The sequence below is a fragment of the Micromonospora sp. NPDC049230 genome (assembly GCF_040647875.1).
Taxonomy (GTDB): Bacteria; Actinomycetota; Actinomycetes; order Mycobacteriales; family Micromonosporaceae; genus Micromonospora.
The window spans coordinates 56703-227771 of sequence record NZ_JBEZCZ010000008.1; the positions used below are offsets into that span (position 1 = coordinate 56703).

155 protein-coding genes, 1 pseudogene and 2 riboswitches (1 of these 158 cut by a window edge) are annotated in these 171069 nt (G+C 72.8%); of the genes and pseudogenes, 72 read left to right on the forward strand and 84 right to left on the reverse strand.

Translation table 11 applies throughout. From position 1 onward, the window contains the following. Positions 1-208, forward strand: partial view of a hemerythrin domain-containing protein gene (locus AB0A95_RS09915; protein WP_357555261.1) — the 3' end only. The gene continues 293 nt to the left of window position 1, outside the view; the window shows 208 of its 501 coding nt (coding positions 294-501); the start codon falls outside the window, past its left edge; it ends in the stop codon at positions 206-208. A 60-nt stretch (positions 209-268) separates the two neighbouring features. Here the strand turns inward: AB0A95_RS09915 and AB0A95_RS09920 are convergent, their stop codons facing one another. Beyond that, positions 269-1075 (reverse strand): SDR family NAD(P)-dependent oxidoreductase, encoded by an 807-nt coding sequence (locus AB0A95_RS09920; RefSeq protein WP_357555262.1) that lies wholly within the window; start codon positions 1073-1075, stop codon positions 269-271. A 130-nt stretch (positions 1076-1205) separates the two neighbouring features. Beyond that, positions 1206-1295: riboswitch (ZMP/ZTP riboswitch) on the forward strand. 19 nt (positions 1296-1314) lie between these two features. Between AB0A95_RS09920 and AB0A95_RS09925 the strand changes: the two genes are divergently transcribed. After that, the gene (locus tag AB0A95_RS09925) at positions 1315-2751 is read left to right on the forward strand and encodes a glycine hydroxymethyltransferase (protein ID WP_357555263.1); all 1437 of its coding nucleotides are present in this window, start codon (positions 1315-1317) and stop codon (positions 2749-2751) included. 186 nt (positions 2752-2937) lie between these two features. On the opposite strand, the gene AB0A95_RS09930 is transcribed toward AB0A95_RS09925, so the two are convergent. The 6 genes from AB0A95_RS09930 to AB0A95_RS09955 form a co-directional block, all read right to left on the reverse strand. Continuing rightward, positions 2938-3189, reverse strand: coding sequence for a hypothetical protein (locus tag AB0A95_RS09930; protein WP_357555264.1), 252 nt, complete (start codon positions 3187-3189; stop codon positions 2938-2940). A 75-nt stretch (positions 3190-3264) separates the two neighbouring features. Next, positions 3265-4593, reverse strand: a complete 1329-nt coding sequence (locus AB0A95_RS09935) for a PLP-dependent aminotransferase family protein (RefSeq protein WP_357555265.1) — start codon at positions 4591-4593, stop codon at positions 3265-3267. Between the two features lie 4 nt (positions 4594-4597). After that, entirely contained in the window at positions 4598-5701 is a 1104-nt protein-coding gene (locus AB0A95_RS09940; protein WP_357555266.1) for an alpha-hydroxy acid oxidase, read from the reverse strand. Further along, a complete protein-coding gene (locus AB0A95_RS09945) occupies positions 5694-6677 on the reverse strand; it encodes an alpha/beta hydrolase (protein ID WP_357555268.1) in 984 nt (327 codons plus the stop codon). Before AB0A95_RS09945 ends, AB0A95_RS09940 begins: the two co-directional genes overlap by 8 nt. 7 nt (positions 6678-6684) lie before the next feature. Continuing rightward, on the reverse strand, positions 6685-7896 hold the full coding sequence (locus AB0A95_RS09950; RefSeq protein WP_357555269.1) for a cytochrome P450: 1212 nt from the start codon (positions 7894-7896) through the stop codon (positions 6685-6687). Positions 7897-7964: 68 nt separating this feature from the next. After that, positions 7965-9242 carry an SGNH/GDSL hydrolase family protein gene (locus tag AB0A95_RS09955; RefSeq protein ID WP_357555445.1) on the reverse strand — a complete coding sequence of 426 codons (1278 nt, stop codon included), beginning with the start codon at positions 9240-9242 and terminating at the stop codon, positions 7965-7967. A 313-nt stretch (positions 9243-9555) separates the two neighbouring features. Between AB0A95_RS09955 and AB0A95_RS09960 the strand changes: the two genes are divergently transcribed. The 3 genes from AB0A95_RS09960 (at position 9556) to AB0A95_RS09970 (ending at position 13411) form a co-directional block, all read left to right on the forward strand. Next, the gene (locus tag AB0A95_RS09960; protein WP_357555271.1) at positions 9556-11121 is read left to right on the forward strand and encodes an AMP-binding protein; all 1566 of its coding nucleotides are present in this window, start codon (positions 9556-9558) and stop codon (positions 11119-11121) included. Continuing rightward, positions 11118-12341 (forward strand): MFS transporter, encoded by a 1224-nt coding sequence (locus AB0A95_RS09965; RefSeq protein ID WP_357555272.1) that lies wholly within the window; start codon positions 11118-11120, stop codon positions 12339-12341. The genes AB0A95_RS09960 and AB0A95_RS09965 overlap by 4 nt, the downstream gene beginning before the upstream one ends. A 377-nt stretch (positions 12342-12718) precedes the next feature. Continuing rightward, positions 12719-13411, forward strand: coding sequence for an SGNH/GDSL hydrolase family protein (locus AB0A95_RS09970; RefSeq protein WP_357555273.1), 693 nt, complete (start codon positions 12719-12721; stop codon positions 13409-13411). Between the two features lie 155 nt (positions 13412-13566). On the opposite strand, the gene AB0A95_RS09975 is transcribed toward AB0A95_RS09970, so the two are convergent. The 11 genes from AB0A95_RS09975 to AB0A95_RS10025 all read right to left on the reverse strand — a co-directional run bounded on the left by AB0A95_RS09975 (position 13567) and on the right by AB0A95_RS10025 (position 24055). After that, positions 13567-14925 carry a hypothetical protein gene (locus tag AB0A95_RS09975; RefSeq protein ID WP_357555275.1) on the reverse strand — a complete coding sequence of 453 codons (1359 nt, stop codon included), beginning with the start codon at positions 14923-14925 and terminating at the stop codon, positions 13567-13569. Then, positions 14922-15890, reverse strand: coding sequence for a transketolase C-terminal domain-containing protein (locus tag AB0A95_RS09980; RefSeq protein WP_357555276.1), 969 nt, complete (start codon positions 15888-15890; stop codon positions 14922-14924). Before AB0A95_RS09980 ends, AB0A95_RS09975 begins: the two co-directional genes overlap by 4 nt. A gap of 1 nt (position 15891) precedes the next feature. Beyond that, positions 15892-16863: a thiamine pyrophosphate-dependent dehydrogenase E1 component subunit alpha gene (locus AB0A95_RS09985; RefSeq protein ID WP_357555278.1), complete on the reverse strand. Its 972-nt coding sequence runs from the start codon at positions 16861-16863 to the stop codon at positions 15892-15894. 1 nt (position 16864) lies between these two features. Beyond that, positions 16865-17767, reverse strand: a complete 903-nt coding sequence (locus tag AB0A95_RS09990; protein WP_357555279.1) for a phytanoyl-CoA dioxygenase family protein — start codon at positions 17765-17767, stop codon at positions 16865-16867. After that, positions 17764-18855 carry a 4-hydroxyphenylpyruvate dioxygenase gene (gene hppD / locus AB0A95_RS09995; RefSeq protein WP_357555280.1) on the reverse strand — a complete coding sequence of 364 codons (1092 nt, stop codon included), beginning with the start codon at positions 18853-18855 and terminating at the stop codon, positions 17764-17766. The genes AB0A95_RS09990 and hppD overlap by 4 nt, the downstream gene beginning before the upstream one ends. Before the next feature lie 74 nt (positions 18856-18929). Next, positions 18930-20168, reverse strand: coding sequence for a beta-ketoacyl-[acyl-carrier-protein] synthase family protein (locus AB0A95_RS10000; protein ID WP_357555281.1), 1239 nt, complete (start codon positions 20166-20168; stop codon positions 18930-18932). Positions 20169-20235: 67 nt separating this feature from the next. Then, a complete protein-coding gene (locus AB0A95_RS10005; protein WP_357555282.1) occupies positions 20236-21852 on the reverse strand; it encodes a class I adenylate-forming enzyme family protein in 1617 nt (538 codons plus the stop codon). Then, positions 21849-22364, reverse strand: coding sequence for a beta-ketoacyl synthase chain length factor (locus AB0A95_RS10010; protein WP_357555446.1), 516 nt, complete (start codon positions 22362-22364; stop codon positions 21849-21851). Before AB0A95_RS10010 ends, AB0A95_RS10005 begins: the two co-directional genes overlap by 4 nt. A 56-nt stretch (positions 22365-22420) precedes the next feature. Continuing rightward, positions 22421-23530, reverse strand: coding sequence for a beta-ketoacyl synthase N-terminal-like domain-containing protein (locus tag AB0A95_RS10015; protein WP_357555284.1), 1110 nt, complete (start codon positions 23528-23530; stop codon positions 22421-22423). Next, positions 23523-23768, reverse strand: a complete 246-nt coding sequence (locus AB0A95_RS10020) for an acyl carrier protein (protein ID WP_357555285.1) — start codon at positions 23766-23768, stop codon at positions 23523-23525. The genes AB0A95_RS10015 and AB0A95_RS10020 overlap by 8 nt, the downstream gene beginning before the upstream one ends. Then, positions 23768-24055, reverse strand: a complete 288-nt coding sequence (locus AB0A95_RS10025) for an acyl carrier protein (RefSeq protein WP_357555286.1) — start codon at positions 24053-24055, stop codon at positions 23768-23770. Before AB0A95_RS10025 ends, AB0A95_RS10020 begins: the two co-directional genes overlap by 1 nt. A 15-nt stretch (positions 24056-24070) precedes the next feature. On the opposite strand from AB0A95_RS10025, the gene AB0A95_RS10030 reads away from it, so the two are divergent. Beyond that, positions 24071-24745 (forward strand): 4'-phosphopantetheinyl transferase superfamily protein, encoded by a 675-nt coding sequence (locus tag AB0A95_RS10030; RefSeq protein ID WP_357555287.1) that lies wholly within the window; start codon positions 24071-24073, stop codon positions 24743-24745. On the opposite strand, the gene AB0A95_RS10035 is transcribed toward AB0A95_RS10030, so the two are convergent. Then, a complete protein-coding gene (locus AB0A95_RS10035) occupies positions 24673-26022 on the reverse strand; it encodes a class I adenylate-forming enzyme family protein (RefSeq protein WP_357555288.1) in 1350 nt (449 codons plus the stop codon). The genes AB0A95_RS10030 and AB0A95_RS10035 overlap by 73 nt on opposite strands. Positions 26023-26261: 239 nt before the next feature. On the opposite strand from AB0A95_RS10035, the gene AB0A95_RS10040 reads away from it, so the two are divergent. Continuing rightward, positions 26262-26543, forward strand: coding sequence for a hypothetical protein (locus AB0A95_RS10040; RefSeq protein ID WP_357555290.1), 282 nt, complete (start codon positions 26262-26264; stop codon positions 26541-26543). A 379-nt stretch (positions 26544-26922) separates the two neighbouring features. Here AB0A95_RS10040 and AB0A95_RS10045 read toward each other — a convergent pair whose 3' ends face one another. Genes AB0A95_RS10045 through AB0A95_RS10085 form a run of 9 tightly spaced genes read right to left on the reverse strand, consistent with a single transcriptional unit; the run spans position 26923 to position 34997 of the window. Next, positions 26923-27240: an antibiotic biosynthesis monooxygenase family protein gene (locus tag AB0A95_RS10045; protein WP_357555291.1), complete on the reverse strand. Its 318-nt coding sequence runs from the start codon at positions 27238-27240 to the stop codon at positions 26923-26925. Next, positions 27237-28514, reverse strand: coding sequence for a beta-ketoacyl synthase N-terminal-like domain-containing protein (locus AB0A95_RS10050; protein ID WP_357555293.1), 1278 nt, complete (start codon positions 28512-28514; stop codon positions 27237-27239). Before AB0A95_RS10050 ends, AB0A95_RS10045 begins: the two co-directional genes overlap by 4 nt. Then, positions 28511-29803, reverse strand: coding sequence for a beta-ketoacyl-[acyl-carrier-protein] synthase family protein (locus AB0A95_RS10055; RefSeq protein ID WP_357555295.1), 1293 nt, complete (start codon positions 29801-29803; stop codon positions 28511-28513). The genes AB0A95_RS10050 and AB0A95_RS10055 overlap by 4 nt, the downstream gene beginning before the upstream one ends. Continuing rightward, positions 29800-30204 (reverse strand): cupin domain-containing protein, encoded by a 405-nt coding sequence (locus tag AB0A95_RS10060; RefSeq protein ID WP_357555296.1) that lies wholly within the window; start codon positions 30202-30204, stop codon positions 29800-29802. Before AB0A95_RS10060 ends, AB0A95_RS10055 begins: the two co-directional genes overlap by 4 nt. Next, complete coding sequence (locus tag AB0A95_RS10065) at positions 30197-30952, reverse strand: SRPBCC family protein (protein WP_357555298.1); 756 nt, start codon at positions 30950-30952, stop codon at positions 30197-30199. The genes AB0A95_RS10060 and AB0A95_RS10065 overlap by 8 nt, the downstream gene beginning before the upstream one ends. Continuing rightward, positions 30949-32379, reverse strand: a complete 1431-nt coding sequence (locus AB0A95_RS10070) for an acetyl-CoA carboxylase biotin carboxylase subunit (RefSeq protein ID WP_357555299.1) — start codon at positions 32377-32379, stop codon at positions 30949-30951. Before AB0A95_RS10070 ends, AB0A95_RS10065 begins: the two co-directional genes overlap by 4 nt. A 19-nt stretch (positions 32380-32398) precedes the next feature. Further along, on the reverse strand, positions 32399-32893 hold the full coding sequence (accB, locus tag AB0A95_RS10075; protein ID WP_357555447.1) for an acetyl-CoA carboxylase biotin carboxyl carrier protein: 495 nt from the start codon (positions 32891-32893) through the stop codon (positions 32399-32401). A gap of 17 nt (positions 32894-32910) precedes the next feature. After that, positions 32911-34662 carry an acetyl-CoA carboxylase carboxyltransferase subunit alpha gene (locus AB0A95_RS10080; RefSeq protein WP_357555300.1) on the reverse strand — a complete coding sequence of 584 codons (1752 nt, stop codon included), beginning with the start codon at positions 34660-34662 and terminating at the stop codon, positions 32911-32913. Continuing rightward, the gene (locus tag AB0A95_RS10085; RefSeq protein ID WP_357555302.1) at positions 34659-34997 is read right to left on the reverse strand and encodes a TcmI family type II polyketide cyclase; all 339 of its coding nucleotides are present in this window, start codon (positions 34995-34997) and stop codon (positions 34659-34661) included. The genes AB0A95_RS10080 and AB0A95_RS10085 overlap by 4 nt, the downstream gene beginning before the upstream one ends. A gap of 434 nt (positions 34998-35431) precedes the next feature. On the opposite strand from AB0A95_RS10085, the gene AB0A95_RS10090 reads away from it, so the two are divergent. The 5 genes from AB0A95_RS10090 to AB0A95_RS10110 all read left to right on the forward strand — a co-directional run bounded on the left by AB0A95_RS10090 (position 35432) and on the right by AB0A95_RS10110 (position 41221). After that, positions 35432-36229 (forward strand): BTAD domain-containing putative transcriptional regulator, encoded by a 798-nt coding sequence (locus AB0A95_RS10090; RefSeq protein WP_357555303.1) that lies wholly within the window; start codon positions 35432-35434, stop codon positions 36227-36229. A 90-nt stretch (positions 36230-36319) separates the two neighbouring features. After that, complete coding sequence (locus AB0A95_RS10095; RefSeq protein ID WP_357555305.1) at positions 36320-36712, forward strand: TcmI family type II polyketide cyclase; 393 nt, start codon at positions 36320-36322, stop codon at positions 36710-36712. Position 36713: 1 nt separating this feature from the next. Beyond that, positions 36714-38063 (forward strand): NAD(P)/FAD-dependent oxidoreductase, encoded by a 1350-nt coding sequence (locus AB0A95_RS10100; RefSeq protein WP_357555307.1) that lies wholly within the window; start codon positions 36714-36716, stop codon positions 38061-38063. Positions 38064-38431: 368 nt separating this feature from the next. After that, entirely contained in the window at positions 38432-39724 is a 1293-nt protein-coding gene (locus AB0A95_RS10105) for a hypothetical protein (RefSeq protein WP_357555308.1), read from the forward strand. A 288-nt stretch (positions 39725-40012) separates the two neighbouring features. Further along, positions 40013-41221, forward strand: coding sequence for a low temperature requirement protein A (locus tag AB0A95_RS10110; protein WP_357555309.1), 1209 nt, complete (start codon positions 40013-40015; stop codon positions 41219-41221). A gap of 14 nt (positions 41222-41235) precedes the next feature. On the opposite strand, the gene AB0A95_RS10115 is transcribed toward AB0A95_RS10110, so the two are convergent. Both AB0A95_RS10115 and AB0A95_RS10120 read right to left on the reverse strand, forming a co-directional pair. Continuing rightward, the gene (locus AB0A95_RS10115; protein WP_357555310.1) at positions 41236-41994 is read right to left on the reverse strand and encodes an Asp/Glu racemase; all 759 of its coding nucleotides are present in this window, start codon (positions 41992-41994) and stop codon (positions 41236-41238) included. Further along, positions 41991-42818, reverse strand: coding sequence for a hypothetical protein (locus tag AB0A95_RS10120; RefSeq protein ID WP_357555311.1), 828 nt, complete (start codon positions 42816-42818; stop codon positions 41991-41993). Before AB0A95_RS10120 ends, AB0A95_RS10115 begins: the two co-directional genes overlap by 4 nt. 250 nt (positions 42819-43068) lie before the next feature. On the opposite strand from AB0A95_RS10120, the gene AB0A95_RS10125 reads away from it, so the two are divergent. Both AB0A95_RS10125 and AB0A95_RS10130 read left to right on the forward strand, forming a co-directional pair. Next, complete coding sequence (locus AB0A95_RS10125; RefSeq protein ID WP_357555313.1) at positions 43069-43275, forward strand: hypothetical protein; 207 nt, start codon at positions 43069-43071, stop codon at positions 43273-43275. A gap of 182 nt (positions 43276-43457) precedes the next feature. Beyond that, on the forward strand, positions 43458-44417 hold the full coding sequence (locus AB0A95_RS10130; protein ID WP_357555314.1) for a TIGR03557 family F420-dependent LLM class oxidoreductase: 960 nt from the start codon (positions 43458-43460) through the stop codon (positions 44415-44417). Positions 44418-44643: 226 nt separating this feature from the next. On the opposite strand, the gene AB0A95_RS10135 is transcribed toward AB0A95_RS10130, so the two are convergent. From AB0A95_RS10135 to AB0A95_RS10155, 5 genes are all read right to left on the reverse strand, one after another. Then, positions 44644-46155: a hypothetical protein gene (locus tag AB0A95_RS10135; RefSeq protein WP_357555316.1), complete on the reverse strand. Its 1512-nt coding sequence runs from the start codon at positions 46153-46155 to the stop codon at positions 44644-44646. A 173-nt stretch (positions 46156-46328) separates the two neighbouring features. After that, on the reverse strand, positions 46329-48425 hold the full coding sequence (locus AB0A95_RS10140; RefSeq protein WP_357555317.1) for an amino acid transporter: 2097 nt from the start codon (positions 48423-48425) through the stop codon (positions 46329-46331). A gap of 87 nt (positions 48426-48512) precedes the next feature. Next, a complete protein-coding gene (locus tag AB0A95_RS10145; protein ID WP_357555318.1) occupies positions 48513-48914 on the reverse strand; it encodes a hypothetical protein in 402 nt (133 codons plus the stop codon). Positions 48915-49288: 374 nt separating this feature from the next. After that, the gene (locus AB0A95_RS10150) at positions 49289-50059 is read right to left on the reverse strand and encodes a DUF5995 family protein (RefSeq protein WP_355032607.1); all 771 of its coding nucleotides are present in this window, start codon (positions 50057-50059) and stop codon (positions 49289-49291) included. A gap of 135 nt (positions 50060-50194) precedes the next feature. Further along, entirely contained in the window at positions 50195-53092 is a 2898-nt protein-coding gene (locus AB0A95_RS10155; protein ID WP_357555320.1) for an AAA family ATPase, read from the reverse strand. A gap of 193 nt (positions 53093-53285) precedes the next feature. Between AB0A95_RS10155 and AB0A95_RS10160 the strand changes: the two genes are divergently transcribed. Beyond that, positions 53286-55565, forward strand: coding sequence for an adenylate/guanylate cyclase domain-containing protein (locus AB0A95_RS10160; RefSeq protein ID WP_357555322.1), 2280 nt, complete (start codon positions 53286-53288; stop codon positions 55563-55565). 296 nt (positions 55566-55861) lie between these two features. Then, entirely contained in the window at positions 55862-56383 is a 522-nt protein-coding gene (locus tag AB0A95_RS10165) for a Scr1 family TA system antitoxin-like transcriptional regulator (RefSeq protein ID WP_357555323.1), read from the forward strand. 55 nt (positions 56384-56438) lie between these two features. Here AB0A95_RS10165 and AB0A95_RS10170 read toward each other — a convergent pair whose 3' ends face one another. The 4 genes from AB0A95_RS10170 to AB0A95_RS10185 form a co-directional block, all read right to left on the reverse strand. Continuing rightward, a complete protein-coding gene (locus AB0A95_RS10170; protein WP_357555326.1) occupies positions 56439-57257 on the reverse strand; it encodes a class I SAM-dependent methyltransferase in 819 nt (272 codons plus the stop codon). 162 nt (positions 57258-57419) lie between these two features. Further along, complete coding sequence (locus AB0A95_RS10175; protein WP_357555328.1) at positions 57420-58181, reverse strand: glucose 1-dehydrogenase; 762 nt, start codon at positions 58179-58181, stop codon at positions 57420-57422. 86 nt (positions 58182-58267) lie between these two features. Further along, positions 58268-59770, reverse strand: a complete 1503-nt coding sequence (locus tag AB0A95_RS10180; protein WP_357555329.1) for an MFS transporter — start codon at positions 59768-59770, stop codon at positions 58268-58270. A gap of 160 nt (positions 59771-59930) precedes the next feature. Then, positions 59931-60512 carry a helix-turn-helix domain-containing protein gene (locus tag AB0A95_RS10185; RefSeq protein ID WP_357555331.1) on the reverse strand — a complete coding sequence of 194 codons (582 nt, stop codon included), beginning with the start codon at positions 60510-60512 and terminating at the stop codon, positions 59931-59933. 146 nt (positions 60513-60658) lie between these two features. Here AB0A95_RS10185 and AB0A95_RS10190 point away from each other — a divergent pair, with 146 nt between their 5' ends. Next, positions 60659-63949: a BTAD domain-containing putative transcriptional regulator gene (locus tag AB0A95_RS10190; RefSeq protein ID WP_357555333.1), complete on the forward strand. Its 3291-nt coding sequence runs from the start codon at positions 60659-60661 to the stop codon at positions 63947-63949. Between the two features lie 113 nt (positions 63950-64062). Further along, positions 64063-64731, forward strand: a complete 669-nt coding sequence (locus AB0A95_RS10195; protein ID WP_357555334.1) for a hemerythrin domain-containing protein — start codon at positions 64063-64065, stop codon at positions 64729-64731. 83 nt (positions 64732-64814) lie between these two features. Here the strand turns inward: AB0A95_RS10195 and AB0A95_RS10200 are convergent, their stop codons facing one another. The 3 genes from AB0A95_RS10200 to paaK form a co-directional block, all read right to left on the reverse strand. Next, the gene (locus tag AB0A95_RS10200; protein ID WP_357555336.1) at positions 64815-65381 is read right to left on the reverse strand and encodes a dienelactone hydrolase family protein; all 567 of its coding nucleotides are present in this window, start codon (positions 65379-65381) and stop codon (positions 64815-64817) included. 55 nt (positions 65382-65436) lie between these two features. Further along, positions 65437-66543 carry a nucleotide disphospho-sugar-binding domain-containing protein gene (locus tag AB0A95_RS10205; RefSeq protein ID WP_357555337.1) on the reverse strand — a complete coding sequence of 369 codons (1107 nt, stop codon included), beginning with the start codon at positions 66541-66543 and terminating at the stop codon, positions 65437-65439. Positions 66544-66695: 152 nt separating this feature from the next. Continuing rightward, positions 66696-68003 carry a phenylacetate--CoA ligase PaaK gene (gene paaK, locus AB0A95_RS10210; RefSeq protein ID WP_357555339.1) on the reverse strand — a complete coding sequence of 436 codons (1308 nt, stop codon included), beginning with the start codon at positions 68001-68003 and terminating at the stop codon, positions 66696-66698. A 285-nt stretch (positions 68004-68288) separates the two neighbouring features. Here paaK and AB0A95_RS10215 point away from each other — a divergent pair, with 285 nt between their 5' ends. From AB0A95_RS10215 to AB0A95_RS10240, 6 genes are all read left to right on the forward strand, one after another. Beyond that, a complete protein-coding gene (locus AB0A95_RS10215) occupies positions 68289-69047 on the forward strand; it encodes a class I SAM-dependent methyltransferase (protein WP_357555340.1) in 759 nt (252 codons plus the stop codon). An 83-nt stretch (positions 69048-69130) separates the two neighbouring features. Further along, positions 69131-69607, forward strand: a complete 477-nt coding sequence (locus AB0A95_RS10220) for a CrcB family protein (protein ID WP_357555342.1) — start codon at positions 69131-69133, stop codon at positions 69605-69607. Next, positions 69604-69966, forward strand: a complete 363-nt coding sequence (crcB, locus tag AB0A95_RS10225) for a fluoride efflux transporter CrcB (protein ID WP_357555344.1) — start codon at positions 69604-69606, stop codon at positions 69964-69966. Before AB0A95_RS10220 ends, crcB begins: the two co-directional genes overlap by 4 nt. Positions 69967-70082: 116 nt before the next feature. Then, positions 70083-70607: a PadR family transcriptional regulator gene (locus tag AB0A95_RS10230; protein WP_357555346.1), complete on the forward strand. Its 525-nt coding sequence runs from the start codon at positions 70083-70085 to the stop codon at positions 70605-70607. Then, entirely contained in the window at positions 70604-71284 is a 681-nt protein-coding gene (locus AB0A95_RS10235) for an ABC transporter ATP-binding protein (protein WP_357555347.1), read from the forward strand. The genes AB0A95_RS10230 and AB0A95_RS10235 overlap by 4 nt, the downstream gene beginning before the upstream one ends. After that, the gene (locus AB0A95_RS10240; protein ID WP_357555349.1) at positions 71281-73434 is read left to right on the forward strand and encodes an FtsX-like permease family protein; all 2154 of its coding nucleotides are present in this window, start codon (positions 71281-71283) and stop codon (positions 73432-73434) included. Before AB0A95_RS10235 ends, AB0A95_RS10240 begins: the two co-directional genes overlap by 4 nt. A 3-nt stretch (positions 73435-73437) precedes the next feature. Here the strand turns inward: AB0A95_RS10240 and cobA are convergent, their stop codons facing one another. The 13 genes from cobA to AB0A95_RS10305 all read right to left on the reverse strand — a co-directional run bounded on the left by cobA (position 73438) and on the right by AB0A95_RS10305 (position 90580). After that, complete coding sequence (gene cobA, locus AB0A95_RS10245) at positions 73438-75135, reverse strand: uroporphyrinogen-III C-methyltransferase (protein WP_357555351.1); 1698 nt, start codon at positions 75133-75135, stop codon at positions 73438-73440. Continuing rightward, on the reverse strand, positions 75132-75728 hold the full coding sequence (locus tag AB0A95_RS10250; RefSeq protein ID WP_357555352.1) for a precorrin-8X methylmutase: 597 nt from the start codon (positions 75726-75728) through the stop codon (positions 75132-75134). The genes cobA and AB0A95_RS10250 overlap by 4 nt, the downstream gene beginning before the upstream one ends. After that, positions 75725-75922 carry a 4Fe-4S binding protein gene (locus AB0A95_RS10255; protein ID WP_357555354.1) on the reverse strand — a complete coding sequence of 66 codons (198 nt, stop codon included), beginning with the start codon at positions 75920-75922 and terminating at the stop codon, positions 75725-75727. Before AB0A95_RS10255 ends, AB0A95_RS10250 begins: the two co-directional genes overlap by 4 nt. After that, entirely contained in the window at positions 75910-77637 is a 1728-nt protein-coding gene (gene cobJ / locus AB0A95_RS10260) for a precorrin-3B C(17)-methyltransferase (protein ID WP_357555356.1), read from the reverse strand. The genes AB0A95_RS10255 and cobJ overlap by 13 nt, the downstream gene beginning before the upstream one ends. Next, on the reverse strand, positions 77634-78974 hold the full coding sequence (gene cbiE, locus AB0A95_RS10265) for a precorrin-6y C5,15-methyltransferase (decarboxylating) subunit CbiE (protein WP_357555358.1): 1341 nt from the start codon (positions 78972-78974) through the stop codon (positions 77634-77636). Before cbiE ends, cobJ begins: the two co-directional genes overlap by 4 nt. After that, positions 78971-80122 carry a cobalt-precorrin-5B (C(1))-methyltransferase gene (locus tag AB0A95_RS10270; RefSeq protein WP_357555360.1) on the reverse strand — a complete coding sequence of 384 codons (1152 nt, stop codon included), beginning with the start codon at positions 80120-80122 and terminating at the stop codon, positions 78971-78973. The genes cbiE and AB0A95_RS10270 overlap by 4 nt, the downstream gene beginning before the upstream one ends. Next, positions 80119-80952, reverse strand: coding sequence for a precorrin-4 C(11)-methyltransferase (gene cobM / locus AB0A95_RS10275; RefSeq protein WP_357555361.1), 834 nt, complete (start codon positions 80950-80952; stop codon positions 80119-80121). Before cobM ends, AB0A95_RS10270 begins: the two co-directional genes overlap by 4 nt. Beyond that, positions 80949-81755 carry a precorrin-2 C(20)-methyltransferase gene (gene cobI, locus AB0A95_RS10280; protein WP_357555363.1) on the reverse strand — a complete coding sequence of 269 codons (807 nt, stop codon included), beginning with the start codon at positions 81753-81755 and terminating at the stop codon, positions 80949-80951. Before cobI ends, cobM begins: the two co-directional genes overlap by 4 nt. Further along, positions 81752-83107: a cobyrinate a,c-diamide synthase gene (locus AB0A95_RS10285; RefSeq protein WP_357555365.1), complete on the reverse strand. Its 1356-nt coding sequence runs from the start codon at positions 83105-83107 to the stop codon at positions 81752-81754. The genes cobI and AB0A95_RS10285 overlap by 4 nt, the downstream gene beginning before the upstream one ends. Continuing rightward, on the reverse strand, positions 83104-83715 hold the full coding sequence (gene cobO / locus AB0A95_RS10290) for a cob(I)yrinic acid a,c-diamide adenosyltransferase (protein WP_357555366.1): 612 nt from the start codon (positions 83713-83715) through the stop codon (positions 83104-83106). The genes AB0A95_RS10285 and cobO overlap by 4 nt, the downstream gene beginning before the upstream one ends. Next, positions 83715-86048, reverse strand: a complete 2334-nt coding sequence (locus AB0A95_RS10295) for a VWA domain-containing protein (RefSeq protein WP_357555368.1) — start codon at positions 86046-86048, stop codon at positions 83715-83717. Before AB0A95_RS10295 ends, cobO begins: the two co-directional genes overlap by 1 nt. Then, the gene (gene cobN / locus AB0A95_RS10300) at positions 86045-89713 is read right to left on the reverse strand and encodes a cobaltochelatase subunit CobN (RefSeq protein ID WP_357555369.1); all 3669 of its coding nucleotides are present in this window, start codon (positions 89711-89713) and stop codon (positions 86045-86047) included. Before cobN ends, AB0A95_RS10295 begins: the two co-directional genes overlap by 4 nt. 261 nt (positions 89714-89974) lie before the next feature. After that, positions 89975-90104: riboswitch (cobalamin riboswitch) on the reverse strand. Between the two features lie 200 nt (positions 90105-90304). Next, positions 90305-90580 carry a hypothetical protein gene (locus tag AB0A95_RS10305; protein WP_357555370.1) on the reverse strand — a complete coding sequence of 92 codons (276 nt, stop codon included), beginning with the start codon at positions 90578-90580 and terminating at the stop codon, positions 90305-90307. A 422-nt stretch (positions 90581-91002) separates the two neighbouring features. Between AB0A95_RS10305 and AB0A95_RS10310 the strand changes: the two genes are divergently transcribed. The 3 genes from AB0A95_RS10310 to AB0A95_RS10320 all read left to right on the forward strand — a co-directional run bounded on the left by AB0A95_RS10310 (position 91003) and on the right by AB0A95_RS10320 (position 93261). Further along, positions 91003-91629 (forward strand): DUF5919 domain-containing protein, encoded by a 627-nt coding sequence (locus AB0A95_RS10310; protein ID WP_357555371.1) that lies wholly within the window; start codon positions 91003-91005, stop codon positions 91627-91629. Continuing rightward, positions 91626-92456: an inositol monophosphatase family protein gene (locus AB0A95_RS10315; RefSeq protein ID WP_357555372.1), complete on the forward strand. Its 831-nt coding sequence runs from the start codon at positions 91626-91628 to the stop codon at positions 92454-92456. Before AB0A95_RS10310 ends, AB0A95_RS10315 begins: the two co-directional genes overlap by 4 nt. 103 nt (positions 92457-92559) lie before the next feature. Next, positions 92560-93261: a phosphotransferase gene (locus tag AB0A95_RS10320; RefSeq protein WP_357555373.1), complete on the forward strand. Its 702-nt coding sequence runs from the start codon at positions 92560-92562 to the stop codon at positions 93259-93261. A gap of 131 nt (positions 93262-93392) precedes the next feature. Here the strand turns inward: AB0A95_RS10320 and AB0A95_RS10325 are convergent, their stop codons facing one another. Next, positions 93393-93728 carry a hypothetical protein gene (locus AB0A95_RS10325; RefSeq protein WP_357555374.1) on the reverse strand — a complete coding sequence of 112 codons (336 nt, stop codon included), beginning with the start codon at positions 93726-93728 and terminating at the stop codon, positions 93393-93395. Between the two features lie 117 nt (positions 93729-93845). On the opposite strand from AB0A95_RS10325, the gene AB0A95_RS10330 reads away from it, so the two are divergent. From AB0A95_RS10330 to ileS, 5 genes are all read left to right on the forward strand, one after another. Beyond that, positions 93846-94427, forward strand: coding sequence for an RNA polymerase sigma factor (locus AB0A95_RS10330; protein WP_357555375.1), 582 nt, complete (start codon positions 93846-93848; stop codon positions 94425-94427). Beyond that, positions 94420-95130 carry a hypothetical protein gene (locus tag AB0A95_RS10335; protein WP_357555376.1) on the forward strand — a complete coding sequence of 237 codons (711 nt, stop codon included), beginning with the start codon at positions 94420-94422 and terminating at the stop codon, positions 95128-95130. Before AB0A95_RS10330 ends, AB0A95_RS10335 begins: the two co-directional genes overlap by 8 nt. Before the next feature lie 101 nt (positions 95131-95231). After that, the gene (locus AB0A95_RS10340) at positions 95232-95723 is read left to right on the forward strand and encodes a hypothetical protein (RefSeq protein WP_357555377.1); all 492 of its coding nucleotides are present in this window, start codon (positions 95232-95234) and stop codon (positions 95721-95723) included. Between the two features lie 23 nt (positions 95724-95746). Beyond that, the gene (locus AB0A95_RS10345; RefSeq protein ID WP_357555378.1) at positions 95747-96412 is read left to right on the forward strand and encodes a hypothetical protein; all 666 of its coding nucleotides are present in this window, start codon (positions 95747-95749) and stop codon (positions 96410-96412) included. Positions 96413-96685: 273 nt separating this feature from the next. Continuing rightward, a complete protein-coding gene (gene ileS, locus AB0A95_RS10350) occupies positions 96686-99832 on the forward strand; it encodes an isoleucine--tRNA ligase (protein ID WP_357555379.1) in 3147 nt (1048 codons plus the stop codon). A 48-nt stretch (positions 99833-99880) separates the two neighbouring features. Here ileS and AB0A95_RS10355 read toward each other — a convergent pair whose 3' ends face one another. Together AB0A95_RS10355 and AB0A95_RS10360 are read right to left on the reverse strand one after the other, a co-directional pair. Beyond that, positions 99881-100777: an aldo/keto reductase gene (locus AB0A95_RS10355; RefSeq protein WP_357555380.1), complete on the reverse strand. Its 897-nt coding sequence runs from the start codon at positions 100775-100777 to the stop codon at positions 99881-99883. Between the two features lie 73 nt (positions 100778-100850). Next, positions 100851-102110 carry an MFS transporter gene (locus AB0A95_RS10360; RefSeq protein WP_357555381.1) on the reverse strand — a complete coding sequence of 420 codons (1260 nt, stop codon included), beginning with the start codon at positions 102108-102110 and terminating at the stop codon, positions 100851-100853. A 163-nt stretch (positions 102111-102273) separates the two neighbouring features. On the opposite strand from AB0A95_RS10360, the gene AB0A95_RS10365 reads away from it, so the two are divergent. Beyond that, the gene (locus AB0A95_RS10365) at positions 102274-103263 is read left to right on the forward strand and encodes a LacI family DNA-binding transcriptional regulator (RefSeq protein ID WP_357555382.1); all 990 of its coding nucleotides are present in this window, start codon (positions 102274-102276) and stop codon (positions 103261-103263) included. Between the two features lie 44 nt (positions 103264-103307). Here the strand turns inward: AB0A95_RS10365 and AB0A95_RS10370 are convergent, their stop codons facing one another. Together AB0A95_RS10370 and AB0A95_RS10375 are read right to left on the reverse strand one after the other, a co-directional pair. Continuing rightward, complete coding sequence (locus AB0A95_RS10370; protein ID WP_357555383.1) at positions 103308-104450, reverse strand: FUSC family protein; 1143 nt, start codon at positions 104448-104450, stop codon at positions 103308-103310. Positions 104451-104603: 153 nt separating this feature from the next. Next, complete coding sequence (locus AB0A95_RS10375; protein ID WP_357555384.1) at positions 104604-105233, reverse strand: TetR/AcrR family transcriptional regulator; 630 nt, start codon at positions 105231-105233, stop codon at positions 104604-104606. A gap of 67 nt (positions 105234-105300) precedes the next feature. Between AB0A95_RS10375 and AB0A95_RS10380 the strand changes: the two genes are divergently transcribed. The 17 genes from AB0A95_RS10380 (at position 105301) to AB0A95_RS10460 (ending at position 121867) form a co-directional block, all read left to right on the forward strand. Beyond that, positions 105301-106464, forward strand: coding sequence for an FAD-dependent oxidoreductase (locus tag AB0A95_RS10380; RefSeq protein WP_357555385.1), 1164 nt, complete (start codon positions 105301-105303; stop codon positions 106462-106464). 595 nt (positions 106465-107059) lie between these two features. Beyond that, the gene (locus AB0A95_RS10385) at positions 107060-107857 is read left to right on the forward strand and encodes a DUF3153 domain-containing protein (RefSeq protein ID WP_357555386.1); all 798 of its coding nucleotides are present in this window, start codon (positions 107060-107062) and stop codon (positions 107855-107857) included. Positions 107858-108003: 146 nt separating this feature from the next. Further along, positions 108004-108339: a hypothetical protein gene (locus tag AB0A95_RS10390; protein ID WP_357063193.1), complete on the forward strand. Its 336-nt coding sequence runs from the start codon at positions 108004-108006 to the stop codon at positions 108337-108339. A gap of 13 nt (positions 108340-108352) precedes the next feature. Then, entirely contained in the window at positions 108353-108961 is a 609-nt protein-coding gene (locus tag AB0A95_RS10395; protein WP_357555387.1) for a glycine zipper family protein, read from the forward strand. After that, positions 108958-109656, forward strand: a complete 699-nt coding sequence (locus AB0A95_RS10400; protein WP_357555388.1) for a carboxypeptidase-like regulatory domain-containing protein — start codon at positions 108958-108960, stop codon at positions 109654-109656. The genes AB0A95_RS10395 and AB0A95_RS10400 overlap by 4 nt, the downstream gene beginning before the upstream one ends. Positions 109657-109679: 23 nt before the next feature. Beyond that, positions 109680-111005, forward strand: a complete 1326-nt coding sequence (locus AB0A95_RS10405; protein WP_357555389.1) for a phage tail sheath subtilisin-like domain-containing protein — start codon at positions 109680-109682, stop codon at positions 111003-111005. Position 111006: 1 nt separating this feature from the next. Beyond that, positions 111007-111489, forward strand: a complete 483-nt coding sequence (locus AB0A95_RS10410; protein WP_357063203.1) for a phage tail protein — start codon at positions 111007-111009, stop codon at positions 111487-111489. Continuing rightward, positions 111464-113209: a hypothetical protein gene (locus tag AB0A95_RS10415; RefSeq protein WP_357555390.1), complete on the forward strand. Its 1746-nt coding sequence runs from the start codon at positions 111464-111466 to the stop codon at positions 113207-113209. The genes AB0A95_RS10410 and AB0A95_RS10415 overlap by 26 nt, the downstream gene beginning before the upstream one ends. Further along, positions 113209-114084 (forward strand): hypothetical protein, encoded by an 876-nt coding sequence (locus AB0A95_RS10420; RefSeq protein ID WP_357555391.1) that lies wholly within the window; start codon positions 113209-113211, stop codon positions 114082-114084. Before AB0A95_RS10415 ends, AB0A95_RS10420 begins: the two co-directional genes overlap by 1 nt. Beyond that, on the forward strand, positions 114081-115673 hold the full coding sequence (locus tag AB0A95_RS10425) for a phage baseplate assembly protein V (RefSeq protein WP_357555392.1): 1593 nt from the start codon (positions 114081-114083) through the stop codon (positions 115671-115673). The genes AB0A95_RS10420 and AB0A95_RS10425 overlap by 4 nt, the downstream gene beginning before the upstream one ends. Then, the gene (locus AB0A95_RS10430; protein WP_357555393.1) at positions 115673-116011 is read left to right on the forward strand and encodes a hypothetical protein; all 339 of its coding nucleotides are present in this window, start codon (positions 115673-115675) and stop codon (positions 116009-116011) included. The genes AB0A95_RS10425 and AB0A95_RS10430 overlap by 1 nt, the downstream gene beginning before the upstream one ends. Beyond that, positions 116008-116442, forward strand: a complete 435-nt coding sequence (locus AB0A95_RS10435) for a GPW/gp25 family protein (protein ID WP_357555394.1) — start codon at positions 116008-116010, stop codon at positions 116440-116442. The genes AB0A95_RS10430 and AB0A95_RS10435 overlap by 4 nt, the downstream gene beginning before the upstream one ends. Beyond that, a complete protein-coding gene (locus AB0A95_RS10440; RefSeq protein ID WP_357555395.1) occupies positions 116439-119198 on the forward strand; it encodes a putative baseplate assembly protein in 2760 nt (919 codons plus the stop codon). The genes AB0A95_RS10435 and AB0A95_RS10440 overlap by 4 nt, the downstream gene beginning before the upstream one ends. Beyond that, complete coding sequence (locus AB0A95_RS10445; protein ID WP_357555396.1) at positions 119179-119694, forward strand: phage tail protein; 516 nt, start codon at positions 119179-119181, stop codon at positions 119692-119694. The genes AB0A95_RS10440 and AB0A95_RS10445 overlap by 20 nt, the downstream gene beginning before the upstream one ends. Beyond that, positions 119691-120623: a hypothetical protein gene (locus tag AB0A95_RS10450; protein ID WP_357555397.1), complete on the forward strand. Its 933-nt coding sequence runs from the start codon at positions 119691-119693 to the stop codon at positions 120621-120623. Before AB0A95_RS10445 ends, AB0A95_RS10450 begins: the two co-directional genes overlap by 4 nt. After that, entirely contained in the window at positions 120620-121081 is a 462-nt protein-coding gene (locus tag AB0A95_RS10455; RefSeq protein WP_357555398.1) for a hypothetical protein, read from the forward strand. Before AB0A95_RS10450 ends, AB0A95_RS10455 begins: the two co-directional genes overlap by 4 nt. An 18-nt stretch (positions 121082-121099) precedes the next feature. Next, positions 121100-121867, forward strand: coding sequence for a hypothetical protein (locus tag AB0A95_RS10460; RefSeq protein WP_357555399.1), 768 nt, complete (start codon positions 121100-121102; stop codon positions 121865-121867). 81 nt (positions 121868-121948) lie between these two features. Here the strand turns inward: AB0A95_RS10460 and AB0A95_RS10465 are convergent, their stop codons facing one another. The 7 genes from AB0A95_RS10465 to AB0A95_RS10495 all read right to left on the reverse strand — a co-directional run bounded on the left by AB0A95_RS10465 (position 121949) and on the right by AB0A95_RS10495 (position 128394). Next, positions 121949-122323, reverse strand: coding sequence for a cupin domain-containing protein (locus AB0A95_RS10465; protein WP_357063231.1), 375 nt, complete (start codon positions 122321-122323; stop codon positions 121949-121951). Positions 122324-122446: 123 nt separating this feature from the next. Continuing rightward, complete coding sequence (locus tag AB0A95_RS10470; RefSeq protein ID WP_357555400.1) at positions 122447-123334, reverse strand: PmoA family protein; 888 nt, start codon at positions 123332-123334, stop codon at positions 122447-122449. Next, entirely contained in the window at positions 123331-124050 is a 720-nt protein-coding gene (locus tag AB0A95_RS10475) for a hypothetical protein (RefSeq protein ID WP_357555401.1), read from the reverse strand. Before AB0A95_RS10475 ends, AB0A95_RS10470 begins: the two co-directional genes overlap by 4 nt. Next, the gene (locus tag AB0A95_RS10480) at positions 124034-124900 is read right to left on the reverse strand and encodes a carbohydrate ABC transporter permease (protein ID WP_357555448.1); all 867 of its coding nucleotides are present in this window, start codon (positions 124898-124900) and stop codon (positions 124034-124036) included. The genes AB0A95_RS10475 and AB0A95_RS10480 overlap by 17 nt, the downstream gene beginning before the upstream one ends. Before the next feature lie 2 nt (positions 124901-124902). Then, positions 124903-125880: a sugar ABC transporter permease gene (locus AB0A95_RS10485; RefSeq protein WP_357555402.1), complete on the reverse strand. Its 978-nt coding sequence runs from the start codon at positions 125878-125880 to the stop codon at positions 124903-124905. A gap of 30 nt (positions 125881-125910) precedes the next feature. Next, positions 125911-127248 (reverse strand): extracellular solute-binding protein, encoded by a 1338-nt coding sequence (locus AB0A95_RS10490; protein ID WP_357555403.1) that lies wholly within the window; start codon positions 127246-127248, stop codon positions 125911-125913. A 6-nt stretch (positions 127249-127254) separates the two neighbouring features. Next, positions 127255-128394, reverse strand: coding sequence for a LacI family DNA-binding transcriptional regulator (locus AB0A95_RS10495; protein ID WP_357555404.1), 1140 nt, complete (start codon positions 128392-128394; stop codon positions 127255-127257). A 241-nt stretch (positions 128395-128635) separates the two neighbouring features. Between AB0A95_RS10495 and AB0A95_RS10500 the strand changes: the two genes are divergently transcribed. The 8 genes from AB0A95_RS10500 to AB0A95_RS10535 all read left to right on the forward strand — a co-directional run bounded on the left by AB0A95_RS10500 (position 128636) and on the right by AB0A95_RS10535 (position 139363). Next, positions 128636-129964: a Gfo/Idh/MocA family oxidoreductase gene (locus AB0A95_RS10500; RefSeq protein ID WP_357555405.1), complete on the forward strand. Its 1329-nt coding sequence runs from the start codon at positions 128636-128638 to the stop codon at positions 129962-129964. 24 nt (positions 129965-129988) lie between these two features. Next, the gene (uxaC, locus tag AB0A95_RS10505; RefSeq protein WP_357555406.1) at positions 129989-131422 is read left to right on the forward strand and encodes a glucuronate isomerase; all 1434 of its coding nucleotides are present in this window, start codon (positions 129989-129991) and stop codon (positions 131420-131422) included. Then, positions 131419-132723, forward strand: coding sequence for an enolase C-terminal domain-like protein (locus tag AB0A95_RS10510; RefSeq protein WP_357555407.1), 1305 nt, complete (start codon positions 131419-131421; stop codon positions 132721-132723). Before uxaC ends, AB0A95_RS10510 begins: the two co-directional genes overlap by 4 nt. Next, on the forward strand, positions 132714-134207 hold the full coding sequence (locus AB0A95_RS10515) for a mannitol dehydrogenase family protein (RefSeq protein WP_357555408.1): 1494 nt from the start codon (positions 132714-132716) through the stop codon (positions 134205-134207). Before AB0A95_RS10510 ends, AB0A95_RS10515 begins: the two co-directional genes overlap by 10 nt. Beyond that, positions 134197-135414: a Gfo/Idh/MocA family oxidoreductase gene (locus AB0A95_RS10520; protein ID WP_357555409.1), complete on the forward strand. Its 1218-nt coding sequence runs from the start codon at positions 134197-134199 to the stop codon at positions 135412-135414. Before AB0A95_RS10515 ends, AB0A95_RS10520 begins: the two co-directional genes overlap by 11 nt. Positions 135415-135521: 107 nt before the next feature. Further along, positions 135522-136907 carry a polysaccharide lyase family 1 protein gene (locus tag AB0A95_RS10525; protein WP_357555410.1) on the forward strand — a complete coding sequence of 462 codons (1386 nt, stop codon included), beginning with the start codon at positions 135522-135524 and terminating at the stop codon, positions 136905-136907. 93 nt (positions 136908-137000) lie between these two features. Further along, positions 137001-137729, forward strand: coding sequence for an HD domain-containing protein (locus tag AB0A95_RS10530; protein WP_357555411.1), 729 nt, complete (start codon positions 137001-137003; stop codon positions 137727-137729). 146 nt (positions 137730-137875) lie between these two features. Further along, the gene (locus tag AB0A95_RS10535; protein ID WP_357555412.1) at positions 137876-139363 is read left to right on the forward strand and encodes an FAD-binding oxidoreductase; all 1488 of its coding nucleotides are present in this window, start codon (positions 137876-137878) and stop codon (positions 139361-139363) included. 119 nt (positions 139364-139482) lie between these two features. Here the strand turns inward: AB0A95_RS10535 and AB0A95_RS10540 are convergent, their stop codons facing one another. The 11 genes from AB0A95_RS10540 to AB0A95_RS10590 all read right to left on the reverse strand — a co-directional run bounded on the left by AB0A95_RS10540 (position 139483) and on the right by AB0A95_RS10590 (position 150769). Further along, positions 139483-139866 (reverse strand): hypothetical protein, encoded by a 384-nt coding sequence (locus tag AB0A95_RS10540; protein WP_357555413.1) that lies wholly within the window; start codon positions 139864-139866, stop codon positions 139483-139485. 72 nt (positions 139867-139938) lie between these two features. After that, positions 139939-140301 (reverse strand): barstar family protein, encoded by a 363-nt coding sequence (locus AB0A95_RS10545; RefSeq protein WP_357555414.1) that lies wholly within the window; start codon positions 140299-140301, stop codon positions 139939-139941. 77 nt (positions 140302-140378) lie between these two features. Next, a complete protein-coding gene (locus AB0A95_RS10550) occupies positions 140379-140828 on the reverse strand; it encodes a ribonuclease domain-containing protein (RefSeq protein ID WP_357555415.1) in 450 nt (149 codons plus the stop codon). 65 nt (positions 140829-140893) lie between these two features. Then, complete coding sequence (locus AB0A95_RS10555; RefSeq protein ID WP_357555416.1) at positions 140894-142111, reverse strand: glycosyltransferase 87 family protein; 1218 nt, start codon at positions 142109-142111, stop codon at positions 140894-140896. Beyond that, positions 142108-143511, reverse strand: coding sequence for a polyprenol phosphomannose-dependent alpha 1,6 mannosyltransferase MptB (gene mptB, locus AB0A95_RS10560; RefSeq protein ID WP_357555417.1), 1404 nt, complete (start codon positions 143509-143511; stop codon positions 142108-142110). Before mptB ends, AB0A95_RS10555 begins: the two co-directional genes overlap by 4 nt. A gap of 401 nt (positions 143512-143912) precedes the next feature. Continuing rightward, positions 143913-144251, reverse strand: a complete 339-nt coding sequence (locus AB0A95_RS10565) for a hypothetical protein (protein ID WP_357555418.1) — start codon at positions 144249-144251, stop codon at positions 143913-143915. Between the two features lie 52 nt (positions 144252-144303). Next, the gene (locus tag AB0A95_RS10570) at positions 144304-145833 is read right to left on the reverse strand and encodes a hypothetical protein (protein WP_357555419.1); all 1530 of its coding nucleotides are present in this window, start codon (positions 145831-145833) and stop codon (positions 144304-144306) included. A gap of 164 nt (positions 145834-145997) precedes the next feature. Then, the gene (locus AB0A95_RS10575) at positions 145998-147404 is read right to left on the reverse strand and encodes a hypothetical protein (RefSeq protein WP_357555420.1); all 1407 of its coding nucleotides are present in this window, start codon (positions 147402-147404) and stop codon (positions 145998-146000) included. A gap of 105 nt (positions 147405-147509) precedes the next feature. Next, complete coding sequence (locus AB0A95_RS10580; RefSeq protein WP_357555449.1) at positions 147510-148013, reverse strand: restriction endonuclease; 504 nt, start codon at positions 148011-148013, stop codon at positions 147510-147512. A gap of 267 nt (positions 148014-148280) precedes the next feature. After that, positions 148281-148934 carry a TMEM175 family protein gene (locus AB0A95_RS10585; protein WP_357555421.1) on the reverse strand — a complete coding sequence of 218 codons (654 nt, stop codon included), beginning with the start codon at positions 148932-148934 and terminating at the stop codon, positions 148281-148283. A gap of 47 nt (positions 148935-148981) precedes the next feature. Next, on the reverse strand, positions 148982-150769 hold the full coding sequence (locus AB0A95_RS10590) for an ABC transporter ATP-binding protein (protein ID WP_357555422.1): 1788 nt from the start codon (positions 150767-150769) through the stop codon (positions 148982-148984). Positions 150770-150848: 79 nt separating this feature from the next. Between AB0A95_RS10590 and AB0A95_RS10595 the strand changes: the two genes are divergently transcribed. Both AB0A95_RS10595 and AB0A95_RS10600 read left to right on the forward strand, forming a co-directional pair. Beyond that, the gene (locus AB0A95_RS10595) at positions 150849-151280 is read left to right on the forward strand and encodes a MarR family winged helix-turn-helix transcriptional regulator (RefSeq protein ID WP_357555423.1); all 432 of its coding nucleotides are present in this window, start codon (positions 150849-150851) and stop codon (positions 151278-151280) included. An 89-nt stretch (positions 151281-151369) separates the two neighbouring features. Next, complete coding sequence (locus AB0A95_RS10600) at positions 151370-153154, forward strand: N-acetylglutaminylglutamine amidotransferase (protein ID WP_357555424.1); 1785 nt, start codon at positions 151370-151372, stop codon at positions 153152-153154. Between the two features lie 13 nt (positions 153155-153167). On the opposite strand, the gene AB0A95_RS10605 is transcribed toward AB0A95_RS10600, so the two are convergent. Beyond that, positions 153168-154301 carry a glutamate--cysteine ligase gene (locus tag AB0A95_RS10605; protein ID WP_357555425.1) on the reverse strand — a complete coding sequence of 378 codons (1134 nt, stop codon included), beginning with the start codon at positions 154299-154301 and terminating at the stop codon, positions 153168-153170. A gap of 189 nt (positions 154302-154490) precedes the next feature. Here AB0A95_RS10605 and AB0A95_RS10610 point away from each other — a divergent pair, with 189 nt between their 5' ends. Then, complete coding sequence (locus tag AB0A95_RS10610; RefSeq protein WP_357555426.1) at positions 154491-154865, forward strand: hypothetical protein; 375 nt, start codon at positions 154491-154493, stop codon at positions 154863-154865. Here the strand turns inward: AB0A95_RS10610 and AB0A95_RS10615 are convergent. From AB0A95_RS10615 to AB0A95_RS10630, 4 genes and pseudogenes are all read right to left on the reverse strand, one after another. Continuing rightward, positions 154825-155037: pseudogene (locus AB0A95_RS10615) on the reverse strand (sigma factor); the annotation flags it as partial. The gene AB0A95_RS10610 and the pseudogene AB0A95_RS10615 sit on opposite strands and share 41 nt — an antisense overlap. Positions 155038-155039: 2 nt before the next feature. Continuing rightward, on the reverse strand, positions 155040-155396 hold the full coding sequence (locus AB0A95_RS10620; protein ID WP_357555427.1) for a YciI family protein: 357 nt from the start codon (positions 155394-155396) through the stop codon (positions 155040-155042). Positions 155397-155677: 281 nt separating this feature from the next. Then, the gene (locus AB0A95_RS10625) at positions 155678-157903 is read right to left on the reverse strand and encodes a discoidin domain-containing protein (RefSeq protein ID WP_357555428.1); all 2226 of its coding nucleotides are present in this window, start codon (positions 157901-157903) and stop codon (positions 155678-155680) included. A 230-nt stretch (positions 157904-158133) separates the two neighbouring features. After that, complete coding sequence (locus AB0A95_RS10630; protein ID WP_357555429.1) at positions 158134-159333, reverse strand: ROK family transcriptional regulator; 1200 nt, start codon at positions 159331-159333, stop codon at positions 158134-158136. A 238-nt stretch (positions 159334-159571) separates the two neighbouring features. Here AB0A95_RS10630 and AB0A95_RS10635 point away from each other — a divergent pair, with 238 nt between their 5' ends. The 5 genes from AB0A95_RS10635 to AB0A95_RS10655 all read left to right on the forward strand — a co-directional run bounded on the left by AB0A95_RS10635 (position 159572) and on the right by AB0A95_RS10655 (position 164960). Beyond that, a complete protein-coding gene (locus tag AB0A95_RS10635) occupies positions 159572-160870 on the forward strand; it encodes a sugar ABC transporter substrate-binding protein (RefSeq protein ID WP_357555430.1) in 1299 nt (432 codons plus the stop codon). 70 nt (positions 160871-160940) lie between these two features. Beyond that, positions 160941-161933 carry a sugar ABC transporter permease gene (locus AB0A95_RS10640; protein ID WP_357555431.1) on the forward strand — a complete coding sequence of 331 codons (993 nt, stop codon included), beginning with the start codon at positions 160941-160943 and terminating at the stop codon, positions 161931-161933. Beyond that, on the forward strand, positions 161926-162765 hold the full coding sequence (locus AB0A95_RS10645) for a carbohydrate ABC transporter permease (protein WP_357555432.1): 840 nt from the start codon (positions 161926-161928) through the stop codon (positions 162763-162765). Before AB0A95_RS10640 ends, AB0A95_RS10645 begins: the two co-directional genes overlap by 8 nt. A gap of 29 nt (positions 162766-162794) precedes the next feature. Further along, complete coding sequence (locus AB0A95_RS10650) at positions 162795-164171, forward strand: GH1 family beta-glucosidase (protein ID WP_357555433.1); 1377 nt, start codon at positions 162795-162797, stop codon at positions 164169-164171. 120 nt (positions 164172-164291) lie between these two features. Continuing rightward, the gene (locus tag AB0A95_RS10655; protein ID WP_357555434.1) at positions 164292-164960 is read left to right on the forward strand and encodes a TMEM175 family protein; all 669 of its coding nucleotides are present in this window, start codon (positions 164292-164294) and stop codon (positions 164958-164960) included. On the opposite strand, the gene AB0A95_RS10660 is transcribed toward AB0A95_RS10655, so the two are convergent. Beyond that, on the reverse strand, positions 164947-165531 hold the full coding sequence (locus AB0A95_RS10660) for a nucleotidyltransferase family protein (RefSeq protein WP_357555435.1): 585 nt from the start codon (positions 165529-165531) through the stop codon (positions 164947-164949). The genes AB0A95_RS10655 and AB0A95_RS10660 overlap by 14 nt on opposite strands. Before the next feature lie 63 nt (positions 165532-165594). On the opposite strand from AB0A95_RS10660, the gene AB0A95_RS10665 reads away from it, so the two are divergent. From AB0A95_RS10665 to AB0A95_RS10690, 6 genes are all read left to right on the forward strand, one after another. Further along, positions 165595-166146 carry a 2Fe-2S iron-sulfur cluster-binding protein gene (locus AB0A95_RS10665; protein WP_357555436.1) on the forward strand — a complete coding sequence of 184 codons (552 nt, stop codon included), beginning with the start codon at positions 165595-165597 and terminating at the stop codon, positions 166144-166146. Then, on the forward strand, positions 166143-167126 hold the full coding sequence (locus AB0A95_RS10670; RefSeq protein WP_357555437.1) for a xanthine dehydrogenase family protein subunit M: 984 nt from the start codon (positions 166143-166145) through the stop codon (positions 167124-167126). The genes AB0A95_RS10665 and AB0A95_RS10670 overlap by 4 nt, the downstream gene beginning before the upstream one ends. After that, positions 167123-169213: a xanthine dehydrogenase family protein molybdopterin-binding subunit gene (locus tag AB0A95_RS10675; RefSeq protein WP_357555438.1), complete on the forward strand. Its 2091-nt coding sequence runs from the start codon at positions 167123-167125 to the stop codon at positions 169211-169213. The genes AB0A95_RS10670 and AB0A95_RS10675 overlap by 4 nt, the downstream gene beginning before the upstream one ends. 28 nt (positions 169214-169241) lie before the next feature. Then, on the forward strand, positions 169242-169607 hold the full coding sequence (locus AB0A95_RS10680; RefSeq protein WP_357555439.1) for a metalloregulator ArsR/SmtB family transcription factor: 366 nt from the start codon (positions 169242-169244) through the stop codon (positions 169605-169607). Continuing rightward, positions 169607-170248 (forward strand): SRPBCC family protein, encoded by a 642-nt coding sequence (locus AB0A95_RS10685; protein ID WP_357555440.1) that lies wholly within the window; start codon positions 169607-169609, stop codon positions 170246-170248. Before AB0A95_RS10680 ends, AB0A95_RS10685 begins: the two co-directional genes overlap by 1 nt. Positions 170249-170335: 87 nt before the next feature. After that, positions 170336-170851: an NUDIX domain-containing protein gene (locus tag AB0A95_RS10690; RefSeq protein WP_357555441.1), complete on the forward strand. Its 516-nt coding sequence runs from the start codon at positions 170336-170338 to the stop codon at positions 170849-170851. Positions 170852-171069: the final 218 nt, after the last annotated feature.

Sequence of the window (171069 nt, forward strand, 5' to 3'; positions counted from 1 at the left end):
CAACGCCAAGACGACGGTGCTGATCGAGAACGTCACCCACCACGTCGAGGAGGAAGAGGAGGAGTGGTTCCCCAAGGTCCGCGACGCGTTGGGTCGTAAGCAACTCCAGGAGATCGGCGAGCGGATGATCGCGCTGCGGGCCGACGCGCCGCGTACCCCCACCGCGCCGAAGGCGATCAAGAAGGCGATGGACGCGGTGACGGCCTGAGTCGGTCGCGTACACCGAGGGGCCCGGCACGACGCCGGGCCCCTCGTCGTGTGCCGGGGGTCAGTCGCCCGAACCCGGCTCGGCCATGTGCCGGTGCTGCTCGGCCTTGAGCCTGTCCGGGATGATCTTCCCGGCGGCGGTCTGCACCTTGTTCAGCAACGAGCCGGCGGTGACCGTCTGGTCACCTCGCATCAGCGCCTCGAAGCCCTGCGCGGCGACCTTCGCCGGGTCGTCCTTGGAGCCGGAGCCCACCCGGGTGTCCTGCATGTCGGCACGCTCGAAGAACTCCGTGTCGGTCGGCCCGGGCATCAGCGCGGTCACCGTGACACCGGTGTCCCTCAGCTCGTTGCGCAGCGCCTCGGCGAACGACTGCACGAACGACTTCGAGGCGTTGTAGACCGCCTGGAACGGCCCCGGCATGGTGGAGGCGATCGACGAGGTGAACAGCACCCGGCCCGCGCCCCGCTCGACCATGCCGGGCAGCAGCCGCTTGGCCAGGTGCACCGTCGAGCGCACGTTGAGGTCGACGATCTCCAACTCGTCGCGCAGGTCGGTGCCGCCGACGAAGGCCCCGCCGGCGCCCCGCCCGGCGTTGAGCGCCAGGGCGTCCACCGGGCGCCCGGTGGCGGCGATCGTCGACGCCAACTCCTCCACGCCCGGCTCGCGGGCCAGGTCGACGCGGACCGGCTGGACCTGCGGGCCGCCGTCGCGGCGCAGCTTCTCGGCCGCCGCCGAGATGCCGTCGTCCTCGGCGGCCACGATCAGGTCGAACCCGTGCTCGGCGAACCGCACTGCCAACTCGTACCCGATTCCGCTGGACGCTCCGGTCACCACGGCGAGCGGCCGCTCGGAGGTCGGTGTGGTCATGATGGGGACTCCTCTCCTGCCGGTGGCGGTGGCATCTCCCCCACCTGTGCCCCGACGTCGGCCGTCCAACCCTTCCGACGCGCGGCGTACGGAGGTCGCCCGGGACGGCCCCGGACGGCCCGGTAGGATCGGCGCGGGCCGTTACTGGCGCGTGGGGATGGACAACCATCGGGGAGCGGCCCCGTCACGAGGACGTTTGCCGAGCGCCTGGGCCTTCCCGCACGTCTGTTGGAGGTCGCATGTCGCACAACGCCGAGTCCACCGCATTCCGGAGTGCCCTCGAGGTGATCCGAGCCGTCGAGCCGCGGGTGGCCGACGCCATCGGCGCCGAGCTGACCGACCAGCGGGAGTCGCTCAAGCTCATCGCCAGCGAAAACTACGCCTCCCCGGCGACGCTGCTGGCCATGGGCAACTGGTTCAGCGACAAGTACGCCGAGGGCACCGTGGGCCGCCGTTTCTACGCCGGCTGCCAGAACGTCGACACCGTCGAGGCGCTCGCCGCCGAGCACGCCCGGGAGCTGTTCGGCGCCGCGCACGCGTACGTGCAGCCGCACTCGGGCATCGACGCCAACCTTGTCGCGTTCTGGGCGGTGCTGGCCGACCGGGTGGAGTCCCCCGCGCTGAAGAAGGCGCAGGTCCGCCAGGTCAACGACCTCACCGAGGCCGACTGGTTCGCGCTGCGCCGCGAGCTGGGCAACCAGCGGATGCTCGGCATGTCGCTGGACGCCGGCGGCCACCTCACCCACGGCTTCCGGCCGAACATCTCCGGCAAGATGTTCGACCAGCGCAGCTACGGCACCGACCCGGCGACCGGCCTGATCGACTACGACCGGGTCGCCGAGGCGGCCCGCGAGTTCAAGCCGCTGATCCTGGTCGGCGGCTACTCGGCGTACCCCCGGAAGGTGAACTTCCGGATCCTGCGGGAGATCGCCGACTCGGTCGGCGCCACCTTCATGGTCGACATGGCGCACTTCGCCGGCCTGGTGGCCGGCAAGGTGTTCACCGGCGACTTCGACCCGGTGCCGCACGCGCACATCGTCACCACCACCACCCACAAGTCGCTGCGCGGCCCGCGCGGCGGCATGGTGCTCTGCCAGCCGGAGCTGGCCGACCAGGTCGACCGGGGCTGCCCGATGGTGCTCGGTGGCCCGCTGCCGCACGTGATGGCCGCCAAGGCCGTCGCCCTCGCCGAGGCCCGCCGGCCCGACTTCGCCGACTACGCGCAGCGGATCGTTGACAACGCGCAGGCTCTCGCCGAGGGGCTGCTGCGCCGGGGCGCGAAGCTCGTCACCGGCGGCACCGACAACCACCTGGTGCTGATCGACGTGTCCGGCTACGGGCTCACCGGCCGGCAGGCCGAGCAGGCGCTGCTCGACTCGGGCATCGTCACCAACCGCAACTCGGTCCCGCAGGACCCGAACGGGGCCTGGTACACGTCCGGCATCCGGATCGGCACCCCGGCGCTGACCACCCGGGGCCTCGGCACCGCGGAGATGGACCAGACCGCGGAGCTGATCCACACCGTGCTGGCCCACACCACGGCCGGCGCCAACGCCGACGGCACCCCGTCCAAGGCGAGGTACAACCTCGACGCCGACCTGGCCGACAAGATCGCCCAGCAGGCGACCGACCTGCTGGCCCCGCACCCCCTCTACCCCGGCGTCGACCTGAGCTGAGCGCCCCGCCCCGCCCCGACCCCGCCCGGCCGCTCTCGTCGATCATGGAGTTGTGGTGCCCGATACGGGCTGGTGCACGACTTTCGTCCACCACCACAACTCCATGATCGACGCGGGCGGGGGCGACGCGGGCGGGGGCGGGGGCGGGGCGGGGCGGCAGCGGGGCTGTCGCTGGGCCGGCGACCGTCAGGCCAGGGGGCGCTTGAGGTGGTAGCGGTGCACTTCGGTGCTGCCCTGGACGTTGTTCACGTCTTCGGCCGCGGAGACCAGCTCCCACCCCTCCCGGCCGGCGCGGTTGAGGTGCGCGATGGCGGTGTCACCGAAGGCGGTGATGTCATTGCGGGACCCGTCCGGGGCGTACCAGACGAACGACACATGAAAATTGCGGCCCTGTCCCTGATAGCGGCGGACGAGCAGGGCGTACTCCCAGGCAACCATGCGGTCATTATGACCGTCCACCCAGGACGACGGTACGCCGGCCGTCGCGCGTTGCCATCCGGTGAACGCGATGTGTCAACCCGCTCGACGGGCCAACTCGTCGGTGATCAGCTCCGCGAGGCGATCCAGCCCGACGTCGATCTGCTCGGGTGTCACCGCGCTGACCGACAACCGCAACGCGCGGACCGGCGCGGTGTCGTCGTAGAAGTGCGCCATCGGCGTCCACAGCACCCCGTAGTCGCGCGCCGAGCGGTCCAGCAACGCGTCGTCGACCGGGAACGGCACTGTCACCACGACGAAGAACCCTCCGGCCGGCACCGTCCAGCGCACCGCCGCCGGCCGCTCGGGCACGGCCGGAAAGCGCCGGGTCAGACCGGCCACCAGGTGACGCAGATTCCGGGTGTACGCGGCCCGCTCCCGAGTGTTCCCGGCCACCAGGCTGCATCCGTGCTCCAGCAGCCGGCCGCCGATCACCGCCTGCGCGATCGGCGACGTGTTCACCGTGACCATGCTCTTGATCATGGCGAGCTGGTCGGCGAGCGGGCCGACCCGTCCGCCCGGGCCGGCCACCCGCTGGTCGGCGACCACGTACCCGACCCGCGCGCCGGGAAGCACGGTCTTGGCGAACGAGCCGAGGTAGACGACCCGCCGTCGGGTGTCCAACGCCTTGAGGGTGGGCGGGCGCGGTCCGTCGTCGCTGTGGAAGAGCCCGTACGGGTTGTCCTCCAACAGCAGCAGGTCCTCCTCGGCGGCCAGGTCCAGCAGCCGCCGCCGGTGGGCGGTGTCGATGCTGGCCCCGGAGGGGTTGGCGAAGTCCGGCATCAGGTAGCAGGCGCGCGGCCGCAGCCCGGCCGCCCGTACGCGGCGTGCCTGGGCGGCCAGATCGGCCAGATCGACCCCGGACGACCCACCGGCGACCGGCCACACCGGCAGGTCCACCAGCCGGGCCGCCCCGGTCAGCCCGACGTAGGTCGGTGCGACAGCGAGCAGCACATCCGTCGGCCCGGCCCGCAGCGCCCGCAGCACCAGGAACATCGCCTCCTGGCAGCCGACAGTCACCACGACGTCCTCCGGGTCGACGGTGATCCCCTCGTCGACGGCGAGGTTGCGGGCGATCAGGTGGTGCACGATGCCCTTCGTCCGGCCGTACTGGAGCAGCAGTCGCCGGGCCTGCTCGGGCGAGTGCCCGAGGTCGTCGACGAGGTGCCGGTGGAACGTGTCCAGGTGCCGGTGCACCGCCGCCAGGTCGAAGTACTCCTCGTACGGTCGGCCGGCCGCGAGGGACACCGCCGCCGGGTAGCGCTCGGAAACCTCGTTGAGGAAGTTCATCGACGTCAACGCCGGATCACCAAGCGCCGGGTGCAGGTCGGCGACGGTCAGGTCGACGGGTTCGGCGGCGGTCATCCCCTCAGTCCACCCCGAGGGTGCGCAGCCCGCGGGCTGCCGCCACGTCGGCACAGCCGGCCAGGGTGAGCGCGTCGGTCAGCTCGGTGGCCAGCAGCGCCAACGCGTGCCGGGCGGCCGGTTCGCCACCGGCTGCGAGGGCCCAGAGCAGCGGCCTGCCGACCAGCACCCCGGCCGCGCCCAACGCCAGCGCCCGCAGCACGTCGGTGCCGCCCCGGATGCCGCTGTCCAGCAGCACCCGGCAGCCGTCCCCGACCGCGTCGACGACCTCCGGCAGCATGGTGACGCTTGCCGGCGAGCCGTCCAGTTGCCGCCCGCCGTGGTTGGAGACGACCACCGCGTCCGCGCCGATCCGTACCGCCTCGGTCGCGTCGCGCGGGTCCAACAGCCCCTTGACCACCAGCGGCAGGTCGACCTGCTCGCGCAGCCACGCCAGGTCCGCCCAGCGCAGCGCCGGCGCGAACGACGCGGCGGTGTGCGCGGCGATCGCGGACACCCCTGGCGCACCGGAGTGCGCCAGCGCGTCCCGACCGTCGGGGAGGTTCGCGGCGACCACCTCGGCCGGCAGCCGGAACGCGTTGCGTAGGTCCCGGGGACGTCTGCCGAGCACCGGCACGTCCACTGTGACCACCAGCGCCCGACACCCGGCCGTGACGACCCGGTCCAGCAGGTCCCGGACGAGGGCCCGGTCACGCAGCCAGTAGAGCTGGAACCAGACGTCCGCGCCCGCCCCGGTGACCTGTTCGATGGGTGTGCTGCCCAGCGTGCTCGCCAGGTAGGGGATCCCGGCCGCACCGGCCGCCGCCGCGAGACCCCGCTCCCCGTCCCGGTGCAGCAGCCGCTGGTACGCCATCGGCGCCACCCCGACCGGCATGGCGTACCGACGACCGAGCAGGTGGGTGCCGAGGTCGACGGTGTCCACCCCGCGCAGCACCCGGGGCAGCACCGCGACCCGGTCCAGCGCGCGACGGTTCGCGGCGAGGGTCACCTCGGAGGCGCTGCCGCCGGCCACGTAGTCCCACACGTCCGGTGGCAGCACGGCCCGCGCCCGCTCGGCGTAGTCGGCGAGCGCCACGGCCGGCAGGTCGGCCAGCACCCGCTCACCCATCGCCCGCCGCCGTGCCCGTTGGCGCGCCAGCCACGTCGAACCCGGGCCCGCCCGACAGGCCGAAGCGCTCGCGGAGGAACGCCGCCGCGCTCCCCTGTGCCCGCCGTCCGTCGGTGAAGCTTGCCGGCATGGCGAAGAACCCGTGGATCATGCCCGGGTAGTGCTCCGACCGGGTGGACACACCGGCGTCGCGCAGCCGCTCGGCGTACCGCTGCCCCTCGACGCGCAGGGGGTCCAGCTCGGCGGTGATCACCAGCGCCGGCGGCAACCCGGACAGGTCGTCGGCGAGCAGCGGCGACGCCAGCGGATCCCGGGCGTGTGCCGGGTCGGCCAGGTAGTGCGCCCGGTACCAGGCGACCGATCGACGATTGAACAGCGCCGGGTCGTCGTCCCCGGCCGGTTCGCCGCTCTGGTCGGTGTTCGGGTAGACCAGCAGCTGCGCCGCGAGCGGGGGCCCGTCCGTCCGGCTGAGCAGGGTGACCGCGGCGGCCAGGTTGCCGCCGGCGCTGTCCCCGCCCACCGCCAGCCGGGTCGGGTCCACGCCCAGCCGGTCGGCGTGCCGGGCGACCCACGAGGTGGCGGCGTGGCAGTCGTGCACCGCCGCCGGGAACGGGTGCTCCGGGGCGAGGCGGTAGCCGACGGTGATCACCTGGCAGGGCACGGCATTGGCCAGGCGACGGCAGATGCCGTCGGCGGTGTCGATGCTGCCGAGGGTCCAGCCGCCGCCGAAGAAGTACAGCAGGGTAGGCAGCGGACCCGACCCGGCCGGCCGGTACACGCGCAGGGGCAGTTCCCCGGCGGGGCCGGGGAACCGCTCGTCGCGTACCTCGGTCACCGGCTCGACCGCGCCGGTGCCGGCGCGGATCGCGGCCAGGTCCGCGGTGCGCGCCTCGATGAGGGTCTGCGCGTACAGCGGCGGGGTGCCGGCCGCGGCACGGGCCGCCCGGTACGCGGCCACCTCCGGGTGCACTGCCATGTCGCTCCTATCCGCCGGTGCTGACCAGCAGCTTGTCGATGCCGCGCAGGAACAGGCTGCCGCTGTACGTCGGCGTTTCGGTGACCGTCAGCGCGGGGAACCTGGCGAACAGTCGGGGTAACGCGAGGCGTCCCTCCAACCGCGCCACCGCCGCGCCGAGGCAGAAGTGCAGGCCCACGCCGAAGGCCAGCGACGGGGGGCCGGAACGGGTCGGGTCGAAGGTGTCCGGGTCGGAGAAGCGGGACGGGTCCCGGTTGGCCGCCCCGATCAGGATCAGCACGTTGTCGTCCTGGGCGACCGGCACGCCGTTCAGCACGGTGTCGGCCGGCGCGGCTCGGGCCAGGAAGTGCACCGGGCTCGCCAACCGCAGCACCTCGTCCACGCAGCCCGGTGCCAGCGTGGCGTCGGTGGGCAGCGCCGCGACCGTCTCCGGCTGGGCCAACAGCAACGGCAGCCCGTTGCTGAACATGTAGACGGTGGTGACGAAGCTGGCGTTGAACAGCACGATCAGGTTGCTGACCAGCTCGTCCTCGGTCAGCTCCACCTCACCGGAGTCGAGCGCCTCGACCAACCCGCTGAGCAGGTCCTCCCCGGGCACCCGGCGGCGATGCGCGAGCAGCTCCCGGTAGAAGGCCCGCAGATCCCGCGCGGCGGTGTTGGCCGCGGCCAGCCGCTGCGGGGTCTTCCCCGCCACGTCCAGGAACTCGTCGATCCAGTCCACCCGCTCGCGGTACCAGGGCAACTCCGCGGCCGGGATACCGATGAACTCGGCCATCACCAGGGCCGGAATCGGGTACGCGAAGTCGGCCACGAAGTCGACGACGCCCTCCCCGGCGTCCGCCATCCGGTCCAACAGCTCGTCGACCACCCGCAGGATCACCGGTTCCAGCGCGCCGAGCCGGCGCGGCGTGAAGGTGCGGGAGAAGACGTGCCGCATCCGGGTGTGATCGGGCGGGTTGACGAACATCATCGAGGTCTGGAAGGTACGCAGGATCTCCTGCTCCTCCCACCCTGGCGGCGGCTGTTTCGTCCACTCCGGATCGCGCAGCAACCCGTCGACGAGGTCGTAGCCGACAGCGACAGCGGCCACCGTCCGGTGCTCGGCGCGCGCCGGCACGGCGCTGATCGGGCCGAGCCGGTGCAGGTCCGCGTACCACGGGTAGGGATCCTGTCTGCCCTGTTCGCTGTACAGGCCGGTGAGTATCTCCTCCACGTCCACTGCCAACTCCTTCCCGCCGATGTCGGTGGCCGGGGACAGCGGGAGTCACCCGCCGCCCCCGGCCCGGGTCACAGACCGAGCAGCCGCAACGGCACGGCGTTGGCCAGCGCCTGGTTGCCGGCGTCGTTCGGGTGGATGTGGTCGCCCGAGTCGTACGCGGGCAGCAGTTGGCTGGGCCGCGCCGGGTCGCGCACCACCCGGTCGAAGTCGAGCAGCCCGTCGAACTCCCGGCTGCCGCGCAGGTACGCGTTCACCGCCTGGCGGGTGGCCTCCTTCTGCGGCGTCCACACGCCCGACGCGCCGTGCCCCTCGTACGGCGTCAGCGTGGCCACCAGGCTGGTCAGCCCGCGCTGCTGGAGCTGCTGGTTGATCTGCCGCAGGGTGGCGATGATCGCCTCGGGCGTGTCGTTCGACATCCAGATGTCGTTGATGCCCAGGTGGGTGACGACGGTGCGCACCCCGGTCTGGGGAAAGACGTCCTCGTTGAGCCGGGCGGCCGCGTTCGGGCCGAGCTGGTAGTAGCCCGGGTAGTTCCCGTCGCCCGGCTCGGTGCCCTCGTGGTTCAGCCGGTTGCCGGCCAGGCTCAGGTTGAGCACGCCCGGGGTGCGCTTGTCCGGCCGGTCGGCGAGCAGCCGGTCGGAGAGCAGGTCGGGCCAGCGCCGGTTGGCGTTGACGGTGCTGCCGTTGCCGTCACCGATGGAGTCGCTGAGCACGACGAGCGCGCCGGGACTGCCCCCGCGCCGCACGTCGATGCCGGAGAGGAAGAACCAGCAGCAGGTGGGACGGGTGGTGAACCCGCTGCCCCCGGCCGCCCCGGTCAGGTCCCCCGCGCCGATGAAGTTGGCCTGCTGGGACTGCCCGTGGAACGTGGTCGGGCCGGTCGGCGTCGGGAAGTGCACTGTGACCACCAGGTCACTGTCGTCCGCGACCGGGAAGGCCAGCGGGTCGCTGAGGAGTTCGGCGCCCCGGTTCATGGTCGCCGTGGCGGCGCCGGTGAAGGTCAGTGGGCGCACCGACGTCGCGTCGATGTCGGAGAGGTCGTCGGGGGTCGCGGTGTTCGGCCGGGCGACGGTGGCGCGGCCGACAGTGACCGCCTGCTCGCCGTACAGGTTGCTGAGGCGTACCCGCAGCGCCGGTCCGCCCACCGACACGTGCACGATCATCCGGACGCTCTGGTCGTTGAGGCCGGTGTTGGTCAGTCCGACCGAGTTGCCCCGGGTGACCGCGGTGGCCCAACTGCCCGCCCACTCGGTGCGGTCGGGTCGGCCGGCGGCGGTGCCGGACGGACCGGCGCTGGCGACGACGGCGGGTGCGCCGACGACAAGCAGCGCGACCGCGGCGGCGATGACAGGCCATCTCTTCGGGGTTGCCGTTGCCATGGAACCTCCATCGTGTGGCAGCCCAGGGCCGTCCGCTGACGGCGCCCGCCTGGACGATGGTCCAGAAACCTAGCCGCCGCCGCTGACGGGCGTCAATCAACCTGATCGACGCGATCAAATGTCCGGCGGGCCCGTCGGATCGCCCGTCGGCACGGTTCCGACCAGCCGTTTCGCGCCTAGGCTTCCAGGCGGCGGCGGTGCGGTCGCCCGAGCGCGCCACCGTCGCGTCGTCACCGGGAGCTGCCCGGGACCGCCGCTTTCTGGGGATGGGGGCTGCCGGATGACTGACGGACCCGGGCACGAGACGAGCTACGTGCACAGGGTGTTGGACCTCTTCGCCGAGTTCGGCGACCGGGAGGCGCTTGTCGGCGCCGGTCGCCGCCTCACCTACACCGACGCCGCCGCGCGGGTCCGGGCGATGGCCGCGACGGTGACCCGGCACGGCGTACGGCCCGGGTCGGCGGTGCTGGTGACGGTCGGCAACGCGGTGGAGGGTCCGCTGCTCCAGCTCGCCCTGCACCTGCTCGGCTGCCGGACGATGTGGGTCGCCCCGGTGACCGCGCGCCGGGAGGTCGACGAGTTCCTCCGGTTGGCCCGCCCGGACGCCCTGGTCTACGACGCCCGGGACCGGGCCGGACTGGGCCCGGAGCTGGCCGCCGCGCTGCCCGGCACACCGGTGTGCTGTCTGGGCGCGGGCGGCGCCGGCCCCGACCTCACCGCCGACACCGACGCCGACGTGACGAACCTGCCGGCGGTCGTGCCGATGCCCGAGTCGTTCCTACAGACCAGCGGCACCACCGGAAGCCCCAAGCTGGTGCACCACCGGGAGAGCTTCTACGCCCAGATCCTCGCCCTGGCCGCCGACTTTCGCGACGCCGGGCTCCCGTTGCTGCGGCACCTGTCGCACTCGCCGATGTGGCTGGCCAGCGGGCAGATCACCACGCTGTTCAACCTGTTCACCGGCGGGGTGCTGTTCCTGCGCGACGACTGGGACCCGGCGGCCTTCGTGGACACCGTGCAGCGGGAGCGGATCAACTCCACCTTCGTCACCCCGCCGATGCTCTACGAGGTGTTGGACCACCCGGCGCTCGTCGGCGCGGACTTCTCCGCCATGTTCATGTTCAACGTGGGCGCCGGGCCCGCGGCGCCCGCCCGGCTGCGCCAGGCCATCGCGCGGTTCGGCCCGGTGCTGCGCATCGTGTACGGCCTCAGCGAGGCCGTCGTGATCACCGCGCTGCCCGGGCTGACCGACGATCCGGAGCACCCGCAGCGGTTGGGCTCCTGCGGGCGGCCCTACGGCGACGTCCGCATCGAGATCCGCGGCGACGACGGCACCGTGCTGCCGACCGGCCGCGACGGCGTGGTGTGGGTGCACACCCGGCTGCGCTTCGCCGGCTACCACGGCCAGCCGGAGCTGACCGCGCGGACGCTCGTCGACGGCTGGGTGCGGACCCGCGACATCGGTCACCTCGACGACGACGGCTACCTCTACCTGGTCGACCGGGCAGACGACGCGATCCTCACGCAACGACGGAGCTGGCCGATCTTCTGCCGCCCCATCGAGGACGTGCTGGCCGGGCATCCGCGGGTACGGGCCGCCGCCGTGATCGGCGTACCGGACGAGACGGCCGGTGAGGTCCCGTACGCGTACGTGGTGCTCGCCCCGGGCGCGGCGGTCGCCGGGGCGGAGCTGATCGACCTGGTGACCGCCGAGCTGAACGAGATGTGGGCGCCGGCGACCGTGGAGTTCGTCGACCGGCTGCCGGTGAACCGGTCGATGAAGGTGGACAAGCGGGCACTGCGCGCGCGGTACGCGGCGCGGCGGGCGGCGGCGGTCGGGGCGTGACTCCCCGCCGGCAACTGGTCATCCTGGTCAGCGCGGACCTGATCTCCAACCTGGGCACCCGCATCTCGGTGGTGACCATCCCGTGGCTGGTGCTCGTCACCACCGGCAGCCCCACCAGGATGGGCCTTGTCGCGTTCGCCGAGACCCTGCCGTACCTCCTGTCCAGCGCGTTGGGCACGCCCTGGGCGGACCGGTTCGGCCTGCGCCGTACCTCGATCCTCTGCGACGCGGGCAGCGCCGTGGCGATGGTCGTCGTCGCGCTGACCCCGTGGTTGGGCTTCGCCCCGCTGGTGGCGCTCGTCGCGGTGGCCGGCGCGCTGCGGGGCATCGGGGACCGGGTGAAGCACGTGATGTTCCGCCCGGCCGCGGCGGCCGCCGGAGTGCCGCTGATCCGGCTGACCTCCGCGTACGACGGACTCAGCCGGGTGGTGACCCTGTTCGGCGCCGCCGTCGGCGGCCTGCTGATCGCCGCGTTCGGGGTGACCCAGGCGCTCCTCGTCGACGCGGCCAGCTTCGGCGTCTGCGCGCTGCTGATCGGCGTCCTGGTCCGCCCGCCGGTCGCCCCGGCGCAACCCGCCCAGCCGGAGAGTTACCTACGCGCGCTGCGGGGCGGTTTCCGCTACCTGGGTCGGGACCGGCCGCTGCTCGGCATGCTCGCCGTCGTCTCGGCACTGAACATGGTGGCCAACGCCAGCGTGGCCGTCTACATCCCGGTCTGGGTCGCCCGGGAGCTGCACGGCCCGAGCGGCCTCGGACTGGTGCTGGCGGCGTTCTCGGCGGGCGCGCTGCTGGGCAACCTGGTGTTCACCGCGCTCGGGCCCCGGCTGCCCCGGCGGCTGACGTTCCTGCTCGGCGCGCTGGTCGCCGGCACACCCCGGCTGGTGGCGCTGGCGATCAGCGACGAACTGCCGGTGGTGCTGGTGGTGACGTTCCTGTCCGGAATCGGCATCGCGGCGGTCAACCCGCTGCTCGGGGTGGCGCTCTACGAGCGGATACCGCCGGAGTTGCAGACCCGGGTGATCGGCATCGCCGGTTCGTTGGCCTTCGTCGGGTTGCCGGTCGGCGCGCTGCTCGGCGGCTGGTCGGTGGACGCCCTGGGGCTCACCCCGGCCCTGCTGGCCATGGCGGCGGCGTGCCTGGTGATCAGCGCGTACCCGCTGTTGAACAGGACGGCCGGACCGGAGACGCCGGCCCGGCCCGCTCCCGTCACCACCCCCTGACCGGCCCTGCCCCGCGCGGTCCTACCGCACCTGTGCCCGGCTGCCCCAACTGTTCGGTCGACGCGGTGAAGCGATGGGTGATCTACCCCTGCGCGGTGAGGCGTCGCTGCTCGCGGTCGGCCTCCTGTTGCGCGCGGTTGGCGGCGTTGGTGACGTACAGCCCGACGGCGAGGACGATCACCGACAGGATGCTCCCCAGGCCGTGCAACAGTTGCCAGGGGTCCGGTCTGAGTTCCAGGGAGGCGCTCGGGGCCAGCTCCAGCCGGGTTGCCGACGGCCGGCCAGGGCGTAGGCGCGCGACGCGACAGTGGCCGGCCGAGGCCAGCCTGACCGACTGAGCCTGGCCCGACGGTCCGGCGGTCGGCTAGCGTGCCGACATGCCATCGGCGCTCACCGAATCGACGGACCCGTACTGTCTGCGCCCCGGGGAGGCCACGGAACTACTGCACGGGCACCCGTGGCGGCGGTTCGTGGCGCTCGGCGACAGCGTCGTGGAGGGCATGTGTGAGCCGACGCCGGGTTACCCGGACGTGCAGTGGGTCGACCGGGTCGCCGCCGAGCTGACCGCCGTGCGCCCCGGGCTGGCGTACCGGAACCTGGGTCGACGCGGGCTGCGCGCGCACCAGGTGCGGGCCACCCAGCTCGCCCCGGCACTCGCCTTCGCACCGGACCTGGCGCTTGTCGTCTGCGGGGGCAACGACGCCTTCCACCCGGCGTACGACGCGGAGGCGGTGGACGCCGAGCTGACCGCGATGATCACCGCGCTGCGCGACGTGGGGGCCGACGTGATCACCGTGGGGATGTTCGACGTCTCGCACAGCCCAGCGGTGCCCGAGCACCTCCGGGCCGGTCTGGGCGAACGGATGCGCCGCCTGGCGGCACACACCGCAAGCCTGTCCGAGCGCCTGAACACGCTCCACGTGCACCTGACCGACCACCCCCTGACGGCCGACCCGACCCTCTACAGCACCGACGGCCGCCACGGCAGCGCCCGCAGCGACGCCATAGCAACAGCCCAAACCCTCCACACCCTCTCCCACCACCTCCCCCACCCACCCCCACCCCGGTGACCAGCCCCCGACCCCCCGACCCCCCGCCGCCCCCCGCCCGCCCGCCCCCGTTGATCATGGAGTTATTGCCACGACACGCCGGGCGGGGCGGCAATAACCTCATGATCAACGGGGGGCGGCCGAGGCGGGACAGGGGTGGGGGCAGGGGGGTCGGGTTAGGTTTTTAGGAGGACTCCGGTTAGGAGGACTCCGTGGGCCAGGTTGAGGACTCCGTCGCAGCCGGGGTAGCCGACTCTCGCCAGGCCGCCGGAGGCGTGGCGGCCGAAGAGGTACGGGGCCAGGGAGAACGGGACGTCGGCGGTGACCGTCTCGCCGGTCTCGATCTGGACGAAGTCCATCGACACCCGGTCGGTCGGCAGGTACTCCTGAAGGATCGCGCCGCCCCGATCGACGGCAGCCCGCACACCCTCGGCCCAGTCCGCCGCGCTCAGCTCCGGGCCGAGCAGCACGCCCTGACCGGCGGAGCCGTCGGCCGGTTTCGCCACCAGCCCGGCCTGCTCGGCGATGGCCCGGTCGAGCACCGCGGCGGTCAACGGCACCGTGTACGGCACGTGCCGGCGGATCAGCGCCTGGTCGTCGGCGGGTAGCCCGTCCACGTCCTCCCACAGCCAGGCGAAGGTGGTCTTGTTGCCGAGCAGCCACGCCGCCGCCGACACGAACATCGGGAGGGTGCCGGCGGCGAGGGCCCCGGCCACCGCGTCCAGGCCGGCGGTCGGGGTGACCCGGTTGGGCACGAACAACCGGAACAGCGCGTCGACCGGCGCGCCGTCGACCACCAACCGCGCGGCGGCGTCCAGGGTGGCGCTGGACACCGGCGCGATGACCAGGTCGATGCCGAAGTCCCGGGCCCGTACGGCGAGGGGGTCGAGGATCCGGATGAACGTCTGCGGGTCGTCGAGGCCCGGGTAGTCGGCGTCGAAGTCCATCAGCAACGCCACCCGGGCCCCGTCGGGCAGCCGCAACTCCTCGCGGATCGCCACGAACCGCTGGTCGAGCAGCGACGGCGCGGCGCGCACCGGCAGGTCGTCGAGGATGCCCCGCTCCCGGTAGAGGCGCGCGAACCGCTGGATGACGGTGTCGGCGTCGAACCCGCCGCCGAGGCTGCTGTCGATGTTGTACTCGACGAACTTCGGCACCCCGGCGGAGAAGATCACATCTGGGCGGTACGCGGCCAGCAGCGCCTCGGTCAGCGGCTCGGCCTCGTCCAGCAGGCGGGTCTCCCCCGCCGGTACGCCGAGCAGCCGGCGCAGTTCACCGGCGGTGCCGGCCCTCCGACGGCAGGCGTCGAGGATGAGCTGGGCGAGCCTGTCGCAGACCTCGTTGAGCTCCCGCCAGGCGTCGGCGGTGAGCACCGGGGGGCGGGCCAACCGCCACTGCTTGTTGTAGGTGGCCCGGCCGTGGAAGACCTGTTCCCAGGCTGCCGCCCCACTGGCCACCATGGCCGAACGGGCCGGCTCCGGCAGGTCGGTCCAGGCCCGGTCGGCCGGCGGCCACGCGTAGCTCGGGTCGATCATGATCCGTCCTTCATGGTCAGGTGGATGGCGGTGGCGAGTTGGTCCCGGCCGGGCTGGACGGCCCGGTCCAGTGCCGGGGCGAACGGGAGGACCGCCCCGTCCGGTCGGGTGACCCGGCGGGGTGGGGCGAGCAGCCGGACCCGCTCCACCACCGAGGCGATGATCTCGGCGGCCATTCCGCAGGAGCGGTTGGCGTCGTCGAGCACCACAAGTCGTCCGGTGCGGGCGACCGACTCGGTGAGGCCGTCGATGTCGAACGGGTACAGGGTGCGGGGATCGAACACCTCCACCGACACCTCGTCGGCCAGCTCCGCGGCGACGGCGAGCGCGTCGTGCACCAGGTGCCCGATCGCGACCACCGTCACGTCGTCGCCGAAGCGGTGGATCCGGCCCCGGCCCAGCGGCACCGGTGCCGGGTCCTCGACGTCGTCGCGCACGTCCATCGCAGCGGCCGGCGCGAACACCACCACCGGGTCGTCGTGGCGGATCGCGGTGACCAGCAGCCCGTACGCGTCGGCCGGGGTGGCCGGCACGACGGTGACCACGCCGACGTGGGCGAAGAGGCTGTACGGGTGGTCGGAGTGCTGCCCGGCCCACCCGGCACGGGAGCCGGAGCCGGGCACCAGGTAGGTGACGGGGACGCTGCACTGCCCACCGGTCATCAGCGGGAACTTGTGCGCGTGGTTGACGATCTGCTCGAAGACCAGGAACAGCAGCGACGGGATCTGGAACTCGATCACCGGCCGCAGCCCGGCCAGCGCCGCCCCGGTGGCGAAGCTGGTGAACGCCTGCTCCGACAGGGGGGTGTCGCGGACCCGGTCGGCGCCGAACCGTTTGGCCAGTCCGGTGGTCACCAGCGACGCCCCGACCTGGACGTCCTCGCCGAGCAGGAACACCGCCTCGTCGCGGGCCAACTCGTCGGCGAGGGCCCGGGTCAGCGCCCGGCGGTACGACAGTCGGGGCACCTCAACCACCTCCGGTGCGGGCGGTCAGGCCGCTGGCGTACAGGTAGGTCAGCGCGTCGGCCGGGTCGGGTTGCGGGCTGTGCAGGGCGAACCGCACCGCCGCGTCGACTGTCGCCTCGACCTCGGCGTCCACCGCGGCACGGTCCACGTCGGCCAGCCGTGAACCCTGAATGTCCACCGGGTCCCGGGCCCGACCCCGGATCACCTCGTCGGGCGGGCGGTAGTCGAGGCGTACCGTGTGCTCGAAGGTGTGGTGGGCGTCGAAGCGGTAGGTCCGGGCCTCGATCAGCTCGGGGCCGCCGCCGGAGCGCATCCGGTCGACGGCGTCGGCCGCGGCGGCGCGTACCCTCTCGGGGTCCTGGCCGTCGACCTGGACGGCCGGGATGCCGAACGCGGCGGCCCGGCCGGCGATGCTGCCGGCCACCGTGCCGGCGACCGGCATGGTGGTGGCGTAGCCGTTGTTCTCGCAGACGAACAGCACCGGCACCCGCCACAGCGCGGCCAGGTTGAACGCCTCCAGCAGCATTCCCTCGTTGACCGCGCCGTCGCCGAAGAAGCTCACCCCGACGGTGTCGCGGCCCCGGCGGCGGTGCGCCCAGACCGCGCCGGTGATGATCGCCCCGGAGGCGCCGACGATCGCGTTCGCGCCGAGCACGCCGATGCTCAGGTCGGCGGCGTGCATCGAACCGCCCCGGCCGGCGTTGAGGCCGGTGACCCGACCGCACAGCTCGGCCATCATTCGCGCCGGATCGGCGCCCCGGGCCAGGACGTGCCCGTGCCCCCGGTGGGTGCCGGCGAGCACGTCGTCGGCGCCCAGCGCCGCGCAGACGCCGGCGGCGATTCCCTCCTGACCGAGGTACGGGTGGATGCCGCCGACGATCTGCCCGCCGTGGACCAGTTCCACCGCCCGTTGTTCGAACCGGCGGATCAGCCGGACCGTGCGGTAGAGCCGGACCGGGTCGGCGTCGGTCACGTCAGCCTTCCCGCTGGTGGCGCCAGATGACCGGGCAGTATTCGGGGTCCGCGTAGTCCGGCCGCCCCTCGTGGGTGCGACGGACCAGCACGTCGTGGTTGTACGCGGCGAGCGAGCCGTCGGAGAGCGGGTACTCCCGCCAGGCGTTGTCGCCGTCCTGGAGGTGCAGCGAGATCGCCTGGCGGGGGCGCCCGCTGACGTTGGGGCCACTGCCGTGGTAGGTGCGGCAGTGGTGGAAGCTCACGTGTCCCTTGGGGATCACCATCGGGATCTTGCGGATCTCCGCGCCGTTGTACGCGGCGTTCTCGGCCAGCATCTCCTCGAGCTGGCCTCGGTCGCGGTCGGCGAAGTGCCGCACCACCGTGTCGTCCGCGCCGATCTCCTTCCACCGGTGCGAGCCGTCGACCATGGTGATGGTGCCCATCTCCTCCCCGCAGTCGTGGAAGGGGATGAACGCGGTGAGCATCTTCTCCGACGACGAGGACGCCCAGTAGTGCTTGTCGAAGTGCCAGGGCACGATGTTGCTCGGCTCACCGGAGATCGGCGGTTTGTAGATCAGCGTGGACTGGAAGACCCGGATCTCGTCGGCCTGGGCCAGCCGGGCGGCGACCGCGCCGATCAGCGGCTTGCGCAGGATCGCGCCCAGCCCGTCGTGCTCGTGGTGGACGTAGTCGTTGTGCCGCTGCACCGGGCCCTTCGACGGGTCCCAGTAGGCCAGCTTCGGTGGCCGTACCGGCAGCCGGCGGTCGCGCTCACCGTCGTAGTAGCGCTGTGCGGCGGCGGCGAGGGCATCCACCTCGTCGTCGGTGAACACCCTTCCCGACAGGTACCAGCCGTGCTCGGCGTAGTGCCGCACGTCGTCGTCGGACGGGAGCAGCGCCTGCTCCTCGGCGGTCAAGCTCATGCGCCCACCCCCTGTGGTGTGGCCGCCACGGCGGCCAACTCCCGTTCCTTGGCCTCGTAGAGCGCCTTGATGTTGCCGCTGCCGAAACCCCGCGCGCCGCGCCGCTCGATCAACTCCAGGAAGAGCGTGCGACGCACGTGCATCGACTCGGCGAAGATCTGCAACAGCTGGCCGTCGTGGTCGGCGTCGACGAGCACACCCAACGCGCGCAACCGGTCCAGCGGGGCGTCCACCCGACCGACCCGCGCCTCCAGGGCGTCGTAGTAGCTGGCCGGGGTGCCGGCGAACCGCACCCCGCGCCGGCCCAGCGCCTCCACGGCGGCGACGATGTCGTCGGTGCGCAGCCCCAGGTGTTGCACGCCCCCACCGGCGTGCTGGTCGAGGAACGCGTCGATCTGCCCCGGCCGCCGCGTGCGGTCCGGTTCGAGCAGCACCACGGTGACCCGCCCGGACGGGCTCTGCACCACCTTGGAGTTCATCGCCTGCCCGTCGACCTCGATGTGCTCCTCGAAGATCTGCGCGAAGTCGAACAGCGCCTCGAAGTGCCGGACCGTCTCGTCGAGCTGGCCGGGCGGCACGCAGACCGCCAGGTGGTCGATCTCGGCGAGCACCGGTGGATGGTCGTCCTTCGTGGCCGCCGCCGGGGTGATCACGCCGGGCAGGAAATCGCCCCGATCGCCACGGCGCTGCACCAGCCGGTGCCGCACGTCGGCGAAGCCGTCCACCTCGGCGACCACCACCTCGGCGTCCGCCCCGGTGCGGGTGGTCGGCGGCGTCACCCCGGTGGCGCCCCGGCCCACCAGCTCGGCGTACGCGGCCGGCACGTCGTCGACCTCGACGGCGACGACCGCGATGCCGTCACCGTGGCGTTGCACGTACCGTGCCGCCGGATGCTCGGCGCTCAACCCGGAGGTGAGCAGCAACCGGATGTCGCCGTGGCAGAGCAGCAGCGAGCGCTGCCCCGCCAGGCCGGTCTCCGGGCCGCCCTGGCCACAGATCTCGAAGCCGACGGCGGTGCTGAAGTAGAAGGCCGCCTGTCGGGCGTCCCCCACGTAGAGTTCGATGTGGTCGATACCACGGATGTCCATGTCCCCTGAAGCCCTTCCCACCCGGTTCCCCCGTGTTGCCGTCCGGACGCGCCCCGCCCGGGATGCCGCGTCGATCACCCCCTCGGCTCGGCGACGCGCGCCAGCAGCAGGCTCACGTTCTGGCCGCCGAACCCGAACGAGTTGGTGACCGCGTACTCCGGGTCGGCCTTGCGGGGCGTGCCACGGATGTGGTCCGCCGGGCAGGCCGGATCCGGATCGTCGAGGTGGTACGTCGGCGGCAGCAGCCCCCGACCGAGCGCCAACGCGGTGGCCGCCGCCTCCAGCACCCCGGAGGCGCCGAGCAGGTGACCGGTGAGCGCCTTGGTGGAGCTGACCGGCACACCACCGACGCCGAAGACGTCGGTGAGGGCGGTGGTCTCCGCGCTGTCACCGAGTTTCGTGCCGGTGCCGTGCGCGTTGACGTAACCGACAGCCGCCGCCGGCACACCGGCGCTGCGCAGCGCCCGGCGGATGCACGCCGCCGCGCCGGCACCGTCCGGGCGGGGCGCGGTCAGGTGGTACGCGTCGGTCGTCGCGCCGTGCCCGGCCACCTCGGCGTACCCGGTGACGCCGCGCGCAGCGGCGTGCTCGGCGTTCTCCAGGACCAGCAGCGCGGCACCCTCGGACAGGACGAACCCGCTGCGGGAGGTGTCGAACGGCCGACTCGCCCGGCTCGGGTCGGTGCCGGCGCGCGCCAACGCCCGGGCGTTGCCGAAGGTGTCGGCGAAGGTCGGGAAGAGCGGCGCCTCGCTGGCCCCGCAGAGCACCACGTCGGCCTCCCCGGTCGCGATGAGCCGGACGCCGTCGGCGACCGCCTGCGCGCCGGAGGCGCAGGCGGTGCCGACCGACGAGCTGTAACCCCGGATGCCGTGCGCGATGGCGATCCGCGCCGCCGGCATGTTCGGCAGGATCCCGGTGAGCAGGTACGGGCTGACGGCCGCCCGACCCCGGGCCGCCCGGGCCAACACCTGTGACTCCAGGGTGGCCATCCCCCCGACCCCGCCGACGATCACACCGATCCGGTCGGGGTCGACGTCGCGGCCCACCTCGATGCCGGCGTCGGCGAGGGCGTCGGCGGCGGCGAGCAGGGCGAGTACGACGATCCGGTCCAGCACCCGGGTCTCCGGCCCGGACGCGACGGTGCGCGGGTCGATGTCGGGCAGCAGGCCGGCGACGTCCAGCGACTCGCCCGCCGGGTGCCCCAGGGGTGGACGGGTCAGCCCGGACCGGCCGGTGGTCAGCGCGTCGAAGGTCTCCTCGACCCCCCGCCCGACCGGGGTGAACAGACCCATCCCGGTGATCAGGGCGGTCACGCCACCGCTCCGCTTCGCTCCACGGCGGCGCGAGCCGCAACCCCGCTGAGCTGCCTGGTTCGCCCGCTCACGACGACGCCTCGCTGAGGTAACGCTCCCGCAGGACCACCTTGCGGACCTTCCCGGTCACGGTGACCGGGATGTCGGCGGAGGCCACCGGCACCACCCGGCGCAGCGTGGCGCCGACGTCCGGGCCGAGGGCGGCACGGACCCGCTCGGTGCGGTCCTCTGCCTCGTCGGCGCCGGCGGTCACCTCCAGCAGCACGTCGGTGACCACCCCGCCGGCCTCGGCGACGATCACCACTGTGCAGTCGGTGACGTCCGGGCAGGCGGCGAGGATCCGTTCCTCGGACAGCGCGGTGTAGAAGCGCCGCCCGTTCCCGGCGTCGACCGAGTCCACCGCCCGGTCCACGTGGTAGTAGCGGCCGTCGGCGTCGACGCGGACCAGGTCACCGGTCAGGTACCAGCCGCGCTGACGGAAGCGGTGGGTGGTGGTCGAGTCGTTCCAGTAGCCCCGGAACAGTGACGGCGAGTCGATGCCCAGGAAACCCACCTCGCCGACCGGCACCGGCTCGCCGTCGGCGTCGAGCACCGCGACCCTGGCGAACTGGTACGGGCGACCGATGCAGCGGCCGTACCGGTCGGTGTCGGCGCGATGGGTGATGTGGAACATCGAGTGCCCCATCTCGCTGGAGCCCAGCCCGTCGATGAAGACCGAGCCGGGCACCCTCGCCACCCCGTCGCGGGTGATGGTGTCGTGCCAGCCGACCGCGACGAGACGGCGGATGTGCGGCTCGTGCGAGGCGTCGCCGGTGTTGAACCACAACCGCACCGAGTCCAGGTCGTACCCGGACAGGTCGAAGCGGGCCAGCTCCGCCCAGGTGACCGAGAAGCCGAACACCCCGTCGGGGCGCCAGCGTTGGATCGTGTCCAGCACCCGCTCGCCGCCCTGCTCCGACAGCAGGAACATCTCGGCGCGGTTGCCCAGGACCTGGTTGACCATCAGCACCGTGGCGGTGTGCGGGGCGGGCAGCGCGTTGAGGATCCGGCTGGTGCCCTGCGCCTGCGGCATGGTGAGCAGGTGCCGGGTGGCCGCGAACAGGCTGGCGTGCGAGTGCAGCACCGCCTTGGGCACCCCTGTCGTTCCGGAGGTGTGCGTGATCACGATCGGGTCGTCCGGGTGGTGTCGGTAGTGCGCCAGGGCCGCCGCCGGGTCACCCGTGCCGGTCCGCGCGGGGGTGCCGAGCAGCGGTACGCCCAGGTCGTGCCCGGCCAGCAGGGCGCTGTGCGTGTCGTCGGCGAGCACTCCGACGCCTCGCAGGCGGCGGATGTACTCGGCGGCGATCTCCGGGCGGAGTTTGCCGTTCATCAGCGCCGGGATCGCCCCGAGCCGGGTCAGTGCCAGGAAGCTCAGCACCATGTCGGCGGCGGCGGTGGCCCAGACGGCGACCGGGTCGCGGGGGCGTACCCCGTGCTCGTGCAGCCAGGCGGCGCGGGCGGCGACCCGCTCGTCGAGCTGCCCCAGCGTCAGGGGAGTCTCGGCGGGGTGCCCGTCGACGGCGGTGTCGAAGGTGAGGCCCGGCCCGTCCGGGTCCGCGCCGTGCGCAAGCACCCGGGCCAGGACGTTGCCCGCACCCACCTCGGTGTCGGCGGCAAGTGCGCCGCGCAGTCCCCGTGTCCTCATGGTCGTGCTCCTCCCCCCAGCAGCACCGCGACCGCCTCGGTCGGCCCGTCGGGTGCCTGTTCGATCAGGATCAGCAACACCTCGTCGGCGTCGCCGTCGTCGCGCAGCAGGTCCGCCTCGGCGACACCGTCGGCATACGGGTCACCGGTCGGGCTGAGACAGACCACCGGGCCGCGCAGGTCCCAGCGGGCCGCGATGTGCCCGGCGACGCTGTTCGGCACGGACTGGAAGAAGAACAGCGGACCGATCCGCCCGCCGGCCTCGACGGTCGCCCGTACGTGCTCGGCGCTGGCGAGATCGCCACTGGCGCTGACCAGCACGATCCCCGTCCGCGTCCCGGCGGGCACCCCCGCCGACCCGTACCCCCGCCGCAGGCACCGCTCGGCGACGGCCACCACCACCGGCGCGAAGTCCGAGTGCACGAACCCCGGCACCCCCGCCGCGGCCACCCCGTCCCCACCCTCGGGCCAGCGTGCCCGCGCCAACACCCCCGGTGAACTCGCGGGTTCGATAGCCGGTTCGGGTTCGTCGGTGGAGAGCGGGCGGGATCGCGGTGAGTGGGGGGCGGTCATCCGACGCCGACCAGGAGAGCGGTGTTCGCGCCGCCGAAGGCGGCGTTCAGGGTCAGGGCGTGGGTGGCTTCCGTCCGTTGCGGACGGTCCGTGATCACGTTGAGGGGGCAGGCCTGGTCGGGGGCCAGCCAGCCGGCGTTGACCGGCAGCTCGCCGTGTCGCAGCGCGAGCGCGGTGACCACCAGTTCGAGCAGCCCGGACGCCTCCAACGCGTGCCCGTGCACCGACTTGGTGGAGCTGACCGGGACCCGGGTGGCGTGCGCGCTGAGGGCCCGACGCAGCGCCGCCGCCTCGGCCGCGTCGCTCTGCGTGGTACCTGTGGCGTTGGCGTTGACGTAGCCGACGGCCGGTGCTGGCAGCCCGGCCCGGCGCAGCGCGGCGTCGACCGCGCGGGCCAGCCCGGTGCCGCCGGGCTCCGGCTGGCAGGGATGGAACGCGTCACCGGCCCGTCCCCATCCGGCCACCGTGGCCACCGGATCGACGCCGGGCCGGCGGGCGGTGCTCGATTCCAGCACGACCGCGGCCACGCCGTCGCCCAGCAGCAGCCCTCGGCGGCCGGCGCTGAACGGGCGGACCGCCCCGTCGATCGCGAGGGCGCGACCGGCGTCGAAGAGCGCGAACTGGTCGGACTCCACCAGGTAGCCGGCCGCGACCACCACCCGCTCGACGTCACCGCGGGTGATCCGGGCGGCGGCGTCGGCCACCGCGGTGCTCGCCGACACGCAGGCGCTGGTGTAGACCCGGGTGTGACCGGACAGTCCACAGCGGGCGGCGAGCTGACCGGCGAGGGCGGCCGGCGCCGGGCCGGCCCCGGGGGCCGGGCCGCCGTGCACGGCGAGCAGCAGGGCGCACCCGGTGCGCCGCACGCGGTCCAGGCCGGCCGCCCGGCAGGCCGCGTCGATCGCGGCGGCCAGCTCGTCGGGGAGCGTGCCGACCTCGGGCCCGGTGGCCGCCACGGTGACCCGGCGGGCGGCGGTGTCGAACCGGTCCACCGGTCCGAACGCCGGCACCCCGGCCAGCGCGCCGGCGAGCTGCGCGTCGGCGCCCCGCCCCAGGGCGCTGACCGCGTACACGCCGGTGAGCTGGGCGACGCGCGCCTCAACCATCTGCGGAGGCGGTCAGCGACGCCCGGAACACCACCAGGGCGTCGTCGACGGTACGGATACCGGCCAGTTCGTCGTCGGTGAGGTCGAGCCGGCACTCGTAGCGCTGCTCGACGAGGTGCACCAGCCAGGCAAGCTCCATCGAGCCGATCCGGTCGGACACCTCGGCAGCCGGTTTCGGGCTGAGTTCGGCGAGCATGGTCATCAGGTCAGCTCGCCCCAGATCGGGCTGACCGCTCATCAGGCTCTGTCGCTCGTCGCCTCGGTGGCATCGCTCGTCGCCCCGGTGACGCGATTGGCGACCATTGTGGTGAACTCACCGACCGTCATCAGGGCCAGTTGCTCCGACTCGTCGTCGGCGAACGTCAGGCCGTACCGGTCCTCGACCCGGACGGACAGGTCGGCCAGGGCGAGAGACTCCAGGTCGACGCCGGACGGGCCGAGCGTGGTGTCGTCGTCGAGCCCCTCGACGTCGTAGTTCATGTCGACGAGCTGCTCGACGACGAAGGCGCGGACCTCGGCTCTCATGGATACCCTCTCTGCGTGGGTCAGCTGACGGTGTCCGGTCGGGACACCGTCTACGTGTGGGTCGGCCGGGACACCGGCGGTCAGCCGGATCCGGCCACTGCGCTGCTGCGGCGGGCGGGTGCCCTGCTGCTCGGTCGTACGAGGACCGCTGTGGTGCTGACGCACGACCGCGACGGACGGCCGGTCGTCCGGGTCGACGAGGTCGAGTTGGCGGTCAGCGTCAGCCGCACCGCCGGGCTGGTGGCGGTCGCGGCCCGTCCGGCCGGTCCGGTCGGAGTGGACGTGGAGCGGATCCGCCCACTGCCGGCACTCGCGCTGGCCCGCCGCTGGTTCCCACCCGCCGAGTTGGCCCGGTTGGGCGATCGGCCCGAGGCTGGCCGGGCGGCGGAGTTCCTGCGACTGTGGACCGCGAAGGAGGCGGTCGGTAAGGCGCTCGGGCGGGGGTTGCGCGACGGCGGCCTGCGTCGGTTGATGCCGCCGCCGGGGCTGCCGTTGCGGACGGTGCCCGGCGCCGACGCCCTGCGGGTCGGCCATCCGCAGCTGGGCCGGGGGCTCGTCCTGGCGGTCGCCGCGCTCGCGACCGGGCAGGTCGACGTCGAGATGGTGCGGCGGCCCGGTCACGGGGTGACCGCCGAGCGCAGCGCGTCGGTCGAACGCACCAGCTTGCCGGTGGTGGTGCGGGGCAACTGATCGACAAGGTGCAGGACGCGGGGCCGCTTGTAGCCAGCCAACCGCTCCGCGAGGAGCTTGTCCAGCGTCTCCTCCGACAGCGGGCCGTCCGGCTGGACGTACGCGGTGATGCCGCCGTCCCACACCACCACTGCCGCGGCCACCCCGGTCAGCTCGGCGACGGTGGCCTCCACCTCGGTCAGGTCGACCTTCATCCCGCCGACGGAGACCTGCGAGTCGAGCCGCCCGCGTACCGTGACCAGGCCGGTGTCCTCGTCGACGGTCCCGGCGTCGCGCGTGTGTAGCCAGCCGTCGGACCACCGGGTCGGGTCGCCCAGTCCGACGTACGGTGACGCCGGGCAGGAGACCCACAGCTCACCGCCGGTCTCGCGGACCTCGATGCCGGGCGCCGGGGCGATCGACGGTCGGTGTACGCCGTGCAGGTCGGTGCCGATCACCCCGACCTCGGTCATCCCGTACATGTTGCCCAGCGGCACCCCGTAGCGGTCGGTGAACGCCCGGGCGACGACGGCCGGCACCAGCTCACCCCCGGTGGTCATCCGCCGGAGCTGCGGCAGCGGCCCGGCCGGTCGGGTGGAGGCGAGCAGTCCGATGTGGAACGGAACCCCCAGCACGGTGGCCGGTGTGGTGCCGGCGCTGATCGCGGCCAGCACGGCGTCACCGCTGAGCCGCTGGGGCGGGACCAGCTCGACCCCGGCGTGCAGCCCGTAGAGCAGGCCGCCGACCAGACCGAGCACGTGCACCATCGAGGGCAGCAGGATGATCCGCTCGCCGGGCAACGCCACCCCGTCGATCCGGGTGTAGCGGTGCACCTCGGCGACCAGGTCCGCCGCGGTGCGACCGATCACCTTGGACGGGCCGGTGGAGCCGGAGCTGAGCTGGATCACGGCGTGGCCGCTGACCGCCGGACGGTCGGCGTAGCGGGTGACGCCCTCGGTGACGTCGACGAAGATCTTCAGCGCGCCGCCACCGGACCGCACCGGGGCGATGACCACCTGCGGGGTCAGCCGGAACAACGCGCGGTCCACCTCGTGATCGGTCAGCCGGTGGTCGAGCAGGATCGCCTGCGCCCCGGCCCGCCAGGTGGCCAGCAGGTTCGCCACGTACGCCAGGGACGGCGGCAGCCGCAGCGCCGCAGCGCCACCGGGGCGCAGTCCGACGGCGGTGAGCCGCTCCTGCGCGGCGGTGACCAGCCGGTGCAGGGTGGCCCGGTCGACAGGCTCGGGCAGACGGAGACAAACATCGGTCGGCTGGCCTGCGAACAGGACTTCGTCCACCCATCCGGGGTCTGTCGCCGTAGGATCTGTTGCCGCCACTATCGTTCACCGCCCAGCATCAAATAGGGCGAAATCGCCCATCACGAACGCTTGTCGGGGTGCTGCGGGGAACCATACGACTCCCACCACCCCATCGCCAGATGCGAATGGATAGATCAGAAGAAGCGGCAAGCCGGATTGCGGACAGCCCGTTCGGCGGGCAGGATCGGGCAGGCGATTCGGCGGAACGTCACCGAGACATGACGCCTCGTACAACCGTCGCGCGGCCCCAGCCGGACGGCCGATGGCGTCGCGGTCACCGGCTGAGCCCGACGAGGGTGGCGAGCCGCGCCACGCGGGCGGCCGCGCGGGCACTGTGCGCGATCTCGGCGACGAGGGTACGAGCAGCAGGCCGGCAGCGGACCTCGTCGGGCGCGATGGAGTCGGCGTCGGCCAGGGCGCCCAGCGGCGGTGGGGTCGCCGATCTGGAGGTCGGCGTCGGCGGCGTCGACGAGGTGGGCCGCGCGATGCTCGGCGGTTAGTCGACGCCAGGCGTCGTCGCCAATGACCTTCTCGTGGCCGACCCACACCACGGCGTCGGGTTCGGCATCGAGAACACCGGCGATCACCGCGTTCGCCTCGGCCGTCACCAACGCCCGGCCGCGCTCGCAGTCGTACCGATCCGTCGTCCCGCCGCGCCGATCGTGCGCTTTCGGTCGTCGGGATGCGTGAAGTGCCCCGACTCCACGACAGTAAGTGCGAGATCGCGGGGAGGGTCCGTCGATCATGGAGTTGCGGTGCCTAGCTTGGTGCCATTCGGGCACTTTGTCACCCACCACAACTCCATGATCGACAGGCGGGGTGGTGGGGCGGGGTGGGGGTGGGGGTGGGGGTGGGGGGTGGGGGTGGGGTGGGTGGACGTCAGGTCAGGGCCGGGGTTTGGGCGTGGATTCGGAAGCGCAGCGATCTGGCGTCGGTGAAGCACTCCCGCATCGGGCGCACCAGATCCCGGTGCTCGGGGCTGCGCTCCCAGGCCTCGAAGTCGGCGAGGCTCGCCCACTCGCTGGTGATCAGCCACTGCTCCGGGTCGGTCGACGAGCGGCACACCTGGTCGACCAGGTGCCCCGGCACCCCACCGGCGACCAGGTGCCGCACGTCCTCGTAGGCGGCGAGGAACTCCTCGGTGCGCCCCACCGGCACCCGCACCAGGAACACCACCCGCGCCCGCTGTTCGCTCACGGCGTCTCTCCCCTCATCGGCACCGCCCCGCGCAGGACCAGCGCACTGTTGAACCCGTCGAAGCCCCGCGCGCAGACCAGCGCGAGCCTGCTGCGCGGCTGCCGGTGTTCGCGCAGGAAGTCCAGCTCGCACCCCTCGGCGACCTCCTGCGGGCCGGCCGACGCGGGCAGTGTGTCGTGCGCGAAGGCGAGCAGCGCGGTGGCCACGTCCAACGCCGAGCCGCCCTGGTACGCCCGCCCGGTCAACGGTTTCTGCGTGGTCACCGGCACCGGCCGGTCGGCGAACACGGCGCGCAGCGCCTCGGCCTCGCTGCGGTCGTAACGGCGCACGCCGAGGGCGTCGGGCAGCACCACGTCGATCCCGGCCGCCGTCACGCCGGCCCGGTCCAGGGCCAGCCGCATCGCCCGCGCGTACTGGATCGGGTCGCCGGCACTGTCCGCCGTGGTGTGCGCGGCGTCGTGGGTGGAGCCCCACCCGCTCACCTCGCCGTAGACCCGGGCGCCCCGGGCGAGGGCGTGCGCCAGCTCCTCCACCACGAACACCGCACCCCCCTCGGCCGGCAGGTAGCCGCTGGCCTTGGCGTCGAACGGCCGGTACGCCAGCTGCGGGTCGGAGACGTCGCTGAGCAACCCGGAGCGCAGTTGACAGGCCAGCGCGTACGGGCTCAGGGGGCACTCGGTGGCCCCGGCGATCACCACGGGGGTGCCCCGGCGTACCGCGCGGGCGGCGTGCGCGAGACTGTCCAGCCCGCCGGCCGCCTCCGCGACGAGCACCCCGCTCGGGCCCTTGAACTGGTGGTGGATGGAGAGCTGCCCGACGCTCGCCGCGTAGAACCAGGCGATCGACTGGTACGCCCCGACCGTGCGGGACGTACCGCCCCACAGCCGTTGCAGCTCCCGCTGACCGAACAGGTTGCCCCCGGACGAGCTGGCCAGGGTCACCGCGTAGCCGTACGGGTCGGGGGCCCGGTCGGGCAGCCCGGCGTCGGCCAACGCCAGCCGGGTCGCGGCGAAGCCGAGGTGCGTCCACCTGTCGGTCTGCACCACCTGTCGACTGTCGGCGTAGGAGTCGGCGGTGAAGCCCGGCACCTCCCCGCCGAGGCGGGTCGGATAGCCGGCCGGGTCGAACAGGGTGATCGGCCCGGTCCGGCGGATGCCGGCCAGCACCGTCCGCCAGTGCGCGTCCGCGCCGATGCCACTCGGCGCGACCACCCCGATGCCGGTCACCACCGCCCGGGCGGCACTCGCGCCGCCACCGGGCCGGGCGGTGCTCACGCCGCCACCGGGCCGGACGCCGCCGCCGGGCCGCGCAGCCGGCGGAACACCATCGCCGACTGGAAGCCGCCGAACCCACTGCCCACCGACAGCGCCACGTCCACCGGGACCTCCCGGGCCTCGTTCGGTACGTAGTCCAGGTCGCACTCCGGATCCCGGGTGCTCCAGTTGGCCGTCGGCGGCACCACGCCGAACTCGATCGCGAGGGCGCACGCCGCCATCTCGATCGACCCGATCGCGCCGAGCGAGTGCCCGACCATCGACTTGATCGAGCTGATCGGCACCCGGTACGCGGCCTGACCCAACGCCCGTTTGAACGCGGCCGTCTCGTGCCTGTCGTTCTGCTTGGTACCCGAGCCGTGGGCGCTGATGTAGGACACCTGCTCGGGGAGGATCCGCCCCTGCTTCAACGCGTCGGTGACGGCGAGGCTCATCTCCAGGCCGTCCGGACGCAGCCCGGTCATGTGGTAACCGTTGCTGCGGCTGGCATAGCCGGCCACCTCGCAGTAGATGTGCGCACCCCGTCGACGGGCATGCTCGACCTCCTCCAACACCAGCACCGCCGCGCCCTCGGCCAGCACGAACCCGTGCCGGTCGGCGTCGAACGGCCGGGAGGCGTGCGCCGGGTCGTCGTTGTCCGGGCTGGTCGCCTTGATCGCGTCGAAGGAGGCGACGGTGACCGGCGAGATCGGCGAGTCCGCCGCCCCGGCCAGCATCACGTCCGCCTCACCGTCCACGATCATCTGGTGGGCGTAGCCGATGGCGTCGATGCCGGAGGTGCAGCCGGTGGACACCACCTGCGCCGGGCCGTGCAGCCCGTGCCGGCAGGCCACGTCGGCGGCGAGGCTGCTGGGCACCAGCGCCTGGTAGAGGTACGGACCACCGCGTGTCGCGTCGACAAGCCAGCGCTTACCGTGCTCGCTGACGGTGACGTACTCCTGCTCCAACGCCATCGTGCCGCCCACGGCGGTGCCGAGCACCACCCCGGCCCGGTCCCGCTCCGCGTCGCTGAGCACCAACCCGGCATCGGCGACGGCCTCCGCGGAGCAGGCCAACGCGAACTGCACGTACCTGTCGGCCCGGCGTCGCTCGGCGTCGGTGAGCCCCGCGGCGACGGGGTCGAAGTCACACTCGGCGGCGATCTGCGACCGGAACGCCGACGGGTCGAAGAAGCTGATCCGCCGGGTGGCGGTCCGCCCCTCGGTGATGGTCTTCCAGAACCGGTCCCGGCTGGCACCCCCGGGGGCGACCACCCCGATCCCGGTCACCACCGTGCGGCGTCCGCTCACGACCCACCGCGCTGTTCGGCCAACTCGGTGTCGACGTGCCCCAGCTCCGGGCGGGGAGCGAGCGGGCCCAGGTGGAAGACCACCTCGGCCGGTTCGACGCCGGTGTTGCGCAGTCGGTGGCGCACGTTCACCGGCACGAACAGCGCCTCACCGGCGGCCAGGAGTGTCGGCTGGTCGTCCAGGTCGACGGTGATCGCGCCGCGCACCACGTACAGAAACTCCTCGCTGTACGGGTGGTAGTGCTCGGCGATCCGCTCCCCCGGCGCGAGCGTGGCGACCCCGAGGAAGCCCGAGGTGCTGCCGACGGTGCGGGGGCCGAGCAACACCCGCAGCTCACCGCCGCGTCGCCGGTCGGCGGGTACGTCCCCGGCGGCGATCGGCCGGGTGCTCAGGTCACTCATCGTCGGCCTCCGTCGGGTCGGCGCCGGCCGCCGGGGCGTCCTGGTCGGCGCGCTGTCGGGCGATCCGCTCCACCCGGTCCTTGATCACCGCGAGCTGGATGACGCTGTTGGTGTTGATCCGCTCGGTCATCCCGGCGTTGTCCAGCGGCGCGGTCGGCTTCATCGCGAAGTCCTGCGTCCAGGTCATCCGGGTGCCGCCGGCCTCCTCGGTGTAGCGCCAGTGGATCCGCATGTACTCGAACGGCCCGGTCTCCACCCGGTGCGCCCGGACCTGCCTGCTCACCGGGTCGGAGGTGCGCTCGCTGACCCAGCTCCAGGCCACCCCGTTCTCGTCGGGATACATGGTGAGTCGGAACCGCACGGTGTACTCCTCGCGGTGCAGGATCTCCACCACGGCGTACTCGGTGAACAGTTCGGTCCAGTTCGCCACGTCGTTGGTGACGTCCCAGACCAGCGCGAGCGGCGCGTCGATGAGCACGCTGTTCTCGGTGTGCCCGGGTGGGTCGGCGCGTCGGGCGATCAGGTCGGCCACGGCCGGGATGCTCAGCTCCGCGGCCTGCTCGGGGATGCTCACCTGCCAGCGGTCGGCGACGACCGCGGAGAGTTCCAGCAGGGCGAGGGAGTCCATCCCCAGCTCTTCCAGCGACGCGGCGGGTGACCGGGCCGCCGCGTCGGCGTCAAGCCCACAGTGCGCCACCAGGATGTCGGTGATCTCGGCGGTCATTCCTCGACCATGCGTGACGGTCATCGGGTCCTCCTGAGGGTTACGTCGGGCTCCGCGGCGGACGCGGGGCGCGGTGCGGGGGTGGCCGTGGGCCGCTGCGCGGACGCGCCGAGCAGCCGATCGACCAGGCCGGTGGTGTAGCGGCCCTTGCGGAACGCGGCGTCGTCGAGCACCCGCCGGACGAACGGGATGGTGGTGCGCACGCCCGGCCCGGCGATGTCGAACTCGTCCAGGGCCCGCTCCAGCCGGTTGAGGGCCAGCTCCCGGTCCGGCGCCCAGACGATCACCTTGGCCAGCAGCGAGTCGTACCAGGGACCGACCAGGTAGCCGGCGCTGGCGTGGGTGTCGACCCGGGTGAACGGGCCGCCGGGTGGGGTGAAACGCTCCAACCGGCCGGGGGTCGGTGCGAAGTCCCGGTCGGGGTCCTCGGTGTTGACCCGGCACTCGATCGCGACGCCGTGCAGGCGGATCTCCTCCTGCCGCCAGCGCAGCGGCACCCCGGCGGCGATGTGCAGTTGCTCGTGCACCAGGTCGATCCCGGTGACCATCTCGGTGACCGGATGCTCCACCTGGATCCGGCAGTTGATTTCCAGGAAGTGGAACTGTTCCTCGGCGTCGACCAGGAACTCCAGCGTGCCGGCGCCGACGAAACCGACACGCAGCGCGCCGCGCAGGGCGGCCTCGGCGATGGTGTCGAGGACGGCGGCGGACAACGCCGGGGCGGGTGCCTCCTCGACCAGCTTCTGGTGCCGGCGCTGCACCGAGCAGTCCCGGGTGCCCAGGTGCACCCCGTTTCCGTGGGAGTCGCAGAGCACCTGCACCTCGACGTGGCGTGCCTCGGTGAGGTACCGCTCGACGTACACCCGGTCGTCGCCGAAGGCGGCCTGCGCGGCGGCCCGGGTGCGGGCGTACGCCCGGTGCAGCTCGCCCGGGGTGCGCACCACAGTCATCCCCCGCCCCCCTCCCCCGGCGGCGGCCTTCACGATCACCGGGTAGCCGACGGCCTCGGCCACCTCGGCCGCCGCGGCGGCGGTCGGCACCGGCGCGACGCTGCCCGGCGACAGGGGCAGGCCGGCACGGCTCAGCAGCGCCCGCGCCGAGGACTTGTCGGCCAGCGCGGCCATCACCGCGGGGGGCGGGCCGATGAAGATCAGTCCGTTGTCCGCGCAGATCTCGGCGAAGTCGGCGTCCTCGGAGAGGAACCCGTAGCCGGGATGGACGGCCTGCGCACCCACCTGTCGGGCCGCCTCCACGATCGCGGCGGCGTTGAGGTAGCTGCGCCGGCTCGACGCCGGCCCGATCCGGACGGCCCGGTCGGCGAGGCGGACCACCGGCGAGTCGGCGTCCGCCGCGGAGTAGACCACCGCGGTGCGCACGCCCAGCTCCTTGCAGGCGCGCAGCACCCGCAGCGCGATCTCGCCCCGGTTGGCGATCAGCACGGTCTCGAACATGGTCAACCACCCTGCGCGGTCATGCCGGGTCCAACTCGACGAGCGGCTGGTCGTACTCCACCGGGTGGCCGTCCTCGACGAGGATCGCGACCACCCGGCCGGCGCGGTCGGCGGTGACCTCGTTCATCAACTTCATCGCCTCGACGATGGCGACCGGCTGGCCCGGACGGACCAGGTCGCCCACCGCGACGAAGGGCTTCGCGCCGGGCTCCGCCGCCCGGTAGAAGGTGCCGACCAGCGGTGCCCGCACCGCGGCGGTCGCCGGCGGCCGGTTCGGTGCCGTGGGCGGGTTGGTGGTCGGTGGCGCCGAATCGGCGTTCCCCGCAGGTACGTCGGCACGGGTCGGCTCCTCCGGATGCCACTCGACCTCCAGCACCGCCGGGCCGCTGCGCAGCCGGATCCGGCGCACCGGCCCGGCCAGTTCGGCGATCAGGTGGTGGGCCTGCCGGCGCAGTCCGGCCAGCGTCTTTTCGTCACCCGTCCCGGCGTCGTGGGGCGTCTCGACCGTCGACACCGTCGCGTCGGCGGCGGTCACCGCGCACCCGCCCGGGCACCGGCACGTGTCGTGCCGAAGCGCCGGAAGCGCTGTCGGCGCAGGCGCACCAGCATGGCGGGCGGCACGTCCAGCAGCGGCAGCAGATTGGTCAGCAGGGCGGCGCGCAGCCGGCGGGCGGTCTCCGCCGGGTCGTCGTGGGCGGCGCCGCACGGCTCCGGTACGACCTCGTCGACCACCCCGAGCCGGTACAGGTCGGGCGCGGTCAGTCGGAGCGCGCGGGCGGCCTGCGGCGCGGCGGACCGGTCCGGCCAGAGGATCGCGGCACAGCCCTCGGGGCTGATCACCGAGTAGACGGCGTTCTCCAGCATCAGCACCCGGTCGGCGACGGCGAGGGCCAGGGCACCACCGCTGCCGCCCTCTCCGGTGATCACCGCGAGCACGGGGGTGGGCAGCACGGTGAGGGTGAGGATGTTCTCCGCGATGGCCGCCGCCTGGCCCTGTTCCTCGGCGCTCACGCCGGGGTCGGCGCCAGGGGTGTCCACGAGGGTGACCACGGGCAGGCCGAGGCGGGCGGCGAGGCGCATCAACCGCAGCGCCTTGCGATGCCCGGCCGGGCTGGCCATGCCGAAGTTGCGGGCCACCAACTCGGCGGTGGTGTGCCCCTTCTGGTGGCCGATGACCATCACGTGCCGGTCGGCCAGCCGCGCCACGCCACCCACGATGGCCGGGCAGTCCGCGCCCAACCGATCGCCGTGCAGCTCCAGGAACCCGTCGAAGACGGAATCGAGGTAGTCCAGTGTGGTGGGTCGCCCGGGGTGGCGGGCCATCCGGACGGTGTCCCACGCGTCGCGTACCGCCGGGGTGGTCGGCGCGGCCCCGACGGCCGTCGGGTCGGCCGGGCGCGCGGGCGTCGCGCCGGCGTCGGCCAGGCGCTCGCGACGCGGCGCGGGCTCCTGCCGGGGTACGGGCGGACGACTCGCTCGGGTGGCACGGGTGGCGGCGAGCAACGCCGCCAGCCGAGGGCGCAGCGACCGGCGCTGCACCACCATGTCGACCTGCCCGTGCCGGAGCAGGACGTCGGCGGTCTGGAAACCCTCCGGCAGGGCCCGCCCGGTGACCTGACGGATCACCCGGGGGCCGGCGAAGCCCATCCGCGCGCCGCTCTCCGCGAGCACCAGGTCGGTGTTGGTGGCGAACGACGCGGCCACCCCGCCGTAGGTCGGATCGGTGAGCACGCTCACGGTGAGCAGACCCGCCTCGCGCAGCGCGGCGATGGCCTGGCTGACGGTGGCCATCTGCATCAACGACAGCACGCCCTCCTGCATCCGCGCCCCGCCGGAGGCGGTGACCAGGATGAGCGGTATGCGGTCGTCCAGCGCCCGTTCGGCGGCCCGGGTGATCAACTCGCCCACCGCGCAGCCCAGGCTGCCACCGAGGAAGCGGAAGTCCATCACCGCCAGCGCGGCCGGGTGACCACCGATGGTGGCGGTGGCGCAGACGACCGCCTCGGAGAGCCCGGTGCTGGCCCGCGCGGCACTGAGCCGGTGGGGGTACGGCAGCACGTCGACGAAGTCGATCGGGTCCGCCTCGGGAAGCTGGTCGGGCAGCAGGCGCAGCGACCCCGGGTCGACGATTTGACGCAGGCGTTCCGGAGCGCCGAGGCGGGCGTGCTCGCCACACTCCGGGCAGACGTCCAGGTTGCGGCGCAGCCGTTTGCGGTAGAGCAGGCTGGCGCAGCCGGCGCAGCGGGACCAGAGCTGCTCCTCGCGGGGTGCGGTGGCGGTCACGGCCGCCGCCGGGTGTCCGGGGCGTCGAACCGGTAGAAGCACCGCGCCATCGCGTCGCGCGGCGAACGCCAGGTGGGCAGGTACGGCGACACGTACGGGCGCAGACGGTCGCTGACCCGGATGAACTCCGGGTGGCCCCGGGCGCCCTCCACCGCGCTCTGGGCCGGATGCTCGGTCTCGAGCAGGTGCACATAGAGGTCGTGCAGCCGGTACAGCGAACGGTGCCGGACACCGACCAGACGCGGCAGTTCCGTCGCGTCCGACTCGGCGAAGATCTCGGCGACCCGTTCCTCGGCGGTCGGATCCACCTTCGCGACGATCAGCGATCGGTCCATGCTGGGCCTCCCCCCACGGCGTCCGGCCGGCGACGGGTGGGCCCCCGGACGCGCTGGACGACTGCCGACACGATGCGGCAGTCCTCGTCACGGCGGCGTCACCGGGCCGCACCGGACAGCAACCCCCGTTGGTGACGCTGCGTTGACGCATCCTGTGTATCAGCTATGCGAGCACTGTGTCCTCTCACAGTGTTTGCGCAGTTCAGAAGCGATCTCAGGTTGACTGTCACCAATAGAAGGTCCACTGCGGCGTTGACTCAACGTGACTGTTATTGATAATCTTCACGGTGGTCAGCCCGGCCGCCTCGGCGGGCGGGGCCGCGCCCGGCAGCCGAGGGCCGCGCCTGCACCGGTGGGGCCGACAGTGGCGTCACGGGCAACCGATCCGGGACACAGCAGACAGTCGGGACGAGCGTTCCGCAGGGGGTGCCGCCGTGACCGCTGACCCGTCCGTGCCGACCGCAGGGGACCCACCCGGCGAGGGCGTCGCACTCCACCTGCTCGGCGGTTTCCGGCTGTTGCGCGAGGCGGCGCCGGTCGTGGTGCCCCGCGGGCTGCAACGGGTGATCGCGCTGATCGGACTGCGCCCGGGCGCCACCCGCAGCCAACTAGCCGGCCTGCTCTGGCCCGACGCGTCGGAGGAACGGGCGCTGTCCTCGCTGCGCACCGCGCTGTGGCGACTCCGACAGGACCCGTGCTGCCCGATGACAGTGGCCAGCGACACCGTACGGCTCGACCCGACGGTCCGGCTCGACGTAGACGACCTGGTCGGCACCGCGGCCCGGGTCCGCGACGGCGACGACCCGCGCATCGCGGCGGGGGCACTCGCCGCCGGCCGGCACGACCTCCTGCCCGGCTGGTACGACGACTGGGTGCTGCTGGACCGCGAGAGACTGCGCCAACTGCGCCTGCACATGCTGGAACAGGTCGCCGGGCAGCACCTCAGCGCGGGGCGGCACGGCGAGGCCCTGGAGGCCGCGCTGGAGGCGATGGCCGCCGAGCCGCTACGGGAGACACCGCACCGGCTGGTGGTCCGCATCCACCTGGCCGAGGGCAACGCCTTCGAGGCCGTGCACGCCTTCTACGTCTACCGGGACCTGCTGCGCAGGGAGTTGAGTCTGGAGCCGAGCCCCGCGATGAGCGCCCTGCTCGACGACACACTCGCCCCGATCCGGCAGGCCACCCGCCACGCCGTCACCGACCGCCCGTCACCGGCGGGCCGGCGTACGTGACGGAGATGTGACAGACGCTGCGGCACGGTAGGCGCACAGAGCACGTGGCGCCGATCCGAGGGTCGGGAGGCCACCGGCGGAAGGGGTCCCATGAGTCGTCTACTGATCGTCAGCCGGATCATCCCGGGCGCGGAGGGGCGGGTCGCGCAGATCTTCGCCGAATCCGACGCCACCGACCTGCCCGGTCTGACCGGCGTCACGCACCGGTCCCTGTACTGCCTGCACGACCTGTGCGTACACCTGCTGGAGACCTCGGACGACGTCGACCCGGACGCCCTCGCGGCGGCCCGCAACCACCCGCTCTTCCAACAGGTCAACGAACGGCTCTCCGCGCACACGTCGCCGTACCTACCGACCTGGCGCTCCCCCCGGGACGCGATCGCCGGCTGCTTCTACCGGTGGGACGCGCCCCCGGCCGGCGTCCCCGTGCCGGAGGCGCGGCCGGCCGGCACCGACGTGCCCGCAGCGCGACCGGCTGGTTGAGATGTCCGCCGCCGGGCCGCACGTCCTGATCATCGGCGCCGGCACCGGCGGGTTGTGCCTGGCACACGGCCTGCGCCGCGCCGGGATCAGCGTCGCCGTCTACGAACGGCACCGCGACCGCGCCGAAGGTCTGCTCGGCTACCGGGTCGGCATCGGCCCCACCGGTAGCCGGGCGCTGCGGGAGTGCCTGCCCCCGCAGTTGTTCGCCACCTTCCTGGCCACCTGCGCGCGGCCGCCGCACTACTTCAACGTGGTCACCCAGGGGCTCCGCCAGACCGCGTCCTTCCCCCTGCGACCGAGCGCCGACCCGGTGCACACCGAACATTCGGTGGCCCGGATGGTGCTGCGCCAGGTGCTGCTGACCGGCCTGGACGACGTGGTGCACTTCGACAAGACCTTCACCCGCTACGAGCAGCGCGACGACGGCACTGTCACCGCGTACTTCGCCGACGGCACCAGCGCCACCGGCAACCTGCTGGTGGCGGCGGACGGCACCCACTCGGCGGTACGCCGGCAGTACCTGCCGCACGCCGTCACCCGCGACGCCGGCACGATCAACATCGCCACCCGCATTCCGCTCACCGCGCACACCCGCGGCCTCGTCCCGGAGCGGGTCCGGCAGGGCATCTCGCTGATCTTCGGCGTCGGCGGGATGATGGGCGTCCTGCACGTCATGGAGTTCAAGTGGGACGCCCGCCGGGTCATCAAACCCGGCGTCAGCGACGCCGACGCCGCGCTGCTGCGCACCTGGCCCGGCCTGTCCCACGACACCACCACCGACAACATCAACCTGATCATCTGGAGCACGGGCCGCCGATTCCCGGCCGACGTGATGGAGCGCCGCGGCGAGGACCTGGTACGCGTCGCCCTGGACCTCACCTCGAACTGGCACTCGAACCTGCGGGAGCTGCTGACCCGCGCGGACCCGGCCAGTGCCCTACCGATCCGAGTGTCCACGTCCGAGCCGGTGCCGCCCTGGAAGAGCAGCACCGTCACCATGCTCGGCGACGCCATCCACACCATGACGCCAGGTCGCGGGGTGGGCGCGAACACCGCGCTGCGCGACGCCCGCCTGCTCTGCGAGCAACTCGGCCGCGCCGCCACCGGCGACAAGACGCTGGTGCAGGCGGTCGCCGACTACGAGGCCGCGATGGTGCCGTACGGCTTCGCGCGGGTCGCCGAATCGCTCAACCGCAGCGGCACCAACGGCGACGACCGGATGTACCGGCCGGTGGTGGGTCGACTCGCGCTGCTCGGCGCGCGCGGCTACTTCGGAGTGACGAGTCGGGTGCCCCGGCTGCGTCGCCGCTTCGTCGACGACTTCCACACCTACGAGGGCGACCAGGACTGAGTCAGACATCGCCCGGCGACCCGGGCTCGGCGGTCCCCCGCCGGGCCCGGGTCGAATCGTGTCGGACCTTCGCGTCGTGCCGGGTCACGTCGTGCCGGGTCTTCGTGTCGTCTTGGTGCGACGTAGCTTGTCTGGTGGCGACGCCGCTTGTTCGGCGTTGCTTGTTCGGCGTTGCTTGTTCGGCGTTGCTTGTTCGGCGTTGCTGCCCGTTCGGCGCGACGCTGTGTCACTCGGCGGGCACCGCCTGAGGTGGTCACCCCAACCGGGACGCCTGCGGCCGATCCTCTCACTTGCCGGCAACACGCGTGTGCGAAGCTGCGGCGAGTTTTTCTCGTGCCTTTTCCAACGAGTTGAGAGGGAGGTTCGCCGTGGCGTGGTCTATCGGACACTCGCTGATAGTGGTACTGGCACTGGTGCTGGGCCTGGCCGCCGGGTGGCTGCTGCGCGGCCGGCGGGGTGTGCAGGGCAATTCGATAGTGGACGGAGATCCGGTAGCCGGCCTGGCGGTGATCTCCACGCCGACGCCGCCGGCCACCACCGACGAGGCCCGGCCCGCGGCCACCATCGACCCGGCCCCCGTCGCGGTCGCCGACGAACCGGTGCCGGTGGACACGGTCAGCGCGCCCGCCGCCGTCACCGGACCGGACAGTCCCACGCCGGTGGAGGTTCCGGCGGACGCCCCGAGCACCGTCGACCCGGCCGACATGGCGCTGACCGAGGCCCCGCCGTCGGCACCGTCCGACGCGTCTGACCTTCCGTCGGAGCCCGTTGTGGAATCGACCCCCGAGCCGGTCACTGTCGACGAGCAGCCCGCCTCGGCAGCCGTGATCGCCCCCCGCCAGCCCGCGGACGACCTTCCTCTCGACAGCGCGCCGCTCGGCACCACCCCGGCCGACGAGCCGACCACGACCGGCCTGGCCGACGAACCGACCACGACCGGCCTGGCCGACGAACCGACCACGACCGGGCTGGCCGACGATGCGGCGGCCGAGGCCAGCCCGGCCGACGAGCCGACGGCGTCCGATCCGGCCGACGATACGGCGACCACGGCCAGCCCGGCGGACGAGTCGACCGAGGTCACCCCGGCCGACGATGCGGCGACCACGGCCAGCCGGGCCGGCGCGCCGACCGCCGCCAGCCCGATCGACGAGCCGACCGCGACCGGGCCGGCCGACGATGTGGCGGCCGAGGCCGCGGTGCCGGCGGAGGTGCCGGTGAACGCCGACGCGCGGCACACCGACCCGACGGACACCAACGGCGTGCAAGCAGCGCCGACGGACGCGGACACCGAGCCGGTGGACACCGAGCCGGAGCCGTCGGCGGTGGCCGCGCCCGAGGTCGTACCGGCCGTGGCCGCGACCCCTCCGGTCGGTACGACCGCTGGCAGCGGCACGGACGCCGACCCCACGGGCCCGGGCCCGGCCGACGACTTCCGCCGGATCCAGGGGATCGGGCCGAAGATGGCGGCGGCGTTGCAGGACGCCGGTGTACGCACGTACGTCCAGCTCGGTGCGCTGGACGAGGCGGCACTGCGCGACCTGATCCGGGCCGCCGGCCTGCGTGCCGCACCCGGGCTGGCCACCTGGCCACAGCAGGCCCGCGTGCTCGCCGGTGCCGGCGATGAGATGGCCGCCGTACTACCGGGCGGCAACCCGTCCTGACGTGCGACATCGAGCCCCCGGTCCACCGTCCGACGCGACGGTAGGCCGGGGGTTCGGCCGTCGAGGCCGCACCATCCACGGACCCGACCGCCGGCGTGATCGACTCGGCTTTCAGAAAACCGGGGCATCCGACCCGCCCGGACACCCCGACATGCAGAAAGCCGAGTCGATCACCTCGGTTGGGGGAAGGCACGGCGAATTCGCGGCCGGGCGGTCGACCGATCGTTACCGTCCGTTCAGGTGGACCAGACGGGTCCGTCGAGTCGACCGGTTCCGCAGGAGTAGCCCGTGCACCTCGCCGCGCCGGAGCCCGGGTCCTCACGGGCCCGTCGTCCGCCGGTGCGCGACCCGGAGGCCCCGCGCCGGGTGACCCTCCTCGAACTCTTCTTCGACCTGGTGTACGTGGTCGCCCTGGCGCTCATCTCCCGGGGCATGGTCGACCAGCTCGACTGGCACCGGGCCGGCCAGGCGCTGATCATGCTGGCCGCCGTCTGGTGGACCTGGGTGATCACCACACTGGTCACCGACCTCTACAACCCGGAACGCACCGAGATCAAGCTGCTGATCAGCGCCGTGATGTTCGGCGCGCTGCTGATGACCACGGCGATACCGGAGGCGTTCGGCGACCGCGGGATCGTCTTCGCCGGCACCTACGTGGCGATCCACCTCGGGCGCGGGCTGTTCCTGATGCCGGCGGTCCGCCGTGAACCGCAGACGCAGCGCCGCGCGGCACGCATCTTCATCTGGTTCGCGGTGTCCGCGATTCCGTGGATCATCGGCGCGTTCGTCAACAAGGACGCCCGCATGGCGTGCTGGGCCGTCGCGCTCGTCATCGACTACGTCGGGTTCCGGCTCGCGTACCCGGTGCCGGGGCTCGGGGTGGTGCCCGAACCCCAGCGCAACGTCACCGCGGAGCATCTCTCCGAGCGCTACCAGCAGTTCTTCATCATCGCCCTCGGCGACGCCATCCTGACCATCGGCACCATGTTCAGCACGACGCGCACCGAGGGGCAGAACATCGGCGTGTTCGCGGTGGCGTTCCTGACCACCCTGCTGCTCTGGCGGATCTACGTGCACAAGTCCGGTCAGCTGCTGCCGATGGCCATCAAGGGGTCGGGGTCACCGAGCAGGTTCCTGTTCACCGCGCCGTACACCCATCTGCTGATGGTCGCCGGGGTGGTGACCACGGCGACCGGCTTCGACCTCGTGCTGCACGAGCCGACCGGGCGGACGCCGCCGGCCTGGGCGGCGGTGATCCTCGGCGGCCCGGCGCTCTTCCTGGTCGGCCGGGCCTCGTTCGAGTACGAGGTGTTCAGCAGGGTGTCGGCGTCGCGTCCCGGCGGTGTGCTGACACTGCTGACCATCGCGCCCGCCGTGCTGTTCCTGCCGCCGGTGTTCGCCTCGATCGGCGCCCTCCTGGTGCTGGTCGGGGTCGCCTACGCGGACTTCCGGCGCAGCTACGGCAAACCAGCGGAGGCCCCGTCCCCACCGCACTGAGCCGACCGGCCCGCTCAGGGTGCGGTCGACCCGGCGAGCAGCCGTCCGGCGTCCGGCACGTACGGATCGACGTCCAGCGTGGTGAGCAGCTGGTGCACTGTGGCGGTGGCCGCGGTGAGCACCGGGCGGCCGAGGCGGGCCTCCACCCACGGCACCGCCGCCAACGACGGCAGCTGCACGCAGGCGGAGAGGACCACCGCGTCCACGCCGGTCACGTCCAGTCGCTGCGCCAGCTCGGTCAGGCGGGACGTGGGGATGCGCCCCACCGCCACGTTGTCCGGCTCGCTCAGGCTCACCGCCTCGGTCACCCGCACGCCGTGCGCGGCGAGGTAGGCGGCGACTGTCGCGGTCAACGGCGGCAGGTAGGGCGCGATCAGGGCCACCCGGCGGGCGTCCAGCGCCCGCAGCCCGGCGACCAGCGCGCCCGCACTCGTCACCACCGGCATGGTGTGCCCGGCGCGAGCGGAGGCCCGGCCCAGCCGCCGCTCGGCCCGCTCGTGCGCGCCCGCGCCCTCGCACATCACCGCCACCAGGCAGGCGTACGCGAGCACGTCGCAGCGGGCGTCGGCAAGCTCGGCGGCGCAGCGCAGGGCGGAGCGGTTCATCCGGGCCAACTCGTCGGGGGTCACCTGACGCAGTCGTACCCGGCTGGCGTGCGTGGTGAAGCGGACCGTCGCGTCGACGCTCTCGCGGCGGCGCAGCATCGCCGGGATCTCGGTCTCCATTGTGGTGTTCGAACTGGGCACCACCAGGCCGATGCGACGGTCGCTCACACCAGCGCCCCGGCGTACGCCCGGGCCCGCAATCGCTGCACGGCGGTGCCGCCCAGACGCACCTGGAGGCCGAGTGGCGCGGCGGCGCGGCGGACGTCGTCCAGGTGCAGCGACCCGTGCCGGTCCACGGTGAGCACCGGAGGCTCCTCCAACTCGCCCTCCGGGGCGTGGAACGAGAGCAGGGTGACCGAGGTGGTGAGGTAACCCGGGTACGCGGCGCGGGCCGCCGCCTCGTCCCGGTGGGCGAGCACCACCAGGTCGTCGAGGTGGGCGAAGTCGGCGGCGAGGGCACCGATCTTCCAGTGCGCCGGTTCCTCGGCCGCCCCGGTGAGGTGCCGGGACCGGTTCGCCGAGGTGATGTAGAGGTGGTCCGAGCCGGTCTCGGCGAGCGCCCGCTCGAAGAAGGCGTTGGACGGGCAGGTCAGGCCGGGTGCGATCACCTGGGTGGTCCGCATCCCCTGGTCGACCTGGGTGAGGTGCTCGGGGAGCCGCTCCGCCGCCGGCCCCCGGAAGCCGAACGGGCCGGCGCCGTAGAGGGCGTCCATCAGTGCCCGCACGCGGCCGACCGGCAGCCGCGGTGAGATCCGCGTCCAGTCGAACATGCCCGGGATCCGGCCGACCGCGGTGGTGATGCTGCCGACCTGCTGCGCGGGACGACCCTTGGCCAGGTTGAGCTGGCGTACGGTGGCCGCGTCGGGGCGGGTGACGAGGACGTAGAAGTTGGCGAACGCCGCCGCGACGACCGCGCCGCCAGCCAGCGCGCGCGCCGCGACCGCGACGTCCTCGGGACTGTCGATGTACAGGGGCGGTGTCGGGGCGTCCATGAGTCCTCCTCGGCGGGGCCGTGAGGCAGTTCTACGTCCGCCGAAGCGTGTGCCGGCCGGGTCGGTCGCCGATCCGATAGCCGACACGCGTTACCCGGTGCGGGTGGCCGATCCCGGGCGGTACGCAACGGCGGACCGAATCGGCCGGACGGAGGATCCAGTGGTCCGGAGCCGGTATCCGTTAGCCGAACGACCCGATTGGGTACAACGGCTGCACCTCAGCTCCACCACATATCCTCAGGAGGCAGCGATGCGCGGCAGCTCGATACTCGGAGTCATCGTCGTGATCTGGCTGGTGATCGGCGCGATCGCCGCCGGCCAGCGTGGCTACTACAGCGGCGACGACACCAACTGCGCCGAGGCCGGCACCATCCTGGTCACCATCGTGGCCGGTCCCTTGAACTACATCGGTGCCAACCCCAAGGTCGACTGCAAGCTGCCCGAGCCGTCCAAGTAGGACCTGACGCCGCCGGCCCGCTCCCCCACCGTGGGGCGCGGGCCGTTCGCTGTCGGCTCGCGGTCACCGCACACCCCGTACGGCATCCTAGGAGGCTGGTTTGCGGTCGTCGGCGGTGTTTGTCGGCGCCGAGGTCGGGAACCGACCCGGCGTCACTCGGCGGACGGAATCGGGAGCGTGGCATGCGGATCGGGTACAAACTGGCCACGGAGGGGTACGGCCCACAGGAGATCATCCGGCAGGCCGTCCTGGCCGAGCGGGCGGGTTTCGACTTCGTCGAGATGAGCGACCACTTCCACCCCTGGCTGGAGGCGCAGGGCCACTCGTCGTTCACCTGGAGCGTGCTCGGCGCCATCGCCGCAAAGACCAGCACCCTGCGCCTGGCCACCGGCGTCACCTGCCCGACCGTCCGCTACCACCCGGCGATCATCGCGCAGGCCGCGGCGACCATGGCGTTGGTCTCCGACGGCCGGTTCACCCTGGGCGTGGGCGCCGGCGAACGGCTCAACGAGCACGTGGTCGGGCAGGGCTTCCCCAGCGTCCGAGGTCGGCACGAACGCCTGCGCGAGGCCCTGGAGATCATCCGACTGCTCTGGCAGGGCGGCTACCAGTCCTACGAGGGCCGGCACCTGCACCTGGAGGACGCCCGGGTCTTCGACCTGCCGGACACCCCGCCGGTGATCGCGGTGGCGGCCAGCGGGGAGGCGTCGGCCCACCTCGCCGCCGAGTTGGGCGACGGGTTGTTCGCCACCGAGCCGGACGCCTCGATCGTCGAGCACTACCGACGGGCCCGCGGCGCCGGCCCGCGCTACGCCGAGGTTCCGCTGGCGTGGGCCACCGACGAGCAGCAGGCGGTGCAGGCGGTGATGCGGACCAGCCGGTGGATGGTCACCGGCTGGAAGGTGATGAGCGAACTGCCGAACCCGGTCAACTTCGACGCGGCCAGCGCACACGTGGAGGAGAAGCACGTCCGGCAGCTCTTCGCCGTCGGCCCCGACCCCGAGCCGCACGTGGCCAAGGTCCGGTCGTACGTCGAGGCCGGCTTCGACCACATCGTCCTCCAGAACGCCGGCCCCGACCCGGACGGCTTCCTCGACTTCTTCGCCGGCACGCTCTCCGCACGGCTGCGCGCCATGTCCTGACACCGCCGGCACGTCGACCGCCGGGCCGGTCGCCACGACCAGCACGACCGCCACCGGGACCGGCCGCACCGGGCGGTCGCCACGATCGCGACACGGACCGGCCGCCCCCTGCGGTCGTCACGATCAGCACTGTCGCGACGGTCGGGCGGGACAGGGCCGGCCGCCCGGACGATCGCGATGATCGTCCGGGCGGCCGGCTGGGCGCTCGGGATGGGCGCGGGTCCGCTCAGCGGAAGCAGCGCGCGACAGGTACCGCGCCGCCCTCGCAGTTGGTCGGCTCGTTCTCGACGACCACGCTCTCATCGTCGATCTTGACCTGGGCGTGCGAGGCGAAGATGCCACCCGGCTTCAGCGTCGACGCGTTGTGGGTGACCTTGCTGGTGTAGATCGCCACCGAGCCCGCGGACGCGTAGATGCCACCGCCGCTGGACGTGGCGCCGACCGCCTCGTTGCGGGTCACGTCGCTGCCACGGACCAGCAGGTTCGCCTTCTCGGCGTAGATGCCGCCGCCGACGCCGTGGGTGGTGTTGCCGTCGATGACGCTGTCGTCGACGGGCGTCAGACCCTTCACCGTCGAGATGCCGCCCCCGTTGACGGTGGACGTGTTGCCCCGGATGGTCATCGTGCGCATCACCAGCACCGCGTCGGAGTTCGCGGCACCGCCGCCGACCTGCGCGGTGTTGTTCAGCAACTCGGTGTCCGAGACCTTCGTACGCGCCGAGAAGCTGGCCAGCCCGCCACCCTGGCCCGCGCTGTTCTGGGTGAACGAGACGCTCTCCACGTCGGCCGCGCCACGGTAGTTGCCGAGCCCGCCGCCGTAGCCGTTGGCGCTGTTGCCGTGGAACTCGGAACGCTTCAGCGTCAGCACACCGCCGTTGAGCAGGCCCCCGCCCTTGCCCGCGGCGCCGGAGGCGCTGTTGCCGACGAATGTGGAGTCGGTGACCACCATGTTGCCGTCGTTGAAGATCCCACCGCCACCGCCCTCGGGCGACAGCGAGGTGCTCTGCGAGACGGTGACCCGCTCCACCACGGCGGTCGCCCCGTGCACCACGTGCACGCTGCCGCCCTCGATGTTCGAGCGGCCGTTGTGCAGTTCCACGTCGCGCACTGTCAACTCGCCACCGTCGCGGACGGTGAAGAAGCGGAACGGCGCGGCCTGGGCGTCGCGGGCGATGGTGGCGCCCGCGCCGTCGATCGTGATGGGCTGGTAGACCACCGGCAGGCCGGCGGTGTCGTCGGCCGGGTTGTGCGGCGGCGCGTCGGCGTCACCCGGGGTCTCCGCGGCGTCGGCCGCCTCCCGGGCGTCGCGGATCCCCCCGTCGTACTGGTCGGTCTCGTGGAACGCCTCGGTGAGCAGATAGCGGCACTTGGGGGCGAGCCGCAGCTCCGCGCCGCCCTGGGCGTTGGCCGTCACCAACGCCGCCACCAGCTTCGCGGCGTCGCAGGGCACCGACACCACACCCCGCTTGCCGGTGCCCGGGCTGGCCGCGCGGCCCCGCTCGGCGTCGTCCCGGTCGCGCTCCTCGTGATCGCCGGCACGGCGGTCGTCGTCACTCGCGGACGCCGTGCCCAGCCGGCCCAGACCCGGGAGGGAGAGGTCGCGGTCGGCCGCGGCGGCCACACCGGCCACGCCGGCCGCTCCCACGACCAGGCTCCCCGCCAGCAAGCCGCTGGCCAAGACCCATCGGGACCGCCGTCCGGGTCGGATCTCGCGGTCTCCTCCTCGGTACGTGGACATCAAAGGTGCCTGCCTTCCTGCCTGCAAGACGTGACCGCACCCCGATCCGGGCGCGGGGGGCCTGACGTAGCGTCGGCCGCCAAACGTCACGATAGGTCCGCAATACGGACAAGAAGGCGTGAACGTGAATAGTGCCCCCATTCATCTTTCCACTCCGCCAAACGGTCACCGGGTCAGCCGCCGACGTGGATTCCGGGACGACGCAGCGGGTCCCGCTCGGTCCGCCGGATGATCTCGCGTACCACCGGCGGGGTGTCTCCCCGACCGAGGATGAGATAGCGCGCCAGGTGCGCGATCGGGCTCCCCTCCGACCACTCGAAGTGCGCGTGCGGCCGAACCCCGGTGGCGTCGCGCAGGGCCAACAGGATCGCGGCGATCGCGTTCGGCGCGGCCGGGCTGCTGGCCCGCAACACCCGGAAGCCGCCCACCTCGATCCCGTGCACCCGCAGCACCTGACTGAACTCCGACGGGTCGACCACGTCGATCTCCAGGAACAGCACGTCCGCCGCCCCGGGCACCGGATTCATCCCCCGCTGCGCCCGCTCCTTGACCGTGTACTCCTTCACCGACCCGCTCTGCCTCTTGTTCGCGATCAGGTGCAGTTGCCCGTCGTGGGCCAGCGACTCGGTGATGAACCGACGCGCCGGCTCGTCGAACTCGATCCGCTCGGCGCGCAGCTCGGTGGTCCGGGTGACCCGGGAAACCAACGAGACAACGATGATGCCGAGGATGAACAACGCGGAGATGGTGATCCCGTCCGGCTGCTCGATGACGTTCTCCAGCAACGCGTACAGCAGCACCAGGGTCAGCACCGTGAAGCCGACGGCGGCGGCGCGCTGGCGGTGGCGGGCCGCGGAGATGGTGACCGCCACCGCGCCGGAGACCATCATCGCCAGGATGCCTGTCGCGTACGCCCCGGCCTGGGCGTTGACGTCGGCCCGGAAGGCGACGGTGATGGCGACGCTGACGACGGTGTAGACGATCACCACCGGACGCACCGCCCGCGCCCACTCCGGTGCCATCCCGTACGAGGGCAGGTAGCGCGGGACGATGTTGATCAGCCCGGCCATCGCCGAGGCGCCGGCGAACCAGAGGATGAGCACGCTGCTGACGTCGTAGACGGTGCCGAACACCTCGCCCAGTTGGGCGTGCGCCAGGAACGCCAGAGCCCGCCCGTTCGCGGGGCCTCCGGGCCGGAACTCCTCCTTCGGGATGAGCGCCGTGGTGACGAAGGTCGTCGAGACGAGGTACACCGACATGATCAGCGCGGCGGTGGCGAGCAGCCGGCGCGTGTTGCGGATCCGGGCGGCGAGCCGGGCCGGCCCGTCCGCCCCGTCGGCCCGGACCAGCGGCATCATGCTCACCCCGGTCTCGAAGCCGGACAGCCCCAGCACCAGCAGCGGAAACGCCAGCACGGCGGTGAGCAGCACGCCGCCCGGCCCGCCGCCGGTCGTCGTCAGCGCGGCCGTCCAGTCCGACACGATGCCCGGGTTCCGCACGAGCCGGGCCGCCGCCACCACGACGATCACCGCGTTGAGCGCCAGGAAGACGGCGACGAGCGGGATGGCCACCACGACCGCCTCACGGAAGCCGAGCAGGAACACCCCGCCGAGGATGAGCAGCAGCACCACGGTGACCACGACCGGGACGGCGGAGCCGTGCAGCGCGTCGGGCAGGTACGGGTTCTCCAGCAGGTGCACCGTGGCGTCCGCCGAGGACAGGGTGATCGTGATGATCCAGGAGGTGGCCACGAAGCCGAGCAGCACGAGTACGAAGACCTTGCCCCGCCAGAACGGCAGCAGGCGCTCCAGCATCGCCACCGACCCCTGCCCGTGCGGGCTCTCCTGGGCCACCCGCCGGTACATCGGCAACATCCCGAACAGGGTGAGCGCGACGATCAACAGGGTCGCCAGCGGGGAGAGCGCACCGGCCGCCACCGCCGCGATGCCCGGCAGGTACGACAGCGTGGAGAAGTAGTCGACGCCGGTCAGGCACATCACCTGCCACCAGGCGTGCCGGCGGTTCTGCCCCTCGCCCGACTCGGGGCCGGGCGGCTGCACCTGGTGTTGGAAGAGCCACCGGCGCAGTGGGCTGGCCGGCGGCGCGGTCCGCGCCGCGGTCGCCACCCGTTCGGGCACCACGACACCCGGGCGCCCGCCCCGGTGCGGGCGGGCCGGGTCACGGGCCGCCCGCAGCGCCGGGTCCGGCCCGGTCGGCGCGTGGCGGCGTCCGCTCCAGCGTCGTGGTTTCGCCCGGTGCTCGTCACCCATCGCCCGTCCCACCCTCACAGGTCCTGCTCCGACGGTAGGCGGAAGATCGGGGCCGGACCGGCGGAACCGGGCACGTGGCCGGCCAGCTCAGGGCAGGTCCGAAACGGCGAGCAGACGGGCCAGCGCGGGCGGATCGGCGATGGTCACGGTGGCCGCCGGGTGTCGTGGCCGCCCGCCCGGCAGCACCGCCGGCACCGGGCTGCCGAAGCGCAGGCAGATCCCGCCGGCCGTGCTGCTGCCGAAGCTCGCACCCCCGTCGGCGAGCGACAGGTGCGGCCCGATCACCCGCCACCAGCGGTACGGGCCGCTCAGCTCGACGGCTGTCACGTTGTCCCGGTCGGTCCGCAGCCGCCACGGGCCGTACCGGATCGTCAGGTCCCGGTCGGTGACGGCGACCCAGGCGGTCGCCGGGCGGACCCCCAGCAGCGCCAACACCGGGCGGAACAGCGGATCGAAGCGGAACGCGAACCGCGTGGCGGCACCGGTCATCGCGCACCGGGTCGGGCGGTGGGTCGCGGCACCGGGCCACCCGGCCGCGGCGGGCCGGGCCGCGCGGGCCGGGGACGGGCGGCGGGGCGGCGCCGGGCCAGGACGGTCATGGCGCGGGCGTACCCGGTACGAGCCCGCCGACACCCCCGAATATCCGGCGCCGACCAGCCCAGCCCACCGCCCTCCCCCACCGCCGGCCGGCACCCCCCGGGCCGGCCGACGGTGGCAGACGGTCGACACCCCCCGGGGCCGACCGGCTGTCCCCGCGGGCCGACCGGATGTCAACCGGCCCCACGGGTGGGCGAACGTGGTGGGACGCGTCCCCGCGCTCCGCCACCCCCCACGGGGCGGAGCGCGGGGACCCCCCGTCCCGGCTACTGCAAGAACGCCCCGAGGGGCGAGAGCAGCAGCCGGCCGAGCGCCGCGGCGTTGTCGTCCAACCGCGTGCGCTCACACTCTCGGGCGTCCGGATCGTGCCGGCACCGCCAGATCTTCTGTGCGTTGCGCCAGGCGACATCGCGGGTGTACTCGACCAGTTCCCCCTGGTACCAGTCGTCGATGTCGCCGTTGAGCATGTCGATCAGCAGCTGCCACCGCTCCAGATAGCCGCGGCGCAGGCCGGGGATCTTGTCCGCGAAGATCTTGTTGATCTCCAGGTAGTCGTGGTGCTGGTCACTGCCGTCGACCGGCTCCGACTCCAGGTGGTCGAACGTCGTCACCAGCGCGAAGGGCAGGTCGAAGTTGATGTGCGCGTTGACGCCGGCCGCCGCCGACGGCAGTGGCCGGGCGTCCGGCCCCCGCATCCGCTCGAACAGGCACGACCACGCCTTCGGAGTGCCCGGACTCGAGTCGGTCCACAGCCGCATCGCGTCGAAGTAGCGCGCGGCGAACTCCACGTCGAGACGGGAGAGGAAGGCCGGGTCGACGAAGCGGTCGTCGTACAACCCGTCCAACACGCTGCTGGTGATCGTCAGGTAGAGCCTGTTGAAGTCGGCGAGGGGGCAACTGGCCTCCAACGGAGGCAGCCGCACCAGCATGTCCTGCAACTTGGTGAGGTGATCGACCACGGCCGGCACGTCCGCGGGATGGTCGGCGAGCAGGTCGACGATGTCCCGGTGCACGGGCCCCCAGACCGGTTCGGTCATTTCTCCTCCATTGTGGTCGGCGGCATCCCCCGTGCCGTCGTCGACGCGGCCCAGCCTTTCAGCCGACACCCACCCGCCGGATCAGTAGAACGACGTATCCCGGCACGCACACGCGCCGGTGGACGCTACGTCGAGTCAGCTTCGGAGGTTGCGCAACTGGATCGCGCTGGCCTGTACGCGGGTGCGGACCTGGAGCTTGTCGAAGATATGCGACACGTGCACCCCGATGGTCCGCTCGCTGATGAACAGCCGCTGCCCGATCTCCTTGTTGGTCAGCCCCTCCGCGACGAGCGCGAGCACCTCCCGCTCCCGGGCGGTGAGCGCCGCCAACTCGTCGTCGGACGCCTCGGACGGTACGCCCCGCGTGGCGGTGATGGCCTCGCGCTCCTCCAGCGACACCCGCGCCCGCCCGGCCAGCTCGCGGATCTCCGAGGTCAACGGCGCCGCGCCCAACCCCTGCGCCACCCGGTACGCCTCCCGCAGCAGCTTGCCGGCGGTGGCCAACCGGCTGCGGCGGGCCAGCAGCGCCTCGGCCTGCCGCAGCCGCGAGTACGCCGCCGGGTAGGGGTGGTGGCGTCGGTCCCACTCGGCGACCGACGCGGCCCACAACTCCGGATCGCTGCTGTCCAGGCGGCTCACCTCCGCGGCGCAGAGGGCCAGGAACCCCTCCACCACCGACCGCACCGGGCGAGCCGCGCCCACGCTCTTGCGAGCCACCCGATCCGCCACGTCGCGCAGCCGGCGCACCACAGTGGGGTCCACGGCCACGGTGCGGCTGGCGTGCGCCTCCGCCTCGGCGCGCAGGCCGTGCCAGATCAGCGCCGACAGGATCGTCACGTCGTCGGAACGGCTCTCGGTGAGGCCCCGTTGCACCGCCAACCGCGCCACCTCGTGCCGGCCCTCCCACATGGCCAACCCGGCGCGCAGCGTGAGCAGCGGAATGACGTGCCGCGCGCCGCCGCCGGCGAGCAGGGTCGCCACCGCGTCGAGGTCGCGGCTGGCGGCGTCGATGTCGCCGTAGCCCACCGAGAGCCGGCACCGGGCCAACAGCAGCTCGACGGCGTCCGCACCGGACGGTCGGTGCCGCAGGGCGGTGGCGACCACCTTCTCCGCCTCGGCCCACTGCCCCACCCGGAACAGCCCGTTGATGGCGACGGCCAGCAGCCGGGTCTCCCAGGTGCGGCCCAGCCCCAGCTCGGCGACCCGCTCGGCACCGCGCCGGGCCACCACCACACCCTCCTCGAGGATGTTGAGCGGCCCGGTCAGCAGCTCCGCCAGGTGCAGGTACGCGCAGGCGACGTCCTCGGGCTGGCCGGCGCGCTCGGCGGTGTCGAGGGCGTCGCGCATCACCGCGAGGCCGGCGTCCGGGTCCTCCAGGTAGGCGTCGCTGAAGCCCAGCGCGGAGCTGGCCAGCACCACCTCGGTGGCGGAGCCCTCCACGTCGGCGGCCAACGCCAGCGCCTCCCGGGCCCGCCGGCCGGCGTCGGCGTAGCGACCCAGATGCAGCAGCAGCTCGGCCAGGCGGGCGGCGGCGTTGGCCCGCTCCCGGGGGGAGCAGTCGGACGCCGTCAACGCCCGCTGGTATTCCTCCTCGGCCAGCGCCGAGCGACCGGCGGCGGCCAGGTAGCGGGCCCGCCGGATGTGCAGCGCGCAGCTCGGCTCGCCGCCGCGCAGCTCGGCCACCTCTTCCAGCAGGGCCAGCGCGCGGGCGTGCTCACCACTGTGGTGGGCCGCCTCGGCGGCGTTCTCCAGCAGTTCGACACGGTCCACCGTCAGCGGGCCCGGGTCACCGGCCAGTTGCAACGCCGCCGACCAGTGCCGGTGCGCCTCGGCGTAACCGTGCAGCCGTTCGGCCTCCTGCGCGGCCGCCACCGCCGCCGGCAACGCGCGCGCCGGCTCACCGGCCAACCGCCAGTGGTGCGCCAGCCGGGCCTGGTGCAGCTCGCCCGGCACGGCGGTCAGCGCCTCGGCGTAGCGGCGGTGCAGCCCGGACCGCTCGGCCGGCAGCAGCTCGTGCGCGAGCACCTCGGCGACCAGCCGGTGCCGCAGCCGGTAGCCGTCGTCGGCACCGACGAGCAGCCGGTGCGCGACAGCGGCGCGGGCCGCGTCGATCAGCTCGTCCTCGGGCATCCGCAGCACCCGCGCCAACAGCCAGTGCTGCACCGGTTCGACGCCGGCGGCCACCGCGTGCACCACCGCGTGCGCGTGCTGGGGCAGCGCGTCGACCCGGTCGAGGAAGATCTCCCGCAGCGTCTCGGACAGACCGTCGCGGCCGTCGCGCAGGTCGCGGGCCAACTCCTCGATCACGAACGGGTTGCCGCCGCTGCGCTGCCACACCTGCTCGGCCGCGTCGGCGGGCAGCGTGCGGCCCACCACCGCGGCGGCGAGCTTCTCGGTGTCGGCCCGGTCCAGTGGTGCCAGGTCGAGCACCCGCACCGTGCGCAGCCGCCGCAGCTCGGTGAGCACGCGGCGCAGCGGGTGCGCGCCCTGCAACGACTCGGCCCGCACCGCCGCCAACACGGAGAGCTGGAGGTCACCGAGCCCGGCCAACAGGTAGAGCAGCAACTGCCGGGTGCTGCGGTCGACCCACTGCAGGTCGTCGAGGATCAACACCAGTGGCCGGCCCTCGGCGATCAGGTGCAGCCCGCGGCTGACCCGCTCCAGCAGCGCGCCCGCGCCGTCCGGGCCGGCGGTCTCGTCGGCGAACATCTGTAGCAGCCCACGCACCGCCGAGGAGGTGCGGGCGTGCGTGCTGGCCACGTCGGCGTCGAAGCGGCGCAGCGCCTGCAACAGCGGGTGCAGCGGGGACGCGTCGCCGATGTCCAGGCAGCTGCCGGTGAGCACCACGGCGCCCTGCTCACGCAGCCGCACCCCGATCTCACCCAACAGCCGGGTCTTGCCCACACCGCTCTCGCCGGTCAGGAAGACGGCGGCGGTCTGCCCGTGCGCGGCGTCACCGAGCAACGCGGACCGAACCGTCTGCACCAGCTCGGTCCGGCCCACGAGCGGTGCGGTGTCCACATCGCTGGCCATGGCACGCAGCCTAATCACAGGTCCCCGAACCGTTCTACGGCCATCTGCCGCATGTGGTACTCCTCGCGTCGACTTTGCGACTAAAGGTTGCGGGTGGCCGACATACGTCGTTCTGCAGATCCCCCGTCGGCCCAGGGATGTCAATCTCCGGAGGTCACCAGGCATCAGCAGGCAGAAGGGTTGGTGCGCGACCATGACCACCACCACCAGGATCATCGTCGGCGACGCGCGGCGCGGCGTGACATCGCGCTGGCCGGTAGCGGAGGAGAGACGCACGGTCACCGTGCTCTTCGCCGACATCGTCGGCTCCACGGCGTTGGTCGACCGACTCGACCCGGAGGACGTCCGCGCGTTGCAGCGGGTCTACTTCGACACCGTCGCGGGCGTCCTGCACCGCTGGCAGGGAGTGGTCGAGAAGTACGTCGGCGACGCGGTCATGGCGTTGTTCGGTGCCCGGCACTCCGACGGCTTCGAGGCGTACCGGGCGGTGCGCGCCGGACTGGAGATCCAGGCCGCGCTGGACCGCCGGCCGATGGTGGGGAACATCCGACTCCGGGTTCGCGTCGGTGTCGCCACCGGCGAGGTGGTGGTCGACCTGGGCGGCGCGGTCAACGGCGGGCACGGCGTGGCCAGCGGCGCGGTGATCACCACCGCGGCCCGCCTCCAGGAGTACGCGCCGCCGGGCGCCGTCGCGCTGTGCGCGGCCACCGCACGAGCCACCGCCGGGCTGATCGCCCAGCGTCAGTTGGCGCCGGTGCCGGTCGCCGGCCGGGTGCCGCCGGTGCCGGTCTGGCACGCCGTCGGTCCGGTGCGTCCCGGCGCGGACCGACACGACGGCCCGTTGATCGGCCGCCGCCGCGAGTTGGCCACCATCCGCGACCAGTTGACACTGGCGGTCCGGGAGCGGAGCCCACGCTGGGTCTCGCTGGTCGGGCCCACCGGCAGTGGCCGCAGTCGGCTGCTGCACGAGTTGACCCGTGGGCTGACCACTGTCGACGGGGCGCCGGTGCGGTGGTGTGTGGCGACCTGCCAGCCGTACCCCGATCAGGTCCTGGCACCGGTCGCGGAGTTGCTTCGCGGTCTCGCCGGCGTGCGTCGCGGCGACGGCCCGGCGGCGGTCCACGACCGGCTCGTCGCCACCCTGACCGCGCTCTTCCCCCCGGCTCGCGTCGCCGCGGCGGTCCCGGCTCTGCACCGGATGCTGACCGCCCCGGACGACTCGTCGGCGGCGTTGGCCGGCGCGGCGGCCTGCCAGGACGTCCTGCTGCGCCTGGCCGACCGGGGGCCGCTGATCGTCGCCGTGGACGACGTGGACCGCGCGGCGCCCGCGGTGAGCAGATTCCTGCACGGGCTGTTCAGCGCGGCGACGGCACGTGGGCTGCCACTGGCCGTGGTCACCCTGCACCAACCACAGTGGGCCGACACCCGGCCCGGCCCGGCCCGCCGGGTGACGATCCGGCCGCTGGCCACCGTGCAGTCCGGGCGGCTGCTGCGCCTTCTGCTGACCCGGGCCGGCCAGCCGGTGGCCCTGGTGGACCGCTTGCTGCCGCTGGTCGGCGGCCGGCCGGGGCACGCGGCGGCGTACGTCGAGTCGATCATGGAGGGGGCCGACCCGGTGGCGCTCCCGCTGCCCGAGGCGATACGCCGCGCCGTCGGCGCCGAGTTGGACCACCTCGACGGTGAGCGGCGGGCGGTCCTGATGGCCGCCGGCGTCCTCGGCGGCGTGATCTCCGGTGCGGCGGTCGACCGGGCGCTCGGCTGGGCGCCCGGCCGGTCCGCACCGGCACTGCGCCGGCTGGCCGCCGCCGGGCTGCTGGTTCCCCACCACGCCGACGGGTACGCGTTCGCCGCGCCCGCGCTGCGCCAGGTCGCCGCCGAGCGGCTGCCCCGCGCGCTGCGGGCCGTCTTCGCCCGCCGGGCCGCCGGCGCGCCCCGCCCCGTGCACCGGGACGCCAACCTGCCCGAGCGCCGCGCCGCCATCGACCGCGCTGGAGCCGTTCGCGCTGGAGCGGTCAACGGCTCGACGGCGAGGAGCGCCGAGATCGTGCGCCTCGACACCGTTGGCGCCCGGGTCGGCCGCCTCGACGCCGTCTTCGCGGCACTGCCCCCGGCGGAGCCGAGTGCTGCCACCGGCCCGACAGCGCCCCGGCGACGCAACCCCACCCCGACGATGGCCACCCGTCCGGCCGTGTCGGGCCCTGGGACCAACCGGTTGACCGACGCTCGTCGGCTGCGGGCCGTCGCCTTGGCCGACGACGTCGCGCCGACGGAGACCACGGCGACGCCCCGGTCCGCGATCGGTGCCGGCGATCACCCGCCCCGGGACAACACCCGCCTCCCGACATCGCTGCGGCCGGTGCCGGCCAGGTCAGCGGCGAACCGGACGCTCGCCGGGACCTCGCCCAGCACGGTACGCGCGGTGCCCCGCCCGCCGTTGATCCGCCAACCGAACGGCCTGCCCGCCTCCGCTTGACGCTTCGTCAGCGGCTGCGGGCCGCCTGCTGACGTGCTGGTGGGCATCCGGTGGGAGGTGGCATCGGGGCAGGTCAGGTGCTGCCCGCAATCCCGGCACCACATCAGCGACCGTTTGAACGTGAGCATCCCAGCCAGCCATCCGACGAAGGCGATGGCGAGCAGACCTGGCAGCGCCACATGGGCAAACACTGATTATCCTCTCGCTGGTCGTCGTGCAGCAGGCCGCAGCCCTGCCCGCTGCACGAAGATCTCCCGTTTCTCGATGGCCTCGCCGGTGGGCTTGAGCGAGTAGCCGTGCAACCAGATCCAGCCGTCGTATCTCGGCCGAGGAGCAAGCCGGATCACCCGGAAGATCAGCTCGTTGTCGACGCCGAGGCGTTGGCCCAGACGGACATCCCCCGGTCACGAGACGTGCGTATCCTGTACCACGGCATCCATCGCTTCCACTTCGTCCTGGCCGAGCAGGCCCTACGGACGATGGTGGGTGACACCAACGTGATGATCGGGCAGCTTGATCGGCTGCTGACAGTGCTGTCCCTACCTCGGGTGCGCCTCGGCATCCTGCCCGCCACGCACCAGTACCGGGTGCCCAGCAACCAGTTCATCATGTTCGACGACCGCCTCGTGCACGTCGAGGCCGTCACCGCCGAGCTGGCCGTCACTCAGCCCAGGGAAATCGACCTCTACGCCAAGGCGTTTCAGGGCCTGGCGGCCGAGGCCGTGTACGGCGACACTGCGGGGGAGCTGATCCAGCAGGCGTTGCGGGCTTTCAGCAGCGGCAATCGACGACAAGGCGCTGCGGACAACCCTCGCTGACCACGGAAGGTTCTCGCGCCACGCCTGCGTACCCGCCGAAGGGGTACCAAGCCACCTACGGCACGAACGCCGAGGCCAGCAGCGCCGCGGTCGGCAGTGCGAGCAGGCCGTCGCTGTCCCGGTAGGCGGCGGTCAGCTCGTCGTAGCCGGTACGAATCCGGGTGAGCACGTCCGGCGGCTGGGCGGCCAGCACCAGGCCCGCCTTGCTGATGCCGTTGGCCGGGCCGCTCCACCAGGCCTCGGGGTCGGTGCGATGCACCCAGGTGATCGTGTCGCAGCGCACGTCGGTGAGGCCGGCGGCGTCGAGCAAACCCGCGAAACCCTCGGGGGTACGCGGAAAGTCCCGCTCCGCGTCCACTGTCGGCACCGCTGCGCGACGGTCGACCCCGGCGGCGTCGAAGACCGCGCCCCACAGCCGCTGCGCCTCGGGCGGCGGGTCGGGCCAGATCGTCACCGCGATGCGGCAGGCCGGCCGGACGACCCGGCGCAGCTCAGTGATCGCGGCCAGCGGATCGCCGACGTGGTTGATCACGAAGTTCGCCACGGCCGCGTCGAACGACCGCGAGGCGAACGGAAGGTGCGGCAGTGCCGCGAGGCGGACCTCTTCGGCGGCTGGCACCCGGCTGCGCGCCAACTCGACCATGCTGGCCTCGGCGTCGACGGCGACGACTGTCGCGCCACGAGCGTTCGCCAACCCGGCCACGGTCCCGGAGCCGGTGCCCGCGTCCAGCACCCGCATGCCCGCGGCGACGTGGGCGGCGTCCAGCAACGCTGGCGCGGGATGGGCACAGAGGGCGGCGAAGCTGCTGTCGAACGCCATCGCGCGACCGGCCCAGCGCGACCGCTCGTGCTCGTCGAAAGCCGTCCTCGGCACTGCCCGCCCCCGCTCCGGGATGTCGGTGGTGGCGCCACGATATCGAATGACATGTGTCGTCAGCCTCTTGGCACCGGGTCGAGCGTCAGGTGGGGGGGGTCGGCCGAGCGCACCGCCCGCGCGCGCCCCTGGATCGGCCGGCGCGGGCGGTGTTGGGTGGACCTAGGCGGCGGCGCCCCCGTCGAACACCAGGTCGGTGCCGACGGCGAAGCCGGCGTCGGGTGAGGCCAGGTACAGCACCGCCGCGGCGATCTCGTCGAGGGTGCCGACGCGGCCGATCGGCAGTTGTGCGGCCATCCGTTCGGCGCGGTCGGCGGGGTTCTCCCCGGGCCGGAGGGACATCGCGGTGTCCATGGGGCCGGGGCTGACGCTGTTGATCCGAATCCCCTCTCGGATGTGGTCCAGGGCGGCGTTGCGGGTCAGTGCGCTCACCGCGGCCTTCGTCGCCACGTACGCGCCGAGCCCTTCGAGCCGCGCGTGAGCACCGAGGTTCGAGGCGATGTTGACGATGACGCCGCCACCGTGGGCCCGCATGTGGGCGATTTCGTGCTTCATGGACAGCAGGGTGCCGGTGACGTTCACCGCGACGAGGTGGTGCCACTGCTCCTCGTCGACATCGCCGAGCGGGCCGACCGCGGCCAGGATGCCGGCGCTGTTGACCGCGATGTCGAGCCCGCCGTACCGGCTGGTGGTCTCGTCCACCATCCGGGCCAGGTCGGCCGAGTGGGTGACGTCGGCGGTGACGGCCGAAGCCCGGCCGCCCTCGTCCTCGATGAGCGTGACGGTGGCGTCGAGCGAGCCGGGGGTGCGACCCGCCACGACGACGGCGGCCCCCTCGCGAGCGAACGCCCGTGCGACGGCTTGGCCGATTCCGGAGCCGCCGCCGGTGACGAGGGCTACCTTGCTGGTGAATCGTGCGGTCACGGTGGTGACTCCTTCTGGGTGTCGGACTGGTTGTGGTGGTGGGTTCGCTTCCGGGCAGCGTCGTCGGCCGAGGTTGCCGTGCCCCGTCAGCCGGACCGGCGGGGGTGGGTGCGCCCGGTCAGTGCGGTGACAGCGGCCAGCGCGGCGAACGCGCACCCGGCGGCGGCGAACGCCCAGGCGTACCCACCGGTGGTGGCGTCGGGTAGGCCGGCACCGCCGGTCTCGAGGTGCGTGGAGCGCGCCGTGGCGAGCGCGGTCAGCAGGGCGAGGCCTGCCGTTGGTCCCACTTCCATCGCCGTGTTCAGCACGCCTCCGGCGAGCCCCGCTTGCCGTGGTCGCACGTCGGACAGCGCGAGCACGGACCCGGCGGAGAAGGACAACGCGACACCGGCCGGCAGGAGCGCGAGGCCAGGCAGCAGACCGAGGCCGTACCCGGTGTGCGGGTGCACACCGGCCAGCAGGAGCAGGCCACCGGCCGCCAGCGCGAGCCCCGCGGAGGTGACGCGTTGGGCTCCCCAGCGGGCGATGAGCCGTCCGGACAGCCGCCCGGCGACGACGAGGACCACCGCGTACGGGAGGAACGCCAGGGAGGTCCGCAGCGGCGTCCAGTTTCGGACCTGTTGGAGGTACAGGACCAGGAGGAGGAAGACAAGTGCGGTTCCGGCCGCGGACAGGGCGATCACGAGCAGCGCGGTCGCCCGCCGGAGGTCAGCCAGGAAGGACATCGGCAGGAGCGGATCGGCGCTGGACAGTTCGACAGCGACGAAGCCGCCGAGCAGTGCCAGGCCCGAGGCCAGCGGGACCAGCACCATCGCCGAGGTCCACCCGTGGTCGCCGGTCACCACCAGGCCAAAGCTGAGCAGCGTGATTCCCGTGGTGGCGAGCAACGCTCCCGGCAGGTCGAGCGTGGCCCGCCCGTACGTGGTGTCCGCGGGCAGCGTCCGCGGCGTCACCACCGCCGCCACCGTGGCGACCGCCAGCGGAACCGCCACCATCCACCGCCACGACAACCAGGTGGCGACGATCCCGGAGAGGAGGCTTCCCAACGTCGCGCCGAGTACCGACAACCCGCCCCAGGTCGCCATCGCTCGGCCAGAGCTGACGGGATCCGGAAACACCCGTCGCAACACCGCCACGGCTGCCGGCGCGACAAGGGCCGCGCCCACCCCCTGGGCGAAGCGTGCGGCGGTGAGGGCCGCGCTTCCGGGAGCGAGTGTCGCCGCCATCGAGGCGGCGGCGAAGACAACGAGACCGGCGGTGAACATCCGGCGTCCGCCGTACCGGTCGGTGAGCCGACCGCCGAAGAGCAACAGGCCGCTGAAGGACAACCCGTAGGCGGCGCTGAGGAGGACCAGGCTGGACTGGTCAAGCCGCCACTCTCGGCCGATCACCGGCAGCGGTACGGAGATGACGGTAACTGTGAAGATCAACGTCGTCTGTACGGTGCCGAGCAGCGCGAAGGCAGGGCCGACCGCCGGTTTTCCCGGCCCGCCGTCCGGACCGTCGGAACCGGGTCGCGGCCACCGGCCACGACTGCGCGCCACCGCACCGAGCCCGCCCGGCGGTACGTCCGGGACCGCTGTCGCCATCGTCACCCACCCTCCAGAGTTCGGGAATGTTCGTTCTAGATTCGGCGCAGGGGCGACGTCACACGGTCGAGAAAGGAACGCCGACACCGGGCCACCGGGCTCAGATCCGCGCCGGGGGCGAGCCGTCGTGCGATCAGCGGCGCGCTTCGGCGGCCCGCCGTCAGTCGAGCAGGGACAGCGCCTGGGCGGCGGCGTCCCGCAGTCGCCGCGGCTCGGCCGACACCTTGCCGACCACCCGTATGCCCTGCATCAGCACGAGCAGAAGCCGGGCCAGCGCCCGGGGGTCCCTGCCCGGGGCGAGTTCGCCCTGGGACTGCGCCCGGATCAACGCAGAGGTCATCGCGGTTTCCAGGTAGTCCCAGCTCGCCGCCACGCGGCGTGCCGCTTGTCGATCATGTGGCGCGACCTCCACGGCCGTGTTGACGATGAAGCAGCCACGCCGCCCGCCGTCGCCGCCGGCCTCGCACGCGTATCGCTCGACGAGGGCGCGGACGGCCGGCAGCGCCGGACCCGGCTGCGACAGATCACGCAGCAGGATGGGGTCGACCAGGTCGCCGTACCGGTCGAGCGCCTTGAGATAGAGATCGTGCTTGTTGCCGAACGTCGCGTAGATGCTCGCTCGCGCGACACCCAGACGCTCGACCAGGTCGGCCATCGAGGTCGCCTCGTACCCCCGCTCCCAGAACAGGTCGAGGGCCGCCCGCAGTGCCGCATCCGGATCGAACTCCTTGGTCCGTGCCACGGCTCGACCCTAACCGTATCCAGATCGATTGGTCAAGAATGGTCGAGCCGCACCGCCCGGGACACCGCCGGCCCCCGGTGACCGGGCCAGCCGTTGCGCGGTAGATCGGAACGGCCACCGGGCGCGTGGCTAGGATTGGCCCGGTCATGCTGCTACGGGTGCTCGGGCCCCTTGAGGTCCAGGTCGACACAGGCGGACCTGTCGACCTCGGCGGCCCCCGCCAACGCGCCGTGCTCGCGCTGCTGCTGGCGGCCCGGGGCGAGGTCGTCTCCGTCGGTCAGCTGATCGAGGACCTCTGGCGGGGTGACCCGCCGCCGCGGGCGATCGCCTCCCTCCAGGCGTACGTCTCGCACCTGCGCCGCCTGTTGGAGCCGTCGCGCGAGCGCCGCGCGCCGGCCCGGGTCCTGGTCACCGCGCCGCCCGGCTACGCGATCCGGGTGCCCGCCGACGCTGTCGACGCCTGTCGGTTCGAGCGGCTGCTCGGGCAGGCGCGGGCGGTCAGCTCCACCGACCCGGACCGGGCACGTCGACTCCTGCGTACGGGGCTCGACCTGTGGCGCGGCCGGGCGTACGCCGAATTCGCCGGGGAGCCGTGGGCGCAGGCCGAGGTCCTGCGGCTGGAGGAGTTGCGTCTCGGCGCCCGGGAGCTGCTGCTCGATCTGACGGTGCGCTTCGGCGACGCGGCCGAGGCGGTGTCGGAGGCGGAGGTGCTGACCCGGCAGGCGCCGCTGCGGGAGGAGTGCTGGCGGCTGCTGGCGTTGGCGTTGTGGCGTGCCGGGCGGCAGGGCGACGCGCTCGCCGCGCTGCGCCGGGCGCGAGCGACCTTCGCGGACCAGCTCGGCCTCGACCCGGGGCCGGCGTTGGTCGAGCTGGAGTCCGCGATCCTGGGCCAGCGCCTCGACCTGCTGCCCCCGGTGGTCGCGACGACGGTACGCGTCGACGCCGAGCGACAGGTGTCGGAGGACGTGTTCGTCGGACGGGAGGCCGAGCTGGCGGCTCTGCGGCAGGCAGCGGCCGAGGCGGTGGCCCACGGGCCACGCGTCGCGCTGCTCAGCGGGGAGGCCGGGGCCGGCAAGACGAGTCTGCTCACCCGCTTGCGCGAAGGGCTCGCCGCCCACGGCTGGCTGGTCACCGTCGGCCGCTGCCCCGAGGTCGAGGGCGCCCCGCCGGCCTGGGCCTGGGTCGAGGCGTTGCGGCAGCTCGCCGGGCAGGCGCCGCCGGGTGACCTCGCACCGGCCCTCGCCCCGCTGCTCGGCGACGGCGACGGCGACTCCGGGGGCGACGTCACCGCCGGCCGGTTCCGGCTGCACCGCGCCGTCGGCGCCTGGTTGGACGCCGCCGCGGCCCACCGACCGGTCGCCGTCGTCCTCGACGACCTGCACGCCGCCGACGCCGAGACGCTGCTCCTGCTGAACAGCGTCGTCGAGATGACCACCGGGGCCGTCCTGTTCGTCGCGGCGTTGCGCCCGGCCGAGCACCGCGAGCGTCTCGCCGACACGATGGCCGTCCTGGCCCGCCGATCACCCCTGCGGATCCAGTTGGCCGGTCTGACGCCGCCCGAGGTGCAACAGCTGCTCGGCGCGCTGACGCGGACCACCGTCGACCCGGACACTGTCGCCGCGCTGGCCGAGCGGACCGGCGGCAACCCGTTCTACGTGCGGGAGTCGGCCCGGCTGCTGGCCACCGAGGGCACGCTCGTCGCCACCAGCGACGTGCCGGAGGGCGTACGCGACGTGCTGCGCCGACGCCTCTCCCGCCTGCCGTCGGCGGCCGTCTCGGCGCTGCGTCTCACCGCGGCCGCCGGGCGGGAGGCCGAGGTGCGCACACTCGTCGACGCCGCCGGCACCGACGAGACCTCCGCCCTCGAAGCGCTGGAGGTCGGGCTGGCCGCCGGGCTGCTCACCGAGCCGGCGCCGGGGCGGGTGCGCTTCGTGCACGCGCTGGTCCGCGACACCATCTACACCGACCTGCCGCAGCTGCGCCGCACCCGCCTGCACGCCCGGATCGCGGCGGCCACCCGCCGGCTGACACCCGACGACTATCCGGCCCTGGCCCACCACTACGCCCGTGCGGCGTCGGCCGACACCGCGCCGCTCGCCGTCGAGTACGCCATCCGCGCCGCCGAACTGGCCGAGCGGCGGTACGCGTACGACGCGGCGATCGAGGTGCTCACCAACGCCGTGGACGCCGCCGGGTCGGTCAGCGGGGATCGCGACGCGCTGCGGGTCGACCTGCTCGGCCGGCTGTTGCGCGCCCAGGCTCGGGCCGGCGCGGTGGCCGCCGCCCGGCGGACCCGCGCCCGAGCCGTCGACGTCGCCACCGCGTCCGACCGGGACGAGCTGCTGGTCGCGGCCTTCACCGCGTGGACCGTCCCCACCCCGTGGCTGACCCACGAGTACGGCGTGGTCGACCACCGCGTCGTCGAGTTGCTCATCCGACTGCTGCGTGCCGACGACCTGGACCCGGTCGCCCGCTGCCGACTGCTGGAGGCGCTGGCCACGGAGCTGGACGGCGAGGCCGATCCCCGGGGCGTGGCGGCGGGCCGGGAGGCGCTGGCCCTCGGCCGGCGGTTGGGCGAACCCGAGTTGCGGGCCCTGGGGCTGGCCGCGCGGATGCGCACCATGAGCTACGAGCGGGAGGCCCCGGCCCGTCGGGAGTTGGCCCTGGAACTGCGCGACCTCGCCGCCGAGCACGCTCTGGTGACCTACCGCTCGGTGGCCGAGCAGGTGCTCGGTCACAGCGCCGCCGCCCTCAACGAACCGGACGAGCTGCGCCGCAGCGTCGCCCGGCACGGGTTGCTGGCCGAGACGTACCAGCTCAACGAGGCGCAGACGATCCACAGGTGCGCGCTGGCCGCCCTCGCGCACGTCACCGGCGACTTCGTCGCGGCGCGACGGCACTACGACGAGGTCGCCGAGCAGATGCGGCGGCAGGGCTCGCTGCACGCCGAGGCCTTCCACTTCTTCTCGGTGGGGACCCTGCTGATCAGCCAGGGGCGCTTCGGCGAGCATCTGGAGGCGACCCGGCGGATACGCGTGTCACTGGGTCCGATCGTGGACGACCTGCTGGCGCTGGCACTGATCGAGAGCGGGCGGGTGGACGAGGCGCGGGCCCTGCCCATCGCACGGCACACCTACCGCCCGGACTACTTCCAGTCGGCGCTGCTCAGCGTGCGCGCGATGGTCATCGTGGCGCTGGGCCGCCGGGACCTGGCGCAGCCCGTGATCGACGCCCTGCTCCCGGTACGCGACCAACTGGCCGGTTTCTCCACCACGGCTGCCGTGGTGCGGCCGGTCGCGCTGACGCTGGGCGAGCTGTCGCGGTTGCTGGGCCGCACCGACGAGGCCGCCCGGCACTTCACGCTGGCGGCCGAGGTGGCCCGCCGGTGGGAGTCGCCGCACTGGCTGGCCGAGGCGACGGCCGCGCTGGCCACCTGATCCCCCGGTTGGTGGATTCCAAGCCGGTTCCAAGTGCCACCGCGCATGATCAACATATCTGTGTCAGTTGATCCCTCGGAAAGGGCACCGTGAACAAGAACCACCCCGAAGCCATGGCCGACGTCCGCGACATGTACATGGCACACGCCGTGTTCCGTCGCGAGTTCAGCCTCCTCCCGCAGCTCGTCCGCGACGTCAGGCCGGGCGACGTCAGCCGCGCGGAGGTCGTCGGCGCCCACGCCGAGATGCTCTGCCACACCCTGCACCTGCACCACGAGGGTGAGGACCTGCTGCTGTGGCCCCGGCTTGTGGAACGCGGCGGCGCGGCGGCGGCCGCCATCGTCCCCACCATGGAGGCGCAGCACCACGCCATCGAGGACGGCCACGCGGCGGTGGTCGCGCTGCTGCCGCGGTGGCGTCGTACCGGGCAGGGCGGGGAGCAGCTCGCGGAGGCACTGGAGCAGCTGCGGGTCGCGCTGATCGAGCACATGGCCATGGAGGAGGCCGAGATCCTGCCGTTGGCCGAACGGCACGTCACCGCCGCGGAGTGGATGCAACTCGGCGAGCACGGGATGGGTCAGACCCCGAAGAAGCAGCTGCCGCTGGCCTTCGGCCTGGCCATGTACGAGGGCGACCCCGAGGTGATCAAGGCGGTGTTGGCGCACGCGCCGCTGCCGGCCCGGCTCCTCATGCCGATCATCGCCCCCCGGCTCTTCGCCGCGCACGCCAAGCGGGTGCACGGCACCGCGACTCCCCCACGCATCGGTGCCGGCACGCGCTGAGTCGGAACGGCCGCCCCCGGGAGTCGCCGCTGCTCGGCGGGCCAGCACGCGCGGCCAGGCCGCCGGCGGCGAGTCGCCGCCGCTCAGCGGTGCGCCAGGAAGGCCAGCACGCGCGGCCAGGTCGCCGCGGTGGCGTCCGGGGAGTGCTCGGCGAGGTCCGGGTCGGTGAACAGGTGGCCCACGCCGGGATAGCGGAAGACCGTCAGGTCGGCACCGGCGTCGGTGAGCGCCTGCTGCCACTCGTCGACCTCGTCCGGCGCGTCGAACGGGTCGGGGTCGGCGAGGTGCAGCTGCACCGGCAACCCGGGCCGGACCGCGTCGGGTGCGCCGCCGGTGCCATGCAACAGGAGCAGGCCAGCGCAGTGGGGGCGCTCGGCCAACAGCGCCCCGGCCACACCGGCGCCCATCGAGAAGCCGGCGAGCACCGTCTCCGGTGGCAGGTCACGCAGCGCGGCCCGGGCCCGGTCCAGCACCACCTCGTGGCCGATCTTGTCGAGCAGCGCGAAGCCGTCCTCGACGGAGTCGGTGGCCGGCACGCCGTACAGGTCGGGGGTGGCGACCTGGTGCCCGGCGGCGCGCAACCGGTCGGCGGCGGCGCGTACGGCGGGCCGCGGCCCGTGCACGGAGTGGAACAGCACGACGTGTCGCATCACGTCATCCTGCCGCAGCGGACCGCGCGCCCGGCGCGGCCACGCGGGGTGACCGTCAGGCCAGTGCCGCCAGCCGCGCGACCAGGTCGGCCGGCGGCGGCATCGCGGCGATCTCCTCGCGGACCTGCCCGGCGGCGGCACGCAGGCGGTCGTCGGTGAGCAGTTGGGTCAGCGCCCGCGCGGTGATGTCCCGGGGGCGCAGCGCCAGACCGGCGCCCCGGCGGGCCACCAGCTCGGCGTTGTGCCGCCGGTCCCCCGGACCCGTCGTGGCCAGCTGCGGCAGGCCGGCGGCGAGGGCACCGAAGATGCTGCCCGCCCCGCCGTGGTGCACAAGCGCCGCACTCGACGGCAACGCCGCGTCGAGCGGGATCCAGTCGACCACCCGCACGTTGCCGGGCAGCGACCGGGCCGACCGCTCGTCGGGCCGGACCAGCACGATCTCGGCGTCCACCTCGGCGGCGGCCGCGACCACGGCGGGCATCGGCCCCCGGTCGCCGGGGCCGGTCAACGTGCTGCGGGTGACCAGGATGCGCGGTCGGTCACCCGGCGACCGCAGCCAGGCCGGTAGCTCGCCGCCGCCGACATAGGAGTCGTAGCGCATCGGCCAGCCATCCTGCCTCGCCACGCTGGGCGGGGCCACGGCCAGCGCGGCGGCCGGGGGCGGCAGCTCGGTCAGGCCGTGCCGCCGCAGGGCGGGACCGAGTCGGGCCACTGTGGCGCGTACCAGGTCCCGACCGTCGAAGAGGGAGTTCTCCTGCCGAACCGCCGGCACACCCAGCCGGGCGGCGGCCACCGCGCCGGCCACCGCGAACGGCTCGTGCAGCACCAGATCCGGCCGCCACTCGGTGGCCAGCGTGACGACCGGGTCGGTGAGCCGGTCGTTGAGGGCGCCGAAGAGCAGGCCGGCGCCCCGGGTGTCGGCGGTGCCGGCCAACTCGGCGCGGGCGATCAGCGGGTGCCGGGGAAAGACCCGCAGCGCGATCCGGCCGAAGTCGAAGCCCGGCGCGACGTCGTGTACCGACAGACCCGCGTCGGCGGCGGCCAGGCCGCCCCCGCCGGTGGCCAGCAGCACCTCGTGGCCGGCGTCGCGCAACGCGACCGCGAGCGGCACCAGCGGGAAGACGTGCCCGACCAGCGGGGCGGAGACCATCAGCACACGCATGGGCAGGATCATAGGCGGCGACGCGTCCCGAGCGCCCCGACGGACATGGACTTCCGACCATGCCGGCTGCCCCACCCGTGGGGCAGCTCTACACGAGATGGCGCCGGGGCAGCGGACCGGTCCAGGACGGGGCCCAGTTGCTCGGCCGGGGTTCAGGTGGTTGGTCGCCTGTCGACGACGCGGCGCATCTTGCCGACCGACCGCTCCACCGCGTCCGGGGCGAGGACGTCGACCGTCACGCTCACGCCGACGGTGTTCTTCACCAGCTCCACGAGCGTCGCGCCGGCCCGCTCGGCGGCGTCCGCGGCGACCCCGGCCCGCCGCTCCACCCGGACGGTCAGGGTGTCCAGCCGGCCCTGCCGATCGAGGACACACTGGAAGTGTGGCGACAACTGCGGGGTACGCAGGATCAGCTCCTCGATCTGGGTGGGGAAGATGTTCACCCCGCGCACGATCATCATGTCGTCCGTCCGGCCGGTGATCTTCTCGATCCGGCGCATCGGGCGGGCGGTGCCGGGCAGCAGCCGGGTCAGGTCGCGGGTACGGTACCGCACCACCGGCATCGCCTCCTTGGTCAGCGAGGTCAACACCAGCTCACCCCGCTCGCCGTCGGGCAGCACCGCCCCGGTGACCGGGTCGATGATCTCCGGGTAGAAGTGGTCCTCCCAGAGGTGCAGCCCGTCCTTGGTCTCGACGCACTCGGTGGCCACGCCGGGGCCCATCACCTCGGACAGCCCGTAGATGTCGACGGCGTGGATGTCCAACTGTTGCTCGATCTCGCGGCGCATGTCCTCGGTCCACGGCTCGGCTCCGAAGATGCCCACGCGCAGGGAGGTGGCCCGGGGGTCGACGCCCTGGCGGCGCATCTCGTCCACGATCGCGAGCAGGTAGCTGGGCGTGACCATGATGACCTCGGGTTCGAAGTCGCGGATCAGCATGACCTGACGCTCGGTCATGCCCCCGGAGACCGGGATGACCGTGCAGCCCAACTCCTCGGCCCCGTAGTGCGCGCCCAGGCCACCGGTGAAGAGCCCGTAGCCGTACGCGACGTGCACCCGGTCGCCGGGGCGGCCGCCGGAGGCGCGGATCGAGCGGGCCATCAGTCGCGCCCAGGTGCGCAGGTCGTCGCGGGTGTAGCCGACGACTGTCGGCCGGCCGGTGGTGCCCGAGGAGGCGTGCAGCCGGGCCACCCGCTCCCGGGGGACGGCGAACATGCCGAACGGGTAGTTGTCCCGCAGCTCCGCCTTGCCGGTGAACGGGAAGCGGGCCAGGTCGTCGAGATCCCGGCAGTCGTCGGGGTGCGCCCCGACCGCGTCGAAAGCCCGGCGGTAGTGCGGCACGTTGTCGTACGCGTGCCGCAACGACCAGCGCAGCCGTTCGCGTTGCAGGGCGCGCAGCTCGTCGCCGCCGGCACGCTCGATCGGCTCCAGCTCGTCCGGACGAGGGGTGCGGTCCTGCATCGGCTGCCTCCTTGGCGCGAAGGTCCCGGTGGGGCTGCGGGTACCGTACGCCCGCCGTCGCCGGGCACCGACTCGGGCGTCCGGGCGACCTTCGCGGCGGCCCACCTCGGCAACGCGTCCGGTGCCGGGATCGGCGGCGCGAACCCGCCGCCAGGAAGGACGCCGGGCCGGGCGGATGCCCGACCCGGCGTCGCGCTGATCATCGCCCTGCCATCTTCCTGCAATTGCAAAAGATGTGCAACAAGGTCTGGACAACACGTACGCGTCGTAACTAGCCTGATCGCCATGAGTCCTTACATCGTGGATCCCTGGGCCTGGCAGGAGAGCTGGGACCTCCAGCAGGAGGCATTCATGCCGGACCGGGAACACCGGTTCGCCGTCATGCTGGACACCGTCGACGCGGTGCTCGACGGCCGTCCGCCGCGCGTGCTGGACCTGGCCGGCGGCACCGGCACCATCTCGCTGCGGACCCTGGCCCGCTTCCCCGGCGCGGAGGTGACACTTGTGGACCTCGACCCGGCGCTGCTCGCCCTCGCCAGCGCCTCGCTGGCCGACCGGGCCACCATCGTCACGGCCGACCTCAGCACCCCCGAATGGCGTGCCGCGCTCCCCCACCAGGAGTACGACGCCGTGCTCACCGCCACTGCCCTGCACTGGCTACCGGCCGACCGGCTCGGGCAGCTCTACGCCGAGCTGCGCGACGTGCTGCGACCGGGCGGCGTCTTCGTCAACGCCGACCACATGCCCGACGACAGCCTGCCGGAGCTGACCAAGCGGCTGATGGACCGGGCCCGGGACCGGCGCAACGCCCGGTACGCCGCCGGCTCGGTGCTGTCCTGGCCGGACTGGTGGGAGCGGGCCGCCGCCGATCCGACGCTCGCCCCGCTGGTCGCCCAGCGGCAGGCCATCTACCCGACCGGGCACAGCCCGGAGTGGAACCCGCCCGTCTCGTGGCACCTGGCCGCGCTCACCGCGGCCGGCTTCACCGAGGTCGGCACGGTATGGCGCGGCGGCCCGGACGCCGCAGTCGCGGCCGTGCGCTGACCGCCGCAGTCGCGGCCGTGCGCTGACCGCCGCAGTCGCGGCCGTGCGCTGACCGCCGCGTCGCGGCACTACGCTAAGGAGCCGTGTCAGAGCCGCCGGACCAGCGCACCGATCCCGACGTCGACCTCCGTGTCGACGCCGACCGGGGTGAGCTGTCCACTCGCCCCGCGACGGTCCTCGCCAGCATCGCGGCCGGCGGGGTGGGCGGTGCGCTGGGCCGAGCCGCCCTGCAACACGCCGCCCCCCACGCGGCGGCGGGTTTTCCGTGGGCCACGTTCGCCGTCAACCTGTCCGGCTGCCTGCTGATCGGCGTGCTGATGGCGATCCTCACCCACCTCGGCGGTGGGCACCCGCTGGCCCGCCCGTTCCTCGGCGTCGGGGTGCTCGGCGGGTTCACCACGTTCTCCACCTACGCGGTGGACGTCCAGCAGGCACTTGTCGCGGGCGCACCGGGCACCGCACTGGCGTACCTGGCCGGCACTGTGCTCGGGGCACTTGTCGCGGTCGGGCTGGGCGACGCCGTGACCGCCGCACTGCTGCGGCGGTGGGTGGCCGGATGACAGTCCTGCTCATCGCCCTGGGGGCGGCCGTCGGCGCACCGTTGCGCTACCTCACCGACCGGGCCGTGCAGTCCCGGCACGACTCGGCGTTTCCGTGGGGCACGCTCACCGTCAACGTGGTCGGCTCGTTGCTGCTCGGCGTACTCGTCGGGTGGCCGACCGGTCCGGCGGTCACCGCGCTGCTCGGCACCGGGTTCTGTGGGGCGCTGACCACCTACTCCACCTTCAGCTACGAGACGCTGCGGCTGGCGCGGGGCGGTCGTCGATTCCTCGCGCTGGCCAACGTGCTCGGCAGCGTGGCCGCCGGGCTCGCCGCGGCCACCGCCGGCTACGCCGTGGCCCGCGCCCTGACCGGCTGACCGCACACCAGCCGCCCCGCGCCCGGTTTCCCTCGTCAGCAACGCCCGGAACAGGGCCGACGCACCACACACCGGGGGTATATACGCGGCGTATACCCCCGGTGTAGTCTGCTGGCATGAGCGTGCCACTGACACTCCTCGGCCTCCTCGAACGGGAGCCCAGCCACGGATACGACCTGAAGCGCGACTACGACGCCTTCTTCGGCCGGGGCAAGCCACTGCCGTTCGGCCAGGTCTACTCCACCCTCAGCCGCCTGGCCCGCGACGGCAAGGTGGTGATCAGCGACGTCGCCCCCGGCTCCGGCCCCGACCGCAAGCGCTACATCATCACCGACGTCGGCGCGACAGAGGTCGAGCAGTGGCTGACCCAACCGGTCGACCCCGAGCCACACCTACAGACGGTGCTCTTCGCCAAGGTCGTGCTCGCGCTGATGCTCGACCGACCGGCCGCCGACTACCTCGACACCCAGCGCAGCGCACACCTGCATCGGATGCGCGAGCTGACCGAGATCAAGCGCGCCGGCAGCCTGGTCGACGCGCTGCTCGCCGACCACGGCCTCTACCACCTGGAGGCGGACCTCCGGTGGATCGAGATGACCGGCGCCCGACTGGACGCCCTGCGCAAGGAGGTGCGGCGATGACCGTCGTGATCGAGGCACGTGACGTCGAGTTCTCCTTCGGTCAGACACCCGCCCTGCGCGGCGCCAGCGTCGCCGTGCAGGCGGGCGAGATCCTCGCCGTCATGGGCCCCAGCGGCTCGGGCAAGTCCACACTGCTGCACTGCCTGGCCGGCATCCTGGTGCCCGACTCCGGCGAGATCCTCTTCGACGGGGCCCGGGTGCACGCCATGGCCGAGACCGAACGCAGCAGCCTGCGCCGGGACCGGTTCGGTTTCGTGTTCCAGTTCGGTCAACTCGTCCCCGAGCTGACCGCTGTGGAGAACGTCGCGCTGCCGCTGCTGCTCAGCGGCGTACACCGCAGGCAGGCGCTCCCCAGGGCGGAAGCCTGGTTCGCGCGCCTCGGGCTGGACGGCCTGGAGCAGCGGCGCTCGGGCGAGCTCTCCGGCGGGCAGGCACAACGGGTCGCCCTGGCTCGGGGCCTGGTCGCCGAGCCGCAGGTGCTCTTCGCCGACGAGCCGACCGGCGCGCTCGACTCGCTCACCGGTGAGCAGGTGATGGACCTGCTTGTCGGCGCCGCCCGCGAGCAGGGCACCACTGTCATCCTGGTCACCCACGAGCCGAGGATCGCGGCGTACGCCGACCGCGAGGTCATGGTCCGCGACGGGCGCGTGAACGCGCCGGACCGGATCGCCTCATGATCCGCTTCGGGCTCCGCCTCGCCGTGGCCGGCGGCCGTGAGGCGCTCACCCGCCTGCTCGTCATCGCCGCCGCCGTCGCGATCGGCAGCGGGCTGCTGCTGACCACCCTCGCCGGGGTCAACGCGGTCAACGCCCAGCTCACCCGGTACGCGTCGATGTATCCCAACGCCTCGACCGGCGACGCCGACCCGCTGTGGTGGTCGACCCGGCAGGACTACTTCCACGGCAAGCAGATCATCCGGATCGACGTCGCCGCGACCGGTCCGAGCGCGCCCACCCCGGTCGGCGTCCCGATCACCCCGGGTCCCGGCGAGTACTACGCCTCACCAGCGTTTCGCGACCTGCTGGCCGCCGAGCCGGCCGACCAACTGGGCGACCGCTACCCGGGGCGCGACCTCGGCACCGTTGGTCCGGCCGCGCTGACCTCGCCGGACACCCTGCTCGTCATCGCGGGCGGCACCCCCGACCAGGTCGCCAAGCTACCCACTGCGAAGCAGGTCACCAGCGTCGGCGACACCCCCGCTCTCCCCGAGACCACGGTGAACCTCATCCTGGGCGTCATCGCCGGCGGGTTGCTGTTCCCGGTGCTGATCTTCATCGGCACCGCCACCCGCCTCAGTGCCGCCCGCCGGGAGCAGCGTTTCGCCGCGATGCGCCTGGTCGGCGCGACACCCCGGCAGATCGCGATGGTCGCTGCGGTGGAGGCGACCGCCGCCGCCATCGCCGGCACCGCCGTCGGCTTCGGGCTGTTCTACGCCTTCCGCGACCCGCTCGCGAGCATCCCGTTCACCGGCATGCCGTTCTACCCCAACGACATGTCCCTGGGCGTACTGAACGTCCTGCTCGTGGCGCTCGGCGTCCCGGCCGGCGCGGCGGTGGCGGCCCAGGTCTCGCTGCGCCGCGTACGAATCTCGCCGCTGGGCGTCACCCGGCGGGTCACCCCCCGCGCGCCGCGCGCGTACCGGCTGATCCCGGCCCTGCTCGGTGTCGCCGTGCTGTTCTTCGCCATCGGCTTCAAACCGGAAACGTCCGACGGACAGACCGCGATCTTCCTGCCCGCCCTGCTGCTCATCATGGCCGGCCTGGTCTTCGCCGGCCCGTGGTTGACGATGGTCGGGGCCCGGATCCTGGCCCGCTACGCCAACGGTCCGGCCACGCTCATCGCCGCGCGGCGCCTCGCCGACAACCCGAAGGCCGGCTTCCGGGCGATCAGCGGCATCATGCTCGCCCTCTTCGTCACGAGCGTGGCCGTCGGCGTGATCACCACGATCATCGCCAACCGCGGCCCGGCGCCGATCGGCTCGACCGAGGCGGGACAGGTGTCTCTCTACCTTCCCGATGATGCGCCGGCGGCACCTGACCCGCTCTTCACCGGGCTTCGCTCGATCAACGGCGTGCGGTCCGCGACCGCGGTCCGCGAGAACCCGGACCGGATGACGGCCAGCGAACCCGGCCTGATCGCGTGCACCGACATCCCGAGCGCGTACGGCCGGTGCGCCGAGGGTGCCACCGTCGCCGAGGTCGCGACGGGCCTCATCCCCTTCCGGGAGTCGGCGTCGTCCGCCAGAGTCTGGCCCGCCGCGTCGGTCCCACTCGACGATCTACAACAGCTCCCGGTGATGTCGATCGTCGTCGACACGGACGGTTCCGCGGCCGCCATCGAGCGCACCCGCACGGTGCTGGAGGTCGCCTTCCCGACCTTCTGGACGGGGCCGAATGTGCCCGGCGACTTCGAGTCGGACTTCGCGAACACGCTGCGCGGCTGGGAACAACTGGCAAACGTCGTCATCATCGCCAGCCTCGCGCTCGGCGGGTGCAGCCTCGCGGTCAGCGTCATCGGCGGTCTCACCGAACGCCGACGCCCGTTCAGCCTGCTGCGCCTCAGCGGCGCACCGGTACGGGACCTGCGCCGGGTGGTGGCGCTGGAGAGCGCGGTGCCGATGCTCGCCGTCGCCGCCGTCGCCATCGGCATGGGCCTGCTCGCCGCCCACCTGTTCCTGCGGGCGCAGATGGACTACAGGCTGATCGCGCCGGAGCCACGCTTCTACGTGATCGTCGTCGTCGGGTTGGCCACCTGCCTCGGCGTCATCGCCTCCACCCTGCCGCTGTTGGAACGGATCACCGGTCCGGAGACCGCCCGCAGCGAGTAGTCGTCAGGCCCTCGGCCCGGTGGTGGTGAGAGCGACCACCGGGCCGAGGACGAAGACAGCGGGCGGGCCCACGCTCTCCCGGGCGGCGACCGCGCCGATCTCGTCCAGCCGGGCGGGCAGCGACCGCTGGCCGGGCTGCCCGGCGTCCTGCACGGCGAGCACCGGGGTCTCCGGGGCCCGGCCGTGCTCGATCAACACTGACGCGATCTTGGCGATGGTGTCGACGGCCATCAACAGCACGACGGTGCCCCGGGCCCGGGCCAGCGCCGCCCAGTCCACGAGCGAGTCGGGGTGCCCGGGCGGCAGGTGCCCCGACACGACTGTGACGTCGTGGGCCACGCCCCGGTGCGTCACCGGCACACCGGCGAGGGCCGGGGCGGCGAGCGCGCTGCTCACTCCCGGCACCACAGTCACCGGCACGCCGGCCGCCACACAGGCCTGCACCTCCTCGTGGCCACGTCCGAAGACGTACGGGTCGCCACCCTTGAGCCGGACCACCCGGCGACCGGCGCGGGCGTGCGACACCAGCGCCTCGTTGATCGCCTCCTGGGCCATCGACGGGCCACGGGGCACCTTCGCGGCGTCGATGACCAGCACGTCGGGGCGCAGCCCGGCGAGCAACCCCGTGGGGGCCAGCCGGTCGGCCACCACGACGTCCGCCGCGTCGAGCAGCGCCTTCGCGCGTACCGTGATCAGGTCGTCGGGCCCCGGCCCACCGCCGACCACGGCGACCGAGCCGTGGTCGTGCCCGTGGTCGTGGTGGTGGTCGTGCCCGTGGTGGTGGTGGTGGCCGACCGGGTCGTCCGGGTGGTCGTGCGGGCGTTGCGGGCGACCCACCTTGTCGGCGAAGCCGGGCATCAACACCCGGTACGCGCAGGTGTCGCAGTTCATCCGGATGTCCCCGGCCAGCGCCTCGGCGTGGCGTTCCAGCACCAGGTCCGCGAGGGCGTCGCAGTCGCCGATCACCTCGGCGACGCGGACGTCCAGGTCGGGGTGGGCGGCGGCGAACTCCGCCGACTGGGCGACGATCCGGTCCGGCAGCACCCCGGCGAACAGGAAGTACGGTGCGACGACGATCCGCCGCGCGCCCAGGCGACGCAGCCGCTCCAGCACCGCCGGCACCGACGGGGACGCGAGGGAGACGAACCCCGGCTCCACACCGGCGTAGCCGCGCCCCTCCCACAGCAGCCGGGCCACCTTGGCCACCTCGGCGTTGGCGTCCGGATCGGTGGAACCCCGGCCGATCAACGCGACCCACGTGCCGGCCCGATCGGCACCCGCCAGCGCCGTGCCGGCCCGATCGGCACCCGCCAACGCCGTGCCGGCCCGGTCGGCACCCGCCAACGCCGCGTCGACGCGCTGTTCGAGGGCGTCGTGCAGCAACGGGTGCGGGCCGAGCGGGCGACCGTAGCGGTAGGTCAGCCCGGGGTGGCGCTGCTGTTCCCGACCCATCGCGGCGGGGATGTCGCCCTTGCCGTGCCCGGCGGCGGTGAGCACCAGCGGCAACGCCACGAGCGCCCGGTGCCCCCGCGCGACGAGCGCACCGACCGCGTCGGTCAGCGGCGGGCGGGACAGCTCGATGAAGCCGCCCTCGACGTCGTCGACGACACCGCGACGGCGGACCCGCTCGACCAGTGCGGCGAACTGGTCGACCCCGGCCGCGCTGCGCGTACCGTGCCCGACGATGACCAACCCGGTCATGACTTCTCCTCGATGTAGAGCAGCGCGTTGAGGGCGGCGGCGGCGACCGCCGACCCGCCCTTCTCCCCCACGTTGGACACGGCGGGCAGACCGCTGGCCCGTAGCGCCGCCTTCGACTCGGCGGCGCCGACGAAGCCGACAGGCAGGCCGACGACGAGCGCCGGAGCGGCGTGCAGGGTGAGCAGTTCGACGAGTGCGGTGGGTGCGCAGCCGACCACCCAGACCGCGCCCGGCCCGACCCGGTCGAGGGCGATCCGCGCGGCCGCCGCCGAGCGGGTGATGCCGGCCGCGCGGCCCAGCTCGGCGGCGGCCGGCTCGGCGACCGGGCAGACCAGCTCCAGGCCGGCGCGGGTGATGCCGGCGGCGACCATCGCCACGTCGGTGACCACCGGCGCCCCGGCGCGCAACGCCGCCAGCCCCGACTCCAGCGCCGCCTCGTCGCAGACCAACTCATCGACGTACGCGAGGTCGGCGCTGGCGTGCACCACCCGTTCGGTCACCGCGCGGCTCAGCGGCGGCAGGTGCGACAGGTCGACCCGCTCCCGCAGGATGCGGTACGACTCGACCTCGATGGGGTGCACCACCCGGCTCATCGGGCTCCTTCGCGAGGGTCGGGGTCGAGCACGCGGATCGCGTCGACCGGGCAGATCTCCAGGCACTCCAGGCAGCCGGTGCACCGGTCGGCGCGGACCGTCAGGCCCCCGGCGACCGGCCGGATCGCGTGCGTGGGGCAGGTGAGCAGGCAGGCGCCGCAGCCCTGGCAGGCGTCGATCGTCACGAACGCCATCGGTACCCCCGGGGCGTGACCATCCGGCCGGCGACCACCCTCGTGTCGCTGTTGCCGACCACCACGACGCTGTACATGTCGACAACGGCCGGGTCGAGGGTGGCCAGGGTCGCCAGGTGCAGCCGCTCGCCGGGGCGGCTGGCGTTGCGCACCACACCGACCGGGGTGTCCGGTGGGCGGTGGGCGGCGAGGATGCCGAGCGCCTTGCCGAGCTGCCAGTCCCGGGCCCGGCTGCGCGGGTTGTAGAACAGCGTCACGAAGTCACCCTCGGCCGCCGCGGTCACCCGCCGCTCGATGACCTCCCACGGGGTGTGCAGGTCGGACAGGCTGACATAGGCGTGGTCGTGGCCGAGGGGTGCACCGAGCAGCGCCCCGGCGGCCAGTGCGGCGGTCACCCCGGGCACGCCGACGACGTCGATGCGTTCGTCGGCGTACTCCAGGGCGGGGCTGGCCATCGCGTACACCCCGGCGTCGCCGGAGCCGACAAGCGCGACCGCCCGGCCGGCGACGGCCTCGGCGACGGCGGCGCGGGCCCGCGCCTCCTCCGCGCCGAGCCCGCTGGACAGCACCCGCGTGCCCGGTCGGAGCACGTCGCGGACCTGGTCGAGGTACTGGTCCAGACCGACCACCACTGCGGCGCGACGCAGCTCGGCCACCGCGCGGGGGGTGCGCAGGTCGGCGGCGCCCGGTCCGAGCCCGACGACGGCCAGCCGGCCGCGTGGCGCGTGCCGGGCCACCGCCACGGTGGCCATCGCCGTCGCGGTCTTGCCCACCAGCAGCGTGGCGTCGTCCGGGCGGCCGGCCGGGCCGAGCAGGGCCGCGGCCTCCGCCACGCTCGGCGTGCCGACCGCGGCGCGGACCACCTCGCTGGGGTGCGGCACGTCGACCGCCGCCAGCCGCGTCGCCGGCCAGGTCACCAGGGGTACGCCGAGCGCGTCGGCGGTGCTGCGGATGCCCGCCTCGTCGGCTTTCACGTCGGCGCTGGCCAGGCAGCGCAGGCTCGCGGCGCTGAGGCCGGCCTCGGCCAGCACCCGGTGCAGCAGCTCCGCCACCTCGGCGGCGGGTACGCCCCGGCTCGCGCCGACACCCGCGACAAGCGACGGGGGCCGGAGCACGGCGGTCCGCCCGTCGAGCGGCACCACCCGGTCGGTGACGAGCAGCCGGTAACCGGCGTTCACGGCGTCCTCGTCGGTGGCCTGGACGTTCGGGGGCAGGGCGGGCAACGGCCAGTGGGCGTCGGCGATCAGCCGGACCGGCTCGCCGTCCAGGATGGCCCGGGACACCGCGGCGACCGCGCCCTGCGCGGGCCAGCCGAGGGTGTCCAGCCCCGGTAGGCCGACCGCGTCGGTGGCGGTGGTGATCACCGGTCGGGCGTCCAGCAGCGCGGCGACGGCTTCGGCGAGGTCGTTGCCGCCGCCGGCGTGCCCGCCGAGCAGTGCCACGGCGTGCCGGGCGGCCTCGTCGACGACCACCACGGCCGGGTCGCCGTGCTTGTCGGCGAGCAGCGGCGCGAGGATCCGCACCACCGCGCCGGTGGCCAGGAACGCGACCACCGCGTCACCCTCCACCCAGGCGGTCCGCAGCGCGTCGGCGACGCTCTCCCCCTCGACCAGGCGGGCGTGCGGCCAGGCGGCGGCGACAATGTGCGCGTGCCGTCGGCCGGCGGCCGTGGCCGCCACCAGACCGATGCGAGGGGGCGGGTTCTGGTCGGTCACTGGCGCTCCCCGGTGAGGACGACCACCGGGTTGGTGGCCGCGAGACGGATCGACCCGCCGGGCAGGTCGGCGAGGCGGGCGGCGGAGAGCTGGCAGCCCTGCACCGTGTAGCCGGCGGCGCGCAGCAGGCCAACGGCCGGTGCGACACGGTCCAGTGCGGCGAGGGTGAGCACCACCCGCTCGGGCTGGCGGGTCAGCACGGCGGCGAGCACGTCGACACCGCCGCCGCCGACGAAGACCGCGTCCGGATCGGGCAGGCCGGCCAGCGCCTGCGGTGCCCGCCCGGTGACGAGCCGGACGTCCACAGCGTGCGCTGTCGCGTTGGCCCGGATGGCCGCGCCGGCGGCGGGGTCCTGTTCGACGGCGAGTACCGCCGCGCCGAGCAGGGCGCACTCGATGCCGACCGAACCGCTGCCCGCGCCGACGTCCCACACCAGCCGTCCCAGTCGCGGGCGCAGCCGGGCGACGACGAGGGCGCGCACCTCCGACTTGGTGATCATGGAGTCGCGGTGGGCGTACCGGCTCTCCGGCAGCGCCCACCCACCGGCCGGCGCGGCGGCCGGCTGGTTGTCGGCGCGCATGCCACCGAACGCGAACAGATCCGCGTCGGCGAGGCTGAGCAGGACGTGGGGGTCGGACCAGGTCTCGGTGGCGGCCTGCTCGGGGGTCACCGGGCGGATCCGTTCGGCGGCGGTGCCCAGGTGCTCGGCGACGAGCAGGCGGCGGGGCCAGCCGATCAGGCCCGCGCCCAGCTCGGCGGCACCGGCACCGGGTGCGGTGAGCACCGCGACAAGCGGCAGCGCCCGGCAGGCGTTCAGGGCCGGTCGCGGGTCGCGCCCGTGCGCGGTGACCACGGCGGCGCCGTCCCAGGGCAGCCCGGCGCGGGCGAACGCGGCGGCCACACTGGACACCGCCGGCACCACCCGCAGTGGCAGCCCGGCCGCGCGCAGCCGTCGGACGATGCCGAACAGGCCGGGGTCCCCGCTGGCCAGCACCACGGCCGGCACTCCGGCGGCGACGGCCTCGGTCAGCCGCCCGACGGCCGGGGCAAGTGGCCCGAGGACGACGGTGTCCGCGCCGGCCGGCACGGGAACGGCGGCCACATGCCGGGCCGCCCCGACGACCAGCCCGGCCCCGGCCAGTGCGGGCGCGAGGGCGGGATGCGGTGGCGCCCCGGCCGCGTCCAGCCCGACCACGGTCACCACCGCCTCCGGGCCAGCCCCGGCCACCAGCGCCTCCGGGCCGGCCCCGGCCACCAGCGCGTCCGGTCCGGGCGCGGTCGTCAGCGCCTCCGGTGCCGCCGGGTTCGCCAGCGGGTCCGGGGACGTCCGGCTCATCGGGGCCACCGGCCGGACGAGGCGACGACGTGCGCTCCGGCGAAGTCGACCATCGCCACGTCCACTGTGACAGTGGGTCCGGCGAAGCGTCGCAGCACCTGGCGGACCCGTTGGCAGAGCAGGTCGCCGGCCAGGCCGAGCAGCCCGGCGGCCTCCCACAGCTCGTACGCGTGCCGCCCGGTGTTCGCCTCGGTCACGGCGGCGACGAGCGCCGGGTCGCCACCGGCCTCGGCGGTCACCGCACCGAGCAGGGACAGGTCCACAGTCGAGCGGGTGTAGTGGGTCATCAGGATGCCGGCGGCGAGTTTGGCCAGCTTGCCGGCCATGCCGACGAATACCACGCCGGTCATGTCGTCACCGACGGCGGCGGTGACGGCAGCCCCGGTGAAGTCGCCCACCTCGACGAAGCACACCTCGGGCAGGTCGGGCAGGAGCGCGCGGGCGGCCCGCTCGGTACGCCCGCCGGTGCACAGCACCACCGTCGGCTCGCCCTGGGCGGCCATCACGTGCACGGCCTGGACGACGCTGGCCCGCCAGGAGGCGGTGGAGAACGGGCGGACGATCCCGGTGGTGCCGAGAATCGAGATGCCGCCGAGGATGCCGAGGCGACGGTTGGTCGTCTTGCGGGCCATGATCTCGCCCCGGGGCACACTGATCACCACCCGGACGCCGACCTCGGTGAGGTCGACCACCTCGGCCACCGCCTCGCCGATCATCCGGCGTGGGCTGTCGTTGATCGCCGGACCGCCGACCGCGAGCCCGAGGCCGGGTTTGGTGACAGTGCCGACGCCCGCGCCGCCGGCGAGCCGCAGGCCGGGGACATCGGTCCAGTCCACTGTCGCGGTCAGCTCGGCCCCGTGGGTGACGTCCGGGTCGTCGCCGGCGTCCTTGACGACGACCGCCTCGGCCCGCACCGGCGGGTCGCCGGTCAGTTCGCAGCGTTCCACGCCGAAGCGCACCCGCCGACCGGCGGGCAGACCGATTTCCACGTCCGGCTGGATCTCCCCGGTGACCAGGGCGGTGACCGCCGCCTTGGCCGCCGCCGTCGCGCAGGCGCCGGTGGTCCAGCCGGTGCGCAGCGCGGTGGGCCGGACCTTCGCGGTACGCGGCAGGTCCGGCTCGCGCAGCGGCGGCTCCGCGTACGTCACTGTGTGCCTGTTCCTCCGGCACGGCCGCCGGTCTGGCGGCGCAGCTCGGCGCGGGCGGCCGGCTCGGCCCGGCGGAAGGTGTGGAAGTGCCCGGGGTGGTAGAGGTGCGAGCGGGTGCCCTCGGCGGCCAGTGCCGGCCCGACCAGGAAGAGGGTGTGTTTCCACAGCCTGTGCTGCTTGACAGTGGCCTCCAGGGTGCCGACCGTGCAGCGCACCACCAGCTCGTCCGGCCAGGTCGCCTGATACGCCACCACGGCCGGGGTGTCCTGCGGGTAGCCGCCGGCCAGCAACTCGGCCTGCACCTGCCCGGAACGGGCGGCGGAGAGGAACAGCGCCATCGTGGTGCCGTGCCGGGCGAAGTCGCGGACCCGCTCGCCGGGCGGCATGGGGGTCTTGCCGCCTTCGAGGCGGGTGAGGATCACCGACTGGGCCACCTCGGGCACTGTCAGCTCCCGCCCGACGATCGCCGCGACGGCGGTGAACGAGGAGACCCCGGGCACGATCTCGACGGCCAGGCCGAGCGCCCGGCACACGTCCAGTTGCTCCTGCACCGCGCCCCACAGCGCCGGGTCGCCGGAGTGGACCCGCGCCACGGTCAGCCCCTGTTCGGCGGCGCGCTGGTAGAGCGGCAGCACACCCTCGATGGGCAGCTGCGACGAGTCGACGATCTCCGCGCCCGCGCGGGCGTGGCCGAGCACGTCGGCGTGCACCAGGCTGGCCGCCCAGATCACGATGTCCGCCTCGGCGATCACCCGGGCGGCTCGCACTGTCAGCAGGTCCGCCGCACCGGGGCCGGCGCCGACGAACCACACCTTGCCGTCGCTTGTCACAGTTTTCCTCCTCGGTGCTCGCGGCGGGCCGGGACCAGCAGCGTCGACAGGTACGGCAGGTCGGGTGCGGCGTCGTCGACACCTCCGACGTGTTCGCCGGGCAGGCCCAGGTGGCGCCCGAGCACCGCGTCGGCGAGGCGGCCCTGCCGGCGCAGCTCGGCAAGCAGCTCCGGGTGTCGCCGCCAGCCCTTGTAGGCGACCACTGTGCCCGGCCCGGCGAGAGCGTCGGCGAACAGCGCCAGGCCGGCGGTGGCCGGCAGCAGGGTCAGCGGTTCGCGTCCCTCGCAGAGCGGGGTGCCGCTGCGCGCGGCCAGCTCCTGCATGGCGGTGATGCCGGGCACCGTCGCCACCCGCACCGCCGGGCGCAGTGCCCGGACGCTCTGCGCCAGGTAGCCGAAGGTGGAGTAGACGTTCGGGTCGCCGATGGTGGCGAACGCCAGGGACCGTGCGCCAGCGTCGATCGCGTCGACCACCACCCGGGCCGCGTCGTCCCAGGCCGCCGCCCGGCGGGCCGTCACCCCACCGGTGTCGTCCAGGGCGAACGGCAGCCGGCGCAACCGGTCCGCCGCGACGTGGGTCCGTACCGTCGCCTCGGCCCGCCCGGCGTCCGCACCCGCCGGCGTCGGCGCGGCGGTCGCGGTGGGTTCGACCCGGTCCGCCATCACGGGTACGAAGACCAGGTCGGCCTCGCGCAGCAACCGCACCGCCTTGACGGTGAGCAACTCGGGGTCACCCGGGCCGACACCGATCCCGGTCAGCGTGGCGTCGGCCGACCCGCCGGCGGCACGGGCGTCGGCGGTCATCGGCACGCCTCGACCAGGCGGCGGGCCGCGTCGGGGTGACCGGCCCAGTGGGTGTGCAGGTAGGAGGCGTGTACCCGGCCGGTGACGAAGCCGTGCGCGGTGTCGTCCCAGCGCCACGCCGGCCGGTCACCGTGGCCCGGGTCGGTGGTGGTGCGGTGGAACTCGTGGCCGCGTACGCCCTCGCCGACCCGGGCCACCGGGGAGTCGGTGACGGCCACCGCCTCGCGGTAGCCGAGGGTGAGCCGGCCGGTCATCCGGGCGGTCAGGTCCAGCCGGCCGCACATCGGCACGTCGTCCAGGGACCGTCCGAGGTAGAGCAGCCCGGCGCACTCGGCCACGATCGGCCCGTCGAAGTCGGCCAGCTCGGCGCGCAGCGTGGCGTTGCCGGCCAGCGCCTGGGCGTACGCCTCGGGGAACCCGCCGCCGATGACCACCGCCCGGGTGCCGGCGGGCAGCGTCGGGTCGCGCAGCGGGTCGACAGTGACCACGTCCGCGCCGGCGGCGGTGAGCAGTTCGGCGGTCTCCGCGTACGAGAAGGTGAAGGCCGGACCACCGGCGAGGGCGACCCGTGGCCGCTCGACGCCGGCCGGCCCGCCGACGGCGGCGACCGGGTCCCACGCCGGGGTGGTCAACGGCGGGGCGGTGCGGGCCAGGTCGAGCACCGCGTCGAGGTCCACCGTGGCCTCGACCAGCTCGGCGAGGGCGGTGACGATCGCCAGGGATTCGGGTGCCCGTTCGGCGACCGGGACGAGGCCGAGGTGTCGGGCCGGGGCGGCCACCTCGGCGGCGCGGGTGACGGCACCGAGCACCGGTACGCCCACCTCGGCGAGGGCGTCGCGCAGCAGCGTCTCGTGCCGGGGTGAACCGACCCGGTTGAGGATCACCCCGCCGATGCGTACCGCGGGATCGAAGGCGGCCATGCCGAGGGTCAGCGCGGCGGCGGAGCGGCCCTGCGCGGTGGTGTCCAGCACCAGCAGCGCTGGTGCCTCGATCAGCCGGGCGACGTGCGCGGTGGACGCGTAGTCGCGGCGGCCCACCGCCCCGTCGTGCAGGCCCATGACGCCCTCCACCACGGCGATGTCGGCGGGCGTCGGGACGCTCGCGCCGTGCCGCAGCAGCGCCGCGATCCGGTCGGCCCCGACCAGGAACGGGTCGAGGTTGCGCCCCGGTCGACCGGCGGCGAGGGCGTGGTAGCCGGGGTCGATGTAGTCCGGACCGACCTTGTGCGGGCTGACCGTCAGGCCGCGACGACGCAGCGCGGCGAGCAGCCCGGTGGCGACAGTGGTCTTGCCGTGCCCGCTGGCTGGGGCGGCCACTACCACCCGGGGCAGCGCCCAGGGCGTCGCGCTCACCACTCGATGCCCTTCTGGCCCTTCTGGCCGGCGTCCATCGGGTGCTTGACCTTGGTCAGCTCGGCCACCAGGTCGGCGGCGGCGACCAGGCGCGGGTCGGCGTCCCGGCCGGTGATCACCACGTGTTGGAAGCCGGGCCGGTCGGCCAGGGTGGCCACCACCTCGTCGACGTCCACCCAGCCCCACTTCATCGGGTAGGTGAACTCGTCGAGCACGTACAGCCCGTACCGCTCGGCGGCCAGGTCGCGCTGGATCTGCCGCCAGCCCTCCAGGGCGTCGGCGGCGTGGTCGGCCTCACCGCCGCGCTGGATCCAGGACCAGCCCTCGCCCATCTTGTGCCAGGCCACCGGTGCGCCCTGGCCGGTGCGCTCGTGCACCTCGCCGAGCGCCCGGAAGGCGTTCTCCTCACCTACCCGCCACTTGGCGCTCTTGACGAACTGGAACACGCCGACCGGCAGGCCGGCGGTCCAGGCCCGCAACGCCAACCCGAAGGCCGCCGTCGACTTCCCCTTCATCTGCCCGGTGTGAACGATCACCAGTGGACGGTGCCGCCGCTGCCGGGTGGTCAACCCGTCAAGAGGCACGTGATTCGGCTGTCCCTGCGGCATCAGGCGACGCTCCTATCGGGCGCGGGACCGGTCGAGATCTTGGAAGGAAAGCGCCCTTCCAGGGGCCATTTCCCTCCAAGATCTCCTCGGGTCTGGGCCACGTCGTTCAGTTCGTGGTGGGGGGCTTGCAGCTGAGTTGCCAGGCGGGTGGCCAGGTGCAGGCGGACGGGGCCCGATTCGCAGTCGACGACCACGCACGGGGCGGCCGTCGCCGCCAGCACCTTCGCGGCTGCTGCCGCACGGTCCAGTGGGCGGGTGCCGGCGGTGGCTCGGCCGTCGGTGACGATGAGGACCAGTGGGCGGCGCTTAGGGTCGCGCAGACGTTCCACCCGCAGCAGATCGGCGGCGGCGAGCAGCCCCTCGGCCAGCGGCGTACGCCCACCGGTGGGCAACTCGGCCAGCCGCGTCGAGGCGGCCAGCACCGACGACGTCGCCGGCAGCAGAGTCCGCGCGCCGCTCCCCCGGAACGCGATCACCGCGACCTTGTCCCGCCGCTGGTAGGCATCGGTGAGCAGGGCGAGCACCGCGTCCTTCACGGCGGTCATCCGCTGCCGAGCGCCCATCGAGCCGCTCGCGTCCACCACGAACAGCACGAGGTTGCCCTCGCGCCCCTCGCGCACCGCCTCGCGCACGTCGTCCGGGCGCAACCGCAGCGGGCCGGCCAGCCGTCCCCGCGACGCCTGGTGCGGCGCGGCGGCGCGGATCGTGGCCGGCAGGTGCAGCGCGTCGACACGGCCCGCCGGCACCCGGGCGCCAATGGTGCGCCCCCGTCCGGTGCGGGCCCGCGACCGCCGGCCCGGCACCCCGTCACCGACGCCGGGCGCGGTGAGCACCCGCGCCTTCAGCCCACCCCGGGGTACGGCCACCGGCTGAGACGTCCCGTCGCCCCGGGTCGGATCGTCGTCACCGGCCGCCGGTGCCCGGCCACCGCGCGGGCGCGCGTGCTGCCCGGCACCGCCCCGGTCGTCCGCCGAGCGCTGCGGCCAGCCGTCGTCGTTGCCCCGGTCGTCCGCCGAGCGCTGCGGCCAGCCACCGTCGGCGCCCCATTCGCCCGTCTCGCGCTGCGGCCAGCCGTCGTCGCCGTCCGGCCCGTCGGCGCGGCCGTCCGGGCCAGCGCCATCACGTGCCGACGAGTGCCCGACCGACCCGGGTTCACCCTGGTCAGCGCCACCGCCGCCGCCGTCTCCGCCGTTCGGGCCGCCGCCGTTCGGGCCGCCGCCGTTCGGGCCGCCGCCGTTCGGGCCGCCGCCACCGGCCGGGCCGCCGCCATCCGGGCCACGGTCCTCGGGGCCGTCGTCGTCCGGGTCGTCGGGGTGGGCGTCCTGGGCACGTTGCAACGCCTCGTCGAGGCGCTTCTCGTCCAGCCCGGGGGTGTCGAACGGGTCGCGGCGGCGGCGGTGCGGCAGAGCCAGCCGGGCGGCCACCCGGACGTCGTCGATGGTGACCCGGTCCCGGCCATGCCAGGCGGCGTGGGCGAGGGCGGTACGGGCCGTGACGATGTCGGCGCGCATCCCGTCCACGTCGAACGCCGCGCACACCTCGGCGATCTGCCGCAACGCGGCGTCCGGGAGGCGTACCCCGGGAAGCCGGCGGCGCGCGGCGGCCACCTGGGCGGCGATCTCCGCGTCGGCGTCGGCCCAGCGGGCGGCGAACCCGGCCGGGTCGGCGTCGGCGGCGAGCCGGCGGCGGACCACCTCGACCCGGACCTGCGGGTCCCGGCTGGCACCCACCTCGACGGTGAGCCCGAACCGGTCGAGGAGCTGCGGGCGCAGCTCCCCCTCCTCCGGGTTCATGGTGCCGACCAGCAGGAACCGGGCCGCGTGGCTGACCGACACGCCTTCCCGCTCGACGTGGCTGCGGCCCATCGCCGCCGCGTCCAGCAGCAGGTCCACGAGATGGTCGTGCAGCAGGTTGACCTCGTCGACGTAGAGGACGCCCCGGTGCGCGGCGGCGAGCAGGCCCGGCTCGAAGGCGCGTACCCCCTCGCCCAGGGCCTTCTCCAAATCCAGTGAGCCGACCACCCGGTCCTCGGCGGCGCCCACCGGCAACTCCACGAGGCGGGCGGGACGCGTCTCGGCGGCGGGGTCGGCCGGGTGTGGGCCGTCCGGGCAGGCCGGGTCCGGCTCGGTCGGGTCACAGCCGAAACGGCAGCCGGCGACCCGGCGCACCGGAGGCAGCAGCGCGGCGAGCGCCCGTACGGCGGTGGACTTGGCGGTCCCCTTCTCACCCCGGACCAGCACCCCGCCGATCGCCGGGGACACCGCGTTGAGCAGCAGCGCCAACCGCATGTCGGCCATGCCGAGCACCGCGCTGAACGGGTAGGTGATGCTCATGCCCGGTCCTCCAGGTCGCCCTCGCTGGCCAGGTACGTGTCACGCAGCCGGTCCAGGGTGGCCGGCTCGGGTTTGGCCCACAGCCCCCGGTCGGCGGCCTCCAACAGGCGTTCGGTGATGCCTCGCAGCGCCCACGGGTTGGACTTCTCCAGGAACTCCCGGGTGGTGTCGTCGAACAGGTACGCGGCGGCCAGGTGCTCGTACATCCAGTCGTCGACCACGCCGGCGGTGGCGTCGTAGCCGAACAGGTAGTCCACCGTCGCCGCCAGCTCGAACGCGCCCTTGTAGCCGTGCCGGCGCATCGCCGCGATCCACTTCGGGTTGACCACCCGGGCCCGGAACACCCGCCGGGTCTCCTCACCCAACGTGCGGGTGCGCACGTCGTGCGGCATCGCCGAGTCACCCACGTACGCCTGCGGTGACGTGCCGGTGAGGTGGCGGACCATCGCCACCATCCCGCCGTGGTACTGGAAGTAGTCGTCGGAGTCGACGATGTCGTGCTCGCGGGTGTCCTGGTTCTTCACCGCCACCGCGATCCGGGCGAACGAGCGTTCCATGTCGGCGCGCGCCTCCCTCCCGTCCAGGCCCCGGCCGTAGGCGTAGCCGCCCCACACCGCGTACACCTCGGCCAGGTCGGCGTCGCTGCGCCAGGTCCGGGCGTCGATCAGGGGTAGCAGGCCCGCGCCGTACGCCCCGGGCTTGGAGCCGAAGATCCGGGCGGTGGCCCGCCGCTCGTCGCCGTGTTCGGCGAGGTCGGCGGCGACGTGCGCCCGCAGGTAGTTCTCCGCCTCCGGCTCGTCCAGGGCGGCGACCTGCCGCACGGCGTCGTCGAGCAGCGCCACCACGTGTGGGAACGCGTCGCGGAAGAACCCGGAGATGCGCACTGTCACGTCCACGCGGGGTCGGCCCAGCTCGGCGGTCGGCACCACCTCGATGCCGGTGACCCGCCGGGACCGCTCGTCCCATACCGGCCGGCAGCCCAGCAGCGCCAGCACCTCGGCGATGTCGTCGCCCTGGGTGCGCATCGCGCTGGTGCCCCACACGGTCAACCCCACCGAGCGGGGGTACGCCCCGGTGTCGGCGAGGTGCCGGGCCAGCAGCGAGTCGGCGAGGGCCACCCCGACGTCCCAGGCGTTGCGGCTGGGAATGGCCTTCGGGTCGACGGAGTAGAAGTTGCGCCCGGTGGGCAGGACGTTGACCAGGCCCCGGGTGGGTGAGCCGGACGGGCCGGGCGGCACGAACCGGCCGTCGAGCGCGCCGAGGGTGTTCGTCAGCTCGTCGGTGGTCCGGCCGAGTCGGGGCACCAGTTCGGTGGCGGCGAAGTGCAGCACCGCGGCGACGTCCGGGATCGGTTGTCCGGTCACCTCGGTCACCACCGCGTCGACAGTGTCCACTGCCCAGTCCAGGGTCTCCATGCCGAGGACCAACCGTCGGGCCAGGGCCTCGATCAGGTCGATCGCGTCGGCGGCGGTGCCGGCCGGCCCGTCCACCACGTCGGTCAGCGCGGTGGGCAGCGCCAGTCGTTCGCCGGGTGCCGCGAGCAGCGCCTGCTCGTCGAGGGAGTACGCGACGGCGAGCGCCTGCCGCAGGCCGGGCAGGGCGCGGGCGCCGCCCCAGATCTGCGGGGCGCGCAGCACCGCGAGGACCAGGTTGACCCGTGGCTCACCGGTGGGCGCGTCGGCGAGGATGTGCAGCCCGTCGCGGATCTGCACGTCCTTGACCTCGCAGAGGTACCCGTCGAGGTGCAGCACGAAGTCGTCGAAGTCGTCCGCGTCGGGCATCGCCTCGGCGTGCAGGTCGTGGTGCAGCTCGGCGGCGCGTACGAGGTCCCAGATCTGCGCGCGCACGGTGGGCACCTTGGCCGGGTCGAGGGCCTGCACCGTCGCGTACTCGTCAAGCAGTTGCTCCAGTTTGGCCAGGTCGCCGTAGGTCTCGGCGCGGGCCATCGGCGGCACCAGGTGGTCGATGACCACGGCGTGCGCCCGCCGCTTGGCCTGGGTGCCCTCGCCGGGGTCGTTGACGATGAACGGGTAGACCAGCGGCAGGTCGGTGAGGACCGCGTCGGGCGCGCAGTCGGCGGCCAGGCCGAGGCCCTTGCCGGGCAGCCACTCGCACGTGCCGTGCTTGCCCAGGTGCACCACGGCGTCCGCGCCGAAGCCGCCGTCCGCGACGGGTGCGGCCAGCCAGCGGTACGCGGCCAGGTAGTGGTGACTCGGCGGGAGGTCCGGGTCGTGGTAGATGGCGATCGGGTTCTCCCCGAAGCCGCGCGGCGGTTGGATCAGCAGCACCACGTTGCCGAAGCGCAGCCCGGCGAGGACGATGTCGCCGGCCTCGGTGTACAGCTCGCCGGGCGGCTCACCCCAGTGTTCCCGCATCCGCTCGCGCAGCTCGGCCGGGATCTGGTCGAACCACCGCCGGTAGGTCGGCCCCGGTATCCGGGCCTCGGCGGCGGCCAGCTGCTCCGGGGTGAGCCACTCCACGTCGTGGCCTCCGGCGGCGATCAGCGCGTGGATCAGCGCGTCGCCGTCGTCGGGCGGTGGCGCGTCGCCCAGGTGGTAGCCGGCGTCGGCGAGCGCGGCGAAGAGCCGGACCGCCGAGACGGGGGTGTCCAGGCCGACGGCGTTGCCGACCCGGGAGTGCTTGGTGGGGTACGAGCTGAGCACCACGGCGACCCGCTTGTCGGCGTTGGGCACGTGGCGCAGCCGGGCGTGGCGCACCGCGATCCCGGCGACCCGGGCGGCCCGCTCGGGGTCGGCGGCGTAGACGGATAGGCCGTCGGCGTCGATCTGCTTGAACGAGAACGGCACTGTGACGATCCGACCGTCGAACTCGGGGATGGCCACCTGCATCGCCGCGTCCAACGGGGACAGCCCGGCGTCGCTGGCCTCCCACTGCGCCCGGGTGCTGGTCAGGCAGAGCGCCTGGATGACCGGCACGTCCAGGGCGGCCAGGGCGCCGACGTCCCAGGCGTCCTCGTCGCCACCTCCGGAGGCGTCGGCGGCGACCGCGCCGCCGGCGGCGAGCACTGTGACAAGCAGCGCGTCGCAGCGGGCGAACAGCCCGAGCGGGCCGGCGCCCGTGGTCAACCCGCGCAGCGAGCCGCAGAAGATCGGCAGCGGGTTGCCGCCGGCCTTGTGGACCGCGTCCGCGAGGACGTCGACGAAGTCGGTGTTGCCGGCGAGGGCGTGCGCGCGGTAGAAGACGATCCCCACTGTGGGACGGTCCGGGTCGGTCGGGTGCTCGCCGTGCACGCCGTACGCCGGGGTGGGTGTGGGCGGGGCGAACCCCTCGCCGGTGAGCAGCACCGTGTCGGAGAGGAACCGGGCCAGGTGCGCCAGGTTGTCCGGCCCGCCCTCGACCAGGTACGCCAGCGCCTGGGTGACGACCCCGGACGGCACCGTGGAGATGGCCATCAGCTCCGCGTCGGGCAGCGCCTCGCCGCCGAGCACGACCGTCGGCACCCCGGTGCCGAGCACCGCGGCGAGACCGTCCGGCCATGCCTGTCGACCGCCGAGCAGGCGTACGACGACCAGGGCGACCCCGTCGAGCAGGGCGGGCACCTCGTCGGCGGTGACCCGCGCGGGGTTGGCGAGCCGGTAGTCGGCGCCGCTGGCGCGGGCGGCCAGCAGGTCGGTGTCGGCGGTGGAGAGCAGCAGGATGCGCACGGCAGGCTCCGGAGAGTGACGCCCTGGCCGCTGCGGAGGCGACCTGGACGAAGCGGGTGGGGGCGGCGTCAGCCGGTACGACGGCGCGGCCGGACTCGCCGACGCGGACGCCGGGGCCGGTCAGCGCCGGGCAATCGACTCAGCAGTGCCGGAAGCCAGCGACCTGGAGCGCGATACGACGATAATCGTCGATGAATGAGACGCCGTGCGTCATCGGGTCCTCCTCGGGTGTCCACGCCCTGGGGTACGTCCCGACGGCCGAAGTATCCTGGCTTCCGGATCGACGCTCTCCCCCGGCCTTCCAACCGCAGACACACGGCCGTGACTCACGAGGGGGGATCGCTCCCCGGTGACAGTGGCGGGACCGCGTCGGAATCGCACCGACTTCCTTCACTGCCGTCAGGCCGCGAATGCTGCCACACCGCCGCGCCGCCGGTCAACGCGGACCCCGGCGCAGCCCGGCCACCTCAACCACATTGACCTGCGCAAATATCGGCGGATTGGCCGGCGTGGGAGGGAGCCACGTGCTTGCGCGACTCCCTGTGGAGCTGATGTCGTAGACGATTCAGCACCCGCGCGGTCAGCCCTCGGTTACTCGTGCTCGAAGCGGCGCGGCCGGCGGGTCAACGACAGCCAGCCGAGGAAACGGGCGTGCATCTTGGCAAGGTCGGGGCGACCGCCAAGACTGAACAGGTCGTGGATCGCCTCGTTCATGCAGGACGTCAGGTAGAGGGCCAGCGCCAGCGTGTGGCCATAGAACTCCGCGACGAGATCGAGTTGCGCGCGGGAGCACGGCCACGGGGCGGCGCAGGTGCGGCACAGCCAGGCGGGGCGCATCGGCAGGTGCGGACGGGAGCGAAGACTCACACCACGACCCTGCTCACCGCAACCGCAGCCATCCATCACACCGCGTGATCCCTCGGCGGATAACTTCCATCCATCCTCCGGATGTCGTCCCGGCACCGTCATCAGATCGCTGGATATGCTGACCCTCATCCCCGGTGTGGGAAGGGAGCCGCGCGTGAGCGTTCGAACGACTGGAGCGTTCACCGTTCCCGACCTGCTGTGGGATTCCTCCGACACGCTCGACGCCCTTGCCACCCGGAACATCGCTCAGGTGTTCCGTCTCGTCCAGAAAGCCACCCGCGCCAGCCAGACAAACGTCGGCATCGCCACCGGGCTCAGTCAGGCGCAGGTCAGCGAGATCACCAGCGGCGCCCGCCGGGTCAGCAGCAATCGACGTCCTCACCCGCATCTGCACCGGCCTGTCCATGCCCCGCCACGCACGCATGACGCTCCTGCTCGGCGAACGCGACCGAACCCCGACCGAACGAAACGTCAGTGGCCTGCGGGTCGCGAGGGCGGCGCGGGACCAGTGCGCCGATGTCACCGCGATCTATTCCAGCCGGTCAGATTTCGTGGCGGAGTTGCCGCCGCACGTCCTCTTCGAGGATGCCACGGACATCCGGGCGTCCGGCCTGTCGCTCAACCTCATCTGTCAGCAGTACGCCGACAACCGTCTTCTGAAGCTCCTCGCCGCCGGCACCCGCCTCCGTTGCCTTTTCCTCGATCCGGCCGGGGAGGCGATCAGGCGGCAGGAGCGTGAGGACGACTATCCGGACGGACACCTCAGCGCGCTCACCGAACTCAACATCCAGAATCTGGCCCGCCGCATTCGTGACAGGCTCCCCGCAGGTGCCCGAGACCACCTGTCCATCGGCGTCTACGACGAGTCAATTCGCGCCAACTTACTTCTGATCGATGACCAGCTCTGCGTCGTCCAGCACTACCTACCGCGGATGCGGGGCGTCGACTGTCCGACAATGGTCATCGAACGCGGCGCGGGTCCCTCCGGCCTCTACCCGATATTCGACGAGATGTTCACCTCACTCTGGGAGCGCAGCCGCCAGCTATGACCGACTACGCCCACCTCCTCCCCCTCGCGCAGGAGGCCGTCGACCTGGCGCACGACCTGATGCGGACGCTCCAGCCCGGTGCGCTGACCTTCAAGGGTGACCGCGACATGGCTTCCGAGGTGGACTACGCCATCGAGAGGGCGGTCCGCGAACATCTGGCAACCAAGGCGCCCGACATCGGTTTCCTCGGCGAGGAGTACGGGAGCAGCGGCGACACCAGCACACTGACCTGGGCACTCGATCCCGTCGATGGCACCGTCAACTTCGTCCACGGCTCACCCCTGTGCGCGATCTCCCTCGGCCTCCTGCACGGCGCAGACGCCGTCCTCGGCGTCATCGACCTGCCGTTCCTCGGCACCCGCTACCACGCCGCCAAGGGAGACGGTGCCTACGCCAGCAACCGCCGCATCCACGCCAGCCGGGTCACCGACCTCAAGGACGCCGTCGTCGCCATCGGCGACTACGCGGTCGGCGGCGACGCCAGCCGGAAGAACACCGGGCGACTTGCCATCACCGAGCAGCTCACCCGGCACGTCCAACGGATCCGCATGCACGGTTCTGCCGCAATTGACCTCGCCTGGTTGGCTCACGGCAAGATCGACGCGTTCATCATGCTCACCAACAAGCCCTGGGACACCGTCGCGGGTGTCGTGATCGCCCGAGAGGCTGGTGCCCTGGTCGTCGACCTCGACGGCGCTCCGCACAGCGTGCACGCTGCCGCCACGATCGGTGGCAACGACCTGCTCCTACCGTCCATCGTGACGCTCGTTCAACGATCAATCGCACCTCCGGAACCCGACCAGCAAGGGATGCCGTCGCCAACCTAGTCGCAACGTTTCCTCGTCGATTGGCGTCCGTGTCGAACTGCGCCATGATCCTGAGGTGAGCAGTGACGAGGAGCCGTTGGCGGGGAACGTCACGACCGGGGTGGTGCGGATCGGCGAGACAGTTCGTCGTCCGGTCGGGCCGTGGACCGACTCGGTCGACGCGGTGCTGGGGCACCTGTGGGCGGTGGGATTCACCGGCGCTCCTCGACCGCTGGGTCGCGATGGGCAGGGTCGGCAGGTGCTGGAGTACGTGTCTGGCGAGGTGGGCGCGGAAACCGGCACGTACGCGCCAGCGGAGCTGATCTCGATTGGTCGAATGCTGGCGGACCTGCATGAAGCGCTGGCCGAGTTCGTGCCGCCGCCCGACGCGGTGTGGAACCGACTGATTCCGCCCGATCGGGAGGAAATGATCTATCACAACGACGTGGCCCCGTGGAACCTGGTCAGGTCGGACCGAGGCTGGGTGCTGATCGACTGGGATGCAGCCGCGCCGAGTTCGCGGTTGTGGGACATCGCCTACGCCACGCAGAGCATGGCCGGCTTGCGGGCAGACCGTCCCGTCACGGAGTCCGCCGCCAGGCTGCGGGCATTCGTCGACGGCTACGGCCTTGAACCGGCCGCACGACCGGCACTCGCGGGAATGCTGGGCCGTCGGGCCAGAGCCATGTACGACCTGCTACGCGAGGGAGCCCGGCAACAGCGCCAACCGTGGGCCCGAATCTGGCATGAAGACGGCCCGTACTGGAAGGCTACGGCCGAGTATCTCGACGCCCATCGCGAGGCGTGGAACACCGCGCTACGGTGATCGTCGGTCAGCGCGACGCCTTGTCCGGTGTCGCGCGAAGCCAGTCCAGCATCTCGACCGATCAGCCTCCATGATCGGCCCCGACGTCGGGATCACCGGGCGGCCCCGTCATCATCCGCGGATGTCAAGCCTCAGCGGGCGTGACGTTCGGGGTGGGCCCGGTTCCACACCCGCATCCGTTCCGGGTAGCCGGTGCGGCCCGCCTCGTACAGCGGCACGTTGTGCTTGCGGGCGATGGACCCGGCCGCGCGGGGCGTGCCGGTGCGGCGACGGATCCACTCGCCGTCGTGGGCGATCGCCACCACCGTGGTGTCCGTCGCGGTGGTCTCCGGCTCCAGGTAGAACTCCACCCCGCGTCGACTCGTGACGAACGCCTCCAGCGCGGCGAGATCGTCCCGGGTCGCCTCCCGGTCCAGCTTCGTCGGGGTCGCCTCGGCACCCCGTGACCGGCGACTGAACCAGCTCATGCCAACCCCTTTCCTCGACGCCCCCAGTGCAGCACCGATTCCTGGCAATACGCTGCACGCCGGATGGGAGACAGCTGACCCGACGGGGGCTGGAACCCGTCGAGCGTGGGCGGTGTCATGAGTGTGATCCGAACGGAGGTTCCCCTGGACGACGACGCGCTCGTCACCCGCGCCCGCTCCGGTGACCTGGAGGCGTACGACCTCCTGGTCGCCCGGCACACCGCGTCCGCGTACCGGACGGCGGTGCTGCTCGGCGCGGGCTCGGACTCCGAGGACGTCATCCAGGAGGCGTTTGTGAAGGCGTACCGCAAGCTGTCCCGCTATCGGGGCGAGTCGTCCTTCCGGTCGTGGCTGCTCGCGATCGTCGCCAACGAGACCCGCAACCTGCACCGCTCCCGTGGCCGGCGCGACGGACTCGTCCTGCGGGCGGCGGCAGCGGACCCGATGTCGGAGATCACCGAGGACGGGGCGGTCGGCGCGGTCCTCGCCGGGGAGCGCCGCGCCGCGCTGGTGCGGGCCCTGCGTCAACTGCCGGTACGGGACCGCGAGGTGATCGTCTGCCGGTTCTTCCTCGACCTCAGCGAGGAGGAGACGGTGGCGGCGCTGGGCTGGCCCCGGGGCACTGTGAAGTCGCGCACGTCCCGGGCGCTGGCGAAGCTCCGCGGCCTGCTCGACCGGGAGGAGGTCCGGCATGGGTGACCTCGAACGGGAGCTGCGCGACCTGTCCGCCTGGCTGGACACGCCCGAGCCGCCCGACGTGCGCGCCCGCGTGCGCGTACGGCTGCACCGGCCCGTGCGCCGGTGGCGCCCGCTCGCCGCGGCGGCGCTCGCCGCCCTGCTCGTGGCGGTGTTTCCGCCGACCCGGGCCGCCGTCGCCGATGCCGTGACGGGGCTGCTGCGCTTCGCCGGCGTCAGCATCGCCACCTCGCCCGCGTCGACGCCGCCCAGCGGTGCTGCCGCGCCGTTGCCGGGGCAGCGCCCCGCCGGCCTGGACGAGGCACAGCGGGCGGTGCGGTTCCCGATCCGCCTGCCGGCGAAGCTGGGCCCGCCCGAGCGGGTGCTGGTCGCCGACCCCGACGCGACGGGCACCTGCCGGGTGGCGACGCTGCTCTACGACGGCGGCGCGCTGCGGGTGGACGCGTTCGACGGTCGCCTCAACCTGTCCTTCCACAAGGAGGTCACCCCGCCGGGAGCGGAGTGGGTCGAGGTCAACGGCGACTTCGCCGTGTGGGTCGACGGCCCGCACGTGCTGTCGTACGTGGACCGGGCGGGCAAGGTCCGCCAGGAGAGCGCCCGGTTGGCCGCCTCGACCCTGATCTGGCAGGACGCCGACGTGAGCTACCGGATCGAGGGCGCCCTCACCCAGGCCGAGGCGATCGAGATCGCCCGCTCACTGCACTAGGAACCTGACGGGCGCGACAGGTGTCCTGAAGATACGAGTCGTCGACGCGTTCCGGAGGGGTCGAGATGGGTTCATGGGGTAGGTCGCTGCTGGCAGCGTCTGTGGTTCTGCTGGCGGGGTGCACGACCACGGCCAGCGGCGTGTCGGCCGCGCCGAGCGCCACCACGACGAGCGCCGCGAGCACTGCGAGAGCGAGCGCCGCGACGGGCTGTCACTCGCCGGTCGAGACGACGTCGCTGCCCGACTGGGCCGACGCCGGGTTCCACGGGGGCAGCCGGGTCCCGCACGTCTTCGGCAAGACCGGTGACATCGTGGCGGTGCTGTTCGCTCATCCGCTGCGCCAGGTCCGCGAGGACGGGTCGAACAACAAGATCCTGTGGGTGGCCCGCGCCGCCACGACCTCGCCCAACCCGACCGCGCCGGCGACCCTGGTGATCACCGCGACGCTGGACGGCACCGACACCACTGTGACCCGGGAGGTCGCCGGCGGTCCGGGTCCGTCGATCATCGACATGCCGCAGGCCGGGTGCTGGCATCTCGACCTGCGCTGGTCCGGGCACACCGACACGATCGACCTGGTCTACGCCCCGTGACCGCGCGCCCTAGGCTTGCGGGGGTGCGGGAGGACGCGCGGGCGGCAGCGGCCCGCAACAACGCCGAGTGGTGCGACATCGTCTGCGGCAGCCACGGGCTGGCCGGCCGTACCGAAGCCGACGCCTGGTCGGTCCCCCACCGCTCGCCGCCGTGGTATCCGGACGCGGTCACCCTGCGGCCGGGAGTGGACGCCGCGGCCCTGCTGTCCCGGATCGACGCCGGGCCCGGCGCGTCGGTGAAGGACAGCTTCGCCGACGTCGACCTGTCCGGGTACGGGTTCCGGGTGCTCTTCGACGCGCAGTGGATTCACCGGCCACCGGTTCCGCCGGTGGCCGGCGAACCGCTCACCCCGGTCACCACCCCCGACGGGTTGGCGGCCTGGGCGGCGGCCCACGGCGGCGGGGAGCTGTTCCGCCCCACGCTGCTGGCCGACCCCCGGGTCCGGGTGCTCGCCCGCCACGACGACCGGGGCGTGCTCACCGGCGGAGCTGTGCTCAGCGGCGACGGCCGGTACGGCGTCTCCAACCTGTTCGCCCGCGCCGACCGCGCCCGCGACATCTGGCACGCGGTGTGCGCCACAGTGCCCGACGCGCCGCTCGTCGGCTACGAAACCACCCCGGACCTGGCGGCGGCCCTCGCCGCCGGCTTCACCACCACCGGCCCTCTCCGCATCTGGCTGCACGCCTAGGCCACCGGCGCCGCGCACCGACGGCTATGCTTGGCGACATCGGCACCGATCCGGCCATCACCGGGGAGCCTCCGGAAGAACGGGCAGCTCGACCGCCCCAGTAGACCCGGACGTAGCGGCACGTCACGTCGTGGAAATGGAGCGGCGTCCGCACCATCGGGGCGCAAGCGGGGTGGTACCGCGGAGTCCTGGCCATACGCCCGACACTTCGTCCCCGCGTGGGCAGTGCGTTGATGCCCGCGCCAGCGGATGCGGAGTGTAGGGAGAGCGTCGATGACGGACGGCCCGTCGAGGTCACCATTCGTGCCACTGCCCACCAAGATCGACTTTGGTGCGCTGGACCGTAAGGTCATCGAGTGGTGGCAGGCCAACGACGTGTTCAACAGGAGCCTGGAGCAGACCGCCGACGGCCCGCCGTGGGTGTTCTACGAGGGACCGCCGACCGCCAACGGCACACCCGGCACCCACCACATCGAGGCGCGGGTCTTCAAGGACCTCTTTCCCCGGTACCGGACGATGCGGGGCTTCTCGGTGCCCCGCCGCGCCGGGTGGGACTGTCACGGCCTGCCGGTCGAGCTCGCGGTGGAGAAGGAGCTGGGGCTCGGCGGCAAACCCGACATCGAGAAGCTGGGCGTCGCCGAGTTCAACGCCCGGTGCCGCGCCTCGGTGCTCCGGCACGTGGACGAGTTCGTCCAGCTCAGCGAGCGGATGGGTTACTGGATCGACCTGGAGCACCCGTACCAGACGATGTCACCGGAGTACGTGGACAGTGTCTGGTGGTCACTGAAGCAGATCCACGACAGTGGGCGCCTGGTGGAGGATTTCCGGGTCGCGCCGTACTGCACCCGCGACGGCACGACCCTGTCCGACCACGAGGTGGCCCAGGGGTACGAGACGGTCACCGACCCGTCGGTGTACGTGCGTCTCCCGGTGCGCGGGGCGGTCGCCGGCCACAGCGGTGTCGAGCTGCTGATCTGGACCACCACCCCGTGGACCCTGGTGTCCAACACCGCCGTCGCCGTCCATCCCACCGTCCCGTACACCCTCGCCCGCACCGAGCGGGGCACGTTCGTCGTCGCCGAACCGCTGGCCCGGCGGGTCCTCGGTGACGAGGCGGAGATCCTGGCGACGGTGCCGGGGTCGGCCCTGGAGGGGTTGCGGTACGAGCGGCCGTTCGACCTGGTGGACATCCCGGACGCGCACCGGGTGGTCCTCGCGGACTACGTCACGACCGAGGACGGCACCGGCCTGGTGCACCAGGCGCCGGCCTTCGGCGCGGACGACCTCGCCGTCTGCCGCGCCTACGGGTTGCCGCTGGTCAACCCGGTCGCCCCCAACGGGCGGTTCAACGACGGCATCGACCTGGTCGGAGGGGTGTTCTTCAAGGACGCCGACGCGTTGCTCATCGACCGACTCAGGGAGTCCGGTCGGTTGTTCCGGCACGAGCCGTTCGAGCACCCCTACCCGCACTGCTGGCGGTGCCACACCCCGCTGATGTACTACGCGCAGCCGTCCTGGTACATCCGGACCACTGCGGTACGCGACGAGCTGACCCGGGAGAACGAGAACACGACCTGGTTCCCGGAGCACATCAAACACGGCCGCTACGGCGACTGGCTGAAGAACAACATCGACTGGGCGGTGTCCCGCTCCCGGTACTGGGGCACCCCGCTGCCGCTGTGGCGCTGCCCGGACAACCACGTGACAGCCGTCGGCTCCCGCCGGGAGCTCGGCGAGCTGGCCGGCGCCGACCTGTCCGAGCTGGATCCACACCGCCCGTACGTGGACGAGATCACCTTCGCCTGCCCGGACTGCGGCCAGGTCGCGACCCGGGTGCCCGAGGTGATCGACGCCTGGTACGACTCCGGGGCGATGCCGTTCGCGTCGTTGGGCTACCCCCACGTGCCGGGCAGCACCGAGGTCTTCGAGCGCACCTACCCCGCCCAGTACATCTGTGAGGCGATCGACCAGACCCGGGGGTGGTTCTACACGCTGATGGCGGTGGGCACGCTGGTCTTCGACAGGTCCCCGTACGAGAACGTCGTCTGTCTCGGGCACATCCTGGCCGAGGACGGCCGCAAGATGAGCAAGCACCTGGGCAACATCCTGCTGCCGATCCCGTTGATGGACACGCACGGCGCCGACGCGGTGCGCTGGTTCATGGCCTGCTCCGGCTCGCCGTGGTCGCCGCGCCGGATCGGGCCCGGCCCACTCGACGAGATCGTTCGCAAGGTGTTGATGACCTACTGGAACACCGCGGCGTTCTTCTCCCTCTACGCGGCGAACTCCACCTGGGCGCCGCACCTGGCGCAGCCGGTCGCCCAACGACCGGTGCTGGACCGGTGGATCGTCGGCGAGGTCCACGCCCTCGCCGCCGCGGTGGACGACCGGATGCGCAACTACGACACGGCCCGTGCCGGCCGGCTGCTCGCCGACGTCATCGACGACCTGTCGAACTGGTACGTCCGGCGGTCGCGGCAGCGTTTCTGGGAGGGCGACCCGGACGCGCTGGCCACCCTGTACGAGTGCCTCGACGTCCTCACCCGGCTGCTCGCGCCGTTCGTTCCCTTCGTCACCGAGGAGGTGTGGCAGCAGGTCGTCCGGCGCGGCAACGCCTCGGCGCCGGAGTCGGTGCACCTGGCGACCTGGCCCACACCCGACACCAGCCTGATCAACACGGAGCTGTCGGCCCAGGTGGCCACGGCGCGGGCGTTGGCCGAGGCGGGCCGGTCGGCGCGTAAGACGAGCAGTCTGCGGATCCGGCAGCCGTTGAGCCGGGCCCTTGTGGGACTGCCGGCCGGCACGGTGCTCCCGCAGGCGTTGCTCGACGACATCGGCGACGAGTTGAACGTCAAGGTCCTCCAGCCGCTCGACCCGCAGAGCGGGGTCATCGACGTGCGGGTCAAGCCGAACTTCCGGACCCTGGGCCGCCGGTTCGGCAACCGCACCCAGCACGTCGCTACCGCCATCGCCGCCGTGGCCGGCCGGGAGCTGGTCGACGGTGTCCGGGCGAACGGGACGTTCCCGTTGACTGTCGACGGCGCGCGGGTCGAGGTGGGCCTGGACGACATCCTGGTCACGGAGGTGCCGCGCACCGGTTGGGTCGTGGAGTCCCAGCGCGGGGTGACGATCGCGCTGGACACCGAGATCACCCCCGACCTGGCAGCCGAGGGCGTCGCACGCGACGTCGTACGCCTCGTCCAGCAGGCCCGCCGCGACGCCGACTTCGAGGTCGCCGACCGGATCACTGTGGCGATCGCCGCGCCCGCCGACGTCGCCGCGGCGATCGCCACGCATCAGGTGCTCATCGCGCACGAGACCCTCGCGCGCACGCTGACGGTGGTCAGCGCGTTGTCGGAGGGGTTCGCCGGCACCGTGGGCGACGGCCAGGAGATCGTCGTGCACGTCGTGCGGGCCTGACCGGGTGGTAGGTCGGACGCCCACCGTGCGCCTCGGCACGGTGGGCGCTCAACCGAGCTGGGCCAGGTCCTCCGGGGTCAGGCGGAGGGCTCCGGCCGCCACGTTCTGCGCCAGGTGGTCCGGGTTCGCGGTGCCGGGGATCGCGAGCACGTGCGGGCCCTGGTGCAGCGTCCAGGCCAGGCGTACCTGCTGCGGTGTGACGCCGTGGGCGCGGGCGACGGCCTCGACGGCCTCGTTCTGCGCGGCGCTCGCGCCCTTCTCCCGACCGGTGCCGGCCAGCGCGAAGAACGGCACGAAGGCGATCCTCCGCGCACCGCAGAGCCTGACGAACTCGTCCTGCTCCCGGTAGGCGTCCACGCCGTAGTTGTTCTGCACGCAGACCACCGGCGCGATGCCGGCCACCTCGTCCAGTTGCTCGGGACGGACGTTGGAGAGCCCGAGGTGCCGGATCAGCCCGGCGGCGCGCAACTCGGCCAGGGCACCGAACCGGTCGACGAGCGGCACCGCGCCGGGGCCCCGGCCGAGGCGAAGGTTCACCACGTCGAGCTGGTCGCGGCCGAGCCGACGCAGGTTCTCCTCGACCTGGGCGCGCAACTGCGCGGGGGTGAACGCCTCGGTGAAACCGGCCTCCGGGTCGTACCCGAAGCCGACCTTGGTGGCGATCACCAGGTCGTCCGGGTACGGGGCGAGCGCCGCGCGGATCAGCTCGGTGGCGTAGCGGGCCGGGCCGGTGCCGACCCGCAGGGTTCCGCCGGGTGAGACGTAGAACGCGGCAGTGTCGATGTGGTCGACGCCCAGCTCCACGGCGCGGCGCAGCAGGGCCACGGCCTGGTCCAGGTCGGGGTTGGCGGTGATCCGCATGGAGCCGAAGCCCATCCGGCGCACGGTGCGGTCGCCCAGGGTCCAGGTGCCCGCCGCGGCGGCGGTGATCTCGTCGATTGGCATTCGGCGACCCTAACCAGCGCGGGTACGCGGCGCAGTCGGCCGCGCACCCGATACCGCGCGGCGGCGTGGTGGGCTAGTTTTTGTGTACTGGCGGAGCCGGCTCGGCGGTGTGCGGGGCACGCAGCACCGGCACCAGCAGCAGGGTCGGCAGCAGCAGCAGCGGCATCACCAGCAGCGCGCGCAGCGTGCCCACCTGGTCGCCGAGCAGCCCCAGCAGCGGCGGCCCACCCAGGAACGCGGTGTAGCCGATCACCGCGACCACGCTCACCCGCACCGCCGCGTGGGCCTCCTCGTCGGCGGCCGCGCTCATCCCGACCGGGAAGCCCAACGACGCACCCAGGCCCCACAGCGCGACGCCGACGATGGCCAGCGGCCCCGGACCGGCCAGCACGGCCAGACTGGCACCGACCACGGCGAGCCCGATGGTGGCGCTGAGCACCGGCACCCGACCCCACCGGTCCAACGCGACGGTGCCAGCGGTGCGCCCGGCGGTCATGCCCACGACGAAGACACCGAAGACCGCGGCCCCGGCCGCCTCGCTCAGGTCTCGCCCATCCACGAACGCGACCGCCAGCCAGTCGTTGGCCGCGCCCTCGGTGAACGCCGCCACCAGCACGAACAGCCCGATCAGCAGGGTGCGCGGCTCCCGCCAGGCGGCGAGCTGCGCCCGGCGGCGGCCGGCCGGGGTGGCGTCCGCCGGGTCGCCGCTGTGATCGCCGGCAGCGGGCAGGAACGTCCGGGCGGCGAGCGCGGTGCCGATCAGCACGACCACCGCGACGGCGGCGAGGTGGACGCCGACCGCCACGTCGAAGCGGGCCGACACGGCGCCGAGCCCCGCTCCGGCCACCGAACCGAGACTCCACCCGGCGTGGAAACGGGGCATGATCGTGCTTCCCAGTCGTCGTTCCACCGCCGCGCCCTCGATGTTCATCGCCACGTCGCAGGCGCCGGACCCGTAGCCGAGGGCGACGAGCCCCACGGCGACGACGACGAACGACCCGGCCAGCGTGGCACCCAGCCCGGCCACGGTCAGGCCGACAGCGACCAGCACGGTGGCCAGTGTCACGGTGCGGGCCGCGCCGAGTCGCTGGGCGAGCAGGCCGGAGGTGGGCATGGCGAGCAGCGCGCCGACGCTCATCGCCAGCAGCAACAGCCCGAGCCGGCCGGCGGAGAGGTCCAACGCCTCACGGACCGCCGGCACCCGGGAGAACCAGCTGCCGACGGCCAGCCCGTTGAGAGTGAAGGTGACGGCGACACCGTTGCGGGCGACCAGCACCGCCCGCGAGGGCGGTGCGGTGTCCGGGGATACGGGTCTGCTGGTGGTGGCGCTCACGGGGGGTCAGGTCCTCTTCCTCGGGGTGATCTTCTGGCACGATCGCACACCTGAGAGCGCTACCACCACAACCGGCCACCGCCCCTTACCGGTGGTGGACCGGCCGGGGCATGATGTGAACGGGCGTTTGTCCGACCGGACGGGCCGCGGCGGGGAGGCGACGATGACGACAGCGGCACAGCGACCGGCCACGCTGGAGGACGTCGCCCGGATCGCCGGGGTCTCGCGGTCCACCGCGTCGCGGGTGATCGCCGGCAGCGGGTTCGCGTCGCCGGCCGCTCGGGAACAGGTCGCGGCCGCCGTCGACAAGCTCGGCTACGTGCCGAACCCGGCCGCCCGGGCGCTGGTGCGCGGCGGCGGCCTCCGACTGATCGTGACAGTCCTGGGCACCAGCGCGGCGGTGCTGGACGACCCGTACATGCATCAGGTGGTCGGGGCGGCCGCCCGGGTGTGCACGCCCGCCGGTGTCGGGGTGGCGTTGCACTGGCTGCCGCTCGGCGACACCCATGGCCTGCACCAACTCGGCGAAGATCGCACCGTGTGCGGAGTGATCCTGGTCAACACCACCGAGGAGGTGTTGGCGGCGGTGCCGGCGTCGCTACGCGGTCGGGTGGTCTCGATCGGCTACGGCTCGGCGACAGTGCCGTCGTTCGACGTCGACAACGCCGCCGGCGCCGAGGCGGTGCTGCGCCACCTGTACGCCACGGGTCGCCGCCGGATCGCCATGGTGGCCGGCCCCCGGTGGCTGCCCTGCGCGCAGCGCCCCGTGCAGGCGTACCGCCGCCTCATGCACCAGGCCGGCCTGCCGGAGCGGGTGCTGCCCGGGGACTTCACGGCGGCGCGTGGTCGGGCGGCGGCTGGTGTGGCGCTGCGGCACTGGCCGGACGTCGACGCGATCTACGCGATCAACGATGACAGTGCCCTCGGGGTGATCGCCGGCCTGCGTGACGTCGGTGTGCAGGTGCCGGGCGACGTCGCGGTGGCCGGCTTCGACGACATTCCGCTGGCCGGGATGACCGCGCCGGCGCTGACCACCGCGAGCCATCCGGTGGGGCGCATCGCCGCCGCCGCGGCCACCGCCCTGCTGGACGGGCGTCCGGCCACCCGGGTGCCCCTCTTCCCGTCCACCCTGGTGGCCCGGGCCAGCACCTGAGCACCGACGGTCAACCCCCGACGGGCCGGGTAACCGCGTGCCGCTCAGACGGCGGGCAGGCCGAGGGCTTCGTCGACGCGGGCGAGGACGGCGGCGTCGTCCTCCGGGTTGACGCCCCGCAGCAGGTCGATGGCCGTGGCCCGGACCTGACCGATGATCATCGCTAGGGGAAGCGTCTGCGTGGAGCCGAAGAGCTGCCCGGCGGTGTGCACGGCGGCCAACGCCGCCTCGTCGGCGCGGGTGCCGTGCCGGTCGGCGGTTTCGTCCTGGCCGTCGAGGTCGGCGGCGAGGGCGGCACCGGCCTGGCGGACGGCCTCGGCCAGCGATCGCAGCGCGGCGCCCAGTTCGGGCGGCGCCGGGGTGTGCAGCCGGCTGAGCGTCACGCCGGCGCGGGCCAGCACCCGGACGTTGCGGACCGCGTAGTCGATCTGTCGGATCGACTCGTCCACCGACCGCAGCCGGCCGATGTGCCGACGTCGGCGGACGTTGAGCCGCAGTGCCTCACCGGCGGCCAGCACCCCGTCGCGCAGCCCGTCCACCCGGGCGTCCATCCCCCGGGCCTGTGTCAGCGCGGCGACCGCGGCGGCCTCGTCGCGCTGGTCCAGCGCGTCGGCGATCTCGACAAGCAGCCCGGCGAGGTCGTCGAAGGTCCGCCGCACCTCGACGACCAGCGGCGCGAGGGGGTGCCGGGCGTCGACGAGCAGGCTGGCCGCGAGCGCGACCGCGCCGCCGACCAGCGCGTCCACGAACCGGAACGGCACCAACGACCCGCCCGGCGGAGTGACCACCACCAGGTAGAGCGCGGAGACCGCGGCCTGCACCAGCGTCACGCCGGTGGCGCCGAAGGCCACCGCGAGGAGGACGGTGAGCAGGATGACGGTGCCGACCGTCCAGGTGCTGCCGGGGCCGAGTGCCTGCACCACCAGGTCCGCGACGAGCACCCCGGCGGCGACCCCGAGCACGACCTCGACGGCCCGGCGGATCCGTTGACCGCGAGCCTGACCGAGAACGATCAGCGCGGCGGCGGGTGCGAAGAAGGGCTGCGGGTGCCCGAGCAGCCGGGTGGCCAGCAGCCACGCCACTGTCGCCGCGGCTGTCGCCTCCAGCACCGGCCGCCAACCGTGCCGCAGCCGCCCACCGGCCGTCCGCAGGCCACTGAACCGCACCATCGCCACCCTCTTCTCCACGTGCCACCAGCCCACGGCGCCCGGAGGCGATCGTCTCCCATCACGTGACGGCCCTGCTCACCGGGCCGCTCCGCGTCGCGCCCGAGGTGCCGAGAGGCCGGAGTCGCGGGGTGCCGGCGTGCCGGGGGCCCGGTCACCGAGCGGGACGGCGGGTCAGCTCCCGGTGAGGGCGCGCAGCAGCGTACGGACGGCGGCGCCCAGGTCGGCACGGCTGGCCGCGCTGCCGGGTGGAGGGGCACTGAGCGCGCCCGCGCCGACCAACCTGTCGAAGAGCAGGCCGTCCACGAACGCCACGAACTGGTCGCCCTGCCGATCGGGGTCGGCGGCCCCGGCCCGGGTGAGCAGGTCGCGGGCCTGCACCCGCAGACCGGTGCCGTGTTGCAGGATGCCGCGCAGCTCGGGCCGGTGCACCGCCTCCAGCAGGCAGGCGTAGCGGGCCAGGGCCCGGCTGCGCCCGGTGGTCAGCCAGCGGTCGAGCACCTCGGCGACGCCGGCGGCGAGGCCGTCGAGATCGTCTCCGTCGAGTCGGGAGGCGGCCGTCGGGGGCGGCGGGCCGATCGGCAGGTCGTGTCGCGCCAGGTCGGCCCGGTCCCGTTCGGCGAGCCGGCCCACCACGGCCTCGATCAGCGCCTGTCGGGTGCGCAGGTACGCGGAGGTGGTGCCGGGCGGCATCCCGGCGCGGCCGTCGACCGCACGGTGGGTCAGCGCCCGCATGCCACCGTCGGCGATCAGCTCGATGGCCGCGTCGGTGAGCGTCGCGATCCGGTTCGCCCGCGCCGTCATGGCACTCCTTACTTCTCGGGGTCCGCAGGTAGTATCGCTCTTCTACAGATGTAGAAGGGTGGTCGACATGAACGACTCACACGCGGTCGTGGTGGGCGGCGGGATCGGCGGGTTGAGCGCGGCTCTCGCCCTGCACCGGCGCGGGTGGCGGGTCACCGTGCTGGAGCGCGCCGCCGAGCTGCGCGAGGTCGGCGCCGGCCTGAGTCTGATGGCCAACGCGGTGCGCGGGCTGGACGCCCTCGGCCTCGGCCCGGCGTTGCGCCGGGGTGGCCACGGCGAGGCACCCGGCGGCATCCGCGACCGGCACGGGCGGTGGCTGTCCCGGGTGGACGCCGCGGAGATGATCCGGCAGCTCGGCACCACGGCGCTCGGCGTGCACCGGGCCACGCTGCACCGCACCCTGCGCGAGGCCCTGCCGGCCTCCTCCCTGCGTACCAACGCCAACGTGGAACACGTCGAGTCCGGCCCGGAGCACGCCGAGGTGCGCTACCGGGGGCCCGACGGCCCGCACACCCTCCGCGCCGACCTGGTGGTCGGTGCCGACGGCCTGCGCAGCCGGGTCCGCGCCCAGCTCTGGCCGCGACACCCCGGCCCGGTGTACGCCGGCTCCACGACGTGGCGGGCGGCCATCGCGTTCCCGGACCCGATTCCGGCCGCGATCACCTGGGGACCGGGAGCCGAGTTCGGCATGGTGCCGATCGGCGACGGCCAGCTCTACTGGTACGGCGCGCTGAACGCCCCGCCCGGCGGTCGCGCCCCCGACGAGCTGGCGGTCCTGCGGGAGCACTTCGGCGACTGGCACGCCCCCATCCCGGCGCTTCTCGCGGCGACCCCACCCGACGTCGTCCTGCGCAACGACATCCACCACCTGGCCGTCCCGCTGCCCTCGTACGTGCGGGGACGGGTGGCGCTGCTCGGCGACGCGGCCCACCCGATGACACCAAACCTCGGGCAGGGCGCCGGGCAGGCGATCGAGGACGCGGTGGTGCTCGGCGTGGTCTGCGCCGACGGCGCCGAGGGGGTGCCCGCCGCCCTGGCCGCGTACGACGAGCAGCGTCGACCGCGCAGTCAGTCCGTCGCCCGGGCCTCCCACGTCGCCGGGCGGCTCGGACAGCAGTTGCACAACCCGATCGCCTTCGCGGCGCGCAACACCGCGTTGCGCCTCACCCCGGCCCGGGTCATCCTGCGGAGCATGGCCCGGTACGCGGACTGGCGACCCCCGGCCGCATAGGGTCTGTGTCGCAGTCCTCGGTCGAGCCGAGGCGCTCAGGCGGCTGTTCCGCCCCGGTACGCCCGCTCCCCCACCGCCACCAGACGCGCGCGGTCGGCGGCGACCCCGAGCATGCCGCGCAGGCCGGCGGCGTAGGCGGTCGCGGCGTCCACCCCGAGCCGGGTCGTCGGTGGACACCGAGCAGGAGACCTCGGCGTCGGTCAGCACGGTCAACGGATGCGGGCGGTCCTCCCGGCCACGCCGAGGCGCAGGTTGGAGGTGGGCGCGGGCCAGCGCGGCGAGCAGCGGCGGGCGGACCGTTCCCTCCAGGTGGACGTGCGGTTCGATCTTCGGGGTGTGGCGCTGAGCCGGCGTCATCGCGGTCCTCGGGGGTGGTCGAACACGTGCGATCCAGCCTGCCGCACCCCGGCCCGGGCCTACCTCCCCCACGCGGGGGATCACCACCGGGAAACTGTTTCTGACCCAAAGCTCCAGAGTAGTCAATTGCGCCCCGACTCGCCTCGGTCACATATGACAGCGCGTCGGTACAATCGGCGACTGCTTTGTGACTGATCGCTGACTGCTCGTGGTGAAATGGATCACACACACTGAGCCCATGAACAGGAGAGTCAACCGCGGTAGGGCACTCCGCGTCGCGGTGTGTCTCCTTCTGGTCGTCGCGTTGGGCGGCTGCATGCAACTCAACATGGGGCTCACCGTCAACAGCGACGACACGGTCGACGGGCAACTGCTGCTGACCGCCGAGAAGTCCCTGCTGACCTCGCGCAACAAGAACATCCCGGCGGCCTTCGCGGAGCTTCGGCAGAACATCCCCGCCCTCCCGGCGGGCGAGGAGACCCGATACGAGGACGACAAACTCTTCGGTTCCCAGATCAGTTATCGAAAAGCGCCGCTGGCCGGTTTCGACACGGAGAGCGTAAAACTGGTCCGGGACGGCGACTTGTACCGTTTCACGTTGCCGCTCGACCCGTCGAAATACGGCGGAAAGGTCGCACAACAGAATCCTCAGCAACAGCAGGCCTTCCTCAAGCTGATGTCGTTCGAGATCTCGGTGACATTTCCCGGCCGGGTGATCGACAGCAATGGCACAGTCAACGGCCGGTCGGTCAGCTGGAAGGTCAACGCCAACCAAGACAAGCCCACCGAACTGCGCGCCGTCGCCGAGGCGCCACCCCGACCGTCCGCCTCGCCGGCCGCCGCCGCCGGGGACGACGAGGGCGGAATCGGCTGGCCGTTGATCGTCGGCGGCGTACTTCTGCTCCTGTTGCTGCTCGCCGCGGTGGGCGTACTCCTGCTGCGCCGCCGGCACCCGACGGCGCCGGCCGCGCCCGGTCCGACCGCGCCCGGCCCGACACCGCCGGGGCCGCCCGCCGGCGCCCCGGGGCCCGGTTGATCCACCCGGTGGCCGGCTGAGCCGGCCACGCCCGGCCCCGGCCGCCCCCGGAGACGACGGCGACCGGCCCCGGTGCTTCCCCCGAGGGGAGCACCGCACCTCACCACCACATCCCGGTCGCACCATCGCAGAAAAGGGGGATCGCCATGAACGATCTCTTCACCTGGGCCGCCCTGGGCACCATCGCCGGCGCGAGCGCCGCCACCCTGCTGGCCACCAACGTCATCGGCGGGCTGATCGGCCCGAGCGGCGACAAGCTCCGCAAGTGGATCGCCATCGCCATCGCGCTGCTGCTGTCCTACCTGACCGCGGCGTTCGCCGACGAGGCCGGCGGCGAGAAGTGGGTGATCGCGTTCTTCAACGCGCTCGTCATCTTCTCCGCCGCGCTCGGCGTCAACCAGTTCCCGCCCGGCAACCGGCAGGCGACGCCCACCCAGGTCGCGAGCGGTCGCGAGCCCCGAGTCTTCCGCTCCTGGGTCTGAGGGGGCTGACGTCATGGTCTTCGGAGTTCTCAGCGCGGCGGTCCAGGTCATCCTCGGCGCCCTGTTCGGCTTCCTCGCCGGCGGCCCGATCGGCCTCCTGGTCGGCACCGTCGTGGGCCTGCTGGTCGGCGCGGTCTTCGGCTGGGCGGTGGCCTCCGCCGGGGTGTACGCCCCGGACGCCCGCGGCATCTTCCTCTTCGTCGTCGACCACACCTGGAGTCTGCTCAACACCGTCGTCGGCGCCATCTACCTGACCGTGCACCTGGTCTTCGGGCACTCGCTGGACCGGCCCACCTCGGCCGGCAGCGGCCGGGTCAGTGTGGTGCAGGGGGTCTCACCCCGCTACGCCACCACCATCGGCACCGTCTGCGCCGGCTCCAGCTCGGGCATCCAACGGCACGAGGACGTCCACATCTTCCAGGGCCGCCTCCTCGGCCCGCTCTACATCCCGCTGGTCCTGGCGAACTACGTCCTGTTCACCATCGCCCCGGTGTGGCTGCTCTACCACGACCACACCAACGCGCCGATCAACCGCTTCACCAGGTACTTCGAGATCGGCGTCTACCCGCACGTGTGGAACGAGGCCATCGCGTACCGGATCCAGGGGACACCGCCGCGATGAGCACCGACGGGCGCGGGCCGATCGAGACGGCCACCGCCGCGCTGGCCGCCTGGCTGACCAGCGCGGCGGGGCAACCCGTCCCGATCGGCCCGCCCCGGGCGTTCGACGACGCCGACGGGCTGACCCTCTGGCCGTTGGAGCTGCGTCCGGCCCGGCAGACCCGCTCCAGCGGCGCGGTCCGCGAGCCGTACCGGTTCACTGTCCGTTTCCTGCTCTGCGTGACCGGGCCGGGCGGGCTGCCTCGGCTGGACCGAGTGCTCACCACAGCGACCACCGACGGCAGCTATCCGGTCGTCCTGGAGGCCGGTGACCCACCACTGTGGACGACGTTCGGCACGGCACCCCGCCCGGCGCTGCTGATCGACGTGGCCGCGCAGGTGGACCACCCGACCCCGGCCGCGCCGCCGGTGCTGCGACCGCTGCGACTGCGGCAACTGGAGGTGCGGACCCTCGCCGGCCGGGTGATCGGCCCCGAGGACCAACCCCTGGCCGCGATGCGGGTCGAGCTTCCCGGCACCGGGTCCGCCACCCGCACCGACCCGCAGGGCCGGTTCCGGATCGTCGGCGTCCCGCACGACCCCGAGCACCCGAGCCCGGTCCGGTTGCGGCTGACCGGACGCGGGCTCGTCCTCACCGCCGACGTCGACGCGGACGAGGACGACATCGTCATCGTCTGCGCGCCACCGACCCACTGACGCCCATCCGCACAGGAGGACCGATGCCCAGCTACTTCTCCCCCGGCATCTATGTCGAGGAGGTCCCGAGCGGCGCCCGACCGATCGGCCCGGCGAGCACCAGCATCGCCGCCTTCGTCGGCCTCGCCCCGGACCGCGTCGCCCACCTGGGCAGGGCGGTGCCGGTCAACAACTGGACGGAGTTCCTGCGACTGTTCGCCGCCGGGGAGCGGGTGCAGAGCACGCCGCTGGCGCGGGCGGTCTTCGGCTTCCTGGACAACGGGGGCGCCCGCTGCTGGGTGGTCAACGTCGGCGAGGGCGGCGCGATCACCGGCACCGGACAGCGCCGCGGTGGCCTGCAACTGCTGGAGGCCATCGACGAGATCTCCATCATCGCCGCGCCCGGTTTCCACGACGTCGTGTCGCACGAGGCGCTGCTGAGCATGGCCGAGCGCACCCGCACCATGGTCGCCATCTGCGACCCGGCGCCGGACATCGACGACATCTCCGCGTTGACCCGGGTCGCCACCCCGTCCACCGGCAAACCCCCCAAACCCGCCGAGGGTACGGGCGGCGGCTCGGCCGGTGCCGGCAGTGGCTCGGGCAGCGGTGCCGGCGGTGGCTCGGGCGGTCCCGGCAGCGGCTCGGGCGGTGCCGGCGGTGGCACGGCGCAGCCGGGCGGCTCCGGCGGGCACGAGGGTGCCGCGTACCGGCCCCGGCAGTCCGAGTTCGGCGCGTTCTACTACCCCTGGCTGCGGGTTCGCGACCCGATCAGCGGGGAGTTGGAACTGACCCCGCCGAGCGGGCACCTGGCCGGCATCTGGGCCCGCACCGACGCCCTGCGCGGAGTGCACAAGGCACCGGCCAACGAGCCTGTGCGGGGCGCCGTCGACCTGGCCTACCTGGTCACCCGACCGGAGCACGACGTGCTCAACCCCAAGGGTGTCAACGTGATCCGCTACTTCGCCGGAGAGGGCATCCGCGTCTGGGGCGCCCGTACGCTCGCCGCCGAGGCCAGCGAGTGGCGCTACCTCAACGTCCGGCGACTCAGCATCGCCATCGAACAGGCCATCGCCAACGGCACCCGGTGGATGGTCTTCGAACCCAACGACTTCACCCTCTGGCGCTCGATCCGGCGCGACATCGGGGCGTTCCTCACCCGGGTGTGGCGCGACGGCGCACTGCTCGGGCGCAGCCCGGAGGAGGCGTTCTTCGTCAAGTGCGACGAGGAGACCAACCCGGTCGACGTCCGCGACGCGGGCATGGTGATCGCCCACATCGGCATCGCCGTCGTCAAACCCGCCGAGTTCGTGGTGTTCAAGCTGAGCCAGTGGGCCGGCGGCACCGAGACCGAGACGATCGGAGGCTGACATGCCCACCACAGCCACCCCGCAGCCCGGCGCGCCGGCCGACCCGTACCGGGCGTACCACTTCCGGCTACTCATCAACGGTGTCACCAACGGCCACTTCACCGAGATGACCGGGCTGGAGGTGAACATCCCCGGGCAGCCGTACCGGGAGCACGGCCTGGGCCGGATGCGGATGGTGCCCGGCCAGGCCGAGTACGAGCCGGTGACACTGCACTTCGGGCTCACCGCCTCCCGCGAGTTGTGGGACTGGGTGAACGCCACCGCGCAGGGCACCCTCAACCGCCGCAACGTCTCGGTGGTGCTGCTCGACTCGGTCGGCACCGCCGAGGTGCTGCGGTGGAACCTGATCGACGCCTGGCCCACCCGGTGGCGCGGCGCGCACCTCAACACCCTCAGCCACGAGATCGCCATCGCCGCGCTGACCCTGCGCTACGAGAGCCTGGAGCTGGAGACCGGCGGTGCCACCGCGCCGACACCCGCGTAGCTGGCTGGCCGACCGGCTACGCGCGGCGGCCGGGGCAGCCCAGCGTCTCGCCGGGCAGGTCGAGCCCACCGGGCATCGGACACCCGCCGGACAACAAGCAACCGCCGGACAACAAGCAACCGCCGGACATCAGGCAACCGCCGGACACCGTGCGCCGCAGCCGCCGTCGGAGACGCCTCGGGCGACACCGCGCCGCTTCGGGGAACCTCCGCAGCACTGGCTGGACCTGGTCGCCGCCCACGCGCCGGGTCTGCTGCACGACCTGGACCTCGATCGGCCCGCCGCCGCACCGGCGGAGAGGCGAGATGACCCCGCCGGCAGTTCCAGCTCCAGTCCCGGCGTCGACCTCAGCTCCGGCTCCGGTTTCGGCTCCAGTCCCGGCGTCGACCTCAGCTCCGGCTCCGGCTCCGGCTCCGGCTTCGGCTCGGGCGGCGGCCCTAGCTTCGGCCCCGGTTTCGGCGACCGGATCGGTCAGGACGGGCTGGACCGGTGGAATGCGGTGACCGGGCCAGCTCGGCCCGCCGGGGAGCATGCCGGGTTCCCTGCCGACTCGCTGGGCCGCCGCGCCACCGGCGAGGTGGGTCGTCGTGCCCCCGGCCAGGCGGATCGTGGTGCTCCCGGCGAGGCGGACCGCTGTGCCCCCGACACGGGCGGTGGGCCCTGTCGCACAACCAACCTGAGCGGCCCGGACGCGGCCGCGAACTCCTACGGGCGTGGCCGCCCGGCGTCCACCACAGCGGGCATGGTGGGTGACGGCGGCACGGTGGACGCGGCGTACGGCGTCGACAGGCCGGCGGCGGTGAGCGGGGTCGGAAGGCCGGACGGGTCGCGCTCGACGGGCGCAACCGGCAGGTCGAAGCACCCGTCGAGGGCGGCCGACCGGTCCGGCGGCCCAGGGCTGGGCGGCGCCAGCCCCCGGGACGGCATTGACGGGCACTCCGTCGCGGCGCCGCTCGCGGCGACTGTGGGCCGCCGCGGGCCGGGCCGGCTGCTGGAGAGTTGGCGTCCGCGCACGTCAACCCGACGGGTCGCGGCGACAGGACCGTTACGGGACGACACCCCGGCCAACTCGCCCCTCCGCACCCACCCCGGCGAGATCTTGGAAGATTTCGGCCCCTCCAGGGGCACTTTCCTTCCAAGATCTACAACTGACTCCGCCGACGTCGGCGGGGCGGGGCCGGACCGGGCGGCGGCTCGGGACGGGCGATCAGCCGGCGGCAGCACACCGGCCGGCGGCAGCACACCGGCCGGCGGCAGCACACCGGCCGGCGGCAGCGCACCGGCCGGCGGCAGCACACCGGCCGGCGGCAGCACACCGGCCGGCGGCAGCACACCGGCCGGTGGCAGCACACCAAGTAGCGGCAGCGCACCGGCCGGCGGCGGCCTGTGGCCGGCACTGCCGGACGAGCGGGCACGGTCGGGGCAGCACATTGGCGAGCGGGTTGGACAACACACCGCAGGCCACAACGGTGCGGCCAAGGGCGCCGCGGGTGTGGCCTGGATCGGCTTGGCGGACCGGTTTTCGGGCGGCGCAGGGCCGGCGAGCACAGGACTGGCGAGCACAGGGCCGGCGAGCACAGGACCGGCGAGCACTGCCGACGCGACCGCGTTCGGTCCGTGGCCGGCGCTGCCCGACGACACCGCGCTGTGGTCGGTCGCCGGTGCGGCGCTGGACAGCGACCAGCTGGCCCGGCTGGATCGGGAACAGGCGGGCTACTGATGGAGCGCGTCGCCTTCCTCATCGACTCCTCCGGCGAACGTGTCGACTGCCTGCTGAACCCGGAGACCGTGCAGGTGACCCGACTCGCCGGCGTACGCCATCGGGGTGTCGCCGGCGGGCAGCTCTCCGGCGCCGGGTTGGCCGACGATCCGCTGGTCTTCACCGGCGGCGGTCGGACCGAGCTGGTGCTCGACCTGCTCTTCGACGTCGACTTCGTCCAGGCGCAGGTGCGTCCGGCGGACGTACGGGTCCTCACCCGTCCGCTGTGGATGCTCGCGGAGAACTCGACGGCCGAACACGGGTGGCTGCGACCACCGCTGGTCCGGTTGGTGTGGGGCAAGACCTGGAATGTGCCCGGTGTGATCATCGCGGTGGCGGAGCGGTTCGACGCGTTCACCAGCACCGGCTCGCCCCGGCGTTCCTGGCTGCGGCTGAAGCTGGTCCGCACCGCCGAGACCGCCGACCAGGCCGAGGCCGGCTTCGCCGAGGAGTTGGCCGCGGCGAACACCCCGACCGCCGCGCCGGGCAGCGCGGTGATCGCGGCCGGCGACGGCGCGGCCGAACCGGGTCGTTCCGGTGTGCGGTTCGACCTGCTGGCCAACGACGCGCTCGGTTCGCCGCTGCGCTGGCGTCTGCTCGCCGAACACAACCGGATCACCGACCCCCTCGCCGTGCCGGCCGGCACCACCCTCGCCGTGCCACCACCCGGTGCGCCGAGCGGCGGCGGATCGGTGGTGGGCGCGGTGACCGGCGTCGCGCGGGCGCTGGCCGGCGGGGTGGGTGCCGGCGCGTCGTTCGTCGGAGCCTCGATCGCCACCGCGCCCGCCGCCTGGGGCCCGACCGGCACCAACCCCACCCCCGGGGGTACGCCGTGACGAGCGTCGCGCCCCGGGCGTTGGTCGTCCTGCTCGACGGCGTCGAGCTGACCGGCGCGGTTCGTCCACGCGTGCGCTCGCTGCGGGTGGCGGCGCGGCTCGACCAGCCCACGCAGGCGGAGTTGGTGCTCGCCACCGCCGCCGGCGTCGGCGCGTTCGACCCGGCGGTGCGCCTCGGGACGACCCTCGACGTACGGCTGGCCGATCATGCCGACGCCCTGTTCGGCGGGGAGGTCACCGCCGTGGAGGTGGAGTACGCCGGTGACGGGGCGGCGGTGCTGCGGCTGCGGGCGTACGACCTGCTGCACCGGTTGCGCAAACGGCAGGGGTTGCGGGTCTTCACAGCGGTGACCGCCGTGGAGCTGGCCCGGGAGCTGTGCGGCGCGGTGGGGATCGAGGTGAGCGCGGAGGTCGACGGGCCCCGGGTGGAGCGGCTCTCGCAGCACCGGCACAGTGATCTGGAGCTGCTGCGTGAGGTGGCCGGCCGGGCCGGGCTGCACCTGGTCAGCGACGGCGACGGGGTCCGGCTGGTCACCCTCGCGGGCTACGGGGAGCCGGTCGCGCTGACCCTCGGCGCGGGGGTGCACACCCTGCGCCTGTCCACGAACGCCGACCAGGCCAGCGGTGCCAGCGCGGCGTTGGGCTGGCACCCGCAGCGGGCCGAGGTGATCAGCCAGCGGGTCGACGAGGCGCGCTGTGGCCGGCCGGCGTTTGACCGACCGGACCCGGCCGACGTGGGCGCCGGCGGGGTCCGCACCGCCGTCGACCAGCCGGGTCGCAGCGACGACGAGTTGGCGGCGCTGGCCCAGGCGCGGCTGGACACCCGGGCCGCCGCCCAGGTCACCGCCGAGGGGGTGGCCGAGGGTGATCCGGCGTTGCGGCCGGGCCGACGGATCGACCTGGGCGGGGTGCCCGAGCCGGTCGCCGGGGCGTACGTGCTGACCGAGGTGGTGCACACGGTCGACGGCAACGGGCACCTGACGCGGTTCTCCACTGTGCCACCGGCCACTCCGGCGGCCCCGCCCGGCGCGGCGGTGGTCACCCTCGGCACCGTCACCGACGTCGCCGACCCGGACGGGTTGGGCCGGGTCCGGCTGACCCTGCCGGCGTACGGGGACCTGGACGCCGGCTGGCTCGCCGTGCTGTGCCCCGGCGCGGGGCGGGGCAAGGGTCTGGTGGCGTTGCCGGATCCGGACGACACGGTGCTGGTGGCGCTGCCCGGTGGTGAGCCGGCCTCGGGCATCGTGCTCGGTTCGCTGTTCGGCGCCGTCGAGCCGTACGACACGGGCGTGGACGACGGAAAGGCCCGCCGCTGGACGCTGCGCACCGCCGGCGGGCAGTCGATAGTCGTCGACGACGTGCGGCGCAGTCTGCGACTGGCCACCGAGGGCGGCAGCTTCCTGGAACTGACCCCGGACCTGGCCACCCTGCACGCGGCGTCCGATCTGGTGATCTCCGCACCCGGTCGGGCCATGGTGGTCCGCGCCCGCAGCGTGGACTTCCTGCGCGCCGAGTCGACCGAGGACCCGACGACAGCGGCGCGGCAGGCCCGTTCGCTGGCCCGCGCCCACCACGAAGGAGGCGGCTGATGCGCTGGATCCACAGTGGCTCCGTGATCACCTGCGATCACGACGGCCGGGTCGAGAACCGACCCTCGCAGCGGTGGGTGACCGTCACCGGTGTGCCGGTGCTCGTCGACGACGACCCGGAGGGACGCACGATCGTCGCCTGCCCGAACTACGGCCCGACCGTCAAGCCGTGTACGAAGACGGAGAGCCTCCGCGTCGGTTACAGCGACTGGGTGCGGGTCGGCGGGCAGCGGGTGGTGCTCGACAGCCTGGAGGGGTTCACCAACGGCACCCCACCCAACGCGGTCCATCACACGGTGCGCGACGCCCGCCAGCGTTTCCTGGGGGCGGACCGATGAGGGCCTTCCGGTTCGTCGGCGCCGGCTTCGACGCCGGCCGGGGTGGAGGTCTGGCGCTCACCGCGGCCGGCGGCCTGGCGATGACCGAGGGCGACGAGAGCGTACGGCAGGCGCTGTTCCTGCTCCTGTCGACGACGCCGGGCGAGCGGCTGATGCGACCCGGGTACGGGTCGCGGCTGCACCGGCTCGTCTTCGCGCCCAACGACGACACCACGGCCGGGCTGGCCATCCACTACGTCCGGCAGGCCATCGCCCGGTGGGAGCCGCGGGTCGAGGTGATCGACACCGACGCCGGACCGGACCCGGACGACGCGTGGCGGCTGGTGATCCGGTTGGACTACCGGGTGCGGGCCAGCCTGACCCCCGGGCAACTGGTGTTCTCCGTGGACCTGCTCCCGGTCGACGAACCCGCGCAGGGAGGGCCCTCATGACGCTGCCCGTGCCGCACCTGGACGATCGTGGGTTCCTCGACCTCGTCACCGAGGCCCGGGAACGGATCCGGCAGTCCTGCCCGGCGTGGACCGACCTGTCGGCGCACGACCCCGGGATGGCCCTGGTGGAGGCGTTCGCGCACCTGACCGAGGTGATGATCTACCGGCTGAACCAGTTGCCGGACAAGGCGTACGTCTCGTTTCTGAACCTGCTCGGGGTCACCCGGCACGCGCCCACCGCGGCCTGGGCGGACGTCCGGTTCACCCGCGGCGGCACCGACCGCGCCGCGATCCGGATCCCGGCGGGCCTGCGGGTCGCGGCGGCGCGCGGCGCGGACCCCCGGCCGGTCGTGTTCGTCACCACCGAGCCGACGCTGTTGCCCGCCGACGAGGCGTCGGTGACGGTACGGATGCACCACTGCGAACCTGTCGACGCGGAGCTGCTCGGCGTGGGCACCGGCCAGCCCGGCCAGGTGCTGCGCGCCGCCCACGCCCCGCTGACGCACACCGCCGAGGCGTTGGACCTGCTCCTCGGCGTCGAGGTGCCACCCGGGACCGTCGAGTTGGGCGCGGCGGCCCGCGAGCACGACGGCCGCACGTTCGAGATCTGGCGGCCGGTGGACAGCTTCGCCGGGCTCGGCACGCAGGCCAAGGCGTACCTGGTGGACCGCTGCTCGGGCACCGTCACCTTCGCCCCGGCCCTGGACCTGCGACCGCCGGCAACGCCCGGCGACACGGCGCCGGCACCGCCACCCGTCCCGGTGACCGTGGCGGCGGTGCCGCCGGCCGGGCGGCAGGTCCGGCTCTGGTACCGCGCCGGCGGTGGGCCCACCGGCAACGTGGCGGCGGGCACGCTGACCAGCATGCGCGACCCGCTGCCCGGGGTACGCGTGGACAACCCCGCGCCGGCGGCCGGCGGTCGGGAGATGGAGGCGTTGGAGTCGGTGCTGCTGCGCGGCCCGTACGAGTTCTTCGCCCAGCAACGGGCGGTCACCGCCCGCGACTTCGAGGTCCTCGCCACCAGCTCCGGCGCGGTGGCGCGGGCCCGGGCGTTCACCCGCGCGGCGGTGTACAGCTTCGCCCGGCCCGGTGAGGTCGAGGTGGTGCTGGTGCCGTACGTGCCGTCGGCGGCCCGCCCCGGTGGCCGGCTGCCGGTGGCGGTGCTGCGCGAGCACGAGGTGCCCGAGGCACGCCGCCGGGTGGAGGCGGACCTGGAGGAACGCCGGATGGTCGGCATCCGGTCCCGGGCCACCTGGGCCCGGTTCAAGGCGGTGTCGGTCCGGGCCCGGGTGGTGGTCCGCCGGGAGGAGGATGCCGACGCGGTGCGCCGCCGGATCCACGACCGGTTGCACCAGACGCTGAGCCCGCTGCCGACCGCGCTGAACCCGACCGGCTGGCCGTTCGGGGAGCCGTTGCGGGCGTCCAACGTGTACCGGTTGTTGGAGCAGGCCGAACCGGGGGTGCGCTACGTCGAGTCGGTGCGGTTCGTTGTCGACGAGGCCCCCGACGCCGAGGTACGCGCGCTCGCCGTCGACCAGTACCAGGCGCGTACCTGGTACGCCGGGCGCGGCCCGGTGCTGTTCCGTTCCAGCAACGGCGGCGCGGGGTGGGAGCCGGCCGGCCGGTTCGACGGCGAGACGGTGCTGCGGGTGGCGCCCGCGCCCGCCCCGGTGCGCCCGGGCATCGTCGCGCGCCCCGGCTCGGTGGCCGTGGTGACGCTGCGGTCGTCCGGCGGCTCCCGGGTGCACCTGAGCACCGACCTGGGCGAGACCTGGTCGCTGCTCACCGACCTGGACGCGCGGATCTCCGACGTGGCCTGGCTGGACCGCGACGGCGCGGGCGCGCTGCTGGTGGCCACCGACACCGGCCTGTACGAGGTGTCACTGCTGCCCGGGGCGGTGCCGTTGCAGATCCTGGTCGACCCGTCCGACGCCGACCGGGGGTTCTACGCGGTGCGCGCGTTCGTCTCGGAGCGGGGCGCGCCGGGGGTGGCGGTGGCCGCGCAGGCCAGCTTCGGGGTGTACCTGTCGACCGCCAGCGGCCGTCCGGGCAGCTTTGTCCACGTCGGTCTGGCCAACGTGGACAACCGGGTGCTCGCGGTGCAGTACGACGGCCCGGCGACGTTGCTGTGGAGCGGTGCCGGCGAGCCGGACCCGAAGAAGCCCGGCCAGGGGTGTCACCGCACCCGGCTGTTCGAGTCCGACGTGAAGTGGCAGCCGGTGCAGACCGGCTGGGTCGGCGGCACCTGCCGTGACCTGGCGTTCGCCGGCCAGCTCGCGGTGGCGGCGACGCAGAGCGGCGGGGTGCTCCGGTTGGACACCCTTGGCGCGCAGCCGCAGTGGCAGGCGGTGTCGGTCAACTGCGGGTTGCCGCTGCGGGACCGGACCCGGTTCGTGCCTGTCGACGCCGTAGCGGTGAGCGGCCCGACCGCCGGCGGCACGACCGGCGGCACCGGCACGGCGGGCACCGGCACGGCGGGCACCGGCACGGCGGGCACCGGCACGGCAGGCACCGGCACGGCGGGCGGGGGCGCGGCCGGCGGGGGCGGGGGCGCGGCCGGCGGCTCCGGCGCGGCCGAGCGGCTGATCCTGGCCGGCGGCGAACGCGGTGTGCACCGCAGCGCCACCGCCGTGGACTGGACGCCCAGCGCCAACCAGGCCACCGCCGACGTGGTGACCGTTCCGGACACCTGGCTGCTCTGCTCCGGCGAGCACGACATAGAGGTGGTGCGCCAGGATGCGACGTTCGGCGATTGAACGGCTGCTGCCCGCCGCCTACCAGCGGGCCTGCGTGCCCGGCAGCGTGCTCTGGGCGCTGCTGGACGTGATGGAGGGGCTGCACGCCCCGGACGAGGCGATCCTCGCCGAGGTGGATGCCCTGTTCGACCCGTACCGGGCGCCGGACGGGCTGGTCGTGCGGTTGACCCGCTGGGTGGCGATGGACCACGTGGTGGCCTCGCCCCGGCCGGACGCGCCCCTACCGCTGCCGGTGGGCCGGCTGCGCGACCTGGTGGCCAACGCCGCGCTGTTGGCCCGGTGGCGCGGCACCCCGTACGGCATGCGGCGGGCCCTGGAGTTGGCCACCGGGGTGCCGGGCTTCGCCATCGACGAGCCGGCCGAGCGGCCCTTCCACGTCGTGGTGCGGGTCCCGGCTGCCGCTGCCGGCCAACTCGCCGTGCTCACCCGCGTCGTCGAGGCCGAGAAGCCCGCCTCCACCACCGTCGAGATCGTCCTGGAAGAGGAGTCGTCATGACCACCGAATGGGCGGTCGTCGCCGCCGCCGAGCAGTTCACCCTCGATCCGCGCAACAGCGGCGAGCTGACCTTCACCGTCTCCAACCCGGGCACCGCGCCGGACACCGTGGTGTTCGACGTGGCCCCCGGTGACGGCTCCCAGCGGGCGTGGTTCACCGTCGCCGAGCCGCAGCGGGTGGTCCCCGGCCAGGGCTCGGTGTCGTTCCTGGTCACGCTCGCGGTGCCGGCGGGCACCCCGCCGCGGCGCTACGACATGACCGGGTTCGCGTACTCGGCGAACACCGCTCCGGAGGAGAGCTCCCGGTCCAGCGGCCGGGTCACGTACGAGGTGCGGGCGGTCGCGGCGCCACGGCGTACCCCCTGGTTGTGGATCGCCGCCGCGGCGGCGTTGGTGCTGGTGGTGGTGGCCGTGGGGGTGGTGTTGCTGACCCGCGACGGCGAGCCGGCCCCCGGCGAGCCGCGGGTGGTCACCGTCGAGGCGGAGAGCCTGGTGGACGGCGCGGTCGTGGTCAAGTCGCCGCAGAACAGCAAGGCGGCAGTGGGTGCGCAGCCCAACTGCTGCGGGGTGACCTGGTCCGACAACAAGCAATTGTTCTTCACGGGGCTGGCCATCGGCGACCGGGTGACGGTGACGGTGCAGATCCCGGCGGACGGCACCTGGCGGTTCGCCACGGCACGGACCACGGCCCCCGACTACGCCAACACCGTCTTCACGATCGACGGCAACCAGGTCGGCGGCACGTTCCTCGGCTTCACCCCGAAGGTGCAGAAGACGGACTTCCTGGACGTCGGAACGGTCCGGCTGGCCAAGGGGCCGCACCAGGTCACGTTGCTGGTGGTGGGCAAGACACAGGGCACGAACTCCTACTTCGCCGGGGTGGACACCATCCGGTTCACCGAGGTCGTGGCGCAGGCCGTGGCGCGATGAGTGGTCGGCAGAAGACGCTGCTGGGGCTGCTCGCCGTCCTGCTGGTGGCGCTGTTCGTGGTCGCGGTCGGCGCGGGCCGCGACGACCGGGGTGATCCGGGTGCCCGACACGGGTTGGTCGACAGGTTGGGTGCGTTGGCCGGCGAGCGCGCGGCGGTGGACCCGGCCACCGTCGACGCCGACTGCGCCGACGGGAACGGCCGGTTGACGTTCTCCGGCAGTTGCGTGCTGCGGGTCGCCGACCCGGGCGGGCTGCGCACCCTGGTGCTGCGCAGCGCGGCACGCTTCACGGTCGTCGCGCCAGCGCCCGGCGACGCCGAGCTGACCATCCGCGACGAGGTCGAGCCGGCGTCCGACGGCACCGGGGCGGTGGCGAAGGTCGCCGTCGACAAGGCCACCGAGGTGGGCCTGACCTGCCCCGGCCTCGGTGGCTGCACCGTCGTCGTGGCCACGTCCTGACCCGAGGAAGGTGCCGACATGGGTGACCTGCGTAAGCCGTTCCTGTTGCTGGCGATGCTCGCCATCGTCCTGGCGATCGGCGTGGAAATGGGTGCCGGGTTGGTGCTGGGCGGCGCCGACGCCGGCGCGGCCCTGGTCGACAGTGCCGGCGCGCTGGACGTGGATCTCGACGACGTGTCCGGGGTCAGCGAACCGTCCGGACGGGGCACCGGCTACCTGGCGTTGATCGACGCGGTGGCGGTCTGGAGCACCGGGCTGTTCTGCCTGGGCCTGCTGCTGCCCGAGCGGGTCCAGGGCCGGGTGCAGGGGGTCGCCAGCCTGATCTTCTCGATCATCCTGATCATCGTCGGGCTGATCGCGCTGGTCGTCGCGTTCGTGGAGCTGACGATCATGGTGTCGCTGTTCGTGGCCGTCCCGTTCGGCACGCTCGCGTACCTGGCGCTGTGGGGGTTCTTCCCGGTCGGCGAGGCGGCGGTGCTGCTCGGGCTGGTGCTGCTGCTCAAACTGGTGTGGGCCGGGCTGCTGGTGCTGGCCCAACCGCGTTTCCTCCAGAACAAGGGCCTCGTCCTGCTGATCCTCACCACCCTGCTGTGCACTGTCGTCCTGGAGTTCCTGCACCACCTGGTACCGGTGATCCTGGTCAGCATCGTCGACGACGTGGCGGCGCTGGTCTTCGCGGTGATCGCGATCATCTGGGGGCTGGTGCTCCTGATCGGCTCGATCCCGGCAATCGTGAAGGCCGTCCGGATAACAGCCACCCCACCGCCTGCCGGTGCCCCCCGGTGATCTTGAGGTTATTGCCCTCCCGAGCGGCGTGCCGTGGCAGTAACCTCATGATCGACGCACGCATGGCGGCGGCGGGTGGGGTTAGTCCACCTTGGTTAGCAGGGGTTTGCCCTTCTCCACCACGTAGGTGGCCAGCTCTACCGCTATGCCGTCGCCTACGTTGCGGGCCTGGTGGTGGACGCCGTAGGGCACTGTCAACGCGTCGCCGACATTGCACACGATCGGTGGTTGGCCCTCGAGCGTGTATTCCAGGGTGCCCTGGAGAACGCAGATGATCTCTTCGCCGGGGTGGAAGTGCTTGAACGGCGGCGAGTCGGGGGTGAACTCCACCCGACTCTGGATGACCTCGCGCCCGGGAATGCTGAGATCGTGTTTCTGGAGATCGACGCGCCACAATCCCGGTGCCCCCTGCACCGCTGTCGGGCTGATGCCCTCGGGTCGATCTGTCCCACTCATCTCGGCCTCCTGCACGCCGTCGTGCGGACGGCGCCCGCCCACGGTTGGCGATCATCCCGAGGATAGGTGGCCGCGGCCCCGTCGGGGCGGGGATGCCGAGAAAGCGAGCCCCCGCGCCCCTGGTCAGGTCGCCAGACGTCCGCGCGGCGGCACCGGCCCCGGTCTCGCGGCCAGAGCGGCGGCGGTGGCGCGGTCCAGGGCGCCGTCGGCGACGACCACCGCGTGCCGGCCCCGCCGCGTCGTGCCGGCCGCGATGGTCACCGGCCGCTCGAACGCGAACGCCACCCCGACGCCCGGATACATCGCGGTCCGCGTGAACCACCTGTCGCCGTCGCCAAGACCACTGAAGACCAGGGTGTACGCGCTCCCGTCCGGCCCGGTCCCGACCAGAGCCACCCAGGACTCGGCGGAACCGTTGACCGCCTCCTCCCCCGTCGCGGAGGCGCTGAACACCGAGGCGGGCCCGGCCGAGACCGCCCGCCAGAAGAACCCGCCGTAGCCCGCGCCGCCGGGGCGGCCGTTGGTGGCCGGGCTGCCCAGCCGCACGTCCTGCCCGTCCGGTGCGCGCAGCGTGTAGTCCACGTCCAGCCGCCAGGCCGACACGTCCCCGCCCGACGGGGCGGCGCTGAGCCGACGCTCCTCGGTGAGCAGCACCGCCCCGCTCGGGTCGCGCCACTCCAGCCGGTGCGCCAGCCGGTCGGCGGACCGCTGCGACCAGCCGGTGTGCGCCATCCGCCCGTGGTCGTCGCGCCAGGTGTAGCCGACGTCGCGGACGTAGGTGCGCCCGCCCCAGAGGTTGCTGCCGTTGACGTCCTGCACGGCGAGGGAGACGCCGAGGTGCCACACGTGGTCGGCGGGCAACGTGTCGGTGACGACAGTGCCGCCCAGGGTGCGGACCGGATGCAGGTACGGTCGCGGCCCGTGCCGCGCGTCCAACGCCGGGTCGACCACGTACCGGGCGACAGCCGTCGCACCGACCACCAGCCACACCTGCTCCTGCTCGGTGCTCACGGCGACTCCGGGTCGGCGGTCGCCGGCCGGCGGTCGGCGACACCGGCGGGGACCGGCCGACGGTCGGCGACGCCAGCCCCGACCGGCCGACGGCCGCCACCGCCAGCACCGACCGGCCGACGGCCGGCGACGGCGTGCAGGGCGGCCACCGTGTAGCCGGCGAGGATCGGCACCGCGACCGGGGTGACCAGCACGGCGAGCAGCCCGGCCAGCGCTGTCACCCCGGCGAACGCGGCCCAGCGGGTGGGCGCGTCGAGGCAGGCACGGGCGGCGGACCGGGCCGCCGCCCGCCACCGCCCGCCCCCGTTGCGGCCCACCTCGACGACGACCAGCCCGGCGTACCCGGTCAGGCCGGCCGTGACCAGTGCGGTCACCACCAGTGCCGGCGGGCCGCCCGGCACCCGGCCGGTGGCCAACGCCGCCAGGTCGGCGGCGAGCAGCCCGGTCACGACGAGCGCCAGCAGGCTCACCGGCACGCCGGGCAGCGCCGCGCGGCCGAACCGGCGCACTGTGACACGCGCCGACGGCCAGCCTCCGGTACGGGTCCAGTCGCGCACCGCCGCGCTTGCCGTACCGGCCGCCGCCGCCGCGGTGAGCAGCGGCGCCGCGGCGAGGGTCAGCAGGATGCCGAGCAACGCCAGGTCGGCGGCGTCGCGCAGCACGTCACGCCAGTCCCGCCGGTCGCCGGTGTCCGCCGGTTCAGCCCTTGATGCCACCGGTGTTGATCCCCTCGACGAGCATCCGTTGGAAGGCGACGAAGAACAGGAAGACCGGCAGCAGCGACAGCACCGACATGGCGAACATCGGCCCGACCGCGCTCTGGCTTGTCGAGTCGATGAACAGGGTCAACGCGACAGGCACCGTGTAGTCCCCCAGTTCGGACAGGAAGACCAGTTGGCGGAAGAAGTCGTTCCAGGTCCAGATGAACGAGAAGATCGCGGTGGTGACCAGCGCCGGGCGGCTCAGCGGCAGGATGATGTGCCGGAAGATGCCGTACGGGCCGGCACCGTCGATCCGGGCCGCCTCGTCCAGCTCACGGGGAATGCCCCGCATGAACTGCACCATCAGGAAGACGAAGAACGCCTCGGTGGCCAGGAACTGCGGGATGAGCAGCGGCAGGTACGGCCATTCGCCGCCGACCAGCCCGAGCGTGCGGAACAGGATGTACTGCGGCACGATCAGCACGTGTTGCGGCAGCAGCAGCGTGCCGATCATGACGGCGAACCACACCCCGCGCAGCCGGAACCGCAGCCGGGCGAAGGCGTACGCGGCCAGCAGGCAGGAGAGCCCGTTGCCGACGACGGTGAGCAGGCTGACCATCGTGCTGTTGAGGAAGAACCGGCCGAAGCTCACGTCGAAGTTGGACCACCCGGCGGTGTAGTTGCCCGGCGAGAACCGCTCCGGCAGCAGTCCGACGTTGTTGACGATCTCCTCCTGGGACTTGACCGAGGTGCCCACCATCCAGATCAGCGGGTAGAGCACCACGGCGAGGATCGCCACCAGGATCAGCAGTCGCAGCACCGGCCGGCCGGTTGGGCGTCGCGGGGCGACCGGCGCCCGAGTCACCGTCACCGGTCCTCCCCGTCGGAGTAGTGCACCCAGAACCGCCCGGTGCTGAAGAAGATCGCGGTGATCACCGCGATGGCGAGCAGGAACACCCAGGCCATCGCCGAGGCGTAACCCATCTCGAGGTCGGTGAAGCCGGTGATGTAGAGGTTCAGCGTGTACATCAGGGTGGAGTCGACAGGGCCGCCGGTGCCGTTGCTGAGCACGAACGCCGCGGTGAAGCCCTGAAACCCGTTGATCGTCTCCAGCACCAGGTTGAAGAAGATGACCGGGGAGAGCATCGGCAGTGTGACGTCGCGGAACTGGCGGATCCGGCCTGCGCCGTCGACCGACGCCGCCTCGTACAGTTCGACGGGCACCTGCTTGAGCCCGGCCAGGAAGATCACCATCGGTGCGCCGAACTGCCAGATGGCAAGCACCATGAGGGTTTCGAGTGCCCAGTCGGGGTCGTTGACCCACGGCTTGCCCTGGATGCCGACGAGGCTGAGCAGCGAGTTGAACGCGCCGTCGCGGTTGAACATGCTGACCCAGACGATGGCCAGCGCGACGCTGCCGCCGAGCAGCGACGGCAGGTAGAACAGCCCACGAAACAGCCCGACGCCGCGCCAGGCGCGGTTGAGCAGCAGCGCCACGCCGAGCGCCGCGGCCAGCTTCAGCGGTACGGCGATCAACGCGAAGGTGACAGTCACCCGCACCGCGTGCCAGTACGACGGGTCGGCGGTGAACATCCGTTCGTAGTTGGCCAGCCCCACCCACCGCACCTCGGCGAACGGGGTGAGGATGTCGTAGTTGGTGAAGCTCAGGTAGAGCGACAGCAGCATGGGAATCGCCGTGACACCGAGCAGGCCGACGAGCCACGGCGACAGGAAGACGTACCCCGCCCGACCCTCGCCGTGCCGGACGCGTCCGGGCCTCCGGCCGCGGTTTCGGGCGGCTCCGGGGCCGCGTCGGGTCGGGTCGGGCGCCGTGGTCAACGCCACGAACGGCTCCTCTCCTCGGCGGGTGGGCACTCAGGCGATGGCGGACTTGCATGCCTCAAGGAACTGGGCGGCGGCCTCGGCGGTGCTCGCGCGGCCGTACTGCGCGTTCTCGGCGGCCTTGATCAGCTCGGACTTGACCTTGCTGTGCCCCTTGATCGGCACCTGCGGCGACGGGCCGAACTTCTGGGTCAGCTCGGTCTCGACGGCGATCGACTGTTTCATGGCCGGGTCGGTGGTGCCCTCGCTGACCAGCCGGCGCAGGTCCAGGTTGGACGGCAGGCCCCGGTCGGTGCCCAGCAGCGTGACCGCCTCCTGGTCGTTGTACAGGAAGTTGATCACGTCGACGGCGACGTCCCTGTTCTTGCTGCCCCGGAACACCGACCAGTACATCGAGGCCCGCGCCCACTGGGCGCTCGGATCACCGGGGTACGCGATGACGCCCAGCTCGTCCTTGGTGTTCTTCTTCAGGTCGGGCATCTGGTTGGCCCACACCCAGGAGGTCGCCGACTTGCCGGTGACCACCAGCTGCTTGGTGACGTCGCTGGAGTTGCCCTCGTGGATGACGTCGGCGGTCGGCGTGGCCTTCCGGTCCCGGGCGCCCTTCCACAGGTCGAACCACTTCGTCACGTCCTCGGCGGTGAAGCCCAGCTCCTTGCCCTTGTAGAGGTCCTTGCTCTGCTGCCGCAGCCAGACCCAGAACGCCTTGTAGTCGGCGCTCGGGTCCTGGGTGCCGGGCACCTTCGTCGTGGCGGTGACCTGCTCGGCCCAGGCGATGTGCTGCTCCCAGGTCATCCCGGTGGTCGGCTCGGGCAGGTTGTGCTTGGTCAGCAGCGTCTTGTTGTAGACCAGGCCCTGGGTGTTCTCCCCGGCGGCCAGCCCGGCGAGTTTGCCGTCGACCACGCCGTACTGCCAGAGGCTCTCCGGGAACCTGGAGGTGTCCAGCTTTCCGGACTTCTGGTAGGAGGTCAGGTCGAGCGTGGTGTTGCGGGCCGCGTACTCGGCCAGGTAGTTGTCGTCGATCTGGAACAGGTCCGGTGGGTTGCCGCCCGCCGTGAGCGTGGCCAGCTTGTCGAAGTAACCCTGGTTGGCCTGCCAGGTCGTCTCGAATGTCACGTTCGGGTGTTTCTTCGTGTAGAGCGCGAGGGCGTCCTCGGTCAGCTTGGCCCGGGCGTCGCCGCCCCACCAGAAGGCGGAGAGCTTGACCGGGGCGTTCGGGTCGGCGGCGCCGCCGTCGTCGTCGCCGCACGCGGCGGCCCCGGCCAGCAGCGGCGCGGCGACAGTCAGGGCGAGCAGGCCGCGCAGCAGACGCCGCCGAGACAGCGGGGTACGGTCGATGCGCCCGACGGGCGCGTCAGTGGTGGGGTGCATGTGCGCTCACTCCTCGGCGGTGGGAGGCGACGGCGTCACCGGTGGCCGCGCTCGGGTTCGTTCGGGCCCGCGGGGCGATGCGGGTCCGGGCCGAGCGGCCAGGGGACGTGCCGGTCGGGCGTGCGGGCCCGGGCCGGTCGAGTCGCGGATGACCAGGTCGGTCTGGAGCATTACCTGTGCGGTGGTACGACGGACGCCGAGCGCCGTGCCGGCACCGGGCCCCCGCGCGCCGCGCGGTGACTCGATGTCCTGTTGCAGCAGCATGTCGACGGCCGTGCGGCCGGCGGTCGCGGTGGGGGTGGCCACCGTCGTCAGTTTGGGGCGGGTGAGCCGGCTCAGGGTGCTGTCGTCGACCCCGACGACGCTCACCTCCTGCGGCACCCGGACCCCGAGCGCGTCCAGCCCCTCGACGAGGCCGATCGCCATCAGGTCGTTGTAGGCGAGCACTGCCGACACACCACTGCGTCGCACCTGCTCGGCGACGGCGGAACCGCCGCCCACGGTGGGCGCGTTCGGGCCGAGCACGGTCAGCTCCGCGTGGCCGGCCCGGGCGGCGGCGCCGGCGGCGCGGCGCATCTCCCGGTTGGTCCACGAGCTGCGCGGGCCACCGAGCAGCGCGATGCGGCGATGGCCCAGGCCGACCAGGTGCTCGACCGCCGCGCGGGCACCCTGCCCGACGTCCATCAGCACGCAGGGCAGGCCGGTCACCTGGCGGTTCACCACCACCAGTGGCACCTCACGGCTGAGCTGCTCGATCAGGCTGTTGCTCATCCGCGGGCTGCACAGCAACACACCGTCCACCTGCTTGGCCAACGCGTGGACCAACTCCTCCTCGGTGGCCGGGTCCTCGTTGGTGTCGGCCACGAAGACGTGGTAGTCGCGGTGGCGGGCCTGACTCTCCGCCGCCTTGATCAGCGGTGGGAAGAACGGGTTCGCGATGTCGGCGATGATCAGCCCGATGTTGTGCGTACGCCCGGTGATCAGCGCTCGGGCGGCCCGGTTCGGCCGATAGCCCAGATCCTCCGCGCACGCCAAGACCCGAACCCGGGTGTCCGGGTTGACCAGGTGCGGAGCGGAGAAGGTGCGGGACACTGTGGAGATGTGCACACCGGACGCCCGGGCGACGTCCCGGATGGTGACTGGCACGGCGGGCCCTTCGTCCGATGTGGTGGCGGTCACGCGGTGGGTGTGGCCCATTAATGCAAACGGTTGCGCCAGTGTCAACGGTCGATGTCTGCGGATGTGCTACGCCCCTGTTTCACTCCGCGACGTTCCGCCCCACAAACGCGGATATTTACCACCGATCGCGGCGCCGTCGTTGACGGGGTCACATTGATCGTGATTACTTCACTGCAAACCTTTGCAGAATCACCGGGAAGGCGAACGCATGTCACCGAGAGCCGACGGGCGGGTCCGGTACGCCATCGTGGGCACCGGCGCGCGGGCGGAGATGTTCGTGCGGGCGCTGGTGCTCGACCACGCCGACACCACCGAGCTGGTCGCCTTCGCCGACGTCAACCAGGCCCGGATGGACGCGCACAACCGCTGGCTCGCCGAGCTGGGCCACCGCCCGGTGCCGACCTACCCGGCCGGTGACTTCGCGGCCATGCTGGACTCCGAGCGCGTCGACGTCGTCCTGGTCACCAGCGTGGACGTCACCCACGACGAGTACGTGGTGGCCGCGCTGCGCGCCGGCCGGGAGGTGATCACCGAGAAGCCGATGACAGTGGACGCGCCACGCTGCCGGCGGATCCTGGACGCCGTCGCCGAGACCGGCGGTCGGGTGACAGTGGCGTTCAACTACCGCTACAACCCGCTGCACGAGCAGGTCCGCCGGCTGCTCGCCGAGGGCGCGGTCGGCGAGATCGGCTCGGTGCACTTCGAGTGGCTGCTCGACGTGCGCCACGGTGCGGACTACTTCCGCCGCTGGCACCGCGACAAGGCCACCTCCGGCGGGTTGATGGTGCACAAGGCCAGTCACCACTTCGACCTGGTCAACTGGTGGTTGGCGGCCACCCCGGTGCAGGTGTACGCGGCCGGTCGGCTCTTCTTCTACGGCGACGGCGGGCGCCGGCACGGCTACGCCCGCGACTACGACCGGGCACACGGCTCCCCCGACGCGGTCGACGACCCGTTCGCGCTGCGGCTGGACGCCCACCCCCGGCTGCGCGAGCTGTACCTCGATGCCGAGGCCGAGGACGGCTACCAGCGCGACCGCAACGTGTTCGCCCCCGGAGTCACTATCGAGGACGACATGGCGGTGCTCGCCCGCTACTCCACAGGCGCCACGATGACGTACCACCTCACCGCCTACGCTCCCTGGGAGGGCTACCGGGTGATGATCAACGGTAGTCGCGGCCGGCTGGAGCTGGAGGTGACCGAGAACGACTTCGTCGACCGGGGCACCGCCGGCGCGGTCAAGGGTGCCGCCCTGCACGGCGCCGAGGCGCCGGCCGAGGGCGGTGGTGCGACACTCACCCTGCGCCCGTTCTGGGCACCGCCCCGGCAGCTCCCCGTCGAGGGCCGCAGCCGGCAGGGCCACGGCGGCGCGGACGCCCGGATGACCGGGGTGCTCCTCGGGGGTCGACCTGACCCGTTGGACCGCGCCGCTACCGCCGACGACGGCGCGTTGGCCCTGCTCACCGGCCTGGCGGCCAACCGGTCCTTCGAGACCGGTCAGCCGGTCCGGGTCGCCGACCTGCTCACCCCCCGCTGACCAGGAGACGAGGAGCGCATCCCCGTGCCGACGTCCGACCACACCGACCTGCTCCTGCCCTCCGAACCGGGCCAGCGCGCCCTGGCCCGGGAGCTGTACGCCCTCGCGGCGGAGCAACCCATCATCTCGCCGCACGGGCACGTCGACCCGACCCTGCTGGCCGAGGACCACCCCTTCCCGGACCCGGCGCGGCTGCTCATCGTGCCGGACCACTACCTGACCCGGATGCTGCTCAGCCAGGGCGTCCCCCCGTCGGAGCTGGGGGTGCCCACCCGCGACGGCAGCCCGGTGGAGACCGACGGCCGGGTGATCTGGCGACGCTTCGCCGCGCACTGGCACCTGTTCCGGGGCACCCCGTCGCGGCTCTGGCTGGAGCAGACCTTCCGCACCGTGTTCGGGGTGCGCACGCCGCTCGGCCCGGCCACCGCCGACACCCTCTACGACGAGATCGCGGCCCGGCTCGCCGAGCCGGCCTTCCGGCCCCGGGCGCTGTTCGAGCGGTTCGGAATCGAGGTCCTCGCCACCACCGAGTCGCCACTTGACGACCTGAGCCAGCACGCCAAACTCGCCGCCGACGGCTGGGGCGGGCCGGGCGGCCGGGTGGTCACCACGTTCCGCCCGGACGACGTGGTGGACATGGAGTACGACGGCTGGGCGGGCAATGTGGACCGACTCGGCGAGCGGGCCGGCGAGGACACCGGCACGTACACCGGCTACCTGGCCGCGCTGCGGGCCCGGCGGGCCGCGTTCATCGCCGCCGGCGCGACATCCTCCGACCACGGCCACCCCACCGCACGCACGCTGGACCTGACCCCGGCCGAGGCCGAGCGCCTCTACGACCGGGGCCGGCGCGGCGTGGCCGACGCCGCCGACGCGGAGGCGTTCCGGGCGCACATGCTGATGGAGTTCGCCCGGATGTCGCTCGACGACGGCCTGGTCATGCAACTGCACCCCGGCGCGGTCCGCAACCACAACCGGTGGCTGCACGCCCGGCACGGCCGTGACGTCGGCGGCGACATCCCACAGGCCACCGAGTACGTGCACGCGCTCGCCCCGCTGCTGGAGCGCTACGGCAACGACCCCCGGCTGCGGCTGGTGCTCTACACCCTGGACGAGGACACCTTCACCCGCGAGCTGGCGCCCCTCGCGGGCGGGTACGCCGCGCTGCTGCTCGGCGCGCCCTGGTGGTTCCTGGACTCCCCCGAGGTGCTGCGCCGGTTCCGCGAGACGGTCACCGAGAGCGCCGGTTTCTACAACACCACAGGCTTCGTCGACGACACCCGGGCGTTCTGCTCCATCCCGGTCCGCCACGACGTGGCCCGTCGGGTGGACGCCGGTTTCCTGGCCCGCCTGGTGGCCGAGCACCGACTGCCGCTGGACGAGGCCGCCGAGACCATCGTCGACCTGACGTACCGGCTGCCCAAACGGGTCTTCAACTTCGGAAAGGCCGACCAGTGACGGTGACCATCACCTCCGTCGAGGTGCACGACGTGCGGTTCCCGACCGCCGCCCGGGGCGACGGCTCCGACGCGATCAACCGCGGCGACTACTCGGCGACGTACGTGGAGTTGGGCACCGACGCCGGGACGACCGGGGCGGGGTTCACCTTCACCAACGGTCGCGGCAACGAGATCACCTGCGCGGCGGTCCGCGCCCTGGCCCACCACCTGCGGGGACGCACGGTCGAGGAGATCGCCGCCGAGCCGGTGGCGTTCTGCCGCGCGCTCAGCGCCGACGCGCAGCTGCGGTGGCTGGGCCCCGAGAAGGGCGTCATCCACATGGCGACCGGTGCGCTCGTCAACGCGGTCTGGGACCTGCGGGCCACCCTCGCCGGCAAGCCGATGTGGCGGTTCCTCGCCGAGCTGCCCACCGACGAACTCGTGGCCAGCGTCGACTTCCGGCACATCAGCGACGCGCTCACCCCGGACGAGGCGGCCACCATCCTGAACAAGGGGCGCGACGGCCTGGCCGACCGGCTGGCGACGCTCGAACGGGATGGTTTCCCTTCGTACACCACCTCGGTCGGCTGGCTCGGCTACCCCGACGACAAGGTGCGCGCGCTGACCCGGCAGGCGTACGACGACGGCTGGCGGGCGATGAAGATGAAGGTCGGCGGCCCGCTCGCCGACGACCTGCGACGGGCCCGGATCATCCGGGCGGAGATCGGCCCGGAGGCGCTGCTGATGATGGACGCCAACCAGGTCTGGGACGTGGACGAGGCGATCACCGCGATGGCCACCCTCGCAGAGGTGGATCCGTACTGGATCGAGGAGCCGACGCACGCCGACGACATCCTCGGGCACGCCCGGATCGCCCGGGCTGTCGACGAGCTGACCGGCGGGCGGTGCCGGGTGGCCACCGGCGAGGTGGCCGCCAACCGGGTGATCTTCAAGCAGTTGTTGCAGGCCGAGGCGATCGGCGTGATGCAGGTCGACGCGTGTCGGGTCGGCGGCGTCAACGAGGTCCTCGCCGAGCTGCTGCTGGCGGCGAAGTTCGGGGTGCCGGTCTGCCCGCACGCCGGTGGCGTCGGCCTCTGCGAGTACGTCCAGCACCTCGCGATCTTCGACTATCTGCGGGTGGGCACCGGATTGGACGGACGGATGATCGAGTACGTCGACCACCTGCACGAGCACTTCGTCGACCCGGTCCGCACCCGCGGTGGCCGCTACCTGCTGCCCGAGCGGCCCGGTTACAGCGCCACGATGAAACCGGCGTCGATCGCCGAGTTCCGCTTCCCGGACGGCCCGGCATGGCGGTGACACCCGGCGCGTCCCGACTCGGCCTGGGCGTGCTGCGCCGACTGCCCGCCGAGGCCCGCCCCCTGGTCCGGCCGGGCACCGTGCCGACCGGCATCGTCCATCTGGGGCTGGGCGCGTTCCACCGGGCACACCAGGCCGTCTACACCGAGGCGGCGGTCGGCGCGGCCGGCGGCGACTGGGGCATCGTGGCCGTCGCACCGCGCAGCGCCGCAGTGGTCGAGGCGCTCGCCGCCCAGGACAACCTGTTCAGTGTCAGCACCCTCTCCGCCACCGCCAGCGAGACCCGGGTGGTGGGCGCGCTGAGCGCCGTACGGCACGCCCCGCACGACCCGGACGCCGTGGTGGCGCTGCTCGCCGACCCGGCGGTGCGGGTGGTGACGCTGACCGTCACCGAGAAGGCCTACCAACTCGACCCGGTGACCGGCCGACTGTCCCCGGACGCGGCGCTCGCGGCCGACCTGGCCGGCGGCCGACCGCCGACCACGGTACCCGGGTTGCTGCTGCGGGGGTTGGCCGCGCGGGCCGCCGCGGACGCCGGGCCGGTGGCCCTGGTGAGCTGCGACAACCTGCCGGCCAACGGCCGACGACTGCGCGGCATGCTCGACCAGGCGGTCGGCCGGGCCGCTCAGGTGCCCGGTGGGCTGGTCGAGTGGGTGGCCGGCAACGTCACCTGCCCGGGCACCATGGTCGACCGGATCGTGCCGGCCAGCACCCCGGAGACGATCGACGCGGCCCGTCGGGCGCTCGGCGTGACCGATCTGGCCGCGGTGGCCGCCGAACCGTACGCGCAGTGGGTGATCGAGGACGACTTCCCCGGCGGCCGGCCCGGATGGGAGCACGCCGGCGCGGTGTTGACCGCCGACGCCGGCCCGTGGGAGCGGTTGAAGCTGCGCGCCCTCAACGGCGTGCACTCGGCCGTGGCGTACCTCGGCGCACTGGCCGGTCGGGAGACGATCGCCGAGGCGCTGGAGATCCCGCACCTGGCCGACGTGCTGCGTCGATTGATCGCCGAGGACGTCGCGGCCAGCTTCACCCCGCCGGACGGGGTCCGGGTGGTCGACTACGGCGAGCAGGTCCTCGCCCGGTTCGGCAACCCGGCGATCCACCACCGCACCCTCCAGGTGGCGTTGGACGGCTCGCAGAAGCTGCCGCAGCGGATCCTGCACACCATCGTCGACCTGCGCGCGTCCGGCCGGTCCGCGCGCTGGGGCGCGCTTGTCGTGGCGTCCTGGTTGCGCTTCGCACTGGGGTACGCCGACGACGGCCGACAGTTGCCGTTGCAGGATCCCCTCGCCGGGCCGATCCGGGCCGCCCTGGACGCCGGCGCGCAGACCCCGGCGGGCGCGGTGGACGCCGTCTTCGCCCTGCGCGAGGTCATCCCGGAGGAGGTGGCCGCCGACGACGAGGTCCGCGCCGAGGTGACCGCCTGGCTGACCGCGCTGGGACGACACGGCGTCGAGGCCACCCTGGCCGGTGCCCGGTGAGTCCGCCGCCGGTCGGTGCGCGGTGACCGGCGGGGCGACAGCGACGCCGCCCCGGGTGGCGGTGATCGGGGCGAACGGGCACGGCCGCTGGCACCGCCGGGTGCTCGCGCCATTGCACGCCGCCGGCCGGTTACGGCTTGTCGCCCTCGTCGACGTCCGGCCGGTCCAGGACGATCCGGCGGCGCCGGTGCCGCCCGGGGTCGGGGTGTTCACCGACCACCGGGCGATGCTCGCCGCCACCCGCCCCGAGGTGGTGGTGATCTGCACGCCGCCGCACACCCACCTGGCGATCGCCCGGGACGCCCTGGCCGCCGGTGCGGACCTGCTGCTGGAGAAGCCGCCGGTGCTGTCGCTGGCCGAGCACGAGGAGCTGGCCCGGGCTCTCGCCGCCGCCGGCCGGGTCGCCCAGGTCGGCTTCCAGGCGCTCGGCTCGGCGGCGCTCACCGCGTTGACCGACGCGTTGGCCGCCGGCCGGCTGGGTACGGTCACCGCCATCTCCAGTGTGGCCGCCTGGCAACGGCCGGATTCCTACTACGCCCGCTCCCCCTGGGCCGGTCGACGGAGCCTGGACGGTCGGCCGGTGCTGGACGGCGCACTTGTCAACCCGCTCGCGCACGCCGTGATGCAGTGCCTGGCGATCGGCGAGGCGCTCGGCGGGGCGACGCCCTGGCCGGCAGTGATCGAGGTGGAGCGCTACCGGGTCCGACCGATCGAGGTGGAGGACACCGCCGTGCTGCGGGTCCGGTTCCGCGCCGGCCCACCCGTGCTGGTGGCGGTGACCCTGGCCGCCGAGGAGTTCGTGGCGGGCGAGGTGGTGGTGACCGGCACGGCGGGCCAGGCGGTGCTGGAATACCCGACCGACCGGCTGCGGCTGCCCGGGGACGTGGTGACCCGCCGGATCCCGGGGCGGCAGGGGTTGCTGGAGAACCTGCTCGCGCACCGGGTCGACCCGCCGGGGGTGCCGCTGATCGCCCCGCTGGCCCGTACCGCGCCGTTCACCGCGTTGTTGGACGCCTTGCGGGCCGCGCCGGAGCCCCGACTGCTCGACGGCGACCTGGTGACCACTGTCGGTGCGGGTGGGCAGCGGGTCCGCCACCTGCGGGGCGTGGTCGACGTGCTGCGCCGGGCGGCCGAGCGGGGGGCCCTCCCGAGCGAACTGGCGGTGCCGTGGGCGTCCGCCGCGTACCGCGCCGAGCTGGCGGGATAGGAGGCGACTGCAACATTCCTGCACACAACTTATATTGACGTTCATCAAACTGCGAACCTACCGTTCCTGGTGACTGCCCTGTCACCACCAGCGAATGGGAAGAGTCGATGCGCAGAACCCTCAGCGGCGCGACGCTGATCGCCCTCCTGCTCGGTGCCGCTCCGGCCAGCGCCGCCGTCCGCGCCGAGGCACCGCACGGCCCCGTCCCGCGACTCGCACCATCCGCCGTCGACCGGCTCCCCTGGCTGGCCCGCCAACTCGGACGGCAGGCCCTGCCCGAGCGGGACGGCTGGGCCGCCGAGGGCACCGGCACGACCGGCGGTTCGGCGGCCACCCCCGAACGGACCCGCGTGGCCCACAGCAGGGCTGAGCTGGTCGCCGCGCTGGGCGGCGACAACGCCAGCAACGCCACCGACGCCACGCCGAAGCTCATCTACGTCGACGGCGCCATCGACGGCTTCGAGGGGCCAGACGGCACCCCGCTGAGCTGCGCCGAGTTGGCCGACCCGACGTACCGGCTGGACGCCTACCTGGCCGCGTACGACCCGGCGGTGTGGGGTCGGGTGGCACCGAGCGGGCCGCTGGAGGAGGCCCGGGTGCGCTCGGTGACCAACCAGACCCGCCAGACTCAGATCAACGTCGGCCCGAACACCACGATCGTCGGCCTGCGCGGCGCCCGACTGACCGGGCTCACCCTCATGATCGACCGGGCGTCGAACGTCATCGTCCGCAATCTGACCCTCGTCGACACCCGGGACTGCTTCCCCGCCTGGTCTCCGACCGACGGCGAGAACGGCAACTGGAACAGCCAGTACGACCAGATCTCGGTCCGCCGCAGCGAGAACGTCTGGGTCGACCACAACAGCTTCTCCGACGGCGACAACCCGGACAGTACCCAGCCGGTCCACTTCGGACGGCCCTACCAGGTGCACGACGGATCGCTGGACGTCACACACACCGCCAGCCTCGTCACCGCGTCCTGGAACCGCTTTACCGGGCGGGACAAGCTCATGCTGATCGGCTCCTCCAACACCGTCGGGCCGGACGTGGACCGGCTGAGGGTCACCCTGCACCACAACCTCTTCGACGGCGTCCTGCAACGGCTGCCCCGGGTGCGCTTCGGTCAGGTCGACGTCTACAACAACCACTACCGGCTCGGTGGTGACGACTTCCAGTACGCGCTCGGCGTCGGTGTCCAGTCGGCGATCCACGCGCAGAACAACTTCTTCTCCCTGGACGCGGCGGTCGACCCGGCGGACCTGCTCTACGACTGGGGTGGCACCGCGCTGACCGAGCGGGGCTCCTGGGTGCGCCAGGGCGGCGGTCCGGCCCGGCCGGTCGACCTGCTGGCGGCGTACAACGCGACCCACGACCCGGACCTGGGCGCCGACGCGGGCTGGACGCCCACCCTGCGCCGTGATCCCGTCCTCCCGACGCCGCTGGTTCCGCTCGTGGTGAGTCCGCTCGCGGGCGCCGACCGGCTGCCGCTCTGACATCTGCGCCACGCCCGGCCAGCCGTCGATCGCGCGGTCGGGTCGGCGACGTAAGGGCTCATCGATGTGGTGAAGATCGGCTATAAGTGACGCATGGACTTCCCGCCGCACCTGGGCAGCATGCCGATGCACGCGATCACCGAGATCCACGGCGAACCGGGCCTGCTGGAGCGCTTCCGGTTGGAGGTCCGGCAGTTCGACGACGCCGCCCGCGAGCGGTTGACCGCCGCGCTCGACCTGGCCGCCGAGTTGCACCGCGACGACCGGCGCGTTCGCGAGCCGTACCTCAACCACCTCCTGCGGGTGGCGATCCGGTTGATGCACCACTACCAGGTGCGCGACGTGGACGTGATCGTCGCCGGCCTGCTGCACGACGCCGTCGAGGACCACCCGGGGGAGCTGGCCGACGGCGACGCCGGCCCCGACCCGACCGCGGCCGCGCTGGCCACGCTCGCCGCGCGGTTCGGCACGCGTGTCGCGACGCTCGTCGCCGCCGTCACCAACCCGGTGTACGACCCCGAGCGGGACCGCAACACGCAGTACCGGGAGCACCTGGCGGTCAGCCTGGACCGGGTGCCCTGGGCTCGGGTGATCAAGGTGTCGGACTTCACCGACAACGGCGTCGGGGTGATCCACACGGTCGGGCCGAAGGTCGTCTCGTCGGCCCGGAAGTACCGGCCGCTGGTGCCGCTCTTCCGGGATCTGATCGGCCGGCCGGACACACCGTTGTCGCCGGCGGTGAAGCGGCACATCTTCGGGCAGCTCGACCTCGCCGAGGAGCGGTTCAGCGCCATCCTGGACCAGCCCGCGCACCCCAACTGAGCTGCCGCATCACCCGACCGGGTTCCGTGACAAGTTCTCGGATCTTTGCCGCTACCTGCGGCATTACGGTGGTTTTGCGTCAGTTGGGAGGCGAAAGTCCTCTCGATCGAAGTTCTGACGTAACCCCGATCGAGAGGACTCGGACCATGCGCGACCTTTCCCGTCGCGACCTGCTCAAGGCGACGGCCGTCGGCGCCGGAGCGGTCGCCCTGCCGGGCATGATTGCCGGCAGTTCGGCGTTGGCGGCGGACGGCCCGTCCTTCGGTGAGAAGTTCCCGCCCGCCACGTTGACCGGCCGGATCGTCCGTCCCGAGAACCCCAACTACGCGGAGGCGAGCCTCGGCTGGGACGAACTGTTCGTGCGCTACCCGCTGGTGATCGTCTTCGCCCAGGAGACCCAGGACGTCGTCAACGCCCTCACCTGGGCTCGGCAGCACGACGTCGCGCTGCGGGTACGCAGCGGCCGGCACAGTCTGGAAGGCTGGTCGAACGTCGACAACGGCATCGTGATCGACGTCAGTGAGCTGAAGGACGTCCACATCGACCCGGCCGCCCGCAAGGCGAAGCTCGGCGCGGGGCTCACCCAGTCCGAGGCGGTCGCCGCACTCGGGGAGTACGACCTGGCGGCGACGACCGGAGGCGAGGGGACCGTCGGCCTGTCCGGTGCGACCCTCGGGGGCGGTCTCGGCTTTCTCACCCGCTACATCGGCATGGCCTGCGACAACCTGATCGGCGTGGAGATCGTCGTCGCGGCGGGGGCCGACGGCGCCAAGGTGCTCCAGGTGGACCCGTGGAACCACGCGGACCTGCTCTGGGCGTTGCGCGGCGCCGGAAACGGCAACTTCGGGATCGTCACGTCCCTGACCTACCAGGTGGCTCCGCTGGAGAGCGTCGCCTATGTGCAGGCGACCTGGCCGGGCCTCGACAACCTGCACGACGTCTTCGACACCTGGCAGCACACCGGACCGTTCGCCGACCCTCGTCTCGGCACCCAGGTCGAGGTCCACCCGGACGAGATCCTGCTGTTCGCGGTGCTCGCCGAGGGTTCGGAGGCCGAGGCGAGGAGGCTGCTGGAGCCGCTCCTCTCGATCGGCGACCCCGAGGTCACCGTGCGGGTCGGCGGTTGGAGCGAGACGTACGCCGGATTCCAGGTCCCGAGCGCCGAAGACCCGGGAAAGTGGAAGTTCTACTCACAGTTCACCAGGAAGCCCTTCCCGGCGGAGGCGATCAGCATCGTCCGCCGGTTCATGGAGAAGGCTCCGTCGCCGGACAGCAACTTCTTCAGCCAGGCCTTTGGCCGGGGAGCCCAACGACAGGAGCCGTTCGGTGGGGCGGCGTTCGCGCACCGGGACGCGCTCTTCTACTCCGAGCCCGGCGCGGGCTGGGGCACTCGCGGCGAGCCGGACAGCGACGACGCCGTCACCCCGATCGCCCAGGCCTGGATCGCCGAGTTCAGCCTGGCGCTGCGGCCCTACGTGGACGGCGCCTACGTCAACGTGCCGAACATCGGCATGGCCGAGTGGGAGGAAGCCTACTGGGGGCGCAACTTCCCGCGGCTGCGCAAGATCAAGGCGAAGTACGACCCGCACAACGTCTTCCAGTACGAGCAGAGCATCCCACCCGCGACCCACTGATCTGGATGGCCGGTGGTGCGGGTGGTGCCACCCGCACCACCGGCCACCACCAACCTTGCGCAGCCCTGCCCCACCCGACCTTGCGCGCAGCCTTTGCTCTGCACCCGCGGAGGCGACAATCACGGTCTGTAGGTGGTGCCTCCGCGGGTGCAGAGCAAAGGACGCGGGGACCGCCGGCCGTCGCCGAGCCGGCCGAGGCTGCCGTCGGCCTGGGTCTTCAGCAGCGTCATCCCGGCTTGTGATCCGCGCCTCGTCGGCCAGCTGACCAGCCCGGCGCACAGCATGAACTCGACCTGGTCGGGGATGCGGATCAGGTCGACGTGCAGCCGGCTCGCGTCGGAGGTGAACAACCGCCCGTCGGCCATCGCGGCGGTGGCCGCGTCGCCGTCCGCGCCCTGGGCGGCGATCACCACCATCCGGCTGGTGCTGCTCTTGAACGGCTTCGCCGCGGTGGTGAGGTCCGCGACGTAGGTGGGGCCCTTCTCGCTGGCCGGATTGACCATGGCGAACCCGAGCCGCCGTCACCCACCGTGCGGCTCCGTCCAGACTGGCGCTGACGGCGGCCCGATCACCGGTCAGGAAGGGCCGGCCTCGTCCAGGACGAGACAGAGGGGATGCGGGGCGCTGGTGGCGAGGTTGCCGAGCACGGTGAGCAGCAGGGCGTACTGATCGGCCGGCTCGTCGGCGAGCAGTTGGCCGGCGTCGGTGACCAGCAGCGTGAGCGGGCCGGCATCGAGCCGGTCCCGGAGCACGTCGGAGAGGGCGTCCCAGGTGTCTCCCAGGTACGCCGGCAGAGCCAGCGTGGTGGCGAGCGCGGCGAACAGCCCGGCCCTGGTCCGGGTCGCCGCTCCGGCCAGCGTCACCGCATCGGACAGTTCCAGGACGTCGTCGCGGCGCACGATCAACCGCTCGGGCACCCGACCCTCGTCATCGATCATCATTGCCTCCTGGTCCGCCCGGGGGCGACCTTCGCCCGGCGGGGCCGACCGACCGCGACCGGCCGGCCCCAGGTCGGTCAAAGCCGGTAGAAGTCGGTGTAGTGGTTGGGCGAGAACCAGGTGACCCCGGTGCTGCGGTTCACGACGATCCGGTACGCGTCCCGGGCGGCGCCCTGGGTGCGCGGGTAGACGTCGTACTCGTAGTAGGTCGCGTTGGTGGGCAGTTGACCCTCGTAGTTGTAGAACTGCCCGCCGGCGAAGTTGGACTTCCCACCGCTCCAGGAGTACCAGCCGCGACTGGTCGGGAACCCCTTGGCCGACCAGCCCGAGCGGGCGGTGCGGGCGTCCGCGCAGCGGCTCATGGTGCAGGAGCTGTAGACCGCCGCCGAGGCCGAGTCGGTCAACCGGGGAGAGACCACGGACGGGCCGACAAGCGCGGCGGTGACCATGGCGAGGAGCAGGGCGAGGGTGGTGGTACGCCGGCGGATCGCGCCGAGCGTGGCCAGCGGGGACACGAGGGTGGACACAGGCTGCCTCCAGACCATCCAGTTCATCGATCCGCGTGATTGTCGGACCGGACCCAGTCTCACCGCTACCGGTCGGTGACAACACCCCTGGGCGCCCCAACTGCTCCACAATGCTCGGTGAACCCCAGATGGTCACCTGTCTCGGCACGCCCGATCGGGAGTAGCGCGAGCATTCCGACGCTGACCCAGACGTACGCGTTGGCGCCCACGGACCCCCACGGCCCGGCCGACCCGTTGGCGAAGACCCAGACCAGCCCACTGCACAGCACGACGTACCCGACGGCACCGGACCGCGCCCGACGAAGGGCCGTCGCGTCGACCGGCGGCCACGGCAGCGTGGACGCGGCGAGCACCACCAGCCCCGGCACCAGCCACACCAGGTGATGCACCCAGGTGACCGGGCTGACCAGGCACGCGGCGACGCCGGTCAGCGCGAAGCCGGCCCTCTCGTCGCCGTCGCGTACGGCCCGGCGTACCCGTACCGCCCACACCGCCAGCACGGTGACGACAAGCAGCAGCCACAGCCGCCGGTCCGGGTGCTCCGGGTCGAGCCGGGCGACCAGGCCGAGAAGCGACTGGTTCGACACGTACGCCACCACACCTACCCGATCGGTGTCCCACAGCGCCTCGGTGAAGAACGTCCGGGTGGCGTCCGGGGCGAGCGCCGCCGCGACCGTCGTCGCCCCGACGGCCGTGCCGGCGGCCGTGGCTGCGGCCCGCCAGCGCCCGGTGACCAGCAGATACCCGATGAAGACCGCCGGGGTGAGCTTGACCGCGGCGGCCAGCCCAACCCCGACACCGGCCAGCCGACTGCCCCGCTCCACCAACCACAGGTCCAGGTAGACAAGCGCCACCAGCAACAGGTTGACCTGCCCGAAGCTGACCGTGTCCCGCACCGGGTTGAGCCCGGCCAGCAGGCAGCAGGCCAGCGCGAGCGAATACCAGCGGGTCCACCCGTGCCGCCGGGCCAACGGGTCCACAAGCAGGTGCAGCAGGAAGGCGACGGCCAACGCGGTGAGCAGCAGGTTCGCCACGATCGTCGGGTACCAGGCCAGCGCTGCCATCGGCACCATGCTGACCGCGGCGAACGGTGGGTAGGTGAAGCCGTACCCGTTGCCGGTGGTCCACTCGTACAGGTCGCCGCCGCGCATCCAGTGCCCGACCGCGCCGTGGTAGACACCGACGTCGAACCAGCCCCGGTGCCCGGGCAGCACCGCGATCGCCACCGCGAGCACGGTGACCAGGGCGAGCACCGTCACCACGCGCCGCCGGCCCGCGGTCATCGGGGCACCTCCACCGGGGCGGGCGGCACCAGCAGACGCAGCGAACCGACCGCGAGCAATCCCACCAGCACCCCGGCGGCGGCCAGCACCGCCTGCGCCGCGTCCGGTCCGAAGCCACTGGGCAGCGTCGCGAACGCGAGCACCACCGCGCCCAGCGCCGCCGCCGGCCGGGCCCGCCCGTGCGCCGCCGCCGCGATCAGCACCAGACCCCAGAGCGCGTACCAGGGGCGGGTCGCCGGGCCGAGCAGTGCCGCCGCCACCAGCACCAGTCCCAGCGCGTACGCCGGGCCGAGCCGACGCCGATGCCACCACACGCCGACCGCCACCGCCACCGCGGCGGCCACGCCCAACGCCAGGCAGAGCCGCATCGGGGCGTCGCCCAGATGCAGACCGACGCGCCCGGCCGCACGCGACGCCAACCGACCCAGCGCACTGGAGATCGACCAGCTGTGCCGGTACATGGGTGTGCCGAGCGCGCCGACCCACCCGTACCCGATGCCGGTGGCCCAGGTGACCACGGCGGCGGTGCCCAGCGCGAACCCGGCGGTGCGGGCCACCGAGGTCGGCAGCCCACGGTGGCGCGCGGCGAGCGACACGACCACCAGCAGCCCGACCACCGCCGGAATCTTGACCAGCGCGGCGAGGGTGACCAGCACGGTGGCCGCGCCGTAGCGGTGCTCGAAGGCCAGACTCAGCCCGGCCACCAGCAGCCCCAGCATCACCGCCTCGTTGTGCGCTCCCGCGACGAGGTGCAACGGTACGAGCGGGTTGAGCACGCCCAGCCAGAGCGCGGCGGCCGGGTCGACGCCGCAGTGCCGGGCCAACCGGGGCAGGTACGCCACCAGCAGCGCCACCCCGGCCAACGCCACCAGGCGCAGACCGAGCACGCCGAGCACCAGCTTGCCGCCGGTCGCCGCGGTGACCACGGCCGCCACCGCGAGGAACACCGGCCCATAGGGGGCGGGGGTCCGCTGCCACATCTGCGGCACCTCACCGGCCAACGCGCCGCCCAACCGGGCCACCCCGTGCCGGTACACGTCGATGTCGGCGAGGACCATCGCGCCCTGCGCCAGGTAGCTGTACGCGTCCCGGCTGAACAGCGGCGGCGCCACCAGCAACGGCCCCGCCCAGCAGGCCAGGGTGAGCGCGGCGGACCGCCGGTCGACGACCTCGTCCGGTGCGTGCGGGTGCCGGCCCGCCCACCACCAGGCGACGACGAGCAGGGTCAGGCCCGCGTACCCGCAGAGCAACCCCGGCCCCGCGAGCTGCCGCAGCGCGCTCCACCAGGCCGCGTGCGCGCCGACGGGCAGCGCGCCGGCGGCCAGGCCCGCGCAGGACAGCAGCGTGGCACCGACTCCCCCGAGCAGCCGGTACGCGACGACAGTCGGCAGTGTGCGCACCCGGGCAGGATGTCGCCCACGGCTGACCGCCACACGACCCCCGGACGATCAGTAAGCGACGTCGCGATGTCGTACCGGCTGACGGCGTGGCGGCGGGCAAATTGATCACTGGTTGTTAGCGTGACACGCGGATCCGTGACCATGGAGGGGCGCCATGAGGACGCGCCCGATGGGAGGCCGAGGCCCGCGACCAGATGCTCGGCGCGCAGAAGGAAGCCGCCCACTGGGTCACCGAGCTCCTGCGCCGCCACACCGAGCACCCCGCGGGCTCCGCGATCCCACCCCCGATCCCACCACGACAAACCCGCGCCAGCCCCACCCACCAAGCCCCCGACTGACCCCGCCCCGCGTCTGCACCCGCGCCTGATGATGCGTGGGGCCCACACCACAGCGCCGGACCATCACAGACTGTTGACGGCCTGGGAGACACGCAGAACCGCATCGGCGACGGCGGTGACAGTTCCGGCGCCTGTCAGCAGGGCCGGCAGCAGGCTGCGGATGCCCTCCACATTGGGCCGGGGCTCCGCCGCGTAGGCCGCGGCAGTGCTCGCCAACTGCGTCAGCCGTTCGGCCTCGCGAATCTCGGTCCGGTGCTTCGCGACCTCGTCGACCAGGGCAGCGACGAGCCCGGAGAGATCCGAACCTCGACTGAGGTCGTTGCTCCTGTTGTGCACCTGCGCGTGGTCACCGAAGACGTTCGCCTCACCGCTGATGTCGCCGCCAAAGTTGAACTGACTCACAGACTCATCCTCCCGAGTCGCCCGCCGGTCGGCCCTGCGGAACACCAACCGATCAGTCGACGTGGTCATCGCGATCGAAGTTGGACATTCGTCCGTGGTTGCCGAAGATGTTGCCCCGGCCGGATACCTCCCCGATGTTGGTGATGTTGTTGATGATCCGCTGCCTTCCGGCGGCAATGTCGGACGTATCGATGCCTTTTTCCTCAAGAAACGCGACCAAACAGTCGATCACCCCTCGCTGCATCCGCACCAGACAGTCACGCACATCCGCGATTTCGAAATAGCTCACGATGTTCGACGCTGCCGCGAGTTCTCGAGCGCTGAAGGGTGCCCCGTAGTCGTAGCGTCGGCCCTCCTGGAGGGCCTCGTAGTGCCGCTGGGTCCGATCCTCGTGCGCCTCGGCCAGATCGACACCCCGGTCCGAGCGCAGGAACAACTGGGCAACGAGAGTGCGCCACGCCGCGATGGCCATGGCCCGGGTGGCCGAGCGCCCATGAAGCGGGCTCAGATCCTCCCCGAAGAGGCCGTAGAACCCCGTGGCGGGCGCGGAGTCGCGAAGAACGGGTGGCAGAACGTGGGCGACGAACTCGCAGGAGAGAATGCCCTGGTCAAGGGTGTAACGGGCGAAGAGGGTGACGACGATCTGGCCACCCACGAGGCTCTTCGCCAGGCACACGTAGGTTCTGGCCTGTTCCCCCGGGGCGTCGCTGCCCAGATCCACCCAGGACGTGTCCAGCCGGGATGGTGGGCGTGTCTCGTCCGGAGGGAAAAGCCCCTCGCATTCCGGCAGCACATCCCCCCGCACGTAGATCCGCTTGGTGACCTCGATGTCACTCAGCCCGAGCCGGGACCGAGCGAGCCGCATCAGGTCGTCATGCAGTTCCCGGATGGAGAAGGAGGCGGGCAGGCGCGTACCGTCCTGGTTCTTCTCCCCAGGGCGGCCGGCATCGATGGGTGGCAGGGCCCAGCGGCCGATCTCGGTGCCGCTGCCAACGAAAGGGCTGTCCGCGGAGACCTCGAAGACGATCATGTTGGCGTCCTGGAGGGCGGCGAGCTCGTCTTCCAGGTCCACGTCGACCTCCGGCGCCTGGGCGGCCAGGGCCTCCTCGTCCTCCTCCGCCATGGTCCTGATCGCCGCCGTGCGGGTTTCCTGAAGACTGAGGAAGGTCGCGCGCCACCCGAATCCGCACACCGCGGCGATGAGAAGTAGCGAGAACAGCGCCGTCACCGGCCCGCCGCGCCACAGGAGGAAGATGCTGAGCGCGACGACACCGAGCACCGCGTAACGCGTCATCGCGACAGCGCTGTACAGCTTCCGCCAATGGGTGTCGGCCGCCTGCGCGTGCCGGACCAGCGCCACCGCGTCCACCCCGAAAGAGGGACACCATGCCTTCGGATTGTCGACGCTGTACTCCAGCAACACCTCCGCCGCCAACGCCGGATGCAGGTGCATGGCGCAGCACATTTGTCGGCTTGCCAGGTCTTTCGGCACCGTGGGCAGCGTCGACCCCTCACCGGTACGGCCGCTCATCGTATCGGCAGCGTCTTTCGCACTGATACTTCTCGGAATTGGCGGGGCCATGCCGGGACAGTAATTCCTGCACTGTCAATGTGCTGTCCATGATCTTTCAGTGCTTGCCGCCGTTTCGAATGACGGGCACGTCCGGCGTCCAGGGCGTGCGCGAAGTCGACGTACGCGTCGAGCCGCCGTTCGTCCCCGCGCCGTCGATGCACGACCATGAAGCCTCACCGCTTGACCGTCGTTCCGTAGATGACAGCCAGACCGATGCCCCCAACGGTCAGAGCCAACACGGCGGTCCGGAAGGGATCTCCGGTGTCGAATCCCTGAACGAGACTCGCGAGGCCAGCGACAATGCCGACTGCCACGGCGATCTCGTGCCGGAGTTTGGTCGCCTGCCCTTCACTGGGCACGGCGTTGCCCCCTTCAGAGGACGGCCGATGAATTGCCATGGGGTCCACCGCCGCCGGCTGCGGCGTGGGAGGTGGTGGGCTCGCACCGGTAACCACCGGCGTGGGCGCGGTGGGGGGCAACGGGGTGTGCGGCAGCACGGGGGCAATCGGGTACGTCGGCAGCGGGTGCGCGGGCTGGATCGCAGGTCGGCGCAGCCAACCGTGGTCCACCTGGACGACCGGTGCGGGTGCGACCGGTTGCACTACCGGGGGCGGAGCCACTACGGGCGGCAGGACAGGAGACGTCGTCGTCTGGGCATGGATCGCCGGCCGCTCCGAACGCCGGCGACGCCAGGCCCTGATGGGTAGGGCAACCGGAACGATCAACACCGTGTTGACGGAGCTGAAAAGGAGATAGATCGCCAGCGTCGAGCTGACGGGATCAAGCGGGTCCGCGGTGGGGTTCGTCGGAGGACCTACAAACATCGCTACGGCAACGAGGGCGGTGAGTAACCCAGCTAGCATGTGGGCGCCGTACACGAGCCGGTGGAGTTTTCTCGTCGTCAGCCACCATTCGGCCAGGCTTCCGGGCAGGCGGAGGAACGCCGCTACCAGGAAGCCTCCGAAGAAGCCATACGACAGCGTTGCGTCCTCCTGGGCCGCCATGCTGGGGGCCATGAAAATGGCCACGACGGCGAGGAGAACCGTGTTGAACCAGAACATTGCGGGAAGCGCGGCCAGCGACCCACGCTCGGCGGCGACCTGAGCAGGCTTACCTGCGTTCCGCCAGATCCGGAGGCCGACGATGGCCGCAGCTACGAAAAGTCCACACAGCGCCACCATGAACTCGGCGAAAACGGCGAGGGCCATTCCACCGGTTACCGGGGCGTCGCCCGTGGCCGGGGTCGTGGGTGGTGCAGTAAGCATCATGAGTCCAAAACCCAGCCCGACGATGTGGCTGAGGAGGATCGATCGATATGCGTACTGGCGGGCAAGGAACCATTCCAGGGGGACGGAGAAGGCCCGAACGGACCCCAGAATGCAGAACGCGGCCACATAGCCGATCACCGGCGACTCGTCCTCGGCAGAGACGAAGCCGGACCCGCCGAGGATGCAACTCAGTGCCACCACCAATAGGTTGCCGGCCACCCACTGCCACACCGGCCGACCACGAGGGCGACCATCTTGCACGGTGCCCATCGACGGAACCTGTTGCGGACCGGAGAAGACGGGATAGGTCACGCATCGTATCCTGCTTCATCACTGGACCACCACGCTCACCCGGAAAGGTGCGCCTCGCACCCGAATGGATGATGGGGTGTCAATTTTCCCAGATCACCGGCTATTTCAGACAGTTACCGAGCTGCGACGGGCGTTGACGACCCAGGCCTCCTGCTCGGCGACACTCGTCTGTCTTGGGGCGCCTGCCCTCGGGCCTGCGCTCCTGTCGACCCCGCGTCGACCGCGTGGCAGTTCGTGACGATGGCCAGTCCTGCGGCCAGGTGTCGGGCCACTCGCCGGTGGCGTGGACGGAGGAAGGGGGCAGGTCGGCGCCGGACTGCGCGACGAGCTGCTGTGCCAGGCGCTCGGCGACGTCGGCGGCAGACGGCTGCACCCAGCTGGGGTCGACTTCCGGCCAGGTGAGCCAGTGCGGGGAGACTCGCTTCCGTCCGCTCCCCGGTCACCGGGGCCGCCGCACACCTGCACGTCCCGAAACCCGGACGCGACAAGGATCCGCGCGAACCACTGCTCGAACTCGGGCCCGCTCATCGCATCGGTCACCGCGATCAGCATGTCCCGCTCAGCCTGGTCGGCCCGCTCGCGGGCACGCTGCTTCGAGGCGATGAGCATGCGCAGGAGCACGAGACCGACGACGGCGCAGAGCAGCAGGAACCAGCCGTTGGCCGACCTGCCGCCTCCGGACACGCGGCGGACCGTCGATCGCCGCCGGGCACTGCCGGTGCGCCGTCTCCGGTAGTGGGCCCGAACCCGGGCTCCACCCCTCCTGGTGTGTGATCTGACGTACGGCACGAGGCACCTCCCCGTTCGCGGAAGCCCCAGTCTCGCGGCAGCCTCCGACAAACCGCGTGCGTGCCCGTCAGGAGTGTCCGGTACCCGTCACTCCCAAGTCATCTCGCCACCTGGTTGTTTCTCGCCGTACTCGCCGCGGATGGGCAGGTAGTAGGCGGGGAGGAAGCCGGCGATGATGGCGACACCCGCGATCGGCACGAACGCGCCGACGAGGATGCCGGAGCCGATCCAGATCAGCGCGAGCGCGAATCGGCGGCCGATGGCCCGGACGCCGAAGGCGCCGAGGGTGGGGTCCAGAAGCTTGGCGCGGCGCAGGTAGAACCAGATGACGTTGAACAGGGCCGCCGCCATCCACAGTGTGCTGCCGTAGACGAGGACCGCGGTCCGCAGGCCCTGCTCGGCGCGAAGAGCGCCGGCGAGGAGGGACGTGGAGAACGGCAGGAACGCGATGACCATCAGGAGCAGCGTGTTGAGGAAGAGGATGCCCCGGTCGACGTGTCGGACGCGGTCGAACATGACGTGGTGGTTGACCCACACCTGCCCGATGAGCAGGAAGCTCAGCGCGTAGGCCAGGTACGACGACCAGAGCGCCCCGAGGCCGCGCAGGAGGTGTCCGAAGTCCGGCGGCGGTTGGATCTCCAACACGAGCAGCGTCACGGCGATGGCGAAGACGGCGTCGCTGAAGGACACCAGCCGACCCGGCTGCCGGGTCAGTGGCGGGGTACCCCTCTGGGCGTTCATGCACCAATAATGCTATATGCCGCCTTCACCCACGATCGGGAGCCGGATCAGGCCGCCAGGGTGGCGTAGCGGCCGTTGCGGCCCAGCAGGCTGTCGTGGGTGCCGAACTCGACGATCCGGCCGTGGTCGAGCACCGCGATCTGGTCGGCGTCGCGCACTGTGGACAACCGGTGGGCGATGGTGATCGTGGTACGCCCCTCGGCGAGCGCGTCGAACGCCCGCTGCACGGCCCGCTCGGTCTCGGTGTCCAGCGCGCTGGTGGCCTCGTCGAGGACCAGGATGCGCGGATCGCGCAGCAGCGTGCGGGCGATGGCGAGGCGTTGCTTCTCGCCGCCGGAGAACCGGTGGCCACGGGAGCCGACCATCGTGTCGTACCCGTCGGGCAGCCCGGCGATCAGGTCGTGGATCTGGGCGGCGCGGGCGGCGTCCTCGATCTCGGTGTCGGTGGCGCCCGGCCGGGCGTAGCGCAGGTTCTCGCGGACGGTGGTGTGCAGCAGGTACGTCTCCTGGCTGACCACGCCGACGATAGCGGCCAGGTCGGCCAGGCGCAGGTCGCGCAGGTCGACGCCGTCGACGGTGACCCGGCCGGCGGTCGGGTCGTGCAGCCGGCTGACCAGGCCGGCGAGGGTGCTCTTGCCGGAGCCGGTCTCGCCGACCAGGGCGAGGCTGGTGCCGGCGGGCACGTCGAGGGTGATCCCGGCGAGGGCCGCGGTGTCGCTGCCCGGGTAGCCGAAGGTGACGTCCTGAAGGCGCAGGTGCCCGTTGACCCGGTCGAGGTGGACGGGCTCGGCGGGGTCTGCCACGTCGACGGGCAGGTCGAGGTATTCGAAGATCCGGGCGAAGAGCGCCAGTGACGCGGTGAGCGAGACGCCCACGTTGAGCAGGCCCATCAGCGGCCGGAACAGACCGCCCTGTAGGGCGGTGAAGGCGACAAGGGTGCCGATGCTCAGCGTGCCGGCGGTGCCGGGCAGGCCGGCGGCGAGGTAGATGACCGCCGGTACTGCCGCGAAGATGATGCTCATCGAGGCCATCCGCCAGCGGCCGGCCAGCTCGCTGCGCAGTTCCAGGTCGACGAGTCGTTCCGAGGAGGCGGTGAACCTGTCGATCAGCGCGGGGCCGGTGCCGAGGGTCTTGGCCAGTTGCACGCCGCTGATCGACAGGCCCTCCTCGACTGTGACGTTGAGGTCGGCGAGTTCGCGTTGCCGCTGGGCGGTGATCTCGCGGCGCATCCGGGCCACCCGGCGGGTCAGCCAGATGGCCGGCGGCAGCACCACGAGCGAGACGAGGGAGAGCTGCCAGGAGAGCGCGACCATGGCGACGGCGGTGGCGACCACAGTGGTGAGGTTGGCCGCGACGGCGGTGGCGGTCGAGGTGACGACCGACTGCATGCCGCCGATGTCGTTGGTGATCCGCGACTGCACCTCGCCGGTGCGGGTGCGGGTGAAGAAGCCCAGCGACTGGCGTTGGAGGTGGCTGAAGACGTCGGTGCGCAGCCGGTGCATGACCCGCTGCCCGACCTGGGTGGAGATCCAGGTCTGCACCACGCCGAGGGCGGAGGTCACGGCCGCGACGGCGACCATGCCGAGGACCAGCCAGACCAGCAGGGTCACGTCGCCCTGCGGCAGGGCGCTGTCGATCACGGTACGCAGGAGGAACGGCGTCGCCATCGCGACGATCGAGGACAGCACGATGATCATGGTGACCACGGCCAGGGCTGACCGGTGGGGGGTGAACAGGCGGCCGATGCGGCGCAGCGACACCTGGCGGGCCTGTGTCTTCTCTTCGGCGCTGAGGGTGCGGTGGCCGCGGTCGCGGCCCTTCGGGGTGGGTTCCAAGAGGCACTGCCTTTCGTTCGGATATGCTGAGGTTACCTCAACATGAGGGAACAACCGCATCGACTGCTACGGTATTCCGGTGACCGAGGACACCACCGGGACCGGCGACGACGAGAGCCTGGCCGAGACGTTCTGGGCGGTGGCGTCCCGTTTGCGTCGGCAGACCAAGGAGTCGTTGACCCCCTGGGACATCACGCCCAGCCAGTCCCGAGCCCTCGGCGTGCTGGGCCGTCACGGTGAGGTACGCCCCGGCACCCTCGCCGAGCACCTGCGCATCGCGGCTCGCTCGGCGACCGAGGTCGTCGACGACCTACAGGCCCGTGGGCTCGTCGAACGCCGAGGAGACCCGGCCGACCGGCGGGCGACCCTGGTCGCCCTCACCGAGGAGGGCAAGCGCGTCGGCGCCGCCATCCGGACCGCCCGCCGAGCCGAGGCCGACCGCTTCTTCGGCCACCTCAACGACACCGACCGCGCCGAATTGGCCCGCATCCTGCGCACCCTGCGCGCATAACGACCACCCGCCCGGGTAGCCAGCGGCCCCCCGTCTGGTCGGCGGGACCGGCCAGCACCGGCCGGGGTACGGGACAGGAGGCCCGGCTGATGTGCGGGATCAGCGGGGAGGCGCGCTTCGACGGTCGGTCACCCGACGCGGCGGCGGTCACCCGGATGACCGAGGCGATGCGCTCGCGCGGCCCGGACGCCGAGGGCCTGTGGACCGACGGCTGGGTGACCCTCGGGCACCGGCGGCTGACCATCATCGACCTGTCCGACGCCGGCGGCCAACCGATGGCGCGCGACGACCTGGGCCTGGCCCTGGTCTTCAACGGCTGTGTCTACAACTACCCGGAGCTGCGTGAGGAGCTACGCAACGCCGGATACGAGTTCCACTCCACAAGCGACACCGAAGTGGTCCTTGTCGCGTACGCGCACTGGGGTGAGCGTTTCGTCGACCACCTGGTCGGCATGTTCGCGATCGGGCTCGTCGACCGGACCCGACGCCGACTGGTGCTGGCCCGCGACCGGCTCGGCGTCAAACCGCTCTACCTCGCCGAGACACCGGGGCGGCTCCGGTTCGCCTCCACACTGCCCGCCCTGTTGCGGGCCGGCGACGTGGACACCGGCATCGACCCGGTGGCGCTGCACCACTACCTGTCCTGGCACTCCATCGTGCCCGCGCCACGCACCGTGCTGCGCGGCGTGCGCAAGCTGCCGCCGGCCACCCTGCGGGTCATCGAGGCGGACGGGCGCAGCCGCGAGGAGGTCTACTGGCGACCCGACTACGTCCGTGAGCCCGCCGACGCGGGAATGGACGCCGCCGACTGGCGGGCCGCCGTGGGTGACGCGCTGCGCACTGCGGTACGCCGACGGTTGGTCGCCGACGTGCCGGTCGGTGTGCTGCTCTCCGGTGGACTGGACTCCAGCCTCATCGTGGCGCTGCTCGCCGAGGCCGGGCAGCAGCACCTGCGTACGTTCAGCATCGGCTTCGACAGCCGCGGCGGCGAGTCCGGTGACGAGTTCGGCTACTCCGACCTGGTGGCCCGCGCGTACGGCACCGACCACCACCGGATCCGGCTCGCTAACGACGACCTAGTGCCCGCCGTACGCCGCGCCGTGCTGGCGATGACCGAACCGATGGGAAGCCACGACGTGGTCGCCTTCCACCTGCTGTCCGAGCAGGTGGCACGGCACGTGAAGGTGGCCCAGTCCGGGCAGGGCGCCGACGAGGTGTTCGCCGGGTACGGCTACCACCAGCCGCTTGTCGAGGCGCACCGGCACGGCGCCGCCGAGACGTTCGCCGCCGCGTTCTTCGACAGTGGCCACGACGAGCTGCGGGCCATCGTCGGTCCGGCGTACGCGCTGGAGCACGACGCCAGCCGGGACCTGCTCACCGACCACCTGGCCGCGCCCGGGGCGCAGACCGCGCTGGACGCGGTGCTGCGCCTGGACACCCACCTGATGCTGCCGGACGACCCGGTCAAGCGGGTGGACAGCATGAGCATGGCGTGGGGTCTTGAGGTGCGTACCCCCTTCCTCGACCAGGACCTGGTCACCCTGGCCGCGCACTGCCCACCGGAGCACAAGGTCGCCCAGGGCGGCAAGGGTGTGCTCAAGGAGGTCGCCCGGGAGGTGCTGCCCGCCGAGGTGATCGACCGTCCCAAGGGTTACTTCCCGGTGCCGGCGCTGCGCAACGTGGACGGCCCGGTGCGCGAGCTGGTCGCCGAGGCGTTGCAGGCGCCGGCCGCGCGGGAGCGGGGGCTGTTCCGACCGGAGTACGTGGCACGCCTGCTCGCCGAGCCGGACCGGGCCGAGGCAGCCGCCGGCAGCAACAAACTGTGGCAGCTCGGGCTCCTGGAGTTGTGGCTACAGACCCACGACATCCGCTGAGGCAGCGCGGCGGTCAGCTCGCCGCGGTGCGGGCGACCAGGTCGTCGATGACCGCGCGCAGGTCACCGGTGCGTTCCAGCACCCGACGCTGCCGGGTCGCGCCGGTGCCGTCGCGGCGCAGCCGGGCCAGTTGCGCCAACACGTACCCGAGGTCGCCGTGGCGCAGCAGGGCCGGGGCGATCACCGCCATCAGCTCGTCGACGAGCGCCCAGGCCGGCCGGGTGCCGCCGCCACGCAGGTCGATCAGCTCGCCGTCGAGGCCGTCGTGCGCGGCCCGCCAGTGCGCGGCGGCGACCAGACAGTCGCGGATGGGCGTAGCGGTCACCCCGGCGCGTACGTCGTCGGCGAGGGTGGCGACGAGTGACCGGACCAGCGCGGCGACCAACACCGTGTCGTCGACGCTTGGGCAGACGTCGCCCACCCGGACCTCCACCGTCGGGTAGGCCGACGACGGGCGGGCGTACCAGTAGACCATCGCCGCGTCGAGCATGATGCCGGCGGCGATCAGCTCGTCGACTGTCCGGTCGTAGTCGGCGGCCGAGTCGAAGTACGGCGTCGGTCCGATGCTGGGCCAGCGTTCCAGCTGCATCGACCGCCAACTGGCGTGGCCGGTGTCGTGCCCGTCGTGCAGCGGCGAGTTGGTGGTGATCGCCTGTACCACCGGCAGCCACACCCGCAGGTGGTTGCAGACCCGCACGGCCAGTTCCCGGTCGGGCAGCCCGACGTGCACGTGGCAGCCGCACACCGCCGGATCGTGCGCCACCGGGCCGTACCGGCGTGACATCGCGTGGTAGCGCGGCTCGTCGGGGACCGTCAGGTGCGGTTCGGCCAGCGGGGTGGCGCCGATCGCCACCAGCCGGGCCCCGACCGCGGTGGCGGCCTCGGCCGCCCAGCGGCGCAGCGCCACCAGGTGCGCGCGCAACTCTCCGAGGTCGGCGCAGACCGGCGTGACCATCTCCACCATGCTGTGCCGGAACTCCTGGCGGCTCTGGTCCCGGGCGGGGCCGCGCAGCGCGGCCAGCACCTGGTCGGCCACCGGCAGGTTGCGCCCACTGTCCGGGTCGAGCAGCAGGAACTCCTCCTCCACGCCGAGCGTGAGGGTGGACAGGTCGGGCACGATGCCGGCGGTCGCCGAACGGTACGCCATGGCGCCTCCCCCACTGCTGCGGCCGGCGCCTCGGGTTCCCGGCCGCCCCTGCGACAAACGCGCCCTCAGGGCGGTGCCAGGGCCGCCGTCGGGCGGTGCGGAAGGCCCGTCCGGCCGCATTGTCCGCCACTGCGACGGCTGTCCGGTACGCGTCGACGGCCTCCCCGCGCAGCCTCTAGCATGGCCCCCGTGATCGAGGACTTCGCGGATCGGCTCCTGCGCGACATGGCCAGCCTCGACCCCTGCACTGCGGTCGTCGACGCTGGTGAGCAGGATGTCGACGGGCTTACCGACTACAGCCCGGAGGGCCACCAGGCCCGCGCCGACCTCGCAGCCCGCGCCCTGCGCGAACTCGAGAGCTCGGGCGACGCACTGCCGGCCGCGAGCCCGCTGCACGCCCACCTCGCCGAACGGCTGCACACGCGTATCGCCTTCCACGATGCCGGGGAGGACCTGCGCGAGCTGCACGCGGCAGCCACCGGTCCGCTCCAGCTCATCCGCCAGGCGGTCGGGGCCGCGGTTCCCGGCGCAGCCGGTCGATCGCCCGGTTACGGGCGGTGGTGATGATCCAACCGGCCGGACTGGGCGGCGGGCCGGTGGTCGGCCACCGGGCCACCGCGACGGCGAAAGCGTCCTGGACGGCCTCCTCGGCGAGGTCGATGTCACCGAGGAGACGGACCAGGACGGCGACCGCACGCCCGTACTCCGCGCGGAACACCGCCTCCACGTCGGGCACAATCAGTCGCCGGCCCCGCCCTGGAAGGGACGCACCTCGATCGGCAGGGTGGTGGCCAGCGCGTAACGGCGACCCCAGTGCAGGGCGGCGTCCAGGTCCGGCACGTCGATGATCGTGATGCCGCCCAGGTGTTCCTTGCCCTCGACGAACGGGCCGTCGGTGACCAGGACGTCGCCGTCGCGGGCGCGCAGCACGGTGGCGGTCTCCGGGCCGTGCAGGCCCTGCCCGAAGACCCACGACCCGGTGGAGGCCAACTCGTCGCGCAGCTCGCCGACCTGGCGCATAACCTCGGCCAGGAATGCCGGCTCTGGCGGTGGCTCACCCTGCGGCTGGTGAAGGCTGAGCAGGTAGCGCGTCATCGTTCCTCCTCACGGGTGGCCGGCGCGTCGCCGACCTCTCATCCTCCACACGATCGGCCGCCGCGTGGCTAGACCCCGGCGTGATCGACGGCGCACGACTGGACCCGGCCGCGCGCCCAGGGCAACGCCGGAGGCCGCGCGGTGGGACCGGACGGCCCTCGGCGGGTCGACACGGGTACGACCGGGGCCGGCCCGGTCTCGGCGGGACCGGGCCGGCCTCGGCCCTGGGTGTCACCCGGCCGACCCGGCCTCAAGGGACCGGGCCGGCGCGGGAGCACCGGTCAGGGGTAGGTGGTCAGGTACACCGTCTGGTTGGCCGCGTTCGCGGTGCCACCGGCGTTGTTGATCACCCGGTTGATGGTGCCGACGCCACCGAGCGAGACGGTCACCATGTTCGTGAACCGCACGTTCGGGTTGGTGGGCACCTCGAAGGACCGTTCCTCGACCACCGCCGGGTTGACGTTGAAGTAGCTGTAGCTGCCCAGCCCGAACGCCTGGTGACTGGTCACCGAATCGGCGACCTTGTACGCGGCGTAACCCCGGGTCGACCCGTTCATCCAGGCCGCCTGGTTCGGCACGTCGTACGGCAGCTCGTTCTGGTAGAAGTACGTCCGCCCGCCGTTGCCGTTCCAGATGGTCTGGTACTTCTGGTAGTGCTCGACGAACAGGCCGTACATGGTGACGTTGTCGCCGTTGACGGTGAGGCCGGTGTCGGCGGTGTTCAGCGTCCACCCGGTCGGCACACCGCTGGCGGCGTGGTCGGCCCGCCACAGCCACATGTGGTCACCGATCACGTTGTCGCTGTTGACGGTCAACGTGTTGGTGGCCCGGCCGACGTGTGGCCCGCCGATGCGGAAGAACACGTCGTGCAGCGACGTCGGGTTGCTGGCGTGGCTCGCCGAGGAGCCGGACGGCCCGACCTCCATCAGCACCGGCGAGTTGGTGGTGCCGGCCTCGAACATCAGGCCGGCGACCTTGACGCCGTCCACGTCGGCCACCCGCATGCCCACGCTGCCGTTGTCGGCCTGGATGGTGGCCAGGCCGAGGCCGAGGATCACCGTGTCGGCCCGGTCGACCTGGATCGGTTCGGTGACGTGGTGCACGCCCGGGGTGAAGAGCAGGTGCTTGCCCTGGGCGAGGGCCGCGTTGATGGTGGCCGCGCTGGTGCCGGGCTGGACCACGAAGAACTGCGACAGCGAGATGGACGAGCCGGCCGGAGTCCTGTTGTACCAGCTGGTGCCCGTCGAGTTGGTGCGCAGTGCCGGCACGAACACCCGGTACTCGCCGGTGCCGGCGACGTACAGGAAGGGCTTCTCCCGCACCTGCGGGGTCTGCGCGATGACGGTGTGCGACGGGTTGGGGAAGCTCGGCGCGGGGGCGCCGTTGACGCCCTGGAACACCATGTTCCACACCGAGCCGGTCCAGCCGTTGCCGAACTCGCTGTTGCGGGAGTACCACTGCTGCTGCGAGCCGGAGACGACCAGGCCGTCGATGCGGGTGTCGGCCAGCAGGCCGCCGCTGGACCAGCCGTCGCCGCCGTTCCACAGTTGGATCTGGTTCTGCGCGCCGCGCAGGTGCATCCGGCGGTACGGCGCGGCCTGGGACACCGCCCAGCGCTCCACGGTCTGCCCGGCGGGCAGGGTGACCGACAGGTTCTCGGCGGCCCGCCAGAAGTTCTGGGTGGCGTTGCCGCCGAACCAGAACGCCTCGGTGCGGACGTGGCCGTTGAGGTTGACGTCGTCCGGGCTCAGGCCGAGGCCGGCGACCTGGGTGAAGAAGCCCAGGTTGACGTCTGCGGTGTAGGTGCCGGGCTTGAACAGCACCGCGTAGCGCTGCGGGCCGAACTGGTTGGTCTCCTGCTGGGTGAAGAGGGTGTTGAGTCGACTCTGGATGGTCGACGTCGGGGTGCTCGGGTCGAAGACGAACGTGTTCGGACCGAGGCTGGGGTTGTACGGGTCGGTGGGCGTCACCGGGGGATCGTTGGTGCCGCCGCCGGTCTCGCCGTAGACCTGGAACTCCCAGAGCGAGTAGCCGTAGCCGGTGCCCCGGGCGGTGCCGTACATGCGGACGTAGCGGCCGGCGCCGGAGACGGTGAGGTTCTGGGTGCCGCCGGCGCCGGTGGTGGTCGAGTAGATCGTGGTCCAGGTGGATCCGTTGTCGGAGGTCTGGAGCTGGAAGGCCCGGCCGTGGGCGGCCTCCCACAGCAGATTGACCTGGGTGATGGTGGCGCGGGCACCCAGGTCGACCTGGAGCCACTGCGGGTCGCTGAACGCGCTGGACCAGCGGGTGCCGGTGTTGCCGTCGACAGCGGCGGCGGCGGGCGTTCCGGCGTTCTCGGTGGACGAGGCGGTTGCCGTGCGGCCCTGGGACAGCAGGGAGGGGGCGGCCTGCGCGGGTGTCGTGGTTCCGGTCGGCGTGAGCGCCGCGACCAGGGCCACGGTGAGTCCGACGAGCAGGTGCCGCACGACCCGAGGACGGGGGCGTACGGATGTAGCGCGAGATGTCATGACATCGCCTGTCGATAGGGGGTTACGGGTTGCCGCGGGGGTGGGATCGGGCCTACCGGTAGCGCCGTGGGTGGTGGTGCCGCCGATGCGACGCCGCGGGTCGGAGAGCGCTCTCGTAGGAGTGTTGCGGCGAGATTGCGGCGGCGTCAAGACATCGATCTATAACTTCGTTATTTATCCCGAGGATTCTTTTTGTGTAATTCGCCGCACCCCGCTGCCGTCGTCCCGGCTCAGCGGCGGACGCCGCCCTCGGTGAGAAAGCGGGCGATGGGGAGGGTGGCGGCACCCAGCGCCACCGCGTCCACGCCGAGGCGACACAGCTCGATCGACGCCTGCTCGAACGGTTGCCGCAGGGCCTGCCGGCCGGCGGCCTCGCGGACGGCCGGCAGCAGGTCACCCAGCGCCATGGCCGCCCAGCCGCCGAGCACCACCCGCTCCGGGTTGAACAGGTTGATCAGGTTGGCCACCCCGGCGCCGAGGTAGCCGGCGGTGTCGTCCAGCACCCGCCGGGCGGTGGCCGAGGTCCCGGCGGCGGCGACCAGCGCCGCGATCTGGGACTCCTCGTCCTCGCCCGGCACCTGTCGACCCCGACGCGCCTCCCGGTACCTGTCGATGATCGCCTCCGCGCCGACGTACGCCTCCAGGCAGCCGCGCGCGCCGCACCGACAGGCCCGCCCCCCGTACACCAGGGTGGTGTGCCCCCACTCCCCCGCGCTGCTGGACGCGCCCCGGTAGGTGGCGCCGCCGGTCACCACCGACGCGCCCACGCCGGAGCCGACGAGCGCGAAGACGGCGTGCCGGGCGCCCCGGCCGGCGCCGAACCACATCTCGGCCTGGCCGAGGGTCTTCGCGCCGTTGTCGATGTGCAGCGGCAGGTCGGTGCCGGCGCTGATCAGGCGTTCCAACGGCACCCGGTCCCAGCCGAGGGCCTGGGCGTGCACGATGGCCTCGGCACCCTGCTCGACCACCCCGGAGACGCCGATGCCGACGCCGAGCACGTCGCCGGGGGCCACGCCGGCCTGCCCGGTCACCGCGTCGATGCCGGCGAGCACGTGCCCGGCCACCAGGTCGGGCTCGGTCCGGGCCGGGTCGAGCGGGTACTCGATGCTGGCCAGCAGGGTCATCGCGAAGTCGAACAGCTCCACCCGAACCCGGGTCTCGCCGACGTCCACACCCACCACGAAGGCGAAGCGGGGCGCGATCCGCAGCAGCATGCTGGGCCGACCGCCGTCGGACTCGGCGGCGCCGGCCTCGGCGACCAGCCCCTCGTCGATCAGGTCGGCCACCACGTTGCTGACCGCCGGCTGACTCAGCCCGGTGCTGCGCACCAGGTCCTGGCGGGTGAGCGGGCCGTCGAGGAAGAGCTTGGTCAGCAGGGCGGACCGGTTGCGCAGCCGCACGCTGCGGTTGGTGGCACGCGCCAGCTCCACTCGTCACCTCGTTCCCGTCGGTCGTTCGAGGCGACTGTAACCGCCTCGTGCTTGACGACCCACCGACCAGCCACTTTAATGACGACATAAATTAAGCCGTGATGTAACTCCCGGGAAACGCCGACGGACCCCGACGGCGCACCCCCGACCCCTGTCCGCAACCGGCCGCCCGTCGCCTTCGACCCCTATCGACGACGGAGGTCGGTGGACCCCCACCACGCACCGGAAGGGCAGACCCGTGTCGAGACGACACCTCGGGATATTCACCGCCGCCGTACTGGCCGCCGCCTCGCTGACGGCCTGTGGCGGCTCCGGCGACGACTCCGCCGCATCGCCCAAGACGCTCACCTACTGGGCCAGCAACCAGGGCGCCAGCCTGGAGGCCGACAAGACGATCCTCCAGCCGGAGCTGGACAAGTTCGAGAAGCAGACCGGCATCAAGGTCACCGTCGAGGTGGTCCCGTGGTCGGACCTGCTCAACCGCCTGCTCGCGGCCGCCGCCTCGGGCAAGGGCCCGGACGTTGTCAACATCGGCAACACCTGGTCGGCGTCGTTGCAGGCCACCGGCGCGCTCGTCGAGTTCGACGACGCCACCCTACAGGCTGTCGGCGGCAAGGACCGGATCGTGCCCGCCGCGCTCGCCGCCGCCGGCGCCCCCGGCAAGCCGCCGGCCGCCGTGCCGCTCTACAGCATGGCGTACAGCCTGTACTACAACAAGAAGTCGTTCGCCGACGCCGGCCTCACCGCGCCGCCGACGACCTGGGAGCAGCTCGCCGAGTACGGCAAGAAGCTGAGCACCGGCGGCAAGTGGGGCCTGGCGATCGAGGGGGCCAACCCGTCGGAGAACGCGCACCACGCCTTCACCTTCAGCCAGCAGTACGGCGGCGAGTGGTTCGACTCGGCCGGCAAGCCGACCTTCGACACCCCGCAGAACGTCTCGGCGATCAAGCGGTACATCGACTTCATGGCCGCCGACAAGATCACCAACCCGAGCAACGCCGAGTACGCGCAGAACCAGTCGGTCTCGGACTTCGCCAACGGCAAGGCCGCCATGCTGCTCTGGCAGTCCGCCGGCTCGAACCTGAAGACGCAGAACATGCCCGCCGACGCGTACGGGGTGGCCCCGGTGCCGTTCCTGGCCAACGCTCCGGCCGGCGGCAAGAAGGTCAACAGCATGGTCGCCGGCATCAACATGGCGGTCTTCAAGCACACCAAGAACAAGGACGGCGCGCTGAGCTTCGTCAAGTTCATGACCAGCGACGAGGAGCAGACGCTGCTCAACAAGACGTACGGCTCGCTGCCGGCGGTGAAGACCGCGGGCTCCGACCCGGCGTTCAGCGCCACCGAGCAGAAGACCATCCAGGAGACCCTTGTCACCACCGCGGCCCCGCTGCCGCAGGTGCCCGAGGAGAGCACCTTCGAGACTCTGGTCGGCACCGCGATGAAGGAGCTGTTCGCGGACGCGGCAAGTGGCAAGCCGGTCACCGAGGCGTCGGTGAAGGCGAAGCTGACCGACGCGCAGCAGAAGATGCGCTGACCCACGCGTCACCGGTGGCCGTGGTCGGGTGTGGAGCCCGGCCACGGCCACCGCCTCCGAGAGGACCCCGATGGCAACCAGCACCACCGCGCCGGACGCCGACCGGCGCGAACCCCGGGCCGGGTCACCGGCCCGGGGGCCGGCCCGCCGGCCCCGCGGCCCCCGCCGTTCACTCCTGCCCTATCTGCTGCTCGCCCCGGCCATCGTGCTGGAACTCGCCATCCACGTGGTCCCGATGGTGGTCGGGGTCTGGATGAGCCTGCTGGAGCTGACCCAGTTCCACATTCGCAACTGGTCCACCGCGCCCTTCGTCGGGCTGGAGAACTACCGGGCGACGCTCGACCTGAACAGCGCCGCCGGCAAGGAGCTGCTGCACTCGTTCTGGGTCACCCTGGCCTACAGCGTGCTCTCGGTCGGGTTCGCCTGGCTGCTCGGCATCTCGGCGGCGGTCGTCCTGCAGAAGCCGTTCCGTGGGCGGGCGATCCTGCGGGCGCTCTTCCTCACCCCGTACGCGCTGCCGGTCTACGCCGCGGTGATCACCTGGAGTTTCCTGCTGCAACGCGACACCGGCCTGGTCAACCACGTCCTGGTCGACCAGCTCGGGTTGCTGGGCGAGCGGCCGTTCTGGCTGATCGGCGACAACAGCTTCTGGTCGCTGCTGGTGGTGTCGGTGTGGCGCAACTGGCCGTTCGCGTTCCTCTGCCTGATGGCCGGACTACAGAACGTGCCGGGTGAGCTGTACGAGGCCGCCGCCATCGACGGCGCCGGGTTCTGGCGTCGGCTGCGCTCGGTCACCCTGCCCATGCTGCGGCCGGTGAACCTGGTGCTGCTGCTGGTGCTGTTCCTGTGGACGTTCAACGACTTCAACACACCCTTCGTGCTCTTCGGCGGCTCCGCCCCGGAGCAGGCCGACCTGATCTCCATCCACATCTACCGCAGTTCCTTCAAGACCTGGGACTTCGGTTCCGGCTCGGCGATGTCGGTGGCGCTGCTGCTGTTCCTGATGGTCGTCTCGGCCGCGTACCTGCTGATCACCAACCGTCGGAGGGACGACCATGCGTGAGACCGCCGGTGAGCGCTGGGGCCGGCGCATCGTGCTGACCCTGCTCACCCTCTTCGTCGTCATCCCGCTGTACGTGATGGTCACCTCGGCGGCGAAGCCGTTGCAGGACGTGCAGAACGGCTTCACCTGGTGGCCCAGTCGACCCACCCTGCAACCGTTCGTCGACATGTGGAGCACCGTGCCGCTGGCCCGGTACCTGGTGAACAGCCTGGTGGTGTCCAGCATCGCGGCGGTCTGCTCGGTGGTGGTGGCCATCTTCGCGGCGTTCGCGGTCAGCCGGTACCGGTTCCGCGGCCGGGGCGTCTTCACTGTGACAGTGCTGTCCACCCAGATGTTCCCCGGCATCCTGTTCCTGCTGCCGCTGTTCCTCATCTACGTCAACCTGGGCAACGCCACGGGCATCGAGTTGTACGCCAGCCGCACCGGCCTGGTGATCACGTACCTGACCTTCTCGCTGCCGTTCTCGATCTGGATGCTCGTCGGCTACTTCGACTCGATCCCGCGCGGGCTGGACGAGGCGGCGCAGGTCGACGGGGCCGGGCCGCTGCGCACCCTGTTCCAGGTCATCCTGCCGGCCGCCGTGCCCGGCGTCGTGGCGGTCACCGTGTACGCGTTCATGACCGCCTGGGGTGAGGTGCTGTTCGCGTCGGTGATGACCGACGAGGGCAGCCGCACCCTGGCCGTCGGCCTACAGGGCTACTCCACCCAGTTCAACGTCTACTGGAACCAGATCATGGCCGCCTCGCTGGTGGTCAGCGTCCCGGTCGTCGTCGGGTTCCTGGCCCTCCAGCGCTACTTCGTCGCCGGTCTCACCGCCGGCGCGGTCAAGTGAGTCAGTCAATGCCAGAGGAGATCCGTCCCGTGCCCGACCTGTCCAAGCTGCCACCCGACTTCCTCTGGGGCGTCGCCACGGCGGCGTACCAGATCGAGGGGGCCGTCGACGTCGACGGCCGGACGCCGTCCATCTGGGACACCTTCTCGGCGTTGCCCGGCAACGTCGACAACGGCGACACCGGCGCGGTGGCCTGCGACCACTACCACAGGTGGCCCGAGGACTTCGCGTTGCTGCGCCGGCTCGGTGTGGACGCGTACCGTTTCTCGGTGGCCTGGCCCCGGGTGATGCCCGACGGCGTCGGTCGGGTCAACCCCGCCGGGCTGGACTTCTACGACCGGCTCGTGGACACGCTGCTCGCCGACGGGATCCGGCCGTTCGTCACGCTCTACCACTGGGATCTGCCGCAGGCGTTGCAGGACTCCGGCGGCTGGCCGGAGCGCGCCACCGCCGAGGCGTTCGCCGACTACGCGGCGGTGGTCGCCGCCCGTCTCGGTGACCGGGTCGCCGACTGGTGCACCGTCAACGAGCCGCTCTGCGTGTGCTGGATCGGGCACCTGGAGGGCACCATGGCCCCCGGCGAGCGGGACCTGACCCGCGCGGTGCACGCCTCGCACCACGTGCTGCTCGGGCACGGGCTGGCCACCCAGGCGATCCGCGCCAACGCCACCCGACCGGCCTCGGCGGGTCTGGTGCTCAATCTCAGCCCGATCGAGGCCGCCACCGACCGCCCCGAGGACGTGGCGGCGGCCCGGCGGGCGGACGGGCACGTCAACAGGTGGTGGCTGGACCCGGTCCACGGGCGCGGCTACCCGGCCGACATGATCGCCACCTACGGGGTCGAGCCGCCGGTACGCGGCGACGACCTGACCGTGATCGCCACGCCCACCGACTTCCTCGGGGTGAACTACTACTTCCGGCAACTGGTGGTCGACGACCCGACCGGCGCGGCGCCGTACGCCCGGCAGGTGCCGGTGCCCGGCTCGGTGGAGACCGCGATGGGCTGGGAGATGTACCCGGCGGGCCTGGAGCGGCTGCTCGTGAACGTGCACGAGGAGTACCGGCCGGGCCGGATCATCGTCACCGAGAGCGGGTCGGCCTGGCCGGACGAGGTCACCGCGGACGGCACTGTGGAGGACAAGGAGCGCACCGACCACCTGGAGCAGCACCTGGCGGCGTGCGCGTCGGCGGTGGCCCAGGGGGTTCCGCTGGACGGCTACTTCGTCTGGTCGTTGCTGGACAACTTCGAGTGGGCGTACGGCTACGACAAGCGCTTCGGGCTGGTGCACGTGGACTACCCGACGCAGCGCCGGACGATGAAGGCGAGTGGTCTGCGCTACGCCGAGCTGATCCGCGCCCACCGGCGTCTCGCGAGCACGACCGGGACGGCCGCGCCGGTGGCCTGACCCGCACCGGCGGTGCGGCCGGCCGCCCGGGGACGCCGTCATGGCGACCCGGGCGGCCGTTTCGGTCTCAATCGGACGAAACCGCCGCCGACCGCCGCCACCGGTGGCTAACCTGCGGCAATGTCCGCAGCACCCGACGAGGTCGAGCAGCCCGACGCCGGGGCGCGAGTCTCCGGCACCGACCGGATGACGGCCTTCAGCGACGGCGTCTTCGCCATCGTCATCACGCTGCTCGTCATCGACCTGCGGGTGCCGGAATACCACGAGGGCGAGTTGCTCAGCGACCTGCTCGGCGAGGGCGCCTCGTACCTCGCGTTCGTGGTGTCCTTCGTCTACATCGGGGTGCTCTGGCTCAACCACCACGCGCTCCTGCGGCTGATCCGCGGCACCACGCTCACGCTGAGCTGGATCAACCTCGGCGTGCTTCTCGGCGCGGTGATCATTCCGTTTCCCACAGCCGTGCTGGCGTCGGCGTTCACCCGCGGCGACACCGACGACCAGCGCGCGGCCGTCGCCCTGTACGCGCTGTCCGCCGCGCTGATGTCGGCACCCTGGCTGGTGTTCTTCGGCTATCTGCGGACGCACCCGGCGCTGTTGCGGCGCGGGGTCAGTCCCGAGTACGCGCGCCGGCAACGGCTACGGCCGATCACCGGCCTGGTCCTGTACGCGGTCGGCGGCCTGCTCGGCTGGTTCGTCAACCCGCTGCTGGGCCTGCTCGCGGTCATCTTCATGATCGGCTATCACGCGGTGACGAGCGAGGGGCTGCCCCGCTGGCTCACCCGTCACTGACCAGCCGGGGCAGGTCGGCGGGGGTGTCCACGTCCAGCGGCGAGCCGACGTCGTCGCAGGGCACCCCGACCACCAGGTCCGGCCGGTCGCGGAGCAGGTCGCGAGCGCCCCGGTCACCGATCGCGTAGCCGTCCAGCAGCGGCCAGACGGCCCGGCCCAGCAGGACCGGATGCCCCGGCCGGCCGGCGTAGGTGGCGACCGCGACGAGCGCACCGCCGGTGTACGCCGCCCGCACCCGGCGGACCGCGACCGGGTGCAGCAACGGCTGGTCGACGAGGACCACGACAGCGGCCGGCACCTCGGCCGGCAGCGAGGCCAGACCCCGGCGCAGTGACGAGCCCAGCCCCTCGGTCCAGCTGTCGTGCCGGATCGGCACCGCGCCGGGCAGCTCGGGCACCTCGTCGGCGCCCGCGCCGAGCACCACGTGCACGGGGATGCAGCCGCCGTCGCGCAGCAGCCGGACGCCACGGCGCACCAGCGGCTCGCCGGCCAGCTCGACGAGCGCCTTCGGCCGGCCGTACCGCCGTCCGGCCCCGGCGGCCAGCAGCAGCCCGGCGATCACCGTGGTCACCTCCCCCGTGCAGGGCTTTGCGTTATTCGCCCCGAGATATACCGACAAAGCTAGTCTGGGCCGGTGCAGGGCAGACCCGAGAACACGACGACGACCGACGAACGGCACTCGTCCCGGGTGACGTTCGAGGTCAACGGCACGGCACGCGAGGTGACGCTGGACAACCGCACCACCCTGCTCGACACGCTGCGCGAGCACCTCGACCTGACCGGGGCGAAGAAGGGCTGCGACCACGGCCAGTGCGGCTCGTGCACGGTGCTGCTGGACGGCCGGCGGGTGAAGAGCTGCCTGGTGTTCGCGGTCACGCTGAACGGCCGGTCGGTGGTGACAGTCGAGGGGTTGGCCGAGCCGGGACAGCTGTCCCCGTTGCAGGCCGCGTTCATCGCGCACGACGCGTTCCAGTGCGGCTACTGCACGCCGGGGCAGCTCTGCTCCGCCCGGGGCATGCTCGACGAGGTCACCCGCGGCTGGCCCAGCGCGGTCACCGACGACCTGGGCGCCCCTGTCGACCTGACCGACGCGGAGATCCGCGAGCGGATGGCCGGCAACCTGTGCCGCTGTGCCGCGTACCCGCACATCGTCGCGGCCGTGCGCGAGACGGCGGCGACGCGATGAGGGCGTTCCGTTACCACCGGCCCGCCGACGTGGCCGACGCGGTCGCCGTGCTCGGCGCGGAGCCACACGCGGCCTACCTGGGCGGCGGCACCAACCTGGTGGACCTCATGAAACTCGGGGTGCAATGCCCCGACGTGCTGGTGGACGTGACCGGGCTCCCGCTGGACGCCGTCGAGGAGCTGCCCGACGGCGGGCTGCGGATCGGCGCGACAGTGCGCAACAGTGACCTCGCGGCCCACCCGGTGGTCCGCCGGGACTACCCGGTGCTGGCCCGCGCCCTGCTCGCTGCCGCGTCCGGACAGCTACGCAACATGGCCACCACCGGTGGCAACCTGTTGCAGCGCACCCGCTGCGTCTACTTCCAGGACACCGGCAGGGCGTGCAACAAGCGGGAGCCGGGCAGCGGTTGTGCCGCGCTGCACGGCCAGAACCGCGACCTGGCGGTGCTGGACTGGTCCGAACAGTGCGTGGCCACCCACCCGTCCGACCTGGCCGTGGCGCTGACCGCGCTCGACACCGTGGTGGAGGTACACGAGGCCGACGGCGCCCGGGAGCTTCCGATCGCGACCCTCTACCGCTCCCCCGGCACCCACCCGGAACGGGAGACCACCCTGGCCCGGGGCACGCTGATCACCGCCGTCCGGCTGCCGCCGCTGCCGGCCGCGCGCCGCTCGACGTACCTCAAGGTCCGTGACCGTGCCTCGTTCGCGTTCGCCGCCGGCTCGGTGGCCGCGGTGCTGGACCTGGACGGCGACGTGGTCCGCGACGTGCGGCTGGCGTACGGGGCGGTGGCGCACCGGCCGTGGCGGGCCTACCGGGCCGAGCAGGAGCTGCGGGGTCGGCCGTTCAGCCCGGAGCTGGCCGCGCGGGCCGCCGACGCGGAGCTGGCCGAGGCCCGCCCGTTGCGGCACAACGGCTTCAAGGTGCCACTGACCCGGGCCATCACCGTGCGGGCGCTCAGCGAGCTGGCGTCATCGTGAGCACCGGGGCGGTCGGCCGCGCGTACCCCCGCCTGGAGGGGTCGGAGAAGGTCACCGGCACGGCCCGGTACGCGGTGGAGTACCAGGTGGACGGCGTCACCTACGGCTGGGCGGTGCCGTCGACGGTGGTCCGGGGCCGGATCACCCGCGTCGACTCGACCGAGGCGCTCGCGTCGCCGGGCGTGCTGGCCGTGGTGCACCACGGCAACGCGCCCCGCCTCGCCGCCGGCGGGCCGCCGGAGCTGTGGCTGTTGCAGGAGCCGGCGGTGCACTACCGGGGGCAGTTCGTCGCCGTGGTGGTGGCCACCAGTCTGGAGGCGGCCCGCGAGGGCGCCCGGCTGGTCCGGATCGACTACGACACCGGACCGCACAGCACAGTGCTCAGCACCGACCACCCCGGCCTGTACCGGCCGGAGCACGTCAACCCCAGCTATCCGACAGACACCGCCGAGGGCGACTTCGACGCCGGGTACGCCGCTGCCCCCGTCCGGGTGGACGCCACGTACCGGACGCCCGCTTACCACAACAACCCGATGGAGCCGCACGCCACGACGGCGCGGTGGCGCGACGGCACGCTGCTGGTGCACGACTCCACCCAGGGCGCGTCGCCGGTGCGGGCCACCCTCGCCGAGTTGTTCGCGCTGCCGGCGGAGTCGATCCGGGTCGTCGCGGAGCACGTCGGTGGCGGCTTCGGCAGCAAGGGGTACGCCAAGGCCTCGGTGGTGCTGGCCACCCTCGCCGCCCGGCACGTGGACCGGCCGGTCAAGCTGACGCTGACCCGGCAGCAGATCTTCGGACCCGTCGGTTACCGCACCCCCGCCGTCCAGCGGGTCCGCCTCGCCGCGGACACCGACGGGCGACTCACCGCGATCTGCCACGACGCGATCAGCCAGACCTCGACCATCCGGGAGTTCGCGGAGCAGAGCGCCGTCTACACCCGCAGCATGTACGCCGCACCCCACCGCCGCACCACGCACCGACTGGTCCGCCTCGACGTGCCCACACCGTTCTGGATGCGCGCCCCCGGCGAGTGCCTCGGCGCATACGCCCTGGAGTCGGCGATGGACGAGCTGGCCGTCGCCGCCGGCGTCGACCCGGTGGAGTTGCGCGTCCGCAACGACGCGCCTGTCGACCCCGACCAGGGACGACCGTTCACCAGCCGCAACCTGGTGGCCTGCCTGCGCGAGGGCGCCCAGCGGTTCGGCTGGACCGACCGGGACCCGACGCCCCGCGCCCGGCGCGACGGGCGTTGGCTGATCGGCACGGGGGTGGCCGGGTCGAGCTACCCGGCGCGGGCCCGGGCGTCGTCGGCCACCGCGACCGCCCGGCCCGACGGCGGCTTCCTGGTCCAGATCAACGCCACCGACATCGGCACCGGCGCCCGGACGGCCATCTGGCAGGTGGCCGCCGACGCGCTCGACGTCCCGCCGGAGCGGGTGGAGATCCACATCGGGGACAGCGACCTGCCGGCCGCGGCGTTGGCCGGAGGTTCGATGGGCACCGCCAGTTGGAGCTGGGCCGTGATCCGCGCCTGTGAGGCGCTGCGCGGGAAACTGCGCGCGGGCGTGCCACCGGAGCGGGAGGTGAGCGCGTCCGCGGACACCACCGACGAGGTGGGCGGACAGCCCGCCCTGCCCCGGTACGCGTACGGGGCGCAGTTCGCCGAGGTGCGGGTGGACGCGGACACCGGCGAGGTACGGCTGAACCGGATGCTCGGGGTGTTCGCGGCCGGGCGGGTGGTGAACCCGACGACGGCCCGCAGCCAGCTCGTCGGCGGCATGACGATGGGGCTGTCGATGGCGCTGCACGAGGAGGGTCTGCTCGACGAGCGGTACGGCGACTGGGTCAACCACGACCTGGCGACCTATCACATCACCGGCTGCGCGGACGTGGAGTCCATCGAGGCGTACTGGCTGGACGAGCGGGACGACGAGCTGAACCCGGCCGGGGTGAAGGGCCTCGGTGAGATCGGCATCGTCGGTGCGGCGGCGGCGGTCGCCAACGCGGTGCACCACGCCACCGGCGTACGGATCCGGGACCTGCCGATCCGGCTGGACAAGCTCATCGGAGTATCAAAACTGGCTTAAATAAGCTGGTGGTGATAGAACTGTCGTCGTGCACGCCTTCGACGTGCTGGGCGATCCGGTCCGGCGCCGCATCCTGGAGCTGCTCGCCGACGGCGAGCAGAGCGCCGGCGCGGTCAGCGCGGTGATCCGCGACGAGTTCGGCATCTCCCAGCCCGCCGTGTCCCAGCACCTCAAGGTGTTACGGGACAACGGCTTCGCCACCGTGCGGCCGGAGGGCACCCGGCGGCTCTACGCGGTCGACCCACGGCCACTGCGCGAGGTCGACGGCTGGCTGGAGCACTTCCGCCGGTTCTGGACACCGCCCCTGGCGGCACTCGCCACCGAGCTGGCCCGGGGCCGACGCGAGCGCCGACTGCGCGAACCCGCCGATTCACCCGACGAGAGGGACACCTGATGTTCGACGCCACCGAGCAGATCAACGCCGTGCAGCGCACTGTCGGCAGCCGCACCCTGGAGGCCGGCGAGGCTCGGGTGACCACGATCAGCCAGACCTACCAGGCGACGGCCGAGGATCTGTGGGACGCCTGCACCAACGCCGAGCGCATCCCCCGCTGGTTCCTGCCGATCTCCGGCGACCTGCGGCTGGGCGGCAAATACGAGTTGCAGGGCAACGCCCACGGCGTCATCGAGAGCTGCGAGCCGCCGCACCGGTTCACCGCCACCTGGGAGTACGGCGACGAGGTGAGCTGGATCGAGGTGCGCATCACCCCGGTCGACGACGAGCGGGCCCGCCTCGACCTGGACCACATCGCGCACGTCGACCAGGACCGGTGGGCCCAGTTCGGGCCGGGCGCCGTCGGCGTCGGCTGGGATCTCGGGCTGCTCGGCCTCGCCTCCCACCTGGCCGGCGACGGCAGTGGGGTCGCCCCGGAGCAGAGCGCCGAGTGGAGCGCCTCCGCCGAGGGCCGACAGGCCATGGAGCTGAGCAGCCGACTGTGGGGTGCGGCGAGCATCGCCGCCGGCACCGACCCCGACGAGGCGAACGCCGCCGCCGCGCGCACCACTGCCTTCTACACGGGCGCACCGGCAGCCTGAGCGCAACCGGCGCAGCGGCGGCGGCGGCTGAGCGGCGCGGTGGTGGCGGCCGAGGCGCTGCGGCGGCGCGGAGTAACGTGCTGCGGCATGACCGGCACGCCGTACTCGCACTGTTCCTTCTGCGGCGCGGCCTACCCAGCGGCCGCCGGGTGGCCGCGCGTCTGCCCGGCCTGCGGCGAGACCGTCTGGCGTAACCCGCTGCCGGTGGCGGTCGCGGTGCTGCCGGTCCGCACTGCCGACGGCCTGGGCGTCGTGGTGGTCCGCCGGGACATCGAGCCGGCCCGCGGCCTGCTCGCGCTGCCCGGCGGCTTCATCGAGTACGGCGAGGATTGGTCCGACGCCCTCGTCCGTGAGCTGCGGGAGGAGACCGGACTGGTCGCGGCGGCCGAGGACGCCCGACTGGTCGCGGTGCACAGCGCCCCGGCGGGCGGCACGATGATGGTCTTCGGGGTGCTGCCCGAGCGGGCGGCCGAGGACCTGCCGCCGTCCACGCCGACCGAGGAGGCGACCGAGTGGCTGGTGCTCACCGCCCCGGTCGAGCTGGCCTTCTCCACCCACACCCAAGTCCTGGCCGACTTCCTGAACCCCAACCGCCGGGCCTGACCCCAACCCCCGGGCCTGACCCCCCGCCCCCGGGCCTGACCTCCCGCCCCTGTGCTGCCCCGCCACCGTTCGCCTCGTCGCCCGCACCCGACCGCCAAGATCGTGCTCGATCCTTGAAGTCACCACCGTTGCGTTAGGGCTGTAGCCGGCGGGTCAACCCGGGACAGGAAGTGCCCGATCGGGGAGCGGGTGGGGCCCGGCTTGGCGATCATGGAGTT

Coding starts and splice junctions, on each gene's coding strand:
- AB0A95_RS10155 (WP_357555320.1), bottom strand. CDS start 53,092: ATGGCCAGCGATGTGGACACCGCACCGCTCGTGGGCCGGACCGAGCTG.
- AB0A95_RS10145 (WP_357555318.1), bottom strand. CDS start 48,914: ATGACCGGTGCCGCCACGCGGTTCGCGTTCCGCTTCGATCCGCTGTTC.
- AB0A95_RS10640 (WP_357555431.1), top strand. CDS start 160,941: ATGGCAACCAGCACCACCGCGCCGGACGCCGACCGGCGCGAACCCCGG.
- AB0A95_RS10670 (WP_357555437.1), top strand. CDS start 166,143: ATGAGGGCGTTCCGTTACCACCGGCCCGCCGACGTGGCCGACGCGGTC.
- AB0A95_RS10600 (WP_357555424.1), top strand. CDS start 151,370: ATGTGCGGGATCAGCGGGGAGGCGCGCTTCGACGGTCGGTCACCCGAC.
- AB0A95_RS10100 (WP_357555307.1), top strand. CDS start 36,714: ATGTCCGCCGCCGGGCCGCACGTCCTGATCATCGGCGCCGGCACCGGC.
- AB0A95_RS10130 (WP_357555314.1), top strand. CDS start 43,458: ATGCGGATCGGGTACAAACTGGCCACGGAGGGGTACGGCCCACAGGAG.
- AB0A95_RS10240 (WP_357555349.1), top strand. CDS start 71,281: ATGATCCGCTTCGGGCTCCGCCTCGCCGTGGCCGGCGGCCGTGAGGCG.
- cbiE (WP_357555358.1), bottom strand. CDS start 78,974: ATGAGCCGGACGTCCCCGGACCCGCTGGCGAACCCGGCGGCACCGGAG.
- AB0A95_RS10040 (WP_357555290.1), top strand. CDS start 26,262: ATGACGCCTCGTACAACCGTCGCGCGGCCCCAGCCGGACGGCCGATGG.
- AB0A95_RS10690 (WP_357555441.1), top strand. CDS start 170,336: ATGACCGGCACGCCGTACTCGCACTGTTCCTTCTGCGGCGCGGCCTAC.
- AB0A95_RS10430 (WP_357555393.1), top strand. CDS start 115,673: ATGCGCTGGATCCACAGTGGCTCCGTGATCACCTGCGATCACGACGGC.
- cobO (WP_357555366.1), bottom strand. CDS start 83,715: ATGCCGCAGGGACAGCCGAATCACGTGCCTCTTGACGGGTTGACCACC.
- AB0A95_RS10315 (WP_357555372.1), top strand. CDS start 91,626: ATGACCGACTACGCCCACCTCCTCCCCCTCGCGCAGGAGGCCGTCGAC.
- AB0A95_RS10325 (WP_357555374.1), bottom strand. CDS start 93,728: ATGAGCTGGTTCAGTCGCCGGTCACGGGGTGCCGAGGCGACCCCGACG.
- AB0A95_RS10525 (WP_357555410.1), top strand. CDS start 135,522: ATGCGCAGAACCCTCAGCGGCGCGACGCTGATCGCCCTCCTGCTCGGT.
- AB0A95_RS10450 (WP_357555397.1), top strand. CDS start 119,691: ATGACCACCGAATGGGCGGTCGTCGCCGCCGCCGAGCAGTTCACCCTC.
- AB0A95_RS10235 (WP_357555347.1), top strand. CDS start 70,604: ATGACCGTCGTGATCGAGGCACGTGACGTCGAGTTCTCCTTCGGTCAG.
- AB0A95_RS10500 (WP_357555405.1), top strand. CDS start 128,636: ATGTCACCGAGAGCCGACGGGCGGGTCCGGTACGCCATCGTGGGCACC.
- cobI (WP_357555363.1), bottom strand. CDS start 81,755: ATGACCGCCGACGCCCGTGCCGCCGGCGGGTCGGCCGACGCCACGCTG.
- AB0A95_RS10200 (WP_357555336.1), bottom strand. CDS start 65,381: ATGCGACACGTCGTGCTGTTCCACTCCGTGCACGGGCCGCGGCCCGCC.
- AB0A95_RS10295 (WP_357555368.1), bottom strand. CDS start 86,048: ATGAGCATCACCTACCCGTTCAGCGCGGTGCTCGGCATGGCCGACATG.
- AB0A95_RS10580 (WP_357555449.1), bottom strand. CDS start 148,013: ATGCTCATCGCCTCGAAGCAGCGTGCCCGCGAGCGGGCCGACCAGGCT.
- AB0A95_RS10585 (WP_357555421.1), bottom strand. CDS start 148,934: ATGAACGCCCAGAGGGGTACCCCGCCACTGACCCGGCAGCCGGGTCGG.
- AB0A95_RS09975 (WP_357555275.1), bottom strand. CDS start 14,925: ATGATCGACCCGAGCTACGCGTGGCCGCCGGCCGACCGGGCCTGGACC.
- AB0A95_RS10250 (WP_357555352.1), bottom strand. CDS start 75,728: ATGAGCCGGGTGGTGCACCCCATCGAGGTCGAGTCGTACCGCATCCTG.
- AB0A95_RS10180 (WP_357555329.1), bottom strand. CDS start 59,770: ATGGCGACAGCGGTCCCGGACGTACCGCCGGGCGGGCTCGGTGCGGTG.
- AB0A95_RS10455 (WP_357555398.1), top strand. CDS start 120,620: ATGAGTGGTCGGCAGAAGACGCTGCTGGGGCTGCTCGCCGTCCTGCTG.
- AB0A95_RS10645 (WP_357555432.1), top strand. CDS start 161,926: ATGCGTGAGACCGCCGGTGAGCGCTGGGGCCGGCGCATCGTGCTGACC.
- AB0A95_RS10465 (WP_357063231.1), bottom strand. CDS start 122,323: ATGAGTGGGACAGATCGACCCGAGGGCATCAGCCCGACAGCGGTGCAG.
- AB0A95_RS10310 (WP_357555371.1), top strand. CDS start 91,003: ATGACGCTCCTGCTCGGCGAACGCGACCGAACCCCGACCGAACGAAAC.
- AB0A95_RS10410 (WP_357063203.1), top strand. CDS start 111,007: ATGCCCACCACAGCCACCCCGCAGCCCGGCGCGCCGGCCGACCCGTAC.
- AB0A95_RS10620 (WP_357555427.1), bottom strand. CDS start 155,396: ATGACGCGCTACCTGCTCAGCCTTCACCAGCCGCAGGGTGAGCCACCG.
- AB0A95_RS09940 (WP_357555266.1), bottom strand. CDS start 5,701: ATGGGTGAGCGGGTGCTGGCCGACCTGCCGGCCGTGGCGCTCGCCGAC.
- AB0A95_RS10015 (WP_357555284.1), bottom strand. CDS start 23,530: ATGGTTGAGGCGCGCGTCGCCCAGCTCACCGGCGTGTACGCGGTCAGC.
- paaK (WP_357555339.1), bottom strand. CDS start 68,003: ATGCAGGACCGCACCCCTCGTCCGGACGAGCTGGAGCCGATCGAGCGT.
- AB0A95_RS10190 (WP_357555333.1), top strand. CDS start 60,659: ATGCTGCTACGGGTGCTCGGGCCCCTTGAGGTCCAGGTCGACACAGGC.
- AB0A95_RS09970 (WP_357555273.1), top strand. CDS start 12,719: ATGCCATCGGCGCTCACCGAATCGACGGACCCGTACTGTCTGCGCCCC.
- AB0A95_RS10205 (WP_357555337.1), bottom strand. CDS start 66,543: ATGCGTGTGCTGATGGTCTCCGCCCCGCTGGTCGGGCACGTCTTCCCG.
- crcB (WP_357555344.1), top strand. CDS start 69,604: ATGACAGTCCTGCTCATCGCCCTGGGGGCGGCCGTCGGCGCACCGTTG.
- AB0A95_RS09925 (WP_357555263.1), top strand. CDS start 1,315: ATGTCGCACAACGCCGAGTCCACCGCATTCCGGAGTGCCCTCGAGGTG.
- AB0A95_RS09945 (WP_357555268.1), bottom strand. CDS start 6,677: ATGGCAGTGCACCCGGAGGTGGCCGCGTACCGGGCGGCCCGTGCCGCG.
- AB0A95_RS10230 (WP_357555346.1), top strand. CDS start 70,083: ATGAGCGTGCCACTGACACTCCTCGGCCTCCTCGAACGGGAGCCCAGC.
- AB0A95_RS09930 (WP_357555264.1), bottom strand. CDS start 3,189: ATGGTTGCCTGGGAGTACGCCCTGCTCGTCCGCCGCTATCAGGGACAG.
- AB0A95_RS10070 (WP_357555299.1), bottom strand. CDS start 32,379: ATGTTCGAGACCGTGCTGATCGCCAACCGGGGCGAGATCGCGCTGCGG.
- AB0A95_RS10440 (WP_357555395.1), top strand. CDS start 116,439: ATGACGCTGCCCGTGCCGCACCTGGACGATCGTGGGTTCCTCGACCTC.
- AB0A95_RS10160 (WP_357555322.1), top strand. CDS start 53,286: ATGACCACCACCACCAGGATCATCGTCGGCGACGCGCGGCGCGGCGTG.
- AB0A95_RS10065 (WP_357555298.1), bottom strand. CDS start 30,952: ATGACCGTCACGCATGGTCGAGGAATGACCGCCGAGATCACCGACATC.
- hppD (WP_357555280.1), bottom strand. CDS start 18,855: ATGGACATCCGTGGTATCGACCACATCGAACTCTACGTGGGGGACGCC.
- AB0A95_RS10605 (WP_357555425.1), bottom strand. CDS start 154,301: ATGGCGTACCGTTCGGCGACCGCCGGCATCGTGCCCGACCTGTCCACC.
- AB0A95_RS10150 (WP_355032607.1), bottom strand. CDS start 50,059: ATGACCGAACCGGTCTGGGGGCCCGTGCACCGGGACATCGTCGACCTG.
- AB0A95_RS10380 (WP_357555385.1), top strand. CDS start 105,301: ATGAACGACTCACACGCGGTCGTGGTGGGCGGCGGGATCGGCGGGTTG.
- AB0A95_RS10545 (WP_357555414.1), bottom strand. CDS start 140,301: ATGATCGATGACGAGGGTCGGGTGCCCGAGCGGTTGATCGTGCGCCGC.
- AB0A95_RS10060 (WP_357555296.1), bottom strand. CDS start 30,204: ATGAGTGACCTGAGCACCCGGCCGATCGCCGCCGGGGACGTACCCGCC.
- AB0A95_RS10490 (WP_357555403.1), bottom strand. CDS start 127,248: ATGCACCCCACCACTGACGCGCCCGTCGGGCGCATCGACCGTACCCCG.
- AB0A95_RS10020 (WP_357555285.1), bottom strand. CDS start 23,768: ATGAGCGGTCAGCCCGATCTGGGGCGAGCTGACCTGATGACCATGCTC.
- AB0A95_RS09920 (WP_357555262.1), bottom strand. CDS start 1,075: ATGACCACACCGACCTCCGAGCGGCCGCTCGCCGTGGTGACCGGAGCG.
- AB0A95_RS10095 (WP_357555305.1), top strand. CDS start 36,320: ATGAGTCGTCTACTGATCGTCAGCCGGATCATCCCGGGCGCGGAGGGG.
- AB0A95_RS10135 (WP_357555316.1), bottom strand. CDS start 46,155: ATGTCCACGTACCGAGGAGGAGACCGCGAGATCCGACCCGGACGGCGG.
- AB0A95_RS10395 (WP_357555387.1), top strand. CDS start 108,353: ATGGTCTTCGGAGTTCTCAGCGCGGCGGTCCAGGTCATCCTCGGCGCC.
- AB0A95_RS10530 (WP_357555411.1), top strand. CDS start 137,001: ATGGACTTCCCGCCGCACCTGGGCAGCATGCCGATGCACGCGATCACC.
- AB0A95_RS10365 (WP_357555382.1), top strand. CDS start 102,274: ATGACGACAGCGGCACAGCGACCGGCCACGCTGGAGGACGTCGCCCGG.
- AB0A95_RS10420 (WP_357555391.1), top strand. CDS start 113,209: ATGGAGCGCGTCGCCTTCCTCATCGACTCCTCCGGCGAACGTGTCGAC.
- AB0A95_RS10400 (WP_357555388.1), top strand. CDS start 108,958: ATGAGCACCGACGGGCGCGGGCCGATCGAGACGGCCACCGCCGCGCTG.
- AB0A95_RS10140 (WP_357555317.1), bottom strand. CDS start 48,425: ATGGGTGACGAGCACCGGGCGAAACCACGACGCTGGAGCGGACGCCGC.
- AB0A95_RS10435 (WP_357555394.1), top strand. CDS start 116,008: ATGAGGGCCTTCCGGTTCGTCGGCGCCGGCTTCGACGCCGGCCGGGGT.
- AB0A95_RS10570 (WP_357555419.1), bottom strand. CDS start 145,833: ATGGCCCCGCCAATTCCGAGAAGTATCAGTGCGAAAGACGCTGCCGAT.
- AB0A95_RS09960 (WP_357555271.1), top strand. CDS start 9,556: ATGACTGACGGACCCGGGCACGAGACGAGCTACGTGCACAGGGTGTTG.
- AB0A95_RS10555 (WP_357555416.1), bottom strand. CDS start 142,111: ATGACCGCGGGCCGGCGGCGCGTGGTGACGGTGCTCGCCCTGGTCACC.
- AB0A95_RS10025 (WP_357555286.1), bottom strand. CDS start 24,055: ATGAGAGCCGAGGTCCGCGCCTTCGTCGTCGAGCAGCTCGTCGACATG.
- AB0A95_RS10005 (WP_357555282.1), bottom strand. CDS start 21,852: ATGAGGACACGGGGACTGCGCGGCGCACTTGCCGCCGACACCGAGGTG.
- AB0A95_RS10625 (WP_357555428.1), bottom strand. CDS start 157,903: ATGACATCTCGCGCTACATCCGTACGCCCCCGTCCTCGGGTCGTGCGG.
- AB0A95_RS10515 (WP_357555408.1), top strand. CDS start 132,714: ATGGCGGTGACACCCGGCGCGTCCCGACTCGGCCTGGGCGTGCTGCGC.
- AB0A95_RS10385 (WP_357555386.1), top strand. CDS start 107,060: ATGAACAGGAGAGTCAACCGCGGTAGGGCACTCCGCGTCGCGGTGTGT.
- AB0A95_RS10330 (WP_357555375.1), top strand. CDS start 93,846: ATGAGTGTGATCCGAACGGAGGTTCCCCTGGACGACGACGCGCTCGTC.
- AB0A95_RS10685 (WP_357555440.1), top strand. CDS start 169,607: ATGTTCGACGCCACCGAGCAGATCAACGCCGTGCAGCGCACTGTCGGC.
- AB0A95_RS10390 (WP_357063193.1), top strand. CDS start 108,004: ATGAACGATCTCTTCACCTGGGCCGCCCTGGGCACCATCGCCGGCGCG.
- AB0A95_RS10445 (WP_357555396.1), top strand. CDS start 119,179: ATGCGACGTTCGGCGATTGAACGGCTGCTGCCCGCCGCCTACCAGCGG.
- AB0A95_RS10460 (WP_357555399.1), top strand. CDS start 121,100: ATGGGTGACCTGCGTAAGCCGTTCCTGTTGCTGGCGATGCTCGCCATC.
- AB0A95_RS10335 (WP_357555376.1), top strand. CDS start 94,420: ATGGGTGACCTCGAACGGGAGCTGCGCGACCTGTCCGCCTGGCTGGAC.
- ileS (WP_357555379.1), top strand. CDS start 96,686: ATGACGGACGGCCCGTCGAGGTCACCATTCGTGCCACTGCCCACCAAG.
- AB0A95_RS09935 (WP_357555265.1), bottom strand. CDS start 4,593: ATGACCGCCGCCGAACCCGTCGACCTGACCGTCGCCGACCTGCACCCG.
- AB0A95_RS10355 (WP_357555380.1), bottom strand. CDS start 100,777: ATGCCAATCGACGAGATCACCGCCGCCGCGGCGGGCACCTGGACCCTG.
- AB0A95_RS09990 (WP_357555279.1), bottom strand. CDS start 17,767: ATGAGCTTGACCGCCGAGGAGCAGGCGCTGCTCCCGTCCGACGACGAC.
- AB0A95_RS10215 (WP_357555340.1), top strand. CDS start 68,289: ATGAGTCCTTACATCGTGGATCCCTGGGCCTGGCAGGAGAGCTGGGAC.
- AB0A95_RS10405 (WP_357555389.1), top strand. CDS start 109,680: ATGCCCAGCTACTTCTCCCCCGGCATCTATGTCGAGGAGGTCCCGAGC.
- AB0A95_RS10540 (WP_357555413.1), bottom strand. CDS start 139,866: ATGGTCAATCCGGCCAGCGAGAAGGGCCCCACCTACGTCGCGGACCTC.
- AB0A95_RS10125 (WP_357555313.1), top strand. CDS start 43,069: ATGCGCGGCAGCTCGATACTCGGAGTCATCGTCGTGATCTGGCTGGTG.
- AB0A95_RS10375 (WP_357555384.1), bottom strand. CDS start 105,233: ATGACGGCGCGGGCGAACCGGATCGCGACGCTCACCGACGCGGCCATC.
- cobA (WP_357555351.1), bottom strand. CDS start 75,135: ATGACCGGGTTGGTCATCGTCGGGCACGGTACGCGCAGCGCGGCCGGG.
- AB0A95_RS10255 (WP_357555354.1), bottom strand. CDS start 75,922: ATGGCGTTCGTGACGATCGACGCCTGCCAGGGCTGCGGCGCCTGCCTG.
- AB0A95_RS10195 (WP_357555334.1), top strand. CDS start 64,063: ATGGCCGACGTCCGCGACATGTACATGGCACACGCCGTGTTCCGTCGC.
- AB0A95_RS10535 (WP_357555412.1), top strand. CDS start 137,876: ATGCGCGACCTTTCCCGTCGCGACCTGCTCAAGGCGACGGCCGTCGGC.
- AB0A95_RS10120 (WP_357555311.1), bottom strand. CDS start 42,818: ATGGACGCCCCGACACCGCCCCTGTACATCGACAGTCCCGAGGACGTC.
- AB0A95_RS10085 (WP_357555302.1), bottom strand. CDS start 34,997: ATGGACCGATCGCTGATCGTCGCGAAGGTGGATCCGACCGCCGAGGAA.
- AB0A95_RS10655 (WP_357555434.1), top strand. CDS start 164,292: ATGTCCGCAGCACCCGACGAGGTCGAGCAGCCCGACGCCGGGGCGCGA.